The sequence below is a fragment of the Streptomyces sp. BYX5S genome, from assembly GCF_054724165.1.
Genome location: NZ_CM138829.1, coordinates 2,668,813 through 2,893,741, shown reverse-complemented (window position 1 = coordinate 2,893,741; position 224,929 = coordinate 2,668,813). Strand labels below are relative to the sequence as shown.

210 protein-coding genes, 4 pseudogenes and 1 riboswitch (2 of these 215 running past the window's edge) are annotated in these 224,929 nt (G+C 72.0%); of the genes and pseudogenes, 106 read left to right on the top strand and 108 right to left on the bottom strand.

The genetic code is table 11. From position 1 onward, the window contains the following. The 3 genes in view from ACYBSK_RS13200 to ACYBSK_RS13190 are tightly spaced (at most 55 nt apart) and all read right to left on the bottom strand, a layout consistent with a single transcriptional unit that may run on beyond the window. Positions 1-802 carry the 5' end (the start) of a cation-translocating P-type ATPase gene (locus ACYBSK_RS13200; RefSeq protein WP_460246172.1) on the bottom strand. 1,901 nt of this gene lie to the left of the window's left edge, so the window shows 802 of its 2,703 coding nt (coding positions 1-802); it begins with the start codon at positions 800-802; its stop codon lies off the left edge, out of view. Then, entirely contained in the window at positions 799-1,770 is a 972-nt protein-coding gene (locus ACYBSK_RS13195; protein WP_460246171.1) for a polyphosphate kinase 2 family protein, read from the bottom strand. Before ACYBSK_RS13195 ends, ACYBSK_RS13200 begins: the two co-directional genes overlap by 4 nt. A gap of 55 nt (positions 1,771-1,825) precedes the next feature. Next, positions 1,826-2,248, bottom strand: a complete 423-nt coding sequence (locus tag ACYBSK_RS13190) for a DUF7144 family membrane protein (protein ID WP_457477094.1) — start codon at positions 2,246-2,248, stop codon at positions 1,826-1,828. 273 nt (positions 2,249-2,521) lie between these two features. On the opposite strand from ACYBSK_RS13190, the gene ACYBSK_RS13185 reads away from it, so the two are divergent. Then, positions 2,522-3,814 (top strand): MFS transporter, encoded by a 1,293-nt coding sequence (locus ACYBSK_RS13185; RefSeq protein ID WP_460247015.1) that lies wholly within the window; start codon positions 2,522-2,524, stop codon positions 3,812-3,814. On the opposite strand, the gene ACYBSK_RS13180 is transcribed toward ACYBSK_RS13185, so the two are convergent. From ACYBSK_RS13180 to ACYBSK_RS13170, 3 genes are all read right to left on the bottom strand, one after another. Continuing rightward, positions 3,805-4,257: an RDD family protein gene (locus ACYBSK_RS13180; RefSeq protein ID WP_460246170.1), complete on the bottom strand. Its 453-nt coding sequence runs from the start codon at positions 4,255-4,257 to the stop codon at positions 3,805-3,807. The genes ACYBSK_RS13185 and ACYBSK_RS13180 overlap by 10 nt on opposite strands. Continuing rightward, positions 4,254-5,171 (bottom strand): hypothetical protein, encoded by a 918-nt coding sequence (locus ACYBSK_RS13175; RefSeq protein WP_460246169.1) that lies wholly within the window; start codon positions 5,169-5,171, stop codon positions 4,254-4,256. Before ACYBSK_RS13175 ends, ACYBSK_RS13180 begins: the two co-directional genes overlap by 4 nt. Positions 5,172-5,257: 86 nt before the next feature. After that, positions 5,258-5,599 carry a hypothetical protein gene (locus tag ACYBSK_RS13170; RefSeq protein ID WP_460246168.1) on the bottom strand — a complete coding sequence of 114 codons (342 nt, stop codon included), beginning with the start codon at positions 5,597-5,599 and terminating at the stop codon, positions 5,258-5,260. Positions 5,600-5,790: 191 nt separating this feature from the next. On the opposite strand from ACYBSK_RS13170, the gene ACYBSK_RS13165 reads away from it, so the two are divergent. From ACYBSK_RS13165 to ACYBSK_RS13145, 5 genes are all read left to right on the top strand, one after another. After that, complete coding sequence (locus ACYBSK_RS13165) at positions 5,791-8,040, top strand: penicillin acylase family protein (RefSeq protein ID WP_460246167.1); 2,250 nt, start codon at positions 5,791-5,793, stop codon at positions 8,038-8,040. Between the two features lie 113 nt (positions 8,041-8,153). Continuing rightward, positions 8,154-8,891 (top strand): response regulator transcription factor, encoded by a 738-nt coding sequence (locus ACYBSK_RS13160; protein ID WP_460246166.1) that lies wholly within the window; start codon positions 8,154-8,156, stop codon positions 8,889-8,891. Between the two features lie 157 nt (positions 8,892-9,048). After that, complete coding sequence (locus ACYBSK_RS13155; protein WP_460246165.1) at positions 9,049-10,101, top strand: glycosyltransferase family 2 protein; 1,053 nt, start codon at positions 9,049-9,051, stop codon at positions 10,099-10,101. Positions 10,102-10,134: 33 nt separating this feature from the next. Next, a complete protein-coding gene (locus ACYBSK_RS13150; RefSeq protein WP_457477086.1) occupies positions 10,135-10,329 on the top strand; it encodes a hypothetical protein in 195 nt (64 codons plus the stop codon). Positions 10,330-10,662: 333 nt separating this feature from the next. Further along, positions 10,663-11,004, top strand: a complete 342-nt coding sequence (locus tag ACYBSK_RS13145) for a VOC family protein (protein ID WP_457477085.1) — start codon at positions 10,663-10,665, stop codon at positions 11,002-11,004. Between the two features lie 27 nt (positions 11,005-11,031). On the opposite strand, the gene ACYBSK_RS13140 is transcribed toward ACYBSK_RS13145, so the two are convergent. Next, entirely contained in the window at positions 11,032-12,459 is a 1,428-nt protein-coding gene (locus ACYBSK_RS13140; protein WP_460246164.1) for a PepSY-associated TM helix domain-containing protein, read from the bottom strand. Between the two features lie 108 nt (positions 12,460-12,567). Beyond that, positions 12,568-13,245 (bottom strand): hypothetical protein, encoded by a 678-nt coding sequence (locus ACYBSK_RS13135; RefSeq protein WP_460246163.1) that lies wholly within the window; start codon positions 13,243-13,245, stop codon positions 12,568-12,570. Positions 13,246-13,322: 77 nt separating this feature from the next. Further along, positions 13,323-13,449: riboswitch (cobalamin riboswitch) on the top strand. Positions 13,450-13,479: 30 nt separating this feature from the next. Between ACYBSK_RS13135 and ACYBSK_RS13130 the strand changes: the two genes are divergently transcribed. From ACYBSK_RS13130 to ACYBSK_RS13120, 3 genes are read left to right on the top strand one after another with little or no spacing between them, the layout of a single operon-like run. Then, positions 13,480-14,511, top strand: coding sequence for an ABC transporter substrate-binding protein (locus tag ACYBSK_RS13130; protein ID WP_460246162.1), 1,032 nt, complete (start codon positions 13,480-13,482; stop codon positions 14,509-14,511). Next, on the top strand, positions 14,508-15,614 hold the full coding sequence (locus ACYBSK_RS13125) for a FecCD family ABC transporter permease (RefSeq protein ID WP_460246161.1): 1,107 nt from the start codon (positions 14,508-14,510) through the stop codon (positions 15,612-15,614). Before ACYBSK_RS13130 ends, ACYBSK_RS13125 begins: the two co-directional genes overlap by 4 nt. Beyond that, complete coding sequence (locus tag ACYBSK_RS13120) at positions 15,611-16,402, top strand: ABC transporter ATP-binding protein (RefSeq protein ID WP_460246160.1); 792 nt, start codon at positions 15,611-15,613, stop codon at positions 16,400-16,402. The genes ACYBSK_RS13125 and ACYBSK_RS13120 overlap by 4 nt, the downstream gene beginning before the upstream one ends. A 24-nt stretch (positions 16,403-16,426) precedes the next feature. Here the strand turns inward: ACYBSK_RS13120 and ACYBSK_RS13115 are convergent, their stop codons facing one another. Continuing rightward, on the bottom strand, positions 16,427-17,131 hold the full coding sequence (locus ACYBSK_RS13115; protein WP_460246159.1) for a (2Fe-2S)-binding protein: 705 nt from the start codon (positions 17,129-17,131) through the stop codon (positions 16,427-16,429). A gap of 167 nt (positions 17,132-17,298) precedes the next feature. Here ACYBSK_RS13115 and ACYBSK_RS13110 point away from each other — a divergent pair, with 167 nt between their 5' ends. The 4 genes from ACYBSK_RS13110 (at position 17,299) to ACYBSK_RS13095 (ending at position 23,541) form a co-directional block, all read left to right on the top strand. Then, positions 17,299-18,132, top strand: coding sequence for a PIG-L family deacetylase (locus ACYBSK_RS13110; RefSeq protein ID WP_460246158.1), 834 nt, complete (start codon positions 17,299-17,301; stop codon positions 18,130-18,132). A gap of 149 nt (positions 18,133-18,281) precedes the next feature. Further along, complete coding sequence (locus ACYBSK_RS13105) at positions 18,282-19,502, top strand: metallophosphoesterase (RefSeq protein WP_460246157.1); 1,221 nt, start codon at positions 18,282-18,284, stop codon at positions 19,500-19,502. Positions 19,503-19,864: 362 nt separating this feature from the next. Beyond that, positions 19,865-21,520, top strand: coding sequence for an AMP-binding protein (locus tag ACYBSK_RS13100; protein WP_460246156.1), 1,656 nt, complete (start codon positions 19,865-19,867; stop codon positions 21,518-21,520). 167 nt (positions 21,521-21,687) lie between these two features. Continuing rightward, on the top strand, positions 21,688-23,541 hold the full coding sequence (locus ACYBSK_RS13095) for an alpha/beta hydrolase (protein WP_460246155.1): 1,854 nt from the start codon (positions 21,688-21,690) through the stop codon (positions 23,539-23,541). Positions 23,542-23,629: 88 nt separating this feature from the next. Here the strand turns inward: ACYBSK_RS13095 and ACYBSK_RS13090 are convergent, their stop codons facing one another. From ACYBSK_RS13090 to ACYBSK_RS13075, 4 genes are all read right to left on the bottom strand, one after another. After that, positions 23,630-24,364: a lysostaphin resistance A-like protein gene (locus ACYBSK_RS13090; protein WP_460246154.1), complete on the bottom strand. Its 735-nt coding sequence runs from the start codon at positions 24,362-24,364 to the stop codon at positions 23,630-23,632. A gap of 198 nt (positions 24,365-24,562) precedes the next feature. Next, on the bottom strand, positions 24,563-25,489 hold the full coding sequence (locus ACYBSK_RS13085) for an LLM class F420-dependent oxidoreductase (RefSeq protein ID WP_457477074.1): 927 nt from the start codon (positions 25,487-25,489) through the stop codon (positions 24,563-24,565). Between the two features lie 235 nt (positions 25,490-25,724). Continuing rightward, positions 25,725-26,327 carry a hypothetical protein gene (locus tag ACYBSK_RS13080; RefSeq protein WP_460246153.1) on the bottom strand — a complete coding sequence of 201 codons (603 nt, stop codon included), beginning with the start codon at positions 26,325-26,327 and terminating at the stop codon, positions 25,725-25,727. A gap of 428 nt (positions 26,328-26,755) precedes the next feature. Beyond that, positions 26,756-27,808: a hypothetical protein gene (locus ACYBSK_RS13075; RefSeq protein WP_460246152.1), complete on the bottom strand. Its 1,053-nt coding sequence runs from the start codon at positions 27,806-27,808 to the stop codon at positions 26,756-26,758. Positions 27,809-28,110: 302 nt separating this feature from the next. Between ACYBSK_RS13075 and ACYBSK_RS13070 the strand changes: the two genes are divergently transcribed. From ACYBSK_RS13070 to ACYBSK_RS13045, 6 genes are all read left to right on the top strand, one after another. Beyond that, the gene (locus ACYBSK_RS13070; protein ID WP_460246151.1) at positions 28,111-29,055 is read left to right on the top strand and encodes an ABC transporter substrate-binding protein; all 945 of its coding nucleotides are present in this window, start codon (positions 28,111-28,113) and stop codon (positions 29,053-29,055) included. 2 nt (positions 29,056-29,057) lie between these two features. Beyond that, positions 29,058-30,041, top strand: a complete 984-nt coding sequence (locus tag ACYBSK_RS13065) for an amino acid ABC transporter permease (protein ID WP_460246150.1) — start codon at positions 29,058-29,060, stop codon at positions 30,039-30,041. Beyond that, positions 30,038-30,844 carry an amino acid ABC transporter ATP-binding protein gene (locus ACYBSK_RS13060; RefSeq protein ID WP_460246149.1) on the top strand — a complete coding sequence of 269 codons (807 nt, stop codon included), beginning with the start codon at positions 30,038-30,040 and terminating at the stop codon, positions 30,842-30,844. The genes ACYBSK_RS13065 and ACYBSK_RS13060 overlap by 4 nt, the downstream gene beginning before the upstream one ends. Before the next feature lie 8 nt (positions 30,845-30,852). After that, entirely contained in the window at positions 30,853-32,067 is a 1,215-nt protein-coding gene (locus tag ACYBSK_RS13055) for a M20 family metallopeptidase (protein WP_460246148.1), read from the top strand. 116 nt (positions 32,068-32,183) lie between these two features. Further along, positions 32,184-33,515 (top strand): cyanophycinase, encoded by a 1,332-nt coding sequence (locus ACYBSK_RS13050; RefSeq protein WP_460246147.1) that lies wholly within the window; start codon positions 32,184-32,186, stop codon positions 33,513-33,515. 37 nt (positions 33,516-33,552) lie between these two features. Further along, positions 33,553-34,419 carry a MurR/RpiR family transcriptional regulator gene (locus tag ACYBSK_RS13045; RefSeq protein ID WP_460246146.1) on the top strand — a complete coding sequence of 289 codons (867 nt, stop codon included), beginning with the start codon at positions 33,553-33,555 and terminating at the stop codon, positions 34,417-34,419. Between the two features lie 270 nt (positions 34,420-34,689). On the opposite strand, the gene ACYBSK_RS13040 is transcribed toward ACYBSK_RS13045, so the two are convergent. Then, on the bottom strand, positions 34,690-36,312 hold the full coding sequence (locus tag ACYBSK_RS13040) for a GxGYxYP domain-containing protein (RefSeq protein ID WP_460246145.1): 1,623 nt from the start codon (positions 36,310-36,312) through the stop codon (positions 34,690-34,692). 659 nt (positions 36,313-36,971) lie between these two features. Here ACYBSK_RS13040 and ACYBSK_RS13035 point away from each other — a divergent pair. Both ACYBSK_RS13035 and ACYBSK_RS13030 read left to right on the top strand, forming a co-directional pair. Beyond that, positions 36,972-37,643, top strand: a complete 672-nt coding sequence (locus tag ACYBSK_RS13035) for a hypothetical protein (RefSeq protein ID WP_460246144.1) — start codon at positions 36,972-36,974, stop codon at positions 37,641-37,643. Positions 37,644-37,685: 42 nt separating this feature from the next. Further along, on the top strand, positions 37,686-38,441 hold the full coding sequence (locus ACYBSK_RS13030; protein ID WP_460246143.1) for a NucA/NucB deoxyribonuclease domain-containing protein: 756 nt from the start codon (positions 37,686-37,688) through the stop codon (positions 38,439-38,441). Positions 38,442-38,495: 54 nt separating this feature from the next. Here the strand turns inward: ACYBSK_RS13030 and ACYBSK_RS13025 are convergent, their stop codons facing one another. The 9 genes and pseudogenes from ACYBSK_RS13025 to ACYBSK_RS12985 all read right to left on the bottom strand — a co-directional run bounded on the left by ACYBSK_RS13025 (position 38,496) and on the right by ACYBSK_RS12985 (position 47,742). Further along, complete coding sequence (locus ACYBSK_RS13025) at positions 38,496-38,990, bottom strand: hypothetical protein (RefSeq protein ID WP_460246142.1); 495 nt, start codon at positions 38,988-38,990, stop codon at positions 38,496-38,498. 242 nt (positions 38,991-39,232) lie between these two features. Further along, a pseudogene (locus ACYBSK_RS13020) lies at positions 39,233-39,537 on the bottom strand (hypothetical protein); the annotation flags it as partial. An 857-nt stretch (positions 39,538-40,394) separates the two neighbouring features. Further along, on the bottom strand, positions 40,395-41,276 hold the full coding sequence (locus ACYBSK_RS13015) for a DUF6282 family protein (RefSeq protein WP_460246141.1): 882 nt from the start codon (positions 41,274-41,276) through the stop codon (positions 40,395-40,397). Next, positions 41,269-42,630, bottom strand: a complete 1,362-nt coding sequence (locus ACYBSK_RS13010) for an MFS transporter (RefSeq protein WP_460246140.1) — start codon at positions 42,628-42,630, stop codon at positions 41,269-41,271. The genes ACYBSK_RS13015 and ACYBSK_RS13010 overlap by 8 nt, the downstream gene beginning before the upstream one ends. A 37-nt stretch (positions 42,631-42,667) precedes the next feature. Then, positions 42,668-44,050, bottom strand: coding sequence for an MFS transporter (locus ACYBSK_RS13005; RefSeq protein WP_460246139.1), 1,383 nt, complete (start codon positions 44,048-44,050; stop codon positions 42,668-42,670). Then, entirely contained in the window at positions 44,034-45,107 is a 1,074-nt protein-coding gene (locus ACYBSK_RS13000) for an amidohydrolase family protein (protein WP_460246138.1), read from the bottom strand. Before ACYBSK_RS13000 ends, ACYBSK_RS13005 begins: the two co-directional genes overlap by 17 nt. 117 nt (positions 45,108-45,224) lie before the next feature. Continuing rightward, the gene (locus tag ACYBSK_RS12995; protein WP_460246137.1) at positions 45,225-45,839 is read right to left on the bottom strand and encodes an RraA family protein; all 615 of its coding nucleotides are present in this window, start codon (positions 45,837-45,839) and stop codon (positions 45,225-45,227) included. Positions 45,840-45,888: 49 nt separating this feature from the next. Then, positions 45,889-46,680: an IclR family transcriptional regulator gene (locus tag ACYBSK_RS12990; RefSeq protein WP_457478356.1), complete on the bottom strand. Its 792-nt coding sequence runs from the start codon at positions 46,678-46,680 to the stop codon at positions 45,889-45,891. A gap of 78 nt (positions 46,681-46,758) precedes the next feature. Then, on the bottom strand, positions 46,759-47,742 hold the full coding sequence (locus tag ACYBSK_RS12985) for a phosphoglycerate dehydrogenase (protein WP_457478357.1): 984 nt from the start codon (positions 47,740-47,742) through the stop codon (positions 46,759-46,761). A gap of 194 nt (positions 47,743-47,936) precedes the next feature. Between ACYBSK_RS12985 and ACYBSK_RS12980 the strand changes: the two genes are divergently transcribed. The 3 genes from ACYBSK_RS12980 to ACYBSK_RS12970 are packed head-to-tail and all read left to right on the top strand — an operon-like array spanning position 47,937 to position 52,051. After that, positions 47,937-49,121, top strand: coding sequence for an ABC transporter substrate-binding protein (locus ACYBSK_RS12980; RefSeq protein ID WP_460246136.1), 1,185 nt, complete (start codon positions 47,937-47,939; stop codon positions 49,119-49,121). 55 nt (positions 49,122-49,176) lie between these two features. Further along, the gene (locus ACYBSK_RS12975; protein WP_460246135.1) at positions 49,177-50,967 is read left to right on the top strand and encodes an ABC transporter permease; all 1,791 of its coding nucleotides are present in this window, start codon (positions 49,177-49,179) and stop codon (positions 50,965-50,967) included. Next, positions 50,960-52,051, top strand: coding sequence for an ABC transporter ATP-binding protein (locus ACYBSK_RS12970; protein WP_460246134.1), 1,092 nt, complete (start codon positions 50,960-50,962; stop codon positions 52,049-52,051). The genes ACYBSK_RS12975 and ACYBSK_RS12970 overlap by 8 nt, the downstream gene beginning before the upstream one ends. 70 nt (positions 52,052-52,121) lie before the next feature. Here ACYBSK_RS12970 and ACYBSK_RS12965 read toward each other — a convergent pair whose 3' ends face one another. The 3 genes from ACYBSK_RS12965 to ACYBSK_RS12955 form a co-directional block, all read right to left on the bottom strand. Next, positions 52,122-52,346: a DUF3500 domain-containing protein gene (locus ACYBSK_RS12965; RefSeq protein WP_460247014.1), complete on the bottom strand. Its 225-nt coding sequence runs from the start codon at positions 52,344-52,346 to the stop codon at positions 52,122-52,124. A 231-nt stretch (positions 52,347-52,577) separates the two neighbouring features. Continuing rightward, positions 52,578-52,964, bottom strand: a complete 387-nt coding sequence (locus tag ACYBSK_RS12960) for a hypothetical protein (protein ID WP_460246133.1) — start codon at positions 52,962-52,964, stop codon at positions 52,578-52,580. A 60-nt stretch (positions 52,965-53,024) separates the two neighbouring features. Further along, the gene (locus tag ACYBSK_RS12955) at positions 53,025-53,450 is read right to left on the bottom strand and encodes a YjbQ family protein (RefSeq protein ID WP_460246132.1); all 426 of its coding nucleotides are present in this window, start codon (positions 53,448-53,450) and stop codon (positions 53,025-53,027) included. A gap of 122 nt (positions 53,451-53,572) precedes the next feature. Here ACYBSK_RS12955 and ACYBSK_RS12950 point away from each other — a divergent pair, with 122 nt between their 5' ends. From ACYBSK_RS12950 to ACYBSK_RS12925, 6 genes are all read left to right on the top strand, one after another. Further along, positions 53,573-53,656, top strand: coding sequence for a putative leader peptide (locus ACYBSK_RS12950; RefSeq protein ID WP_457481729.1), 84 nt, complete (start codon positions 53,573-53,575; stop codon positions 53,654-53,656). 126 nt (positions 53,657-53,782) lie between these two features. Further along, positions 53,783-54,670 (top strand): ABC transporter permease, encoded by an 888-nt coding sequence (locus ACYBSK_RS12945; RefSeq protein WP_460246131.1) that lies wholly within the window; start codon positions 53,783-53,785, stop codon positions 54,668-54,670. Next, entirely contained in the window at positions 54,643-55,413 is a 771-nt protein-coding gene (locus tag ACYBSK_RS12940; protein ID WP_460246130.1) for an ABC transporter ATP-binding protein, read from the top strand. The genes ACYBSK_RS12945 and ACYBSK_RS12940 overlap by 28 nt, the downstream gene beginning before the upstream one ends. Positions 55,414-55,496: 83 nt before the next feature. After that, positions 55,497-56,546, top strand: coding sequence for an ABC transporter substrate-binding protein (locus ACYBSK_RS12935; RefSeq protein WP_460246129.1), 1,050 nt, complete (start codon positions 55,497-55,499; stop codon positions 56,544-56,546). Positions 56,547-56,550: 4 nt separating this feature from the next. Continuing rightward, positions 56,551-57,720, top strand: coding sequence for an LLM class flavin-dependent oxidoreductase (locus ACYBSK_RS12930; protein WP_460246128.1), 1,170 nt, complete (start codon positions 56,551-56,553; stop codon positions 57,718-57,720). A 153-nt stretch (positions 57,721-57,873) separates the two neighbouring features. Next, on the top strand, positions 57,874-59,013 hold the full coding sequence (locus tag ACYBSK_RS12925; protein ID WP_460247013.1) for an NAD(P)-binding domain-containing protein: 1,140 nt from the start codon (positions 57,874-57,876) through the stop codon (positions 59,011-59,013). A gap of 61 nt (positions 59,014-59,074) precedes the next feature. On the opposite strand, the gene mltG is transcribed toward ACYBSK_RS12925, so the two are convergent. Continuing rightward, positions 59,075-59,908 (bottom strand): endolytic transglycosylase MltG, encoded by an 834-nt coding sequence (gene mltG, locus ACYBSK_RS12920; protein WP_460246127.1) that lies wholly within the window; start codon positions 59,906-59,908, stop codon positions 59,075-59,077. 155 nt (positions 59,909-60,063) lie between these two features. Further along, positions 60,064-61,881, bottom strand: coding sequence for an ABC transporter ATP-binding protein (locus ACYBSK_RS12915; protein WP_457477059.1), 1,818 nt, complete (start codon positions 61,879-61,881; stop codon positions 60,064-60,066). 125 nt (positions 61,882-62,006) lie between these two features. Here ACYBSK_RS12915 and ACYBSK_RS12910 point away from each other — a divergent pair, with 125 nt between their 5' ends. Both ACYBSK_RS12910 and ACYBSK_RS12905 read left to right on the top strand, forming a co-directional pair. Next, complete coding sequence (locus ACYBSK_RS12910; RefSeq protein WP_457477058.1) at positions 62,007-62,450, top strand: MarR family winged helix-turn-helix transcriptional regulator; 444 nt, start codon at positions 62,007-62,009, stop codon at positions 62,448-62,450. 13 nt (positions 62,451-62,463) lie between these two features. Then, complete coding sequence (locus tag ACYBSK_RS12905) at positions 62,464-65,382, top strand: FAD-binding and (Fe-S)-binding domain-containing protein (RefSeq protein WP_460246126.1); 2,919 nt, start codon at positions 62,464-62,466, stop codon at positions 65,380-65,382. Between the two features lie 22 nt (positions 65,383-65,404). Here ACYBSK_RS12905 and ACYBSK_RS12900 read toward each other — a convergent pair whose 3' ends face one another. Beyond that, entirely contained in the window at positions 65,405-66,157 is a 753-nt protein-coding gene (locus ACYBSK_RS12900; protein ID WP_460246125.1) for a L,D-transpeptidase family protein, read from the bottom strand. Positions 66,158-66,347: 190 nt separating this feature from the next. Here ACYBSK_RS12900 and ACYBSK_RS12895 point away from each other — a divergent pair, with 190 nt between their 5' ends. Together ACYBSK_RS12895 and ACYBSK_RS12890 are read left to right on the top strand one after the other, a co-directional pair. Beyond that, positions 66,348-68,201 (top strand): ABC transporter ATP-binding protein, encoded by a 1,854-nt coding sequence (locus tag ACYBSK_RS12895; RefSeq protein ID WP_460246124.1) that lies wholly within the window; start codon positions 66,348-66,350, stop codon positions 68,199-68,201. Beyond that, complete coding sequence (locus ACYBSK_RS12890) at positions 68,198-69,997, top strand: ABC transporter ATP-binding protein (RefSeq protein ID WP_460246123.1); 1,800 nt, start codon at positions 68,198-68,200, stop codon at positions 69,995-69,997. The genes ACYBSK_RS12895 and ACYBSK_RS12890 overlap by 4 nt, the downstream gene beginning before the upstream one ends. Before the next feature lie 119 nt (positions 69,998-70,116). Here the strand turns inward: ACYBSK_RS12890 and ACYBSK_RS12885 are convergent, their stop codons facing one another. Further along, on the bottom strand, positions 70,117-70,911 hold the full coding sequence (locus ACYBSK_RS12885; RefSeq protein ID WP_460246122.1) for a metal-dependent hydrolase: 795 nt from the start codon (positions 70,909-70,911) through the stop codon (positions 70,117-70,119). A gap of 193 nt (positions 70,912-71,104) precedes the next feature. Here ACYBSK_RS12885 and ACYBSK_RS12880 point away from each other — a divergent pair, with 193 nt between their 5' ends. Together ACYBSK_RS12880 and ACYBSK_RS12875 are read left to right on the top strand one after the other, a co-directional pair. Further along, positions 71,105-73,618 (top strand): DEAD/DEAH box helicase, encoded by a 2,514-nt coding sequence (locus tag ACYBSK_RS12880; protein WP_460246121.1) that lies wholly within the window; start codon positions 71,105-71,107, stop codon positions 73,616-73,618. Between the two features lie 82 nt (positions 73,619-73,700). Then, positions 73,701-74,573 (top strand): acyl-CoA thioesterase, encoded by an 873-nt coding sequence (locus tag ACYBSK_RS12875; protein ID WP_457477051.1) that lies wholly within the window; start codon positions 73,701-73,703, stop codon positions 74,571-74,573. Positions 74,574-74,603: 30 nt separating this feature from the next. Here the strand turns inward: ACYBSK_RS12875 and ACYBSK_RS12870 are convergent, their stop codons facing one another. Then, positions 74,604-75,455, bottom strand: coding sequence for a DUF6397 family protein (locus ACYBSK_RS12870; RefSeq protein WP_460246120.1), 852 nt, complete (start codon positions 75,453-75,455; stop codon positions 74,604-74,606). 204 nt (positions 75,456-75,659) lie between these two features. Next, entirely contained in the window at positions 75,660-76,076 is a 417-nt protein-coding gene (locus ACYBSK_RS12865) for a roadblock/LC7 domain-containing protein (RefSeq protein WP_457477049.1), read from the bottom strand. 119 nt (positions 76,077-76,195) lie between these two features. Here ACYBSK_RS12865 and ACYBSK_RS12860 point away from each other — a divergent pair, with 119 nt between their 5' ends. After that, entirely contained in the window at positions 76,196-76,624 is a 429-nt protein-coding gene (locus tag ACYBSK_RS12860) for a PPOX class F420-dependent oxidoreductase (RefSeq protein ID WP_457477048.1), read from the top strand. A gap of 16 nt (positions 76,625-76,640) precedes the next feature. On the opposite strand, the gene ACYBSK_RS12855 is transcribed toward ACYBSK_RS12860, so the two are convergent. The 5 genes from ACYBSK_RS12855 to ACYBSK_RS12835 all read right to left on the bottom strand — a co-directional run bounded on the left by ACYBSK_RS12855 (position 76,641) and on the right by ACYBSK_RS12835 (position 81,440). Continuing rightward, entirely contained in the window at positions 76,641-77,246 is a 606-nt protein-coding gene (locus tag ACYBSK_RS12855) for a GTP-binding protein (protein ID WP_457477047.1), read from the bottom strand. Beyond that, positions 77,227-77,622 carry a DUF742 domain-containing protein gene (locus ACYBSK_RS12850; protein WP_460246119.1) on the bottom strand — a complete coding sequence of 132 codons (396 nt, stop codon included), beginning with the start codon at positions 77,620-77,622 and terminating at the stop codon, positions 77,227-77,229. The genes ACYBSK_RS12855 and ACYBSK_RS12850 overlap by 20 nt, the downstream gene beginning before the upstream one ends. A gap of 15 nt (positions 77,623-77,637) precedes the next feature. Next, a complete protein-coding gene (locus ACYBSK_RS12845; protein ID WP_457477045.1) occupies positions 77,638-78,078 on the bottom strand; it encodes a roadblock/LC7 domain-containing protein in 441 nt (146 codons plus the stop codon). Continuing rightward, entirely contained in the window at positions 78,075-80,597 is a 2,523-nt protein-coding gene (locus tag ACYBSK_RS12840) for a sensor histidine kinase (protein WP_460246118.1), read from the bottom strand. Before ACYBSK_RS12840 ends, ACYBSK_RS12845 begins: the two co-directional genes overlap by 4 nt. Positions 80,598-80,666: 69 nt before the next feature. Continuing rightward, positions 80,667-81,440 (bottom strand): MHYT domain-containing protein, encoded by a 774-nt coding sequence (locus ACYBSK_RS12835; RefSeq protein WP_457477043.1) that lies wholly within the window; start codon positions 81,438-81,440, stop codon positions 80,667-80,669. Positions 81,441-81,681: 241 nt separating this feature from the next. Here ACYBSK_RS12835 and ACYBSK_RS12830 point away from each other — a divergent pair, with 241 nt between their 5' ends. The 3 genes from ACYBSK_RS12830 to ACYBSK_RS12820 all read left to right on the top strand — a co-directional run bounded on the left by ACYBSK_RS12830 (position 81,682) and on the right by ACYBSK_RS12820 (position 83,747). After that, a complete protein-coding gene (locus ACYBSK_RS12830) occupies positions 81,682-82,293 on the top strand; it encodes a class I SAM-dependent methyltransferase (RefSeq protein WP_460246117.1) in 612 nt (203 codons plus the stop codon). Between the two features lie 127 nt (positions 82,294-82,420). Then, entirely contained in the window at positions 82,421-82,726 is a 306-nt protein-coding gene (locus tag ACYBSK_RS12825; protein ID WP_457477041.1) for a hypothetical protein, read from the top strand. Positions 82,727-82,907: 181 nt separating this feature from the next. Then, a complete protein-coding gene (locus ACYBSK_RS12820) occupies positions 82,908-83,747 on the top strand; it encodes a hypothetical protein (RefSeq protein WP_460246116.1) in 840 nt (279 codons plus the stop codon). A gap of 90 nt (positions 83,748-83,837) precedes the next feature. Here the strand turns inward: ACYBSK_RS12820 and ACYBSK_RS12815 are convergent, their stop codons facing one another. Together ACYBSK_RS12815 and ACYBSK_RS12810 are read right to left on the bottom strand one after the other, a co-directional pair. Beyond that, complete coding sequence (locus ACYBSK_RS12815; RefSeq protein WP_457477039.1) at positions 83,838-84,020, bottom strand: hypothetical protein; 183 nt, start codon at positions 84,018-84,020, stop codon at positions 83,838-83,840. Between the two features lie 159 nt (positions 84,021-84,179). Further along, positions 84,180-85,235, bottom strand: coding sequence for a fatty acid desaturase family protein (locus ACYBSK_RS12810; protein WP_460246115.1), 1,056 nt, complete (start codon positions 85,233-85,235; stop codon positions 84,180-84,182). A gap of 274 nt (positions 85,236-85,509) precedes the next feature. Between ACYBSK_RS12810 and ACYBSK_RS12805 the strand changes: the two genes are divergently transcribed. Beyond that, on the top strand, positions 85,510-88,398 hold the full coding sequence (locus ACYBSK_RS12805) for a DEAD/DEAH box helicase (protein ID WP_460247012.1): 2,889 nt from the start codon (positions 85,510-85,512) through the stop codon (positions 88,396-88,398). Beyond that, entirely contained in the window at positions 88,395-89,669 is a 1,275-nt protein-coding gene (locus ACYBSK_RS12800) for an SWIM zinc finger family protein (protein ID WP_460246114.1), read from the top strand. The genes ACYBSK_RS12805 and ACYBSK_RS12800 overlap by 4 nt, the downstream gene beginning before the upstream one ends. Before the next feature lie 52 nt (positions 89,670-89,721). Here ACYBSK_RS12800 and ACYBSK_RS12795 read toward each other — a convergent pair whose 3' ends face one another. Further along, the gene (locus ACYBSK_RS12795; RefSeq protein WP_457477036.1) at positions 89,722-90,948 is read right to left on the bottom strand and encodes an acyl-CoA dehydrogenase family protein; all 1,227 of its coding nucleotides are present in this window, start codon (positions 90,946-90,948) and stop codon (positions 89,722-89,724) included. Positions 90,949-91,111: 163 nt separating this feature from the next. Between ACYBSK_RS12795 and ACYBSK_RS12790 the strand changes: the two genes are divergently transcribed. Beyond that, a complete protein-coding gene (locus ACYBSK_RS12790; RefSeq protein WP_457477035.1) occupies positions 91,112-91,765 on the top strand; it encodes a TetR family transcriptional regulator in 654 nt (217 codons plus the stop codon). A 52-nt stretch (positions 91,766-91,817) separates the two neighbouring features. On the opposite strand, the gene def is transcribed toward ACYBSK_RS12790, so the two are convergent. Next, positions 91,818-92,354: a peptide deformylase gene (gene def / locus ACYBSK_RS12785; protein WP_460246113.1), complete on the bottom strand. Its 537-nt coding sequence runs from the start codon at positions 92,352-92,354 to the stop codon at positions 91,818-91,820. Positions 92,355-92,495: 141 nt separating this feature from the next. On the opposite strand from def, the gene ACYBSK_RS12780 reads away from it, so the two are divergent. From ACYBSK_RS12780 to ACYBSK_RS12750, 7 genes are all read left to right on the top strand, one after another. Next, a complete protein-coding gene (locus tag ACYBSK_RS12780) occupies positions 92,496-93,734 on the top strand; it encodes a Mur ligase family protein (RefSeq protein ID WP_457477033.1) in 1,239 nt (412 codons plus the stop codon). Positions 93,735-93,774: 40 nt separating this feature from the next. Beyond that, entirely contained in the window at positions 93,775-94,506 is a 732-nt protein-coding gene (locus tag ACYBSK_RS12775; RefSeq protein ID WP_457477032.1) for a type 1 glutamine amidotransferase, read from the top strand. A gap of 189 nt (positions 94,507-94,695) precedes the next feature. After that, the gene (locus tag ACYBSK_RS12770) at positions 94,696-95,721 is read left to right on the top strand and encodes a 6-phosphofructokinase (protein ID WP_457477031.1); all 1,026 of its coding nucleotides are present in this window, start codon (positions 94,696-94,698) and stop codon (positions 95,719-95,721) included. Positions 95,722-95,867: 146 nt separating this feature from the next. Then, positions 95,868-96,821, top strand: a complete 954-nt coding sequence (locus tag ACYBSK_RS12765) for a cytochrome c oxidase assembly protein (protein ID WP_460246112.1) — start codon at positions 95,868-95,870, stop codon at positions 96,819-96,821. Positions 96,822-96,876: 55 nt separating this feature from the next. Beyond that, on the top strand, positions 96,877-97,035 hold the full coding sequence (locus ACYBSK_RS12760) for a hypothetical protein (protein WP_457477029.1): 159 nt from the start codon (positions 96,877-96,879) through the stop codon (positions 97,033-97,035). A 133-nt stretch (positions 97,036-97,168) separates the two neighbouring features. Further along, positions 97,169-97,885 (top strand): lysophospholipid acyltransferase family protein, encoded by a 717-nt coding sequence (locus ACYBSK_RS12755; protein ID WP_457481726.1) that lies wholly within the window; start codon positions 97,169-97,171, stop codon positions 97,883-97,885. An 87-nt stretch (positions 97,886-97,972) separates the two neighbouring features. Beyond that, positions 97,973-99,001 carry an NAD-dependent epimerase/dehydratase family protein gene (locus ACYBSK_RS12750; protein ID WP_460247011.1) on the top strand — a complete coding sequence of 343 codons (1,029 nt, stop codon included), beginning with the start codon at positions 97,973-97,975 and terminating at the stop codon, positions 98,999-99,001. 7 nt (positions 99,002-99,008) lie between these two features. Here the strand turns inward: ACYBSK_RS12750 and ACYBSK_RS12745 are convergent, their stop codons facing one another. The 8 genes from ACYBSK_RS12745 to ACYBSK_RS12710 all read right to left on the bottom strand — a co-directional run bounded on the left by ACYBSK_RS12745 (position 99,009) and on the right by ACYBSK_RS12710 (position 105,912). Beyond that, on the bottom strand, positions 99,009-100,643 hold the full coding sequence (locus ACYBSK_RS12745; protein ID WP_460246111.1) for an alpha/beta hydrolase: 1,635 nt from the start codon (positions 100,641-100,643) through the stop codon (positions 99,009-99,011). 132 nt (positions 100,644-100,775) lie between these two features. Continuing rightward, positions 100,776-101,549, bottom strand: coding sequence for an urease accessory protein UreD (locus ACYBSK_RS12740; RefSeq protein WP_460246110.1), 774 nt, complete (start codon positions 101,547-101,549; stop codon positions 100,776-100,778). Next, a complete protein-coding gene (gene ureG / locus ACYBSK_RS12735) occupies positions 101,537-102,214 on the bottom strand; it encodes an urease accessory protein UreG (protein WP_460246109.1) in 678 nt (225 codons plus the stop codon). The genes ACYBSK_RS12740 and ureG overlap by 13 nt, the downstream gene beginning before the upstream one ends. A 157-nt stretch (positions 102,215-102,371) precedes the next feature. Beyond that, positions 102,372-103,046 (bottom strand): urease accessory protein UreF, encoded by a 675-nt coding sequence (locus ACYBSK_RS12730; RefSeq protein ID WP_457477025.1) that lies wholly within the window; start codon positions 103,044-103,046, stop codon positions 102,372-102,374. Positions 103,047-103,065: 19 nt separating this feature from the next. Then, a complete protein-coding gene (locus tag ACYBSK_RS12725) occupies positions 103,066-104,787 on the bottom strand; it encodes an urease subunit alpha (RefSeq protein WP_457477024.1) in 1,722 nt (573 codons plus the stop codon). Continuing rightward, positions 104,780-105,091 carry an urease subunit beta gene (locus ACYBSK_RS12720; protein WP_457477023.1) on the bottom strand — a complete coding sequence of 104 codons (312 nt, stop codon included), beginning with the start codon at positions 105,089-105,091 and terminating at the stop codon, positions 104,780-104,782. The genes ACYBSK_RS12725 and ACYBSK_RS12720 overlap by 8 nt, the downstream gene beginning before the upstream one ends. A gap of 16 nt (positions 105,092-105,107) precedes the next feature. Beyond that, complete coding sequence (locus ACYBSK_RS12715) at positions 105,108-105,410, bottom strand: urease subunit gamma (RefSeq protein ID WP_102909581.1); 303 nt, start codon at positions 105,408-105,410, stop codon at positions 105,108-105,110. A 211-nt stretch (positions 105,411-105,621) separates the two neighbouring features. Then, the gene (locus tag ACYBSK_RS12710; protein ID WP_457477022.1) at positions 105,622-105,912 is read right to left on the bottom strand and encodes a type II toxin-antitoxin system Phd/YefM family antitoxin; all 291 of its coding nucleotides are present in this window, start codon (positions 105,910-105,912) and stop codon (positions 105,622-105,624) included. Positions 105,913-105,993: 81 nt separating this feature from the next. Here ACYBSK_RS12710 and ACYBSK_RS12705 point away from each other — a divergent pair, with 81 nt between their 5' ends. From ACYBSK_RS12705 to ACYBSK_RS12690, 4 genes are all read left to right on the top strand, one after another. Next, entirely contained in the window at positions 105,994-106,629 is a 636-nt protein-coding gene (locus ACYBSK_RS12705; protein ID WP_457477021.1) for an ATP-dependent Clp protease proteolytic subunit, read from the top strand. Between the two features lie 7 nt (positions 106,630-106,636). Continuing rightward, complete coding sequence (locus ACYBSK_RS12700) at positions 106,637-106,945, top strand: hypothetical protein (protein ID WP_306317561.1); 309 nt, start codon at positions 106,637-106,639, stop codon at positions 106,943-106,945. A gap of 539 nt (positions 106,946-107,484) precedes the next feature. Then, a complete protein-coding gene (locus ACYBSK_RS12695) occupies positions 107,485-107,958 on the top strand; it encodes a C40 family peptidase (RefSeq protein ID WP_457477020.1) in 474 nt (157 codons plus the stop codon). Positions 107,959-108,006: 48 nt separating this feature from the next. Further along, the gene (locus ACYBSK_RS12690) at positions 108,007-108,522 is read left to right on the top strand and encodes a DUF6328 family protein (RefSeq protein ID WP_457477019.1); all 516 of its coding nucleotides are present in this window, start codon (positions 108,007-108,009) and stop codon (positions 108,520-108,522) included. Here ACYBSK_RS12690 and ACYBSK_RS12685 read toward each other — a convergent pair. After that, the gene (locus ACYBSK_RS12685) at positions 108,485-108,943 is read right to left on the bottom strand and encodes an ATP-binding protein (RefSeq protein ID WP_457477018.1); all 459 of its coding nucleotides are present in this window, start codon (positions 108,941-108,943) and stop codon (positions 108,485-108,487) included. The genes ACYBSK_RS12690 and ACYBSK_RS12685 overlap by 38 nt on opposite strands. A 283-nt stretch (positions 108,944-109,226) precedes the next feature. Between ACYBSK_RS12685 and ACYBSK_RS12680 the strand changes: the two genes are divergently transcribed. Both ACYBSK_RS12680 and ACYBSK_RS12675 read left to right on the top strand, forming a co-directional pair. Continuing rightward, the gene (locus tag ACYBSK_RS12680; protein WP_457477017.1) at positions 109,227-110,078 is read left to right on the top strand and encodes a helix-turn-helix domain-containing protein; all 852 of its coding nucleotides are present in this window, start codon (positions 109,227-109,229) and stop codon (positions 110,076-110,078) included. A 50-nt stretch (positions 110,079-110,128) separates the two neighbouring features. Continuing rightward, positions 110,129-110,371: a DUF397 domain-containing protein gene (locus tag ACYBSK_RS12675; protein WP_460246108.1), complete on the top strand. Its 243-nt coding sequence runs from the start codon at positions 110,129-110,131 to the stop codon at positions 110,369-110,371. Here the strand turns inward: ACYBSK_RS12675 and ACYBSK_RS12670 are convergent. After that, positions 110,355-111,524 (bottom strand): 8-amino-7-oxononanoate synthase, encoded by a 1,170-nt coding sequence (locus ACYBSK_RS12670; RefSeq protein WP_460247010.1) that lies wholly within the window; start codon positions 111,522-111,524, stop codon positions 110,355-110,357. The two genes, ACYBSK_RS12675 and ACYBSK_RS12670, sit on opposite strands and share 17 nt — an antisense overlap. A gap of 169 nt (positions 111,525-111,693) precedes the next feature. Between ACYBSK_RS12670 and bioB the strand changes: the two genes are divergently transcribed. The 7 genes from bioB to ACYBSK_RS12635 all read left to right on the top strand — a co-directional run bounded on the left by bioB (position 111,694) and on the right by ACYBSK_RS12635 (position 120,238). Beyond that, a complete protein-coding gene (gene bioB, locus ACYBSK_RS12665; protein ID WP_457477014.1) occupies positions 111,694-112,758 on the top strand; it encodes a biotin synthase BioB in 1,065 nt (354 codons plus the stop codon). Continuing rightward, positions 112,751-114,052, top strand: coding sequence for an adenosylmethionine--8-amino-7-oxononanoate transaminase (locus tag ACYBSK_RS12660; protein ID WP_460246107.1), 1,302 nt, complete (start codon positions 112,751-112,753; stop codon positions 114,050-114,052). The genes bioB and ACYBSK_RS12660 overlap by 8 nt, the downstream gene beginning before the upstream one ends. A 3-nt stretch (positions 114,053-114,055) precedes the next feature. Beyond that, positions 114,056-114,775 (top strand): dethiobiotin synthase, encoded by a 720-nt coding sequence (gene bioD / locus ACYBSK_RS12655; protein WP_457477012.1) that lies wholly within the window; start codon positions 114,056-114,058, stop codon positions 114,773-114,775. A 379-nt stretch (positions 114,776-115,154) separates the two neighbouring features. Then, positions 115,155-115,823 carry a class I SAM-dependent methyltransferase gene (locus tag ACYBSK_RS12650; protein WP_460246106.1) on the top strand — a complete coding sequence of 223 codons (669 nt, stop codon included), beginning with the start codon at positions 115,155-115,157 and terminating at the stop codon, positions 115,821-115,823. A gap of 116 nt (positions 115,824-115,939) precedes the next feature. Further along, on the top strand, positions 115,940-116,728 hold the full coding sequence (locus tag ACYBSK_RS12645; RefSeq protein WP_460246105.1) for an ABC transporter ATP-binding protein: 789 nt from the start codon (positions 115,940-115,942) through the stop codon (positions 116,726-116,728). Positions 116,729-116,730: 2 nt separating this feature from the next. Then, positions 116,731-119,295 carry an ABC transporter permease gene (locus ACYBSK_RS12640; RefSeq protein WP_460246104.1) on the top strand — a complete coding sequence of 855 codons (2,565 nt, stop codon included), beginning with the start codon at positions 116,731-116,733 and terminating at the stop codon, positions 119,293-119,295. 61 nt (positions 119,296-119,356) lie between these two features. Further along, positions 119,357-120,238 carry an LLM class F420-dependent oxidoreductase gene (locus ACYBSK_RS12635; RefSeq protein WP_460246103.1) on the top strand — a complete coding sequence of 294 codons (882 nt, stop codon included), beginning with the start codon at positions 119,357-119,359 and terminating at the stop codon, positions 120,236-120,238. A 21-nt stretch (positions 120,239-120,259) separates the two neighbouring features. On the opposite strand, the gene ACYBSK_RS12630 is transcribed toward ACYBSK_RS12635, so the two are convergent. Then, complete coding sequence (locus tag ACYBSK_RS12630; protein ID WP_460246102.1) at positions 120,260-120,679, bottom strand: GNAT family N-acetyltransferase; 420 nt, start codon at positions 120,677-120,679, stop codon at positions 120,260-120,262. Between the two features lie 71 nt (positions 120,680-120,750). After that, entirely contained in the window at positions 120,751-121,980 is a 1,230-nt protein-coding gene (locus ACYBSK_RS12625) for a serine hydrolase domain-containing protein (protein WP_457477006.1), read from the bottom strand. Positions 121,981-122,200: 220 nt separating this feature from the next. On the opposite strand from ACYBSK_RS12625, the gene ACYBSK_RS12620 reads away from it, so the two are divergent. From ACYBSK_RS12620 to ACYBSK_RS12610, 3 genes are all read left to right on the top strand, one after another. Continuing rightward, on the top strand, positions 122,201-123,085 hold the full coding sequence (locus tag ACYBSK_RS12620) for a LysR family transcriptional regulator (RefSeq protein ID WP_457477005.1): 885 nt from the start codon (positions 122,201-122,203) through the stop codon (positions 123,083-123,085). A 187-nt stretch (positions 123,086-123,272) separates the two neighbouring features. Continuing rightward, a complete protein-coding gene (locus ACYBSK_RS12615) occupies positions 123,273-124,694 on the top strand; it encodes a hemolysin family protein (protein ID WP_460246101.1) in 1,422 nt (473 codons plus the stop codon). Next, the gene (locus tag ACYBSK_RS12610) at positions 124,691-125,704 is read left to right on the top strand and encodes a hemolysin family protein (RefSeq protein WP_457477003.1); all 1,014 of its coding nucleotides are present in this window, start codon (positions 124,691-124,693) and stop codon (positions 125,702-125,704) included. Before ACYBSK_RS12615 ends, ACYBSK_RS12610 begins: the two co-directional genes overlap by 4 nt. 32 nt (positions 125,705-125,736) lie before the next feature. Here ACYBSK_RS12610 and ACYBSK_RS12605 read toward each other — a convergent pair whose 3' ends face one another. Next, positions 125,737-126,015 carry a holin gene (locus tag ACYBSK_RS12605; RefSeq protein WP_460246100.1) on the bottom strand — a complete coding sequence of 93 codons (279 nt, stop codon included), beginning with the start codon at positions 126,013-126,015 and terminating at the stop codon, positions 125,737-125,739. Between the two features lie 111 nt (positions 126,016-126,126). Between ACYBSK_RS12605 and ACYBSK_RS12600 the strand changes: the two genes are divergently transcribed. From ACYBSK_RS12600 to ACYBSK_RS12570, 7 genes are all read left to right on the top strand, one after another. After that, a complete protein-coding gene (locus ACYBSK_RS12600; protein ID WP_457477001.1) occupies positions 126,127-126,909 on the top strand; it encodes an SGNH/GDSL hydrolase family protein in 783 nt (260 codons plus the stop codon). A gap of 205 nt (positions 126,910-127,114) precedes the next feature. Continuing rightward, positions 127,115-128,137, top strand: a complete 1,023-nt coding sequence (locus ACYBSK_RS12595) for an AraC family transcriptional regulator (protein ID WP_460246099.1) — start codon at positions 127,115-127,117, stop codon at positions 128,135-128,137. A 94-nt stretch (positions 128,138-128,231) separates the two neighbouring features. Then, positions 128,232-129,302, top strand: a complete 1,071-nt coding sequence (locus ACYBSK_RS12590; RefSeq protein WP_460246098.1) for a beta-keto acid cleavage family enzyme — start codon at positions 128,232-128,234, stop codon at positions 129,300-129,302. After that, positions 129,302-130,273, top strand: coding sequence for a quinone oxidoreductase family protein (locus ACYBSK_RS12585; RefSeq protein ID WP_457476998.1), 972 nt, complete (start codon positions 129,302-129,304; stop codon positions 130,271-130,273). The genes ACYBSK_RS12590 and ACYBSK_RS12585 overlap by 1 nt, the downstream gene beginning before the upstream one ends. Positions 130,274-130,287: 14 nt before the next feature. Then, positions 130,288-131,160 (top strand): TauD/TfdA dioxygenase family protein, encoded by an 873-nt coding sequence (locus ACYBSK_RS12580; protein ID WP_460246097.1) that lies wholly within the window; start codon positions 130,288-130,290, stop codon positions 131,158-131,160. Beyond that, entirely contained in the window at positions 131,160-132,452 is a 1,293-nt protein-coding gene (locus ACYBSK_RS12575) for an MFS transporter (RefSeq protein ID WP_460246096.1), read from the top strand. Before ACYBSK_RS12580 ends, ACYBSK_RS12575 begins: the two co-directional genes overlap by 1 nt. Continuing rightward, entirely contained in the window at positions 132,449-133,054 is a 606-nt protein-coding gene (locus ACYBSK_RS12570; RefSeq protein WP_460246095.1) for an RBBP9/YdeN family alpha/beta hydrolase, read from the top strand. Before ACYBSK_RS12575 ends, ACYBSK_RS12570 begins: the two co-directional genes overlap by 4 nt. A gap of 15 nt (positions 133,055-133,069) precedes the next feature. Here the strand turns inward: ACYBSK_RS12570 and ACYBSK_RS12565 are convergent, their stop codons facing one another. Then, positions 133,070-134,080 carry an aldo/keto reductase gene (locus tag ACYBSK_RS12565; protein WP_460246094.1) on the bottom strand — a complete coding sequence of 337 codons (1,011 nt, stop codon included), beginning with the start codon at positions 134,078-134,080 and terminating at the stop codon, positions 133,070-133,072. Positions 134,081-134,236: 156 nt separating this feature from the next. On the opposite strand from ACYBSK_RS12565, the gene ACYBSK_RS12560 reads away from it, so the two are divergent. From ACYBSK_RS12560 to mug, 3 genes are all read left to right on the top strand, one after another. Beyond that, positions 134,237-135,145 (top strand): LysR substrate-binding domain-containing protein, encoded by a 909-nt coding sequence (locus ACYBSK_RS12560; protein ID WP_460246093.1) that lies wholly within the window; start codon positions 134,237-134,239, stop codon positions 135,143-135,145. 94 nt (positions 135,146-135,239) lie between these two features. Beyond that, the gene (purB, locus tag ACYBSK_RS12555) at positions 135,240-136,679 is read left to right on the top strand and encodes an adenylosuccinate lyase (RefSeq protein ID WP_460246092.1); all 1,440 of its coding nucleotides are present in this window, start codon (positions 135,240-135,242) and stop codon (positions 136,677-136,679) included. After that, positions 136,676-137,224 carry a G/U mismatch-specific DNA glycosylase gene (mug, locus tag ACYBSK_RS12550; RefSeq protein ID WP_457481724.1) on the top strand — a complete coding sequence of 183 codons (549 nt, stop codon included), beginning with the start codon at positions 136,676-136,678 and terminating at the stop codon, positions 137,222-137,224. The genes purB and mug overlap by 4 nt, the downstream gene beginning before the upstream one ends. 7 nt (positions 137,225-137,231) lie before the next feature. Here mug and ACYBSK_RS12545 read toward each other — a convergent pair whose 3' ends face one another. From ACYBSK_RS12545 to ACYBSK_RS12535, 3 genes are all read right to left on the bottom strand, one after another. Further along, a complete protein-coding gene (locus ACYBSK_RS12545) occupies positions 137,232-138,029 on the bottom strand; it encodes an SAM-dependent methyltransferase (RefSeq protein WP_460246091.1) in 798 nt (265 codons plus the stop codon). Between the two features lie 95 nt (positions 138,030-138,124). After that, a complete protein-coding gene (locus ACYBSK_RS12540; protein WP_460246090.1) occupies positions 138,125-138,871 on the bottom strand; it encodes an ABC transporter permease in 747 nt (248 codons plus the stop codon). Between the two features lie 3 nt (positions 138,872-138,874). Next, positions 138,875-139,798 (bottom strand): ATP-binding cassette domain-containing protein, encoded by a 924-nt coding sequence (locus tag ACYBSK_RS12535; protein WP_460246089.1) that lies wholly within the window; start codon positions 139,796-139,798, stop codon positions 138,875-138,877. Positions 139,799-139,906: 108 nt separating this feature from the next. Between ACYBSK_RS12535 and ACYBSK_RS12530 the strand changes: the two genes are divergently transcribed. From ACYBSK_RS12530 to ACYBSK_RS12520, 3 genes are all read left to right on the top strand, one after another. Beyond that, entirely contained in the window at positions 139,907-141,124 is a 1,218-nt protein-coding gene (locus tag ACYBSK_RS12530) for a sensor histidine kinase (RefSeq protein ID WP_460246088.1), read from the top strand. Positions 141,125-141,164: 40 nt separating this feature from the next. Next, positions 141,165-141,815 (top strand): response regulator, encoded by a 651-nt coding sequence (locus ACYBSK_RS12525; protein ID WP_457476987.1) that lies wholly within the window; start codon positions 141,165-141,167, stop codon positions 141,813-141,815. 130 nt (positions 141,816-141,945) lie between these two features. Continuing rightward, the gene (locus tag ACYBSK_RS12520; RefSeq protein WP_457476986.1) at positions 141,946-143,103 is read left to right on the top strand and encodes an ROK family protein; all 1,158 of its coding nucleotides are present in this window, start codon (positions 141,946-141,948) and stop codon (positions 143,101-143,103) included. 279 nt (positions 143,104-143,382) lie between these two features. Here the strand turns inward: ACYBSK_RS12520 and ACYBSK_RS12515 are convergent, their stop codons facing one another. Further along, complete coding sequence (locus ACYBSK_RS12515; RefSeq protein ID WP_457476985.1) at positions 143,383-144,144, bottom strand: GntR family transcriptional regulator; 762 nt, start codon at positions 144,142-144,144, stop codon at positions 143,383-143,385. 192 nt (positions 144,145-144,336) lie between these two features. Next, positions 144,337-145,221, bottom strand: a complete 885-nt coding sequence (gene sigJ / locus ACYBSK_RS12510) for an RNA polymerase sigma factor SigJ (RefSeq protein WP_457476984.1) — start codon at positions 145,219-145,221, stop codon at positions 144,337-144,339. Between the two features lie 153 nt (positions 145,222-145,374). On the opposite strand from sigJ, the gene ACYBSK_RS12505 reads away from it, so the two are divergent. Next, positions 145,375-146,205 carry an alpha/beta fold hydrolase gene (locus ACYBSK_RS12505; protein WP_460246087.1) on the top strand — a complete coding sequence of 277 codons (831 nt, stop codon included), beginning with the start codon at positions 145,375-145,377 and terminating at the stop codon, positions 146,203-146,205. A 522-nt stretch (positions 146,206-146,727) separates the two neighbouring features. On the opposite strand, the pseudogene ACYBSK_RS12500 reads toward ACYBSK_RS12505, so the two are convergent. Beyond that, positions 146,728-147,084, bottom strand: a pseudogene (locus ACYBSK_RS12500) (EamA family transporter); the annotation flags it as partial. Positions 147,085-147,192: 108 nt separating this feature from the next. Between ACYBSK_RS12500 and pdxR the strand changes: the two are divergent. The 3 genes from pdxR (at position 147,193) to ACYBSK_RS12485 (ending at position 151,696) form a co-directional block, all read left to right on the top strand. Next, the gene (gene pdxR, locus ACYBSK_RS12495; protein WP_460246086.1) at positions 147,193-148,620 is read left to right on the top strand and encodes a MocR-like pyridoxine biosynthesis transcription factor PdxR; all 1,428 of its coding nucleotides are present in this window, start codon (positions 147,193-147,195) and stop codon (positions 148,618-148,620) included. Between the two features lie 125 nt (positions 148,621-148,745). Then, entirely contained in the window at positions 148,746-150,329 is a 1,584-nt protein-coding gene (locus ACYBSK_RS12490; RefSeq protein WP_457476981.1) for an alkaline phosphatase D family protein, read from the top strand. Between the two features lie 95 nt (positions 150,330-150,424). Beyond that, on the top strand, positions 150,425-151,696 hold the full coding sequence (locus ACYBSK_RS12485) for a GNAT family N-acetyltransferase (protein WP_460246085.1): 1,272 nt from the start codon (positions 150,425-150,427) through the stop codon (positions 151,694-151,696). On the opposite strand, the gene ACYBSK_RS12480 is transcribed toward ACYBSK_RS12485, so the two are convergent. Then, a complete protein-coding gene (locus ACYBSK_RS12480; protein ID WP_460246084.1) occupies positions 151,626-152,861 on the bottom strand; it encodes a trans-sulfuration enzyme family protein in 1,236 nt (411 codons plus the stop codon). The two genes, ACYBSK_RS12485 and ACYBSK_RS12480, sit on opposite strands and share 71 nt — an antisense overlap. A 60-nt stretch (positions 152,862-152,921) precedes the next feature. Here ACYBSK_RS12480 and ACYBSK_RS12475 point away from each other — a divergent pair, with 60 nt between their 5' ends. Next, entirely contained in the window at positions 152,922-153,419 is a 498-nt protein-coding gene (locus ACYBSK_RS12475; protein ID WP_457476978.1) for an Lrp/AsnC family transcriptional regulator, read from the top strand. Positions 153,420-153,430: 11 nt separating this feature from the next. Next, entirely contained in the window at positions 153,431-155,128 is a 1,698-nt protein-coding gene (locus tag ACYBSK_RS12470; RefSeq protein WP_460246083.1) for a DUF885 domain-containing protein, read from the top strand. A gap of 55 nt (positions 155,129-155,183) precedes the next feature. On the opposite strand, the gene ACYBSK_RS12465 is transcribed toward ACYBSK_RS12470, so the two are convergent. Together ACYBSK_RS12465 and ACYBSK_RS12460 are read right to left on the bottom strand one after the other, a co-directional pair. After that, positions 155,184-156,032 carry an SDR family oxidoreductase gene (locus ACYBSK_RS12465; protein ID WP_460246082.1) on the bottom strand — a complete coding sequence of 283 codons (849 nt, stop codon included), beginning with the start codon at positions 156,030-156,032 and terminating at the stop codon, positions 155,184-155,186. Positions 156,033-156,212: 180 nt separating this feature from the next. After that, positions 156,213-156,692, bottom strand: a complete 480-nt coding sequence (locus tag ACYBSK_RS12460) for a rhodanese-like domain-containing protein (RefSeq protein ID WP_457476975.1) — start codon at positions 156,690-156,692, stop codon at positions 156,213-156,215. A gap of 91 nt (positions 156,693-156,783) precedes the next feature. Here ACYBSK_RS12460 and ACYBSK_RS12455 point away from each other — a divergent pair, with 91 nt between their 5' ends. Then, positions 156,784-157,245 carry an Lrp/AsnC family transcriptional regulator gene (locus tag ACYBSK_RS12455; RefSeq protein ID WP_457476974.1) on the top strand — a complete coding sequence of 154 codons (462 nt, stop codon included), beginning with the start codon at positions 156,784-156,786 and terminating at the stop codon, positions 157,243-157,245. 44 nt (positions 157,246-157,289) lie between these two features. Here ACYBSK_RS12455 and ACYBSK_RS12450 read toward each other — a convergent pair whose 3' ends face one another. The 3 genes from ACYBSK_RS12450 to ACYBSK_RS12440 all read right to left on the bottom strand — a co-directional run bounded on the left by ACYBSK_RS12450 (position 157,290) and on the right by ACYBSK_RS12440 (position 162,256). Further along, positions 157,290-160,337: an AAA family ATPase gene (locus ACYBSK_RS12450; RefSeq protein ID WP_460246081.1), complete on the bottom strand. Its 3,048-nt coding sequence runs from the start codon at positions 160,335-160,337 to the stop codon at positions 157,290-157,292. Then, positions 160,334-161,500, bottom strand: a complete 1,167-nt coding sequence (locus ACYBSK_RS12445) for an exonuclease SbcCD subunit D (RefSeq protein ID WP_460246080.1) — start codon at positions 161,498-161,500, stop codon at positions 160,334-160,336. Before ACYBSK_RS12445 ends, ACYBSK_RS12450 begins: the two co-directional genes overlap by 4 nt. A 135-nt stretch (positions 161,501-161,635) precedes the next feature. Next, a complete protein-coding gene (locus tag ACYBSK_RS12440) occupies positions 161,636-162,256 on the bottom strand; it encodes a YigZ family protein (RefSeq protein WP_457476971.1) in 621 nt (206 codons plus the stop codon). A 119-nt stretch (positions 162,257-162,375) separates the two neighbouring features. Between ACYBSK_RS12440 and ACYBSK_RS12435 the strand changes: the two genes are divergently transcribed. Together ACYBSK_RS12435 and ACYBSK_RS12430 are read left to right on the top strand one after the other, a co-directional pair. After that, positions 162,376-162,783 (top strand): CoA-binding protein, encoded by a 408-nt coding sequence (locus tag ACYBSK_RS12435; protein ID WP_457476970.1) that lies wholly within the window; start codon positions 162,376-162,378, stop codon positions 162,781-162,783. 27 nt (positions 162,784-162,810) lie between these two features. Next, entirely contained in the window at positions 162,811-163,014 is a 204-nt protein-coding gene (locus ACYBSK_RS12430) for a hypothetical protein (protein WP_457476969.1), read from the top strand. 28 nt (positions 163,015-163,042) lie between these two features. Here the strand turns inward: ACYBSK_RS12430 and ACYBSK_RS12425 are convergent, their stop codons facing one another. Beyond that, positions 163,043-163,996 carry a TauD/TfdA dioxygenase family protein gene (locus ACYBSK_RS12425; protein ID WP_460246079.1) on the bottom strand — a complete coding sequence of 318 codons (954 nt, stop codon included), beginning with the start codon at positions 163,994-163,996 and terminating at the stop codon, positions 163,043-163,045. Positions 163,997-164,260: 264 nt separating this feature from the next. On the opposite strand from ACYBSK_RS12425, the gene ACYBSK_RS12420 reads away from it, so the two are divergent. Next, on the top strand, positions 164,261-164,899 hold the full coding sequence (locus ACYBSK_RS12420; RefSeq protein WP_460246078.1) for a LysE family translocator: 639 nt from the start codon (positions 164,261-164,263) through the stop codon (positions 164,897-164,899). A 228-nt stretch (positions 164,900-165,127) separates the two neighbouring features. Here the strand turns inward: ACYBSK_RS12420 and ACYBSK_RS12415 are convergent. From ACYBSK_RS12415 to fes, 9 genes and pseudogenes are all read right to left on the bottom strand, one after another. Next, positions 165,128-165,385, bottom strand: a pseudogene (locus ACYBSK_RS12415) (class I SAM-dependent methyltransferase); the annotation flags it as partial. Positions 165,386-165,414: 29 nt separating this feature from the next. Beyond that, the gene (locus ACYBSK_RS12410) at positions 165,415-169,305 is read right to left on the bottom strand and encodes an amino acid adenylation domain-containing protein (RefSeq protein ID WP_460246077.1); all 3,891 of its coding nucleotides are present in this window, start codon (positions 169,303-169,305) and stop codon (positions 165,415-165,417) included. Next, positions 169,302-169,538, bottom strand: a complete 237-nt coding sequence (locus ACYBSK_RS12405; protein WP_457476964.1) for a phosphopantetheine-binding protein — start codon at positions 169,536-169,538, stop codon at positions 169,302-169,304. The genes ACYBSK_RS12410 and ACYBSK_RS12405 overlap by 4 nt, the downstream gene beginning before the upstream one ends. Further along, positions 169,535-170,176 (bottom strand): isochorismatase family protein, encoded by a 642-nt coding sequence (locus ACYBSK_RS12400; protein WP_457476963.1) that lies wholly within the window; start codon positions 170,174-170,176, stop codon positions 169,535-169,537. The genes ACYBSK_RS12405 and ACYBSK_RS12400 overlap by 4 nt, the downstream gene beginning before the upstream one ends. A 37-nt stretch (positions 170,177-170,213) precedes the next feature. Beyond that, entirely contained in the window at positions 170,214-171,854 is a 1,641-nt protein-coding gene (locus tag ACYBSK_RS12395) for a (2,3-dihydroxybenzoyl)adenylate synthase (RefSeq protein WP_460246076.1), read from the bottom strand. Beyond that, positions 171,851-173,041, bottom strand: a complete 1,191-nt coding sequence (locus ACYBSK_RS12390) for an isochorismate synthase (RefSeq protein WP_460246075.1) — start codon at positions 173,039-173,041, stop codon at positions 171,851-171,853. The genes ACYBSK_RS12395 and ACYBSK_RS12390 overlap by 4 nt, the downstream gene beginning before the upstream one ends. 150 nt (positions 173,042-173,191) lie before the next feature. Next, a complete protein-coding gene (locus ACYBSK_RS12385; protein WP_460246074.1) occupies positions 173,192-174,001 on the bottom strand; it encodes a 2,3-dihydro-2,3-dihydroxybenzoate dehydrogenase in 810 nt (269 codons plus the stop codon). Next, complete coding sequence (locus ACYBSK_RS12380) at positions 173,998-174,984, bottom strand: ABC transporter substrate-binding protein (protein ID WP_460246073.1); 987 nt, start codon at positions 174,982-174,984, stop codon at positions 173,998-174,000. Before ACYBSK_RS12380 ends, ACYBSK_RS12385 begins: the two co-directional genes overlap by 4 nt. A 70-nt stretch (positions 174,985-175,054) precedes the next feature. Beyond that, on the bottom strand, positions 175,055-176,368 hold the full coding sequence (fes, locus tag ACYBSK_RS12375; RefSeq protein WP_460246072.1) for an enterochelin esterase: 1,314 nt from the start codon (positions 176,366-176,368) through the stop codon (positions 175,055-175,057). A 91-nt stretch (positions 176,369-176,459) separates the two neighbouring features. On the opposite strand from fes, the gene ACYBSK_RS12370 reads away from it, so the two are divergent. Next, positions 176,460-177,512: a FecCD family ABC transporter permease gene (locus ACYBSK_RS12370; RefSeq protein ID WP_460246071.1), complete on the top strand. Its 1,053-nt coding sequence runs from the start codon at positions 176,460-176,462 to the stop codon at positions 177,510-177,512. Between the two features lie 5 nt (positions 177,513-177,517). Beyond that, on the top strand, positions 177,518-178,582 hold the full coding sequence (locus tag ACYBSK_RS12365; protein WP_460247009.1) for a FecCD family ABC transporter permease: 1,065 nt from the start codon (positions 177,518-177,520) through the stop codon (positions 178,580-178,582). Positions 178,583-178,650: 68 nt separating this feature from the next. Here ACYBSK_RS12365 and ACYBSK_RS12360 read toward each other — a convergent pair whose 3' ends face one another. From ACYBSK_RS12360 to ACYBSK_RS12340, 5 genes are all read right to left on the bottom strand, one after another. Next, the gene (locus tag ACYBSK_RS12360; protein ID WP_460246070.1) at positions 178,651-180,675 is read right to left on the bottom strand and encodes an RICIN domain-containing protein; all 2,025 of its coding nucleotides are present in this window, start codon (positions 180,673-180,675) and stop codon (positions 178,651-178,653) included. Between the two features lie 55 nt (positions 180,676-180,730). Then, a complete protein-coding gene (locus tag ACYBSK_RS12355; protein WP_460246069.1) occupies positions 180,731-182,776 on the bottom strand; it encodes a beta-galactosidase in 2,046 nt (681 codons plus the stop codon). A 39-nt stretch (positions 182,777-182,815) separates the two neighbouring features. Continuing rightward, complete coding sequence (locus tag ACYBSK_RS12350) at positions 182,816-184,156, bottom strand: ABC transporter substrate-binding protein (protein ID WP_460246068.1); 1,341 nt, start codon at positions 184,154-184,156, stop codon at positions 182,816-182,818. Between the two features lie 66 nt (positions 184,157-184,222). After that, positions 184,223-185,158: a carbohydrate ABC transporter permease gene (locus tag ACYBSK_RS12345; protein WP_460246067.1), complete on the bottom strand. Its 936-nt coding sequence runs from the start codon at positions 185,156-185,158 to the stop codon at positions 184,223-184,225. 5 nt (positions 185,159-185,163) lie between these two features. Beyond that, a complete protein-coding gene (locus ACYBSK_RS12340) occupies positions 185,164-186,060 on the bottom strand; it encodes a carbohydrate ABC transporter permease (RefSeq protein WP_460246066.1) in 897 nt (298 codons plus the stop codon). A gap of 224 nt (positions 186,061-186,284) precedes the next feature. Here ACYBSK_RS12340 and ACYBSK_RS12335 point away from each other — a divergent pair, with 224 nt between their 5' ends. After that, positions 186,285-187,280, top strand: coding sequence for a LacI family DNA-binding transcriptional regulator (locus ACYBSK_RS12335; protein ID WP_460246065.1), 996 nt, complete (start codon positions 186,285-186,287; stop codon positions 187,278-187,280). A 19-nt stretch (positions 187,281-187,299) separates the two neighbouring features. Here ACYBSK_RS12335 and ACYBSK_RS12330 read toward each other — a convergent pair whose 3' ends face one another. Further along, positions 187,300-187,860: a YbaK/EbsC family protein gene (locus tag ACYBSK_RS12330; RefSeq protein ID WP_460246064.1), complete on the bottom strand. Its 561-nt coding sequence runs from the start codon at positions 187,858-187,860 to the stop codon at positions 187,300-187,302. Positions 187,861-187,903: 43 nt separating this feature from the next. After that, on the bottom strand, positions 187,904-188,476 hold the full coding sequence (locus ACYBSK_RS12325) for a helix-turn-helix domain-containing protein (protein WP_460246063.1): 573 nt from the start codon (positions 188,474-188,476) through the stop codon (positions 187,904-187,906). Between the two features lie 136 nt (positions 188,477-188,612). Here ACYBSK_RS12325 and ACYBSK_RS12320 point away from each other — a divergent pair, with 136 nt between their 5' ends. Further along, the gene (locus ACYBSK_RS12320) at positions 188,613-189,479 is read left to right on the top strand and encodes an EamA family transporter (protein ID WP_460246062.1); all 867 of its coding nucleotides are present in this window, start codon (positions 188,613-188,615) and stop codon (positions 189,477-189,479) included. Positions 189,480-189,801: 322 nt separating this feature from the next. Here ACYBSK_RS12320 and ACYBSK_RS12315 read toward each other — a convergent pair whose 3' ends face one another. Further along, positions 189,802-191,118 (bottom strand): MFS transporter, encoded by a 1,317-nt coding sequence (locus tag ACYBSK_RS12315; RefSeq protein ID WP_460246061.1) that lies wholly within the window; start codon positions 191,116-191,118, stop codon positions 189,802-189,804. Positions 191,119-191,142: 24 nt separating this feature from the next. Further along, positions 191,143-191,880 carry an acyltransferase gene (locus tag ACYBSK_RS12310; protein WP_457481721.1) on the bottom strand — a complete coding sequence of 246 codons (738 nt, stop codon included), beginning with the start codon at positions 191,878-191,880 and terminating at the stop codon, positions 191,143-191,145. Positions 191,881-192,000: 120 nt separating this feature from the next. Between ACYBSK_RS12310 and ACYBSK_RS12305 the strand changes: the two genes are divergently transcribed. Continuing rightward, positions 192,001-192,522, top strand: a complete 522-nt coding sequence (locus tag ACYBSK_RS12305; RefSeq protein WP_460246060.1) for a gamma carbonic anhydrase family protein — start codon at positions 192,001-192,003, stop codon at positions 192,520-192,522. A 210-nt stretch (positions 192,523-192,732) separates the two neighbouring features. Here ACYBSK_RS12305 and ACYBSK_RS12300 read toward each other — a convergent pair whose 3' ends face one another. The 3 genes from ACYBSK_RS12300 to ACYBSK_RS12290 all read right to left on the bottom strand — a co-directional run bounded on the left by ACYBSK_RS12300 (position 192,733) and on the right by ACYBSK_RS12290 (position 196,709). After that, the gene (locus ACYBSK_RS12300) at positions 192,733-193,380 is read right to left on the bottom strand and encodes a DedA family protein (protein WP_460246059.1); all 648 of its coding nucleotides are present in this window, start codon (positions 193,378-193,380) and stop codon (positions 192,733-192,735) included. Positions 193,381-193,560: 180 nt separating this feature from the next. Further along, a complete protein-coding gene (locus ACYBSK_RS12295; RefSeq protein WP_460246058.1) occupies positions 193,561-196,077 on the bottom strand; it encodes a beta-glucosidase family protein in 2,517 nt (838 codons plus the stop codon). A gap of 179 nt (positions 196,078-196,256) precedes the next feature. After that, complete coding sequence (locus tag ACYBSK_RS12290; protein ID WP_457476944.1) at positions 196,257-196,709, bottom strand: DUF4442 domain-containing protein; 453 nt, start codon at positions 196,707-196,709, stop codon at positions 196,257-196,259. A 148-nt stretch (positions 196,710-196,857) separates the two neighbouring features. Here ACYBSK_RS12290 and ACYBSK_RS12285 point away from each other — a divergent pair, with 148 nt between their 5' ends. After that, positions 196,858-198,162, top strand: a complete 1,305-nt coding sequence (locus ACYBSK_RS12285) for an MFS transporter (RefSeq protein ID WP_457476943.1) — start codon at positions 196,858-196,860, stop codon at positions 198,160-198,162. Here the strand turns inward: ACYBSK_RS12285 and ACYBSK_RS12280 are convergent. The 3 genes from ACYBSK_RS12280 to ACYBSK_RS12270 all read right to left on the bottom strand — a co-directional run bounded on the left by ACYBSK_RS12280 (position 198,149) and on the right by ACYBSK_RS12270 (position 201,388). Continuing rightward, positions 198,149-198,994, bottom strand: a complete 846-nt coding sequence (locus ACYBSK_RS12280; protein ID WP_460247008.1) for a spermidine synthase — start codon at positions 198,992-198,994, stop codon at positions 198,149-198,151. The genes ACYBSK_RS12285 and ACYBSK_RS12280 overlap by 14 nt on opposite strands. Before the next feature lie 188 nt (positions 198,995-199,182). Beyond that, positions 199,183-200,376, bottom strand: a complete 1,194-nt coding sequence (tuf, locus tag ACYBSK_RS12275) for an elongation factor Tu (RefSeq protein WP_460246057.1) — start codon at positions 200,374-200,376, stop codon at positions 199,183-199,185. Between the two features lie 304 nt (positions 200,377-200,680). Next, positions 200,681-201,388: a DNA alkylation repair protein gene (locus tag ACYBSK_RS12270; protein ID WP_460246056.1), complete on the bottom strand. Its 708-nt coding sequence runs from the start codon at positions 201,386-201,388 to the stop codon at positions 200,681-200,683. 87 nt (positions 201,389-201,475) lie between these two features. Between ACYBSK_RS12270 and ACYBSK_RS12265 the strand changes: the two genes are divergently transcribed. Continuing rightward, entirely contained in the window at positions 201,476-202,258 is a 783-nt protein-coding gene (locus ACYBSK_RS12265) for a TVP38/TMEM64 family protein (protein ID WP_460246054.1), read from the top strand. Here the strand turns inward: ACYBSK_RS12265 and ACYBSK_RS12260 are convergent. Next, positions 202,176-203,402 (bottom strand): annotated as a pseudogene (locus tag ACYBSK_RS12260) (MFS transporter); the annotation flags it as partial. The gene ACYBSK_RS12265 and the pseudogene ACYBSK_RS12260 overlap by 83 nt on opposite strands. An 85-nt stretch (positions 203,403-203,487) precedes the next feature. On the opposite strand from ACYBSK_RS12260, the gene ACYBSK_RS12255 reads away from it, so the two are divergent. Together ACYBSK_RS12255 and ACYBSK_RS12250 are read left to right on the top strand one after the other, a co-directional pair. Beyond that, positions 203,488-204,474, top strand: coding sequence for an ArsR/SmtB family transcription factor (locus tag ACYBSK_RS12255; RefSeq protein ID WP_460246053.1), 987 nt, complete (start codon positions 203,488-203,490; stop codon positions 204,472-204,474). Between the two features lie 157 nt (positions 204,475-204,631). Then, a complete protein-coding gene (locus tag ACYBSK_RS12250) occupies positions 204,632-205,507 on the top strand; it encodes an undecaprenyl-diphosphate phosphatase (protein ID WP_460246052.1) in 876 nt (291 codons plus the stop codon). Positions 205,508-205,517: 10 nt separating this feature from the next. Here ACYBSK_RS12250 and ACYBSK_RS12245 read toward each other — a convergent pair whose 3' ends face one another. Next, on the bottom strand, positions 205,518-206,204 hold the full coding sequence (locus ACYBSK_RS12245; protein WP_460246051.1) for a VWA domain-containing protein: 687 nt from the start codon (positions 206,202-206,204) through the stop codon (positions 205,518-205,520). Between the two features lie 103 nt (positions 206,205-206,307). Between ACYBSK_RS12245 and ACYBSK_RS12240 the strand changes: the two genes are divergently transcribed. Next, entirely contained in the window at positions 206,308-207,240 is a 933-nt protein-coding gene (locus ACYBSK_RS12240; protein WP_460246050.1) for an NADP-dependent oxidoreductase, read from the top strand. A gap of 24 nt (positions 207,241-207,264) precedes the next feature. Here the strand turns inward: ACYBSK_RS12240 and ACYBSK_RS12235 are convergent, their stop codons facing one another. Next, on the bottom strand, positions 207,265-207,972 hold the full coding sequence (locus ACYBSK_RS12235) for an SDR family NAD(P)-dependent oxidoreductase (RefSeq protein WP_460246049.1): 708 nt from the start codon (positions 207,970-207,972) through the stop codon (positions 207,265-207,267). 101 nt (positions 207,973-208,073) lie between these two features. Here ACYBSK_RS12235 and ACYBSK_RS12230 point away from each other — a divergent pair, with 101 nt between their 5' ends. Next, positions 208,074-208,928 (top strand): helix-turn-helix transcriptional regulator, encoded by an 855-nt coding sequence (locus ACYBSK_RS12230; RefSeq protein WP_457476934.1) that lies wholly within the window; start codon positions 208,074-208,076, stop codon positions 208,926-208,928. 123 nt (positions 208,929-209,051) lie between these two features. After that, a complete protein-coding gene (locus ACYBSK_RS12225; RefSeq protein WP_460246048.1) occupies positions 209,052-209,246 on the top strand; it encodes a hypothetical protein in 195 nt (64 codons plus the stop codon). A gap of 15 nt (positions 209,247-209,261) precedes the next feature. Here ACYBSK_RS12225 and ACYBSK_RS12220 read toward each other — a convergent pair whose 3' ends face one another. Together ACYBSK_RS12220 and ACYBSK_RS12215 are read right to left on the bottom strand one after the other, a co-directional pair. Then, positions 209,262-210,002: an SDR family oxidoreductase gene (locus ACYBSK_RS12220; protein WP_460246047.1), complete on the bottom strand. Its 741-nt coding sequence runs from the start codon at positions 210,000-210,002 to the stop codon at positions 209,262-209,264. A 64-nt stretch (positions 210,003-210,066) separates the two neighbouring features. After that, positions 210,067-210,735, bottom strand: coding sequence for a maleylpyruvate isomerase mycothiol-dependent enzyme family protein (locus ACYBSK_RS12215; RefSeq protein WP_460246046.1), 669 nt, complete (start codon positions 210,733-210,735; stop codon positions 210,067-210,069). A 100-nt stretch (positions 210,736-210,835) separates the two neighbouring features. On the opposite strand from ACYBSK_RS12215, the gene ACYBSK_RS12210 reads away from it, so the two are divergent. Together ACYBSK_RS12210 and lnt are read left to right on the top strand one after the other, a co-directional pair. Beyond that, positions 210,836-211,312, top strand: coding sequence for a nuclear transport factor 2 family protein (locus ACYBSK_RS12210; protein ID WP_457476930.1), 477 nt, complete (start codon positions 210,836-210,838; stop codon positions 211,310-211,312). Positions 211,313-211,404: 92 nt separating this feature from the next. Beyond that, complete coding sequence (gene lnt, locus ACYBSK_RS12205; RefSeq protein WP_460246045.1) at positions 211,405-212,982, top strand: apolipoprotein N-acyltransferase; 1,578 nt, start codon at positions 211,405-211,407, stop codon at positions 212,980-212,982. A 10-nt stretch (positions 212,983-212,992) separates the two neighbouring features. Here lnt and ACYBSK_RS12200 read toward each other — a convergent pair whose 3' ends face one another. Further along, positions 212,993-213,910 (bottom strand): Gfo/Idh/MocA family protein, encoded by a 918-nt coding sequence (locus tag ACYBSK_RS12200; RefSeq protein WP_460246044.1) that lies wholly within the window; start codon positions 213,908-213,910, stop codon positions 212,993-212,995. Positions 213,911-214,154: 244 nt separating this feature from the next. Between ACYBSK_RS12200 and ACYBSK_RS12195 the strand changes: the two genes are divergently transcribed. Then, complete coding sequence (locus ACYBSK_RS12195) at positions 214,155-214,655, top strand: hypothetical protein (protein ID WP_460246043.1); 501 nt, start codon at positions 214,155-214,157, stop codon at positions 214,653-214,655. 39 nt (positions 214,656-214,694) lie between these two features. On the opposite strand, the gene ACYBSK_RS12190 is transcribed toward ACYBSK_RS12195, so the two are convergent. The 8 genes from ACYBSK_RS12190 to ACYBSK_RS12155 all read right to left on the bottom strand — a co-directional run bounded on the left by ACYBSK_RS12190 (position 214,695) and on the right by ACYBSK_RS12155 (position 222,402). After that, positions 214,695-215,258: a hypothetical protein gene (locus ACYBSK_RS12190; protein ID WP_460246042.1), complete on the bottom strand. Its 564-nt coding sequence runs from the start codon at positions 215,256-215,258 to the stop codon at positions 214,695-214,697. A 115-nt stretch (positions 215,259-215,373) separates the two neighbouring features. After that, positions 215,374-216,057 (bottom strand): uracil-DNA glycosylase, encoded by a 684-nt coding sequence (locus ACYBSK_RS12185; RefSeq protein ID WP_457476925.1) that lies wholly within the window; start codon positions 216,055-216,057, stop codon positions 215,374-215,376. 128 nt (positions 216,058-216,185) lie between these two features. After that, positions 216,186-217,763 (bottom strand): ABC transporter substrate-binding protein, encoded by a 1,578-nt coding sequence (locus tag ACYBSK_RS12180; protein ID WP_460246041.1) that lies wholly within the window; start codon positions 217,761-217,763, stop codon positions 216,186-216,188. A 186-nt stretch (positions 217,764-217,949) separates the two neighbouring features. Beyond that, on the bottom strand, positions 217,950-218,705 hold the full coding sequence (locus tag ACYBSK_RS12175) for an SDR family oxidoreductase (protein WP_457476923.1): 756 nt from the start codon (positions 218,703-218,705) through the stop codon (positions 217,950-217,952). Between the two features lie 17 nt (positions 218,706-218,722). Beyond that, complete coding sequence (gene fabG, locus ACYBSK_RS12170) at positions 218,723-219,484, bottom strand: 3-oxoacyl-ACP reductase FabG (RefSeq protein WP_457476922.1); 762 nt, start codon at positions 219,482-219,484, stop codon at positions 218,723-218,725. Between the two features lie 158 nt (positions 219,485-219,642). Next, positions 219,643-220,026 carry a DUF3037 domain-containing protein gene (locus tag ACYBSK_RS12165; protein WP_457476921.1) on the bottom strand — a complete coding sequence of 128 codons (384 nt, stop codon included), beginning with the start codon at positions 220,024-220,026 and terminating at the stop codon, positions 219,643-219,645. Next, positions 220,023-220,832, bottom strand: a complete 810-nt coding sequence (locus ACYBSK_RS12160; RefSeq protein WP_460246040.1) for a HipA family kinase — start codon at positions 220,830-220,832, stop codon at positions 220,023-220,025. The genes ACYBSK_RS12165 and ACYBSK_RS12160 overlap by 4 nt, the downstream gene beginning before the upstream one ends. A gap of 82 nt (positions 220,833-220,914) precedes the next feature. Next, entirely contained in the window at positions 220,915-222,402 is a 1,488-nt protein-coding gene (locus tag ACYBSK_RS12155) for a hypothetical protein (protein ID WP_460246039.1), read from the bottom strand. Between the two features lie 368 nt (positions 222,403-222,770). On the opposite strand from ACYBSK_RS12155, the gene ACYBSK_RS12150 reads away from it, so the two are divergent. Next, a complete protein-coding gene (locus ACYBSK_RS12150) occupies positions 222,771-223,247 on the top strand; it encodes a Rieske (2Fe-2S) protein (protein ID WP_457476918.1) in 477 nt (158 codons plus the stop codon). On the opposite strand, the gene ACYBSK_RS12145 is transcribed toward ACYBSK_RS12150, so the two are convergent. Next, on the bottom strand, positions 223,234-223,893 hold the full coding sequence (locus tag ACYBSK_RS12145) for a cysteine hydrolase family protein (RefSeq protein WP_460246038.1): 660 nt from the start codon (positions 223,891-223,893) through the stop codon (positions 223,234-223,236). The genes ACYBSK_RS12150 and ACYBSK_RS12145 overlap by 14 nt on opposite strands. A gap of 160 nt (positions 223,894-224,053) precedes the next feature. Between ACYBSK_RS12145 and ACYBSK_RS12140 the strand changes: the two genes are divergently transcribed. Further along, positions 224,054-224,521, top strand: a complete 468-nt coding sequence (locus tag ACYBSK_RS12140) for a pyridoxamine 5'-phosphate oxidase family protein (RefSeq protein ID WP_460246037.1) — start codon at positions 224,054-224,056, stop codon at positions 224,519-224,521. Between the two features lie 247 nt (positions 224,522-224,768). On the opposite strand, the gene ACYBSK_RS12135 is transcribed toward ACYBSK_RS12140, so the two are convergent. Continuing rightward, on the bottom strand, positions 224,769-224,929 hold the 3' end of the coding sequence (locus ACYBSK_RS12135; protein ID WP_460246036.1) for a LysR family transcriptional regulator. It continues 751 nt past the right edge of the window; only the last 161 of its 912 coding nucleotides appear in the window; the start codon falls outside the window, past its right edge; the stop codon is at positions 224,769-224,771.

Genomic DNA, 224,929 nt, shown 5'->3' with positions numbered 1-224,929 from the left:
CGACCATGGTGAGGGCGGCGGCCCCGACGATCCACAGGGTCAGCCGGTTCAACTCCTTGGACAGCGGCGACATTTCGCGCCGCGTCGCCGTCAGCATGCCGGAGATCCGGCCCAGTTCCGTGTCCGCCCCGACGGCGGTGACGAGGAGGACGCCGCTGCCGTGGGTGACCGGCGTGGTCATGAACGCCATGTCGCTCTGGTCGGCCGGGCCCAGCTCCCCGCCGGGCAGCGGCCGCGCGTCCTTGGCGACGGGCACGCTCTCGCCGGTGAGCGCGGACTCGTCGATCTGGAGCGCCGTCGCCGCGACGAGGCGGCCGTCGGCCGGGACCTCGTCGCCCGCCGCGAGCAGCACGACGTCCCCGACGACGACGTCCTCGGCCGGGATCTCGGCCTCCTTGCCGTCCCGCCGCACCCGCGCGGTGGCCTTCGTCATCGCCTTGAGGGCGTTCATGGCGCTGTCCGCCTTGCCCTCCTGGCGCAGGCCGATGACCGCGTTGAGGACGGACAGGGCGAGCAGCACCACGGCCGTGCCCCACTCCTGGATGGCGAGGGAGACGCCCGCGGAGACGACGAGGATGATCTGCATGTACGAGGTGAACTGCCCGAGGAGCCGTCGCAGCGCCGGTACGGGCCGCTCCTCGGGCAGCGCGTTGGGGCCGTCCTCGGCGCGCCGCCGCTCCGCGCGCGCGGAGTCGAGTCCCGCGGCCGGGTCGACGCCGAGTTCACGGGCGACCGAGTCGGCGGGCTCGGCGTACCAGAGGTGCGCGGGCGGGGCGCCGGGTCCGGTCGCGGCGGCGGTCACCGGGCCCGCCTCCGGGCCGCGTACGGGTCCGAGGCGGCGCCGGGCGGCGCCTCCTTCTCCAGCTTCCGCTTCTCCTGCTCCAGTTCGTGCCGGCTCGTGGCGCCGACGTCCGGGTAGCGCGGATCGATGTCCATCAGGGTGTGGGCGAGGACGGCCGCCGCGCAGATCCGCGCGTACCACTTGTGGTCCGCGGGCACGACGTACCACGGGGCCCAGGGGGTGCTCGTGGCGGACAGCATGTCGTCGAACGCCTCCTGGTAGTCGTCCCACCGGGCGCGCTCGCGCGCGTCCGCCGCCGAGAACTTCCAGTTCCGCTCGGGGACGTCGATGCGCTTGAGGAACCGGACGCGCTGTTCCTCCTTGGACAGGTTCAGGAACAGCTTCACGAGCCGGAAGCCGTTGTCCGTGAGGTAGTGCTCCCACTCGTTGATCTCGCGGTAGCGCCTGCGCCACAGCGCCTTCCCGTGCTGCCCCGGCCCCGGAAGTCTCTGGCGGGCGAGGAATTCGGGGTGCACGCGCACCACGAGCACCTCTTCGTAGTGGGAGCGGTTGAAGATGCCGATCTCGCCGCGGCGCGGCAGCTCGCAGGCGTAGCGCCACAGGTAGTCGTGGCTCAGCTCGTCGTCCGTGGGCACCTTGAACCCGGCCACCCGCACCCCCTGCGGGTTCACGCCGCTCATGACGTGCCGGATCGTGCCGTCCTTGCCCCCGGCGTCGAGGGCCTGGAGGCAGAGCAGCACGCCGTGGGTGCCCTCGGCGGTGAGCCTGCTCTGGTAGTCGGCGAGCAGGGCGACGCCTTCGCGCAGCAGTTCCTGGCCCTGCCGTTTGCCCTTCAGGCCCGCGGTGCGGGCCGGGTCGAACTCCTTCGACAGGCGCACCTTCGCTCCGGGTGCCACCCGCAGGGGTGCGATGAACTCGGCGATCCGCTTGGCCCGCGGGTCCCCCGTACGCGCCTGGCCGTGCTTCATGAGCCACCTCGGTCCGTCTCTCCGCGGGCCTCGCCGATCGGGTCGGAACGCCGGGTCAGAACACCGTGTCCCGCTTGACCACGCACAGGCCCCAGATGACGAGCGCGTTGATCGCGATCAGCGTCAGGGACCAGAACGGGTAGTACGGGATGGACAGGAAGTTGCCGATCATGATCAGGACGGCGAGGACCACGCCGAGCACCCTGGCCCACTTCATCGCGACGAAGAGGCCGAGGCTGACGACCACCGCGATCGCGCCGAGGATCAGGTGGATCCAGCCCCAGGTCGTCAGGTCGAACTCGAAGACGTACTCGGGCGTGCTGAGGAACACCTTGTCCTCCAGAACCGCCATCAGTCCGCGGCAGAAGTCCATGGAGCCGGCGATGAAGAGCATGACCGCGGCGAAGATCGTGAGCCCGCCGGCGGCTGCTTCCTTCGCACTGCCCATGCCGTGCTGCGAAGAAGTCGAGGTGGCCATCTCAAGGACCCCCAAGCTAGAGATTGGTGCCCAGTGCACCGCTGTGGGGCCGAGTGTGGCTGCCGGGTCCGGGAGGGGCGTCACCCTCCGGGGGTGACGCCCGCGAGCGCCCGCGCCCGGAAGCTGACGGGGGTCAGGGCGGCGAGCTGAAGCGAGGCGATGAGCGTGGCAGGCACCCCACAGGCGCCGGACGTACGCAGCCGCGGGCGGCAGCGCCGGATCCTCGCGCCGCTCGCGCTGGCCCAGTTCATCTGCAGCTTCGCCGGCTCGAACATGAACGTGATGATCCAGGACATCAGCGAGGACCTCGACACCACCGTGCAGGGCGTGCAGACGGCGATCACCGTCTTCCTGCTGGTGATGGCGGCGCTGATGATCCCGGGCGGCATCCTCGCCGACCGCTACGGCCGCAAGCGCTGCCTCGTCGTCGGTCTCGCGGTCTACGGGGTCGGGGCGCTGCTCAGCGCGGTGGCGCCGGGCCTGGGCGTGCTGATCCTCGGCAACTCGATCCTGGAGGGCGTCGGCACCGCCCTGCTGATCCCGCCGGTGTACATCCTGACGACGCTGCTGTTCACCGAAGTGGCGGACCGGGCGCGGGCGTTCGGCACGATCATGGCGCTGGGCGGCATCGGCGCCGCCGCCGGCCCGCTGCTGGGCGGGCTCATCACGTCGGCGATCAGCTGGCGGGCGGCGTTCGTCTTCCAGGCGCTGGTGGTCGCGGTGATCATCCTGCTGAGCCGGGGGCTGCGCGACCCGCTGCCCGCGGATCCCGAGCGGGACTTCGACACGGTGGGCGCGGTCCTGTCCGCGACCGGTCTCGTGCTCGTGGTCCTCGGGATCCTCGCGGCGGACGACAACGGGTGGCTCATGGGGGCGCTGCTGCTGCTCGGCGCGCTGGTCCTGACGGCGTTCTTCCGCTGGGTGCGGGGGCGGGAGCGGGCCGGCGCCCAAGCCCTGCTGCCCACCTCGCTGTTCCGCAACCGGACCTCGAACCTCGGCCTGATCACGCAGCACACCCAGTGGCTGATGCTGATGGGCATCTCGTTCGTCGTCGCCGCCTATCTCCAGGTCGTCCGCGGTTACGACGCGATCAGTACGGGTGTCATCTTCACCGCGTCGACGCTGGGCCTGCTCGTCAGCTCGCTCGGCGCGGAGCGGTTCGCCAAGCGCCGCGAGCAGCGGACCCTGGTCATGGTGGGGTTCGCCACCACCGTGGGCGGCATCGGTGTCCTGCTGGCCCTGGCGCACGGCGAACCGAGCCCGTGGGCCTTCACTCCCGGCCTGCTCCTGATCGGGCTCGGCCTCGGCGTGATGCTGACGCCGTCGGTCAACGTGGTGCAGTCCAGTTTCCCCGAGGACCTCCAGGGCGAGATCTCCGGCCTGTCCCGCAGCGTCTCCAACCTCGGCTCGTCCGTGGGCACGGCGCTCGCCGGCACGATCCTCGTGGCGAACCCCTCCGTCGGGCCGTACGCCGCGGCGCTGCTGGTCCTCGCGGTCATCGGACTCGGCGGCTTCGGCGCCGCGGCCATGCTGCCACACACCTCACCCGCCCCGGATCAGCCGTAGCCGCGGTCGTACGTCACGGTGGTGCGCACCACCAGGTCCTGCAACGCCGCGCGGCGTCCGCTGAACGGGATCCACAGCAGCCCCAGCGGGAAGCTCACGCACAGCGCGGCCCGGACGAGCGCCCGCACCGTCCGCAGCCGCCGCCCGTCCCGGTCCGTCACGCACACGCCCATGAGGCGGGCGCCGGGCGAGGCCCCGACCATCACCCACGAACCGCCGAGGTAGCACACGGCGAAGGCCCAAGCCACGGGCCCCGTCACCCAGTTGGGTACGTCGGGGAATTGGAACGGGGGCCCGGCGACCACCAACCGGGCGCACGCCGCGCCCACTTCGACGGCCAGCCCGATCAGGGCGAGCACGAGCGCGTCGACGAGGGCGGCGACGCCGCGCGACACGATTCCGGCGGCCCGGGGCCGTACCGCTCTGGCGCCGGGCACGGTCACGGCGACCGCTCGTCCGGGGCCTCAACCCGCCGCAACAGCCGGTCGGCGAACCGGTTCACGCTCCGGTCCCCCCGCTGCCCCAGCATCCGCACGGCGTCCACCGCCTCCACGGTGAGCCCGCCCCCGGTGTCCCGCACGATCCGCCCGAGATCGATCTCCCGCAGCACGTACCGGGTGAGCCCCACCAGATCGAACCGCGCGAGCACGGCGTCGACGTCGAGCCTGGCGGCGATCCGGTCGACGTCCACGCGAGCGACAACCCGCTCAAGGTCCAGCCGCCCGGCGACCCGATCCACGTCGACCCGCTCGGCGACCCGGTCGACGTCGACACGGTCGGCCACCCGATCCACGTCCACCCGGTCCGCGACCCGATCCACGTCCACGCGATCGGCCACCCTGTCGACGTTCACGCGGTCCGCCACGCGATCCACATCCACACGATCCGCCACCCGATCCACATCGATACGCCGCGCCACCCGGTCCACGTCAATGCGGTCCGCGACCGCGTTCACGTCGACGCGCTCGACGACGGCGGCGACATCGATCCGTTCGGCGACGGCATCCACGTCCACGCGGGCGACGACCGCCGCCACATCGATCCGCTCGGCCACCCGGTCCACGTCGATCCGGGCGGCCACCCCGTTCACGTCGACGCGCTCGACGACCGCCGCCACGTCCACCCGCGCCGCGATCGTGTTGACGTCCACCCGCGCCGCGACCCGCGCGACGTCGACCCGGTCCGCGACCGCGTTCACGTCCACGCGGGCGACCAGCGCGTCCAGGTCCAGGCAGTCGAGCAACACGTCCACCGACCGCCGGACCACCGTCCGCGGCACCCGCCCCACCGCGCCGAGCACACCCCGTGCCACCCGGCCGGCGGCGGCCACGGCGCCCTCCGCGCTCACCTCACCCATTCCGCGACCGAAGCAGCCCGCACCGCGCCCGGCATCCTCCGCGGCGGGTGAGTACCCGCCCCCGATGGACGAACGGCGGTCAACCGTCAAGCGGCGGGCGGCAGTTCGGGGACGCCCCGCTGCTCCCCGGCGAAGCCGAAGGCGAGGCCCCGCCGCGCCGCCAGCAGCCGGGCGAGCCGCAGCACGCTGAGGCCGCTGGCCCCGAGGTCGCCCGCACCGCGCACGTCGACGAGGACTCCCGCGCCGCCCGGCCGGATCGCCGCGTGCAGCACCCGGCCGATCCACGCCTCCGCGGCGGGATCGATCGCGCCGCGCATCTCGATCACCAGGACACCCGCGACGCATCGGACCACCACGGGCGGGCCCGCCGTCCGGGACGGCGCCGCCGCCTTCGGCCTGCGGACCAGGAGCGGAACATGCCACGCCATACGAAAGCCCCCCAACTGGGCCGGACTCGGGCGAACAGCGTCGTCACTCCGAAACGCCCCGGCATCGCTCCACGGGGGTGAGCACCGGCGGGAGGAACCGCCAACCACCGGTTCCGTACGCGGTGTTGATCATCGCCCGCGCGCTTCCTAGGGTCGACCCCGGCATGTCCCTGACGAAGGTGGAGCACCGCATGAGTCACGCAGCTCAGGTACGGCACACCGGCCCGACCCGCCGCCTCGTGGTGGGCGGGACGGCCTCCCTCGCGGTGGCCGCGACAACGTTGCCTTCCGGCGCCGCCACCGCGGCACCCGCGGGGCCCTCCCCGGCCGACCTCGACCGCTGGAAAAGACGAGCGGCCCGGGTGACGATCACCCGCGACGACTGGGGCATCCCGCACGTGGTCGGCAGGACCGACGCCGACGCGGTGTTCGGGATGATGTACGCGCAGGCCGAGGACGACTTCAACCGCATCGAGCGCAACTACCTCGTCAGCCTCGGCCGCCTCGCCGAGTCCGAGGGCGAGAGCGCACTGTGGCAGGACCTCCGCCAGCGCCTGTTCATCGACCCCGAGGAACTGAAGAAGCAGTACGCGACCCGGTGCCCGGCCTGGCTCCGCGCACTGATGCGGGCCTGGGCCGACGGCCTCAACCACTACCTGGCGACCCACCCCGACGTACGGCCGCGCGTCCTGACGCGCTTCGAGCCGTGGATGCCCCTCAGCTTCTCGGAGGGCAGCATCGGCGGAGACATCGAGTCCGTCGCGCTGAGCCAGCTGGAGGCGTTCTACGCGCAGCGGGAGGTGCCCCTCACCGACGAGGAACGCGGCCTGAAGTTCCGCGAGCCCTCGGGCTCCAACGGCATGTCCCTGGCCCCGGGCCACACCCGGGACGGCCACGCGCTGCTCCTCATCAACCCCCACACGAGCTTCTTCTTCCGCTCGGAGCAGCACGTGACGAGCGAGGAGGGGCTCGATGTCTACGGCGCCGCGACCTGGGGCCAGTTCTTCATCTACCAGGGCTTCAACGAGCACACCGGCTGGATGCACACGTCGAGCGGCGTCGACAACATCGACGAGTTCGCGGAAACGGTCGACCGCGCGCCGGACGGCTCGTACACCTACCGCTACGGCGGCGAGCGGCGCCCGGTGACGACCAAGAAGGTCACCCTGAACTGCCGTACGGAGAACGGGACTTCCGAGGCGCACACCTTCACCACGTACGCCACCCACCACGGCCCGATCGTCCGTGCGGCGGACGGCAAGTGGATCGCCTGCGCCCTGATGAACAAGCCGGTGGAGGCGCTGAAGCAGAGCTACCTGCGCACGACGACCCGCGACTACCACGCGTACATGAAGGTCGCGGAGCTGAAGGCCAACAGCTCCAACAACACCCTGTTCGCGGACTCGAAGGGCGCCATCGCCTTCCTGATGCCGCAGTTCATGCCGGTCCGCGACGACCGCTTCGACTACATGAAGCCGGTGGACGGCAGCGACCCCGCGACCGACTGGCGGGGCCTGCACGCGCTCGCCGACATGCCGCAGGCGGTGAACCCGAGGAGCGGTTGGGCCTTCAACACCAACAACTGGCCCTGGACCGCGGCGGGCGCGGACAGCCCGAACGCCTCCGACTACCCCCGCTACTTCGACAAGGCGGGCGAGAACCCGCGGGGTCCGCACGCGATCCGCGTCCTGACGTCCCGTGACGACTTCACTCCGCGGACCCTGATCGAGGGCGCCTTCGACCCGTATCTGACGGCGTTCGCCCGGCTGCTTCCCGGCCTGGTCGAGGCGTGGGAGGGGCTCGCGGCGGGCGATGCCCGCAAGGCGGAGCTGGAGGCGCCCGTCGGCCTGCTGCGCGGCTGGGACCACCGCTGGTCCGGCCGGTCGCGCGAGACCTCCCTCGCGGTGTTCTGGGGCGAGGCCCTGTGGGCCCTGGTGTCGGCGTCGGCGGCGAAGGCGGGCCTCTCCGTCTGGGACTACATGGCCGAGCGCGCCACGGACGCGCAGCGGCTCGCGGCCCTGACCTCGGCCGTGGACCGGCTCACGCAGGACTTCGGCGACTGGCGGGTCCCGTGGTCCGAGATCAACCGCTACCAGCGCAACGACGGCGCCGTCACCCAGACCTTCGACGACAGCAAACCCAGCCACCCGGTCCCCTTCACCTCCGCCCAGTGGGGCTCCCTCGCCTCGTTCGGCGCGAAGCGCTACCCCGGCACGAAGCGGTACTACGGCACGAGCGGCAACAGTTTCGTGGCGGTCGTCGAGTTCGGTCCGAAGGTGCGCGCCTGGGCGGTGACGGCGGGCGGCGCCAGCGGCCACCCGGAGTCCCCCCACTTCGGCGACCAGGTCAAGCGCTACGCGAGCGGGGATCTGCGCCCGGTGTACTTCTACCCGGAGGACCTGAAGGGCCACGTGGAGCGGAGGTACCGGCCGGGAGCGTGAGGGACGCACGCGCGCCGCGCGCGGACGCCGTCGTCACCCACGGTGACAGCCGCCCCACCGCCTCCGCTCCGGTCCGTTCGACAGGCGGACCCCGTGGCCCGAGCATGTGGGTTATGCAGGCATCCGCGCCCCGGAGCGGCACGCGAGGACGGGCCCTGCCGCTGGTCCTGGTGGCGGCGGCGCCCGACGTGTCCCTGGGCTGGCTGCGCGAGCTGGACGACCCCCGCTTCTCGTACCACCTCGCGTACAGCGGCCGGCAGACCCTGCACGACCTGTACCGCTACCGGCCCGACCTGCTCGTCCTCGGCCTTCACGTACGGGATCCGGGCCCCTGGGAGGTGCTGCGGCGGGTCCGGGACATGTCCGAGGAACTGCTCGTCATCGTGGCCGCCCGGAACTTCGACCGGGCGGACGCGCTGCGGGCCCTGGAGTCCGGCGCCGACGACGTGCTGTGGCGCGGCATGCCCGACGGGTTCCAGCGGGCCGTGGTCATGGCCCGGCTGCGCCGCGCGACGCCCGTGTCACCTCCCGACCAGCTCCTGGAGGACGGCTGCCTCCGGCTCGACCTCGCGACCCGCGAGGTGACCATGGGCTGCCAGTACGTGCCGCTGACCCCGCTGGAATTCGACCTGCTGCACTTCCTCGCCCGCAACGCGGGCCAGGTCCTCTCCCCCGAGCAGCTGCTGCACCACGTGTGGCGCGGCCGGGCCGGGGGCGACGCGCACAAGGTCAAGTACGCCGTACTGCGGCTGCGCCGCGGCATCGAGCGCGCCACCGGGGTCGAGGCGCCCATCGAGACCGTGCGCGGGGTCGGCTACCGGTACGTTCCGCCCGCCGCGCACCCGGCGTAGGTCCCGGGCCGAAGGTCCCCTTCTGCCGCTCCGAAGCCGCTGCAACCGTCGCGCAACCTTCGTACGACCTCGCTGCTCCCCGGCGCGCCCAGAGTCGAGGGCGTCGTCAGGCGATCCGCCTGCGGCAGTCCACGGCAGAGCAAGGGACAGCTCGTCAATGACACTCGTCGCACTCATCCCCGCGCACAACGAACAGGACCGCATCGTCGCCACGCTGGCGGGCCTGTACCGGCAGACGGTCCGTCCGGACCGCATCGTCGTCGTCGCCGACAACTGCACGGACCGCACCGCGAAGATCGCCGACTACTGCGGTGCCGAGGTGTTCGTGCCCACGGACAACAAGGACAAGAAGGCCGGCGCCCTCAACCAGGCGCTCGCGCCCCTGCTGACCGGTCTCACCGACGACGACCTGGTGCTCGTGCAGGACGCGGACACGGTGCTCAACCCCGAGTTCGTGGAGTGGGCGGCGGAGGCCATGGAGGACGAGACGGTCGGCGCGGTCGGCGGCATCTTCTACGGTGAGCCCGGCGGCGGCCTCCTCGGCCAGTTGCAGCGCATGGAGTACCAGCGCTACGCCCTGGAGATCCGCCGCAAGCACAACGAGGCCGTCGTCCTCACCGGGACCGGCAGCCTGTTCCGCGCGGGCGTCCTGCGCGAGGTGCGCCGGGCCCGCCTGGACGGCGTCATCGGGGGCGGCGACGCGTACTACTCCCTCGCCTCCCTCACCGAGGACGACGAGATCACCAAGGCCGTCAAGACGCTCGGGTACCGCACCGTCTCCCCGGACGGCTGCTGGCTGGTCACCGAGGTCATGCCGTCGCTCGGCAAGCTGTGGCACCAGCGGCTGCGCTGGCAGCGCGGCGCCCTGGAGAACCTGCGGGACTACGGCTGGACGCCGGTCACCCGCAAGTACTTCGGCCAGCAGATCATGCTCGGCATCGGCGCCCTCGCCCTCTTCCTCTTCTTCCTCTACGCGGTCCTGAACCTCACCCTCGTCGGCTGGGGCGGCCTGTCCCTCTTCTGGACCTCGATCATGCTGATCTTCGTCGTCGAACGGACCCTGACCGTACGGCGCCTCGGCTGGCGGGCCACGCTCCTCGCGCTGCCCCTGATCCCGGAGCTGCTCTACGACGTCTTCCGCCAGGCCGTCTTCGTTCGCTCCCTGATCGACCTGGCACTGCGCCGCGAGGCCCACTGGATCGCGACGTAGCACCCACCCCCCACCCACAAAGGAGTTGCCCTGATGTACGCAAACCCCACCAGCGCCGCCATGCTCGGCGGCGCGGGCACCGGCACCCTCGCCATGACCGGCTCCCTCAGCCCCCTCGCCGTCCTCGGCCTCGTCGTCGCCTGCCTCACCCTGATAGCCGCCGGCCTCGCCCTGCGCACCCTCAGCCCGGTCATCGCCGGCAAGGACCTCGGCCCGGGACCGCACTGACCTGCTCCCCCGCTTCCCGCCACTCCAGAAACCCGTCACCGTCCACGTACGGCTCCCACTGCCCCCAGACCAGGAAGCAGGAGGTGCGCAGGGCATCGGCGGCGGCCCGGAGCAGGCCCCCGAGACCGGCGAACGCCGCCTCCTTCGTAAAGGACGCGCCGTCGTCGCGCCCGAGGCGAAGGTGGCCGGTGCGTTGCGGCGCAGCCAGTCTTCGATGGTGGTCCAGGCGTCGGAGGCGGTCATCGGACTCCCCTACCGATGAACTTTCGCGGCGACGGAAGTCACCAGTACAGGACATTCACCGCGCGATTTCGACCGCACCTGGAGGACGACGTGGCCCTGGATCTGTTCGCGGGCATTCCCGTCAGCGATTACGCCGCGGCGCTGCCGTGGTACGAGCGGTTCTTCGGGAAGCCGCCGTCGTTTCTGCCGAACGACATCGAGGCGGTGTGGGAGGTGGCGGAGCACCGGTACATCTACATCGTGGAGGACGCGGAGCGCGCCGGGCACGCTCTGGTGCTGTCGTTCGTCGAGGATCTCGACGTGCGCGTCGACGAGGTCACGCGGCGCGGCATCGAGCCGGTGGGGCGCGAGACGTTCGACGGCGGCGTCAGGCGGGTGAACTACCGCGACGCGGACGGCAACGAGATCAGCTTCGGCGGTGGGGCGGCCTGACGCGGCGGGCCGCCCCACCGGCCGCTGTCAGCCGAGCGGCTTGTAGGTGCGCCTGCCGCGCCGGTACGCGATCTCACCGAGCGCGATGTCGCACAGCAGGAACGCCGCCAGCGGGATGCCCAGCAGCGGTACGAAGTAGCCGAGCAGGGCGACCGCCGCCATCAGCGGGACCAGGACGTACGGCGGTACGTCCTGCCACGCGCCGCGGCGCAGCGGCCGGCCGAAGGCGGAGCCGCGCCCGCGCTGCCACCACATGCGGTACCCCCACACGACGAGCAGCACCACCGCGAGGGCGAGCGCGGCGAGGGCGATCTGGTTGACGAGGCCGAAGAGGTTGCCGGTGTGCAGGTCGATGCCCCAGCGGGACAGCTTGGCCAGCACCGGGTAGTCGGCGAACCGCACCACGTCCGTGACCTCACCGCTCGCCGGGTCGACGGCGACGGCGTCCTGCTTCTCCGGCCAGCTCCGCTGGATCTGCTGCACGACGTACGCCGAGGAGGCGTCGGCGGGCGGGACGATCTCCACGGGGTCCGAAAGGCCCTCGGCCCGCGCCGCCTTCAGCACCGCGTTCACCCCGACATCGGCACCGCCCGCGCCGGCCCCGGAACCCGGGGCCGCGCCGACCGTGTCGTGCCCCGCGTGCTCCCCACCGGACGCCGCGGCCGCGGAGACGGTCGGCGTCGTCTGGTTCAGCGCCTCGCGCAGGTCGGCGATGTTGGCTCCCGCGTACGTCGACCAGGTCAGCCCCGTCGCGGACAGGAAGAAGAGGCCGAGCGCCGCCCAGACCCCCACCGTCCCGTGCAACGACAGCGTCCGCCCGCGCCCGGTCGTGCCACGGATCGCGCGGCGCGCCCGGCGCCGCCCGAACCAGAGGACGAGGCCGCCACCGGCGATCACCCACATCCAGCTCGCCGCGAACTCGCTGTACAGGCGGCCGACTTGACCGAGGTGGAGGTCGCGGTGGAACTCGTCGATCCAGGTGCGCAGCGGCAGCGCACCCGTCGACCCGTACTGTTCGAGGGCGCCGCGCACCTCGCCGTTGTACGGGTTCACGAACACCGCGAGCGTATGGCCCGCGTCGACTCCCGCGACGCCGGAGAGCATCACCCGCGTCGTCGCCCCGGCCTCGGGCGACGGCCGCACGGCGCTCACCTCGCCCTCCGGGTGTGCCGTGCGGGCGGCGGCCACCTGATCGGCGACCGGCAGCTCGGACTCGCCGACGGGAACCCTCAGTTCATGCGCGTACACGATCTTCTCGGCCTGGAACGAGCCCGCGTAGAGCAGCCCCGTGACGGCGGCGACCAGCAGGAACGGGGCGACGAACACCCCTGCGTAGAAGTGCAGTCGGCGCACCAGCGGGCGCAGTGACGACGCCGCCGACCTGACGGTCGTCCGGCCGGGTGGCGGAGCCTGCGGGCTCTCTTCAGCGGGGCGTGGTTCTGAGGTGACGGACAACGTGGTCCTCCAGTGTTTTGGGCAGCACGGAGTCCGGGCGCGGGCCTGCGCGGCCCTGGGCGCACCGGATCCGGTGCAAGGGGTGCATGGGACTCGAACCGGCTGTCGTCAGGCGACAGCGTCCCGTGCGGGTGGCCCTCTGGAGGTGATCGTGTCCGCGAGGAGGAGGACACGCGGTGCGCGGTCGCGCCGCGTGCGTCGCAGAGGCATGCGGGGGCGGTGCGGCGGAGTCGGGACCCGCAGCGGAAGCCTCAGGGGCGCGGCGATACGGCGGACGACGGCCCGCGCGACCCGGAACGCGGCCCGCTCCCCGTACGCGAGCCAGAGCCCGCTCAGCACGGCGGCGAGCAGGTGGGCCAGGAACATGCCGACCGAGGAGGTGTCCGTCAGCGACATGTGCGTGGCGGACATGTCCGTCGGCGACATGTCCGTCGGCGACATGCCCGAACCCGTCATGCCGCCCATGTCATGTGCGGCGTGCCCCATCCCGGACATGCCCCCGCCACCCGCACCGTGCGCGTGCGCGGCAGTACCCCCTTGCGCCCACGAGAAGAACAGGTGAAGCGCCCCCTGCGCCACCACGGCCAGGCCCACCACCGGCAGGAGCCCCCGCTCCCTCCCGGCCGCGCCGCAGGCCACCGCACCGGTGACCGCGAACGCCGCGCCCAGCGCCCACCACGGCATCGCCGCGCCCGACATGAGCGTGTGCCCCAGCGCCGTGAGCAGCACGCAGACGGCCGCGAACATCGCGGCCCGTCCGGCGCGGGCACCCCAGCCTGAAGTCATGGCCGCCCCATCTTGGCATCAGGGCGAGCGCCAGTTTGCCTTGTCTTTGTCTTTGGTCAGCCGCTGCATAGGATCAGCAGGTCATCGCCGCGACGGATGACAGGAAGCCGGTGCGAATCCGGCACGGTCCCGCCACTGTGACCGGGAAGCGCGCGTCCGCGCCCTCCCGGAAGTCAGGCCACTGGTCCGTCGCGGGCCCATTCCGAGGAGCGCGGACTCCGTAGGAGGCTTCACGTGTACGACGGTTCCAGCCGTCCCCATCGCTCTCGCTTCGCCCGTGTCGCGGCCACGGTCGCCGCACTGTCGGCGACCGTACTGACCGCCGGCTGCGGCCCCTCCGGGCCGGACTCCGGGAGCGCCGACAACCGCCCGAAGGCCGCGGCCGCCAAGGGCTTCCCCGTCACCGTCGACAACTGCGGCGTCACCACGACGTACGACAAGCCGCCGTCGCGCGTGGTGACCATCCATCAGCATCCGGCGGAACTCCTGCTCTCCCTCGGCCTGCGAGGCCGCATGGTCGGCACGGCGTTCCCCGACTCCGCCGTCCTGCCGGACCTGCGCGAGGACTTCGCCTCCGTACCCGAACTGGCAAGGAAGGCGCCCTCGTTCGAGAAGGTGCTGGAGGCGGAGCCCGACTTCGTCTACGGCGGCTATGCGAGCGCCTTCGACGAGAAGGAGGGCCGCTCGCGCGCCACGTTCGCCGACGCGGGCATCGACACGTACCTCAACCGCGAGTACTGCGGCGGCAAGAACGTCACCATGCGCGACACCTACGCCGAGATACGCACCCTCGGCCGGATCTTCGGTGTCTCCGAGCGCGCCGACGCCCTCGTCTCCGAGCTGCGGCGCCGGGTCGCGAAGGCGGCCGCCGCCGTCGAGGACGCCCCGGACGTCCCCGTGTTCGTGTACGACAGCGGCGACAAGTCGGCGTTCACCGCGGGCGGCCGGGGCCTCGGCACCCAGCTGATCCAACAGGCGGGCGGGCGCAACGTGTTCGCCGATCTGGACGACGTGTTCGGCGACGTGTCGTGGGAGCAGGTCGTCGAGCGCAGGCCCGAAGTGATCGCGATCTACGACTACGCGGGCGACAAGAGCGTGGAGCAGAAGAAGCGGTACCTGCTCGCGCAGCCCGCCCTCGCGGACGTACCCGCCATCAAGAACAAACGGTTCGTCGTGCTGCCGCTGACCGCGACGCTGGTCGGTGTCCGGTCCGCGTACGCGGTCGAGGACCTGGCGCGCGGGCTGCACCCGGAGAGCTTCGCGTGACGGCCACCGCAGCGGTCGACGAGCCGCGGACGGTCACGCGGCAACGGCGTTTCGGTCAGGGCGCGCGGCTCACCGCCACCCTGGTCCTGCTCACGGCGCTGCTCCTCGTGTCGCTCACCGCGGGAGTCGCCATCGGTTCGGTGCGGGTGCCGCCCGGTCAGGTGTGGGGCATCGTCACGCACGCCCTGGGCGCCGACTGGTGGGGCGCCGGGGACTGGTCGCGGGCGCGGGAGACGATCGTGCTGGACGTGCGGGCGCCGCGCGTCCTGCTCGGCGCGGTGACCGGCGCCGGTCTCGCGGTCGTCGGCACGGCGCTTCAGGCCCTGGTGCGCAATCCGCTGGCCGAGCCGTATCTGCTCGGCGTCTCCTCGGGTGCCTCGCTCGGCGCGGTCGCGGTCCTCGTGTTCGGGATCGGCGTGTTCGGGGCGCTGTCGCTGCCGGTGTCCGCGTTCGCGGGCGCGCTCGGGGCGCTCGTCCTCGTCTACGCCACCGCCCGCACCGGCGGCCGCATCACCTCCGGCCGGCTGATCCTGTCCGGAGTCGCGGTCGCGTCCGTCCTCAGCGCGCTGCTCAACCTCCTGCTGCTCACCACGGACCGCGGCAACGAGGCGCGGACCGTGCTCGCGTGGACGCTGGGCGGTCTGGGCGGGGTGAGCTGGGGGACGCTGTGGCTGCCGGGGCTCGTCCTGCTCCTCGGCACGGGTGTGCTCATGGTGCAGGCGCCGAACCTGAACCTGCTGCTCGCGGGCGAGGAGGCCGCGACGACGATGGGCCTGGACGTGGCCCGCTTCCGCGCCCGCATGTTCGTGCTGGTGTCGCTCGTCACCGGTGTCCTGGTGGCGGCGGCCGGGCCGATCGGCTTCGTCGGCCTGATGCTGCCGCACATCGTGCGGCTGCTCGTCGGCGGCGACCACCGGCGGGTGCTGCCGACGGCGGCGCTCGGCGGTGCGGTCTTCCTGGTGTGGGCGGACATCGCGGCCCGTACGGTGGCCGCGCCGATGGAGATCCCCGTCGGGGTGCTGACGGCGCTGTGCGGCGGCCCGTTCTTCCTGTGGCTGATGCGGCGGGACGCCCGCCGCCGGGACGCGGGAGGTGTCGGATGACCGCGGCCGAACTCCACGTCGAGGGCGTCACGCTGAGCGCGGGCGCGCGGCGGCTCGTCGACGACGTCTCGCTGACCGCCCGGCCGGGCGAGACCATCGGTCTCGTCGGCCCGAACGGCAGCGGCAAGTCCACGCTGCTGCGCGCCGTCTACCGGGTGCTGCGCCCGGACGCGGGGACGGTACGGGTGGCCGGCGCCGACGCGTGGGCGCTGCCGGTGCGCCACGTGGCCCGGACCGTGGCCGCCGTCGTGCAGGACGCGGGCGCGGACGTGGATCTGACGGTGCGTGAGGTCGTCGCGATGGGCCGCGCCCCGCACAAGCGGCTACTGGCGGGCGACACCGCGCGGGACGCGGCGCTGATCGACGCGGCACTCACGTCCGTCGACGCCGTCGCGCTGGCCGAGCGCCCCTTCGACCGGCTCTCCGGCGGCGAACGCCAACGCGTCCTGATCGCACGGGCGTTGGCCCAGCAGCCGTCCCTCCTGGTCCTGGACGAACCCACCAACCACCTCGACATCCGGCATCAGTTGGAGATCCTCTCCGCGCTGCGCCGGCTGCCCGCGACGGTCCTGGTGGCCCTCCACGACCTCAACCTGGCGGCCCACTACTGCGACCGCCTGTACGTGCTGCGCGCCGGGGCGGTCGTCGCCGCGGGCCCGCCGGTCGAGGTCCTCACCCCCGGGCTCCTGTCCGAGGTCTACGAGGTGGCGGCCGAGGTCGCCGTCCATCCGCGCACGCGCAGGCCGCAGGTCACGTACCTGCCGGACGACGGGGGCCCGGCGGGCTGAGGCGCGGGGTCGGCTGCTGCCGCGTCAGTCGGCGAGGCAGCAGTCACCGCACTTCGAGCCGCCGGGCACCCGGTAGTACAGACAGCAGCTGCGCCGCCGGAACGCCGGAACGCGCCCCGGCCCGTCCCCGCCCACGAGCTCCCCGGTGCCCCGCAACCGGCCCCGCCCCAGCAGCTCCTTCGTGCAGCGCACGATCGGTTCGCCCAGGTCGGGGCGGGCCCGGTAGAGCACGGAGGCCGTGCCCACGAGCGCCGACGCCACGTTCCCGTCCAGCAGCCGCGGCGCGATCTTCATGGTCAGGCCGCGCTCCACGGGCCGCAGCACCGCGTCCACCTGTTCGTACATCGCGTCGACGGCCCCGGTCCCGCTGACGGCCGTGCCGGTCGGATCGGGGAGACACAGCGCGGACCCTTCGTCGTCCGCCCAGCGCAGGCCGCTCAGGTCAGGAACGACGCCGTGCAGCAGGGCGCAGGCCATGACGGGGGACCACAGGCGCGCGGCGAGCCCCAGGTGGGCGATGGAGACGCCGATGCGGGCCTCGTCGGTGGCGTAGCGGGTGGTGACCGACGCGGCGAGGGCGGCGAACCGGGCCGAGGCGCGGGCGCCGCCCAGCGACGGGCCTCTCGCCTCCGCGGTCGTGGGTAGGACGAAGAACCCGCCGAGCCGGCCCACCTCGCGCAACGCCCACGCCGTATCGTCCTGGTCCACCGCACCCGCCTTCTCACTCACGCACGCCCTCCCCAGCTCCCGGCTCCCGGACGGCAGGACGCCCCGGACGACCAATCCGCCGCACCGGGAACACTTGGCCCGGCCTGCGCGGTTGCATCAGCCGGGGGTCCTGGTGCGTGCACCGCGCCCCGCCCGACCGAACGACATTCCCGCAGGAGGACTGTTTCATGACCGAACGCCCTTTGACGCTCATGGCCGTGCACGCCCACCCCGACGACGAGGCCACCAGCACCGGAGGCGTCCTCGCGCGGTATGCGGCGGAAGGCTTCCGTACGGTGCTCGTGACCTGTACCGACGGCGGCTGCGGTGACGGGCCGGGAGGTGTGAAGCCGGGTGAGCCCGGCCACGACCCGGCGGCCGTCGCCGCGATGCGCCGTCAGGAGCTGGAGGCGAGCTGCGAGGCCCTGAAGATCAGCGACCTGGAGATGCTGGACTACGCCGACTCCGGGATGATCGGCTGGCCGAGCAACGAGGCGCCCGATTCCTTCTGGCAGACCCCCGTGGAGAAGGGTGCCGCCCGCCTCGCGGAGCTGATGCGGCACTACCGTCCTGATGTGGTCGTCACCTATGACGAGAACGGTTTCTACGGCCACCCCGACCACATTCAGGCGCACCGCATCACGATGGCGGCGGTGGAGCTGACCGATCTGACGCCGAAGGTGTACTGGACGACGATGCCGCGCTCGGGGATGCAGCGGTTCGGCGAGATCATGCGCGAGTTCCACCCGGACATGCCGGAGCCGGACCCCGCCGAGGCCGCCGCGATGGCCGAGATCGGGCTGCCCGACGACGAGATCACCACGTGGGTGGACACGACCGCGTTCAGCGGCCAGAAGTTCGACGCCCTGGCCGCGCACGCCAGTCAGGGCGAGAACATCTTCTTCCTCAAGATGGGCAAGGAGCGGTTCGGCGAGTTCATGGGCGTGGAGACCTTCGTCCGCGTCCAGGACTCCACGGGCGCCCCGCTCCCCGAGGACGACCTGTTCGCAGGGCTGCGCTAGGACTGCCGCAGGCTCGCCTCTTCCTTGGACGCCGTCGGGGGGCGGGGCGGCCGTCGCCCGCCGGGAGTGAGGCCGGTCCGGGGGCAGGACGTAATCTCGGGTCGCCGGAGAAGCTCAGAAGGTCGCCGGAGATCCTCAGGAGGCGAAGCGTGACCGAGACCAGCGACACCCGATCCGCCGACAGCGGAGCGCACGGCGCGCCGCCGAGCCGAGTGCGGCGCCTGATGCGCTACATCCCTCTGATCGCCCCGTTCCTGCTGTGGGCCGTGCCGTGCTGGGTCCTCCTGTACGGCGGCCAGCACTGGCCGCTTCCCGTCACCGTGACCGGCACCGCGCTGTTCGCCGTCGGGCTGGTCACCATGCCGCTGGCGATGACGCGCGGCCACGGCCGCCGTCAGCGGGACCGGGCGGCGATCGTCGGTGACTCGCTGCTGGGCGGGAGTTGGGTGCTGTTCACGTGGTCCGTGCTGCTCGGCGTCCTGCTGCGGCTCGCCCTGGCCGTGGCGGGCGTCGGCGACGGTCAGGACCGGGCGCGCCTGGTCACCTGGGCCGTCCTCGGCGTGACCGCCGTGCTGCTCGGCTGGGGGTACGTCGAGGCCCGCCGCGTGCCGCGCGTGCGACGCCTCGACGTACAACTGCCGCGCCTGGGCGCCGGGTTGGACGGCATCCGGGTCGTCCTGATCACCGACACCCATTACGGTCCACTCGACCGCGCCCGCTGGTCGGCGCGGATGTGCGAGACGGCCAACACGCTGGAGGCGGACCTGGTCTGCCACACCGGTGACATCGCGGACGGCACGGCCGAACGCCGCCGCGCGCAGGCCACCCCGCTGGGCACGGTGCGGGCGACGCACGCCCGGGTCTACGTCACCGGCAACCACGAGTACTACAGCGAGGCCCAGGGCTGGGTCGACCTCATGGACGAGCTGGGCTGGGAGCCGCTGCGCAACCGCCATGTGCTGCTCGAACGCGGCGGCGACACCCTCGTGGTCGCCGGCGTCGACGACGTCACCGCCGAGTCCTCCGGCCTCGCGGGCCACGGGGCCAGCCTCGACGGCGCCCTCGACGGCGCCGACCCCGGCCTCCCGGTCCTCCTCCTCGCCCACCAGCCCAAGTTCGTCGACCGGGCGGCGGCCCACGGTGTCGACCTCCAGCTCTCCGGCCACACCCACGGCGGCCAGATCTGGCCCTTCCACCACCTGGTCCGCCTCGACCAGCCGGCCCTCGCCGGACTCACCCAGCACGGCCCCCGCACCCTCCTCTACACGAGCCGCGGCGCCGGCTTCTGGGGCCCGCCCTTCCGCGTCTTCGCCCCCAGCGAGATCACCCTCCTGACCCTGCGTTCGCCGGAGCGGACCTCCGCGGCGTAGGGCCTGCCGTTCGGATCAGGCCGGGCTCGCGGGGGCTGGCCGAAACGACAGGCCCTGGACCCGCGACCTCGCGCCCGACGGGGCGTACCGAGGGATACGCGGGTCAAATCCCGCTAGGGCAAAGGAAAAGAAGGGGTCAAGCGTTCCGGCGCAGCGCAACCCGAGGCATGTGCGGCGGGAGCGGGGAGTTAGCCTGGATCTTGGTTGTCCGGGGCAACCAAAATTCCCGGCGCGGGCGCCACTTGCGCCGGGCACGGCGTCCTGCGCCGACGGCTCCGGGCCGCCTCCCCCACACCCAGACACAGCACCACCACCGGCGCACGCGAAGTCGAGGCGGGCCGGTGACGCAGGAGGAACCACCCATGCCTGACGAGGCATCCGCACACACCCCCACGCCCGCAACACCCCAGGTATTTGATGCCACTTCGGCCGATCCGGCCATATCCGACGCCGCGTCCGACGAGACGCCGGGCCCCTTCCGCACCTTCGTCGAGGACAACCTCGACGCACTGACGGCCCACCCCGACCGCGAACTCCTCGTGTACGGCGACCAGCGCCTGACGGCCGGTCATTTCCGGTCACTGGTGCACCGCATGGCGCACGCGCTCGCCGCTCAGGGCGTCGCACGCGGCACGACCGTCACCCTCCTCAGCGGGAACCTGCCCGAGACCATCGCGGCCCGCTACGCCGCCAACCTCGTGGGCTGCCGCGTCAACCACCTCTACAACAAGCTGTCGGCCGACGTGCAGGCCGCGATCGTCCAGGACGTCGAGACCCAGGTACTGATCGTCGACCCGCTCTACGCGGACCGCGCCGCGGAGGTCACCGCCGACACGCCCGTCCCCCACGTCCTCGTCCTCGGCGAGTCCAAGCGGGAACTCGGCCGGGACCTGCTGGCGCTCGCCGCCGAGCAGCCCGACGAGCCGTTCGTGTCCCGGGCCCGCCCCGACGACATCTGCACCATCCGGCACACCGGCGGTACGACGGGCCACCCCAAGTGCATCGTCACGACCTTCGAACAGGTCAACCGGATGCGCCGGATGGTGGCTCAGGCGCGCCCCGCCGAGCGGGAGTTGCCCCGGCAGCTGGCCTGCACCACGCTGGCGCACGCCGCGGGCATGCTCGCGGACGGTGTCATCCAGGCCGGCGGCTGCGTCGTGCTGCACGAGGACTTCGACGCGGGCGAGGTGCTCGCCACCATCGAGCGCGAACGCATCACCCACCTCTTCCTGCTGCCGCCCCTGGTGTACCAGCTCCTCGACCACCCGGACTCCGAGCGCCGCGACCTGAGCAGCCTGCGCGGACTGACGTACGGCGGCTGCCAGGCGTCGCCCGTCCGGATCGCGGATGCCGTACGCCGCTTCGGACCCGTACTCCTGCAGTTCTACGGGCAGAACGAGGCCGGCGGCATCAGCGTGCTCACCCCCGAGGACCACGACCTGGACCGGCCCGAGCGGCTGCGCTCCGCGGGCAAGGTGCTGCCGAGCGTGGACATCGCCATCCGTGACACCGACGGCAAGGACCTGCCGGTCGGCGGACTCGGCGAGATCTGCGTACGGTCCGAGGGCACCATGACGGGTTACTGGAAGCAGCCGGGGCTGACGGCCGAGGTGCTGCGCGACGGCTGGCTGCACACCGGTGACATCGGCTTCCTCGACGAGGAGAACTACATCACCGTCGTCGACCGGCTCAAGGACATGATCGTGGTCGTCGGCGGCCACGTGTACACCACCGAGCTGGAGGACCTGCTCAACTCGCACCCGAAGGTGCTCCAGAGCGCGGTCTTCGGCGTACGGGACGCCGACCGCATGGAGCAGGTGCACGCGGCGGTCGTGGCCGCGCCCGGCGTCCCGGTGGAGGCGGAGGAACTGCGGGCCGCTGTGCGCGCCCAGCGCGGCCCGATGTACGAACCGGCTCACATCACCTTCGTCGACGCGCTGCCCCTGACGGACGCGGGCAAGCCGGACAAGAAGCTGCTGCGGCGGCGGGCGGAGGAAGGGCAGGAGGAGCGGGTCTAGGGCGACCGGGCCGGGGGAGAGAAGCGGCGTCAACTGGGCGCTCTACGAGCGCAGTTGGCGCCGACCCTACGACCGCCGCCCCGGAAATCACCCGTACCGGGCGATGCCCCGGAAAGCCGGGCGGATCTGTTCTGGACGCACGTCACGACGTCCGGGAAGGGGCCGCGATGTCCGGGACCCAGGAGCCGAGGGCGCATCCGGACGCCGCGGCGGAAACACCCGCGACCGACGAGGCCGATCCCGCCCGGTCGGCAACCGAGGACGGCGGGCGCGAAGAAGCCGGACACGAGGACGGCGGGCGCGAGGATGCCGGGCGCGAGGACAACGGACGCGAGGACGGCGGGCGCGAGGACAGCGGGCGTGAGGGGACGTCGGGGAAGCAACCCCCGCGCCCCCGGCGGATGTTGTACGTCACGCTCCCCGGCAGCTGGACCGCCGTGGTGTTCGGCTGCCTGTCCTTCACGCCTTCGCTGCTCCCGCGCGGCGGACTGCTCCAGGGCGTGATCTGCGGCATCACCGCGGCGATCGGCTACGGGCTCGGGGTGCTGGCCGCGTGGGTGTGGCGCGAGTTCGCCGACCGGGAGGCTCGGCCCGCGCGACGGCGGTCCTGGCGGACCTTCTTCGTCACCGCACCGGCGCTCTTCGCGGTCGCCTTCGGGCTCGGCCAGTACTGGCAGCACGAGATCCGCCGCCTGATGGGGGTGCGGGACTACAACCTGCTGCTCACCATCGTCTCGCCCCTCGTCGCGGTGCTGGTCTTCTGTCTCGTCCTGGTGACCGGGCGCGGCGTCCGCGGGCTCTACCGCTGGCTCGCGGGGCTGCTCAGGCGCCGGATCGGTGCGCGGGCCGCGGGCGCGACGGGCTGGATCCTGGTCGCCGCCCTCGCCTATGCGACCGTCACCGGTCTGCTGCTGGACGGCTTCATCTCCCTGGCCAACCAGACGTTCTCGGCGCGCGACACGGTGACGCAGGAGGGCGCTCACCGGCCCACCGTCGGCGCCCGCTCGGGAGGCCCGGGGTCCCTGGTCCCGTGGGATTCCCTGGGCCGGGAGGGCCGCAGCTTCACCGGGAGGGGGCCCACGACGGCGGACATCGCGCGGTTCACCCACGGGTCGGCGCAGCAGCCGATCCGCGCCTACGCCGGACTGGACTCGGCGGAAAGCACCGAGGCCCGCGCGGAACTCGCGGTCGCGGACCTGAAGCGCGCGGGAGGCTTCGAGCGCAAGAACCTCCTCGTGGCGACGACCACGGGCAGCGGCTGGATCGACCCCGCCGCCGTGGACACCTTCGAGTACCTGAGCGGCGGCGACTCGGCCGCGGTCGCGCTCCAGTACTCGTACCTGCCGTCGTGGATCTCGTACCTCGTCGACCAGTCCAAGGCACGGGAGGCGGGGCGCGACCTGTTCGACGCGGTCTACGACACCTGGTCGCGGCTGCCTCAGGACCAGCGTCCCCGCCTGTACGTCGCCGGTGAGAGCCTGGGCTCGTTCGGCGGCGAGGCCCCCTTCAGCGGGGAGGCCGACCTGCGCATCCGCACGGCGGGCACGCTGTTCGCCGGGCCGCCCAACTTCAATACGCTGTACCGGCAGTTCACCGACGAGCGCGCCTCCGGCAGCCGGGAGATCCAGCCGGTCTACAAGGACGGCCGGACCGTGCGCTTCACCAACGATCCGGCCTCGGACATCGCGCCCGCGGACCGGCCCTGGGACGGCACCCGGGTCCTCTACCTGATGCACCCCTCGGACCCCATCGTGTGGTGGAGCCCGCGCCTCGTCCTGCACGAGCCGGACTGGCTCGACGAACCGCACGGAAAGGACGTGCTGGGTCGGACACGTTGGCTGCCCTTCGTGACGTTCTGGCAGGTCACCGCCGACCTGCCGTTCGCCACCGGGGTGCCCTCGGGGCACGGACACACGTACGTCACCGAGTACGTGGACGGCTGGAACACGGTCATGAGGCCCTCGGGCTTCAGCGGGCAGGACCTGGCCCGCCTCAAGGACATCATCGCGGCGGGCCACTGAGGCGGCGCCGGGCTTGCGGAGTGGGCGCCGGGCTTGCGGGGTGGGCGCCGGGCTTGCGGAGTCGGCGCCGGGCTTGCGGAGTCGGCGCTCACTGGCGGAGGAGGAATCCGGCGAGGTATCCCGCGGCGTTGACCACCCAGTGCAGCCCCATGGGCGCCAGCAGGCTGCCGCTGCGGCGGCGCAGTTCGCAGAAGAGCACGCCCGCGGCCGCCGTGAACAGGACCGCGCCCGCGTCCGCGACGGCGGCGCCGAGCGCGGAATCGCCGAAGATCGGCGTCAGCCCCGGCTTCGCCGTGGCCAGGTGCAGCGACGGCAGGATGTGCCACAGGCCGAAGAGCGCGCTGGACACGGCGGTCGCCCAGACGGCGCCGCGCGCCCGGTCCACCAGCCCGTACAGCACTCCCCGGAACCCGATCTCCTCCAGCAGGACCGTCCCCACCGGCACCGTCACGAGCATGCGGACCGCCACCTGCTCACCGGTGAGCCCGCTGTGGCGCTGGTCGGCGAAGAGGCCCCGGGTGGCCGGCAGCAGGGCGGCGACCAGGTACCCGACGCAGACCAGCCCGATCAGCACCGACGCCCAGCGCGCGCCGCGCCCCATCGTGGCCGGGTCCAGCCCCGCGTCCGCCCAGGAACCTCCGGCCAGGCGCAGCACCGCGAGCAGCAGCGCGCTGACGACGACGGCGGTCAGCAGGCGACAGGACGGCGCCCAGCGGTTGTTGAGGACGTTGGCGAGGGCGAGCACGGCGATGGCCAGCCCCACGGCGGTGCCGGAGCGGATCGGACGCCGGGGAAAGCCCCACCGGCCCCCTTCGAAGGTCACGAGGCCGGGCCTGTCGGGCACCGCCCCGAAACGCCCCGCCTCCACTCCATGCCAACCTCCGTAGGCACGATCCCCATGAAGTCCCGCACGAACCGGGCCGGTTGCCCACCGGCCCCGATCCTCCGATCCTCCGACTGGACGGGACAGCACGCAATGCCGGGCGAGTTGCCCCGCCCCCAGCGCGACCCTGACGAGTCGTCAGCGCAAGGTCTCGCCCTTGAGGTCCAACAGCTCGGCCGCCGCGATCTCCAGCTGGGCCGGGTCGTGGCGGGGCACCTCATCGGCGGAGACGGCGCCGAGGTAGAAGGTGAGGAAGGTGTCGAGCACGATCCAGTCGGGCTCGAGCTCGGCCAGCTCCTCCAGGTCGCGCCGCACCTGAGCGACGGTGCCGTGCCCGGTGAGCCGCCCCTCCTCCGCAACCGGCTGCTCGGTGATGTGCAGCGGGATCCGCGGCGCGAGCGCGGGCGTGGGGCGCCCGGCCTCCTCGGCGGCGGCCCTGAGCTTGGGCAGCCGCTCCCGCAGCTCGGCCGGGCCGAGGCCGAACGGGTGCCAGGCGTCACCGAAGCGCGCGGCACGCCGCATGGCGGGACCGTTGAGCCCGCCGACCCACACCGGGGGGTGCGGGTCACGGGCCGGGGCGGGGCCGGTGGTGATGTCGGTGTAGTCGAGGTGCTCGCCGTGGAAGGAGATCAGCGGCTTGGTCCAGTGGTCCTTGATGGACGTCAGGTACTCGTCGGTGATCCTGCCGCGGGCGGCGAAGTCGACGCCCAGCGCCTTGAATTCCTGTTCCGACCAGCCGACGCCCACGCCGAACACGAACCGGCCGTTGCACATCTGGTCGATGTTGGCGGCGACCCGGGCCGTCTGCAGCGGGTGCCGGTACGGGAGGACGATGACCGTGGTGCCCAGCTCGATGGTCGTGGTGCGCCCGGCGAGGTACGCGAGGGTGGTGAACGGGTCGTAGAACGGCGGCGGGAAGACCGGCAGGGCCTCCTGAGGGAGCGTCACATGGTCCGAGATCATCGCCAGGTGGAACCCCAGCCCCTCGGCGCGGAGAACCCAGTCCTCCATGGATGCGGGGGTGGTGCCCGGCCCGTAATTGAGCACATTGATCCCGAACTTCACCGACGGTTCTCCTCTCGACGGGCGCACGGCAGCACCAAGGTGGCGAGCCCACGCCGTATTCGCTGGTCGGAACGGCCAGGCTAACGAGGAGTCGCGTCGGGGTACGAAGCGGGGGCGACGAAGCGGAATCCGCGCAGCCGGTTACGCCCACCGGCTTCCCGGCGCCGACCGCGCCCCCGACTTCTCGGGCCACCTGGCCGGAACCCCGGGCACACGGACGACGACGCCGAAGCCCTCAACCGACGCGCGCACCCGCAGCCTTGGCGCGCTCCCGCGCCTCGGAGCCGACTCCGCGCTTACGGGCCGACATCCGGCCGTCCAGAGCCTCCCGCTGAGCCACCCGCACCAGCCGCCGTGGCCCCGGCACCGCTGCGACGCCGAGGAACCGCGGATCACCCGCGAACCACACCTCGTGCGCCGTCCCCGCCTTGGCCGCCCGCACCCAGAACGTGAATCCGCTGCCCAGCCAGTTGCCATGACCGACCGAAACCTCCCTCCCGGGGCTCTCCGGGTCAGGCAACGAAAACCGCGCGGCGCCATTGCTCGCCAGGCCGACGGCCCCGGGGCACGACTGCCACGGATAGACCCGCAGAATCCGGCGCAGACTCATGACCTCGCAGAGCCGTACGACGTTCAGCATGGCCGCGTAGAGCAGGACCAACAGGAGCGGGAGGAACACCACCAGAGCCCAGACCGACGTCATGACCACCAAGAAGAGCCACACAGGGAAGGACGCCAGTGACAGCAGGAAGGCGCCGAGGCGGAACAGGGCCGTTCGGCGCCAGCGCCGCCGGGTCGACGGGTCTTCGTAGGCTGTCTTCATCGAGGTCGTGTCCATGGACCGTTCATTCTCCACGCTCGTCAGCCGAAAGCGGTGCGTACCGACACTTCCTCCGACGTCAGACTCGGGAATCTCCTCCTCGCTGTCGCGGCAGTGCTCCCGAGCTCCTACCGCAGTGGTGGCGCGGGTGAGGACCAGGAGCCGTTGTCCGCTGGAGTCCCGGCCGGAGGCCACGACCGCACGGAGTGGTCACGCGCGCGGGCCCCGTCGCTGCTCATGGCGGAAGCGGAATCGAGCGTCGGCGCAGGTCGACGGCTGCCCGGGGGGCATCGGAAGCGGAATCGGGTCCTGGCCCGCCGGGACGGCGCCCCGCGGCGGCGTGACCGTCGGCTGACGTTCGGCCCCTCGGGGAGACACGTCAGCGGCGATACGTGCCTGCGGAGCGGGCCCCCGCGGCCGGAGCCCGCTCCGCAGATGTCCGGTGCTCAGCAGGCGGACGGTGTTCCGTCGTACAGTCCGGCGTCCGGTCGGCCGTCGGTGACGCTGCGCTGGTAGTAGCCGCAGGTGGGGCGCTGGGCGAAGTCGAAGGTGGCGCCGGGCTTGAGATGCCAGAGCTTGAAGCCCTTGTAGGTGAGGGGCTGTCCTGCGACGGCCTTCTCGGGCTGGTGGTCGGCGAGGACGACATAGGCGTCGGCTCCGTAGAGGGTGGCCTTGCCCTGGGCGTCGAGGTAGAGGGAGCCGCCACCTTCGTCCACGCCGACGCCCCACGCCTTGCCCCCTGCCGTCAGGCCGTCCTTGACCGCCCGCGCGGTGAACGACATCAGGCGGCCCATCCGGTCGCGGGCGACGAAGTGGGAGTCGTTGATCGTGTCGCCGTAGTGGGGCCAGGAGAACATGCCGGTGGTGAAGGTGGCGTACGAGTCGTAGGGGTCGGCCAGCGCCTCGCTGCTGGTGATGCTGCCCCGGCACGCGTCGTAGACGACGGAGCTGTTGATGTGAGTGCCGGCGCTGCCGCCGCCCGCTCCGCCGCCCTTGGCGACGACGGCCTGCACCGACGCCTGGAGGGCGGTGCCCTTCCAGGCCACGTAACGGCACTGGTTGCCGCCGGCGAAGTACACGAACTCGGCGTTGCGGATGTCCTGGTTGACCTGGGTGTTGTTGCCGTCGGAGGCGGCGGTGAGGGTCCAGGTCGTACAGGAGTTGACGCCCGCGAGCCGCATCACGGTGTCGCACTCGGGCGTGGCGCTCCCGGAGGAGGGGGCCGAGCCCGCCAGGACCACGACGTCGAGGCTGCCGCTCGCGCCGCGGATGGTGTCGATCGCCCGCCCCATCGACGCGGCCACGACACCGCCGTCGCCGTTCATGGTGTAGGCCGGGCCCGACCACGTACTGCGGCTGACGTCGCTGGAACTGCCCAGACGGATCCGGTCGGCCCGCGCCGCGGCGGGCGGGGCGGCCAGCCCGGCGACCGTCAGGGCGAGAACCGTGGCGAGCAGCGCCGAGCGCAGCCCACCACGGGTGAGGGAGAGGGGTTTCACGAAGTCTCCTTCCGCTCAGGCCTCTTGGCCCGGCGCCGTTACGCCGGCCACACCTTGAGGCGGATTCGGAACATACAAGTAGCCCACCTCCAGCGCCATATGTAATCCGAGGTTTCCTCGGAACCTGCCGCAGAGCCGCATGCAATGCCCTGATGGAGTACGGAATCTGACCGTTCGCGCGCGTCACCGCCCCGCGTTACCTGAACGTAACGAGCGATACATCTATGCACGGAGACGCTCTGGATGTAATTTCCCTGCTCGAACACTCCATCAGCTCCGCCGCAAGCGTGAGGAACCCTCCCGTGACTCCCAGATCCACATCACGCCACCTCGTCGTGGCCGCCGCGAGTACCGCGCTCGTCTGCCTCCTCGGCGCCTGCGACAGCGCCTCGGACACCACCGACGCCAAGGCCCCCGCATCCCTGAAGATCGCCGGGGTCACGGTGAAGAAGAGCGCCGAGCTGCACGCGGCGCTTCCGGACGCCATCAAGAAGTCCGGCACGGTCCGCGTGGCGACCGACGTCCCGTACGCGCCGTTCGAGATGTTCGTAAAGGAGGGAGAGAGCGAACTGACCGGTCTGGACTACGACTTGGGCCAGGCGCTGGGGGCCCGGCTCGGGGTGAGGTTCGCCTTCACGCCGCAGAAGTTCGACGGCATCGTGCCGGCGATCCAGGCCGGCAAGTTCGACGCGGCGATGTCGGCGATCACCGACAACAAGGAGCGTCAGCAGGTCGTCGACTTCGTCGACTACTCGCAGTCGGGCTCCGGAATCCTCGTGGCGAAGGGCAACCCGAAGCAGATCACGAACCTTGACGGTCTGTGCGGCCGCAAGGTCGCCGTGCAGGCCGCGACCAACCAGCTGAAGCTGCTCAAGGCGCACCAGAAGGAGTGCGGCGGCAAGAAAATCGACATCCAGACGTTCCCGAAGGACTCCGACGCCCAACTGGCCCTGCGTTCCGGCAAGGTGGACGCCGAGGTCCTGACGAAGCCGGCCGCCGGCTGGACCGCGAAGACCGCCGACGCGGGCAAGACCTTCGAGCTGGTCGAGGACGCCCAGGCGCCCGGCGGTTACAACGCCTCCCCCAACGGCATCGCCATCTCCAAGAAGCTGCCGCAGCTGACCGACGCCGTGCAGAAGGCACTTCAGTCACTGATCGACGACGGCACCGTCAAGAAGATCTACGCCAAGTACGGGGTCGCCTCGATCGCTCTGGAGACGGCCACGAAGAACGCGGCGGTGGACTGAGCATGACCACCGCATCCGTCACCGCGGGCACGTCCCGCGCCGACGCCCCGCCCCCGCCCGAGCCGCGCATCGTGCCGGTCCGGCACTGGGGCCGCTGGATCGCGGCGCTCGCCGCCCTGCTGGCCGTCGGCGGCCTCATCGGTTCGCTGGCCCGCAACGCCAATCTGCACTGGGACATCGTCGGCGACTACCTCTTCGAGGGGCTCATCTTCGACGGCCTGGTCACCACGCTGTGGCTCACCGCCGCCGCGATGGCGCTCGGCCTGCTCCTCGGCACCTTGCTCGCCGTGATGCGCCTGTCGCACAACCCGGTGCTCTACGGCCTTTCGACCCTGTTCGTCTGGGTCTTCCGCGGCACCCCGCTGCTCGTCCAGATCATCTTCTGGGGATACGCGGCCGCCCTCTACAAGAAGGTGCTCATCGGGATCCCGTTCACCGACATCACCTTCCTCAGCGGGGACACGAACTCCCTGCTGACTCCCTCGGTCGCCGCGCTGCTGGCGCTGGGCCTGAACGAGGCCGCGTACGCGAGCGAGATCGTGCGCGCCGGCATCCAGTCCGTCGACACGGGGCAGACCGAGGCCGCCCACTCGCTCGGGATGCGGCCCGCGCTGACCATGCGGCGGATCGTGCTGCCGCAGGCGATGCGCGTCATCATCCCGCCGATGGGCAACGAGACCATCAACATGCTCAAGATGACCGCGCTGGTCTCGGTGATCGCGGCCCACGACCTGATGTCGAACATCCAGGACGTGTACGCGCAGAACTACCAGGTCATCCCGATGCTCATGGTGGCCAGCATCTGGTACCTGGCCCTGGTCAGCCTGTTGAGCCTGCCGCAGGCCTGGCTGGAGCGCCGCTACGGCCGCGGCTCGACCGGCGGGCGTCCCTCGCCCCTGGCCCGTCTGTTCTCCGCCGGCGCCCTCCTCCGCAAGCCGGCGAACGACCAGGCCGGCCCGTCCAAGACCGTGAAGGACCCGGCATGACGACTGCTCCACAGACCGCCCCCGCCTCCGCGCCCACGACGGCGGAGCCGATGGTGCGCGCGGAGGCGGTCCGCAAGAACTTCGGCCGTCTGGAGGTGCTGAAAGGCATCGACCTGACCGTCGAGGCCGGTCAGGTGTGCTGTCTGCTCGGCCCCTCGGGGTCGGGGAAGTCGACCTTCCTGCGCTGCATCAACCACCTGGAGAAGATCGACGGCGGACGGCTGACCGTCGACGGGGTTCCGGTCGGCTACCGCGAACGCGACGGCCGCCTGTACGAGTTGCGCGAGCGCGAGGTCGCCGAGCACCGGCGCTCCATCGGCATGGTGTTCCAGCGCTTCAACCTCTTTCCGCACCTGACCGCTCTGGAGAACGTCACCGAGGCACCGGTGCGAGTGGCGCGGCGGCAGCGGGCCCAGGTGCGCGAGGAGGCCATGGAACTGCTCGACCGGGTCGGTCTCGCCGACCGGGCCCATCACCACCCCGCGCAGTTGTCCGGCGGCCAGCAGCAGCGCGTCGCGATCGCCCGTGCGCTGGCCATGAAGCCGCGCCTCATGCTGTTCGACGAGCCGACCTCCGCCCTCGATCCGGAGCTGGTGGGCGATGTCCTGGACGTCATGCGTGCGCTCGCCGAGGACGGGATGACCATGGTCGTGGTCACCCACGAGATCGGCTTCGCGCGCGAGGTCGCCGACACCGCGGTGTTCATGGACGACGGCGTCGTGGTGGAGGCGGGCAGCCCCCGCGACGTCCTGACCCGGCCTCAGCAGGAGCGCACCCGCGCCTTCCTGTCGAAGGTCCTGTGAGCGCCCCGGTGGCAGGCCGTCCCGCGACGGACGGTCTGCTGGCACACACCCGCGCGGCGCTACCCCGCTACCTCGACGAGCTGGAGCAGCTCGTCTCCGTGGACTCGGGCTCGTACAGTCCCGACGGGATCAACCGGGTCGCGGACTGGGTCGAGGGCCGGATGCACCGGCTCGGATTCACCGTCGAGCGGCTCTCCGGAGGAACGCTGCCGACCGGACAGCGCTCCGGCGACATCCTCGTGGCCCGCCGCACGGGCGCTCTGGCCGCCGCGGACGGTGCCCGCCGGATCCTGCTGGCCGGCCACATGGACACCGTCTTCGACGACGGGACCGCGCGCCTGCGGCCCTTCACCGTGGAGGGCGACCGCGCCCACGGTCCCGGGGTCAGCGACGACAAGGGCGGACTCCTCGCCGGGATCCACGCGATCGAGGCGCTCGACGCGCTCGGCTGGGACCAGTACGCCGAACTCGTCCTGCTGGCCACACCGGACGAGGAGATCGGCTCCCCCGTCAGCCGGGCGGTGACCGAGGCGACAGCGGCCGGGGTCGACTGCGCGCTCGCCCTGGAGTGCGCCCGCGAGAACGGCGACCTGGTCGTCGCCCGCAAGGGCGTGGCCGATCTGCGGGTGACGGTCACGGGGCGCGCCGCGCACGCCGGGATCGAGCCCGAGCGGGGCTCCCACGCCGCCCTGGCCGCGGCCCATCTCGTCATCGCCCTCCAGGACCTGAACGGCCGGTTCCCGGACGTGAGCGTCAACGTCGGTGTGGTCAGGGCCGGTTCGCGGCCCAACATCGTGCCCGCGGAGGCGGAGCTGCACGTCGAGATCCGGTCCTCGAAGGCGCGCTCCCTGGACGACTGCCGCCGGGCCGTCGAGGACCTGGCCCACACCCCCTGGGTCGCCGGTACACGTGCCGTGGTCGAGGTGACGGACGTGTGCCCGCCGATGGAGGAGACCGACCGGGTCCGGCAGCTCGCCGCGTCCGCGCTGCGCCTGGGCGCCGGGCTCGGCCTGTCCGTGGGCGCGGCCGCGACCGGCGGCGTCGGCGACGCGAACCTCATCGCCGGGGCCGGGATTCCGGTCCTGGACGGGCTGGGTCCCGTCGGCGGAGGTGATCACAGTCCTGCGGAGTGGCTGGACGTGTCCTCCGTGCCGGGGCGGATCGCCCTGCTGGCGGCCCTCATCGCGGAGCTGGGCGACACCCACGGCCCCTCGGCCGTGTGATCCCCGCCCTCGCCGTGGCGCGGCCACGTCACGGCGAGGCGTACCCCTCGCACCACCGGATGGTCTCCGGCCGCCACGCGCGGCACGCGCTCAACACCCCCGTCAGGAGTCCCGCATTGAACGCTCACGCACACTCCCCCCGCCCCTCGCGCGGCATGCGGCGCGGCGCCGGCGCGGCCGGTATCGCCGTCTGTCTCGCCGTGCTCGGCGCCGCCCCGGCGCCCGCCTCCGTCACGCCCTCGGCCGTCGGCCATGGGTCGCTCGTGCTGGTCGGCGGCGGCCTCAAGGACGACAACACGCAGGTCTACGGCGAGATCATCCGCCGCGCGGGCGGCCCCGGGCAGGCCCGCATCGGCGTCCTCACCGCGGCCTCCGTCCCGGAGAGCCAGGACCCGAACGCGGGCGATCCCGCCACGTGCAGCAACTCCGCGTGCAACGGCGCCTATTACGCCGACCTGTTCAAGCGGCACGGTGCCGCCGACGCCCAGTGGGTCCCGGTGGACCTGGACCACATCGCCAACGCCGACTCCGACGCGGTGGTCGCGCAGATCAACTCGATGACCGGGTTCTTCTTCGGCGGCGGCGACCAGTACCGGTACGTCACCAGCCTGCTGCACGGCGAGCAGCACACCGACTCCAAGGTGCTGGCCGCGATCCGCGCCAAGCTGAAGGCGGGCGCCGTCGTCGCGGGCTCCAGCGCGGGCGCGCAGATCGCCTCCGGTCCCGACATGCTCACCGGCGGCGACTCCTACCCGGCTCTTCGCGACGGCAGCAGACCCGGCTACTTCGACGACCCGACCGTCCTCGGCTATCTCCCCCAGGGCGGTTTCGGCTTCCTGCGCTCCGGCCTGCTCGACACCCACACCGGCACCAACGGACGCGAGGGCCGCTCCCTGCGCCTGGCCGCCGACACCGGTCACGACCTCGTCTACGCCCTCGACGAGGACACGGCCCTCGTGGTCGACGACGCGGGCAGCACACGCGAGCGGGTCAAGGTCGTCGGTAGCCAGGGCGTCAGCGTGCTGGACCTGTCCGGCTCCCACGCGGGCGACGGGCCCGCGGGCTGGCACCTGCACAACGCCCGCTACACATACCTGACGTCGGGCGACAGCTACGACCCGCGCACCGGCAGAGCGGCCACCCCGGACAAGCACCGCCTGGCCCCGACGTCCCACGCTCCGGTGCCGCCCAACACCGATGTCTTCTACTCCCCCGCCAACGCCGCGGGCACGCCGTACAGCCTGCGCGGGACAGCACGCGCGCTGGCCGCGTCCACCCGGCGCACCGCCACAGCGACGACGTACGAGGACGACCCCCGATTCACCGTCACCCTGACCGAACCGCGCGGCTTTCGTCCGCTGAGCGCGGACGGCCGCACGCCGCAGACGCTGCTGGATCTGCGGCTGGACATCGACGCCGACCGACCGGGCTCCGCCGCGCAGCGCTAAGGTCGACAAACCGCTCGTCCCGCAAAGGAACCGTTTCATGGCCATGGGCACCCTCGCCGACCGCATCCGCCAGCAGCTGGGGGAACTCAGCCCCGCGGAGCGCCGGGTCGGCAGGGTGCTCCTCGCCGACTATCCCGCCGCCGGCTTCGAGACCGTGGCCGTCGTCGCGGAACGTGCCCGCGTCAGCGCCCCCACGGTTCTCCGGTTCGTGGGCCGCTTCGGCTTCCGCGGCTTTCCCGACTTCCAGGCCGGCCTGCGCGCGGAGCTCGACGAACGCAGCGCCTCTCCCCTTTCTCTCTACGAGGCCTCGGACCGCGGCGCGAGCGAGCAGGAGGGCGACGAGAGCCTCCTCGACCAGGGCCGTCGGGTCTTCACGGCGGCACTGGCGCAGACCTACGACGAGCTGCCCCCGCACGACCTTGAGCGCGCGATCGAGCTGCTCGGCGACCCCAAGCGCCGGATCACCCTGACGGGCGGCCGCTTCACGCACCACCTGGCCCAGTATCTGGCGCTCCATCTGATGCAGTTGCGCGACGGCGTCTCGGTGCTGTCCGAGCGCACCGTCGAGCGGACCGCCGCCATGACCGGCTGGGGCCGCCGTGACGTCCTGGTCGTCTTCGACTACCGGCGCTACGAGCCGGACAAGGCGGCGTTCGCCGAGCTGCTCGGGGAACGCGGCGGGCGGGTCGTCCTCTTCACCGACACGTGGCTGTCGCCGGCCGCGCACCACTCCGAAGTGGTGCTGGCGACCCAGGTGACCGCGCCTTCCCCGTACGACAGCCTGGTGCCGACCATGGCCGTGATCGAGACGGTGGTGGCGGGGCTGGTGCGGACCCTCGGCGAGGAGGCGCATGCCCGCCTCAAGGAAGGTGAACGCCTCGCTCGGGCCACGGGCATGGTGTAGCGGCAGGCAAGATCAGCAACCGAACCTCATGACTTCCCGACTGCCGTGCGGCCGGGCCGGCTCACCCGCCGAAGAAACTCAACCGGACGTGACGGTTGGCGTTGTCCACATTGGTGTCCGCGAAACTCCGTTAAGACAACGGTCAGCGTAGCTGTGAGCCACGCGGCACACGTCGCGGTCCGAAGGTGCGGAGGGGGCGCCGCAGGTGGCCGCGGCGCCCCCTCCCCGGTCAATGCCCCCGACCTCCGGCGGGCTGTCCGGCCTCGTCGGTCAGGCGGGCGGAAGGTCCAGCGCCTTGCGGGCGAGCCGGAAGTACTGGTCGCCGCGGACCACCTGATAACGGGAGTCGAGCGAGCCGGCGATCGTGACCACGTCGGCCGGGGTCAGATTCCAGGCGAGGGTGCCGATCGACAGGAACAGCGGCTTGGTCCCGTCCCAGTCGGCGGATGCCTTCGCGATCGCGTCCCGGGCGTCCGCCACGGAGTCGGTCAGGTAGCTGACCGACAGCGGCACGCTGCCCTCCAGGGCGCTGATCTCGGTTCGGGTGGTCCACTCCTCCAACAGACCGAGCGGACGCACGTCGTGGAGGTACTGGCGGGCCTTCGCACCGGTGAGCGGGACGTCCGAGCCGGACGTGCGATTGAGGATCACCGCGCTGTCCATCCCGGTCCGGCGCATGTAGCGGGCGCTGGTCTCGGTGAAGACCCGGAAGGTGTCGTCCGGCCAAGGCGTCGGATACGCGTAACCCGCGCCGGAGGGCCCGGCCATCAGATAGTCCTGGCGGGTGGCGGTGCGCTGGTAGTAGGAGAGGAAGGTGGGCGCGGCGTCGGCGAGCACCGGGGTGGTGGACCAGTTGATCGGCACCGCACCGCGCGCCGGATCGTCCCACAGCACCCGCATGCGGTGCTGGTTGTACTGGAGGTTGTCGCCCTCCGTCATGGTGAAGGTGACGTAGATACGGTTGCCAAGGCGCGGCGTCGGCACTGTCACCTGAGATCTCGCCAGCGGCGCCTGCACGCCGCCGAAGACCGTCAGGTTCTGCGACCAGTCGCTGGCCAGCACCACGAGGCCGTGCTTCGAGGTCAGCTCGGTGCCGTCACTCTCGCCGCCCACACCGGAGGGGAACCAGCCCATATAGGGGGAGCCGGCCGGCATCTGGGACATCACCCGCTCGCCCAGCTCACGGGAGTTGGGCTGGTCGGCTTGGATCCACAGCACCAACGCCCGGGTGGCAACCGCGTAGTCGCGCAGATAGGCCCCGACGCTGGGGTCGAGCCCGACCAACAGGCGGTGGCTGGCGTGCGGCCAGAGCTTGTCCACCGCCCAGCGGTAGGCGGACAGTTCGTCGGAGAACCGGCCGCGCAGGTCGACCAGGACCTTCAGGCCGTACGGCGCAGCGGTCAGCTTGGCCAACTGGTCGGGGGAGGCGGCCACGGCGCCCCGCAGGCCGGCCAACGTGGTGGCGAGGTTGACGGTCGCGGGCTGGGCAGGGTCGGTGACGATGACGCCGCTGATCTCCGAGCGGTACTTCGCCAGCAGCGACCACGGATCCCCGGCCGTGCGGTAGGTCAGGCCGGCGGTCTTCAGCCAGGTGGTCGCCCCCTCGTCGGACTCGCGCAGCAGGGCGATCCGCGGCCGACTGCGATTCACGTTGCCCTGCAGCGTGGCGAAGAGCAGTTGTTCGTCGGCGTCTGCCGCCGTCAGGTCCGCGACGTCCAGTGCACGGGGTTCGGCGAAGCCGGGCAGTATTCGCTCGCGCGGCCACCACAGGCCGCCCGTCGGCGAAGCCGCGGCCGACGCGGTGTTGAGCATCGCCCCGGCGAGCGCGACACCCGCACCCGTTGTGGCGAGCAGGCCGAGCATCTTGCGCCGACTGGGGTTGGGGAGTGACACGGCGGGACCTCCACACTGGATCTCCGAGAAGCAGGCGAGACAACGTTGTCAGCACCGCGTGGCACGGTCAATGCCCTGTCAGGGATTTGCTGGGCACGAGGAATGACGCTCGCGCCGGCCGTCGCGGCGCAGGCCGTCTCCGCTTGATCGGGGCACCGCCGCACCGCCGTCGGGGCTCGCTCCCGTCGGTCGGTACGTCGCTCAATGGTCGCCAACCGCAGTTCAAGGTGTCGTTCGACGCGATGAACGGCACCGCCATCAAGCCGATGCTCGCTGTGCCGTGACGAGCCCGCCCAGGGAGCGATATCACGCCAATCCGTTCGAACGGAGACGGGTCGTTCCTCCGGCTGTCCGCTGCGTCGTCGAGCAAGGAGGCTGAGCTCATGGCATATGCCGAACGCTCGGTCAGGCCGGTTCGCGGCGCCCCGCCCTTTGAGTCAGATTGATTCAACTTCATTGTTTTGGTGGGGAGTTGAGAGCAAGCTGACTCCCGTTGAGACCGGCGTGCCCCCAGGGGCGTGAACGGCCGACGTGACGGGAGTCGCGTCCGAACCGACCAGTGGACGCCTACGTAGAACACACTTCGCGGCTTGGCATGCCCAGGTCGACCTCCAGCGGCTGCCCTCTGCGCGTCGGTGACACCGACGTCACGGAGGATCATGTTGTTCCGCAGAAGAACAACGGTCGTTACAGCCCTGTCGGCCGTGCTGCTCGCTCTGTCCGTGCTGCCCGCCCAGGCCGCCGACACTCCCGAGGTCCCGGGACAGGCCACCTCTCTCAAGCCCGGTGACGCGTACGTCATCACCGACCCGAAGTTGGTCGCAGACCCGCAGAAGGTCGTCGACGCCCTGTCCGCCGACGGGGATCTGGGCCGGCTCGATCTCAAGCCCACCAGCGGCCCGTCCGCCCAGCCCAAGAACCAGAGCAAGGACGCTGCCGGCCGCTCCTACACCGTGCCGAGCGAGCGCTTCAATCGCGGACGCAAGCCCGCCGACCCGTACCAGTACATCGACAACGTCGACGAGTGCGCCGCCAACGACAGCTCCAGCAACGACGGTGGCTGGATCAAGAACCGCTTCTCGTACTGTCAGCGGCACCTCATCGCCATCCCGGCGATCCAGTGCGGCCTGTGGCCTCCGGGCTGTTACATCAAGGGTTGGTTCGTCTCCCGCAACACCATCATCGGCAAGGCCAGGATCGGCGGATGGTTCGACAGCAGCTACTACCGCTACGCCGACTTCGACCTCGATGTCGACGTGTGGAGTTCCACCGGGCACTTCAACAAGCCGGGCGCCACGATGAAGGCGGAACTCGAATGCGACGGCACGTAGGAGAGCGGTAACGGCAGCGCCGAGGACGCCTGCGACAGTGGCATGTACGAGGGCCGTACCGCTTCCCCCGGCGCCTGGAAGAGGGACGGCAAGACCAAGTTCGACCTCGTGTCGTTCGCCTCCAGCCCGCCCAGTGCCGCTGCGGGCGCGCAGATCGCGAATGCCGACTTCCGCCCGAAGTACGAGTTCACGATCCCCGGGTACGACCAGTTCCAGCCCACCGACGGCGAAGAGGGCAAGCTCCGCTTCGACAGCGCGGCCTACCTCCGTCGCGGCAACATGGGCGCGGTCTTCAACGACACCACACCGGCGCTGCGGTACGACCGCAGCGACACCAGCGACCCGAGCGCGCCCGGCGAGCCGTACCTCGGTGTCGCCGCCGTCGCCAATCACATCGGAGACGCCCGGAACGACCCGGACTCCACCCTGCCGCCCAAGAGCGACAAGAACCTGCCCGGAGCGGAGGCCACCGACCCGCTGCACCGTCTGGTCCCCGCCGCCGGTGCGACTCAGCGCACCCGCGTCCGGGACAACCGCAACGCCGTACGGGCCTACTGCAACGGCGGAGACGTGCCCGGCGGCCCGGCCGACGGGGTCCAGTGCGACGAGTACCCCTTCGCGTCCAGCTACGAAGGCGCGGCCCGCTACATGTACGACGGCACCCAGTACGAGTACGACTACTCGGTGAAGTACATCGACAGCCAGGAGAACGAAGAAGCCGGACGCCGGCTCAACGCCTGGTACGAGAACGACCGCATCATCGACAACGACGCCTTCGTGATCGCCATCGGCGACTGACGAGTGTCGGCGTGGGATGCCGTCGTGTCGACGGCACGGCGGCAGCCCGGTACCTCAGTCAAGATTCCAGACCTGCGCCAGACAGTACTGATCCACGCCTTCCAGATCGGCCTCGTGACCGTCCGCGGCATACTCCAGAGCGCCGATCTGCCCCTTGAACGGGGAGTAGAACGGGCCGGTCTCCGGGTTCAACGCCCACGACATCCGCACCCGGTATCGCCCGGTGGCGGCGAGTCCGATCTCCGTAGGGAGCGTCTCGCCCAGCGTATAGACGCACAATTCCCCCGCGGGAAAGAACACCTCGGTTTCCTCGCCGTGCGACCACACCCCCTCGCCGGGCGGGTCCCCCTTCCACAGTTCCACGCGCACCCGGGCGTCGATCACGTTCGAGGGACAGTGCGCGTGAACCATCCCCTCAGCAGGGCGCAACCAGCTTCCTGCCGGCGCATCCGGGTAGTGGATGTCGCTCTCTCGCGATTGTTCGACCAGGCCGAGCGTGCCGTTCTCAACGAGAACCTCGACAGTCCCAGCGGCGAGCAGCTGCCCCATACGAGTCCTCCCTGCCAGGTGCACACTCTGCGGCACCGGCGTCGGATGCTTCCACGTGCGTCAGCCTTTCAGGGGTGTCGCACCGTGGCCAGAGAGTCGCGGGCGCATGGCCGATTGCCGACGTCCGTCGGCGAAGGCCTTACCCGCCTACGCCGCCGCTGCCGTTGCCGTTGCCGTTGCCGTTGCCGTTGCCGTTGCCGTTGCCGTTGCCGTTGCCGTTGCCGTTGCCGTTGCCGTTGCATCATGCTCGCAGCCCAGATGACCACTGCCAGAAGGTGCTCGGGGAGCAGCCCGACGTACGGATCGGGCTGCACGAGCAGGGTGGGCGTTCCCGCAGTGGTGCGTCGGGCGGCTCCTCGTGGTCGAGGGTGGTGACGTCGTCGTCGATCCATGCGGCTGGGCAGTCGCCGAGTTGGGCGTCGACGTGGTCGCGCTTCCAGAGGTAGCCGTCGGGATGGCTAGTCGTGATGTCCAGCCGGGGCAGGTCGCCGTACGGCAACGGTGGCAGGGCAAGGAGTGGCCCGATCAGGGTGGCTGCGTCCTGGCGCCGGCACCGCTGTCGGGCCTCGCCTCTCAGCATCGGCCCTGCAGGAGCCCAGGGCGCGCACGCCTCAGCGCGGCGGTCGAACCAGCCCTGATAGCCAACCCGCTCTTCGAAGCCGCCTCCGTCTTATGGCGAACCTCGCCCGCATCCCGCGCGGCACCGGCCCGAGACGCAAAGCCGGGCGGGAAGGCAGGCTGGTCGTTCAGCCGCGGCGTTGTCACCACCACCTTCCGCGGGCTGGTCGAACTGCGCGGCACCATGCGGCGAAAGCAGCGCCGTCCGGTAGCCCGCAGGTCGGCGGACGACCCTGCACATCACTCGATCGGTGCGACCGGACTTCGTCTCTACAATCCCACCAAAGCGACTGGCTGACCGAGGAACGACAGCCGCACCTGGCGGTTGCGATTCGAGACGTTCGTATCCGCGAAACTCCGTTAAGACAACGGTCAGCGTAGCCGTTAGCCGTGCCCAGCCGTTGCCGGCCGCCCCGTGCCCGGTGCCCCGCCCACGACCACCGACGAGCCACGCGGCACACGACGGCGTCATCGCGGCTGGTCGCTGTCACGTCTGTCGTGATGCCAGTTCGACTACGGTGACGTCCGACGGCACCCCGATCCGGGTGTGCGGCCCCCGAACTTCCCGTTCGCCAGCGGTCCCATCCCTGTCTGAAGGGCACCGCACGCTCACGATGGAACTGGTCCGGCCCAGGGGACGCGAACTCCCGGAATCCGTGACTCAGTTCCTCGCGCCGGCGCGGAAAGAACTGGGTTCCGGGGCCGCAGCGGCCATTGAACGTACGGAGAAGCTGAGACGTCCCCGCAGACCGCTCCTTCAGGCCGTCGACAGCAGTCGCGGTGCGATCAACGGGACACGAGCTGGAACGGTGTGGTCGATGTCATCGACACGATGTCGTCGTCGGCGAACGACCAACTCACCAGCATGCGACGCCAGATCGCCATCCCGTCGGAGATCAGGTCGCCGCCGGGCTGACCGAGGTCCGTCGTGACCACCGTACGGCTCGCTCCGCAGGCCCGGATCCGTTCCCGTGTCGCCTGCTCGCTCACCTTTGCGCCCTGCACGACGGACAGGCACCGCTCGATGAGCGCGCCCTGCCGGGCGAACTCCTGCTGCTCCTCGATGCCGATCCCCTGCCGGGGAAGGTCGGGGTGGGTCACCATCACCCGCTGGATCCTTCGCCGACGAAGCTCCGCGAGGAGGACGGACACCTCCTGGGCGTCCAGATGCCCGGTGCCGACGGCCAGGTCGAACTCGGCGACCACGTCGAGGACGTGCTGCGCCTGCGCGCACAACCGATCACCGTCGAGGATGCCGACCGGAGGCCCGTAGCCCCGCTTGGCAGCCATCTCCTGATGCACCCCGCTCCACACGGGAGCGGCGTAGCCCGGCGGAAGACGCTGATCCGCTCGTTGTGCGCGACTGTCCAGCGTGGGCATCCACACCATGCGGGCACCGGAGCGCGCCGCCACCTCGACCGCCGCCGCGTTCAGCCCGCCGACGGGACGGTTGAGTGTGATGCTCCCGACGACCTCGACCTCGGGATGCCGCGCGCGCACCGCCATCGCCCGGTCGGCGGTCGGCGCGACATGGGACTTGATCACGAACCCGCGCTGGCCGGAGCGCAGACACCCCCGGGCCACTTCCTCGTCGGTCTGGCTCCGGGGCGAGATGTCGGGTGACGGGTGGCAGTGCAGATCGAAGGTGCCGGCGGCCGACTCACTCACCGTCCTCGCTCCTTTCGGGATCGTCGATACGGGAGGGTCCCACGGAGCGCAGCGACACGACTCCGCACAATGCCGCCGCGACCATGTACAGGGCCGGCGCGAGCGACCAACCCGTCGCATCCGTCAGCCAATTGGCCACGTACGGTCCGAATCCACCGCCGAGGATGGCGCCGATACCGAACCCGAACGCCACACCGGTGAAGCGCGCCGTTCCGCTGAAGAGTTCGGTCAACAAGGGGTATCCGATGGCCTGGGCGAAGACCCACGGCACAAAGGAGACCGCCATGGCCAGGCCCAGCACGACCGCGTTGTGGACCGCCATCAGGAGGAACATCGGCAGCGTCAGAACCACGTAGCCGATCATCGCCAGGCCGAAGACCCGGCGCCGGCCCCAGCGGTCCGAGGCGTACGCGGCCAACGGCATGAGGAAGGCGAAGCCCACGGTGAGCAACGAGTTCAGCGTGAGCGACAGCGTCTCGGGCTGTGCCAGCTCGGTGGTCAGGTGCACGTTCAGGTAGACATGTCCGACGTACGCGGTGCAGGTGATCGCGAAGGCGATGCACGTGACCTTGAGCAGGGCCGGGCGCTCGCTGCTCAGGACGTGCCGCAGCGGGCTCACCCTCCGGTTCCCCTTGGACCGGGCCATGTGCGGTGCCTCCGGCAGGGAACGGCGCAGGACGACGCAGAGGATCGCGAGGGGCAGCGACATCAGGAACGGGATGCGCCAGCCGAAGGCGTGCATCTGGTCGTCGGAGAGAACGAGCGAGCACAGCGCGGCCAGGCCTCCGGCGAGCGCCGTTCCGACCGCGATCCCGGCCGGGGTGAAGCCGCCGAAGAAGCCGCGGAGGGTGGCGGGAGAGTTCTCCGCGATGTACGTCGAGGCCCCGCTCGCCTCCCCTCCGGCGCAGAACCCCTGCACGAGCCGGGTGAGGGTGAGCAGCGCGGGCGCCACGATCCCGGCGCTCGACGAGGTCGGGAGCAGACCGGTCGCGGCACTCGCCACGCCCATGGTCAGCACGCTGCCGAGCAGCGCAACCTTGCGGCCGTGAGTGTCTCCGAGCCACCCGAAAAAGATCGCGCCGATCGGGCGCATCAAGAATCCCGATCCGAAGATGGCCAAGGTATTGAGCATGGCCGCGGTGTCGCTGAGGCCGGCGAAGAACAGCGGCGAGAGGAAGATCGCCATGTTGGCGTACAGGCTGAAGTCGTAGTACTCGATCGCGGACCCGGCCCCACCGGCCAGGGAGACCCGCCAGACGCGCCGCGGCACGCGGGACAGTTGCCCCGTCAGGCCGGGCGCCGAGGGCGGCGAGTCGTCGGTGTGCGGTCCCGACGAAGGAATGATGCGCGGCATACCGTCCTGCTCAGTTCGAGGGAAAGCTCTTCGTTGGTTACGTGGCGTCGGTGGGTTCACCACCCGCCTTGGCAGGTCGCTGCACGCCCAGTTCCAGCTGGGCGGGTGCGGCGCCGACGTCGTTGCTGCGCTCGGCGCGCGCGGCGACGATCAGGGCGAGGACACTGACGGCGGCCAGGGCCATGAGCGGCATCAGCGCCAGGGTGAAGCTGCCGGTGCGGTCCTTGATTCCGCCCACGAGCCAGTTCCCTCCGAAGGCGGCGAGCGACCCCAGGGAATTGATCACCGCTACGCCCGCGACGGCCTCGCGCCGGCTCAGCCATTGCGTCGACAGGCTCCAGAACGGGCCCTTCGCGGCGTAGGTCCCCACAAGCACGGCGGACAGGACGAGCAGGAACACGGGCAACGCGTAGGCGAGCGGCACGAAGGCGAGAGCCACCGCCGAGAGGGCGATGGGGATCACCGTGAAGCGGACGCGTCCGCTGCTGCGGTCGGAGGCCCTGCCCCAGAGGACCATCAGGATCGTGGCGATGGCGAAGGGAATGGCGTTGAGCCAGCCGACCTGTGTGTCGGAGAGTCCGAAGCCCTTCACCATCTGGGGCTGCCACACGGACAGTGCCTGACTGATCGCTGCTGTGGAGGCGTAGACGAGCGACAGCAGCAGAACTCGCTTGTTCAGCAGGGTCTTTCGCATCGGGACGTGGCCCGCCTCGGCGGCAGGCTCCTGCGCCCGCAGCTCGTTCTCCAGCCAGGCGCGCTGCTCCGCGGAGAGCCACCGTGCGTTGTCCGGGTGGGAGGGCAGCAGGAAGAGCGCGACGACACCGAGTACGACGGCGGGGATACCCTCGATGATGAACAGCCACTGCCATCCGTGCAGGCCGAGCAGGCCCTGGAGCCGCAGCAGGTAGCCGGAGAGGGGTGAGCCCAGAACGCTGGCCAGCGGAATGGCCATGCTGAACAGGGCGATGACCCGGCCCCGGTGGGCCGGCGGGTACCAGAAGGTCAGATACAGGATGACGCCGGGGAAGAAGCCGGCCTCGGCCGCACCGAGCAGCACGCGCATGACGGTGAAGGACGTGGGCCCGGCGACGAAGGCCATACCGGCGGCGACGAGCCCCCACGTGATCATGATTCTCGCGAGCCAGACACGGGCGCCGTAGCGGTTGAGTGCGATGTTGCTGGGGACCTCAAGGGCCACGTAGGCCAGGAAGAACACCGAGGCCCCGAAGCCGAACTGGGAGGAGCTCAGCCCGATGTCGTCGTTCATGTGGATCGCGGCGAAGCCGACGTTGGACCGGTCGATGTAGGCGATCAGGTACCCGAGCAGGAGGAGGGGGAGCAGCCGGATCGATATCTGCCGGATGGTGGCCTTCTCGATCTCAGGGGCATCCCCGGCGGGGTTCTTACGCAGGCTGGTCATGGGGCTGCTCCTGGGAAGGGCGAAGTGCGGGGGTGTTCGTCGAGGGACCCATCCGGTAGACCGACTCGGCCGTCTCATGGAAGAGGCGGGCCTGTTCGGCGGGTGAGAGATCCGCGACCGTCCGGGCGAAGGCGTTCCACAGCACGCGGTAGCCGAACATGCCCTTGTCCACGGGGAAGTTGCTGGCGAACATGCAGCGCTCGGTTCCGAACCGGCGCAGGCAGGTCTCGATCAGGGGCGCCATCGCGGCTGCGAGCTGCTCGGAGTTCGGCGGGGCGGGACGCTCGTCGAAGCGGAACCCGAGGACGCGCAGGCCGGCGCCGGAGAGCTTCAGGTGAACGTTGGGGAACCGGGCAAGTTCCGTCATCTCCCGGTCCCACTCGGCGAGGACGTCGGCGCGGGTGTGGTGTGTGTAGGGGCCGACGCCAAGAGGGCCGCCCATGTGGTCGACGACGATGGTGGTGTCGGGGCAGGCGCGCGCGAGGTCACGGACCTGCGGGAGCTGGCTGTGGTACGCCCACACGTCCAGGCTCAGGCCCCGCTGCGCCAGGACCCGTGCGCCGGCCTGGAACGCGGGGTCGACGAGCCGGTCGGCGGCGGGCGGGAACGGGGAGCTGGTGACGCGAGGGTCGGCGTGCCAGGCGGTCTGATTGCGTACGCCTCGCAGCCGGCCTCCGCCCTCGGCCCGCATGGCGTCGAGGACGTCCTCCAGCCGGTGCCCCAGGGTCAGGTCGGCTCCGGCGACGACGGCGCGACACACGTCGGGGGCCGAGGGGCGTGTGCGGCGGATGGCCTCGGCGATTCGCCGGGCGAAGCGCACTTCTCCCACCGGCTTGAGCTCCTCCGGCCCGTCGGTGCGGTACGACGACCGGCACTGGACATAGACGGTGGCCACGACGGTGGGAACAGTGGCGAGGTCCTGGAGGTGTTCCTCGGCGAGGTAGGTGTGGTTCGGACGGTCCCACAGATGGTGGTGGGCGTCGATGACGGGGATGTCCGGGAGCGCGAGGGGCTCGTCGACGAGCGCGAGCCAGTCCTCCCGGACGGGGGCGTGCACGTGGGATGAGAGTCCGCTGGCCGCCCGGGCATTGGGGTACTGCATGAAAGCACCACGTCCTTGGGGGCTTTGTGTCGTGCCACGGGGCGGCGCCCGGGGCGGGCGCCGCCAACCGTGTCAGGCGCCGGTGGGGAAGGCTTCGAGTCCGAGCTGAGCTGCGATCTCGGTTCGCTTGGCGTCCTCTTGGCGCTGCTTGTCCTCGGCGCGCGCGACGACGGTCCCTGCGCGCTCGCGCGGCACGACGACCACTCCGTCGTCGTCGCCGAGCACGTAGTCGCCGGGGCTCACCACGACATCGGCCACGGCGACCGGGACGTCCAGTTCACCGGGGCCGTCCTTGTACGGGCCTGCGGGGGTGACGGCCCGGGCGAACACGGGGACACCGAGGGCCTGGAGGACGGCGACGTCGCGGACCGCGCCGTCGATGACGATGCCGGCGCAGCCCTTGGCGACCGCGCGTCCGGCGACGAGTTCGCCGATGAGGGCGCGGTCGATGTCGCCGCCGCCCGAGACGACGAGGATCTGTCCCGGCTGGAGTTCGGCGAGCGCCTTGTGGATGTAGAGGTTGTCACCGGGCCTGGTGCGCACGGTGTAGGCGGGGCCGGCCAGGGTCAGCCCCGGACACATGGTCCGCAGGACGGACTGGCACACGTTCAAGCGGTCCATGGCGTCGCCGACGTTGGCGACGGGAAGGGCGGCCAGACGGCGCAGGATGTCGGGAGAGTCAGTCACTGAAGTGGCTTCCTTGAGTCTGATGAGCTCCCGCGCCGTGCGACGTGGGTCAGCTCAGTCGGGTGGAGATGGCGTCGGCGGCGCGCCGCACCTCGACCACGAGGGCCTCGGCACGTGCGTCGTCGATGTCCTTCGACAGGCCGGTGACGGAGGCGATCGCCAGGTACCGGCCGTCGGCGCTGTTGATGACGGGCGCGGCCACCGCTGCGGTGCCCGCCACCCGCTCGTTGGCGGCGACGATGTAGCCCTGCGCCCGCAGTTCGGGCAGCTGGGCCAGGAGGGCGGACAGTGCGATGTCCTCCCGTTCGGCAGGCGGCGTGGCGGCGAGGGACGCGGCCACGAGTTCCTCGACCTCACCGTCGTCCAGGTCGGCCAGAAGCAGCTTGCCGATGCCCTTGTGCAGGGGCAGCTGCTGCCCGATGGGCAGCTGGTAGCGCAGGGGCGTTGGCCCCTCGATGCGCTGTACGGCCACTCGCGCATGGTCGATGCGCACGAACAGGGAGGCCGTGAGGCCGGTGGCGAGCATGAGTTCCTGCAGCACCGGTGTCGCGATGAGGGTCAGTTGACTGGTCGTGAGGTAGGTGTGTGCGGCCAGCAGCGGTGCGAGTCCCATGCGGTAGTCGCGGTCCGCACGGCTCACGTAGCCGCGCCGTTCGAGCACGGTGAGGATGCGTTGCGCCGTGGCCAGGTGCAGATTGGTGCGTTTGGCGATGTCCGTGAGCCGCAACGGGGCCTTGGAGTCGTTGAAGGTCTCCAGGACGTCCAGGGCTCGTTCCAGCGCCCGGAGATTGGCGCTGCCACCCTTGTTGTCACCTGCGGGCCGTGTGCTCTCGTCGGTCACGCCGTCCGTCCCCTCATCACTGTCCTCGCGGAGAGTTGTTCTCACCTGGCGAGAGACTATCTGGCCCCTTCGGTCGGACTACGGGACCGCCTGCTGGAGCACCTGCGGATTGACGACGTTGCGGGGAGCCTCTCCCTTCAGGACCCGCAGCACGTTGCGTGCTGCCTCGATTCCGCTGCGCCCGCGGGCCTGGGCGGTGGACCCGCCGATGTGCGGTGTGACGACACAGGTGGGGATCTGCCGCAATGGGCTGTTGGCCGCGAGCGGCTCGCCCTCGACGACATCGAGACCTGCGCCGGCCAGCTCGCCCGCGGCCAGGGCCGCGGCGAGCGCCACCTCGTCGAGGACCCCGCCACGGGCGGTGTTGATGACATGGGCCGTCGGTTTCATGCGCGCCAGGCGGTCCGCGTTCAACCAGTGTCGGGTCTCGTCCGACAGGAAGAGGTGCAGGCTGAGGAAGTCACTGCGCTCGACCACCTCGTCGGCGGACGTGAAGTCGACCGCCGCGCGCTCGGCGAAGTCCGGGTCGGGGAAGGGATCGTAGGCGAGGACCCGCATGCCGAAGGCGAGTGCGAGGTCCGCGACGGCCTGTCCGATGCGCCCGCAGCCGATCAGGCCCAGCGTCGCCCCCCGCAGTTCGACACCGGGCAGTCGGCGCCAGCCGCCTACGCGTACGTCCTCGAGGTTCTCCCCGGCCCGGCGGGCGCTCATGAGCATGAGCATGAGGGTCGTCTCGGCGACGCTGTTGCGGTTCACGCCCGGGGTATTGCAGACCGTGATGCCGAGTTCGGCGGCCGCGGCCACATCGATCGCGTCGTAGCCCACACCGGTGCGCGAGATCACGCGCAACCGCGGGGCCGCCTCCAAAACCGCGGCCGTGATGGGGTCCGACCCCACGATCGCGGCATCCACGCCACTGAGCAGGTCCGCCAGCTCACCGGGGCCCCGGTGGCCCGACCAGGGGCTGTGCAGGGTCTGGCAGCCCTCGGCGCGCAGGAGCGCGTCGACCTCGTCATCGGGGCGCAGGTACTGGGTCGTCACTAGGACCCGGGGATCGGGCACGGAGACCTCCTCAATCTCTGGGAGCCCCCATCTAAGACCCGAAACACTCGCCACGCAATACCTACTTTCATCTGGCGAGAGTTTCTACAACTTTTTTGGTCACAGGTCTTGCTTTACGAGAGAAGTGCGCGCCAAGGTGCGGGGGTTGATCGACAGACCGTGGTGCCAGAGCCGTCACTTGCAGAGGTGAACCGATGTACCCGCCCCGCCACCCGCACCCCGAGCAGCGCCCACCGGGCAGGGGCCTGGCCCCGCCCCGGCGGCGAGCGCTCCAGGGACTTCTCGCCTCCGGGGCCCTGCTCGGGCTCGGCGCACCTCTCACGGGATGCACGGCCGAGGACCACAAGAACGCCGAGGCACCCTCGCTTCCGGACTACTACCCGGCCGACTACGCACAGTTGGTGGACGCGTCCCGCCGCGAGGACGAACTACTGCTGTACAGCAACACGCCGCAGACCGCGCTCCAGCCCCTCTTCGAGGGCTTCACCCGCCGCTACCCCTGGATCAGCCGGGTACGAGCCACCAACCTCAGCAGCTCGGCCGTCTTCCAGCGCTACTACAGCGAGCGTGCGACCGGCGGCTCGCCCGTCGATCTGCTCCTGTCCATCTCCCCCACCGACTGGGCCGACTACGCGCAGCGGGGCGTCGCCCTCGACTACGAGTCCGTGGAACTGAGCAAACTGCCGGACTTCGCCCAGATCCTCCCGCGCGTCTTCGTGCTGTCCACCGACCCGAACGTGGTGCTATACAACCGCAAGACCCTCGCGGCCACGCAGTACCCCAAGGGCCTGCGCAGCATGGCCGACCTGTGCGAGGCGCACCCGTCCAGATACCGGGGCAAGATCGGTATCTACGACACGACGAACCCCTTCGGCTACTCAAGCAACGCCACCTACACCTCACACGCACCGGGCGGCTGGTCCCACCTGCGCCGCCTACTGCCCTTCTGCCGCCCGGAGAACTCCTCCGGATCACTGACCGAGAAGGTCATCTCCGGCGAGTACGACGCCGCCGTCCACTCCGGCGGCACCGTCGCCATCCCGATCGCCGAGCGCAGCGGCGGCCTCCTCGGCTGGACCTTCTACGAGGAAGGCACGGTGGCGGTGCCCCGCGCCCTCTCCATCGTCGAGACCGCGCCCCACCCCAACGCCGCCCGGCTGTTCCTCGACTACGTGCTGTCCGCGGCGGGCCAACAGGACGCGGTCTCCGGCGGCTTGGGCCCTTATCGCGTCGGTACCAAGGGCGCCGGCGGCATCGAGCCGTACCAGGGTCTGATTCGTCGCCTGGGCGAGAACCGTGTGTTCCTCGCCTCGTACAAGGGCGTCGGGGAAAGCGCGCACGCGGCGTACGAGCGCCGCTGGGACAGCGCCAGGACGTAGCGGTCCACGTCGACCCACCCCTCGTTCGCCCCTCAGCACGTCCCGGAGAGCCCTCATGCCTCAGCAGTCATCGGCCCTGGCACCCAGTCCGCCACGGCCCACCCCGCCCACACCCCCCGCGCACGACCGGCCGCCGCGCTACCGTCGCTGGCGCGGCGCGGGCAGGGAAGTCGGCATCCACTACGCCGTCTTCCTCCTGACAGCGGTGCTCGTCCTGGCACCGGTCGTCCCCATCCTGTACCAGTCGTTGCGCGACCGGCCCCTGTACGAGGGCGGCGGCGCCTTCGTCCTGGACAACTACGTCCGGCTGTTCACCGAGGCCGGCTTCGGACACACGGTCGTCAACACACTCCTCTTCGCGGTGCTCACCACGCTGTTCGCCCTTGCCATCGCCGTCCCCATGGCCGTACTGCTCACCCGGACCCGTTTCCCCGGCGCCCGGCTGTTCGCGCAGGTCGTGCGGTGGCCGATCTATCTGTCACCGCTGGTCCTCGCCTTCGGATGGATCGTGATGTACGGACCCGCCGGGTTCGTCAGCGCCGCCCTGCACAACACCATCGGCTTCGTCCCCTGGGACCTGTACAGCCTGCCCGGCATGGCCTTCGTCGAGGCCGTCGCACAGGCCCCCATCGCCTATCTGTTCTGCGCCAACGCCCTTGCGTCGTCGGACGCTTCCCTCGAACAGGCGGCCCGCGTCTGCGGCGCGAAGCCCACCCGTGTGCTGCGCTCTGCGGTCCTGCCGATGCTGCGCCCACCCGTTCTCTACGCGAGCCTGCTGATCTTCGGAACCGCGGTCGAGACCCTGTCGATCCCGCTGATCCTCGGCGAGCCCAATGACATCGAGATGTTCTCCAGCTTCCTCTACGTCCACGGCATGGAGGCGCTGCGTCCCGACTACGGGCTGCTCGGCGCCGCGTCGACGCTGATCCTCGCCACGACCGTGTGCCTGTCGCTGCTGCAGATCCGTCTGCTCAAGCACGCCCAGCGGTACGTGAGCGTGCGCGGCAAGGCCACACGCCGCGGCACCCTCGACATCGGCGCCTGGCGCTGGCTGGGCTTCGGCTTCGTTGCCCTCTATCTTGGCTTCGGTGTGCTGCTGCCCATGGCGGCCCTGGTGCTGCGGGCGTTCAGCCGGTTCCTGTCGCCGCTGATCTCCCCGTTCTCCACGCTCACCCTCGACAACTTCCGGCTGATCTTCGCCTATGAGCCGTACACGCAGTCGATCACGAACAGCCTCGTCGTCGCGCTCACCGGGGCCGCCGCGGTCACCCTCCTCGGAGCGCTCGTCGTCCTCACGGCGCGACGGTCCCGGTTCCGCCTCGGCCGGTGGCTCGAGGTGCTGGCCCTTTCACCGCAGGCGATCCCCGGACTCATCATCGGCATCGGCCTGTTCTGGGCCATCGCGCTCGCGCCGTCCCCGATCAGTGCGGCCCAGGGAACCCTCGTCGCCGTCGTGATCGCCTTCGGTATCCGTGCCCTGCCCTCCGCCTTCGGTTCCATCTCGCCCGCGGTACTCCAGCTGGGACAGGAACTCGACAACGCCGCCCGCGTCGCCGGCGCCGACTGGTGGCGCACCGTCACACGCGTGCTCCTGCGCCTCATCGCTCCCGCGCTCGTCGCCTCGTTCCTGCTCATCTGGGTGCAGATGATCCGCGAATACGCGCCGGCGATGTTCCTCGCGGGTTCGGACTCCCAGGTCATCGGCACCACCGCCGTCGAGCTGTGGACGCAGGGAGAAACCGGATCCGTCGCCGCACTCTCCACCATTCAGATCGCCGTCACCGTCATCGCCGCAGGTCTTGTGAACCTGTTCGTCAAGGAAAAGAAGGGTGCGCCCCATGCCTGAGCTCGCCGTCGAGAACATCAGCAAGTCCTTCTCGGGCAACACCGTGCTCACGGACGTCGAGTTCACCGTCGCCGAAGGGGAGTTCTTCACCCTCCTGGGCCCGAGCGGCTGCGGCAAGTCCACGACCCTGGCCTGCGTCGCGGGCCTGGAGGACCCCGACTCCGGCACCATCCGTGTCGGCGACGACGTCTTCTTCGACGGGCGCCGTGACACCACGGTGCCACCGGAGGGCCGCAACCTCGGGCTCGTCTTCCAGTCCTACGCCCTGTGGCCCCACATGACGGTCGCGGACAACCTGGCCTTCCCCCTCAAGCTGCGCAAGCTCCCGGCGGACGAACGCGACCGCCGGGTCGACGCGGCCCTCGACAAGGTCGGCCTGCTCGAACTCAGGGACCGCTACCCGCATCAGCTCTCGGGCGGCCAGCAGCAACGCGTCGCTCTCGCCCGCGGAATCGTCTACTCGCCTGGCGTCCTCCTCCTCGACGAGCCGCTCTCCAACCTGGACGCCAAGATGCGCGACCAGGCGCGCGCGTGGCTCAAGGACCTCCAGAGGGAGATGGGCATCACCACGGTGTATGTCACACACGACCAGGTCGAGGCCATGTCGCTCAGTGACCGCATCGCGGTGTTCCTGGGCGGAAGGCTGGAGCAGATCGGCACCCCCACCGAGATCTACGAGACACCCGCGACGCCCGAGGTCGCCGCGTTCATCGGCCGCTGCAACCTGCTCGACGGAACCGTGCACATGACAGCCGATGACACCACGACGGTGCGGGTGTCCCTCTCCGGCACCGATCAGTCCCTGCGCGTCCCCCGCACCGACGGCCTCCACGACGGACAAAGCGTGACGGTCGGCCTGCGCGCCGAACGCGTCCGCTTCACGGACGAGACCGTCGTCGACGAGGACCAGGGCAGCGTACTGAAGGCGACCATCGTCGACCGGGCCTACACCGGAGCCCACTACGAGTACCGGCTGTCGGTCGGCGACCTCACCCTCCTCGCCGAGAGCCCGACCCACCGGGCCGCCGCCGACACCACAGTGCAACTGCGGGCCGACGACTGCCTGGTGTATCCCCACGGGTAGTTCGGGCCGGTGCGCCGCTTCAGAGCGGACGCCCTCGGTGAAGGCCACGGTGGTGCTGTGCGGGACTGGCTCAGGGGCCAGTTCCACTACCTGATCCGCCGACCGACTGAGGCCGCGTCAGACCGTCAGTGATCGGTCTCCAAAAGGAGCTTGAGGAGATCGATCCCGTAGTCGCCGCCGTAGCAGAGTGGTGAGTGGCGTCGTACGCGATCAGGACAACCGGGCTGTGCACGCGGTAGTAGACGGCAGAGAAGTCCTTCGTCCCTCCTGGCCAGTAGAAGTAGGTGGGGTCGATTTACTCCTCGCCCTCCTTCAGTTTCGCTGCCGCGTGCCCCGCATCCATGTAGCCGACGTAGACACCGACCAGGTGAGCAGCTTCTGCTTCTGGGCCGCGGTCAGTTTCGAACCGGGCAGCCCCCCATAGGGGGCTGGCACGCAGTCGCTCCCAACCGCTCGGCCAGCCCTTGTTCCTTGCAGCACGGACATGGCATGGAGGCGCGTCGGCCGACGTCAGCGTGTCGCCACCTCAGTGAGCAGGTACGGCTGGTTCGAGCGACGGCGAACGCATCCTGCGCGAGTTAATCGCCTTCTTCAGCGCTTCATGTGTGCCCCTGTCCCACAGCCCTTTACATATACGGTTCGGATTGCCATCCGAACCGATCACCGGCTCTCCCTTGCGCATCAGGTACCCAAGGGCAGCTTCGGAGAGCAGGATTTCGCGGAGCGTCGTCGAGTACCAGGGAAGCCCGCGTGCGGGACGCCCGTACATGACGGCGAGATGGTCAACCGGTGCCAGTTTCTGCGCCCGATTCAAGCGGGCCCCCTCACTACCAGGTGTCACGCTGACCGGGAAATCCCGCTCCGACGAAGGCCCAACAGAGCTGATGCAGGCTTTTGCGGCAGGTTCGGGCACGCGGCTCGATTGTCCAGTTGGTGCGGCCGGACTTCGCGACTATCGTGCAGCCAACTCGGCTCACCCACCGAAGAAGCTCAACCGGACCTTCCGTCGCGGATTGTCCTTGTTGGTGTCCACCAAACACACCGACTGCCACGTCCCCAACTCCAACCCACCCCCCACCACCGGCAACGTCGCATGCGGCGGCACGATCGCCGGGAGGACGTGGTCGCGGCCGTGGCCCGGGGAGCCGTGGCTGTGCTGCCAGCGGTCGTCGGCGGGGAGGAGGGTGTGGAGGGCGGCGAGGAGGTCGTCGTCGCTGCCGGCGCCCGTTTCGATGACGGCGATGCCCGCGGTGGCGTGGGGGACGAAGAGGTTGAGGAGGCCGTCGCGGCCCTGGGCCACCTCGCGAAGGAAGGACTCGCAGTCGCGGGTGAGGTCGACCACACGCTCCGTGGAGCCGGTGGTGAGGTTCAGGACTCGGGTCGTGAAGACGTCTGACATGAGGCCATTGTCCCTCCCTGAACGCTTGAGGACCCGCTGCGGGCGGGCCGGATCTCCGGGGCGCGGTTCCACGCGCTGAGACGGCATTGACCGGGGGTCGACAAGTGGATACGTTCTGCCGCATGTTGCGTTCAGCCATGCTCACCACGCGCGGTCACATCGACCTGCTGCGGGTGGCCTCTGCCGCGTGTCGTTTCGGCTGCTGACGCCCTCTTCGCTTCACCTCTCCCTCCTCTCTCTTTTCGTCGCCGCTTCGGTGTTCGTCCGTGACGGCGCGCCGCTGACGCGCGCCCGCTGACGCCGACGCGTGCTCTCGCCTGCCATGGAGTGCCATGAGCATCAGTCATGCTCCGCCCGTTTCCCCTGCCGGAAAACCTGCCGGAACACAGGAGTCGTCCGCCGAGACCGCCTCCCCTCTTGAGCTCGTTCCGCTCGTTTCCTCGTCCACTCGTCGCACCCGCGTGCCGCGGTGGCTGCGGCGGACCAGTGGTCCGTTGTTGCTGCTTGCGCTGTGGCAACTCCTCACGTCCCTGGGGGTGTTGACGCCCGAGGTGCTGGCCTCGCCCGGCACCATCGCGCGGGTCGGCGCCGACCTCGTGTCCGACGGATCGCTCCCCGCCGCCATGGGTGTGTCGCTGCAACGTGTCGCCGTCGGGCTGCTGTGCGGTGTCGTCGTCGGGGTGGGACTCGCGCTGCTGTCCGGCCTGTTCCGGGTCGGCGAGGATCTGGTCGACGCGAGTGTGCAGATGCTGCGGACCGTGCCGTTCGTCGGGCTGATTCCGCTGTTCATCATCTGGTTCGGGATCGGCGAGGCCCCGAAGGTCGCCGTCATCACGCTCGGCGTGACCTTCCCGCTGTACCTGAACGTGTACGCCGGGATCCGCGGCGTCGACGCGCAACTCATCGAGGCGGGCGAGTCGTTGGGGCTCAGCCGGTGGGGTCTCGTACGTCATGTCGTGCTGCCGGGGGCCCTGCCCGGTGCGATGACCGGGCTGCGGTACTCGCTCGGCATCGCGTGGCTGGCCCTGGTGTTCGCGGAGCAGATCAACGCGGACGCCGGCATCGGCTTCCTGATGGTGCAGGCGCGGGACTTCCTGCGGACCGACGTCATCGTCGTATGCCTCGTCGTCTACGCCTTCCTCGGCCTGCTCGCCGACTTCGTCGTCCGTTCCCTCGAAAGGCTGCTGCTGCAATGGCGACCGACGTTCACCGGCCGGTGACCCCCGCCCCGTCCACCTCGTCCGCTACTCCCGTGAAGACCGGTCCCGCGGTGCGCGTGGAGGGCCTCAGTCGCTCATTCGACGGGAAGGACGTGATCCGGGATCTCGAACTCGACGTCCGGCAGGGGGAGTTCGTGGCTCTCCTCGGGCGCAGCGGTTGCGGCAAGTCCACACTGCTGCGGATTCTCGCCGGGCTCGACCGTGACATCGAGGGCACCGTACTCGTGCCGCGCCGCAAGGCCGTCGCTTTCCAGGCGCCGCGGCTCATGCCGTGGAAGCGGGTGTGGCGCAACGTACTGCTCGGACTGCCCGGCAAGCCCGAACGGGCTGTTGCCGAGCGGGCGTTGGACGAGGTCGGGCTCGGGCACCGTACGGACGCCTGGCCCAAGACGCTCTCCGGCGGCGAGGCCCAGCGCGCCTCCCTCGCCCGCGCGCTCGTGCGCGAACCCGATCTGCTGTTGCTCGACGAACCGTTCGGCGCGCTCGACGCGCTGACGCGGATCAAGGCGCAGCGGCTCGTCGGTGAACTGTGGCAACAGCGGGGCTGCGCGGTGCTGTTGGTGACCCATGACGTCGAGGAGGCCGTCCTGCTCGCCGACCGGGTGCTCGTCATGGACGAGGGCGTCATCGCCCACGAGACCCGTATCGATCTGGAGCGGCCGCGCGACCTCACCGATCCGCGCTTCGCCGCCCTGCGCGCCGAACTGCTCCAGCGCCTCGGCGTGGACGAGTCCTCCCCTTGACGCTGACGCCTCGTCACCGTCATCGCCATCGCCATCGCCATCGACCTGGATCCTCAACTCAATCTCTTCTGAACGGACTTGCCATGCGACGCCTCCTCGTTCCCGGCGCCCTCCTCGCTCCCCTCTCCCTTCTGCTCGCCGCCTGCTCCGGCGCCTCCACCGCCAGTACGTCGACCGGCAGCGGCGGAAGCGGCGGCAACACCGACGGGAAGGGCTCGCTCACCCTCAACGTGGGTGACCAGAAGGGTGGTTCGGAGGCGGTGCTGCGGGCCGCCGGCGAGCTCGACGACCTGGATTACACCATCCGCTGGTCGACCTTCACCTCGGGGCCGCCACTCCTCGAAGCGGTCAACGCCAAAGCCGTGGACATCGGCGGCGTCGGCAACACACCGCCCGTCTTCGCGGCGGGCGCCGACTCGAAGATCAAGGTCGTGTCCGCGAGCCACGGGACCGCGAAGGGCGACGCGATCCTCGTACCGAAGGACTCGACGCTGAAGAGTCCGGCAGGGCTCAAGGGCAAGTCGATCGCGGTGGCCCAGGGGTCGTCGGCGCACTACCAACTCGTCGCCTCACTCAAGAAGGTGGGGCTCGAACTGAAGGACGTGCAGGTCAAGTACCTGCAACCGGCCGATGCGCTCGCCGCGTTCACCAGCGGCAAGGTCGACGCGTGGGCCGTCTGGGACCCGTACACGTCACAGGCTCTGCGCGGAAACCTCGGCCGTGTACTCACCGACGGCGACGGGGTCACCAACGGGCTCGCCTTCCAGGTCGCCGCCCCCGGCGCGCTCGCCGACAAGAAGAAGTCCGCCGCCATCAAGGACTACCTGGAGCGGCTGCGGCGCGCCCAGAACTGGGTCTACAAGCACCCCCAGGCCTGGGCGAAGGTGTGGGCCAAGGACACCGGGCTGCCGTACGGGGTCGCGTACGACGCCGTGAAGCGGACGAACGGCACGCGGGTCACGGTCGCCGTCGACAAGAACGTCATCGCGTCCGAGCAGCAAATAGCCGACACCTTCTCAGAGTTGAAGCTGATCCCGCACGAGGTCGACTTCTCGAAGTTCGTCGACACGCGGTTCAACGGCGAGCTGCCGCCCTCGACCACCGCTCCGCGCAGCTACGGCAAGGAGTCCTGACGCCGTGAACGTATCCCTGCACTGGTTCCTGCCGACCGGCGGCGACGGACGCACCCTCGTCGACCGGCACGCCTTCAGCGGCGGGGCGCTCGAACGCTCACCCGGCGGCCCGATCTCCGGCGTGCGCCCACCGGACCTCGACTATCTCGTTCAAATCGCCAAGGCGGCCGAGCAGTTGGGCTTCGAGGCCGTACTCACTCCGACGGGGACGTGGTGCGAGGACGCGTGGCTGACGACGGTCGCCCTCGCCCAGCACACCGAACGCCTGAAGTTCCTCGTGGCCTTCCGGCCCGGAGTGATCTCGCCGACGCTGGCCGCGCAGATGGCGTCGACGTACCAACGGCTCACGAACGGGCGGCTGTTGCTCAACGTCGTCACCGGCGGCGACTCCGCCGAGCAGCGCCGCTTCGGCGACCACCTCGACCACGACCGCCGCTACGCCCGCACCGACGAGTTCCTGTCGGTGGTGCGTGGTGTGTGGGGCGGCAGCTCGCGGACGCCGTTCGACTTCGCCGGGGAGCACTACCAGGTGGACGGCGGCTACACGGCGCTGCCGCCCGATCCGCTGCCGGAGATCTTCTTCGGCGGTTCCTCGGCTGCCGCGGGGCCCGTCGCGGCGCGGCACTCGGACGTGTATCTGACGTGGGGCGAGCCGCCGCAGCAGGTGAAGGAGAAGATCGACTGGATCCGTTCGCTCGCCGAGCGGGAGGGCCGCACGGTGCGGTTCGGGATCCGGCTGCACACCATCACGCGCGACTCGACGCGCGACGCGTGGGCCACCGCGGACCGGCTCCTCGACGACCTCTCCCCCGAGACGGTCGCCGCCGCGCAGGCCGCACTCGGGCGCAGCGAGTCGGTCGGGCAGCGACGGATGCTGGCGCTGCACGGCGGCAAGCGGGAGGGCCTGGAGATCTCGCCCAATCTGTGGGCCGGGGTCGGGCTGGTGCGCGGCGGCGCCGGCACGGCGCTCGTCGGCAGTCACGCCGAGGTCGCCGACCGGATCGAGGAGTACCACGCGCTCGGCATCGAGCACTTCGTGCTCTCCGGCTATCCGCATCTGGAGGAGGCGTACTGGTTCGGGGAGGGCGTCATTCCGGAACTCGCCGCGCGCGGGCTCGTGCGGCCTGCCGCGCGCCGGACCGGTGTCCCGCTGGCGGTCGCGGGCGGACGCTGAGCGCTGAGCGCTAAGCGATCGGCGGCGTTCGGAGCCGGTCGGGTCGGGTCGGGCCCGTGCCAGTCGGGTCGGGTCAGGACGGGACGGATCTGGTCGGTTCGGTTGGGTGGGAAGTTCTCGGGCCCCGAGGGAGTTGGTAGAAATGTGAACGACATCGGGGTACGTGCCGAGGTACGAGACGACGACACCCACGCCCACGGCGCCGGGGTCGACGTCGACGTCGTGGTCGTCGGCGCCGGGCAGGCCGGCCTGTCCGCCGCCTACCACCTGCGCCGCGTGGGCTACGAGCCCGAGCGGGACTTCGTCGTCCTCGACCACGCGCCCCGGCCGGGCGGCGCCTGGCAGTTCCGGTGGCCCTCCCTCACCTACGGCAAGGTCCACGGCATGCACGCGCTGCCCGGCATGGAGCTGACCGGCGCCGACCCCACGCGTCCGTCCTCGGAGGTCGTCTCCGCCCACTTCACCTCGTACGAGGAGACCTTCGACCTGCGCGTACGGCGTCCGGTCGACGTGCGGGCGGTGCGCGAGGGGGACGGGGGCCGGCTGCTCGTCGAGACCTCGGACGGCGTCTGGTCGACGCGCGCCCTGATCAACGCGACCGGCACCTGGGACCGGCCGTTCTGGCCGCGCTACCCGGGGCAGGAGACCTTCCGCGGGCGGCAGCTGCACACCGCTCAGTACTCGGGGCCGGAGGAGTTCGCGGGTCAGCGCGTCGTGGTGGTGGGCGGCGGGGCGTCCGGGACACAGCACCTGATGGAGATCGCCCCGTACGCCGCCGCGACGACCTGGGTGACGCGGCGGCCGCCCGTCTTCCGCGAGGGGCCGTTCGGCGAGGAGCAAGGGCGGGCCGCCGTGGCGAGGGTCGAGGAGCGGGTACGTGAGGGGCTCGCACCGCTGAGCGTGGTGTCGGTGACCGGGCTGCCGGTGAACGACGCGATCCGCGAGGCCCGCGCGAACGGTGTCCTCGACCGGCACCCCATGTTCGACCGGATCACCCCGACGGGTGTGGCCTGGGACGACGGGCAGGAGGTGGCGGCCGACGTGATCCTGTGGGCCACCGGGTTCAGGGCGTCCATCGAGCACCTGTCGCCGCTGAAGCTGCGGGAGCCGGGCGGCGGGATCCGCATGGAGGGCACGCGCGCGGCCCTCGACCCGCGGATCCATCTGGTCGGCTACGGCCCGTCGGCCAGCACCATCGGCGCGAACCGGGCGGGACGGGCAGCGGTGCGCGACATCCAGCGCCTGCTGGGCAGGCGCCCGGCACCGGTGTGCCCCGCATCGGTCACCGCGTGAGGGGCAGGGCGCGACCCGGCGCCCGCTTGCCTCACCCCTGAAGCCCCCTGAAGAGTTTCGTTCAGCCCTCTTCTTCCCTGGCTTTCGCCTGGTTCTTGTTGAACTCCTGCACGTTCTTCTCCTGCTCGTCCATGTCCGCCGTGAAGCGCGTGTCCCCGTGCTTGACCGTCACGAAGTACAGCCAGTCGCCCTCCGTCGGGTTGGTCGCCGCCCGCATCGCCTCGTCCCCCGGGTTGCCGATCGGAGTGGGCGGCAGCCCCTTGCGCGCGTAGGTGTTGTACGGGCTCTTTATGCGGGTGTCGTCGTGGGTGGTGTCCAGCGTGGAGCGGCCGAGCGCGTAGTTGATCGTGGAGTCCATCTGGAGCGGCATGTCGTGGTCGAGCCGGTTGTAGATGACGCGGGCGACCTTGCCCATGTCCTCCTTGTTGTCCGCCTCGGCCTGCACGATGCTCGCGATGATGACCCGCTGGTACGGATTGACGGCGTCGCGCTGGGCTCCCGCCGTGGTGCCCTGGCCGCCGAACCTCTTGTTGGCCGTCTCGACCATGTACGACAGGACCGACTGCGGAGTCGACTTGTCGTTCAAGGGATACGTGGCCGGAAAGAGGTAACCCTCCGCGTTGTCCCCCGCGTCGCTCGGCAGCTTGAGGTCGGCCTTGGGCGCGGCCTTCTTCGTCGTGCCGGCGGGGACGCCGAGCGCCTTGTCGACGGCCGCGTACACCTGGCCCGAGCGCCAGCCCTCCGGAATCGTCAGCAGCTGGTCCGCGTCGTCGCCCGCCAGGGCCAGCGGTACCGCGACCGCGGTGGCCGCCACGACAACCCCGGTCACCGTCATGGCGACGCGCCCTCGGCGCGTGAGTCGCATCGTGCTCCGTTGCGGAGTCTCGGTCTGCATGCCGGAACGGTAACCCGTGCGTCAGGCCATTCCTGACATCTCTTCATCCTCCTCGACTCCCTCACGGTCTCTCTCCCCAGCGTTCTCACGGACGTCCCGTTCGAGGCCCTCGGGCGCACGGATTCCGTTGCGCCCCACCTGTCGCCACGTGTCCGTTACGCCGCCGCTTCCACGCGCGCGTCCCGTCGCACCAGTGCGGCGTACCGGCCGTCCTGCGCGAGCAGCTCCTCGTGGGTGCCGCGCTCGGCTATTCGCCCGGAGTCGAGGACCACTATCTGGTCGGCGCCGCGGATCGTGGAGAGACGGTGTGCGATGGTCAGCGTCGTGCGGTTGGCCGAGAGCGCGTCGATGGCCTGTTGCACCGCGTGCTCGGTGCGGGTGTCGAGGGCGCTGGTCGCCTCGTCGAGGATGAGCAACGGTGGGTCGCGCAGGATGGTGCGGGCGATGGCCAAGCGCTGCTTCTCGCCGCCGGAGAAGCGGTGTCCGCGCTCGCCGACCACGGTGTCGTAGCCGTCGGGCAGCCCGGCTATGTGGTCGTGGATCTGAGCCGCTCGGGCCGCCGCGTACAGCTCCTCGTCGGTGGCGTCCGGCTTGGCGAACCGCAGGTTCTCGGCGACGGAGGCGTGGAAGAGGTACGTCTCCTGCGAGACAACGCCGATCGCACGCGCGAGGGTGTCGAAGTCCAGGTCGCGCACGTCCACCCCGTCGAGGGTGACGCGCCCGCCCGTGACGTCGTACAGCCGCGGCACCAGATAGCTGAGCGTGGACTTGCCGGAGCCGGTGGGGCCGACGACGGCGAGGCTGCCGCCCGCGGGGATCGTGAGGTCGATGCCGTCGAGGATCGGATCCTGCCGCTCGTCGTCGCTGTCGTAGCGGAACTCGACGTTCTCGAAGCGGACCTCGCCCTTGACGGTGTCCAGCCGGACCGCGTTCTCGCGCTCGGTGATGTCGACCGGCAGGTCCAGGTACTCGAAGATGCGCTGGAACAGGGCGAGCGAGGTCTGGATCTGGACGCCGGTCTGGAGCAGGCTCACGGTCGGCCGGAACAGGCCCTGCTGGAGCGAGACGAACGCGACGAGCGTGCCTATGGAGACGGTGGGACCGCCGAGCTGCAGGGCGACGCCGGCCGCCCAGTAGATGACGGCGGGCATGGCGGCCATGACGATGCTGATGACGGACATCCGCCAGCGCCCCGCCATGTTCGACCTGACCTCCAGGCCGACCAGCTGGTCCGACTCGTCGGCGAAGGACTTGGTGAGGGAGTCGGCGCGGCCCATGGTGCGGCCGAGCAGGATGCCGCTGACGGAGAGCGACTCCGTGACCGTGGCGGCCATCGCGGCCATCTGCTTCTGGCGCTGCGTGGCGATCTTCTTGCGCTCGCGGCCGACCCGGCGGCTTATCCACACGAAAACCGGCAGCAGAAGCAGGGAGACGACCGTCAGGCGCCAGTCGAGGGCGATCATCGCGACGACCGTGGCGATGACACTCGTCAGGTTCGAGACGAGGGAGGTCGCGGTGGAGGTCACGGTCGCCTGCATGCCACCGATGTCGTTGGCGATGCGGGACTGGACCTCGCCGGTGCGGGTCTTGGTGAAGAAGGCGAGCGACATGCTCTGCAGCCGTCCGTAGACGGCGGTGCGCAGATCGTGCATGACGCGCTGGCCGACGGTCGTCGAGATCAGCGTCTGCAGGACGCCGAAGACGCTCGTCACGACGGCGCTGACGATCATGCCGAGGGCGAGCAGGCTGAGCAGCCCGGTGCGGCCCTGCGGGATCGCGACGTCGAGGATTTCCTTGAGCAGGAACGGCGTGGCGACCGTGACCAGCGAGGCGGCGCAGACGAGGAGCCCGACGAGGGCGAGCCGCCCGCGGTAAGGACGGAAGAGCGACAGGATGCGGCGGATCTGGCGCGGCTCGCCCGGCGCGTCGGCATCGGGGGGCGGCGTCCACGGGATGTGTTCGGGGCGGGGCATGGGCCTCCTAGGCATGGGGAGAGCTCGGCGGGCCCTCATGGGTCAGGAGCCGAGCTCGACTTTGAGGAGCATAGTGCATTGTTACCTCTATTCACAATGCACAAGGTCCTGCTAATGTTCCCGGCATGAAGACACCGGACGCCGACGGCTTCCTCGCCGAGCAGCTGCTGCGGCTGACCCGCCGCCTTCAGCGGATACAGCGGCGCCAGCTGGAGCCGGTCGGGATCACCCCCGCGCAGTCCCGGCTGCTGCGCACGCTGGTGCACTACGACACGCCGCCGCGCATGGCCGATCTGGCGCAGCGCCTCGAAGTGGTCCCGCGCGCCGTGACGACCACCGTGGACGGGCTGGAGTCGGCCGATCTGGTGCGCCGCGTGCCCGACCCCACCAACCGCCGGGTCATCCGGATCGAGCTCACCGACAAGGGCCGGGCCGCCCTGCGGGAGCTGCGCAGCGCGCGCCGCGCGGCGGCAGAGGAGATCCTGGCCCCATTGGACAAGGAGCAGCGCGCGCAGCTGACGGTCTTGCTGAACACGCTGTTCGGATCCCCGCACGACCGCGATTGCTGAGCGAGGAGAGGCCATGCCGCTGCTGGAGCCGAAGCCGGAAGCCCTGCGTCCCGGAGCCCGCCGCCCGGGTCCCGCGCCCGACCGGGTCCCGGACCGGCAGGCCGGTGGCACGCCCGAGCCGCTGCGCTCGGAGCTGACGGAGCTGCTCGGCGCGGACAAGGTGCTCACCAAGGTCTCGGATCTGGTGCGCTACGCGTCGGACGCGAGCCCGTACCGCTTCGTGCCGCAGGTCGTGGTGGTCGCGGAGGACATCGACGACGTGTCGGCCGTGCTCTCCTACGCACACGGACGGGGCCGCGAGGTCGTCTTCCGCGCGGCGGGCACATCGTTGAACGGGCAGGCGCAGGGCGAGGACATCCTGGTCGACGTCCGCAAATTCTGGGCGGGGATCGAGGTGCTCGGCGACGGTTCGCGCGCCCGGATCGGCCCCGGCACCACGATCGTGCGGGCGAACGCCACGCTCGCGCGGCACGGGCGGGTGCTCGGTCCCGACCCGGCGAGCGCGATCGCCTGCACGGTGGGCGGCGTGGTGGCGAACAACGCGTCGGGGATGACGGCGGGCACGACGCGGAATTCGTACCGGACGGTCTCCTCGCTCACCTTCGTGCTGCCGTCCGGCACGGTCGTCGACACGGGCGATCCGCGCGCGGACGAGGATCTGGCGCACGCCGAACCGGCGCTGTGCGAGGGCCTGTTGGCGATCAAGCGAGAGATTGAGGCAGATGCCGAGCTCACGCGCAGGATCCGCGCCAAGTACGAGATCAAGAACACGAACGGGTACCGGCTGGACTCGTTCCTGGACGGCGAGACGCCGGTGCGGATCCTGCGCGGCCTGATGGTCGGCTCGGAGGGCACCTTCGGGTTCATCTCTGAGGTCGTCTTCGACACCCTGCCGTTGGACCGCAGGGTGTCGACGGCGCTGCTGTTCTTCCCCTCCCTGCCCGCCGCCGCCGCGGCGGTGCCCGTCTTCAACGAGGCGGGGGCCCTGGCCGTGGAGCTGATGGACGGCAACACGCTGCGCGCCTCGGTGAGCGTGCAGGGCGTGCCGCGGGACTGGGCCGAGCTGCCCAAGGAGACGACGGCGCTGCTCGTGGAGTTCCGCGCCCCAGACGAGGAGCGGCAGGCGGCTTACGAGGAGGCGGCCGCGAAGGCCCTCGAAGGGCTCGATCTGGTCGCGCCCGTCGCCTCGGTGACCAACGAGTTCACGCGGGACGCCAAGACGATCGCCGGGTACTGGAAGGCCCGCAAGGCGTTCGTGACCGCGGTCGGCGGCTCGCGGCCCTCGGGTACGACGCTGATCACGGAGGACTTCGCGGTCCCTCCCTCGCGGCTCGCGGAGGCCTGCGAGGAGCTGCTCGAACTCCAGACGCGGCACGGCTTCGACGCCGCGGTGGCGGGCCACGCGGCGCACGGCAATCTGCACTTCCTGCTGGCATTCGACGCGGCGAAGCCGGAGGACGTGGAGCGGTACGCGGCGTTCATGGACGAGTTCTGTCGCCTCACGGTCGACCGGTTCGACGGCTCCTTGAAGGCGGAGCACGCGACGGGCCGCAACATCGCCCCGTTCCTGGAGCTCGAATGGGGCGCCAAGGCAACGGAGTTGATGTGGCGCACCAAGCAGGTCATCGACCCGGACGGGGTGCTCGCCCCGCGCATCGTGCTCGACCGCGACCCGAAGGCCCATCTGCGGGGCCTGAAGACGATCCCCAAGGTGGAGCTGATCGCCGACCCGTGCATCGAGTGCGGCTTCTGCGAACCCACGTGCCCCAGCGAGGACTTGACGACGACACCGCGCCAGCGGATCGTGCTGCGCCGCGAGATGATGCGCCAGCCGTCCGGTTCCCCGGTCGAGGACGCGCTGATCGACGCGTACGGGTACGACGCCGTGGACACCTGCGCCGGTGACTCGACGTGCAAGCTGGCCTGCCCGGTCGGGATCGACACGGGGGCGTTCATGAAGGGCTTCCGGCACGCCCGGCACTCGCCGCGCGAGGAGCGGACGGCGGCGCTCGTCGCGAAGAACTTCAAGGCCGTGGAGGCCTCGGCTCGGCTCGCCGTGGCGGCGGCCGACAAGATCGGCGACCGGCTGGTCACGAACCTGACCGGCGCCGCCCGCAAGGCGATCCGGCCCGACCTGGTGCCCGAATGGCTGCCGGAGATCCCCGCCGCGGCGGCCCGCAAGCTCCCGCGCACCGCGCGCGTGGGCGCCACGGCCGTCTACTACCCGGCGTGCGTGAACCGCATTTTCGGCACGCCCGGCGACGTATCGCTGCCGCAGGCCGTCGTCGCGGTCTCCGCGCGCGCGGGCAAGCCGGTGTGGATCCCGGACGACGTGGCGGGCACGTGCTGCGCCACCATCTGGCACTCCAAGGGCTACGACGAGGGCAACACGGTGATGGCGAACCGGATCGTCGAGGCGGCCTGGGCCTGGACCGCCGGTGGCAGACTGCCCCTCGTCGTGGACGCCTCCTCCTGCACCCTGGGCATCGCGCACGAGGTCGTCCCGTATCTCACCGACGACAACCGGGAGTTGCACGAGGAGCTGACCATCGTGGACTCCCTCGTATGGGCGGCTGAGGAGTTGCTGCCCCGTCTCACCGTCGAGCGCACGATCGGCTCGGCCGTGCTGCATCCGACGTGCTCCATGGAACACCTGGGTGACGTCGCCCAGTTGAGAGCGGTCGCCGAGGCCTGCGCCGACGAGGTGGTGCACCCCGACGACGCGGGCTGCTGCGGCTTCGCGGGCGACCGCGGCATGCTGCACAAGGAGTTGACCGAGTCGGCCACGGCGAAGGAGGCGGCGGAGGTCACGTCCCGCGCGTACGACGCCCATCTGTCGGCGAACCGGATGTGCGAGGTCGGCATGGACCACGCGACGGGCCGCTCCTACTACTCGGTGCTCGTGGAGCTGGAGCGGGCGACCCGGCCGTAGGCCACCGTGGAGAGGGCCGGGCTCAGGCGGCCTTGAGTTCGGCCTTGTCCCCCATCACGACGACCGGGTGCCGCTTCGGGTCGAGCGTCTTGAGCAGGTACTCCATGTCCGCCTTCGACTGGCTCACGCACGCCGAGGTGCCGCTGCCGTGGTCCATGTGCAGCCAGATGCTGCCGCCCTTGGACTGGCCCTGCGGCCGGGTCGGGTCGTTGGGCGGGGTGCCCTTGGCGCGGTTGTAGTCGATGGCGACGACGTAGTCGAAGTCGTGCCAGTGCGACTTCGACCAGTAGTGCGGCGCCTGGAACGACGCCGACTGCGTGTACGGCAGTTTCGCGCCCGGATCGGCGAGTACGCCGCCGGCGTCGCTGAGTGTGAAGACACCGACGGGGCTGCGGTTGTCGCCCTCGTGGTGGTTCGTCGTCCAGCCCTTCTTGCCGTTGTGCCCGGACCAGCTGCGCTGCTTCTTCCAGGTGTCACCGGACTTGGTGTAGAACGCGATGGTCGAGCCCGCGGCGTCCTTGCCGTCGCCGTACACCGCGACGACCTGCCGGGCATCGGCCGGGATCTGCTTCTGGTAGCGGTCGCCCACGTCCGGGATGCGCTTCAGGTCCGCGGCGCGTGCCTCGGCGCCCCGGGACGCGCCGCCGGACGCCTCCGCCCCGCCCGAGGCCTTCTTCCCGCTGCCGCCGTCGGCGCCGCAGGCGGCCACCGTCGTCAGCAGGACCCCACACGCCGCCATCGCGACGCCTGTCCTGATCACACCCGCACTCCGCATGCGTTCCATGGTCGCACCACAGGTCACGAACCGCGGGATCGAATTCGATCAGCACGGACAATCCGGGCCGATTCTTTGCCCCGCACCGGAAAACCGTTTGCCTCGGCTCGCCGCGGGACGCGAACCTTTCACGGTTTGCTGCCGTTGAGTCCGCTTCTTCGATCCACCCCACTTCGAGCCCTGGGACGTCATGCAGATCTCCGACCTTCCGTATCAAGACCCAGGTGTACCGGACGCGCGCTCGGGCCCCAGGTTCCTGCTCTGGCTCGGCCGGAACCAGCTCGGCGGGCAGGCCAAGTCCCTGGTCTGGGGCCTGATCCACTTCATGTCCGTCGCCGCCCTCGCGTACGGCGTCGGTTACGCCGTGCAGGCCGTCGTCGACCGCTCCGGCTCCGAGCTCGCCAAGGCGGGCGCGCTGATCGTGCTGCTCGGCGTCGGCGTCGCGGTCGGCGACACGATGCTGCACCGCACCTCCGTCACCAACTGGATCACTGCCTCCGCCCGCGTCCAGCAGCTGCTCGCCCGCAGGACCGCGGCGCTCGGCGCGGCGCTGACCCGGCGGGTCGCCGCCGGTGAGGTCGTCGCGGTGTCCACGGGTGACGTGGAGAAGATCGGCTGGTTCGTCGAGGCGCTCTCCCGCTTCTCGGCCGCCGCGCTCACCGTCGTGTTCGCCAGCGTCGGGCTCCTGATCTATCAGCCCGCGCTCGGGGTCGTCGTCGCGCTCGGCATGCCGGTGCTGGCCCTCGCCGTGATTCCCCTGCTGCCCCGCGCCACCCGGCGCGCGGACCACCAGCGGGAGAAGGCGGGACACGCCACCGAGCTCGCCTCGGACACGGTCGCGGGCCTGCGGGTGCTGCGCGGTATCGGCGGCGAGGAGCTGTTCCTCGACCGCTACCGCCGCGCCTCGCAGGAGGTGCGCAGGGCCGCCGTGCGCAGTGCGCGCATGTGGTCGCTGATCTCCGCGATCCAGGTCCTCCTTCCCGGTCTGCTGATGATCGCGATCGTCTGGTACGGCGTCCATCTCGCGCGCGAGGGCCGCATCACCGTCGGCGAACTGGTCACCGTCTACAGCGGGGTGATGCTGCTCAATTACCCGCTGCGCCACTTCGAAGAGATCGCCATGGCGTACTCGTTCTCCCGGCCGTCGGCCCAGCGCGCCGCCAAGGTGCTGTCGCTGGAACGGGTCACCGAGCCGGACGGCGGGCTGCGCGAGGCCGAGGCACCGACCGGTGATCTGTACGACCCGGCGACGGGTCTGCTCGCCCCGGCCGGGCGGCTGACCGCCGTGGTGTGCGGGGACCCGGACCTGGCGGGGCGCCTCGCCGACCGGCTCGGCGGGCACCCGGCGTCCGGCAGCGACGAGGGTGCGGACAAGGACGCGCCGTCCGTCCTGCTCGGCGGGGTTCCGCTCGACGAGCTGCCGCTGGACGTCGCGCGTACGGCCGTCCTCGTCCAGGACAAGGACCCGGTGCTGCTCTCCGGCACCCTCTCCGAACTCCTCGACGTACCGGCTTCCGGGGGTGTGCGGCCCGACGAGGCGCTGGCCGCCGCCCAGTGCTCCGACGTGCTGGACGCCCTCACGCAGGCCGCGCTGGACGAGGACCCGATGACCGCCCGCATCACCGAACGCGGTCGGTCGCTCTCGGGCGGCCAGCGCCAACGGCTTGCCCTCGCCCGGTCCTTGGTCACCGATCCCGAGACGCTGGTGCTCGACGAGCCGACGTCCGCCGTCGACTCGCACACCGAGGCCCGTATCGCCCAGAGCCTGCGCGCCCTGCGGCACGGTCGTACGACCGTCGTGCTGACCTCGTCGCCGCTGGTGCTCGACCGCGCCGACCGCGTGGTGTTCGTGCACGAGGGCGAGGTCGCGGCCGTCGGCGAGCACCGCGAGCTGGTGCGCACCGAGCCCCGGTACCGCGCGGTCGTCACGCGGGAGACCGAGGAGGAACAGTCCGGCGGTGACGCCGCCCCGCGCACGCGCCGGAGCGGCAGGCCGACCGGCATCGGCACCGACATCGAGATCGACATCGAGGAGACGGCATGATCGGCGTAGCGCCACCGGCCTACGACCCGGCGGCCCCCACCACGGCGAACACCCTGCCGGTCGGCGCCCCGGCCACGGTCCGCGCCTATGTGGGCGAGCTGTACCGGCGCCACCGCAGCGAGTTCCTCCTGCTCATCGGCGTGAACACGGTCGCCGTCGTCGCGTCGATGGCCGGTCCGTACCTGCTGGGCGGCCTGGTCCAGGACGTCTCCGACAGTCCGGGCGGCATCGGCGCGCTGAGCGGCGGTGAACTGGTCCGCACCATCGGCCTGTTCGCGCTCTCCCTGGTGATCCAGGCGGTGTTCATCCGGCAGGTGCGGCTGCGCGGGGCGATGCTCGGCGAGCGGATGCTGGCGGATCTGCGCGAGGACTTCCTGGTGCGGTCGGTCGGTCTGCCGCCGGGCGTTCTCGAGCGGGCGGGCACGGGGGATCTGTTGTCGCGGATCACGACGGACATCGACCGGCTCGCGAACGCGATGCGGGAGGCCGTGCCCCAGCTGTCCATCGGTGTGGTGTGGGCGGCGCTGCTCGTCGGCGGGCTCGCGGTGACGGCACCGCCTCTCGCGCCCGCGCTGCTCATCGCGGTACCGGTGCTGGTGCTCGGCTGCCGCTGGTACTTCAAGCGGGCGCCGTCGGCGTACCGCTCGGAGGCCGCCGGTTACGCGGCGGTCGCCGCGGCGCTCGCCGAGACCGTGGACGCGGGGCGGACCGTCGAGGCGCACCGGCTCGGCGCGCGTCGCGTGGCGCTCTCGGAGCGGCGCGTGAAGGAGTGGACGGCGTGGGAGAACTACACCCTCTATCTGCGCTCCGTGCTCTTCCCGGTGATCAACACCGTGCACGTCCTCGTGCTGCTGTCGGTGCTGATGGTCGGGGGCGTCTTCGTCCTCAAGGGCTGGATCGACGTGGGGCAGCTGACCACGAGTGCGCTCATCGCGCAGATGCTGGTGGATCCCATCGGGCTGATCCTGCGCTGGTACGACGAGCTTCAGGTCGCCCAGGTGTCCCTGGCCCGGCTGGTCGGGGTGCGGGACATCGAACCGGCCGCCGGGGACGCCTCCGTGCGGCCCGAGGGGCGTGACGTGCAGGCGGACGGCGTGCACTTCGGGTACCGGGAGGGCGTCGACGTGCTGCGCAAGGTGTCCCTGGAGGTCGCGCCCGGGACCCGGCTCGCGCTGGTGGGCCCGTCGGGCGCCGGAAAGTCGACGCTCGGGCGGCTGCTCGCCGGGATCTACGCGCCGCGCACGGGGCAGGTCACGCTGGGCGGCGCGGAGCTCTCCCGGATGCAGGCGGAGCGGGTGCGCTCGCACGTGGCGCTGGTCAACCAGGAGCATCACGTCTTCGTGGGCTCCCTGCGCGACAACCTGCGCCTGGCCCGCACCGGGGCCGAGGACGCCGAGCTGTGGGCCGCGCTCGGCGCGGTCGACGCCGACGGGTGGGCCCGCGGCCTGAGCGAAGGGCTCGACACGGAGGTCGGCTCGGGCGGCACGGCGCTCACCCCGGCGCAGGCCCAGCAGATCGCGCTGGCCCGGCTGGTCCTGGCCGACCCGCACACGCTGGTCCTGGACGAGGCGACCTCGCTGCTCGACCCGCGCGCGGCCCGCAACCTGGAGCGCTCGCTCGGCCGGGTCCTCGACGGTCGCACGGTCGTGGCCATCGCTCACCGGCTGCACACCGCGCACGACGCGGACGTGATCGCCGTGGTCGAGGACGGCCGGATCCGGGAGCTCGGCAGCCACGACGACCTGGTGGCGGCCGACGGGGCGTACGCGGCGCTCTGGCGGTCCTGGCACGGGTGACGCACGGCCGGCGTCGGTCGGGAGCTGCCCTCTCGGGGCGGCTCCCGGCCGGTGCCGCCGTCGCGGTCGTCCGCGGCCGAGGACGGCCGACTCCCCGCGGGGGACGGGCGGCCGAGCGGTCAGATGAAGCCCAGTGCGGACGCGCAGCCCACGCCGCCCGCCAGCATGAACACCGGCATGAGGACCTTGAGCTCGACCCAGCTGCCGGCCCGGAACCGCATCGGCTTCGGCGGCCCGAGCGGGTACCAGCGCTTGCGGCCGATCGGGATGGGCCACAGGATCGGGCAGCCCGAGACGGTGAGCGCGTCCCCGATGTCGTGCACCAGGGCGCCGAGGACGATCGGCAGGCCCAGCCACAGGTACTCCTGGCCGGGGTCCGTGAACAGCCAGTCCGAGCCGTTGCCCGGCTGGTCCAGGACGCCCGCGAGGATCCACGCGCTGGTCGCCGCGAGCAGCCACACCAGGAGATCGCTGCTGTGACCGCGGGCCGCCCGCCACAGCAGACCCTCGATGGCCAGCACCATGTGCACGAAGAGGATCCCGAGGACGGCCCAGCGGCCGCCGAAGATCGCCAGCGCCGAGGCGCCCGCCCCGATGAGGACCGCCCAGACCCACGTATGGGTGAGCGTGCGGTGGCCGCCCGAGCGCCGGGGGTCGCCCTGCTTGCGGGTCGCCTTGTAGACGGCGTAGGAGAGTTTGTCGACGATCTCGCAGAGCCAGCGGGAGATCGGTCCGAAGGCGCCCGAGATGGTCGCGGATTTGTGGTCGAGGTCGGGGGCGAGCGCGGCGCCCGCGCAGATCAACGCTCCGACGAGGAGGACCGGCCACGGCATCGGGTACCCGGCCGCCGTTGTCGCCGCTCCCACCCCCAGCCAGGCCGCCGCTCCTGACAGCGAGTGTGCCGGTCCCATCATGGCTGTATTCCGCCCCTGTTTCTGCTGTGCCGGTCGCGCGCGATGTACCGACATGTCCCTTGTGCCTGCGCCGAGTTGCCCCACGAGGGCCGCGCACGTCCTGACGCCCCGTCGGCGACCCAGCGTAGCCTTCGTGATCTTCGTACGGGCATCCGATTGCCGGAACAAGCCAGAAGGCAGGCAAGATGGGTGCGTGACCCTTATCGATCAGCTCCCGCAGACCGCAGACCCGGACGCCCTCTACGACGCTTTCGAATCGTGGGCCGAGGAGCGTGGGCTCACCCTCTATCCCCACCAGGAGGAGGCGCTGATCGAGGTGGTGTCGGGCGCGAACGTGATCGTGTCGACGCCCACCGGGTCCGGCAAGAGCATGATCGCCGCGGGTGCGCACTTCGCCGCGCTCGCGCGGGACGAGGTCACCTTCTACACGGCGCCGATCAAGGCGCTGGTGTCCGAGAAGTTCTTCGAGCTGTGCAAGCTCTTCGGCACCGAGAACGTCGGCATGCTGACCGGCGACGCGTCCGTGAACGCGGACGCGCCCGTGATCTGCTGCACCGCCGAGGTCCTCGCGTCGATCGCGCTGCGTGACGGCGCCCAGGCCGACATCGGCCAGGTCGTGATGGACGAGTTCCACTTCTACGCGGAGGGGGACCGCGGCTGGGCCTGGCAGATTCCGCTGCTCGAGCTGCCGCAGGCCCAGTTCATCCTGATGTCGGCGACGCTCGGCGACGTCTCCATGTTCGAGAAGGACCTGACGCGCCGCACCGGCCGGACCACGTCGGTGGTCCGCTCGGCGACGCGCCCCGTGCCGCTGTCGTACGAGTACCGGCTCACGCCGCTCACCGAGACGCTGACGGAGCTGCTGGAGACGAAGCAGGCGCCCGTCTACATCGTGCACTTCACGCAGGCGCAGGCCGTCGAGCGCGCGCAGGCACTGATGAGCATCAACATGTGCTCGCGCGAGGAGAAGGACAAGATCGCCGAGCTGATCGGCAACTTCCGGTTCACCACCAAGTTCGGCCGCAACCTGTCCCGTTACGTACGGCACGGCATCGGTGTGCACCACGCCGGCATGCTGCCGAAGTACCGCCGCCTGGTGGAGAAGCTCGCGCAGGCGGGCCTGTTGAAGGTCATCTGCGGCACCGACACGCTCGGCGTCGGCGTCAACGTGCCCATCCGTACGGTGCTGTTCACGGCGCTCACCAAGTACGACGGCACACGGGTACGCACGCTGCGCGCCCGTGAGTTCCACCAGATCGCGGGGCGGGCCGGGCGCGCCGGGTTCGACACGGCGGGCTTCGTGGTGGCGCAGGCGCCCGAGCACGTCATCGAGAACGAGAAGGCGCTCGCGAAGGCCGGCGACGACGCCAAGAAGCGCCGCAAGGTCGTCCGCAAGAAGGCCCCCGAGGGCTTCGTCGCGTGGTCGGAGAGCACCTTCGAGAAGCTGATCGCCTCCGACCCGGAGCCGCTCACCTCCCGCTTCCGGGTGACGCACACGATGCTCCTGTCGGTCATCGCCCGGCCGGGCAATGCCTTCGAGGCGATGAGGCACCTCCTGGAGGACAACCACGAGCCGCGCAAGCAGCAGCTGCGGCACATCCGCCGTGCCATCGCGATCTACCGTTCGCTGCTCGACGGCGGCATCGTCGAGAAGCTGGACACGCCGGACGCGACCGGGCGCATCGTGCGCCTCACCGTGGACCTTCAGCAGGACTTCGCGCTGAACCAGCCGCTGTCGACGTTCGCCCTCGCCGCGTTCGACCTGCTCGACCAGGAGTCGCCGTCGTACGCCCTCGACATGGTGTCCGTCGTGGAGTCCACGCTCGACGACCCGCGGCAGATCCTGCACGCCCAGCAGAACAAGGCGCGGGGCGAGGCGGTCGCGCTGATGAAGGCGGACGGGGTCGAGTACGAGGAGCGCATGGAGCGCCTCCAGGACATCAGCTACCCCAAGCCCCTGGAGGAGCTGCTGTTCCACGCGTACGACACGTACCGCACGAGCCACCCGTGGGTCGGCGACCACCCGCTGTCGCCGAAGTCCGTGATCCGCGACATGTACGAACGCGCCATGTCCTTCACGGAGTTCGTGTCCTTCTACGAGCTCGCCCGCACCGAGGGCATCGTCCTTCGCTACCTGGCGAGCGCCTACAAGACGCTCGACCACACGGTGCCCGACGACCTCAAGTCGGAGGACCTGGAGGACCTGATCGCCTGGCTGGGCGAGATGGTGCGCCAGGTCGACTCCAGCCTGCTGGACGAGTGGGAGCAGCTCGCCAACCCGGCGGAGATGACCGCCGAGGAGGCCCAGGAGAAGGCCGACCAGGTCAAGCCGGTCACGGCGAACGCCCGCGCGTTCCGCGTCCTCGTCCGCAACGCCATGTTCCGCCGCGTCGAACTCGCGGCGCTCGACAACGTCGAGGAGCTCGGCGGGATGGACGCCGAATCGGGCTGGGACGAGGACGCCTGGGGCGAGGCGATGGACAAGTACTGGGACGAGTACGAGGACCTCGGCACCGGCCCCGACGCGCGCGGGCCCAAGCTGCTCATGATCGAGGAGGATCCGGAGCACGGCCTGTGGAAGGTGCGCCAGACCTTCGCCGACCCCAACGGCGACCACGACTGGGGCATCAGCGCCGAGGTCGACCTCGCGGCCTCCGACGCCGAGGGCCGTGCCGTCATCCGGGTCACGGACGTCGGTCAGCTGTAGATACCGGACGGGCCGGGCGATACGGTCCGGCCCCGCCCCCGCGCCGGGGTCCTCCCGCCGCACACACGAGAGAGAACCACCCATGACGAATCCTGCGGAGAAGCTCGTCGACCTGCTCGACCTGGAGCAGATCGAGGTCAACATCTTCCGCGGACTCAGCCCGGACGAGTCCCTCCAGCGCGTCTTCGGCGGGCAGGTCGCGGGGCAGGCCCTGGTCGCGGCCGGCCGCACCACCGAGGGCGACCGCCCCGTGCACTCGCTGCACGCGTACTTCATCCGTCCGGGCCGTCCGGGCGTGCCGATCGTGTACCAGGTCGAGCGGATGCGCGACGGGCGCTCGTTCACCACCCGGCGGGTCACCGCCGTGCAGCAGGGGCGCACGATCTTCAATCTCACCGCCTCCTTCCACAAGCCCGAAGAGGGTGCCTTCGAGCACCAGTTGCCGCCGGCCCGGCAGGTGCCGGACCCGGAGTCGCTGCCGACGATCGCCGACGAGGTGCGGGGTCATCTGGGCGCGCTGCCCGACGCGTTGGAGCGGATGGCCCGCCGTCAGCCCTTCGACATCCGCTACGTGGACCGGCTGCGCTGGTCCCCGGAGGACATCGAGTCGGCCGAGCCGCGCAGCGCCGTGTGGATGCGCGCCGTGGGCCCCCTCGGCGACGATCCGTTGGTGCACACCTGCGCGCTCACCTACGCGAGCGACATGACGCTCCTCGACGCGGTGCGGCTGCCGGTCGAGCCGCTGTGGGGGCCGCGCGGCTTCGACATGGCCTCGCTCGACCACGCCATGTGGTTCCACCGTCCTTTCCGTGCCGATGAGTGGTTCCTGTACGACCAGGAGTCGCCGATCGCGACGGGTGGCCGGGGTCTCGCCCGTGGCCGGATCTACGACACCGAGGGACGGCTGCTGGTCTCCGTGGTCCAGGAGGGGCTGTTCCGCAAGCTGGAGGGCTGACGGGCAGTCGGCCCGGTCTGGCGTGGCGGGTCAGGCGCCTCTGCCGACGAGGCGCGACCACAGGCTCCGTGACTGGGGCCGCGCGGGCTCGGGCACGGCGTCCGGTCGCGCGGGCTCGGACTCCCCGTGCGCCGTGGGTCGCGGCGCCGGGCGGTGCCTGCGCGCCTGTTCCATGTTGAGCAGCAGGTTTCCGCGCAGCCAACTGAGCTCGTTCGGATCGTCGGCGACGAGGATGCGCTGGGCCACCGCGGTGCTCGGCGAATCCGGCGCGCCGTGCCAGAACTCCTCGGGGCGCAGCCGTTGCAGGTGGGCACGCTCGTACGGGCTCTCGACCAGTTCCGCGAGCTGGGTCGGGTCCAGGAGCGTGGCGACGGCGGCCGCGCGCTCCCACGGACCGTCGGCCTGGCCGAGCAGATGTCCGGCGTGCCGGGCCCGCCAGTTCTTCGGCCGCAGGTCCTCGCCCGCCTGAAGCCGGGCGCGCATCTTGTCCGGCGCCCGGCCCGTCAGAAGCGGCGCGTTGACCGGTGCGGCCGCGAACTCCCGCAGCTCCTGGGCGAGGTACCGCCACACCACGGTGCGGTACCGGTTCACGTAGAAGTCCGCGGGCGTGAGCATTCCGGCGCGCGCGAGGCGGGTGAAGCGGGTCGCCGGGACGGCGAGGAGCTCGGCGCCCTCGGCCGTGCCCACGACCCGGACCTGCTCGCGCAGCGTCTCCGGGAAGCCCTCCGCCTCACGGATCCGCTCGATCTCCTCGCGTCGGACCCGGCGGCGTCCACCGCCGGGCGCCGGTACGGTGCGGATGCGGCCCAGTCGGACGGCGAGGTCGAACTCGCCGCGTTTGAGACCCAGTTCGCGTGCCGCGCTGCTCTGGGGCCTGGTCATGATGTCGCCTTGCACGATGGTTCTCCCCCGTCCTCCCATGGGTCGTTCCCATGAGGAGCGGTCACTGTCCGTGACCGATCGAGAGAACCGTAGCCCGGATCGCCCCGCGCCGCGCAAGCCTGTGGACAACCACCCGAATCCACGAATCTCCGCAGCTCAAAGGGGTGCCCTGCACTCCGGGAAGAGATCCGTCGAGCGGTCCGCTCAGAGATCCGCTCTCGGGCTTCGCTCCGGATTGCGCACACCGACCGTGAGGTGTTCGCCGACCCGGTGCACCAGCAGCGTCATCTCGTACGCGACCTGACCGATGTCGGCCTCGGCCGCGCTCAGGACGCAGAGGCAGCTGCCGTCGCCCGCTGCGGTGACGAAGAGCACCGCGTCGTCGAACTCGACCATGGTCTGGCGCACTCCGCCGGCCCCGAAGTGCCGGCCGGATCCCTTGGCGAGGCTGTGCAGCCCGGACGAGACCGCGGCGAGGTGATCGGCGTCCTCGCGGCGCAGGCCCGTGCTCGCCCCGGTCACCAGCCCGTCGTTGGACAGGATCAGGGCGTGCCGGACATGTTCGACGCGCTGCGTCAGATCGTCCAGCAGCCAACCGAGCCGTTCGTACTGGTGCCCCATGGTCCCCTGTCCCCGCTTCCCCTGTGACTCTCCGTCCGGGCGGAACGCGCTCCCCTGCCCGGACGACCCGACTCGCAAGCCTTCCCCACGGTCGGCGTCCCGGCAAGGAGGATGGGCGCATGGCACACAAGATGACCGATGAACAATGGAAGGCCTTCGTCTCCGAGGGCACGCACACCGCCAAGTTGTCGACCGTGCGGGCCGACGGGAGCCCGCACATCGCCCCCGTCTGGTTCGTTCTCGACGGCGACGACATCGTGTTCAACACCGGTAAGGACACGGTCAAAGGCCGCAATCTCGCACGGGACGGGCGGGTGGCGCTGTGTGTGGACGACGAGCGGCCGCCCTTCTCGTTCGTGTCGATCCAGGGGCGCGCCGAGCTCAGTGAGGACCCTGAGGAGTTGCTGGATTCGGCCACTCGGATCGGCGCCCGCTACATGGGCGCGGAGCGCGCCGAGGAATTCGGTCGGCGCAACGGGGTGCCGGGCGAACTCGTCGTCCGCGTCCGTGTCGAGAAGGTCGTGGCGCTGGGCGACATGACCGGCTGAACCGCCGCCCGGGGCGTCAGCCCACCGAGTCGAGGAGCCGGGCGGAGTGCATGCGCCCGGCGTACTCGACCAGTCTGATCAGCACCTCCTTGCCCGAGTCGCGCTCGCGCGCGTCGCACAGCACCACGGGGGTGCCGTCGTCGAGGTCCAGGGCGCGGGCCACGTGCCGCGCTTCGAAGGCCTTGCTGCCGGCGAAGCAGTTCACCGCCACGACGAACGGGATGCCCCGGTGCTCGAAGTAGTCCACTGCGGGGAAGCAGTCCTCCAGTCGCCGGGTGTCCGCGAGGACGACGGCGCCGAGGGAGCCCTGCGAGAGCTCGTCCCACAGGAACCAGAAGCGGTCCTGGCCCGGGGTGCCGAACAAGTACAGCGACAGGCCCGACCGGATGGTGATGCGGCCGAAGTCCATGGCGACCGTCGTGGTCGTCTTGCGTTCCACCGCCCCGATGTCGTCCACATGGCGGCCGGCTTCGCTGAGCTGTTCCTCGGTGCGCAGCGGCCTGATCTCGCTGACGGCGCCGACCAGGGTGGTCTTGCCCACCCCGAATCCGCCCGCGACCAGGATCTTCAGGGCCAGGGCGGTGCTGCCGGAGGCCGGGGGCTCAGAGTGCTCGGAGTCCATCGATGACTTCTCTCAGGATCTTCTCGTCGGGTAGCTGTGTGGGCGGCACCGGCCTGCTGACCTGCACACAGGCCAGTTCGAGCAGGTCGCCGAGGAGTACGCGGATCACCCCCACGGGCACGTCGGTGCTCGCGGCGAGTTCGGCGACCGTCTGCGTCTCCGTGCGGCACAGCTCGATGATCGACCGGTGTTCGGGGCCGAGGGTGGTGTCCTCGTGGGCGCCGGGCGCCGCGGTGTCGAGCGACACCAGGGCGATCAGGTCGAAGCGCGCTCCCTGGGGGCCCGGCGCGGTCCGGCCGCCGGTCATCGCGTAGGGGCGGACCAAGGGGCCCGCCTCTTGGTCGAACCACTGGCTGCCGGGGTCGTCGTCGTGCATGTGCGACCGTGCCCGTCAGCCCGCGGCGGGCGGTTGCGCGGCGGATCTCGGAGCCGTGCGGAGATGTTCGCCGACCCTTTTGACCATGCGCGCCATCTCGTAGGCGATCAGCCCGATGTCGGCGGTGGCGGTGCTCAGGACGGCGAGGCAGGAGCCGTCGCCGGCGGCGGCCACGAAGAGGAAACCTTCATCCATCTCGACCATGGTCTGCCGCACCGCGCCGGTTCCGAAGTGCCGTCCCGTGCCCTTGGCGAGGCTGTTGAAGCCGGAGGCGACGGCCGAGAGGTGTTCGGCGTCCTCGCGGGCCAGGCCGCTGGAGCCACCGATCGCGAGGCCGTCGTTGGAGAGGATCACGGCATGCCGCAGTTCGGGCACTCGAAGCACCAAGTCGTCGAGGAGCCAGTCGAGTTCACCGGAACCGCGGGCCGTGCCCGTGGTGCTCGGTTCCTTGATCATGCGGGGTCTCCTTCGCTGGTGTGGTGGCCGGGCGGGCGGCCACCGCCTCTGGCCCAACCGTCCCGGAAGGAGGTCATCCGGGCCCGGACCTGTTCGGGGGTGCGCTCGTCCGGTGCGGGCACGCGCGCGGGGGTCGTCGTTTCGGCGGGGCGCTCCCGCAGTTGGGGCGCGAGGTTGGCCTGCCGTACGCGGCGCGGGAGGCCGTCGGGGGGCGCGGCCTCGTCGTGCGGGCTCGCCGTGGGTCGCTCGGGTCCGGGCTCCGGCGGTGTGCGCAGCCGCAGGGCGGTGACTCCCGGCGGGTGCTGCGGCTGCTCGGGCTCCGCAGAGGGCGCGAGCGCTGGGCGGGGAGTCGGTGCGGGGACGTGGGGCGTGTCGTTCATCGGCGCCGCTTCGGGCTCGGGCACGCGCGCGTAGCGGCGCTCTTCCGGGGAGGGTGGGGTCGCGTCGTGCGCGCCCGGTCCGATCTCGCCGTCCTTGTGCAGCAAGGCGGTGGGCAGGAGGACGACGGCGGTGGTGCCCCCGTACGGGGACGTGCGCAGGTGCACCTTGATGTCGTGGCGAGCGGCGAGCCTGCTCACCACGAAGAGGCCCAACTGGTCGCTGTCGAACAGATCGAGGGTCTCCGAGTGTTCGATGCGCTGGTTCGCCTCGACGAGGGTTTCCTTGCCCATGCCGAGGCCGCGGTCCTCGATCTCGATCGCGTATCCGTTGCCGACGAGCTCGCCGCTGATGCGCACCTTGGTGTGCGGCGGCGAGAACTGCGCGGCGTTCTCGACGAGTTCGGCCAGCAGGTGGGTGAGGTCGGCGACGGCGGTGCCCGTCACCTGGGCCGCGGAGAGGTGGCGCACCTCCACGCGCGCGTAGTCCTCGATTTCGGAGACCGCGGCCCGTACGACGTTGGTCAGCGGCACGGGTTGCCGCCAGGCACGGCCAGGGGCGGCCCCGGAGAGGATGATCAGGCTCTCCGCGTGGCGGCGCATCCGCGTGGTGAGGTGGTCGAGGCGGAACAGGTCGCTGAGTTCGCTGGGGTCGTCGGCGCGGCGCTCCATGCTGTCCAGGAGACCGAGTTGGCGGTGGACGAGGACCTGGCTGCGGCGGGCGAGGTTGACGAAGACCCCGGAGATGCCGCTGGCGAGTTCGGCACGCTCCACGGCGGCGTGCAGGGCCGCACGGTGCACGGTGGCGAGTGCCTCGGACACCTGGCCCGTCTCGTCCTCGGCGGGCGGCCCCTGGGGCGCTTCGGCCGCCACGTCGATCTCCTCGCCCGCCCGCAACCTGCGCATGGTGTCGGGCAGTTTGCGGCGGGCGATCTCCAGGGCGGTGTTGCGCAGACCGACCAGTTCGACGACGAGGCCGCGGCCGATGCGTACGGAGATCACCAGGGAGGCCACCACGGCGAGGAGTCCGAACAGGACGGCCGCGCCCGCCGGGGTGAGCAGTCCGCGGGCCAGCGGGTCGGCGCGGTCCGCTGCGCCGCGGGCGGCATCCGTCTCGATGACCCGCAGTTGGTCCCGCACGGTCGCGTACGCGGTGCCCCAGTTGTCGTCGGAGGCCGCGGCGAGCGCCTTCGCGCCCGGTTCCGCGATCAGGGTGCGGTCCTCGACGGCGCGTACGTCGCCGTAGGCGCGGCTCGCCGCCAGGTGCTTCCACGCGGCGCGTTCGGGGCCGCGCAGATCGTTCGCGGCTGCGTCGAGCAGCGTCCTGCGGGTCTCGACCGCGCCGGTGAACAGCCGCAGCCGCTCGCCGTCCAGGGAGTCCGCGAGGCGCGCACCGGCCAGGACCGCGTCCTCGCGGGCGAGCATCTCGGTGGAGCGGCCGAATTCGAGGAGCACGCGCGCGTCGGAGCCCGCTGCGGAGTCCTGGATGCCGCTGAGTGCCCCGGTGACCGCGAAGGCGCCGTCGAGGGACTTCGTGTACTGCCCGTACGCGTCGTCCCAGCCGGTGCGCCGCTCTTGTACGGCCTCGCGGACCTCGCGCAGGCGCTCGGCACCGGTGACGAACGCGTCGAGTCGCCCCACCACCGCGCGCGGGAGGTCCGCGCCGTCCGCGACGGTGCCGCGGCCGTCGAGGCGCAGGGCGGAGACCGCGCGGTCGGTGGTCGCGGCGCGCCTGTCGAGGGCGTCGCTCCGGGCGGCGGTGGGTTCGGTGGCGTACGAGACGGCGGCGGTGCGTTCGGACTGGAGTGCGGCCACGGCCGTGACGACGGGTGCGCGCACGGACGCGTCGACGCGCTGCAACTGCCGTATCCGGGCGATGTCCTGGGCGGTGCTGACGGTGGCGTAGGCCCACAGCGCGAACAGCGAGACGACGGGCACCATCAGGAGGCAGACGATCTTCGCCCGGATGGTGCGGGGGCGCAGGTTCCTGGCTCCCCCGCGCGCCAGTGGCGTCCCGCGGGGTTCCGGCTCCACGAGGACGTCCTCGTCGGCGGGCGGCCCCGCGTGGGCGCGCCGGCCGCGTGCCGGGGCCGACCCCGGCGGCTCAGGGCCGGTACTGGGGGTTCTGCGAGGCGGGGGCATGGCCTCCTCGATCGGGTAGGGGCACCGTCGCTCGCGGGCGCCGGGTGCCGCGCCGGAACACCGGCACTGTCAGTGGGTCAGGTGCTCCAGCGGGCGCTGTGCGGACCTGGAGGCCTCCTTCTCGTCCGCGGTCGGGGACAGTGCGACGAATGCCGAGGTCAGGAAGAGGTAGGAGCCGAGCCCCACGGCCAGCGGGAAGATGAACTGCATCGTCGTGGCGCCGGGTAGCTCCGCCGTGGACGGGGTCACGCGCACGCCGACCGCCATCATTCCGGTGTAGTGCATGCTGCTCACGGCGCCGCCCATGACCAGGGAGGCGACCGCGACGGCGGCCGGTGTCTTGATGTGGAGGGCGGCCCACAGCGCGGCGGTCGCGGCGAGGACCGCGATCACCACGGAGACGGCGACCAGCAGCGGGTCGTAGTGGACCTCGCCGTGCAGCCGCAGGGCCGCCATGCCCAGGTAGTGCATGCTGGCCACGCCGACGCCCGTGGTGAGACCGCCCAGGGCCAGGGCGCCGCCGCGCTCGGGGTGGTGGCCGACCACGAAGACGCCGACGCCGACGACGGCCACCGCGACGAGCAGGCTGAGGACGGTCAGCGGAACGTCGTAGCGGATCTGCGTGCCGGTGACGCCGAAGCCGAGCATCGCCACGAAGTGCATGGTCCAGATGCCGGTGCCGATGGCCGAGGCCGCGGTGAGCAGCCAGTTGCGCCGGGCGCTTCCGGTGGCGTTGAGGGCGCGCACGGTGCAGCGCAGCCCGAGCGCCGCGCCGATGCACGCCATGGCGTACGAGAGCACGGGGGTAAGCCAGCCGAAGGCGGCGTGGTCCAGGTGTCCCATGGGTCCCGGACCGTATGCCGGTGGGGGCGTGCGCCATGGGCGCATTTCGAAAGGTTCCGCAATACGACTGGGTTGCGGTTCGGAACGGTCGCATGAGAGTCGAACATGCGCACCGCACGTACATGCGACGACGTCGGCGAAGAACGGGGCCTTTCGATCCCCCGGCGGGCTCCGGTCCCTCGCGCGTGGCACGACACCTGCCGGTGCGCCGTTGTCAGTGCCCTGCGCAATCATGGAGCGCATGAGCGACGACGCCACGCGTGTGCAGGAGTTCTTCGCGGCCAGAGCCGCCGACTGGGACGCCCGGTTCCCGGACGACGGCCCCGCCTACGCCGCCGCCGTGTCCGCCTTGGGCCTGCGTCCCGGAAACCGTGTGCTCGACGCGGGCTGCGGCACGGGCCGCGCGCTGTCACCGCTGCGCGCGGCCGTGGGTGCGTCCGGCGTGGTCCTGGGGGCGGATCTGACCGAGGCGATGCTGACGCAGGCCGTGCGGGCGGGCAGGGACACCCAGGGGCAGTTGCTGCGCGCGGACGTCGGCCGGCTGCCACTGCGCGCGGGCACGCTGGACGCGGTGTTCGGCGCGGGCCTCATCTCCCACCTCCCGCAACCGACGGAGAATCTGCGCGAGTTGGCGCGCGTCGTGCGCCCCGGCGGCATGCTCGCCCTCTTCCACCCCATCGGCCGAGCCGCCCTCGCCGCCCGGCACGGCCGCCCGCTCACGCCCGACGACCTGCGCGCCGAACCCAACCTCCGCCCCCTGTTGGCCGGTTCGGGCTGGCGCATGACCTCGTACGTCGACGAGGACGAGCGTTTCCTGACGTTGGCGGTACGGGAGGCCGAGACGCACGACTGAGGAGCCGGAAGCCGAGCGGTCGCAAGCCGAGGGGCGCTGGGTCATCCGCTCGCCGCCCGGCTCTGTCACCATGGCTGCAACTCGCCCACAGAAGTGGGCGGTTACGGCCAGGGGGGCGGTGGCGATCATGATCGACCGGATCCGCAAGGCATGGAAGACGTGGCACAAGCAGGTCGCGCGGAGCGAGAGCGGGGGAACCTCGGGGGGCAGAGAGCGCGGCCACAACATCTTCGACGCGGCCGCCGCCTACGTGGTGGCCTGCGTGGAGGACGACCAGGATCGGGCCGACGAGGCGGCGGGCTGGGTCGAGCCGAGCGCGCTGGTCTTCGGGGTCAACGAGCTCGCCTGCCGGGCGGTCATCGCCCTGGCCCGTGAGCGCGACGAGCCGCCGCGGACGGTCGCCCGCAGCCTCCTGGGGCTGCCCGTCGGCTGACGCACCACGCGCGCGGGGGCACACACCGCGCACACGGGATCCCGACATGCCGTTCACCAGTGGAACGCGGGGCCCCAACTGTCGCTGATTTTCCTGGTCATCCAGCACGGACCCCTCTGTACGCCACCGTCGGGCACTGACTAAGGTCTCGCCGGTGGATCGAAGTTCAGGGGAGGCTGGCGTGGCCGGAGTGGACGAAGCGGCGGTCGAGGGGGACGACGCGCTGTACGTGCTGACGGCGGTGTTGCTGACCCCCGCGAAGTTCCCGAGCGTGCTCGGTGACGACTACCCGGAGGCCTGCGCGGCGCTGGGGCTGGCGCCGCTGGCCGAGGGGTACGGGCTGGTGCTCGGGCAGGACGGGCAGGGCGCGCGCTGGACCGTCGTCGTCGACGACGTGTCACTGGTCGCCGTCGCCATCGCGTCGTGGGACTGCGGCATGGAGTACGAGCTCTCGCCCGACGAGAACAGCATGGTCGCGGCGCTGCCCGGCTGGCCGCTCGCGCTCGCCGTGGCCGCCCCCGGCGTGCCCGACCCGCACGACCCCGAGCCCGACGCCGAGGACGCGGACCAGGCGCCGCTGACGCCGCCCGACACGGAGACCTGGGGCCCGGCCCAGCGCCGTCTGGGAGCGGACGAGATAGCGCTCCAGTGGGCCGTGTGGCGCGAGCAGCTCGACGACTCGCAGTTCGCCACGGAGGCGGACGCCGAAGACTCCGAGGAGGGCGGCGACGCGGAAGCCGGAACGGGCGGTTCGCACGCGGGCATCCGCCGCGTCCTGACGGAGGTCCGCGGGTACGTGGACTCGCCCCCGCCGCTGGGCAGGGTGCGCTCCGCGTTCGCCTCGGGCGACGCGCGGACGCTGCGCGCGGACGGCCCCGGCTGGTCGATGGTGGCGCGGACCGACGACATCGCCTTCGTCCTCCTCGACGAGGAGCCGGGCGAGGTGCTGCCCGTCGGCCGCGGCCGTGAGCTGCCGGGCCTGCTCGAAGCGCTCGACAAGATGGCCGTACGCCCCGCCTGAACCGCTGACGGACCCTTCGACGAACCGCTGAGGCCGCAGGGGTGCGCACGCCCCCTGCGGCCTCAGCCCGATCTGTGGCCCCTCAGCCCCTCAGCGCCTCAGCTCCTTGCGTGACACGCGGCGCAGCCTGCGGCGCTGCGAGGGGTCCAGCGTGAGGTACGCCGCGGTGGGGACGCCCAGCACGATGAGCAGGGCCGCCCACCAGGGCAGCCAGATCAGCAGGATGATGCCGATCGCCACGCCTCCGGCGGCGACCTTCGCGTTCCTCGACATGTGTGTGGCCTCCTTCGGGGCGGCTCGCCCTCGCCCGAGTGCTGAGTGGATCGGACCCGTCCTCTGTTGTGAAGAACGGGTCCGCGTCGCCCGCGGTTCCGCCGGGTGACCCTGATACATCCCTGATTCCGTGCCGCCGCGCGCGCCGCCGGGAGGACCTCAGATGTCGGCCCGCAGCGGCTCTCCCACTTCATACATGTGGCGCAACGCCTGGCGGTAGGAGTCGACGAGCCCCGTCTCCACGAAGGGGATGCCGAGTTCGCGGCAGTGGGCCTTCACCATGGGCTGGGCGAGACGCAGATGGGGTCGGGGCATGCTCGGGAACAGGTGATGCTCGATCTGGTAGTTGAGGCCGCCGAGGAACCAGTCGGTCAGCGCGCCGCCCTTGATGTTGCGCGAGGTGAGGACCTGGCGGCGCAGATGACCCCACTTGTCGCCGTCGGGGTCCGGCATCTCCATGCCCTTGTGGTTGGGGGCGAACGCCATGCCCAGGTGCAGTCCGAACAGGGCCTGGTGGAGCGCCGCGAAGACCAGCGCGTGGGAGAGCGGCATGGTGGCCAGGAGCAGGGTGACGTATCCGGCGACGTGGGCTACCAGGAACGCGCCCTCCACGAGGCGTTCGCGGCCGCTCTGGCGGCGCAGGTCCTGGAATCCGTAGACCTTCAGGGCGAGGCCTTCGAGCAGGGTGAGCGGGAAGAAGAGCCAGGCCTGGTGGCGGGTGAGCCAGCCGCGGAACCCCGCGCGCGTGGCGGCCTGCTTGCTGGTGAAGACGAGGACGTCGGCGGCGACGTCGGGGTCCTTGTCGATGTGGTTCGGGTTGGCATGGTGCCGGTTGTGCTTGTCGTTCCACCACGCGTAGCTCATACCGAGGAGCAGGTTGCCGTGGACCAGGCCGATCAGCCGGCTCACGGAGCGGTTGCCGGTGATCTGGGCGTGGCCCGCGTCGTGCCCGATGAAGGCGGTGCGGGCACAGAGCACGGCCAGGAGGGGCGCCAGGGCGAGCACCCACCACGAGCCTCCTATGAGGGCCATTGCCGTGACGACGGCGCCGAGGCAGAGGGCGTTGACCAGGATGGTGCGCGCGTACCAGCCGGTGCGCCGCTCCAGCAGCCCCTGGCCCTTGACGGCGCGCAGCAGTGGCGTGAACTCGCTTCCCGCTTCGGGGGGTGCCGACCTGGTGGCGGGTTGCGGCATCGTTCCGACGGCCGAGGACATGGCGGTTCTCCGGTCTGTGATGGGTGAGGTCGACGCGGCGGGCTACGCGTCGCCCGACCACAACGAACCTAGGGACCACGGGCCTTGATCGACCATGACGCCACCACCCGAGTGCCGCCTGGGCGCACCCCACCCGGAAGCGGGGGTAAGCCCCACCCTTAGGGGTCGAGTGATCCAGATCACGACATAGGGATGCGCGTCCGGCGGTTCCGGCGGTGTACCCTCGGCGCCTCCAGGGCGAGTAGTCAAGTTTGATGAATACGAGGAAGCCGCCATCTCAGAGCACCCGCACACCGCGCCGCCCACCCTCTTCGAGACCACCGAACTCGCGCGCTGCGGCGTCGCGTTCCTTCCCGCCGACCCGGCGCGCACGTCGAAGGTCGCCTTCTGGCGGCCCGACGGCGGCGAGCCGCCGCTGCCGGACGCGGGCAGCCGCACCGAGCTGTGCCTGGCACTGCCCGGCGAGGACACGGTGGAGCCGGTGACGGTCCCGGCCGTCACCCTGCCCGTGCGGGCCGCGCTGCCCGTCCTCACCCGCGCGCGTACCCGCGCGGACGCCGATCCGACGGCCGCCTTCTGGGGCTCGGCCGGTGTCCTGGCGCTGCAACTCGTGGCCCGTGGGCTGCTGTTGCCGGGCGTGAGCCCCGAGGGCCACGACGCGTGGCGTGCGGGCCCGCTGGGCACGGCCGACGTCGACCGGGTCAGGGAGCTGGCCGCCGCGATGCCGCCGGAGGCGCACGCCGTACCGCTGGACGGGGACGGGCCGCCGCGCCTGCACGTCCCGGAGCGGCTGCTGCGCGCCTTCCTCGACGCGGTGGCCGACTCCCTGCCCCGCTCCCCCGCCGCCGCGCAGGCGGCGGGCGGGCCGGCGTTCGCGGCGCGGGCGCCGCAGCGGGTGCCGGAGCTGCGCCCGTGGGCGGGGGACGTCGCGGCGGGGCACGACGCGGGCGTGCGGATCTCGCTGCGGGTGGAGGTCCCGGGTCTGGAGCGGGTCGCGGACGACGAGGCGCGCGTCCCGTTCCGCGCGGTACTGCAACTGCACAGCGTCAGCGACCCCGCGCTGGTCGCGGACGCGGCACAGGTGTGGGCCGGGACGGGCGCGTCGGGCCGGGCCTTCGGGGACCGCGCCCGCATGGACGCCCTGTTGGCGCTGCGCCGTGCCACGCGCGCGTGGGCGCCGCTCACGCCGCTGCTCTCCGCGAGCGTGCCGGACTGCGTGGAACTGGCCGACGACGAGGTCACGGAGCTGCTCGGCGAGGGCGCACGGGCGCTGTCCGCGGCCGGTGTCGAGGTGCACTGGCCCCGGGAGCTGGCGCGCAAACTGACGGCCCGTGCGGTGATCGGCCCCGCCGGTGGCGAGGGCGCCGCCGAGGGCGAGGGTTCCGACGGGCTGTCCTCGGGCGCTCCGTCCTTCCTGTCCGCGGACGCCCTGCTGGCGTTCGACTGGCGGTTCGCCCTCGGCGACCAGGAGTTGAGCCGCGCGGAGCTGGACGTGCTCGCCGAGGCGAACCGTCCGGTGGTGCGGCTGCGCGACCAGTGGGTCCTCATCGATCCCGCGGAGGCCCGCCGCGCCCGCGCCCACCAGGACCGCAAGGTCAGCCCCGTCGACGCGCTCAGCGCCGTTCTCACGGGCTCCGCCGAGGTCGAGGGCCGCCGGGTCGAGGTGCGGCCCACCGGCTGGCTCACGGCCCTGCGGGACCGCCTCGCCGACCCGGAGGGCATGGAGCCGGTCCCCCGGCCGGCCGCGCTCGCCGCCGACCTGCGCGACTACCAGGTGCGCGGGCTGAACTGGCTCGCCCGCATGACCTCGCTGGGTCTCGGCGCCTGCCTCGCCGACGACATGGGCCTCGGCAAGACCGTCACCCTGATCGCGCTGCACCTGCACCGGCAGAGCTCCCCCGAGAGCGCGGGACCGTCCCTCGTGGTCTGTCCGACCTCCCTCATGGGCAACTGGCAGCGCGAGATCGAGAAGTTCGCGCCGGGCACCCCCGTACGCCGCTTCCACGGCGGGCGCCGCTCCCTGGACGGCGTCGTCGACGGCGAGTTCGTGCTCACGACGTACGGCACGATGCGCCTCGACGCCGCCCGACTCGGCACCGTCGGCTGGGGCATGCTCGTCGCCGACGAGGCGCAGCACGTGAAGAACCCCTACTCGGCGACGGCCAAGGAACTGCGCACCATCGGCGCACGCGCGCGCGTGGCGCTCACCGGCACCCCGGTCGAGAACAACCTCTCCGAGCTGTGGGCCGTCCTCGACTGGACGACACCCGGCCTCCTGGGCCGCCTCGGCACGTTCCGTACGCGCTACGCGCAGGCCGTGGAGGGCGGCAAGGACCCGGGCGCGGCGGAGCGGCTCGCCAGGCTCGTGGGGCCCTTCCTGCTGCGCCGCCGCAAGTCGGACCCCGGCATCGCGCCGGAGCTGCCGCCCAAGACCGAGACGGACCGCGCGGTGTCCCTCACCGCCGAACAGGCGGGACTGTACGAGGCCGTGGTGCGCGAAACGCTCGCGGAGATCTCCGGGGCGGACGGGTTCGAGCGGCGCGGCCTGATCGTCAAGCTCCTCACCGGCCTCAAGCAGATCTGCAACCACCCGGCGCAGTACCTCAAGGAGGACAGGCCGCGCCTCGTCGGCCGCTCCGGGAAGCTGGAACTGCTCGACGAGTTGCTGGACACGATCCTGGCCGAGGACGCGAGCGTCCTGGTCTTCACGCAGTACGTGCGGATGGCCCGTCTCGTGGAGCGGCATCTGGCGGCGCGCGGCGTCCCCGTGCTGTTCCTGCACGGCGGCACCCCGGTGGCCGAGCGCGAGGCGATGGTGCGGCGGTTCCAGGAGGGCGAGGTGCCCGTCTTCCTGCTCTCCTTGAAGGCCGCCGGCACCGGACTCAACCTCACGCGCGCGGAGCACGTCGTGCACTACGACCGCTGGTGGAACCCGGCGGTGGAGGCGCAGGCCACCGACCGCGCGTACCGGATCGGGCAGACCCGGCCGGTGCAGGTGCACCGGCTGATCGCCGAGGGCACGATCGAGGACCGCATCGCCCGGATGCTGGAGCGCAAGCGGGAGTTGGCGGACGCGGTCCTCGGCTCCGGCGAGGCCGCACTGACGGAACTCACGGACGCGGAACTGGCGGACCTGGTCGAGCTGCGAGGGGGCACCCGATGAACCACAGGGACGACGACATGCGCACCTTCGCGGCACTGCCGCCCGCGCACGGGCGGGCCTTCGCCACGACCTGGTGGGGGCAGACCTGGCTGAAGGCCCTGGAGGACACCGCGCTCGACCTGTCGCAGCTGAAGGCGGGCCGTCGGCTCGCGCGCGCGGGAGCGGTGGGCGCGGTGTCGGTCCTGCCCGGCCGCATCACCGCGGTCGTGGAGGACCGCGGCGGCGCGACGCACCGCTCCGACGTGCTCCTTCAGTGCTTCGACGAGGACGAGTGGGACCGCTTCCTGACGATGGCGGCCGAGCGGGCGGGGCACATCGCCGCGCTCCTGGACCGTGACATGCCGCCGCACCTGGTGGAGGACGCCTCGGCGGCCGGGGTCGAACTCCTGCCCGGGATCGGCGACTTGGAGCCGCGCTGCGACTGCGACGCCTGGGACCACTGCGCGCACACGGCGGCGCTGAGCTATCAGCTCGCCCGGCTCCTGGACCAGGACCCGTTCGTGCTGCTCCTGCTGCGCGGACGCGGGGAACGCGCACTGCTCGACGAGCTCCAGGTCCGCAGCACCGTGGGCACCGAACCGAAGGAGCCGAGCGAGGAGGAGCCGGAGGCGGAGGGGGTGGACGCGGCCGAGGCGTACGCGTCGGCGTTCGTGCTGCCGCCGCTGCCGCAGCCCCCGCCGCCGCCCGAGGAGCCGGGCCTGCCGCCGTCGCTGGACACGGAGACGCCGCCGCCCGCGGGCACGGACGTCGACGCGCTGGGCTTCCTGGGGGCGCAGGCGGCGGCCGAGGCGCACCGGCTCCTCGTGGACGCGCTCGCACCGGGTCACGAACAGCGTCCCGCCGCACCCGAGTCGACCGTCGCGCAGGACGCCGTACGCCTGGCGTCCGCGTCGCCCCAGCCGCACATCCGGGCGCGGCTGGCCGAGGTCGACGGCCGCGGCCGGGAGGGCCTGGCGCTCGCCGTGCGCGCCTGGGAGTACGGAGGCGCCGCCGCGCTCGCCGTACTCGACGAGGAGTGGACACCGGACGCGGAGAGCGCGGCACGCGCGCGTGCCGCGCTCGAAGGGGCCTGGGACGCCGACGAACGCCCGACGTTCAAAGCGGCGCGCGGCCGGTGGACCGCCACCGGCGCACCGGCCCAGCTGCGCCTGGGCCGGGACGGACGCTGGTGGCCCTACCGCAAGGAGAGCGGCCGCTGGGCGCCCGCGGGCCCGGCGGCGTCCGACCCGGCGGCCGCGCTGGCCACGGCGCTCGACGACGGCGACGCGTGACCGCGGCTCTTCCCAGAAGGCGCGAGGAGCCGGTGCCCTCGCACGGGACCCGCTAGCGGATCGGCATCCCCGAGAGGGTGCGGGCGATGACCAGGCGCTGGATCTCGCTCGTACCCTCGAAGATCGTGTAGATCGCGGCGTCGCGGTGCATGCGCTCCACGGGGTACTCGCGGGTGAAGCCGTTGCCGCCGAGGATCTGGATCGCCTGGGCACTGACCTTCTTGGCGGTCTCGCTCGCGAACAGCTTGGACATGGAGCCCTCGGCGTTCTCGAACTTCTTGCCCGTGGTCGCCATCCAGGAGGCGCGCCACACCAGAAGACGCGCGGCGTCGATCTGGGTGCGCATGTCGGCGAGCTGGAAGGCGACGCCCTGGTTGTCGATGATCGGGCGGCCGAACTGCTCGCGCGTCTTCGCGTACTCCAGGGCCTCCTCGTAGGCGGCGCGGGCGGTGCCGACCGCCATGGCGCCGACGGCGGGGCGCGAGGCCTCGAAGGTGGCCATGGCGGCGTTCTTCACGCGCTCGCCGCCCTTCTTGGCCTTCTCGCGCGCGCGGGCGAGGCGCTCGTCGAGCTTGTCCTTGCCGCCGAGCAGGCAGGAGCCGGGCACGCGGACGTTCTCCAGGACGACCTCGGCGGTGTGCGAGGCACGGATGCCGTGCTTCTTGAACTTCTGCCCCTGGGACAGACCGGGGGTGTTCGGCGGCACGATGAAGGAGGCGTGACCCTTGGAGCCGAGCTCCGCGTCCACGGAGGCGACCACCACGTGGACGTTGGCGATGCCGCCGTTCGTCGCCCACGTCTTGGTGCCGTTGAGGACCCACTCGTCCTTGGCCTCGTCGTAGACGGCGCGCGTACGCATGGAGGCGACGTCGGAGCCGGCGTCCGGCTCGGAGGAGCAGAAGGCGGCGACCTGCACGTCGTTCACGTCGCCGTACATCTGCGGTATCCAGGTGCCGATCTGCTCCTCGGTGCCGTTGGCGAGGACGCCGACGGCGGCGAGGCCCGTACCGACGATCGACAGGGCGATGCCCGCGTCGCCCCAGAAGAGCTCCTCCATGGTCATCGGAATTCCGAGACCGGAACTGTCGAAGAACTGCTGCGCGTAGAAGTCCAGGGAGTAGATTCCGAGCTTGGCCGCTTCCTGGATGACCGGCCAGGGGGTCTCCTCGCGCTCGTCCCACTCGGCGGCCGCGGGGCGGATCACATCGGCGGCGAATCCGTGCAGCCAGTCACGGACTTCCTTCTGCTCGTCGTTGAGATCCATCGTGAACTCGGCCATAACCCCTCCAGGGCGCGCAATGCATATGTTACTTGAGGTAACGCGAGTCTGTTACTCGTGAGTAGCCCCTGTCAACCTCCGAGTGCGCGTTCGATACCGGGCGGTCGACTGGTGTTACCTTTCGCGTGCGTCAGGCAAATCGCAGGGGCGGGGAGAGAAGCTCATGGAGACCACACAGCGGACCGATCAGCGCGCGGACCAACAGTCCGCCGCCGAGCGTCGGCGGCGCGAGCTGCTGGAGGCCGCGGACCGCGTGGTGCTCCGGGACGGCCCCGGCGCCTCGATGAACGCCATCGCGGCCGAGGCCGGGATCACCAAGCCGATCCTGTACCGCCACTTCGGCGACAAGGGCGGGCTCTACGCGGCGCTCGCCACGCGGCACACCGACGCGCTGCTGGCCTCCCTGCGGGCCGCCCTGGACGCGCCCGCGGAGCGCCGTGAGCGCGTGGAGGCGACGCTCGACACGTACTTGGCGGCGATCGAGGCCCGGCCTCAGGTCTACCGCTTCCTGATGCATCCGGCGGAGGGCTCCCCCACCGACTCGGGGTTCGACGTGGGACGCCACTCGGCGCCGTTGCTGCGGCGGATGGGCGAGGACCTGGCCGAGGTCATCGAGGAGCGGGTGGACCTCGGGCCCGGCAGTCAGCAGCTGGCGCGCGTGTGGGGGCACGGGATCGTCGGCATGATGCACGCCGCCGGTGACTGGTGGCTCGGCGACCGGCCGTGCGACCGGGCCGAACTGGTGCGGGGGCTCGCGGACCTGCTGTGGGGGCGGCTCGCCGCGGCGGGCGACAAGGTGGGCGGCCCCGGTTTCTGACGTCGGCGCGGCCGGCGGCCTCGGGCGATGCCCCGCCGGCCGGGCCCCGGCCTCACGACCAGGGGGCCCTTGCCGCCTGGCGCAGGACACGGCGTCTGCGCCAGCCCGTGACCCGCTCCGTGTACGTACGGCCCTCCAGGTGGTCGCACTCGTGCTGGAGGCAGCGGGCGAACCAGCCCGTACCGTGGATCACCACAGGGGCACCGGCGGCGTCGAACCCCTCCACGCGCGCGTGGTCGAAGCGGGGCGTGCCCGCCTCCAGGCCCGGGAGCGACAGGCAGCCCTCGGGCCCGCGGATCACCTCGCCGTCCGCCTCCACAAGACGCGGGTTGACGACATGGCCGACGTGCCGCACATCGTCGTCGTCCTCGCAGTCGAAGACGAACACCCGCAGGCCCTCGCCCACTTGGTTGGCGGCGAGGCCCACGCCCTGGGCCGCGTACATCGTGGCGAACATGTCCTCCACGAGCCGCGCGAGCGCCTGGTCGAACTCCGTGACCTCCGCACACGGTTGGTGCAGCACGGGTTCACCGAGCAGGGTCAGGGGTCGTACGCGCCCTGAGGCGCCCGGGATCGAGCCGTGTCGCATGGCCGTAAGGGTACGGTCCGAAGGAGACCACGATCCGCTGGTGGTGCCGCGGTTCGGGCTTGTCAGAGGATCTCGATAGGCTGAGCCCGTAAACGATGCCGGGGGCAGGCGCGGCGCCGTACGCAAGGAGGACCCAGGAAGATGTCAGGCAACTCGGAGCCGATGACTCCGCGCGCCAAGCTGGCCGTGACGGCCGGTCGGGCCGCGGCCGCGGTGTCGCGGGCGGCGGGCCGCGGCAGCGGATCAGTGATCGGCGGCAAGGTCGCGCTGCGGCTCGACCCCGAGCTGCTCGCGCGGGTCGCCCAGCACCTGGACGTGGTGCTCGTCTCGGCCACGAACGGCAAGACGACGACCACGCGACTGATCGCGGAGGCCCTGCGCGCCAGCGGCCCCGTCGTCTCGAACGCGCTGGGGGCGAACATGCCCGCGGGCATCACCTCCGCCCTCGCCGGCGGCGGCGAGGCCAAGTACGGCGTGATCGAGGTCGACGAGAAGTATCTGGCCGGCGTCGCCCGCGACACCGACCCGAAGGCGATCGCGCTGCTCAACCTCTCGCGCGACCAGCTGGACCGCGCCGCCGAGACCCGCATGCTCGCCGAGAAGTGGCGCGAGGGCCTGGCCGGTTCGAAGGCCGTCGTGATCGCGAACGCGGACGACCCGCTGATCGTCTGGGCCGCCTCCTCCTCGCCGAACGTGGTGTGGGTCGCGGCCGGCCAGGAGTGGAAGGACGACGCCTGGTCCTGCCCGGCGTGCGGCGGCGTGATGCAGCGCCCCGGCGACGACTGGTTCTGCGGCGAGTGCGGTTTCCGCCGCCCCCTCGCGAGTTGGGCGCTCCAGGGCGATCACGTCATCGACCCGCACGGCTCCGCCTGGCCGATCCACCTCCAGCTGCCGGGCCGCGCGAACAAGGCGAACGCGGCGACGTCCGCCGCCGTGGCCGCCTGCTTCGGCGTGCCCCCGCAGGTCGCCCTGGAGCGCATGTACCAGGTGCAGGCCGTGGCCGGCCGCTACGACGTGGTGCAGTTCCAGAACCGCGACCTGCGCCTGCTGCTCGCCAAGAACCCGGCGGGCTGGCTCGAAACGTTCACCCTGATCGACCCGCCGCCCACCCCGGTGATCCTCTCCGTGAACGCGCGGGGCGCCGACGGCACGGACACCTCCTGGCTGTGGGACGTCGACTACACGCGCCTGGCCGGGCACCCGATCTGCGTGATCGGCGACCGCCGGCTCGACCTCGCGGTCCGGCTCGAGGTCGCGGGCCTGGAGTTCCGGGTCTGCGACACGCTCGACGAGGCGGTGCAGATGTCGCCCCAGGGCCGCATCGAGCTGATCGCCAACTACACCGCGTTCCAGGACGTCCGCCGCCGCGTGGGCAACTGACGAGCCCCGCCCAGAGCGCGAAGAGCGAAGGATCATGAGCATGAGCGACAACAGCCTGCGTCTCGTGTGGGTCTACCCCGACCTGCTGAGCACCTACGGCGACCAGGGCAACGCGCTGGTGGTGGAGCGCCGCGCCCAGCAGCGCCGCCTCCAGGTCGAGCGCCACGACGTGCGCAGCGACCAGGCGGTGCCGACCTCCGGGGACATCTACCTCATCGGCGGCGGCGAGGACCGGCCGCAGCGCCTCGCGGCGGAGCGGCTGCGCCGCGACGGCGGCCTCCAGCGCGCGGTGGGCAACGGCGCGATCGTCTTCTCCGTCTGCGCCGGCTACCAGATCCTCGGCCACGAGTTCGTCAACGACCTCGGCGAGCGCGAGCAGGGGCTCGGCCTCCTCGACGTCGTCTCGACGCGCGGCGAGGGCGAGCGCTGCGTCGGTGACGTACTGGCCGACATCGACCCGCAGTTGAACCTGCCGCAGCTGACCGGCTTCGAGAACCACCAGGGCGTCACGCACCTCGGCCCGTCCGCGCGCCCGTTCGCCCGCACCCGCTTCGGCAAGGGCAACGGGACGGGTGACGGCACCGAGGGCGCCTTCAACGACACCGTGTTCGGCACGTACATGCACGGGCCGGTCCTCGCGCGCAACCCGCAGATCGCGGACCTGCTGATCAAGCTGGCGCTCGACGTCAACGCGCTGCCGCCGGTGGACGACCGCTGGTACGAGGCGCTGCGCGACGAGCGGATCGCGGCGGCCACGGCGACCCCGGCCTGACCCCGCCAGCACCCTCCGAGAGGGCCCTCCGCGAGGCCCTTCGGTGCGGCCCCGCGCCCATGTGAGCAGGTCGGTCCACCAGTCGGACGCCACGTGCGGAGGGACCCCCGGACGCCGATAAGGTACGGGGGTCCAGCCGGACGACGCAGTCCGGTCACCGGCCCACGTTTGCAAAGGTATTCCGGGCTTATGCGTATTGGTGTCCTCACCTCCGGCGGTGACTGCCCCGGTCTGAACGCCGTGATCCGTTCGGTCGTGCACCGTGCCGTCGTCGACCACGGCGACGAGGTCATCGGCTTCCACGACGGGTGGAAGGGCCTGCTCGAGTGCGACTACCGCAAGCTGGACCTCGACGCGGTGGGCGGCATCCTCGCCCGCGGCGGCACCATCCTCGGCTCCTCCCGTGTCCAGCCCGCGCATCTGCGCGACGGCGTCGAGCGGGCCAAGGGCCATGTCGCGGACCTCGGTCTGGACGCGATCATCCCGATCGGCGGTGAGGGCACCCTCAAGGCGGCCCGCCTGCTGTCGGACAGCGGCCTGCCGATCGTCGGCGTACCGAAGACGATCGACAACGACATCGCCGTCACCGACGTGACGTTCGGCTTCGACACGGCCGTCGGTGTCGCCACCGAGGCCCTCGACCGTCTCAAGACGACCGCCGAGTCGCACCAGCGCGTGCTGATCGTCGAGGTCATGGGACGGCACACCGGCTGGATCGCGCTGCACTCCGGCATGGCCGCGGGCGCGCACGCGGTCGTCGTGCCGGAGCGCCCCTTCGACATCGACGAGCTGACCAAGAAGGTCGGTGAGCGGTTCGAGGCGGGCAAGAAGTTCGCGATCGTCGTCGTCGCCGAGGGCGCCAAGCCCCGCGCCGGTTCGATGGAGTACGACGAGGGCGGCAAGGACGTCTACGGCCACGAGCGCTTCGCGGGGATCGCCCGCCAGCTCTCCATCGAGCTGGAGCAGCGCCTCGGCAAGGAGGCGCGGCCCGTGATCCTCGGCCATGTGCAGCGCGGCGGCACCCCCACCGCGTACGACCGGGTGCTCGCGACGCGGTTCGGCTGGCACGCCGTGGAGGCCGTGCACCGCGGCGAGTTCGGCCGGATGACGGCGCTGCGCGGCACCGACATCGTGATGGTCTCGCTCGCCGAGGCCGTGGAGACGCTGAAGACGGTGCCGGACGAGCGGTACGCCGAGGCGGAGTGCGTGCTCTGATCCACACCCGGTCCTGATCCACATCCGCTCCTGTTCCATCTCAGGCAGCAGACCTCGTAGAACTGCCCCCGGCCGATACAGCGGCCGGGGGCAGTTCTACTCTGGGTGCGCACAATCCGTACGAAACGAGCAACAGGAGCCGGCGGATGGATCACAGCGGGCACGGCATGAACATGGATCTGCCGCCGTTCACGCTGGGGCGTGGCCTTGGCTGGTCGGCCGACCCCTTCTTCCTCGTCGGGTGCCTGCTGGCGCTCGCCCTGTACGGCTGGGCGGTGGTGCGGCTGACGCGGCGCGGTGACGCGTGGCCGGTGTCCCGGACGATCTCGTTCGTCGCCGGTGTACTGAGCATCGCCCTGGTGATGTGCACCAAGCTCAACGACTACGGCATGGTCATGTTCAGCGTGCACATGGTGCAGCACATGGTCATCAGCATGCTGTCGCCGATCCTGCTGCTCATGGGTGCCCCGATCACGCTGACGCTGCGGGCGTTGCCGGTGGCGGCGAAGCGCGGCAGCAAGGGGCCGCGCGAGGTGCTGCTGTGGCTGCTGCACAGCCGGTACATGCGGATCATCACGCACCCGGCGTTCACGATCCCGCTGTTCATCGCCTCGCTGTACGCGCTCTACTTCACGCCGCTCTTCGACTTCCTCATGGGGTCGAAGGTCGGCCACATCGCGATGATGGTCCACTTCCTCGCCGTCGGCCTGGTGTTCTTCTGGCCGATCATGGGCGTGGACCCGGGCCCGCACCGGCCGGGCTACGTGATGCGGATGCTGGAGCTGTTCGCGGGCATGCCGTTCCACGCGTTCTTCGGGATCGCGCTGATGATGGCGTCGACGACGATGGTCGGCACGTTCGAGAACCCGCCGGCCTCGCTGGGCATCGATCCGCTCGCCGACCAGACGGCGGCCGGCGGCATCGCCTGGGCCTTCAGCGAGGTGCCCTCGGTGCTGGTGCTGCTCGCGCTGCTCTTCCAGTGGAAGAAGTCGGAGGACCGGCAGGCGCGCCGCAAGGACCGCGCCGCGGACCGCGACGGCGACAAGGAGCTGGCGGCGTACAACGCCTACCTGGCGTCCTTGAACACGCGCGGGCAGTAGCGCCGCCGCCCTGTTCCGGGTGACTATGTCCTTCCTGCGAGGAGGAGGGTACGAAATGCCCGGATCCACGAAGACGATGGGTGCGTTCACCGTGGGCGGCCTGGTGGCCGTCACCGCCTACACGGTGGCGCTCGGCAGCAACGGGTGGCTGTGGTTCGGCTGGGTCGTGCTCGGCCTGCTCACCGTGGCGATGGTGGCGTCGCGCGGCAACTGACGGCCGCGGGGACGCGGCCCGCGGACGACGTGCAGGGCGGCCGCTCGGGCGGGGGCCGTCCGGGCTCTCGCGCCGGGGCTCCCCGATTGGTTACTGTGCGCACGCACACACCGGGGTGGGGGAGGCGATCGGGATGTTCTACCGGCTGCTCAAGTACGTGATCCTTGGGCCGCTGCTGCGGCTGATCTTCCGCCCCCGGATCGAGGGTCTGGAGCACATACCGGAATCCGGTGCCGCGATCGTCGCGGGCAATCACCTGTCGTTCTCCGACCACTTCCTGATGCCCGCGATCATCAAGCGGCGGATCACGTTCCTGGCGAAGGCCGAGTACTTCACCGGCCCCGGCATCAAGGGCCGGCTCACCGCCGCGTTCTTCCGCAGCGCGGGCCAGATCCCGGTCGACCGCTCCGGCAAGGAGGCAGGGCAGGCGGCGATCCGCGAAGGGCTCGGGGTGCTGCGCCGCGGCGAGCTGCTCGGGATCTATCCGGAGGGCACGCGCTCGCACGACGGACGGCTGTACAAGGGCAAGGTCGGCGTCGCCGCGATGGCGCTCAAGGCGCAGGCTCCGGTGGTCCCGTGCGCGATGATCGGCACCTTCGAGGCGCAGCCGCCGGGCCAGAAGATCCCGAAGATGCGCCGGGTGACCATCCGGTTCGGCAAGCCGCTGGACTTCTCGCGGTACGTCGGGATGGACGGCGAGAAGGCGATCCTGCGGGCCGTCACGGACGAGATCATGTACGCGATCCTCGACCTGTCGGGGCAGGAGTACGTCGACAAGTACGCGGCGCTGGTGAAGGCGGAGGCCGAAGCGGAGCGGGCCCGGAGGTTCCCGCGGATGCCGCTGAGCTGACCGCCGCCGGGTTCCCCGCTCTGCGCTGAGCAGATTCCGGGGCCGCGGCGCCCCCGGCCGTCGTACGGTCCGGGCATGAAGACGGCATTGGTGATCGGTGCGGCGGGACAGATCGGGCGGCCCTCGGTGCGGGCGCTCGCGGAGGACGGCTGGGAGGTGACGGCGGCGTCGCTCGGCGGCCATCGGGACGCGGGGTGGCCCGAAGAAGTGCGAGCGGTGCGGCTCGACCGGGAGGACGAGGGCGCCGTCGCGGCACTCGTCGGGGACGGGGTGGACCTCGTCGTGGACCTCATCGCCTTCACGCCGGACCACGCGCGGCAGCTCGCGGGGCTCGCCGACCGGATCGGTTCGGCGGTCGTGGCCTCCAGCGCGGCGGTGTACGAGGACGAGCAGGGGCGCGGCTTCCACACGCAGGAGGAGCCGGACGGCTGGCCGCACTATCCCGTGCCGATCCCGGAGACGCAGCGCACGGCGGCGCCGGGAGACGGGTCCAGGGCGCGCAAGGTGGGGATCGAGCAGGATCTGCTGGCCCTCGGCGACCGGCTGCCCACGACCGTGCTGCGGCCGTCCGCCGTGCACGGCCCGTACTGCCGCACTCCGCGGGAGCTCTACTTCGTCAAGCGGAACCTGGACGGTCGCCGCAGGCGCGTCCTCGCGTACAACGGAGAGAGCCGTTTCCATCCGGCGAGCACCCGGAACCTGGCGGAGCTGGTGCGGCTCTCGGCGGCGCGGCCCGGGTCCCGGGTCCTGAACGCGGCGGACCCCGACCAGCCCACGGTCGTCGAGATCGGCGCGATGATCGACGCGCTGATGGGGGTGGAGACGGAGACGGTGCTCGTGGACGGTCCTCCCCCGGCGCCGAACGTCGGGGACAGTCCCTGGTCGGTGCCGCGGCCCCTGGTCCTCGACATGTCGGCCGCCGAACGCGAGCTCGGCTACAAGCCGGTGACCACCTACGCCGACGCGCTCCCGGAGACGGTCGAGTGGCTGACCGCGCGGCTGCGGGAGGAGGACTGGGAGACCGGCTTCCCGAAGATGGTGGCCTCGTACACGACCGGCCTGTTCGACTACGCGGCCGAGGACGCCTGGCTGGCGTCCCGGGCCGCGCAGGCCTAGCGAACGGTTACGGCTTGGGCGTGGCGTGCGGAGCGCACGTCACGTCCTTGCTGTCCGTCTTGCCGGTCAGCAGGTAGCTGTCGACCCGGTCGTTGACGCAGGGGTTGGTGAGCCCCGTGACGCCGTGCGAGCCCGCGTCCTTCTCGGTGATCAGGCGGGAGCCCTTGAACCGCTTGTGCAGTTCGACGGCGCCCTCGTACGGGGTGGCGGCGTCGCGCTCGGACTGCACGATGAGGACGGAGGGCAGGCCCTTGCCCGTCTTCACGTCGAGCGGCGTCTGCTGCTTGGTCTTCCACGTGGCGCAGGGGAGGTTCATCCACGCGTTGGCCCACGTCATGAACGGGTACTTCTTGTGGAGCTCGGTGTTGTCGCGGTCCCACTTGTTCCAGCTGGTGGGCCACTTGGCGTCGGCGCACTCGACGGCGGTGTAGACAGCGTTGCCGTTCTCCGAGGAGGCGTTGCCCGCGGTGTCCGACATGTCGGGGGCGGCGGCGTCGACCAGCGCCTGCGTGTCACCGGCGACGTACTTGCTCCACACCTGGGCGGTGGGCACCCACGCGGAGTCGTAGTACGGGGCGCTCTGGAAGAAGGAGATCAGCTCGGCCGGGCCGACGATCCCGCCGATGGGGTTCTTCTTCGCGGCGGCGCGCAGGGTCTCCCACTGCTGCTGCACCTTGGCGCGGGTGTCGCCGAGGTGGAAGGTCGCGTCGTTCTTGGCGACCCAGTCCTGCCAGTCCTTCCAGCGGCCCTCGAAGGCGATGTCCTGGTTCAGGTTGGCCTGGTACCAGATGTTGTCCTTCGCCGGGTTGACCACGCTGTCCACGATCATGCGGCGGACGTGCCCCGGGAAGAGGGTGCCGTAGACGGCGCCCAGGTAGGTGCCGTAGGAGACGCCCAGGTAGTTGAGCTTCTTCTCACCGAGCGCGGCGCGGATGACGTCGAGGTCGCGCGCGGTGTTCGGCGTGGTCATGTGCGGCAGCATCTCGCCGCTCTTCTCGTAGCACCCGTCCGCGTACTCCTTGGCGAGCTTGCGCTGGGCGAGCTTGTCCGCCTCGGAGTCGGGGACCGGGTCGGCCTTCGGCGCCTTGACGAACTCCTGCGCGTCGACGCAGGAGATCGGCGCGGAGTGGCCGACGCCGCGCGGGTCGAAGCCGACGAAGTCGTACGCCTTCGACGTCTTGGTCCACAGCGGGTTCTTCGCGGTCACCCGGGCCGGGAAGCGCATGCCGGAACCGCCGGGGCCGCCCGGGTTGTAGACGAGGGCGCCCTGGCGCTCGTCCTTGGTGCCCGTGTTGCCGATGCGGTCGACGGCGAGCTTGATCTGCTTGCCGTACGGCTTGGTGTAGTCGAGCGGCACGCTGACCCAGCCGCACTGGATCGGCTTGGCGAGCCCCCAGTCCTCGGGGCAGTCCTTCCAGTCGATGCCGGCCTTCTCGGCCCGTGCGGCGGCGATCGCCGCGCCGCGCGCCTGCCGGTCCGCGGTGCTGGTGCCGGACTTCGGGGCATCGGCCTGTGCGGCGGGGGCGGTGACCGCGCCCGCTATCAGCGCCGCCGCGGCGAACGCGCCGGCGGAACCGATCACCGCCTTGCGGCTGCTGCGCGCCGTCTGTCTGGTCCGTCTCAAGTGAGGCCTCCCGCACATCGATTCGATCTCTACGTCGATCGTGTTGCTGATCGGTACGCGGATCCTGACGCGTGTGGGGTCCCTGACAACAGAGACGACGGGCGTTCTTTACCAATCCGATAAACGGTATAACTCGCCCCGGTGAGCGGTTCAGGCCAGTTGGCCCAGCGCGGTGTCGAGGGTCCGGCGCAGGCGCAGGGCGTCCGGCGCCACCGCCGTGACCAGCACGGCGGGCCCCGCGAGCGGCGTCAGCGCGGCGGTGCCGTCCTCGCCGAGCAGGGCCGCCGAGGGCTTGTCCGTCTCGAATTCCGGGCGTACGACGACCAGTTGACCGAGGGCCCGGTGTCCCGCCAGCACGGCCGGGCCGTCCCAGCCGCCGGGGGCGCCGGGACCGCAGGCCAGCTCCTGGTCGAGCAGCGGGCGGCCCGCGCGGTACACGGTGAGCCGGCTGGTGAGCCGACCCGGCTCCTCCGCCACCCGCCCGAGCACCTGCTCCTCGCGCAGCACGAGGCGCCCGCCCGGCGCGACATCGGCGCGCGTGGTGACCCGCAGGTCGCTCCCCCCGGCAGAGATCAACTGTTCGGGCAGCCAGTCCAGTCGCGCCCCGTCGGCCACGCTCAGCCGTACGTCGTAGCGGGCCTCGCCCTTGGCCTGACCCGGCAGGGCGATGGTCGCGGCGATGGAGCCCACGTGCAGCCGGGCGCCCTCCTCCGCGTGCGCCTCCACGGTGCAGTGGTCGTTGCCGAGCGGGCCGCTCATCGCGCCGACGAGCATGACGCGGGCCTCGTCGGGGGCCGCGCCGCGCGTACGGCGCAGCGCGAACGAGCCCTCCCCCTCCATCACGGGCAGCGCGGTCCCGCCCCGCCCGTCCCCGCGCGCGGCGATCCTGGCGGTGGACCGGACTCCGGCGCTCACGCGACCCATGCGGCGAGCTGCTTCCGTGCCCAGGCCGCGACGTCCCCGACCCCGACCTCGGAGCGCAGCGACTGGAGCACGACGGGGAGTTCGCCGCGCGCCTCCTTGGCGTCGGCCTCCATCCGGGCGAGGTCGGAACCGACGTACGGGGCGAGGTCGGTCTTGTTGACGACGAGCAGGTCGGCGGTGGTGACGCCGGGGCCGCCCTTGCGCGGGATGTCGTCGCCGCCCGCGACGTCGATGACGAAGATCTGCGCGTCGACGAGGCCCTTGGAGAAGGTGGCGGTGAGGTTGTCGCCGCCGGACTCGACGAGGATGAGGTCGAGCGGACCCACCTCGTCCTCCAGGTCCTCGACGGCCTCCAGGTTGGCGGAGATGTCGTCGCGGATCGCGGTGTGCGGGCAGGCCCCGGTCTCCACGGCGGCGATCCGCTCCGGCGGCAGGACGGCCTCGCGCAGCAGGAACGCGGCGTCCTCGCGGGTGTAGATGTCGTTGGTGACGACGGCGAGCGACAGCTCCTCGCGCAGCGCGCGGCAGAGCGCGGCCACGGTGGCCGTCTTGCCCGAACCGACGGGCCCCCCGAGCCCGATGCGCAGCGCCCTGCGGGTGCCGTCCGGCCGGCGTGCGTCGGCGGAGACGGCGGAGGCGTCGTCGTGGGTGTGTCCGAGGTGCATGAAGATCACGACTCCAAAGAGAGGGTTCACCATCCCGACCGGTGTCACCACCAGCCGGTCCGGCGACTGAGGACCGGTGTCACCACCAGCCCGTCCGGCGATTGAGGACAAGGGGGTCCGGGGGCGGAGCCCCCGGGGTGCGGCGGACCCACGTCACCTAGGACGCGAACAACCGCACGGGCCACGCCGCATGCGCCTCCGCCCCGATCTCGAGCAGCGGCGCCGACCCGGCCGGCAACGCGTCGACCCCCAGGTCGACCGCCCGCCGGGCCGCCTCCACGGCATCCCCGGCGACCCGGTCGACCTCCGGCGCGAGCCGCGCCAGCACCCCCGTCGCGTCGAACGGGTCGAGGCTCAGCAACCGCACCACGGCGGTCGCCGCCCCGCTCACCCCCTCGTACGCGGAGCAGTACGCGGCGTCCTGCGCCCCGAGCCCCGCCGACCGCGCGGCGAGCCCGAGGACGACGGGCTGGTGCGCCCCTTTGGGGAACCGCCGCGCGAGGGCGTCGAGTTCGGGATGCGGCCAGGTGGCGCGGGCGGCCCGCATCATCTGCCGCCCCAGCTTGCGCGCGGCGACGCGCAGTGCGGCGGAGGGCGTCCGGGCGTCGGCGGCCTCGTCGAGCACGACGGGGTCGACGCCCAGCGCGGCAGCCGCGGCGAGCGCGGCGGTCACGGCCCCGCTGGTGTGCAGGCGGCCCCGGCAGAACTCCTCCAGGCTCGCCGCGTCGGTGATGCGGCCCGCCTTGACCGCGGCCTCCGCCCCGCCCGAGTGGGCGTGCCCACCGGCGGGGAAGCGGCCGTCGGCCAGGACGAGCAGTGCGGCACGGGACATGACGTGGGTACCGCCCGGATCAGAAGAGGAAGTACCGCTGCGCGAGCGGCAGTTCGGCGGCCGGGGCGGGCTCGACGAGCTCACCGTCGATGGTGACGGCGAACGAGTCGGGGGCGACCTCGACGCGCGGCAGGGCGTCGTTGTTGACCATGTCGGCCTTGGTGCGCCCGCGGGTCGAGCGGATCGGCACGAAGGAGCGGTCGAGCCCGAGCCGCTCCGGCAGCCCGTCCTCGATGGCCCACTCGCTCGTGAAGTTCACCGAGTTGAGCTGCGGGGCCTTGCCGTACGCCCCGTACATCGGGCGCGGCAGGACCGGCTGCGGCGTGGGGATGGACGCGTTGCCGTCGCCCATCTGCGCGTAGGCGATCTGGCCGCCCTTGATGACGAGCTGCGGCTTCACGCCGAAGAACCGGGGGTCCCACAGCACCAGGTCCGCGAGCTTCCCGGTCTCGACGGAGCCGACCTCGTGCTCGATGCCCTGGGAGACGGCCGCGTTGATCGTGTACTTGGCGACGTAGCGGCGGGCCCGCTGGTTGTCGGCGCGGGTGTCGCCGGGCAGGAAGCCGCGGCGGCGCTTCATGACGTGCGCGGTCTGCCAGGTCCGCATGATGACCTCGCCGACGCGGCCCATGGCCTGCGAGTCCGAGGACATGATGGAGATGGCGCCGAGGTCGTGCAGGATGTCCTCGGCCGCGATGGTGGTGGGCCGGATGCGGGACTCGGCGAAGGCGAGGTCCTCGGGCACCGCGGGGTTGAGGTGGTGGCAGACCATCAGCATGTCGAGGTGTTCCTCGACGGTGTTGACGGTGTGCGGCCGCGTCGGGTTGGTGGACGACGGCAGCATGTTCGGCAGCGACACCGCGGTGATCATGTCGGGTGCGTGTCCGCCGCCCGCGCCCTCGACGTGGAAGGCGTGCAGGGTGCGTCCGGCGACCGCGTCGAAGGTGTCCTGGACGAATCCGGCCTCGTTCAACGTGTCGGAGTGGATGGCGAGTTGGACGCCGGACTCCTCGCAGATGTCGAGGCAGGCGTCGATCACGGCCGGGGTCGCGCCCCAGTCCTCGTGGATCTTGAAGCCGATGGCGCCGCCGCGCAGCTGGGCGCGCATCGAGTCCTTCGACATGGTGTTGCCCTTGCCGAGGAACCCGATGTTGACGGGGCTGTTCTCCATCGCCGCGAACATCCGGGCGAGATGCCAGGGGCCGGGGGTGATCGTGGTCGCCTTGGAGCCCTCGGCGGGGCCGGTGCCGCCGCCGACCATGGTGGTCACACCCGAGGCGAGGGCCTCGTCGAACTGGGTCGGCGAGATGAAGTGGATGTGGGTGTCGATGCCGCCCGCGGTGACGATCTTGCCGTTGCCCGCGATGACCTCGGTGTCCGGGCCGAGGACGAGGTCGGGGTGGACGCCGTCCATCGTGTCCGGGTTGCCGGCCTTGCCGATGGCCGTGATGCGGCCGTCGCGGATGCCGATGTCGGCCTTGACGATGCCCCAGTGGTCGATGATCACGGCGCCGGTGATGACCGTGTCGGGGGTGCCTTCTGCGCGCGTAGCGCGCGACTGGCCCATGGACTCGCGGATGACCTTGCCGCCGCCGAACACCGCCTCGTCGCCGGAGAATCCGGGCCCGCCGGAGCGGTCCTCCTCGATCTCGACGAGCAGATCGGTGTCGGCGAGCCGGATCCGGTCGCCGGTGGTGGGGCCGAACAGATCGGCGTATGCGGCGCGGGACAGCTCAGGCATCGAGGGCACCTCCGGTCTCGCCGCGCAGGCCGGTGACGATGCGGCGGCCTGCGAGGGCTACGAGTTCGACGTCTACGGGGATGCCGGGCTCGAAGCGAACGGCGGTGCCCGCGGCGATGTTCAGCCGCATGCCGCGGGCGGCGGCGCGGTCGAAGTCGAGGCCGGGGTTGGCCTCGTAGAAGTGGTAGTGGGAGCCCACCTGGATGGGACGGTCGGCGCGGTTGAGCACCGTCATGCGGACGCTGTCGCGGCCCTGGTTGTAGGCGACGGGTTCGTCGGCGAACAGTATTTCTCCGGGAATCATGGCTGCCGCTCCCCCGTCAGACGATCGGTTCGTGGACGGTGACGAGCTTGGTGCCGTCCGGGAAGGTCGCCTCGACCTGCACGTCGTGGATCATCTCGGGGATGCCGTCCATGACGTCGTCACGCGTGAGCAACTTGCGCCCGGACGACATGAGTTCGGCGACGGTGCGCCCGTCGCGGGCGCCTTCGAGAATGTGCGAGGTGATCAGAGCGATCGCCTCGGGGTGATTGAGTTTCAGACCCCGGGCCCGACGCTTCTCGGCGACGTCGGCTGCCACATGGATGAGCAGTCTCTCCTGCTCGTGCGGGGTCAGTTGCACGAATCCCACCTCACAGACTTCATGCCGGACCGTGCGGGCCCGACTGCCGCGGCCACCGCGACGGCTATAGATGTAACACACAAGAAAAGTGCGCAACTGTGCGCACCCCTGCTGAGAAAAGCCGCTGGTGGCGTGGCGTGAAGGCTAATTGGGCGGAGTTTCAACGACGTTAACCGTCGCTTGACCGTGCCATTGCTGAACGGGGAGCGGACTACCTCATCTCGGGCCCGCGGTGCTCGGCGGCGATACCGAACCTTTGCCGTTCGCCGGGAGCGGAAGGAAGGCCGCCGATCCGTGACACGGACGTGATCACGGGTTCCTCGGCCGGCTCCCCCGCGGGCTCCTTCATCGCCTCGAGTCGTTCCAGGTCGGCGGCGGAGACCAGGGCGACGAGCGGCTTGCCGTGCCGGGTGACGACGACGCGCTCGCTCCCGTATACGACGCGGTTGATCAGATCGGCGAGCTCAGCCCTGGCTTGCGTCACCGGAATCTCGTAGGCCATGCTCACCATCGTACGTCATGTACGTCCTGTACATTTTGAGAGAAGCAGCACCCTGAAGAGGCAAGCGTCCAAGGAGGCACCATGACCCGTCCGTCCGGCCGCTACGTCCTGCCCGAGTTCACCGAGCGCACCAGTGCGGGGCAGCGCACCCTCGATCCGTACTCGAAGCTTCTGGAGGAACGCATCGTGTTCCTCGGGACGCCGATCGACGACGTCTCGGCGAACGATGTGATGGCGCAGTTCATGCACCTCGAGTACCTGGCGCCCGACCAGGACATCTCCCTGTACATCAACTCTCCGGGCGGCTCGTTCAGCGCGATGACCGCGCTCTACGACACGATGCAGTTCGTCAGTTGCGACGTGTCCACGACCTGCCTGGGGCAGTGCTCGTCCGTGGCCGCGGTGCTGCTCGCGGCGGGGACGCCCGGCAAGCGGATGGTGCTGCCCGGGGCGCGGGTGGTGATCGACCAGCCCGCACTGCCCGAGCCCGCCCAGGGGCAGCCGAGCGACCTGGAGATCACCGCGCGCGAACTGACGCGCACGCGGACGCAGTTGGAGGAGCTGCTCGCGCGGCACACGGGGCGGACCACGGAGCAGATCAGCGCGGACATCGAGCGGGACACGGTCCTGACGTCGGAGCAGGCCCTCACGTACGGCCTGGTGGACCACGTCGTCGAGAACCGGACCGCCACCCTGCGCTCCCCCGGTACGAGGTGATCGGCCGATGTATCCACCGGAACTTCCGCCGCTGCCCGCGCTCACCCGCGCCGAGTGCGAGCTCGTGGACCGCTATCTGGAGGTGGTCGACCTGATCGCGCGGATCAACCCGGCCCGGGGCGACGACACGTACAGCGGGCTGCGGGCGGCGCAGGCGCTGGTGAGCCGGGCGACGGAGCTGCGGGACGCGCTGACGGTGATGCACCAGCGGGGCGAGAGCCGGGTGCACGCCAGCACACTGGCGCGGGCCCTGCGCGTCCTGGACGGCGAGCGGCGCACCAAGCGGGTCACTTTGCCGCCAGAACCGGTCGTCTGACGGAACAAAGCGTTCACCGGGCTCCCCGAACCGCCGGTTCGCGCCCCAAACGGCCCGGATGGGGTACCCCCGTACGGCCTAGTCGCGTGTCCGTCAACGAGCCCGGTGAAGTTGCGCTCCGGCCGTAGCCGGACACCGGAATTCGGCGTTCCGTCGCTGGTGCGGGGCTCGTCCGACCTCACCGGCGGGGCGCGAATGCCGCACTGTCCACCTGAACGGGTCAAGCGTGAGGAGCCTCACTTACCGCCGGTTCACCTCGGTTTTCGCCTCGCCCGTGCACGAAGATCCGTTGCGACGACAAGCCCCCGCCGCCGCGGCGGGGCGGTCCGCACGGACGCCGAGTCCTGCCGCCGTGCGGATGCCAGGTCGACAGGAGTGCACCGGCAGGAGTGGAGGACCCGAGCACGACGGGCCGCCGGAGCGCCTCGCCAGAGGCCGCGCCGGAGGTCCTTGGGGTGAAGCCGCAGCGCGCGGCCGGGCAACTTCGCCACCCGAACCCGACAGGTCACCCTTCACAGGCGGCTGACGAAGGGTTGCGCATGACTGCGCTGAATCGTGTTCCGTCGCTGCTGACCAGGGCGGGTACCGCTTCCGCTCTCACGCTCGCCGTCGCAGGCGCGGGCCTCACGGTCCCGGGCGCCGCATCCGAGGCATCAGCGGCCACGGCATCCGTCAAGGCACTGAACGTCGCCGCGTCCAAGAAGGGTGCGCCGTACAAGTGGGGCGCCGCGGGGCCGCACCGGTTCGACTGCTCGGGCCTCACGCTCTACTCGTTCAAGCGGGCCGGCAAGAAGCTGCCACGCACCGCGGCCCAGCAGTACAACAAGACCCGGCACATCAAGAAGGCCCACCGTTCCCGCGGTGACCTGGTGTTCTTCCGCTCGGGCGGCGGCATCTACCACGTCGGGATCTACGCCGGGAAGGGCCGTATCTGGCACTCCCCGAAGAGCGGGGCCGTGGTGCGTCTGGAGCGGATCTGGACGAACAGCGTGCTGTACGGCCGGGTCAGGTGACGCCATCCGCTCGCGCTTGAGGGGGTCGCGAGCGGATACTCGTAAGCGATGCAGGAGCGCAACGAGACGCCGTTGGAACGCGCCGATCGGAACTTCGGTGAGCTTCTTCAGGAGCTCCGGGTCGTCCAGACCGGCGTGCAGTTCCTGTTCGCGTTCCTGCTGACGCTCGCGTTCACCACGCGGTTCCCCTCGGTCGACACGTTCCAGAGAGCCACGTACGTCACCACGTTGCTCCTCACGGTCATCGCGGCCGCGCTGTTCACGGCGCCGGCCGCGGTGCACCGGATGCTGTTCCAGCTCGGGGCGAAGCGGCGGATCGTGCGGATGTCCTCGCGGCTCGCCGCGTACGGGATGGCGGCGCTGGTGCTGGCGCTGACCGGGTCCGTGCTGCTCGTGGTCGATGTGACGGTCGGCAGGGGCGGCGGGATCGCCGCGGGCGCCGGGACGTTCTGCGTCCTGGTGGGCCTGTGGGGGCTGCTGCCGTGGATGATGCGACGGCAGGTCCTCGGGCGCAGGGCGCCGGGCCTCAGGCCGGGCGGCTCGACCCCTGGGCGGGAGGAGTGACCGGCGCGACCCACGGCAGCGCGATCCACACCGTCTTGCCGCCCTCGGGGGTCGGGCGCACCGAGAGGGTGCCGCCGCACTCCGCGGTGAGACAGCGGATGATCACCATTCCCCGGCCGTTGTCCTGCTGCACCGCGGCCGGGAGCCGCCTGGGGTAGCGGGGATGGCTGTCGGTGACCCCGATGCGCAGCTCCTCGTCCCGCTCCAACTCCACGTCCACGGTGAACGTGGGTGACTGGCCGAGCGTGTGCTGCACGGCGTTGGTCGCGAGTTCGGACACGATCAGACGGACCGTGTCCGCCGCCTCCGTTCCCGACGGCAAACCCCATTCCGCGAGCACCGTGGCGACATACCTGCGGGCGGCGGAGACCGAGGCGGGATCGCTCGGCAGCGTGACGGATGCTTCCTGGTGATCTGCCATGTCGACGTGTCCCTTTCCCGCCGGGGTGGCTCGCGCGGCCCCGCGGATCGCTCGCGCGCGGTCCCGGCAACTGCTTCGCGCCACATTGCCACTTGAAGGTCCCACTGTGGTGGCGATCCCCCAAGATATGCATATATCTGTCCCTCGATGCGGTGAACTCTGCGACGGTAGACCGTATTTGGGCTGGCGCACGCACCGTCCTCTCACGTCTGCTCGGACACGCGATCCCGTGCGGGCCGGGAGGGAGCCCGGCCGGACGGCACGAAGAGTCCGAGGAGTTCCCATGAAATACGGCCCCGCGGTACGCCGCCGCAAGCTCGGCGCCGAATTACGGGCGCTGCGCGTCCAGGCCGGCCTGACGAGCGGGCAGGCGGCCCGGCTCGTCGGCTGGCACCAGTCGAAGGTGAGCAGGATCGAGACAGGACGCAGTGGCGTGAAGCCGTCGGACGTGCTGATGCTGCTCGACGCGTTCGAGGCGAACGATCCCGCTGTCCGCGAACTGGTCGTGGCGCTGGCCGGTGGCCAGGAGGTGGGCGGGCACCACTGGTGGCACGCGTACCGGGGTCTGCTGCCACCCGCCTACCGCGATTTCATCAGCCTCGAGTCCCAGGCGTGCCGCATCAGAACCCTGGAGACGAGCGTCGTGCCGGGGCTCCTGCAGACGCCCGAGTACGCGTACGCGGTGACCCGTTCGGTGCTGGACGGGGCGGAGGAGCGGCACGTCAAGGCGCTGGTCGAGGTGCGGCTCGCGCGCCAGGACGTGCTGCGCTCCGAGCCGCCCCTGCACCTGACCGCCGTGCTCGACGAGGCCGTGCTGCGCCGGGAGGTCGGCGGATCCGGCGTGCTGCGGCGGCAGTTGGCCCATCTGACCGAAGCCGCACGCATGCCCCATGTCCGGATCCAGGTGCTTCCGTTCTCGTCCGGGGGCCATATCGGCCTGACGGGACCTTTCGTTGTGTTCTCTTTTCCGAACACTTCTGATCTGGATGTGGTTGTTCTCGACCATTTGACGAGTAGCCTCTACCTCGAACGGAAAGAAGACCTCAAGGCGTACACGGACGCCTTTGACGCTCTTCTGCTCCATGCCAGGTCACCCGAGGATTCCTTGGAATTCATCGCAGAGATCGCCGGGTAAGCGGGGTCGCCGACACCTCGTCATGCGCCGGCGCCGTGTGAGGAGGCACCATGAACCACCGGCCTCGGTATGTTCCGCGCGTTCCTACCGTTGCTCGCAGTACGTCGCTGAGCGGCGCCCGATGGCGGCGCAGCAGCCGCAGCACAGGCGCCAACAACTGTGTGGAGACCGCTTCGTTGAGCACGGACTCGCCGGACGGCCTGCTGGCCGTCCGCGACTCCAAGCGCACGAGGGGTCCCGCGCTGCTGTTCACGTCCTCCACCTGGGGGAGGTTCGTCAACTCCCTGCGGTAGCGGCTCCCTTGGGAGCGAAGCGGCTGATCACTCGTACGGCCTCGGCGACCTGGGTCTCCGTGAGGTCGGCGCGGGCGGTCAGCCGCAGCCGTGCGATGCCGTCGGGCACGGACGGCGGCCGGAAGCACCCCACCGCGAGCCCGGCGTCCCGGCAGTCCGCGGCCCAGCGCACCGCCGCGTCGGGCGAAGGGGCGCGCACGGAGACGACGGCGGCGTCGGGTCGTACCGCCAACAGGCCCTGGGACGCCAGGCGTTGATGCAGCGACGCCGCCACCTCGCGCGCACGCGCGGCGCGTTCGGGTTCGCGGCGCAGGAGCCTCAGCGCCGCGAGGGCCGCGCCGCACGCGGCCGGGGCGAGACCGGTGTCGAAGATGAAGGTGCGGGCCGCGTTGACGAGATGGTCGATGACGCGGGCCGGGCCGAGCACCGCGCCGCCCTGGCTGCCGAGGGACTTGGAGAGGGTGACGGTGGCGACGGCGTCCGCCGCGCCCGCGAGCCCCGCGGCGTACGGGACACCCTGCCCGCCGGGGCCCACCACACCGAGCCCGTGCGCGTCGTCGACGATCAGACCGGCACCGAACTCCCGTGCCGCCTCGGCGAGTTCACCGACGGGCGCACGGTCCCCGTCCACCGAGAAGACCGAGTCGGTGACGACGACCGCGGGCCCTTGGTGGGTACCGAGCGCCTTGCGCACGGCCTCCGGGTCGGCGTGCGCGGTCACCTGGGTGGCGCCGCGGGCGAGCCGGCAGCCGTCGATCAGTGAGGCGTGGTTGCCCGCGTCGGAGACGATCAGGGAGCCGTGCGGGGCGAGCGCCGTGACGGCCGCGAGGTTCGCGGCGTAGCCGGAGGAGAACACCAGGGCCGCCTCGAAGCCGCAGAACTCGGCCAGTTCACGCTCCAGCCGGGCGTGCAGCTCGGTGCTGCCCGTCACCAGGCGGGACCCGGTGGCGCCGCCGCCCCACCGGCGCGCGGCCGCCGCGGCGCCCTCGACGACCTCGGGATGGCGGGCGAGGCCCAGGTAGTCGTTGCTCGCGAGGTCGAGCAGCGGGGAGTCCGCGGGGCGCGGGCGCAGGGTGCGCACGAGTCCGGCGGCCTCGCGGGCGCGGCGGCTCGCGTCGATCCAGCCGAACGCGGACGGGTGGGCCGTGGCCATGGATACCTCTTCGAGTCCGGCGGCTGACATGCAGCGCTTTGTAGGTAATGCACAGACACTAGCGGCCGCGCCACTCGGGCAGGGTGTGGCAATACCCACACGACGTACGGCGTCCTTTGTAGAGAGTCTCCTTTCGCCGGGGCCGTGGGATAGGCAAGGATCAGGGCCCATGAACCTGCTGAACACGCTGGTGGACAAGGGGCTTCGGCGCGAGCTGCCGAGCCGTGAAGAGGCGCTCGCGGTGCTCGCGACGTCCGACGACGAACTGCTCGACGTGGTGGCCGCGGCCGGCAAGGTGCGCCGCCAGTGGTTCGGGCGCCGGGTGAAACTCAACTATCTGGTCAACCTCAAGTCGGGCCTGTGCCCGGAGGACTGCTCGTACTGCTCGCAGCGCCTCGGTTCGAAGGCGGAGATCCTCAAGTACACCTGGCTGAAGCCCGACGAGGCCTCGAAGGCGGCTGCGGCCGGGGTCGCGGGCGGCGCCAAGCGGGTGTGCCTGGTGGCGAGCGGGCGCGGCCCGACGGACAAGGACGTGGACCGGGTCGCACGGACCATCGACGCCATCAAGGCGGAGAACGAGGACGTGGAGGTGTGCGCCTGCCTGGGTCTGCTCGGCGAGGGGCAGGCGGAGCGGCTGCGCGGCGCGGGCGCGGACGCGTACAACCACAATCTCAACACCTCCGAGGCGACGTACGGCGACATCACGACGACGCACACGTACGCGGACCGCGTCGAGACGGTCAAGAAGGCGCACGCGGCGGGGCTTTCGGCCTGTTCCGGGCTGATCGCGGGGATGGGCGAGAGCGACGAGGACCTGGTCGATGTCGTGTACGGGCTGCGGGAGTTGGACCCGGACTCGGTGCCGGTGAACTTCCTGATCCCGTTCGAGGGGACACCGCTCGCCAAGGAGTGGAACCTGACGCCGCAGCGGTGTCTGCGGATCCTGGCGATGGTGCGGTTCGTGTGTCCGGACGTGGAGGTGCGGATCGCGGGCGGGCGCGAGGTGCATCTGCGCTCGATGCAGCCGCTCGCCCTGCACATCGCCAACTCCATCTTTCTGGGCGACTACTTGACGAGCGAGGGGCAGGCCGGGAAGGCCGACCTCGACATGATCGCGGACGCCGGGTTCGAGGTGGAGGGCACCGAGCAGGTGACGCTGCCGGAGCACCGGGGCCCCGACGACGTCGCCGTACGCCGCCGGGGCGCGGGGACGGATCTGGCGCCGAATGCCTGAGTCGAACGTGCGTGAACGGAACGTGGCCGAGTTGCTCGAACTCGACCGGCGGCACGTCTGGCACCCGTACGGTCCGATGCCCGGCAGGCAGCAGCCCCTGGTCGTGGAGTCCGCGGCCGGGGTGCGGCTGCGGGTCGCCGGGCACGGTGAGCTGGTGGACGGGATGTCGTCGTGGTGGTCGGCGATCCACGGCTACGGTCACCCGGTGCTGGACGAGGCGGCGCGCGGCCAGTTGGAGCGGATGAGCCACGTCATGTTCGGCGGGCTCACACACGAGCCGGGGGTCCGGCTCGTGGAGCGCCTTGTCGACATGTCGCCGGAGGGCCTTGAGCATGTGTTCCTCGCCGACTCCGGGTCGGTGTCGGTCGAGGTGGCGCTCAAGATGTGCCTTCAGTACTGGCGTTCGCTCGGCCGGCCCGAGAAGCGGCGGATGCTGACGTGGCGCGGCGGGTACCACGGTGACACCTGGCAGCCGATGTCCGTGTGCGACCCGGAGGGCGGGATGCACGGGCTGTGGGCGGGGGTGCTGCCGGAGCAGGTCTTCGTCGACGCGCCGCCGAGCGGGTTCGACGCGTACGAGGAGTCGTACGCGGAAGAGCTGCGGGAGGCGGTCGGGCGGCACGCGCACGAGGTGGCGGCCGTGATCGTGGAGCCCGTGGTGCAGGGGGCGGGTGGGATGCGGTTCCACTCCCCCGCGTATCTGCGGGTGCTGCGGGAGGCGTGCGACGCGCACGATGTGCTGCTGGTGTTCGACGAGATCGCCACGGGGTTCGGGCGGACGGGTGAGCTGTTCGCGGCGGACCACGCGGGCATCTCGCCGGACGTGATGTGTGTCGGGAAGGCGTTGACCGGGGGCTATCTGACGATGGCCGCGACGCTGTGCACGGCGCGGGTCGCCGAGGGGATCTCGCGGGGCGAGGTGCCGGTGCTCGCGCACGGGCCGACGTTCATGGGCAATCCGCTGGCGTCGGCGATCGCGTGCGCGTCGATCGATCTGCTGCTCGGGCAGGACTGGCGGGGCGAGGTGAAGCGGATCGGGACGGGGCTGAGCGAGGGCCTGGCCGGGGCCGCCGGTCTGCCCGGGGTCCGGGACGTACGGGTGCTCGGCGCGATCGGGGTCGTCCAGCTGGACCACGAGATCGACATGGCGGCGGCCACGCGGGCCGCGGTGGCGGAGGGGGTGTGGCTGCGGCCGTTCCGCGACCTCGTCTACACGATGCCGCCGTATGTCACGGGTGACGAGGACGTGGCACGGATCGCGCGTGCGGTGTGCGCTGCCGCGCGGGAGGGGTGAGCGATGGGGTTCGACGAGGGTGTGCTCGTGGTCACCGGGACCGGCACCGAGGTCGGCAAGACCGTGACGACGGCGGCGGTGGCGGCGGTCGCCGCGCGCGCCGGGCGGTCGGTGGCCGTGCTCAAACCGGCGCAGACGGGTGTCGGGCCCGGGGAGCCGGGCGACGTGGACGAGGTGGTGCGGCTCGCCGGGGACGCGGTGACGGGGGTGGAACTGGCGCGGTATCCGGATCCGCTGGCGCCGGGGACGGCGGCGGCGCGGGTCGGGGTGGCGGGGGTGCGGCCGGAGCGGGTGGCGGACGCGGTCGAGAAGTTGCGGGCGTCGCACGATCTGGTGCTGGTCGAGGGGGCCGGGGGGCTGCTGGTCCGCTTCGACGAGGCGGGGTCGAATCTGGCGGACGTCGCGGTGTTGCTCGGGGCTCCGGTGCTGGTGGTGGCGGCGGCGGGGCTCGGGACGTTGAACTCCGTCGAGTTGACCGGGGAGGCGTTGCGGGCGCGGGGGTTGCGGGCGGCGGGGGTCGTCATCGGGAGCTGGCCGGCTGCGCCGGGGCTGGCGGAGCGGTGCAATGTGGGGGATTTGCCGGTGGTGGCCGGGGTGGGGTTGGTGGGGGCGGTGCCGGAGGGGGTCGGGGGGTGGGGGGTGGAGGCCTTCCGTGCGGGGGCCTCCGGCTGGGTCGGGCCGGGATTGGGCGGGACCTGGGACGTCGGAGCGCTCTCCGTGTGACCCGCCGGTCCCCGCCGCCCCGGCCGGTCCCGCTCGCGGGGCTCCGCCCCGGACCCCGCTCCTCAATCGCCGGAGGGGCTTGATGTGCCCGGCCCCTCCGCCCCTTGAGGAAACCGGTCGCAGCCACCCCCGGGGATGGGCCTTCCAGCCGCTCCGGCGATGGAGGAGACCCCCGCCGGAGCCGGTCCCTCAAGCCCCTCCGACCATCCACGAGACCCCCACCGGAGCCGGTCCCTCAAGCCCCTCCGGCGATGGAGGAGGCCCCCGCCTGAGTACGTCCACCAAGCCCCTCCGGCGATTGAGGAGGCCCGGGGTGGGCGTTCGGGAGGGGGGATGTGGGAAGGGGAGGGGTGGGGGCGGCGTTGGGTTGGGAGGCGGGATGAAGGTGGGGTCGCGGGAGGTCGTACGGCATCCCGTTTTCGCGAGGTACTACGCCCGCGCCGTCGCGCGGGTGGAACCGGTCATGGCGCCGGTGCGCGGCGAGCTCGTCGCCGGGCTGTCCGGGCGCGTGCTGGAGGTCGGTGCCGGGACCGGCATCGGGTTCCGGTACTACCCGGCCACCGTGTCCGAGGTCGTCGCCATCGAACCGGAACGCACCCTGCGCCGGCTCGCCGCCGACGCGGCGCAACGCGTGGACGTTCCCGTGGACGTGGTGCCGGGCGCCGCGGAGGCGCTGCCCGTGAAGAGCGAGGGCTACGACGCCGTGGTGCTCTGCACCGTCCTGTGCAGCGTCCGCGACGTGGACCGCGCCCTGCGCGAGGTGCGGCGCGTGCTCCGCCCCGGCGGCGAGGTGCGCTTCTTCGAGCACGTGCGGGCACCGGGCCGCGGCATGCGCCTGGTGCAGGGCGCGCTCGACCGCACGGTCTGGCCGCTGTGCGTCGGCGGCTGCCACCTGCGCCGCGACGCCCTCGCCGCCCTGCGCACGGCCGGTTTCGACCTCGGCGCCCACCGGGCCCTGACCATGCCGGGGCACGGGCCGCGGCAGCCGATGTCGTACTGCGTGCTGGGCACCGCCACCCGGCCGGCGGCCGAGCGCGAGGACGCGTAGCGGCCTGTACCGCGCGCTCCCCCGGCCGTTGTCGCAGCGAGCGGCTATCCTCGGATCCCTGATACCGAACGGCATCGACCCGATGGACAACTGGCTTACGGAGTAAGGGAGTTGGGGTGGGGGACACGGGTGTGGTCACAGAGGCGGTCGCCGCGCGGGCCAGGGGTCTGACGAAGGCGTACGGCTCGGGCGAGACGCAGGTGCTCGCCCTCGATGCGGTGGACGTGGACATCGCGCGCGGCCGGTTCACGGCCGTGATGGGCCCTTCCGGGTCCGGCAAGTCCACCCTGATGCACTGCCTGGCGGGGCTCGACACGGTCTCGGCGGGACAGGTGTGGCTCGGTGACACGGAGATCACGGGGCTGAAGGAGCGCGAGCTGACGCGGCTGCGGCGCGACCGCATCGGCTTCATGTTCCAGTCGTTCAACCTGATCCCGACGCTGAACGCCGCCGAGAACATCACGCTCCCGATGGACATCGCGGGCAAGGCGCCGGACGCGAAGTGGCTGGACCAGGTCGTCGAGACCCTCGGCCTGCGGGACCGCCTGAAGCACCGGCCCGCCCAGCTGTCCGGCGGTCAGCAGCAGCGCGTCGCGTGCGCGCGGGCGCTCGCCGCGCGGCCCGAGCTGATCTTCGCGGACGAGCCGACGGGGAACCTGGACTCGCGGGCCGGGCTCGAAGTCCTCGGATTCCTGCGGCAGTCGGTCGACGAGCTGGGCCAGACCGTGGTCATGGTGACGCACGATCCGGGCGCCGCCGCCCACGCCGACCTGGTCCTCTTCCTCGGCGACGGCCGACTCGTGGACGAGATGCGGGAGCCGACCGCCGAGGCGGTCCTGGAGCGCATGAAGCGGTTCGACGTCGTGCGCCAAGCGGTCACCGAGAAGCCGAGCCCCCGGACGTAGCCATGCTGAAAGCGACCCTGCGGAGCTTCCTGGCGCACAAGGGGCGCCTCGCCCTGTCCGCGCTCGCCATCGTGCTGTCGGTGGCCTTCGTCGCGGGCAGCCTGATCTTCTCGGACACCGTGTCGCGCACCTTCGACCGGCTCTTCGCCTCGACGTCCGCGGACGTGCGGGTGGGGCCGAAGGAGGACGACTTCGACGAGTCGGTGCCGTCGGGCACGGTGCGTACGGTGCCCGCCTCGCTGGCGCAGCGGATCGACGGTGTCGCCGGGGTGGCCGCCACGCACGTCGACGCCGGGGTCGAGAACGTCACGGTCGTCGACCGGCGCAACAAGTCGGTGGGTCCGACCACGGGCGCGCCCACCATCGCCACCAACTGGGACCCCACGGACCGCAGTCCGGTGCGTCTGACGTCGGGGCACGCGCCGCGCGGGCCCCGGCAGGCGCTGCTCGACGCGGACACCGCCGACAAGAAGGACGTACGCATCGGTGACACGCTCACCGTGATGGCGAAGCCCGGCTCGTTCAAGGTCGAGGTCGTCGGCATCGCCACGTTCCGTACGACGAACCCGGGGGCGGCGCTCGTCTACCTGGAGACGGAGACGGCGCAGCGCAGGCTGCTCGGCGGCACCGACCGGGCGACGAGCATCTCGGTGGACGCGGCGCCCGGTGTCGCCGACGCGACGCTGAAGCGGCGGCTCGGCCAGGAGCTGGGCGGCGCCTACGACCTGAAGACGGCGGACGAGGACGCGAAGTCGGCGGCGGAGGACCTGGGCGGTTTCCTCGACGTCATCAAGTACGTGATGCTGGGCTTCGCCGGGATCGCCGTGCTCGTCGGCGTGTTCCTGATCGTCAACACGTTCTCGATGCTGATCGCCCAGCGGACCCGGGAGTTGGGGCTGCTGCGGGCGCTCGGCGCGGACCGGCGGCAGGTGCGGCGCTCCGTCCTGACGGAGGCCGTGCTGCTCGGTCTCGTGGGTTCGGCGGTCGGCCTCGGGCTCGGCGTGGGGCTCGCGATCGGGCTGATCAAGCTGATGAGCACCTTCGGGATGAACCTCAAGTCCACGGAGATGGTGGTGGGTTGGGGCACACCCGTCGTGTCGTTCGCGGTCGGCATCGGGGTCACGTTCGTGGCCGCGTATCTGCCCTCGCGGCGCGCGGCCCGCGTCTCCCCCATGGCGGCGCTCGCGGATGCCGAGATCGCCGGTGTGGGGCGGTCGTTGCGGACGCGGGCGCTGGTGGGCGCGGTGATCGGGGCGGCCGGGGCCGCCGCGCTGATCGGCTGCTGGACGGCGGACGAGACGGGGCCCGCGTCCTCGCTGCTCGGGCTCGGCATCGCCCTGACGCTGATCGCGACGGTCGTCGCGGGTCCGCTTCTCGTACGTCCCGTGATCCGGGTGCTCGGCAGCGCGTTCCCCGCCGTGTTCGGCTCGGTCGGCCGGATGAGCCAGCGCAACGCGCTGCGCAACCCGCGCCGCACGGGCGCGACGGCTGCCGCGCTGATGGTGGGGCTCGCCCTGGTGGCGGGGATGTCGGTGGCGAGCGCCTCCATGAGCAAGTCGTTCGACCAGCAGATCGACGACACGCTGGGCGCCGACTTCACCGTGCAGAACGCCAACTTCATGCCGTTCTCGCAGGAGGTGACCCGCAAGATCCGGGCGACCGACGGGGTGGGCCTCGTGGTGCGGCAGCGGTTCACGGCGCTCGCCGTGCGGATGCCGGACGGGAAACGGGTGAAGACGACGGCCGCGGGGTGGGACCGGCGGATCGACGACGTCGCCAACGTCGAGTACGCGCGCGGCGACAGCGCGACGGGGCTCGCGCCCGGACGCCTTTTGCTCCAGAAGGAGTTCGCGGACGAGCACGGCGCGCGGATCGGCAGCGTGCTGCCCGTGGAGTTCCCCGGCGGGAAGCGCGCCGAGCTGACCGTGGGCGCCCTGACCGACCTGGAGGCCAACGACTTCGGCATGTCCGGCGGCTTCGCGATGGGCATGCCGACGCTGATGAGGTACGCGCCGGGCGGGCAGGACTCGGCGGTGTACGTGAACGCCGCGTCCGGCACGTCCCCGGACACGCTGCGCGAGCGCCTGGAGAAGACGCTCGACCCGTATCCGCAGGTGCAGGTCCGTGACCTCGCCGACTACAAGGACCTCGTCCACGACCAGATCGCGGTGCTGCTGTACCTGGTGTACGCGCTGCTCGGCCTGGCGATCGTGATCGCGGTCCTCGGCGTCGTCAACACGCTCGCTCTGTCCGTCGTGGAGCGCACGCGCGAGATCGGGCTGCTGCGGGCGATCGGGCTCGCGCGTCGGCAGCTGCGGCGGATGATCCGGCTGGAGTCGGTGGTGATCGCCGTGTTCGGGGCGGTGCTCGGGCTGGCGCTCGGCCTGGTGTGGGGCGTGGCCGCGCAGCGGGTGCTCGCGCTGGAGGGCATGCGGGCGCTGGCGATCCCGTGGCCGACGATCGTCGCGGTGGTGATCGGCTCGGTCGTCGTGGGGCTCGCGGCGGCGCTGCTGCCGGCGCTGCGGGCGTCGCGGATGAACGTACTGGCGGCGATCGCGCACGAGTAACGCGGGCGGCGGCGCGGACGTAGGGTCGGGGCGGCAACTGTCCACGGCCCGAGGAGAGTTCATGGCTACGGCGGCCCCGCGTCCCTTCCGTTTCGGCGTCAACCTCGTCACGCCCGCGCCCGACGACGCGTGGCGCGCCAAGTGCCGCAGGGCCGAGGAGCTCGGTTACGACGTGCTCCTCGTCCCGGACCACCTGGGCGCTCCGTCGCCGTTCCCGTCGCTCGTCGCGGCGGCCGACGCGACGAGCCGGCCGCGGGTCGGCACGTTCGTCCTCAACTGCGCGTTCTGGAACCCGGTGCTGCTGGCCCGCGAGGTCACCACGACCGTCGCGCTCACGGGCGGCCGTCTCGAACTGGGCCTGGGCACCGGTTACGTGCGCGAGGAGTTCGAGCAGGCCGGTCTGGAGTGGGGTACGCCCGGCAGCCGCGTCGACCATCTGGAGCGCACGGTCGCGGAGCTCGACCGGCTGCTGTCGGCGCCCGATCAGGGGCCCCGGCCGCCGCTGCTGATCGGCGGCAACGGCGACCGGATGCTGCGGATCACCGCCGAGCACGCCGACATCGCCGCGTTCACCGGGGCCCGCGCGCCGGCCGGGAACGCGGGCGGCCTCGAACCGCTCACCGGCGAGGAGCTTCAGGAGCGGGTGGCCGCCTACCGGAAGCTCGCCGCCGACCGGGCGGAGGCCGCCGAACTCAACCTGCTCGTCCAGCTGGTGGCAGTGACCGACGACCGCCCGGCCGCCGTCCGACCGCTCCTGGAGCACTTGCCGCGCCTCACCGAGGATCAGGTCCTCGACTCCCCGCTCCTCCTCGTCGGCACCGTGGAGGAGATCACGCGGCACCTCCTGGAGCGGCGCGAGCGGTTCGGCTTCTCGTACATCACGGTCCTGGAGCCGCACATGGAGGCGCTGGCACCGGTGATCGAGGCGCTGCGGGGCCGCTGAGGGTCCCGAGGGCGGCTGCGCCTACAGGGACTTCACCCAGCGCCGCCAGTGGTCCTCGCGGTGGTATCCGGAGGACGCCCACGCGCCGTGCGCCCGGGTGTTGGCCTCCAGGACCATGGCGTCGACGCGCCGCCCGCCGAGCGCGGTGAAGCGCTGCTCGGCGGCCTCCAGCAGGGCCGTCGCGATGCCCCGGCGGCGGTGGTCGGGGTGCACGGCGAGCCGGTAGGCGGAGCAGCGCCAGCCGTCGAACCCGGCGATGACGGTCCCCACGAGCAGCCCGTCGCGTTCCGCGAGGATCAGGGCGTCCGCGTCCCGCTCGATGAGCCGCGTCATGCCGTCGTGGTCGTCGGTGATGCTCGTGCCCTCGGCCGCCTCGCGCCAGAACGCGAGGACCGCGTCGATGTCGTCGGCGGTGGCGGAGCGCATGTTCAGATCGGTCACCCGGGGAGTGGACCACGGCGGCCGGTGTCCGGCCAAGGCGTTTTGGCCGGGCACCCGCCGTGGTCATGTGCTCAGTCCTCGACGACTTGGTAGAGCGTGGTCCAGAAGTCGTTGTGCAGCCGGATCGCGTGCCCGACGGACGTGCCGACCTGGGTGAGGACGATGCCGGTGACGTCGTTGACCGGGTCGGCGTAGGTCGAGGTGCCGCTGCCGCCGTCCCAGCCGAACTGGCCGAGCGGCGCGTAGTCGCCGACGTAGGTGCGCACCGCCATGCCGAAGCCCCAGCCGCCCTGCTGGCCCTGGCCGAAGGACACGTGGACGTTGTCGGTGGCGAGCGCGGTCCGGGCGGCCTGCTGCTCGGCGGTGAGGCGGTTGGTGGTCATGAGGCGCACGGCGGGCCTCGACAGGATCCGCTCGCCCTGGTGCGTGCCGCCGTTCAGGAGCATCCGGAAGTAGGCGTGGTAGTCGTCGGCGGTGGAGTTGAGGCCGCCGCCTCCGCCGGGGAAGGCCGGGGGCGCGCTGTGCCGGCCGCCCTCGGCCGGGTCCCACACCTGGAACTCGCCGGTGGCGGGGTCGGGCGCATACAGCGGCGGCAGCCGGTGGAGGTCGGCGGCGGGGACGTGGAAGCCGGTGTCCTTCATGCCCAGCGGCTCGAAGATCCGCTCGCGCAGGAACGCGTCGAAGGACTGGCCGGAGACCCGGGCGACCAGCACGCCGACCAGGTCGCTGGCGATCTGGTACTGCCAGCGCTCGCCGGGCTGGTGCATCAGCGGCAGCGTGCCGAGGCGCTTCATCCACTCGTCGGGGCCCGGCATCGGCTCCGGCAGGTTCGGGATGATCCCCTGTCCTGCGATCGCTCCGAAGATCGGGGTGCCGATCGCGGTGACGTCCATCCCGAGGCCGAAGGTGGAGGTGAGGATGTCCCGCACGGTGATCGGCCGGCGCGCGGGCACGGTGTCGTCGAGCGGCCCGTCGGGCCGCTTCAGCACCTGCCGGTCGGCCAGCTCGGGCAGCCACTCCTCGACCGTGTCGTCGAGGCGCAGCCGGCACTCGTCGAGCAGCACCATGGCCGCCGCGACGGACACCGGCTTGGACGTCGACGCCATGCGGAAGAGGGTGTCGCGGCGCATCGGGTCGCCGCCGTCGTGGCGCATCGTGCCCAGCGTCTCGACGTGCGTTCCCTCGCCCCGGCTGTAGAGCACGACGGCGCCGGGGATCCGCCCGGACTCGACGTGGCGTGTCAGCACGTCCCTGATCCGGCGCTGCCCCGCCTCGGAGAAACCGCTCTCGGCGTGTCCCATTCGCCTGCCCCCTCCGGGTCCGCCGGTGGCGGGCCCGCTCTCGGTACGAAGCCGGGCCCGGAGGCGTCCGGTGCCCGGAAGTCCTCAGCCTGCGCCGTGACCGGGAGGTGATCAACAGTGGGTTCGGCAAGACAGCGTTGTCCGCCGACGCATCAATGACCGTTGTGTCACCGCACAGTTGACCGCTAGGTTCACGCTCACAGGGGAGGCTGGGGGGCCGATGGAGCTTCGGGACATAGAGATCTTTCTGACACTGGCGGAGGAGCTGCACTTCGGCCGGACCGCCGAGCGACTGCACGTCACGCCGTCCCGGGTCAGCCATGTCATCAAGAAGCAGGAGCGCCGGCTCGGTGTGCGGCTCTTCGAACGCACCTCGCGCACGGTGCGGCTCACCGCGCCCGGCGAGCGGCTGCGCGACGAGCTGCTCCCGGCCCACCAGCGCATCCTCCAGGCCCTCGACCGGACGGCCGCCGAGGCACGGTCCGAAGTCGGTGAACTGCACGTCGGCTACACGGCCGCGTGGTGCGCGGAGCTGCTGCTGCGGGCCGCCGAGGAACTGCGCGGGCGGCATCCGGGCTGGACCGTGCGGATCCAGGAGACCCAGTTCAGCGATCTCTACGGTCCGCTGCACCGCGGCGAGGTACAGCTCCAGATCGCCGAGCTTCCCGTTTTCGAACCCGGGGTCACGGCGGGGCCCGTGGTGTTCCGCGAGCGCCGCGCGCTGATGCTGCCGGCCACCCATCCACTGGCCGGAGCCGACTCCGTGTCTTTGGAGGATCTGGCCGAGGTACCGCTGCTGCAACTCAAGGGCGACCGCCCGAAGCCCCAGTCGGACTTCCACTTCCCGTCGCGCACACCACAGGGCCGCCCCATCGCCCGGGGGCCGTACTACTCCACCTGGTACGAGGTTCCCGTGCTGGTCGCCGCCGGGTTCGGGGCCTCGATCGTGGCGGCCCGCGCGGCCCAGTACTACGCCCGGCCCGGGGTGGCGATCGTTCCGCTGCGGGACGGTCCGACGCTCGACTACTGCGTGCTCCTGCCCGCCACCCGGCAGGCGCATCCCGTTCCGGCCTTCGTCGACCTGCTGCGCGGGCTCGCCGACTGAGACCCTGCTTTGCAGCTCCTTTACCATGGACGGGTCATTCGAACTTCTGTTGTGCGAACTTCTAGGAAAGGTGTGAGCGTCCGCCCATGGGCGAGCCTCCCAGTCCCCGCTCCGTCACCCCGCGCGGCCCCCGCGAGCGCGCGTCCGTCCCGCCCCTGGCCGACCATGGGACGGAGGTGAGGAACCGATGACCGAAGTGCTCCTGCTCGCCGTGGCGGTGCTGCTGTCGCTGGCCTGCGGCGCGTTCGTCGCGGCGGAGTTCTCGCTCACGACCGTGGAGCGCGCCGACCTGGAGGAGGCCGTCGACCGCGGTGAGCGCGGCGCGGCCGGCGCCCTGCGGGCCGTCCGCAACCTCACCTTCCAGCTCTCCGGCGCCCAGCTCGGCATCACGGTGACCAACCTGGTCGTCGGCATGCTCGCCGAGCCGTCGATCTCGAAGCTGCTGTCGGGTCCGCTGGAGTCGCTGGGCCTTTCGGCGACGGCGTCGAGCTCGGTCGCCCTCGTCCTCGGCACCGCCCTGTCGACCGTGTTCCTGATGGTCGTCGGCGAGCTGGTGCCGAAGAACTGGGCGATCTCCTCGCCGCTGGCCGTGGCCAAGCGGGTGGCGACGCCGCAGCGTCTGTTCAGCGCCGTGTTCCGCCCGTTCATCACGCACCTGAACAACACCGCGAACCGGCTCGTGCGCCGCTTCGGCATCGAGCCGACCGAGGAGCTGGCCTCCGCGCGCGGCCCGCAGGAGCTGATGGCGCTGGCGCGGCACTCCGCGAAGGAGGGCGCGCTGGAGGCGGACACCGCCGAGCTGTTCGTGCGCACCCTGAACCTCGCGGACCTGACCGCCGAGAACGTGATGACGCCGCGTGTCCAGGTGATGGCCCTCGACATCCAGGCCACCTGCGAGGACGTGGCGAACGCGACGCGGGCCACCGGGCTGTCCCGGTTCCCCGTCTACCGGGGCAGCCTCGACTCCGTCGTCGGCGTCGTGCACATCAAGGACGTCCTGGCCGTGCCCGACGAGCAGCGGGCCCGCAAGGGCGTCGCCGATCTGCTGCGCGAGCCGTTGCTCGTACCGGAGACGCTGACCGTGGACCGGCTGCTCGACCGGCTCTCCGGGAAGCGGACGATGGCCGTCGTCATCGACGAGTACGGCGGTACGGCCGGGGTCGCGACCCTGGAGGACATCGTCGAGGAGGTCGTGGGCGAGGTCCGCGACGAGCACGATCCGCACGAGACGCCCGACATCGCGGCCGCCGGCGCCGACCCGGAGGGCCGGGCGCTGTACTCCGCCGACGGTGCCGCCCGCACCGACCAGCTCGCGCGGGTCGGCCTGCGCGCGCCAGACGGGCCGTACGAGACGCTGGCCGGGCTCGTCGCGACCGAGCTGGGCCGGATCCCGGACATCGGCGACAGCGTCGACGTCGCCGGGTGGCGGCTCGACGTCGTGGACGCGCACGGGCACCGCGCGGCGCGGGTGCTGCTGCACGCGCCGCTCGTCCCGGACCTCGAGGAGCACGAGCGGGAGGACGGGCCGAGGAACGGCAGGGCGGGCAGGTCCGCGAAGGCCGGGAAGGCCTCCGGCACGCAGAAGACGGAGAAGGGGGCGGCCCGATGACCGCGGTCCAATTGCTGATCGGCCTGGCGACGCTGTTCGTCAACGCCTTCTTCGTCGGCGGCGAGTTCGCCCTGATCTCGGTGCGCCGCAGCCAGATCGAGCCGTACGCGGAGGAGGGCGACCGGCGCGCGCGCAGCGTCCTGTGGGGCCTGGAGCACGTGTCGGCGCTGCTGGCCGCGGCGCAGCTCGGCATCACGCTGTGCACGCTGGTCCTCGGCATCGTCGCCGAGCCCGCCATCGCGCATCTGCTGGAACCGGCGTTCGACGGGGTGGGGGTGCCGCACGGGCTGGTCCACCCGATCTCGTTCGTGATCGCGCTGACCGTGGCGACGTATCTGCACATGCTGCTCGGCGAGATGGTGCCGAAGAACATCGCGCTCGCCGAGCCGGTGCGCTCCGCGCTGCTGCTCGGGCCGCCGCTGGTCGCCATCGCGCGCGCCCTGCGTCCGGTCATCTTCGCGATCAACGCCTTCGCGAACGGGCTGCTGAAGCTGCTGCGCGTGGAGGCGAAGGACGAGGTGGCGGCGACGTTCTCGGACGACGAGCTGGCCCGTATGGTCAAGGACTCCTCCGACGCGGGCCTGATCGACGACCGGGCGCAGGAGCGCCTGCACGACGCCCTGGAACTGGGCCGCCGGCCCGTCAAGGACGTCGTCCTGCCGATCGAGAAGGTCTTCTACGCGCGCGTGGGCGTCACGCCCGAGGAGCTGGAGCGGCTCTCCGCCGAGTCCGGTTTCTCGCGCTTCCCCGTGGTCGACGAGGGCCGCAGGATCGTCGGCTACCTCCATGTGAAGGACGCCCTGGACGCGATGCCGCGCGACCTGCCGTTCCGGGTCCCGGACATGCGCTCCATCGCGCGCGTGCGGGAGACGACGCCGCTGGACGACGTGCTGACCGCGATGCGCGGGAGCCGTACGCACCTCGCGGCGGTGCTGGGGGCGGACGGCCGGCTCGCGGGCCTGGTGACGATGGAGGACGTCCTGCGGGAGCTGTTCGGCCAGCCGGTGTGAGCCCGCGGTCCGCGTGACCGCCGCGAGGGCCGTCAGATGCGGGTGGCGGGCGGGTCGCTCGCGGGCTGCGGTGCGGGGGCCGCGTCCTGCGTCGGTGTCTCCAGGAGGCCGGGGCCGCGGGGGCCGACGCCCGCGGTGCCGACCGCCGTGAGGACCGCGAGCAGCGCCGCGAGGCCCGCCGTGCCGAGGGCCGCGGCCCAGTCGACGTCGAGCAGGCTCGTGGCGCCCGCCACCAGGACCGCGGCCAGTGCCTGCGCGAACGTCCGGATCGCGCGCTCGGCGGTGGCCTTCCAGAATCCGATGCTCCACATGACGTACTCCCCCGTTCGTGGTGCTCGCTCCTGGCATACCGCCGCCGGACCCCGCTGCCCAGACCTGCGGCGCGCCCCTCTTCGTTGCCTCGGGATACGATCTGGGCAGCCATGCACACGAACCCCACCTACACCAGCCTCGTCGCGGTCGGCGACTCCTTCACCGAGGGCATGTCGGATCTGCTGCCGGACGGTTCCTACCGCGGCTGGGCCGACCTCCTCGCCGGCCGGATGGCCGCGCGCACCTCCGACTTCCGGTACGCGAACCTCGCCGTACGCGGCAAGCTCATCCGCCAGATCGTCGACGAGCAGATCGACGCCGCGGCCGCCATGAAGGCGGACGTGGTGACCCTCGTCGGCGGCCTCAACGACACCCTGCGCCCCAAGTGCGACATGGTCCGCGTGCGCGATCTGCTGACCCGGTCGGTGGAGACGCTGGCCCCGTCGTGCGAGCAGCTCGTGCTGATGCGCAGCCCCGGCCGCAACGGCCCGGTGTTCCAACGCTTCCGCCCGCGCATGGAGGAGCTGTTCGCCTGCATCGACGACCTCGCCGAGAAGCACGGCGCCCTCGTCGTCGACCTGTACGGCGCGCCGGCCCTCGGCGACCAGCGCATGTGGGACGTGGACCGGCTCCACCTCACGGCGGAGGGCCACCGCCGGGTCGCCGAGGCGGTCTGGCAGGCGCTCGGCTACGAGGCCGAGTCCGACTGGCGCGCGGTGCTGCCGCCCAGCGCCCCGCCGAACTGGGTGACGCGCCGCGTCGCGGACGCCCGCTTCGCGAAGCAGCACCTCGGACCGTGGATCGGCCGCCGCCTCACGGGCCGCTCCTCCGGCGACGGCCGCGCCCCGAAGCGCGCGGAGCTGGCGCCGTACGAGGAGGACCGGCGGCCCTGACCGTTCGCGGGTCAGCCGCGCACGGTCGCGAGGAGCGCCCGCTCCTCGGGCTCAAGGGTCCGCGATCTTCGGCCGGTGCCTTGTCAACGTGCCGTCCGGCCGGTTTCCTTGGCGGCGGTACTCCGTGACCGGGTGGCCCCGGGGTCCGTCGCGATGCCGCCGTGCCAGGCCGCGGTCCGGTCCGGGACAGGCAAGGAGCGTGCCCATGAAGCCCCGCGTCCGCAGCGCCGCGCTGAGCGGCTACGTCCCCCTCGCCCGTTCCCTCGGCATCGTGCCGGAACCGCTGCTGCGCGAGGTGGGCCTGCGCCCCGCCGAACTCTCCGTGCAGGACCGGTGGATCCCCGGTCCCGCCGTGGCGCGGCTCCTCGAACTCTCGGCCGCCGCGGCGGGCCGCGAGGACTTCGGGCTGCTGCTCGCCGGACGGCGGCGCTTCGCGAACCTGGGCCCGATCAGCCTCGTCGCACGCGAGGAGCCGACGCTGCGCAGCGCGCTCGATCTGCTGATCCGTCATGAGGACGCGTACAACGAGATGCTGCACGGCCGGCTCGACGCCTCGCGGGGGCGGACTGTGCTGAAGGTGTGGCTGGAGCTGGGCGAGCCGGGGCCCGCGCGGCAGGCGACGGAGCTGGCCGTGGCCGTCTTCCACCACGTCGTCCGCGAGATCCTCGGCGAGCGCAGCCACCCGCACGCGGTCTGCTTCACGCACGCCGCGCCCGCCGGACTCGACTCCCACCGGCGGCTGTTCGGGTCCGCGGTGGAGTTCGGGCGCCCGTTCAACGGGCTGGTGCTGCACGCCCGCGATCTCGACGCGCCCAATCCGCACTCGGACCCGCTGCTGCACGCGTACGCCCGCCAGTACTTCGACTCGGTCACCGAGCCGCGCGGGGCCGAACTCGTCGACCAGGTGCGGGAGTTGATCGAGGCGTTGCTGCCGACGGGGCGGTGCTCCATCGAGGAGGTCGCGCACAGCCTCGGCGTGGACCGCAGGACCGTGCACCGGCATCTGGCGGCGGCCGGGCAGACCTTCTCGTCGCTGCTGGGCGCCACCCGCGCCCGCCTCGCCGAACACCTGGTGGCCAACCCGCACCAGCCGCTGACCGAGGTGTCCCTGCTGCTCGGTTTCTCCGCGCCCAGCGGTTTCTCGCGCTGGTTCCGCGACCAGTTCGGCTGCACGCCCAGGGCCTGGCGGGCCCGGCGCACCGGTGGCGCGACCCCTGTCCCCAAGTGACAAGTCGGCTGTCCCTTTCGGTTAAGCGGGTCCCGCAACACGTCCTTACCGTGGCGGTGGTACGCGAGAAACCGCATCGAAAGGGCGTGAAACCGTGCATTTTCACGATGACTCCCTCTACCCCGAGAACCAGCAGAAGCTGGTCGTCCAGGCGGCGCCGTACGGCCCCGAGTGGCTGCCCGGCGACGCCGACGATCTGCCGCTGACCATGGACGAGCACGTCCAGGCCGCCGTGGACTGCTACAACGCGGGCGCCACCGTCCTGCACATCCACGTACGCGAAGAGGACGGGCACGGCTCGAAGCGGCTGTCGATGTTCAACGAGCTGATGGGCCGACTGCGCCAGGCCGTGCCGGACATGGTGCTCCAGATCGGCGGCTCGAACTCCTTCGCGCCGGAGGACGAGGGCGGCGACGCGCAGTGGCTGAGCTACGACACGCGCCACATGCTGGCGGAGGTCTCCCCCGCGCCCGACCAGGTCACCATCGCGATCAACACCAACCAGATGAACATCGTCGAGCTCTTCGACGACGCCGACATCGAGGGCACCTCCATCGCCAAGCCGGGCTACCACACGGCGTACCGGGACATGGTGGTCGAGGCGGGGCCCGAGTTCTATCTGGAGCATCTGAAGCGGCTGCGGGCGAGCGGCATCCAGCCGCACTTCCAGCTCGCCCACCTGGCCCAGCTGGAGACGGTCGAGCGGCTCATCCGCAAGGGCGAGTACCAGGGCCCGCTCGTCCTCAACTACGTGGCGATAGGCGGCGGGTTCGCGGGCCGGCACCCCGCCGATCTGGTCGAGTTCATCCGCCGCGTACCGGACGGCGCCGTGCTCACCATCGAGGCGTCGATGCGCGCGGTCGCTCCCATGAACGCGGTCGGCATCGCGCTGGGCGCCCACGTCCGCGTCGGCAACGAGGACAACCTCTGGGGCCGCAAGGGCGAACGGATGTCGTCCGTGCGGCAGGTCGAGCAGATGGTGGCGATCGCCGACGCGGTCGGCCGCGAGGTGGCCTCCGGCCCCGAGGCGCGGGGGATCTACCGGCTCGGCGAGTGGTACGGCAGCACCGACGAGACCCTCGCGCAGCTCGGCATGGTGCCCAACCGCCGTCCCGGCCAGCGGGGTTCGATGCTGCGTTCCGTCGAGGCCGGGGGCAACCGCTGATGGCGTACGCGGTCCGCTTCCACGAGACCGGCGGGCCGGACGTGCTGCGCTGGGAGCAGGTCGCGGTGGGTGCGCCGGGTCCGGGCGAGGTCCGCGTCCGGCATCAGGCGGTCGGCCTGAACTTCGCCGACACCTACTTCCGCACCGGCCTGTACCCGGCGCCGCTGCCCGCGGGGCTCGGCGTCGAGGGCGCGGGCGTCGTTCTCGACGTCGGCCCGGACGTCACGGAGTTCGCGGCGGGCGACCGGGTCACGTACACGGGCAGTCCGCTGGGCGCGTACAGCACCGAGCGCGTGATGCCGACGGGGTCCCTCATCAGGCTGCCGGACGCGATCGGTTTCGACACCGCGGCCGCCATGACGATGCGCGGACTGACCTCCGCGTATCTGCTGCGCCGCATCCACCCGTTGAAGGCGGGCGACACGATCCTGCTGCACGCGGCGGCCGGAGGCGTCGGGCTGATCCTCACGCAGTGGGCGAAGCTGCTCGGCATCACCGTCATCGGCACGGTCTCCACGGAGGAGAAGGCGGCCGTCGCCCGCGCCCACGGCTGCGACCACACGATCCTGTACCGGCGCGAGAACGTCGCGGAGCGGGTCCGTGAACTCACCGGCGGGGAAGGCGTTCCGCTCGTCCTGGACAGCATCGGCAAGGACACGGTCGAGGCGTCGATGGCCTCGCTGCGCCGCCGCGGACTCCTGGTGTGCTTCGGCACCGCGTCCGGGGTGCCGCCCCTGGACGCCATGCGACTGGCCGTTCACGGCTCGCTGTTCGTGACCCGGCCCGCACTCGCCGACTACATCGCCGATCCGGCCGAACGGGCCGCACTGGCCGGGGAGTTGTTCGACCACGTGGCGGCCGGCCGGATCACGGTCCGGATCCCGCAGCGGTTCGCGCTGCCGGACGCGGTGGACGCGCACCGCGCCCTGGAGTCGGGCCGCACGACGGGCTCGTCCGTCTTCGTCCTCTGACCAAGGGAGTCCCGATGTCCGCAACCACCCGCACCTCCCTCACCGTCGAACCCCTGACCTGCACCCTCGGCGCCGAACTGCACGGGGTTCAGCTCGGCGCGGCGGCCCACGACGACGAGCTGTTCGCCGAGATCCGCCGGCTCCTGCTCCAGTACAAGGTGTTGTTCCTGCGCGACCAGGACCTGACGCGCGCCGAGCACGTCGCGTTCGCGTCCCGTTTCGGCCCGCTGGAGGACCACCCCGTGGCGGGCAGCGATCCCGAGCACCCCGGCCTCGTCCGCATCTACAAGGACCTCGACAGCCCGCCCGAGCACTACGAGAACGCCCTGCACTGCGACGCGACCTGGCGCGACCGCCCGCCCATGGGCGCGGTGCTGCGCTGCGTCGAGGGCCCGGCGGTCGGCGGCGACACGCTGTGGGTCGACATGGCCGAGGCGTACCGGCGGCTGCCCGACCGGGTGAAGCGGCGCATCGAGGGACTGCGCGCCCGGCACAGCATCGAGGCGACGTTCGGGGCGGTCATGCCGATGGCCGAGCGCCACGCGCTCAAGGAGCGCTTCCCCGACCCGGAGCACCCGGTGGTGCGCACCCATCCGGAGACCGGCGAGAAGATCCTCTTCGTCAACGCGTTCACCACGCACTTCGTGAACTACCACCGCCCCGAGAACGTGCGCTTCGGCCAGGACTACGCGCCCGGCGCGGCCGACCTGCTGCGCTACCTGATCGGTCAGGCCGCCGTCCCCGAGTACCAGGTCCGCTGGCGCTGGAGCCCGGACTCCGTCGCCATCTGGGACAACCGCTCCACCCAGCACTACGCCGTCCAGGACTACTGGCCCGCCGTGCGCCGCATGGAGCGCGCCGGCATCACCGGCGACCGACCCTTCTGATGACGGGGCCCGTGCTCGCGGCGGAGGCGGCGCAGGCCCCGCCGGCCGTGTCGCGTCGTTACGCGTGGCTGGTGTTCGCGCTGAGCTTCGCCCTGCTGCTGTCCGACTACATGTCGCGGCAGGTCCTGGGCGCCGTCTTCCCGATGCTCAAGTCCGAATGGCTGCTCTCCGACGGCCAGTTGGGCGCCCTGAGCAGTGTCGTGGCCCTCATGGTCGGCGTCCTGACCTTCCCGCTGTCCCTGCTCGCGGACCGCTGGGGACGGGTGCGCATCCTCGTCGCGGCCGCCGCGGTGTGGAGCCTGGCGACGCTGGGCTGCGCCGTCGCGGCGAGCTACGGCGAGATGTTCGTGGCCCGCTTCGTGGTCGGCGTCGGTGAGGCGGCGTACGGCAGTGTCGGCATCGCGGTCGTCCTCAGCGTGTTCCCCGTGGGGCTGCGGGCGACGCTGGCCGGTGCGTTCATGGCCGGAGGTTCGTTCGGCTCCGTGCTCGGTGTCTCGGTCGGCGGCGTGGTCGCGCAGGCGCACGGCTGGCGCTGGGCGTTCGGCGTGATGGGCCTGTACGGGCTCGTGCTGGCGGTCGTCTACGGGCTGGTCGTCAAGGAGCGCAGGCTCGGGACCACCGGGCAGCGGTCGCGGCGCGGCCACCGCCCGCCGATCCGCCCCCAACTCCCCCATCTGTTCAACTCGGTGTCCGTGGTCTGCGCCTACATCGGCAGCGGCCTGCAGATGTTCCTGGCGATGGCGCTGCTGACGTGGATGCCCAGCTACCTGGACCGGGCCTACGGTCTGCCGACGGACAAGGCGGGCCTGGCGGCGGGGGTGTTCGCCCTCATCGGCGGGATCGGAATGATCGTGTGCGGCGCCGTCGCCGACCGGCTCGGCCGCGGCGCCGGGATCCGCAACTGGACCGTCGCGATCGTGTGCAGTGTCGGCTCCCTGACGCTGCTCAGCTGCGGGTTCCTGCTGCCGACCGGACCGGCGCAGCTCGCGCTCGTCGGTCTCGGCACGCTGCTCGCGGGTGGCACGTCCGGTCCCGCTGCGGCCATGGTGGCGAGCCTGACGCCCGCCGCCATCGCCGCCACGGCGCTGGCCACGCTCACCCTCGCCAACAGCCTCATCGGCCTGGCGCCGGGCCCCGCCCTGACCGGCGTCCTGGCCGACCACCTGGGCCTGGGCGGGGCGCTGCGCGTGATCCCGCTGGTGGCGCTCCTGGGCGCCACGGCCTTCGCCATCGGCAGACGCTCGTACGAGAAGGACCTGCGTCGACTGACCCCTCTGGAGCCCTCGGCATGAACGCCCACGAGCCACCCACCGTGGTGATCGTCCCGGGCCTGCGGGACCACGTCCCCGGACACTGGCAGACCCACCTCGCGCGCGAACTCCCGCGTTCGCGCACCGTCGCACCGCTGGAACGGGACCGCCTCAGCCGCCGCGCCCAGGTCGCCGCGCTGCACAGGGCCGTGGAGGACACACCCGCACCGGTCCTCCTGGTGGCCCACAGCGCGGGCGTCCTCACCGCGGTCCACTGGGCGCGGCGGTACGGCGACCGGGTCGTGGGCGCGCTGCTGGCCGCCCCGCCGGACTTCGACTCCGGCCTGCCGGACGGGTACCCGACCCGTCAGGAACCGCGCGAGCACGGCTGGTCACCGGTGCCGCGCGAACGCCTGCCGTTCCCCAGCATCGTCGCGGCGAGCAGGAACGACCCGCTGGCGTCCTACGACCAGGTGTCCTCCCTGGCCGCGTACTGGGGCAGCCGTCTGGTGGACCTGGGCGCGGTCGGGCACCTCAACCCGGCTTCCGGGTACGGGCGCTGGCCGCGGGCGACGGCCTTGCTGAGCGAACTCGGCGTGACGCACCGGACCTTCGCCGGGGGCGGCGCGAGCCCGTCCGCGTAGACGCCGTGGCACGGGTCAGGCGCCCTCGGGGAGCGGGGCCGCCGGGCTGACGAGGCCGGCCGCGCGCAGGTCGGTCCAGAAGGCGGCCGGGATCTTTTCGGCGAGGGCGGCGGTGTCCTCGGCGATCCGGCTGGGACGTGTGGCGCCGGGGATGACGGCGGCGGAGGCCGGGTGGGCCAGGGAGAACTGAAGGGCGGCGGACTTGATACCGATGCCGTGCTTCTCCGTGAGCGCCTTCAGCCTGCCGACGCGCTCGATGATCCCGGCGGGCGCCTCCTGGTACTCGAAGTGGCTGCCGCCGGCGAGGATGCCGGAGCTGTAGGGGCCGCCCGCGACCATGTCGACGCCCTGCTCCTCGGCCATGGGGAGCAGCCGTGTGAGGGCGTGCTCGTGGTCGAGGAGCGTGTAGCGGCCGGCGAGGAGGAAGCCGTCGGGCTGCGGCTCGTCGAGGGCGAGGGTCAGCTCGATGGGCTCGGTCTTGTTGACGCCGAGGCCCCAGGCCTTGATGACGCCCTCGTCGCGCAGCCGGGACAGCACGCGGAACGCGCCGGTGCGGGCCTCCTCGAACTTCCGGATCCAGTCGTCGCCGTGGAAGTCCTGGGCGATGTCGTGGACCCAGACGATGTCGAGGCGGTCGGTGCCGAGGCGCTTCAGGCTGCCCTCGATGGAGCGCTCGGTGGCGTCGGCGGTCCACTCGTGGAGGATCCTGTTCGGGTTGCCGTGCTCGAACAGGCCGCCCTTCTCGCCGAAGTCGGGGACGTCGGTCTCGTGCTCGTCGAGGATGACGCGGCCGACCTTGCTGGAGAGCACGTAGGAGTCGCGCGGCTTGGTCGCCAGGACCTCGCCGAGGCGTTCCTCGGCGAGCCCGGCGCCGTAGAAGGGGGCGGTGTCGAAGTAGCGGATGCCGTGGTCCCAGGCCGCCTCGACGGTGGCGCGGGCCTCGTCGTCGGGGATCGCGCGGAACATGTTGCCGAGGGGTGCGGTGCCGAAACCGAGCGTGCCGGGGAGGAGGGACCTGATGCCCATGGAGATGCTTCCTTGCCTTGGTGCCGTACGTGCGCGGCCGCCGGGGATTTCTGCTGATTTCTCCGGCTCCGCGCCTCTTGCTCCTCCGAGGTTAGGATCGACCGGTAAGACTGTCCAAGACTTGCTTGGACATACTTGAGTCCCCCGAGGTCCCACATGCTTGACCTGCGACAACTGCGCTATTTCGTGGCCGTGGCCGAGGAGGAGCACGTCGGCCGGGCCGCCGAGCGGCTGCACATCTCGCAGTCCCCGCTGAGCCGGCAGATCGCGCAGCTGGAGAAGAACCTGGGCCTGACCCTGTTCGAGCGCAGCCAGCAGCGCATCCGGCTCACCTCCGACGGCCGCGTCTTCCTCACCGAGGCGACGGCCCTGCTGCGGCACGCCGCCCGCCTGGAGAACCTCGGCCGCCGCCTCGGCCGCGGCGAGGAGGGCGGCCTGTGCGTCGGCTACGTCGGCGACGCCATGCACACCGGCCTGCTGCCCAGCGCCCTGCGCACCCTCAACGAGGAGCGGCCGGGCATCCACGTGGCGCTCTACGACATGACCGCACACGAGCAGTTCGAGGGCCTGCGCCAGCGCAGCCTGGACATCGCCCTCGCCCCCGAGGCGCCGCCCGAGGACGACCCGGACCTGCGCACCGCCCTGCTCCTGGAGGACCCGCTGCTGCTCGCCGTCCCGGCCTCCCATCCGCTGGCGGAGGCGGCCGAGGTGCGGCCCGAGGACCTCGACGGCCTGCCGTGGATCGCGGTCGAGGACGGGCAGGACCACGTCTGGCGGGACGACTTCGTCGCGGCGTGCGCCGCCGCCGGGTTCACCCCGGACATCCGTTTCGAGGCGCCGGAACCACTGACGGCGGTGGGCCTGGTGGCGTCGGGGCTCGGCATGGCGTTCGTCCAGCGGAGCATGCTGCCCGGCCGTACGACCGGGATCGGCGTGCGTGAACTGCCCTGGTTCCGGCGGTCCGTTCGGCTGTGGGCGACGTGGCACCGGGTGGACCTGAGGCCGGTCGTCGCGTCGTTCCGCACGACGGTGCTGGCCGCCGGGGCGGAGGACTCCGGCGCGTGACGCCGGCCTCTCCGCCGCACGCGTCTGACCTGTAGGTTCCTACATTCGGACGACGGTTCGGAGCCTGTAGGGACGCCCGGTAAACTCCGTACACGTGACTGCGCCTGCAAAGCCCCGTATCCCGAATGTCCTCGCCGGCCGCTATGCCTCCGTCGAGCTCGCCACCCTCTGGTCCCCGGAGGAGAAGGTGAAGCTGGAGCGGCAGCTCTGGCTCGCCGTGCTGAAGGCCCAGAAGGACCTCGGGATCGACGTCCCGGACGCCGCCATCGCCGACTACGAGCGCGTGCTCGACCAGGTCGACCTGGGCTCCATCGCCGAGCGCGAGAAGGTCACGCGCCACGACGTGAAGGCCCGCATCGAGGAGTTCAACGCGCTCGCCGGGCACGAGCAGGTCCACAAGGGCATGACGTCCCGCGACCTGACGGAGAACGTCGAGCAGCTCCAGGTACGGCTCTCCCTGGAGCTGGTCCGGGACCGCGCCGTCGCCGTCCTCGCACGCCTCGGCAAGCTGTCGGGCGAGTACGGGGAGCTGGTCATGGCCGGCCGCTCGCACAACGTCGCCGCGCAGGCCACCACCCTCGGCAAGCGCTTCGCGACCGCGACCGACGAGCTGCTCGTCGCGTTCGGCCGCGTCGAGGAGCTGCTGAACCGCTACCCGCTGCGCGGCATCAAGGGCCCGGTCGGCACTGCGCAGGACATGCTCGACCTGCTCGGCGGCGACGCCGACAAGCTGGCCGACCTGGAGCAGCGGATCGCCCGGCACCTGGGCTTCTCGCAGGCGTTCACCTCCGTCGGCCAGGTCTACCCGCGCTCGCTCGACTACGAGGTCGTGACCTCGCTGGTGCAGCTGGCCGCGGCGCCCTCCTCGCTCGCGAAGACGATCCGTCTGATGGCCGGGCACGAGCTGGTGACCGAGGGCTTCAAGCCGGGCCAGGTCGGCTCGTCCGCGATGCCGCACAAGATGAACACCCGCTCCTGCGAGCGCGTCAACGGCCTCATGGTGATCCTGCGCGGCTACGCGTCGATGACCGGCGAGCTGGCGGGCGACCAGTGGAACGAGGGCGACGTGTCCTGCTCCGTGGTCCGCCGTGTGGCGCTGCCGGACGCGTTCTTCGCGCTGGACGGTCTGCTGGAGACGTTCCTCACCGTCCTCGACGAGTTCGGCGCGTTCCCGGCCGTCGTCGCCCGTGAGCTGGACCGCTACCTGCCGTTCCTCGCCACCACGAAGGTGCTCATGGCGTCGGTGCGCGCGGGCGTCGGCCGCGAGGAGGCCCACGAGGCGATCAAGGAGAACGCGGTGGCGTCGGCCCTCGCGATGCGCGAGCAGGGCGCCGAGCGCAACGAGCTGCTCGACAAGCTGGCCGCCGACTCCCGCATCCCGCTGGACCGTGCCGGGCTCGACGAGCTGATGGCGGACAAGCTGTCGTTCACGGGCGCCGCCGCCGGTCAGGTCGCGCAGCTCGTGGGCCGCGTCGAGGAGATCGTCAAGCAGCACCCGGAGGCCGCCGGTTACACGCCGGGGGCGATCCTCTGACGCGCCTCACCGCCGCGGACCTGGAGGCCGCTCGTGACCGTCTGGTTCCGGACGTCGTCGCGAGCGGCCTTCGGGTTCTGTTCTGCGGCATCAACCCGGGCCTGATGACGGCCGCGACCGGTCACCACTTCGCCCGCCCCGGCAACCGCTTCTGGCCGGTCCTCCACCTCTCCGGCTTCACGCCCCGGCAGCTCAAGCCGTCCGAGCAGCAGGAACTCCTCTCGTACGGGCTCGGCATCACCAACGTCGTCGCGCGCGCCACGGCGCGGGCGGACGAGCTGAGCGCACAGGAGTACCGCGAGGGCGGGCGCCTGCTGGAGGAGAAGGTCGCGCTGCTGCGCCCGCGCTGGCTCGCCGTGGTGGGTGTGACGGCGTACCGCTCGGCCTTCGGTGAGCCCAAGGCGCGGATCGGCCCGCAGGAGCGGACCGTCGGCGGGGCCCGGGTGTGGGCGCTGCCCAACCCCAGTGGGCTGAACGCGCATTGGACGGCGGCGACCATGGCGGAGGAGTTCGGACGCCTCCGCGAGGCCGCCGCCGACGCCTAGGTTCAGGTCACGGCTTGCGGGCCACGGCGCCGTACTGGGCGACCTGCTCGGCCTCGTCGTCGCGCCAGCGGGCGCACGAGACGAGGCCGGGCTCGACGAGGTCCAGGCCGTCGAGGAACGCGGCGATCTCGGCGCCCGAGCGGGCGGTGATCGGGGGCTTGGCGTTCTCGTTCCAGAACGCCATGGCCTCCGTGTTGCCCTCGCCGCCCAGTTCGAGGGTGGGATGGGTGAGGACGACGTAGCTGCCGGAGGGGATCGCGTCGATGAGGCTGCGCACGATGGACGTGGCCTCCTCCGTGTCGAGCACGAAGTTCAGGATGCCCAGCAGCATGACCGCGACGGGCTGCTCGAAGTCGAGGGTCTCGGAGGCCGCCTCGACGATCGCGCGCGGGTTGCGGGCGTCCGCGTCGACGTAGTTGGTGCGGCCCTCGGCGGAGCTGGTGAGCAGGGCGCGGGCGTGGGTGAGCACGATCGGGTCGTTGTCGACGTACACGACGCGCGCGTCCGGCGCGATGCGCTGCGCGACCTCGTGCGTGTTGTCGACGGTCGGCAGGCCGGTGCCGATGTCGAGGAACTGGCGGATGCCCGCCTCACCGGCGAGGTGGGAGACGGCGCGGCCGAGGAAGGCGCGGTCGGCGCGGGCGACCTCGCCGATGCTCGGGTACATGGACGTCACCATGTCGCCGACCTTCTCGTCCACCTCGTAGTGGTCCTTGCCGCCCAGCCAGTAGTTCCACACGCGCGCGTTGTGCGCGACGTGGCTGGAGATCCGCCCCTCCGGCTGGTTCCCGTCGGTGTCCGTCATGCGATCTCCCTCGTCCGTGGCCGGGTACTCCTCAAGATCCCATAGTGGCACGGGAGTTCGACCGGCCGCTCCACCGACCCTCGCCCTACGCGTCCCTAGGTGTCCCTGCGCCGCACCGTCCACCATCCGGCGACCACCGCGGCCGCCGCCCACAGCGCCGTCACGGCGAGCCCGCCCCACGGGCCGAGGGAGCCCTCGGCGTGCTGGCGCAGGACCTGCTGGCCCGCGCGGTCGGGCAGGTAGTCCGCGGCCGATCCGGCGACGTCACCGACCACGAACGACACGATCAGCAGGAACGGGACGAGGATGCTGAGCACGGCCACCGCGCTGCGCAGCACCGCCGTGAGCCCCGCCGCGAACAGCGCCATCAGCGCGAGGTAGACCCCGCCGCCGACGCAGGCCCGCACCGCTCCCGGATCGCCGAGACCGAGCGTGTACGGGCCCATGAACGCCTGGCCGACGAGGAACGCGGCGAAGCTCGTCAGCAGGCCGACGGCGAGGCCGCAGCCGCCGATGACCGCCATTTTCGCGCCGTAGAAGAGGGTCCTGTTCGGGACGGCGGACAGGGAGACGCGCAGCGCCCCGTTGAGGTACTCGGAGGAGACGGCGGTGGCGCCGAAGGCGAGGGCGGCGATCTGCCCGAAGTTGAGGGCGTAGAAGGCTCCGAAGAGGAGGTCGCCGCCGTCGTCGGCCTCGGCCTGGCCGATCGTCGCGAAGGCGAGGGTGGTGACGGCCAGCGTGGCGACGAACACGGCGAGCAGCGAGCCGAAGCTGCCGCGCAGCGATCTGATCTTGATCCACTCGGCACGCAGTACGGCGGTGGGGGCGGTCGTGGCGGTCATCGGTCAGGCCTCCTGGAGGGGCGTCGCGGCGAACTCGGTGTCGTGCGCGGTGAGGGCGAGGTAGGCCTGCTCCAACGAGGCCTGTTCGTCGGCGAGTTCGAGGACGGGAACGCCCTCGGCGGCCGCCAGGGCACCCACGTCGGCGGCGGTGACGCCCTCCACGTCCAGGCGGCCGTCGTCGGCGAGCGTCACCGTGTGCCCCGCGCGGACGAGGGCGGTGCGCAGCCGGGCGGGGTCCGTGGAGCGCGCCCGGACGCGGCGGGCGCTGTGCGCGGCGATGAAGTCGGGCATGGAGGTGTCGGCGAGGAGCCGGCCGCGGCCGAGGACGACGAGATGGTCGGCGAAGGTCGCGGTCTCGTTCATGAGGTGACTGGAGACAAGCACCGTGCGTCCCGCGCGCGCGAGGTCGCGCATCAACTCCCGGATCCAGATGATGCCTTCGGGGTCGAGCCCGTTCGACGGCTCGTCGAGCAGCACCACCTCGGGGTCGCCGAGCAGCGCCGCCGCGATGCCGAGGCGCTGGCGCATGCCGAGCGAGAACGTCTTGACGCGCTTGTTCGCCACGGCGGCGATCCCGGCCTGTTCCAGCACCTCGTCGACGCGCGCGGCCGGGATCCGGTTGCTCGCGGCGAGCGCCCGCAGATGGTCGCGGGCCGAGCGGGAGCCGTGCGCCGCCTGCGCGTCGAGCAGGGCGCCCACCACGCGCAGCGGTTCGCCGTACGCGGCGTAGGGGCGGCCGCCGATGAGCACGGCGCCGGAGGTGGGGCGGTCGAGGCCGAGGGCGAGGCGCATCGTGGTGGACTTGCCGGCGCCGTTAGGGCCGAGGAAGCCGGTGACGCGGCCCGGTTCGACCCGGAAGGTGAGCCGGTCCACGGCGCGGGTCGTCCCGTATTCCTTGGTGAGGTCCTGGACGTCGATGGTGGTCATGGCCTCAGCCTCGCGGGCGGGCAGGGGTACGGTCCTCCCCCGGCGGTGGGCATCGTCTCCCCCGCGCGGGGGAGCCGGGTGCGGAGGGGCGGCTGGCACGATGACGGCATGCCCCGCCTCTGGAGACCGCTCGCGCGTGCGGTCACGTACACGCGCTGGTTGCACCTGCTGTGCGCGTCGGTCATCGCCTTCGCGTGCGCCTCGGTGTACCCGGGGCTCACCCGGCCCGACGTCGGGACCTGGCTCCTGATCTACGCGGTTCCGGTGCCGCTCCTCGTGGTGGCCGGTCTCGTGCCCGTGATGCGGCGGGCCGAGGGGTTGCAGGCGCGGCTGATGCTGTTTCCGGGCGGGCACGCGCGCGTGGCGGGGAGCGACGCGGCGCACGGTGTCTCCGTGGCGCCGTCGGCGTCCTGGAGCGACCGGGGCCGTACGTCGGTGTGGCTGGTGCTGCGCCTCGTTCTCGGGCTGAGCACGGCGCTGTTCTCCAGCCAGTGCATGGCGCTGGCCCTGGAGCTGGCGGGCGCGGCGATGGGTGAGCGGACCGGTTCGGTCTCCGTCGTCCCGGTCGGTCTCACCGGGTGGTGGTGCGCGGCGCTGATCCCGTTCGCCCTGGTGGCGATGGTGTACGGGGTGGCGGGCGCGGGCTGGGCGATGGCCCGGCTGGCGCCGGTGCTGCTCGGGCCGTCGGCGGCCGAGCGGCTCGCCGCGTTGGAGGAGCGCACCGAGCAGCTCCTGGAGCGCAACCGCATCGCCCGCGAGCTGCACGACTCCATCGGCCACGCCCTGACCGTCGCCGTCGTGCAGGCGGGCGCGGCGCGGGCGGCGGGCGATCCGGCGTTCACGGAGCGGGCGCTGGGCGCCATCGAGGAGACGGGGCGGGCGGCGCTCGACGACCTGGAGCGGGTCCTGGTGGTGCTGCGGGAGCCGGAGCGGCCCGCGAGCACCCGGCCGACGCTCCAGGACGCGGACCGGCTGCTGGACTCGGCGCGGGCGGCGGGCACGAAGGTGGACGTGGAGGTGTCGGGTCCGCTGGACACGGTCCCGGGCCCCGTCTCCCGCGAGGGCTACCGCATCCTCCAGGAGGCGCTCACGAACGTGCTGCGGCACTGCGGCACCGTGCCGGTCGCCGTGACCCTCCGCGTCGCGGACGGGCGCCTCGTCCTGGAGGTGCGCAACGAGCTGCCCGCGGGGCGCCCGGCCGGTACCGCCGGTACGGGCAGCGGGCTGCGGGGCGTCCGGGAACGCGCGGCGTTGCTGGGCGGGCACGCGCGGACCGGGCCCCTGGGGGACGAGTGGCAGGTGCACGTCGAACTGCCGGTGGGGTGATCCAGGGCCTGTTGTTCGGATCAGGCCCTAAGCTGACGGCGTGCCGCTCACTGTCCTCCTCGTCGACGACGAACCGCTGGTCCGCGCCGGGCTGCGCGCGGTGCTGGAAGCGCAGCCGGACATCACGGTGGTGGGCGAGGCCGCGGACGGCGCGGCCGTCGTCCCGCTCGTCCGCGAACTGCGGCCCGACGTCGTCGCCATGGACGTCCGCATGCCGCTCCTCGACGGCATCGAGGCCACGCGCGCGGTACTGCGCGGCGCCGACCGGCCGCCGAAGATCCTCGTGATCACCACGTTCGAGAACGACGAGTACGTGTACGGGGCGCTGCGCGCGGGCGCGGACGGCTTCCTGCTGAAGCGGGCCCGGCCCGAGGAGATCGTGCACGCGGTCCGTCTCGTCGCGGCGGGCGAGTCGCTGCTGTTTCCCGCGGCGGTCCGCAAACTGGCGGCGGAGTACGGGAGTTCACCGGCCCGCGCGGCCCTGGAGCGGGCGGCGCTGACCGAGCGCGAGGGGCAGGTGCTGCGGCTGATGGCGCGCGGCCTGTCGAACGCGGAGATCGCGGCGGATCTCGTCGTCGGCACCGAGACGGTGAAGTCGCACGTGAGCGCGGTCCTGACGAAGCTGGGCGCGCGGGACCGGACGCAGGCCGTGATCGCGGCGTACGAGTCGGGGTTCGTGGCGCCCGGTTGACGGCGCGATGCCTGGTTGACGGCGTTGTGCCCGGCTGAGCGGGCCCCGGCGCAGAAGTGCACCCGACTCTCGCCGGTGTCGGTGGCTGCGGGTACCATCCGGCGAACACGTGCGACCTGGGAGGACGACGGTGGGGCGGCTGACCGGCGGGGATCCCTCTCTGCTCAGGCGGATCAACTCCGCGGTGGTGCTGCACGCGCTGCGCTCCACCGATTTCGCGACCCTCACCGAGGTCACCGGTGTCACGGGGCTGTCGCGGCCGACCGTGGAGGGCGTCGTCGAGGGGCTCATCGAGGCCGGGCTCGTCGTGGAGACCACGGTGGAGGAGCCGGGCGCGCGGCGGCAGGGCCGGCCCGCGCGCAAGTTCCGGTTCCGGGCGGAGGCGGGGCATCTGCTCGGCCTGGAGATCGGCGCGCACCGGGTGTCGGCGGTGCTCTCCGCGCTCGACGGCCGAGTGCTCGGTTCGGCGTCCAAGGAGGTCTGCGAGACCGCGCCCGCGGACGAGCGGCTGGAGCGGATGCGCGCGGCCGTCGCCGATCTGCTGCGCCGCCAGGGGGTGGCGCGCGACTCGCTGCGGGCCGTCGGGGTGGCCAGCCCGGGGATCATGGACGCCGATGGGACGGTGCGGCTGGGGACGGCGCTGCCGGGGTGGACCGGGCTGCCGCTCGGCGAGCGGTTGCGCCGGTCCTTCAAGTGCCCGGTGCTCGTGGAGAACGACGCGAACACGGCGGCCGTGGCCGAGCACTGGATGGGCGCCGGGGTGGACACCGACGACATGGTGTTCGTGCTGGCCGGGCTGAGCCCCGGTGCGGGCGCCCTCATCGGCGGCCGGCTGCACCGGGGGTACGGGGGCGCGGCCGGGGAGATCGGGGCGCTGCATCTGCTGGGGCGGGAGGTGCGGCCCGAGGCGTTGCTGTCCACGACGGACGAGCCGCTGCATCCGCTGGACGAGCGCGCCGTGGCGAAGGTGTTCGCGCTGGCGCGGGAGGGGGACGACCGGGCGTCCGCCGCGTTCGAGCGGTTCTTGCAGCGGTTGGTGCACGATGTCGCCGCGTTGGTGCTGGCGCTGGATCCGGAGCTGGTGGTCGTCGGGGGGTGGGCGGCCGGGCTCGACGGGGTGCTGGAGCCGTTGCGGCGGGAGCTGGAGCGGTATTGCCTGCGGCCGCCGCGGGTGGCGTTGTCGGTGTTGGGGGAGGCTGCCGTGGCCACGGGGGCGTTGCGGCTGGCGCTGGATCATGTGGAGGAGCGGTTGTTTGCGACCGAGAGTACGGTGACGGCTCGCCGCTGATTCCGGGTTCCCCGGTCGACCGGATCGTTGCGGTCACCCGGTGGTGCGGTGCGCGGTTCCTCGCGCCCCTGTAGGTGACAGTCGACCGTCAGCCCTCGCGTCACCCGGCGGTGCGGTGCGCGGTTCCTCGCGCCCCTGTAAGTGACGGCCGACCGTCAGCCCTCGCGTCACCCGGTGTGCGGTGCGCGGTTCCTCGCGCCCCTGTAGGGGGCGGTCGACCGTCAGGCCTCGCGTCACCCGGTGTGCGGTGCGCGGTTCCTCGCGCCCCTGGGGGTGGGGTCAGGAGGCCCTTGAGTGAGGGGTGTGGTGGATTTCGACGGAGGCGGTGTCGCCGAAGGTGAGGCGGCAGGTGTCCGCGCGGTAGGTGGCCACGGAGACCGCGGCGGTCGCGCCGTGGGCGAAGTAGCGGGTGGTGACCACGAGGACGGGGGCGCCGGGGAGGCGGTCCAGTTCCTTGGCGTCGTCGGCGCGGGCCGAGCCCAGCTCGACCGCGCGGTCCTCGCCGTCGAGGCCGAGGCGCTGAAGTTCGCGCACGACCGCACGCGCGCGTGCCGCGCCGGACAGGCCGTCGATGGCGGCCGGCTCGGGGGCCGAGGAGACGGGGACGTACAGCAGCTCGGCGGCGACCGGCTGGCCGTGCGAGACCCGGGTGCGGCGCAGCACGTGCACCTCGGTGTCCGCGGCCAGCTCCAGCGCTGCGGCGACCGCGCTCGGCGGCACCTCGAAGGCGGAGTCGACGGCCTGCCACGCGTCGTCGCTGCCACCGGGCCAGTCCTGCGCGTTCGACGCGACGGCGACGCCCATGCGGGGCGGGGCGACCGTGGTGCCCACGCCGCGGCGGCGCTGGAGGCGGCCCTCCAGTTCCAGCTGCTCCAGGGCCTGCCGGAGCGTGGCGCGGGCGACGCCGAAGCGGGCCGCCAGGTCACGTTCGTTCGGCAGGATCTCGCCCACCGCGAACTCGGAGTCGAGCGCCTCGCTGAGCACGGTCCTCAGGTGCCAGTACTTCGGCTCCGGAGCCGCTTCCAACTGCGTGGTCCCCACCCTGTCCTCCGCAACGGCCGCGCCCTGGCAGGTTTTTATCGGCCTTGTTTATTAAAGGTTCCTGCCTTATCCCTGCGAGAGTAGGACCGCTCTCGGAACTTGGTCAATACCAATCACCCTCCGGGAACGCGTGAGGCCCGCCCCCGTCGGCGTGACGGGGGCGGGCCCAGGGCGGTGCGAAGGCAGTGTCGGCTAGCCGAGCGATCCCAGCTTGTCCGGGTTGCGCACGATGTAGATCTGCTGGATCCGGCCTTCGTGGAGGCCGAGTTGGATGACGGAGTCCGGCTTGCCGTTCGCGGAGACGAGCACACCGAGGGTGCCGTTGAACTCCACGAGGCGGAGTTCGAAGCCGCCGCCCTCCATGCCCTGGCGGGTGGCGCCCTCCACGAACCGGCCCACCTTGTCCGCGGACTCGATGACCCGCAGCGGCGCCCTCGCCTTGCCGCCGCTGTCGCCGACGAGCCGGGCGTCCGGAGCGAGCAGGTCCATCAGCCCGCCGAGGTCGCCCTCGGTCGCGGCGGCGAGGAACCGCTCGGTGAGGTCGCGCTGCTGCGCCGGGTCGACGTCGAAGCGCGGGCGGCGCTCGTCGACGTGCTTGCGGGCACGGGCGGCGAGCTGCCGCACGGCGGCCTCGCCCCGGTCGAGGGTCCCGGCGATCTCCGCGTACGAGAGTCCGAACGCCTCGCGCAGCACGAACACGGCGCGTTCCAGCGGGGAGAGGGACTCCAGGACGACGAGGACGGCGAGGGAGACGGAGTCGGCGAGGACGGCCTGCTCCGCGGTGTCGGGCACCCGCGGCCCGAAGTCGGTGACGAGCGGTTCGGGCAGCCAGGGCCCCACGTAGGACTCGCGGCGCGCCTGGGCCTGCCGCAGGCGGTCGATCGCGAGCCGGGTCGTGACGCGCACCAGGTAGGCGCGTGGTTCGCGCACCTCGGCCCGCTCGGCGCGGGACCAGCGCAGCCAGGCGTCCTGCACCACGTCCTCGGCGTCGGCGACACGGCCGAGCATGCGGTAGGCGACGCCCATCAGTACGGGGCGGTGCTCTTCGAAGTCATCGATCTCTGTGTCGGTGGCCACCCGTTCATCCCATAGGACGCGCCGCGCGCTGTCCAGCGGGCGCTCCACTACTTCTGCTACGCCCCTTGAACTGCGCGCTACTGGGCGGTAATTGTTGCTGACAAGGTGTCTAAGGAACCGTCGTGGCGAGGCGGGGAACAGGGAGCGAACGACATGGCGACAGAGGCGTCCTTCAGCATCGAGAGCGCCGGAGGAACCCGCACGGTGCGCCTGGCGTACGAGCGCGCGGGCGCGGGCGAACCGCTGCTCCTGCTGCACGGGATCGGGCACCACTGGGAGGCCTGGCAGCCGGTGCTGCCGATCCTCGCGACGGAACGCGACGTGATCGCGGTGGACCTGCCGGGGTTCGGGAAGTCGCCCGCGCTGCCGGAGGGGCTCGCGTACGGGCTGGAGAGCGTGGTGCCGGTCCTCGACGCGTTCTGCCGTCACCTCGGCGTCGACAGGCCGCACGTGGCGGGGAACTCGCTGGGCGGGCTGCTCGCCCTCGACCTCGCCCGCGCGCGGCGCGTGCGGTCCGTCACGGCGCTCTCCCCCGCCGGGTTCTGGACCGAGGCCGAGCGCCGGTACGCGTTCGGCACGCTGCTCGCGATGCGGGCCGGGGCACGGGCCATGCCGCTGCCGATGATCGAGCGCCTGTCGCGCTCCGCGCCGGGGCGGGCGGCGCTCACCAGCACCATCTACGCCCGGCCCGGCCGCCGTTCACCGGACGCGGTCGTCGCCGAGACGCTGGCGCTGCGGGAGGCGACCGGGTTCAGGCAGACCCTCGACGCGGGCCGGGCGGTGCTGTTCCACGACGACATCCAGGACCTTCCGGTCACGATCGCGTGGGGCGACCGGGACCGCATCCTGGTGCGCCGCCAGGGCATCCGCGCCAAGCACGTCATCCCGCAGGCCCGCCTGGTCAAGCTCCCCGGCTGCGGCCACGTCCCGATGAACGACGACCCGGCGCTCGTCGCGCGGGTGATCCTCGACGGCAGCCGCTGAGGCGCGCCGCCGGCCGAACACCCCGGAGCCCAGGGCCACTCCGGCGCCGACGAGCGCGCTGCCGACGCCCTGGGCGACGCCGTACGTGCCCGATCCCACGAGCGGCGCGGTGGCGGCCGCCGCGACGGGGATGAGGCCGGAGAACAGCGTGGCCCGCTCCGCGCCGATCCGCTGGATGCCCATGTACCAGCAGACGAAGCCGACGACCGTGACGACCGCGGCCTGCCACACCAGGGCCGCGCACTCGGTGCCGTCCGGGACGCGCAGCCAGGACGCGCCGTCCACGACGAGCCCGGCGACGGCCGCCTCCAGCGCGGCGATCCCGCACACGGCGCAGGACAGCAGCCGGGGGCCGAGCGGCCGCAGCACCGGTACGGCGAGCACCGCGAAGCCGACCTCGCCCGCCAGCGCGCACACGGAGAAGGCGATCCCGGCGGCGTCGGTCCGGCCCCACCCCTGGACCGTGAACGCGCCCACGGCGACGAGCAACGCCCCGTAGAGCACGGCCCGCCTCGGCCGGACGCCGCTCAGCAGAGGCACCAGCACGGCCACGACCACCGGGGCGCACCCCACGAAGACGCCCGGCACGGCCGGTTCGGCGGTGCGTTCCGCGGCGAGGATCGCGAGGTTGAAGCCCACCATGCCGACGGCGGCGAGCAGCGCGAGCCGCCCCCACTGACGCAGCGTCAGACGGCGTAAGGGGCGCGTCCCGCCCCGTCCGACGAGCGGCACGAGCAGCAGACAGGCGGCGGCGTACCGGAGGAACTGGCCGCCCGCGTACGGGTAGTCGCCCAGAACGCTGTTGGCGGTGAAGGAGCCGCCGACGAGGACGCAGGCGAGCGCGGCGAGCAGGGAGCCCCGGAGGGAAGCGGTGTTCATGGGGCGACGGTAGGAAGCGCGGGTGGTCCGCCACGAGGTCCAGTCGGGCGGCCGTATCGGGGACCAATTCCCCCGCTGGGCCGGGCGATTGTCTCCTAGGGTCCCCGTATGACGTCGTCGCCGGACCCGATCCCCTCTCCCGCCTGGGAGTTGCTGCTGCCCGCGGTGTCCGCGCCCGCCCGCGCGCGGGGGCGGGCGTTGCAGGAGGCGCTGCGCGGCGCGGTGCGCTCGGGCCGGATCGGGGCGGGGACACGGCTGCCGTCGAGCCGGGAGCTGGCGCGGGACCTCGGGGTGTCGCGGGGGCTCGTCACGGAGGCGTACGAGCAGCTGACCGCGGAGGGGTATCTGCGGACCGGGCAGGGCGCCGGGACGTGGGTGGGCGGCGCGGCGCGCTCGGCCGCCGCGCCCGGCGCGAGCGATCTGGCGCCGCGGGCCCCGGCCGGTGTCCGGGCCGACTTCGTGGCGGGGAGCCCGGATCTGTCGCTGTTCCCGCGCGCGGCGTGGGCGGCTGCGCAGCGCGCGGCGCTCTCGGACCTTCCGCACCGGACGCTCGGCTACCCGGACCCGCGCGGTCTGCCCCGCCTGCGCACGGCCCTCGCCGAACTGCTCACCCGGCGGCGCGGCGCGGTGGCCGACCCGGAGCGGATCGTCGTGTGCTCCGGGGTGACGCAGGCGGTGACGCTGCTCGGGATCGTGCTCCGCGCGCGCGGGCGGCCCGACGTCGGGGTGGAGAACCCCGGCAGTCCGCAGTACGAGGAGCTGTTCGAGACCGTGGGGGCGCGGGCGGTGCGCCTGCCGATGGATGCCGAGGGGCTCGCCGTCGGTCCGCTGCGGGAGTCCGGGGTCCGCACGGCGATCACCACCCCGTCGCACCACTTCCCGTCGGGGATCGCCTACTCGGCCGCGCGCAGGGCCCAACTCCTGGACTGGGCGCGGGAGGTGGACGGCCTGGTCGTGGAGGACGACTACGACGGGGACTTCCGGTACGACCGCGCGCCCGTGGGCGCCCTGCAAGGACTCGACCCCGAGCACGTCGCCTACACGGGCTCGGTCAGCAAGTCGCTCGCGCCGGGCCTGCGCCTCGGCTGGCTGGTCGTGCCGGACGGACTCGCCGACGACGTCGTCGCCCGCAAGCGCTACATGGACCTCGGCAACCCGGCCCTCGACCAGGAGGCCTTGGCCCGTTTCGTCGAGCGCGGCGACTACGACCGCCAGCTGCGGCGCTGCCAACGCGCCTACAAGGAGCGCCGCGACACCCTGGTGGCCGCGCTCCACGACCACCTGCCCGGCACCGAGGTGTCCGGGATCGCGGCCGGGCTGCACGCCATCGCCACGCTCCCCGCCCACTGCGGTCCGCGCCGCGCTCTGCTGGAGCGCTGCGCGGCGGCCGGGGTGGCGGTCCGCGCGCTGGACCACTACGGGGGCGGCGCCGACGACGGGGTGTCCCTGGTGCTCGGCTACGCGCACCTGTCACCGGCCCGTATCGCCGAAGGGGTACGACTCCTGGCACAGGCCGCGCGCGCCCCGTTCCCCTGACGGCGGGGGCGGTTGTTCACTTGGGGTTCGCGTGTGCGCCGTGGCACGGCAGTAGGAGTGGCAGGGCGGCGCCGCGCGCAGGCCATGGCACCGCACCGTCGTCGAGACCGTCACAGGAGGCGTCCATGTCAGACCGTCCGCACACTCCCCCGCCCGGCCGCCGCGGCGTGCTGCGCGGCGCGCTCGCCACGTCCGCGGCGCTGGCCCTGCCGGGGGTCGCCGGCGCCGCCGCGCCCGCCCTCGCGCTCTCCGGCCGGCCCAAGGCCGGCTGGGGCGTGCAGACCGGGGACGTGGGCGCGCACTCGGGGCTCGTGTGGGTGCGCTCCGACCGGCCCGCGCGGATGGTCGTGGAGACGTCGGCCACGGAATCGTTCAAGAACGTCACCAGATGGCGGGGGCCGCTGCTCGGGCCCGGCACCGACTTCACCGGGACGACCCGGCTGCGCGGCCTGCCGCCCGGCGAGCAGATCCACTACCGCGTCCGGCTCGCCGACCCGGACGACCCGCGACGCACCGGCGAGCCCGTCGAGGGCACCTTCCGCACCGCTTCCGTGCGCCGCCGCGACGGGGTGCGGTTCCTGTGGTCCGGGGACATCGCGGGGCAGGGCTGGGGCATCAACCCGGACCGCGGCGGCTGGCGCGTGTACGAGGACATGCGCGCCCTCGACCCGGACTTCTTCCTGTGCAGCGGCGACAACATCTACGCCGACGGCCCGATCCTGCCGAGCGTGACGCTGCCGGACGGACGGGTGTGGCGGAATGTGACCACCGAGGAGAAGTCCAAGGTCGCCGAGACGCTCGCCGAGTTCCGGGGCGCGTTCCGCTACAACCTGCTCGACGAGCACCTGCGCCGCTTCAACGCGCAGGTCCCCACGATCACGCAGTGGGACGACCACGAGGTGCGCAACAACTGGTACCCGGGGCAGATCCTCACCGACGAGCGCTACACGGAGAAGAACGTGGACGTGCTGTCGGGGCGGGCGCTGCGCGCGTTCAGCGAGTACTTCCCGATCTCGACGCTGCCGCCGGGCGACACCGGCGGGCGGGTGTACCGGGTGCTGCGGCAGGGGCCGCTGCTCGACGTGTTCGTGCTCGACATGCGTTCGTACCGGAACGCGAACTCGCCGGGGCGGCAGGCCGACGACACCACCGGCATCCTGGGGGCCGAGCAGCTCGCCTGGCTCAAGCGGGAGCTGTCGCGCTCGCGCGCCGTGTGGAAGGTGATCGCCTCCGACATGCCGCTGGGCCTCGTCGTCCCGGACGGGACCGCGAACTTCGAGGCGGTGGCGCAGGGCGATCCGGGGGCGCCGCTCGGGCGCGAGCTCCAGATCGCCGAGCTGCTGCGGCACATCAAGCACGACCGGATCACCGGCACGCTGTGGCTGACGACCGATGTGCACTACACGTCGGCGCAGCACTACGAGCCGTCGAACGCCGCGTTCCAGGACTTCGAACCGTTCTGGGAGTTCGTGTCGGGACCGCTGGCGGCGGGCGGGTTCAAGGCGCTGAAGCTGGACGGGACGTTCGGCCCGCGTCAGGTGTTCGTCAAGGCGCCGGACCGGAACAACACCTCGCCGGCCGAGACCCCGCCGTACTTCGGCGAGGTGGAGATCGACGGCGGCAGCGGTGAACTCACCGTACGGCTGCGGCAGGAGGGCGGTGACGTGCTGTTCTCGCAGACGTTGCGGCCGGGACTCGTCGGCCAATGAGCGCATGGGCGCGCAGAAAACCGACATAAGCACGCTTAACCCGTCGGTCACAAAGCGTTTGTGATCACGCAACACCACTCCTGCACAGTGGACGCATGAGTACTGAGACGCATGTTGTTGCCCTTGTCGTCTGCTGTGCGGCGGTGCTGCTCGCCGCCGCGGCCGCCGGTCTGCGATTGCTGTGGTCACGACACAAGGAGCACGCCCCACCAACAGCGGATACCGCCACCCGGCCGCCCGCCTCCCCGGAGGCCGCGGCCGGGCCGCTCGACCCGGCGAGCAGCGCGCTGTGGCGGATGCGGACGACCGTGCGGGACGAGCCGGGTTCGCTGGCCGCGCTGTGCACGGCCCTCGCCCACCGGCGCGTCGACATCCTGAGCCTTCAGACGCACCCGCTGGCCGACGGCACCGTCGACGAGTTCCTGCTGCGCGCGCCCGAGGAGTTGACCACGGACGAGCTGTCCGGGGCCGTCGCGGACGCGGGCGGCGCCGACACCTGGGTCGAGCGGGCGGACGCCCACGACCTGGTGGACGCCCCCACCCGCATCCTCGGTCTCGCCACCCGCACCGCGCTCGACGCCGCCGAACTCCCGCTCGCGCTGCGCCAGTTGCTCGGCCGCTGCACCATCAAGCAGCTGCCCGCGAAGGCGTCCGCGGGCCCCGGCGGCGCGCCGGTCGAGGGCGGCTTCGACGACACGGTGCTGCGGCTGCGCACCCCGGAGGGCGGACTCATCACGGTGGAGCGGCCGTATCTGCCGTTCACGCCGACCGAGTTCGCGCGCGCCCGCGCCCTGGTGGAGCTGGACACCCGGCTCGGCCCGCGGGTGCCGGGCGGCGAGGACGTCCTGACGCTGCCCGAGGGCAACGACATCACGGTGCGGCGCGCCGACCCCGGTGACCTCGCCCTGTCGAAGGCGATGCACGACCGGTGCTCACAGGCCACCCTCGCCAGGCGCTACCACGGTCCCGTCGCCGACGCGGACCGCTACCTCGGCCACCTGCTCAGCCCCCGCTACGGCCGCACCCTCGCCGCGCAGACCGCGTCCGGCCGCATCGTCGCCCTCGGCCACCTGCTGTGGGACGGCGACGAGACCGAGGTGGCGCTGCTCGTGGAGGACGACTGGCAGCGCCGCGGCATCGGCGCCGAACTCCTCGGCCGACTGGTCGCGATGGCCGTCGAGGCGGGCTGCGCGAACGTGTACGCGGTCACGCAGTCGTCCAACACGGGCATGGTCGCGGCGATGCGCGGCCTCGGACTGCCCCTCGACTACCAGATCGAGGAGGGCACGCTGGTGATCACCGTCCGGCTCGATGCGGCACAGGTGGAGTCGCCGCTCCCGTACGAGCGGGCCGAGCAGCACCACTGAGCACGCCACCTGGACCGGGGCCCAGCGCCCGGTCCAGGTCCGCCCACAGGTCCGACACGTCCTCCAGGCCGACCGAGAGCCGCAGCAGCCGGTCGCTCACGCCCGCCGCCCTGCGGTCGTCGGCCGCGACCACCCGGTGGCTGATGGAGGCCGGGTGCTGGATGAGCGAGTCGACGCTGCCGAGGCTGACCGCCGGGGTGATGAGGTCGACCCCGGCGATCACCGCGTGCGGATCGTCGGCGACCTCGAAGGCGACCATCGCGCCGCCGATCCGCGGGTAGTGGACACGGGTGACGCGCGGGTCCGCGGCGAGCCGCCGGACGAGTTCGGCGGCCGTAGCGGACGCGGCACGCACCCGCACCGGCAACGTCGACAGACCGCGCAGCAGCAGATATCCGGCGAGCGGGTGCAGCACCCCGCCGGTCGCGAACCGCACCTTGCGCAACTCGCGCGCGAACGCCTCGTCGCAGGCCACCACGCCGCCGAGAACGTCGCCGTGCCCGCCGATGTACTTCGTGGCGCTGTGCAGGACCAGCCGGGCACCGCTCTCGGCGGGGCGTTGCAGCACGGGAGTCGCGAACGTGTTGTCGACGAGCAGCGGCACCGATCCGCAGGCGTGCGCGACGGCCCGCAGATCGACCTCCGCGAGCGTCGGGTTGGCGGGCGACTCCACCATGACGAGGCCCGTGTCGGGCCGGATGGCGTCCGCGATGCCCGCCGGGTCGACCCAGGTCACCTCGGTGCCGAGGACGCCCGCCGTCAGCAGATGGTCGCTGCACCCGTACAGCGGACGGACCGCGACGACGTGGCGCGGGCCCGCCGCGAGCCGTACGAGGAGGACGGCGGTCAGCGCCGCCATGCCGCTCGCGAACGCCACCGCCGCCTCGGTGCCTTCGAGGCGGGCGAGCGCCGTCTCGAAGCGGGCGACGGTCGGGTTGCCGAGGCGGCCGTAGACGGGCGGCCCGTCGTCCACGGCGCCGCTCGCCGCGAAGGCGTCGATACGGGCGGCCTCGGCGCGGCTGTCGGCCGACGGGTAGGTCGTGGACAGGTCGAGGGGCGGGGCGTGCAGGCCGAGGGCCGCGAGGTCGTCGCGGCCGGCGTGCACGGCTTCGGTGGCGAAGGCGCGGGTACGCGCGCGGGGTCCGTCGCTGAAGGTGTCGTCCATGGCGTCGATGCTGAACAACGGGCGGGCCCCGTTGGTGAACTCCCGTGCTACGTTCGGCCGATGGCCGACTCCGTCGTACTCGATCCGATCGATCTGGACATACTGCGCCTGCTGCAGAACGACGCCCGCATCACCTACCGGGATCTGGCGGCGCAGGTCGGGGTCGCGCCCTCGACGTGTCTGGACCGGGTGGCCCGGCTGCGGCGCGGCGGTGTGATCCTCGGGCATGTGCTGCGGCTCGATCCGGCGAAGCTCGGCCGGGGCCTGGAGGCGCTGCTCTCGGTGCAGGTGCGGCCCCATCGCCGGGAGCTCGTCGGTCCGTTCGTGGAGCGGATCCGGGCGCTGCCCGAGGCCCGTACGGTGTTCCATCTGACCGGCCCCGACGACTACTTGGTGCACGTCGCCGTCCGCGACACGGCGGACCTGCAACGACTCGTGCTCGACGCGTTCACGGCGCGCCCCGAAGTGGCCCGCGTGGAGACCCGGTTGATCTTCCAGCAGTGGGAGTGCGGGCCCCTGCTTCCGCCCGCGGCGAATCATGGTGACGCGGCACCCTGACTCGTACGAGGATGTGTCGCATGCCACACACCGCGAGCTCTCAGCACTCCGCCGCCCGACTGCCCCGCCAGGTCGCCGACGCCTACGTCGACGCGATGGTCGCCCTCGATCCCGTGGAAGGGACGTTCCTCGGGGTCCGGGAGGCCCACAGCAAGCTGCCCGACCTCTCCCCCGCCGGCCTCGCCGCGGTCGCGGACCTGGCGCGGGAGACCCTCGCGCGGCTCGACGAGGCGGAGCGGGCGCCCGGCGCGGACAGTGACGTGGAGCGGCGCTGCGCGCGGCTGTTGCGCGAGCGGCTGACCGCCACGCTCGCGGTGCACGAGGCCGACGAGCACCTGCGCGAGGTCTCCAACCTGGGATCGCCGATCCACAACGCGCGCGAGGTGTTCACGGTCACGCCGACCGAGACCGACGAGGACTGGGCGGCGATCGCCGAGCGGCTGCGGGCGGTGCCCGGCGCGTTCGCGGGCTACCGGGAGACGCTGGCGCTCGGCCTGGAGCGCAAGCTGCACGGGGCGCCCCGGCCGACGGAGACGTTCATCGCTCAACTCGACGAGTGGCAGGGCTGGTTCGAGGAGTTCGTGGGCGCCGGGCCCGAGGGCCTGCGCGCGGAGCTGACCGCCGCGGCCCGCACCGCGGACGCCGCCACCGTCGAACTGCGCGACTGGATGCGGGACGTGTACGCGCCCGCCGTCGAGGGCGCGCCGAACGTCGTGGGCCGCGAGCGGTACGCGCGCTGGTCCCGCTACTACAACGGCACGGACCTCGACCTGGACGAGGCGTACGCGTACGGCTGGAGCGAGTTCCACCGGCTGCTCGCGGAGATGCGCGCGGAGGCAGAGAAGATCCTCCCGGGCGCCGGGACGCCGTGGGTGGCGCTCGCGCACCTCGACGAGCACGGGCGGCACATCGAGGGGGTCGAAGAGGTCCGGCAGTGGCTGCAACAGCTGATGGACGACGCGATCGGCGCGCTCGACGGCACGCACTTCGAACTCGCCGAGCGGGTGCGGCGCGTGGAGTCGTGCATCGCGCCGCCCGGCAGCGCCGCCGCCCCCTACTACACGCCGCCGTCGGAGGACTTCTCCCGGCCGGGCCGCACCTGGCTGCCGACGATGGGCCAGGACCGGTTCCCCGTCTACGACCTGGTGTCGACGTGGTACCACGAGGGCGTCCCCGGCCATCACCTCCAGCTCGCCCAGTGGGCGCACGTGGCGGGCGACCTGTCCCGCTACCAGGCGACGCTCGGCATCGTGTCCGCGAACGCGGAGGGCTGGGCGCTGTACGCGGAGCGGCTCATGGACGAACTGGGCTTCCTCACGGACGCGGAGACCCGGCTCGGCTACCTGGACGCGCAGATGATGCGGGCCTGCCGGGTCATCGTCGACATTGGCATGCACCTGGAGCTGGAGATCCCCGCGGACTCCCCGTTCCACCCCGGCGAGCGCTGGACGCCCGAGCTGGCGCAGGAGTTCTTCGGCGCGCACAGCAGCCGTCCGGCGGACTACGTGGAGAGCGAGCTGACCCGGTACCTGTCGATCCCGGGCCAGGCGATCGGCTACAAGCTGGGCGAGCGGGCGTGGCTGCTCGGCCGGGAGCGGGCGCGGGCCGCGCACGGCGAGGCGTTCGACGCGAAGGCGTGGCACATGGCGGCGCTGTCGCAGGGGTCGCTGGGGCTGGACGACCTGGTGGACGAACTGTCGAAGCTGTAGGCGTCCCGCTCGGTCCGGCGCACCGGGGTCCGGTGCGCCGGGTCAGGTGCGCCATTCAGGTGCGCCGGAAGCCGCCCTCCGAGTCGACGACCTGCCCGGTGATCCACTCGGCCTCGTCCGTGGCCAGCCACGCGATGAGCCGGGCCGGGTCGTCGGGCATCCCCCACCGCTTGGCGGGGAACATCCCGGCGATCGCGTCGTACACCTCGCCGTCCAGGTAGTCCGTGTCCACGGGTCCGGGGTTGACGGTGTTCACGGTGATGTACTGCGGGGCGAGGGCCGTCGCGAGGGAACGGGTGACGGAGGCGAGCGCGCCCTTCTGGAGGGCGTACGCGATCTCGCCCGGCATGCCGTCGGCGATGTCCTGGCCGGACGTCATCATGACGACGCGGCCCCCGGACCGCTCCGGGGCGGTGGCCGCCCGGTGCCGGGCGAAGGCCTGGACGAGCAGCACCACGGAGCGGGCGTCGACGGCCCAGTGGGCGTCCAGCATGGCGGCGTCGATGGTGTCGAGCGTGCCGTCGCTGCCGCTGAGGGCGTGGTTGGCGACGACGATGTCGAGGCGTCCGCCGAGGGCGCGGGCGGCGGTCCCGACGAGGTCGGCCGGGGCGGTGGGTCCGGTGAGGTCGGCGGGGCCGTGCGCCACGACGGCGTCCGGTACCCCGCGGACGGCCCGGACGGCGTCGGCGACGTCGTCCGGGCTGTCCGCGCCCCACGGCATCTCCGCGTCGTGCGCCACGTGGTGGTGCAGGTACACGCTCGCCCCGTACGCGGCGAGCCGCCGGGCCACGGCGAACCCGATCCCCCCGCGCCGGCTCGCACCGGTCACGAGCGCAGTGCGGCCGCGCAGCGGGAGGGGGTCACGGCGGAGGTCGTCACGGCTGGGCTGGGGAAGTTTCGGCATGCGGCGCATCATGCCGGGAGACGGGACGGGCCCGCACACGATTTCCTCCGGACCCCAGCCATTGGAGCCCCTCCGGCGATTCAGGATCGGGGCCCGGGGCGGAGCCCCGATCCTTCGAGCCCCTGCGGCGATTGAGCAGCGGGGTCCGGGGCGGAGCCCCGTGGCGTGGGGGCGGGTGGGTCAGCAGCCGCAGGAGGCCGCGAGCGGCGCCGTCAACGGATCGGCGTCACGCACCTCGCCCCCCTCCCACGTCTCGTACGCGAACCCCTCCCGCACCCAGTACTCGAACCCACCCAGCATCTCCTTGACCTGAAACCCGAGCTGCGCGAGAGCGAGCGCCGCCCGCGCCCCACCGTTGCACCCGGGCCCCCAGCAGTACGCGACGACCGGCACGGACTTGTCGAGCAGCCGCTCGGCCTGCTCGGGGATGAGCGCGGTCGGCAGGTGCACCGCACCGGGGACGTGCCCCTGGTCCCAGGACTCGGTGGACCGGGAGTCGAGGAGGACGAACCCCGGGTCACCGTCGGAGGCGAGGGCCGATGCGACATCGGACACATCGGCGTGGAAGGCGAGGCTCGCTCCGAAGTAGGCGGCAGCGGCGGACGGCGAGGCGGGGGCGGTGCGGAGAACCGGGTTGATGGCCGGAGTGGTGTTGTTCATGACCAAAAATCTACGGCCGCAGCGCACCCCGCTGAAGGCTCGATCCCCGGCGTTCTCCTTGCCCGACCGGGGATTCCCCTGCTATTTCTCGATGGTGACCACTGATTCCCCGCCGTATGTCCCCGACGCCACCGACTGGCGCATTCTGGGGGCCCTCCAGAGCGACGGCCGCGCCGGCTACGCCGAGCTGGCCCGGACCGTGTCCATGTCCGCGAGCGCCGTGACCGAACGGGTGCGCAGGCTGGAGGAGGCGGGCGTGATCGCCGGCTACACGGCGGTGGTCGTACCGGAACGGCTCGGCCTGCCGATCCTCGCCTTCGTCCGCCTGCGCTACCCGAACGGGAACTACAAACCGTTCCACGACCTCGTCGAGGTGACCCCCGAGATCCTGGAGGCGCACCACGTCACGGGCGACGACTGCTTCGTCATCAAGGTCGCGGCACGCTCGATGAAGCACCTGGAGGAGGTCTCCGGCAGGATCGGCGCCCTGGGCTCGGTGACGACGAGCGTCGTGTACTCGTCGCCGCTGCCGCGGCGTGCGATCGGGCACTGACACCCGCGCACGTCCGGCCCGCACACGTCCGGCCCGCGCCCGGGTCAGGCCTGCTGCACCCCGCGCTGCCGCACCACCGACCCCTCCCGCCCCTTCACGACCTCCAGCTGCGCGTGCACCCGCCGCCGCAGATCCCCGACGTGGCTGACGATGCCGACGCTGCGGTCGCGTTCGCGCAGCGAGTCGAGGACGTCGAGGACCTCGTCGAGGGTCTGGTCGTCGAGGCTGCCGAAGCCCTCGTCGATGAAGAGCGTGTCGAGGCGGACGCCGCCCGCCTCGTCCGTGACGACGTCCGCGAGGCCGAGCGCCAGGGCGAGGGAGGCGAAGAAGGTCTCGCCGCCGGAGAGCGTCGCCGTGTCGCGCTCGCGGCCCGTCCACGCGTCGACGACGTGCAGGCCGAGGCCCGAACGGCCGCGCCCGGCAAGGGAGTCGGAGTGCACCAGGGTGTAGCGCCCGGAGGACATGCGGCGCAGCCGGGCGGTCGCCGCGGCCGCCACCTGCTCCAGGCGGGCGGCGAGCACGTACGACTCCAGGCGCATCTTGCGCTCGTTGTCCGCGGCGGTGCCGGCCGCGAGGGAGGCGAGCCGGGCCACCCGGTCGTAGGTCTCGCGCAGCGGTCCGAGGCGGCGGGCCTCGGTGGCGGCGCGGCGCGAGAGCCGGTCGAGCTCGGCGCAGCGGCGCTGGGCCGCGTCGCGCGCGGAGCCGGCCGCCCGGACCCGCGCGTCGGCGGCCCCCGCGGCGGCCTGGGCCGCGGGCACGTCCGCGGCGGGCCTGCGGGCGGCCTCCGCGGTCTCCTCCTCGGCGAGCACCGCGCGTACGGTCGCCTCCTCGGTCTGCCGGGCGTCGAGGCGGTGCTGGAGTTCGCGGTGCCGGGCGTCGTCGAGCAGGGCGGCAGCCGCGACCTCCGGCGTGTCGAAACCGGCCCGGAACGCCGCGTCGGCGAGTCGCGCGTCCGCGTCCTTGAGGCGCCGTGCCGTCTCCTCGACGGCGCGGGCCGCGTCGGCCGCCCCGGTGAGCAGCGCTTCCCGCCGCTCCAGTTGCGCCGCGCGTGCCTCGACGCTCTCGGCCGTGCCGCGCGCCTGCGCCAACTCGCGCTCCAGGGAGACCTGTTCACGGTCCAGGGCCTCGCGCAGCGAGGTCCGGGCGGCGGTGCGCTGGGCGGCCTCCTGGCGCGCGGCCAGGCGCCGGTCGCGCTCGCTCTCGGCGCGGGCGAGGGTCTCGCGGGCCGGGTGCGCGGTGGCCGCGAGGGTGTGCGCCTCGGCGTGCCGCTCCGCCAACTCGCTTGCCGTTTCAGCGAGTTGCGCGGCGGGCGCGTCCCCCGCCGCCGCCTTCGCCGCCGCCAGCTCCTCCCGTACGTCGCCCAGGGCGCGCTCGGCCTCGGTGCGGCGCGTGTCGGCGGTGCGGTAGGCGGCGAGCGCGGTCTCCTCGGCGGCCCGGTCGACGTGCCCTTCGGACTTGCGCATGGGCGCGGGGTGCTCGGTGGCGCCGCAGACGGTGCAGGGCGCGCCGTCGACGAGCGCCTCGGCGAGCTCGGCGGCGACGTCGCGCAGCCGCTGTTCCTTCAGGCCGAGCCAGTGCTCGTGGGCGCTCGCCGCCTGTTCGCGGGCGTGCAGCGCGTCGGCGTCGGCGACCTTGGCGCGCTCGGTGAGCCGGTCGCGCTCGACGGCGGCGCGGGCCTGCTTGCGGGCCGGTTCCAGCTGGCCGGCGAGGTGTTCGGCGCGGGTCGCGGCGTCCTGCGCCTCGTCGACGCGGGCCTGGAGTTCGGCCCGGCGGGCGTCCCAGCCGTCGAGCCAGCCCTCGGTGTCGGCGAGCAGGTCGGCGTCGGCGCGCTCCTCACGGTCGAGGTCGGCGCGCTCGCGCGCGAGTTCGCCGAGCCGTCGCTCGCCCCGGCGCGCCGCGTCGAGTCCGCCCAGCTCCTGGGCGACACGCCGGGCGGCCTCGACGAGCGCCTCCGGTGACTCCGGCACGCTCTGTGCGCCCGCCGCGTCGCCCGGGGACGCGGCGCCTTCCGCCGTCAGCGCGGCCCGAGCCCGCCGGTCCTGCTCCTGCGCCTCCCGGTGCGCCGTCTCCGCCTCCTCGCGCAGGGCCAGCGACGGCTCCACCGTGGCCGCCTTGCGGGCGCGGTCCATGCGCTCCTGGACCGCGCGGTGCTCGTCGGCGCGCTCCTCAAGGGCGGTCTCCCGCTCGCGGGCCTGCGCGAAACGGCGTTGCAGGCGGTGCGTCTCCGTCGTCTCCGCCAGTTCGCGCTGGGCCGCGATCCGCGCCGACTCGGCCGCGTCCAGGGCGAGATGGGCATGCGTGAAGTGCTCACGTGCGGTCGAGCGGGCGGTCGCCGCCCAGGTGAGGACGGCGTCCGCGAGGCCGGGGTCGCCGGGCGCCGCGTCGACGGGCGGCAGTTCCACGAGAGTCCCCGCGGCCTGCTGCATGCGGTGGGCGTCGGCCAGCAGCTCGGAGTCGCCCGCGACCACTTGCTTCTGTGCCGCTTTGCGGTCCTCCGCGAGCCGCGTCTCCACGGCGGCGAACCGGTGCGTGTCGAAGAGCCGGCCGAGGAGCTTGCCGCGGGCCTCGGCGTCGGCGCGCAGGAACCGCGCGAAGTCGCCCTGCGGGAGGAGGACCACCTGGCAGAACTGGTCCTTGCTCATGCCGAGCTGCTGCGTGATCTCCTCGCCGATCTCCTGGTGGGAGCGGCTGAGGTCCTTCCACGCCCCGGCCACGGCGTCGTACTCGCGCAGCCAGCTCTGCGCCTTCTCCGTGGTGAAGCCCGTGCCGCGCTTCTTGGGGCGCAGGTGCGGGGGCTGGCGGGTGATCTCCAGGCGGCGGCCCGCCACCGTCAGGTCGAGGGCGACCTCGGTGCGCACGCCGGGTTCGGCGTGGTCGCTGCGCAGGTTCTGCCCCTGGCCGCTGCCGCTCTGCCGGGCGCCGGGCACGGTCCCGTACAGCGCGTAGCAGACCGCGTCGAGGACGGAGGTCTTGCCGGCGCCGGTCGGGCCGTGGAGCAGGAAGAGGCCCGCGGCCGACAGGTCGTCGAAGTCGACTCTCTGCGGGGCGCCGAAGGGGCCGAAGGCCGTGATCGTGAGTGTGTGCAGTCTCACCGGGCGACCTCGCGCACCACGTCGTCCTCGCGGACCGCGTCGAACGCGGCCCGCAGCACCGCCCGCTCGTTCTCGTCGGGCCCTGCGCCCCGGACGTGGGTCACGAAGTCCTCCGCGATCTCGTGGTCGTCGCGCCCCTTCAGGCGCTCGGCGTACGTGGCGTCCGGCTCGTCGTCGTCGGTGCGGCGCGGGTCGAAGAGCAGGCTGAGGGTGTGCGGGAAGCGCTCGGCGAGGCGGGCCATGGGGTCGTCGGGGCGCACGGCGTCGGTGAGGGTGGCCTCCACCCAGGCCTCCTCGTGGCGGGCGAGGTCCGGGTCGGCGAGCAGGTCGTCGAGGTCGCCGCGGATGCGGGCGAGGGCGCGCGGCACCGGGCAGTCGAGCCGCTCGGCGGTGACGGCGCCCGCCGCGTCGAGGTCGACCAGCCACATGCTCTTGCGGTGGTCGGCCTCGGAGAACGAGTACGGCAGCGGTGAACCCGAGTACCGGACCCGGTCGCTGATGACCTGGCTGCCGTGCAGGTGTCCGAGCGCCACGTAGTCCGCGCCGTCGAAGACGCCGGACGGGACCGCCGAGACGCCGCCCACGGTGATGTCCCGCTCGCTGTCGCTGGGCGCGCCGCCGGTCACGAACGCGTGCGCGAGGACGACGGACCTGGTGCCGTCGGGGCGGGTGGCGAGGTCGGCGCGCACCCGCTCCATGGCGGCGGCGAGCACCTGCTCGTGCCCGGCCTTCGCCACCCCGAACTCGTCCTTCACCAGGGCGGGTTCGAGGTAGGGCAGGCCGTAGAACGCGACGTCGCCGTGCTCGTCCGGCAGCACGATCGGCTCGCCGCAGCGGGCGGGCTGCGTACGGAGGTGGATGCCGGCCCGTCCGATGAGGCCCGCGCCGACGCCGAGGCGGCGGGCCGAGTCGTGGTTCCCGGAGATCATCACCGTGGGGATGCCGAGCTCGGCGAGGCGGTGCAGGGCGTCGTCGTACAGTTCCACGGCCGCGAGCGGGGGCACCGCGCGGTCGTAGACGTCGCCCGACACGACCACGGCGTCGACGCCGCGCTCGCGGGCGGTGGCGACGAGGTGGGCGATGAAGTCGGCCTGGGCGTCGAGCATGTTCACACGGTGGAACGTGCGGCCCAGGTGCCAGTCGGACGTGTGGAGCAGCCTCATGGGACACGAGGCTAACGGGTGGGTCTGACAGTACGGGTGGGTATGCCCGGGAGGCCTGTTGCGGGAGACGCCCCCTCACGCCACGGGGCTCCGCCCCGGACCCCGCTGCTCAATCGCCGCGGGGGCTTGAACGGGTCACCCGTACGCCTCGCCGCCCGGGGAGAAGGTGGCCGTGCCCGCCGTCGCGTCCGCCAGCCAGGTGCGGAAGCGGTCGACGTCGGAGTCGGGGAGGGCGATCTCGATGGTGACCTCGGCGCCGTAGTGGACGTCGCGTACCTCACAGCCCGTGGAGCGCAGGTCGTTCTCCATCTTGCCCGCGCGCGCGTGGTCGATCGTGACGGTGGCCAGGCGGAAGCGGCGGCGGGTCACCGTGCCGAGGGCGTCGAGTGCCTCGCCGACCGCGCCTCCGTAAGCGCGGATGAGGCCACCGGCGCCGAGCTTCACGCCGCCGAAGTAGCGGGTGACGACGGCGGCGACGTAGCGCATGTCGCGCCGGGTGAGCATCTGGAGCATGGGCACGCCCGCGGTGCCGCCCGGCTCGCCGTCGTCGCTCGCCTTCTGTACGGAGGCGTCGGCGCCGATGACGTACGCGTAGCAGTTGTGGTTGGCCGTGGGGTGTTCCTTGCGGACGCGCGCGACGAAGGCCTGGGCCTCCTCCTCGGTCGCGACGGGCGCGAGCGCGCACAGGAACCGGGAGCGGCTGATCTCTGTCTCGTGCACGCCCTCGCGGGCCACCGTGCGGTACTCGTCCTGCATCGCACCAGCGTATGCCCAGGTACGAACGGCCTCGCCCCCGCCCGACGCCGCCCCGGAATCCCGGCGCCGCCTCGCGGGTTACCCGTTTACGAACACACGTCCCTACCCAGGAGGCCCCCATGTACGGCGATCACGACACGGTCCGCAAGATCCTCACCGAGTCCGGGGACACCTGGGCCGTGGTCGGCCTCTCCTCCAACCGGTCCCGCGCCGCGTACGGGGTCGCCGAGACCCTCCAGCGCTTCGGCAAGCGGATCGTGCCGGTGCACCCGAAGGCCGAGACCGTCCACGGCGAGCAGGGCTACGCCTCCCTCGCCGACATCCCCTTCCCCGTGGACGTGGTCGACGTCTTCGTGAACAGCGACCTCGCGGGCCCGGTCGCCGCCGAGGCCACCGCGATCGGCGCCAAGGCCGTGTGGTTCCAGCTCGGCGTGGTCGACGAGGCGGCGTACGAGCGGACGCGGGAGGCCGGCCTGGAGATGGTCATGGACAAGTGCCCGGCGATCGAGATCCCGCGGCTCGGCTGACCGCCACCGGATCGCTCCCTTAGCGACGTGGTCGACCCCCAGAGCGGCTGCGAGGACGGCGAGCGGAGGACCTGGGAGGTCAGTGACAAGGGTGAGCCCTTCGCCATCATGAGCTCACGCGGCTCCCGCGCGTATGTCCAGTACGCGGGCGAGGACGACTACACCGCCGAGGGGAAGTCCGTGAGCGGACCGCCCAGGTGGGTCCTGCCCGGAGCCAAGGGCGGGCGGTGACCGGACGCCGCGTGCCGCTGTCGGGCCGTCAGGCCTCCGCGAACGCCCCGTCCGTCGACGCCCCGGAGGCGATGCCGTACTCCGGTGCCGGGACCGTCGTCGGGGACAGGAGGGTGGAGCGGCGGCCGTCGACGCCGGTGGGGACGTCGCCGTCGATGGTGACGCGGCGCAGGGTGCGGGTGTGGTCGTCGGAGTCGTCGACGCCGTAGTGCTGGGTGGCCCGGTTGTCCCAGATGGCGACGTCGCCGGCGCGCCACTGCCAGCGGAGCGTGTTCTCCGGGCGCTCGACGTGCGACTGGAGGATGCCGATGAGGGCGCGGGAGTCGCGGGCGTTGAAGCCGGAGCGTTTCTGGAGGAAATTGCCGAGGATCAGGGTGCGTTCACCGGTTTCCGGGTGGACTCGGACGACGGGGTGCTCGGTCTGGAACTTCGTCGACGTGAACACCTTGCGGTGCTGTTCGATCGCCGCGGTCGGGGCTTCCGGGCGGGCGGCCGCGTAGTCGTAGTCGTTGGTGTGGACGCCGCGCAGGGTGTCCGCCAACGCCCGGAGCGCTTCCGGGAGTTCGGCGTAGGCGGCAGCCGTGTTGGACCACAGGGTGTTGCCGCCGTACGGCGGGACGACCTCGGCGCGCAGGATGGAGAACGCCGGGTAGGCGGGGACGAAGGTGACGTCGGTGTGCCACTGGTTGGCGCGGCCACCGTGCTCGTTGTCGATGCCGAGGGCGTAGCGGCCGTCGACGGACGGCACGGTGGGGTGGGCGACCGGGGTGCCGAGGAGGCGGGCGAAGCCCTCGTGGCTGTCGGCGTCGAGGTGGTGCTGGTCGCGGAAGAAGACGACCTTGTGGTCGAGGGCGGCGGCACGGATCGTGGCGACGGTGGCCGCGTCCAGGTCGGGGCCGAGGCGGACCCCGGAGATCACGGCGCCGAGACGGCCGCCGAGTTTTTCGATGGTGGTGGAGGCGGTGGGGGTGGTGGGCGTCATGAACAGGAGCTTGGCGAGCGGCGCGAAAGCGGGTCAAGGTTCCGCCGGATCGCTTTACGACCTTGCAATGCGGGTGTCACGCCGGGCGTCCGTTGCACCCCCGGGGCTCCGCCCCGGGCCTCGCTCCTCAATCGCCGGAGAGGCTGAAAACGCAGGGTCGTTTCGGGTGATCAAGCCCCTGCGGCCGAGGGGGCAAGGCCGTCGCCCGTGGCGGCCCGTCGGCCGCGGTTCTGTCAGGGATACGGCGAGGTAAGCTGGCATTCCATGGCAATAAGCTCCGCCCTGTGGTCCTTTGCCCTCGTTGTAGGGCTCCTCACTCTGACTCCCGGCCTCGACACGGCACTGATCCTGCGCACGTCGGCCCTCGGCCGACGCAGGAGAGCCTGGGGCGTCGTCCTCGGAATCCAGACCGGCACCCTGGTGTGGGGCGCGTTCACCTCGCTCGGAGTGACCGCCCTTCTCACGGCCTCCCACCTCGCCTACACCGCGTTGCGCTGGATCGGCGCCGCCTACCTGATCTGGATGGCGGCCCGCATGCTCCGGGACACCTTCCGGGGGCTGCCAACGGCAGTCGCGGACGAATCCCTTCCGGCCGCCGGCGCGGACTCGGTCAGCGGCGGCTGGCGGCAGGGGACGCTCACCAACCTCCTGAACCCGAAGATGGGCGCCTTCTACGTCGCCGTCCTGCCCCAGTTCATCCCGCCGGGGGCCGGCCACTTCACCGTGGGCCTCCTGCTCACCACGGTGCATGTCCTCATCGGTCTGCTCTGGTCTGCCGTCCTCATCGGCTTCGCTCGCGTCCTGCAGGGGTGGCTCCGCAAACCCCGGGCCCGCCGCCTGCTCGACCGGATCACCGGAACCGTCATCGGCGTTTTCGGTATCAGGTTGGCACTCGGCAACTGACGATCCGAAGGTCGGCAACCAGCGACCTGCTCGGCATCGGACCCAGATCACGATGGACGCCGTGTGGAGTGCGGCCTGGTAGGCGATGGCGAGTTCGTCCGTCCGCAGAGCCAGGCCGCCTGGCCATGACCGCCTCGAAGGCCGGGGCGTCACCAGCCTGACCGGCGGTGACGTGGATACCCAGAGGACGAGCTTGGCTGTCACTCGCCCAGTGCACCTTTGTGCTCAGGCGGCGTTCGTAGCGGCGGAAGACGGGCGGGGCGAAGCGGTCGGCGCCGTGGTGGGACGCGTTGTCCTGGGCGCCAGCGGCACGGTCGCCTGCCCGGTGCCGCAGCCGATCTCCAGCACGCGGCACCCCGGCCCCGCCCCCGCGTGCTCGGCGAGGTCGTCGAACAGGCGGGGCGGGTAGCCGGGGCGGGCGCGGTCGTAGCGTTCGGCGTCCTGGGTGAACGTGGTGCGCAGGCGTTCGCGGTCCGTGTCCGTCATCCGGCGAACGGTACGCGGCCGGACGCGCGTCAGTCGTTCAGTTCCTTCAGGGCTACCGCCAGCGCGTCCGCGATACGTTCCACGTGTTCCTCCCGCAGCAGCTCCGGGTGGGTGCACGGCAGGTCGTGGTTGGTGATCGTGCCCGTGATGTGGGGGTGCCAGGCCTCGCGGGTCAGCCAGTCCTCGGGGCGCGGGGCCGCCGCCGTGAAGAAGAGGACGTCGCCCTCGTAGCGGCGGTGTGCGTGGGCACGCATCATCCGGGCGTGGTTCGGGACGATGTCGACGATCCGGGAGAGCGTGCTGTCCTTCAGCCCCGCGAGGGGGCTGCCCGCCTTGCGGAGGGTGGCGAGGACGTCCTCGCGGGTGGCTTCGTCGGTTCGTTCGAAACCGGCCATGCGCAGGACGGCGGTGAGGGCGTCGCCCTCTTCCGGGGCCGGGCGCTCGCGCCACTGTTCGGCGGGGAACGCGTCCAGCAGGGCGAGGAGTTCGACCGTCTCCCCCGCTTCCTGGAGGAGTACGGCGACGGTGTGCGCGAGGATGCCGCCGACCGACCAGCCGATGAGCCGGTACGGCCCGTGCGGCTGGATCCGGCGGATCTCGTCCACGTAGTCCGCCGCCTGCTCCCACAGCGTGGCCGGCAGCGGGTCCTGGGAGGTCAGGCCGCGTGCCTGGAGGCCGTGGACGGGCTGGTCCCGGCCGAGGCGCGCGGTCAGGCCCGCGTAGCACCAGGAGATGCCGCCCGCCGGGTGGATCGCGAAGAGCGGCGGGCGGGTGCCTTCGGCGCGCAGCGGGAGGACGACGCCGAGGGCGTCGGCGGACACCGGCGCCGCGTCGTCGATGCGGGCCGCGAGGGCGGCCGGGGTGGGCGACGCGAAGAGGGAGCCGATGGTCAGCTCCGCGCCGAGTTCCTCGCGGACCCGGTTGACGAGGCGCACCGCGAGCAGCGAGGTGCCGCCGAGGTCGAAGAACGCGTCGTCGGGGCCCGCCCCTTCGGCGTCGAGCACTTCGGCGAAGAGGCGGGTGAGCGTCTCCTCGCGCGGGGTCGACGGGCGCCGGGCGCCGCTGCCCGCGAAGACGGGGGCCGGGAGTTCGCGGCGGTCCAGCTTGCCGTTGGGGCTGAGCGGGAAGGCGTCGAGCGGGACGATCGCGGACGGCACCATGTGTTCGGGGAGGGTCCGGGCGAGGGCGGTGCGGATCTCCGCCGGGTCCAGGTCCGTTCCCGTCGCGTAGCCGACGAGGCGGTCGTCGAGGACGAGCGCGCAGGCCCCCTCGACGCCGTCCAGCGCCGCCAACTCCGCCTCGATCTCGCCGAGTTCGATGCGCTGGCCGCGCAGCTTGACCTGGTGGTCGGTGCGGCCGAGGTACTCGACCTCGCCGCGTTCGGTCCAGCGGGCGAGGTCGCCGGTGCGGTACATGCGGCCGCCGCCGAAGGGGTTCGGCACGAACCGTTCGGCGGTCAGCTCGGGGCGGTTCAGGTAGCCGTCCGCCAACTGCCGCCCCGCCAGGTACAGTTCGCCGACCACGCCGGGCGGACAGGGCTGTCCGGCCTGGTCGAGGACGTACAGGCGGGTGTTCCACACGGGGCGGCCGATGGGTACGGGTCCCGTGCCGACCGGCTCGCACGCGTGGTACGTGACGTCGACGGCGGCCTCCGTCGGGCCGTACAGGTTGTGCAGGGCCACGCCGGGCAGAGTGCGGGCGAAGGCGTTCGCCGTCTCGCGGGGCAGGGCCTCGCCGCTGCAGAAGACGCGGCGCAGCGCGCCCGCGCAGGCGGCGGCGCCTGGTTCCGCGAGGAACACCTGGAGCATCGACGGAACGAAGTGGCAGGTGGTGACAGCCTGTTCGCGGACGAGGCGGGCCAGGTACGCGGGGTCCTTGTGGCCGCCGGGCGCGGCGACGACGAGCGTCGCGCCCTCGCGCAGCGGCCAGAAGAACTCCCACACCGACACGTCGAAGGACGACGGCGTCTTCTGGAGGACGACGTCGGCGGCCCCGATGCCGTACGCGTGCTGCATCCAGCGCAGCCGGTTGTCGATCGCCGAGTGCGGGACGACGACGCCCTTGGGCCTGCCGGTGGAGCCGGAGGTGTAGATGACGTACGCGGGGTGGGCCGGGGTGAGCGCGCGGGCCGGGTCGACGGCGGCGTACCCGGACAGGTCGAGGCCGTCGAGCGCCACCAGCGGTGTGCCCGTGTCGGCCGGGAGGCGGTCAGCGGTGTCGGTGACGGCGCAGACGGGTGCGGCGTCCTGGAGCATGTACGTGAGGCGCTGCTGCGGGTAGTCGGGGTCGAGCGGCAGGTAGGCGGCGCCGGACTTGAGCACGGCGAGCAGGGACACGATCAGCTCGACGGAACGCGGCACGGAGACCGCGACGAGGCGCCCGGGGGCGGCGCCCAGCGACTGGAGATGCCGCGCCAACTGGTTGGCTCGGGCGTTGAGTTGGCCGTACGTGAGCACGGTGCCGTCGTGGACGAGGGCGACGGCGTCCGGGGTGCGGGCGGCCTGCGCCTCGATCGGGCCGATGAGGGTGGTGGGCGGCAGGGCCCGTTCGGTGCGGTTGAACTCGTCGAGCACGAGCGCGAGTTCGGCGCTGGTGGCGATGCCGAGTTCTCCGAGCGGGGCGCCGGGGTCGGCGGTGGCGAGGCGGTCGAGGAGGTCGATGAACCGGGCCTGGTGGGCGCCGAGTTCCTCGTCCTCGTACAGGGCCGGGTTGCCGTCGTGGTCGATGCGCAGGCCGCGCCCGTCGGCGCGGTCGTAGATGTTGACGGTGAGGTCCTCGACGGGGCCCGCCGACAGGTTGTGGGCGACGGCCGGGGCACCGGCGAACTCGGCGCCGTAGTCGAACGGCATGACGTTGACGAGCGGTCCGACCAGGCCCCGGCTCTCGCCGAGCAGGCCGAGGTCGCGGCGGATGTCCTCGTAGCGGTACCGCTGGTGGCGGCGGACCTCGCGGACGCCGAGGACGACCTGGCGGACGAGTTCGGCGAAGGTGGCGTCGGGGGTGACGGTGAGCCGCAGCGGCAGCACGTTCATGACCATGCCGGGCACGCGCAGCGCGACGGAGCCCATGCGGCCCATCATCGGCAGGCCGAGGACGACGTCCGAGCGGCCCGTGGCGCGGGAGGTGTAGAGGGCCTGCGCGGCGATGAGGACGTCGGGCCAGGTGGCGCGGGTGCGCGCGGCGAGTTCCTTGAGCCCGTCGGTCGTCCCGGGCGTGATCCGTGTCGTACGGCGGCGGAAGGAGCGGGACGGCAGGGCGCCGCGTCCGGCGAGCCGGGGCGCCTCGGGGCGGTCGGCGAACGCCTCGCCCCAGTGCGCGCGGTCGGCGGCGAAGGCGTCGCAGGCGCGGTACTCGGCGTCGACGGCCAGCAGGTCGGCGAGCGTCTCGAAGGTGCGCGGGCCCGGGTCGTCGCCGCGTACGAGCGCCGTGTAGACCTCGGCGGTCCGGCGCACGAGCAGGGAGTAGCCGAAGCCGTCGATGACGAGGTGGTGGATGCGCTGGTACCAGAGCCAGCGCCGCTCCCCCACGCGGAACAGGGCGTGCGCGAACAGGGGTCCGGTGGCCAGGTCGCAGGGCCGGTCGAGGTCTTCGCGCATCCACTCCAGCGCGTCCTCCTCGGTGAGGTCCTCGCGCACGGTGAGCGGCAACGCGACGCTGCCGCACACCCGTTGGCGGGGTCCGTCAGGGGTGTCCTCGACGCGGACGCGCAGCGCGTCGGCCTCCTCGACGACACGGCGCAGGGCGCGGGCGAACAGCTCCGGGTCGAGGTCGCCGTCGATCTCCAGGTACTCGGCGGTGTTCTGCGCCGGGCTGAGCGGGTCGAGGGCCTGCGCGAACCACATGCCGGACTGGGCGGCGGTGAGGGGCAGCACGAGGTCGCCGACGGCGGCGGGTCCGGGCTCGCTGAGCAGGGCGGTCATGAGGCGGTCACCCCCAGGATCTTCACCCAGGCCTCGACGGCGGGCTGCTCGGCGAGGTCGACGAAGGAGGCGTCGACGCCGTGCTCCTTGCGCCAGCGCTCCAGGAGGGTCATGACGCGTACGGAGTCGAGCCCGTAGTCGACGAGGTTCTCGTCGACGGGGATGTCGGCGGGGTCCTCGCCCAGGCAGTCGGCGACGTCCTCGCGGATCTTCTCTGCGGTGAGGGTGGTCATGCGGCCCGTACCTCCTCGATGAACGTGTCGGTGGTGGTGACGACGGCGCAGCGGCCGGCGGCCCAGCGCAGCGCCATGTCGTGGTCCTCGCGGGTGAAGTCGGCGACGGCGTCGGCGACGACGAAGGCCTGGATGTCACGCATCCACGCGTCGGCGGCGCTGATCATCACGCCGATGTGCGCGTACACGCCGACGATCACCAGCTGGTCGCGGCCCGACTCCCGCATCAGCGAATCGAGTTCGGTGCGGACGAACGCGCTGTACTTCCACTTGGTGAGGACCGTGTCGCCGTCCTCGGGGGCGACGGCGTCGGGCATGGCGAGGACGGCGGGGTCGTCGGCGACGCCGGGGCCCCAGAAGTCGAGTTGGAGGCCGCGCTCCTCGGGCGTCTGGCCGCCGCGCTGGGCGGAGTAGTACACGGGCACGCCGAGGGCCCGGCTCTCCTTCAGCAGCCGCGCGGTGTTGTCGAGCATGCCGGTCAACGGCTCTTCGTTCTGCGGGTACTTGGCGAGGAAGTGGTGCTGGAGGTCGTGCACGAGCAGCACGGCGCGGGCCGGGTCGACGGTCCAGGCGACGCGGTTCGCGGGGAGCTCCTCGGGGGTCGGGAGCGGGTAGGCGGCGATGGCGGGGAGTGCCACGGTGGGGGCCTTTCGGAGGGATGCGGTGGGGCGGCGCTCAGTGCTGCTCGGCGGCGGACCGCTGGTGTTTCTTGCTGATCTTGCCGATGCCGGTCTGCGGGAAGACATCGACGAATTCGACGAGGTCGGGCACCTTGTACGCGGCGACTCCCCGCTCCCGTACGAACCGCTTCACGGCGACGGAGCGCAGGGGTTCGGCGTCGGCGCGCAGGATGACGTAGGCCAGGGAGCGTTCGCCGAGGTACTCGTCGGGGACGCCGACGACGGAGACGTCGTGCACGGCGGGGTGGGCGAGGAGGATGTTCTCGATCTCCTCCGGGGCGATCTTCTCGCCGCCGCGGTTGATCTGGTCCTTGGCCCGGCCCTCGACGACGATGTGCCCGGTGGGGGTGCGGCGCACGATGTCGCCGGTGCGGTAGAAGCCGTCGGCGGTGAAGGCGCGGGCGTTGTGCTCGGGGGCGCGCCAGTAGCCGCGGATGGTGTACGGGCCGCGGGTGATCAGGTGCCCGAAGTCGCCGTCGGGGACGTCCTGGTCGGCGTCGTCGACGACCCGCACCTCGTCGTCGGTGGAGATGGGGCGGCCCTGGGTGGCGACGGTCGTTTCGAGGTCGTCGTCGAGCCGGGTGTAGTTGACGAGACCTTCCGCCATGCCGAAGACCTGCATGAGCCGGCAGCCGAGGGCGGGTTCGAGGCGGCGGGCGGCCTGTTCGCTGTACTTGGCGCCGCCGACGAGGACGAGTTCGAGGCTCGACAGGTCGTGGGGGGTACCGGCGGCGGAGTCGGTCCAGACGAGGGCGAGCGGCGGGACGAGCCCGGTCATGGTGATCCGTTCGCTCGCGACGAGCGGGAACGCGGTCTCCGGGTCGGGCGCGGGCGCGAGGACGACGGTGCCGCCCGCGTAGAGCACGCCGAGCCAACCGGGGCTGCTCATGGGGTAGTTGTGGGCGGCGGGCAGCACGACGAGGAAGCGGGTGTCGGCGTCGACGCCGCAGATCTCGTTGGAGCCCCACAGCGAGTACATGTAGTCGTCGTGGGTGCGCGGTATCAGCTTGGGCCGCCCGGTGGTGCCGCCGGACAGCTGGAGGAAGGCGAGCTGATGGGGCTCGGGTCCGTCCAACTCGACCGGTTCGGCCGGGACTTCGCCGAGCGGAGTGTGCTCCCCGGCGTCGGCGCCGACGACGAACACGTGCTTCAGGGTCGGCACCTCGGCGCGCACCGTGCTCGCGAGTGCCCGGTGGTCGAATCCGGCGTGCCGCTCGGGGATCACGTAGGCGACGGCCTCGGTGAAGGAGCAGAAGTACGTGATCTCGCTCTCGCGGTGCGCGGGCAGCGCGTACACCGGCAGTGCGCCGATGCGGAACAGGGCGAAGACGACCTCGACGAACTCGCCGACGTTCGGCAGTTGGACGACGACGCGGTCACCCTTGGCGATGCCCCGCTCCACGAACCCGGCGGCCAACCGGTCGACGTTCTCGTCGAGTTGGCGGTAGGTCCAGGTGCGGCGCTCCGGGGCGGGGTCGACGAGCGCGATCCGGTCCGGGTGGTCGGCGGCCCGCTCGCGCAGCACGCCGCCGAAGGTCTCGCCGCGCCAGTATCCGGCGGCGCGATAGCGCTCGGCGAACTCGGCGGGCCAGGTCGGCGCGTCGACGCCGGGCGTGAGGACATCGACGGTGGTCACAGGGTCGCTCCCACGGCGTTCAGGAACGTACGGAACTTGGCGCCGGTCTCGGCGGTCTCGGCCTCGGGAGAGGACTCGGCGACGACACCGGCCCCCGCGAACAGCCGCAGCAGGGTGCCCTCGGCCTCGGCGCAGCGGATGGTGACGACCCACTCGCCGTCGCCGTCCGCGTTCTGCCAGCCGACCATGCCGGTGTAGGCGCCGCGGTCGAACGGCTCGGACTCGGCGATGACCTGCCGGGCGAGGTCGGTGGGGGTGCCGCACACGGCCGGGGTCGGGTGCAGGGCGGCGGCCAGATCCAGGGCGGTCGTGGCCTCCGGGTCGGCGAGCTCCCCGGTCACGGTCGTGGACAGGTGCCACATGGCGGCCGTCCGGACGAGGGTGGGGCGGGCGGGCACGTCGATGGTCCGGCAGAACGGGGCGAGGGCCGCGCGCACCGCGTCGACGACGACGGCGTGCTCGTGCAGGTCCTTCGCCGATTCGAGGAGCGCGGCGGCGCGGCGCACGTCCTCGGCGAGGTCGGCGCTGCGCGGCGCGGAACCGGCGAGCGGGTTCGCGGTGAGCGTCGATCCGGTGCGGGACACGAGGAGTTCGGGGCTGGCGCCGACGAGGGTGCGGCCGGGGCCGCTGGGCACGGCGAAGGTGTACCCGGCCGGGTCGCGACGGGCCAGTCCGCGCAGCATCGCGGGCAGGTCCGGGGCCTGCGGGGCGGTCAGTTCGAGGGTGCGGGCGAGGACGACCTTGTCGAACTCACCGGCCTTCATGCGGTCGACGGCCGCGGCGACGGCGGCGCCGTACACCTCGGGCGCCGGCACCTCGCGCACGGTCCAGTCGGCGTCGGCGGCCGGCACGGGCAGCGCGATGAGCGGGTCCTCGCGCAGCGGCGGCGCCCACCGCACGGACTCCGGCACGGCGAGGGCGGGCGCCCCGTCGGGCGCGAACGGCAGAGCGCCCACGACGACGGGGTTCGGGTCCCCGGCCCGCCGCCGGGCGTCGAGCAGCGCCCGCACGCGCGGGCTCAACGGTCCTTCCCTGTGCGGAAGTTCGGCGACGACGCCGCGCCCGAGGAGAGTGCGGTGGGGTGTGGCGAGGAAGCGGTCGGTGACGGGTGCGTAGGCCTCCAGGAGGGCGGTGGCAGAGCCCGGCGAAACGATCTCGGGCACACGGGGACGGACAACGGTGGTCATGACGTCTCCAAAGCTGGGCGAATTGAAGCCCCTGCGGCGATTGAGCAGGCTTTCAAGCCCCTGCGGCGATTGAGCAGGCCTTTCAAGCCCCTGCGGCGATTGAGCAGCGGGGTCCGGGGCGGAGCCCCGCGACGTGGGAACGGCTCCCGGTCACCCCCGGAGGGTCGCGCCCCCGTCGACGTACAGGTCCTGCATCGTGATGTGCCGGGCCCGGTCGGAGGCGAGGAAGGCGACGGCCTCCGCGACATCCCCGGGATCGGCGATGCGGCCGAGCGGAATCCCGGTGCGGTACGCGGCGAGGTCACCCTCGATGACGGCACGGGCCCCCACCTCGGCGTCACCACCGGGCGCCGCCTCCCACATGCCACGCTGCATGTCGGTGAGCGTCGACCCGGGACACACGGTGTTGCACCGCACCCCGTGCGCGGCGACTTCCAGCCCGAGGCACTTGGTGAACATCGCGGTGGCCGCCTTCGACGCGGCGTACGCGGCCATGCCCTGCCGGGGGATCCCCGCGGCGTTGGAGGCGACGGTGACGATGCTGCCGCTCCCCCGCCCGGTCATCCGCCGCGCGACGGCCCGCGACACGTGCATGACACCGCCGGTGTTGACGGCGAAGCAGGCGTTCCAGTCCTCGTCGGTGAGGTCGACGACGGCCGAACCCCGCAGGATTCCGGCGACGTTGACGGCGACGTCGACGGCGCCGAGGGTGTCCTCGGCCTCCGCGACGAGCGCCTCCACGGCGTGGGCGTCGGTGACGTCGAGGGCCCGGCCGACGACCTGCCCGTCGGCGTACGGCGCCACGCTCTTCGCGAGGGCTTCGGCGTCGAGATCGGTGGCGAGGACGCGGGCCCCGCGCTCGGTGAGCGCGGCGACGACGGCCTCGCCGATCCCCCGGCCCGCCCCCGTGACGAGGGCGAGCCGGCCGGCCAGGTCCTGACCAGTGGTGGGGGAGGTCACTTGGCGAGCGCCCCCTTGATGTCGTCGAGGACGGTCTGCGCGGCGAGCGGTCCGCCCGCGCTGTTCCAGGCGGAGCCGTCGATGACGACGACGTGCCCGTCCTTCTCGGCCTTCAGCTTGCCGAAGTTGGTGACCTTCTGGGCCTCTTCGTAGGCCTTCTGGCTGTCGTCCTTGCTGCCGAGGGCGCCGAAGAACAGCCAGTCGGCGTCGATGGTGGACAGCTTCTCCAGGGAGACGGGCTCGCTGTGCCCGGTGCTCGCGCCCTGCTGGTCCTTGGGCCGGTCCATGCCGAGCGCCTTGAGCGTCGAGCCGACGTGGCCCGCGCCCTTGCCGACGACGGACGGGGCGCCGTCCTGCCAGCGGATGACGGAGACGGAGTTGCCGGCGTTGTCGCCGAGCTCCTTCTTCGTGGCGGCGACCTGGGTGTCGAAGTCGGCGAGCCACTTCTCGGCGTCGGACTTCTTGTTGAGGGCGTCGGCGATGGCGGTGAAGGACGTCTTCCAGTCCTCGTTGAGCTTCGCGGTGACGACGGTCGGCGCGATCTCCTGGAGCTTGTCGACGGTCTTCTTCGCGCCGGTCGTCTCGTCGAGGAGGATCAGGTCGGGCTGGAGCGCGGCCAGCTTCTCCATGTCGGCCTCGGCGACGGAGGCGACGACCTTCGAGGAGGCGGCCTTGTCGGCGAGGTACGAGGACACGCCCTTCTGGCCGCGGCCCGCGGTGGCTCCGACGGGGTCGACGCCGAGGGCGAGCGCCGCGTCGAGGGTCGGCTCGCTGAGCGCGACGACCTTCTTCGGGTCGCTCGGCACCTCGACCTTGCGGCCCTGGGCGTCGGTGAGCTGCCGCGTCTTCGACGCCGATCCTGCCTTCGCGGCCTTGTCCGCGTCGTCACCGCTGTCGCCGCTGCCACAGGCACTCAGCAGCAGGGCGCCGGTGACCGCGGCGGCGGGTATCAGGGCGGCGCGACGGGCTCTCAGGGAGGACATGTGCGTAGAGCTCCTTAGACATGAGAAGAGAGGGGGTGAACGGTCCGTGGGGGGAGGTTCGAGGGCCCCGCTAGGCGGGGGCGGGTCCGGTGCCGAGCAGCCGGACCAGGGCGTCGGCGAGGGCGACGTGCCAACAGGCGTAGTCGTGGCCGCCGTTGAACTCGTTGCGGGTGACCCGGTAGCGGGCCGAGTGCAGCGTGTCGTGGAGCGCGCGGCAGTGGTCGACCATCGCGCCCTCGTGCAGGCCCACGTCGAGGTGGACGGTGATCGGCGCCGGTTCGGCCTCGGCGTACCGGGCGACGAGCCACGGGACGCCGAAGACGTGTTTGTCGACGACGCCCGGCGGCAGTCCCGGCCGCCACCACAGGGAGGGCGACTGGGCGACGACATGGCCGAAACGGTCCGGTCGCAGCCGCCCCGCGTGGAGGGCTGCCATACCGCCGAGGCTCTGTCCGGCGACGACGGTGCGCGCCGGGTCCGTGGCGAGCGGCCAGCGGCCCGCCGCCCAGGGCAGCAGTTCGTCGGCGAGGAACTCCACGAAGGCGTCCCGCGCGCCGAGTTCACGGTTGCGGGTGTGGCGGTCGACGGCGTCGGGGGCGAGCACGGCCAGCGGCGGCAGCAGTCCCTCGGCGATCAGGGCGTCGAGGGTGTGCTGGAGTCCGACGCGGCCGAACCACATGTCGCCGTCGCAGAGGACGAGGACGGGAAGCCGCTCGGCCTCCCCGCGCAGCCCTGGGGGTACATATACCCATACGTCCCGCTCGCCGTCCAGCGCGGCGGCGCCCGCCCGGTGCCGCTCGACGCGTCCGGCCGGCACGTCGGCGCGCCGTTCGGGCCACGCCGGGGCGGGGGCCTCGGGCAGGGCGAAGACGGAGCTGTCGTCGGCGCCCCAACGCGTGGGCAGGCGGCGGGGGTTGAGCGGGTCGTGCGCGGCGTGCGCCGCGAGCGAGCGCAGCCGCGCCTGGAGCACCTCGGGGTCGGCGGGCGGCTCCTTGGCCGAGACGTCGGCCGCGATCCGGTAGGAACCGCGGTGGTCGGCGCGCAGCCGCAGGCCGAGGTGCCAGACGTCGGTGCCGGGGACCCGTTCCATGAGCGATCCCGCGAGATGGCCGCGATCGCCGAGCCGGTTGGCCATGAGCAGTACCTGCCGGGTGGCGCGGTGGCCGCGCCACAGGAAGGTGACCGCCCGGTGGTCGGGGTCGCCGTCGAGTTCCTCGACGAGCGGGGTGCCGGCGGCCGCGGCCTCCCGCCAGAACTCCTCGGCGATACGGCCGCGTTGAGCGTCGTCGGCCGCGGCGATGCGCTCCTGGAGGAGCGTGACGCGGGTACCGGTGACGCGGTCCGGCCGGTGGTCCGGCAGGGCGGCAACGGACTGGACGCTCATGACTCCTCTTCCTCCGACGTCCCCAGCGAGGGCCTTCGTTTTGTCAACGTAATTGTTAGCAGACTTGGTAAGGTTAGCCTAAGCTAATCACATGCCCGCAGGAATACGACTCCGCCCCGGCGGAACACAGCAACTCCCGGCCACCGAGCCGCGCAGCCGCCCACCACGCACCGCAGGACTCGTCCTCGGACTGGTGCTCCTGGTCGCGGCGGGGGCCCTCTCGCTCGCGGTGGGCACGGAGCACATCGCGCCCGGCCAGGTCTGGAGCGGGCTCTTCTCGCCGTCCGGCACCGCGTACGACAACATCGTTCGGGAACTGCGGCTGCCGCGGACGCTGATCGGCATCGCCGTGGGCGCGGCGCTCGGTCTCGCGGGCGGCGTGATGCAGGTACTGACCCGCAATCCGCTCGCCGACCCCGGACTGCTCGGCGTGAACGCGGGCTCCTCGGCTGCCGTCGTCACCGCGATCAGCGTGTTCGGCATCACGTCGTTCTCCGGGTACCTGTGGTTCGCGCTGATCGGCGCGGCCGTCGCCGCCGTCGCCGTGAACGCGCTGGGCGGCACCCGGGCGGCGACACCGGTCCGGCTGGCGCTCGCCGGCACGGCCGTCAACGCGGCCCTGTTCGGCTACGTCAACGGCTTGCAGCTGTGGGACCTCAACGCCCTGGACTCGATGCGCCACTGGTCCGTCGGCACGCTGGAGAAGCGCGACCCGCAACTCCTGCTCTACGCGCTGCCGTTGCTGATCGCCGGGGCGCTCCTGGCGTTCGCCCTGGCCCGGCCGCTCGGCGCGCTGTCGCTGGGCGAGGACCACGCCCGCGCGCTCGGCACGTCGGTGCGGCGCACCCGCGTGCTGTCGATCGTGGCGATCACACTGCTGTGCGGCAGCGCCACCGCCGTGTGCGGCCCGATCGGCTTCATCGGCCTGATGATCCCGCACGCGGTCCGCGCGTTCACCGGCCCCGATCCGCGCTGGATGCTGCCGTACTGCGCGCTGTTCGCGCCCGCGCTGCTGCTCCTGGCCGACGTGATCGGCCGGATCGTGGTGTCGCCCTCGGAGATCCAGGCGGACATCGTCACGTCGTTCATCGGCGGACTGATCTTCATCCACCTCGTACGGCAGCGGAAGGTGGCGCAGCTGTGAGCCTCGTGAAGGACCGGCCCGGGGCTTTCCGGGCGCAGTGGCGGCACGGACGGGTGCGGGCGGGCCGGTTCTCGGTGCGTTTCGACCCGCGTACGGTCCTCGTCTGCCTGGTACTGATCGTCGTGACGGCGTTCCTCGTGGTGCTCTCCGTCGGCACGGGCACGTACGAACTGTCGCCGGTGGAGGTGGTGCGGACGTTCGCCGGGAACGGGCCGCCGGGCGCCGAGTTCATCGTCCTCGACCTGCGGCTCCCGCGCGCCGTCGTCGCGGTCCTGGTCGGGTTCGGGACGGGCATGGCGGGCGCCGTCTTCCAGTCGCTCACCCGCAACCCGCTGGGCAGCCCGGACATCATCGGTTTCGGCAACGGCGCGTCGGCGGGCGCGCTCGTGGCCATCATCGTCCTCAACGCGGGGGCGCCGCAGACCGCGCTCGGCGCGCTGGCCGGCGGTTTCGCCACGGCCGCCGCGGTGTATCTGCTGGCCTGGCGCCGGGGCGTGCACGGGTACCGGCTGGTACTCGTCGGCATCGGCGTCTCGGCGGTGCTCGGTGCCGCGACCAGCTTCCTGTACGTCCGCGCCGACATCGGCAAGGCGGCCCAGGCGGCGAGCTGGATGATCGGCTCACTCAACGACCGCGGCTGGACCGAGGTGCGGATCGCGGCGCTCGGCCTGGTCCTCTGCGTGCCCGTGGTCCTGGTGTTCGGGCGGCGGCTGACGATGCTGGAGATGGGCGACGACACGGCGGGCGCGCTCGGTGTGCCGCCGGAGCGCAGCCGGCTGATCCTGCTGTGCGCGGGCACGGGGCTGACCGCGATGGCGGTCGCGGCGGCCGGACCGATCCCCTTCCTCGCCATGGCATCCCCGCAGCTGGCACGCCGCGTCACCCGCGCCGCGGGTCCGAACGTGCTGCCCGCCGCGTGGATGGGCGCGCTGCTGGTGACGGCCGCCGACCTGCTGACGCAGCGCGTGACCGGTTCCGCGCTGATGCCGGTGGGCGTGGTGACGGGTGTGGCGGGCGGCCTGTTCCTGGCGTGGCTGCTGCTGCGGGAGCGCAGGGCGCACCACATCTGACCGGATGCGTGCGGTACGGCGCCGCCCCCGCCACGTGACGCGTGGCGGGGGCGGCGTCGTGGGCCGGATCAGGCCGTCACGTCGGTGACCCTCCAGCGTTGGTTGGAGCCGGAGTTGGGCTGCCAGGTGCCGACGGGCGCACCTTCGTGCGTGGCCTGCCCGCCGACCTCCAGGAGCCGTCCCGTGCCCGCGTTGACGAGGGTGTACGTGCCGTCGCCCGTGGTCGACAGGATCCACTGGGCGGCCGGGTCGCGCTCCCCCGTGTCGGGTTCGACGACGGCCGCGCCGTCGCGGACGGCGAGCCGGCGGCCGTCGGCGGCGCTGGTGAACACGTGCCGCCTGCGGTTCGCGGGGCCGCTCGCGCTGATCTCCGCGAGCCGCCACCGCTGACCGGCCGCGCCCGTCCCGCCGCTGATCACGAGAGCGTCGGCGGCGACGGTGAGGTCCTTGCCGCTCTGCACGCCCGTCAGCTCGTACGTGCGTCCCCGGCGCAGCTCGGCGGCGTCCTTCGCCACCCCGGACACGCCGTTGATCACGAACGTGGTCACCGACTGCGCCGGCACCGTGAAGGTGGCTCTCCGGCCGGTCACCGCGATCGGCGCCCGCTCCGCCAGCTTGCCGTCCGTGCTGGTCACGACCGGGGTGACGGTCGCGCCCCGGCGTACGGTCGCGAACTTCGACAGGTCGAGCGTGACCGTACGCGGGCTCGTGGTGCTGTTGACGTGGACGACGGTGGCGCCGTTGCCGCCACGGGTGACAGCGGCGGTGCTGTGGGGGTCGTCCGTCTTCACGAGGTGGTCGCCGGGCCGGATGTAGTGCGTGAAGTTCCGGGCGGTGTCGAACTTGGTGTTCGTGTGGACGGGGCAGGTCTCCAGGGTGTCGTCGGGTCCCGCGCTGAAGGAGACCTGGACCTCGCCCCAGTTGCCGCCCTTGGCGGACTCGCCACCGGGCCTCATGTTGTCCCAGTCCTCGACGGGCTGCCAGAACACCCAGGCGCTGGGCTCCAGTTCGCGCAGGTCGTCGACGATGTGCTGGGCGAGCCCGAGGCCGGGCCGCATGTCGGTGAAGGACTGCCCGTCGCCCCAGTCGCCCTCGACCTCGCTCATCCACAGCGGCTTGCCCTCGGCCTTGGCGAGGTCGCGGACGGAGGTGCGGCCGCCGGTGCCGTACGTGTGGACGTTCATCTGGGCGACGCGGCTCTTCACGTCGGCCGGGTAGCTGGTCCAGTTGGTGACGAAGGTCGTCGGGTTCGTCTCGTCCATCGCGGAGACGACGGCCGTCGTGCGCGCCTTCTTCAGCGCCGCGTCGAGCGCGGTCACGATCTTCTGCTGGAAGGCGGGCCCGATGTGACAGCCCTCCTGGCGGCCGCCCGTCGGATTGCCGTCGGCGCCCAGCTTCGTGCCCCAGTAGCTGGTGTTGGGCTCGTTGCACGGGTCGACGGTCTTCACCTTGATGCCGTGCGCCTTCTCCAGGCGCCGGGTCGCCCCGGCCAGATAGGTGGCGAAGTCGTCGACGGACGCCTCCTTCAGCTGGTCCTTCGACGCGTCGAAACCGCCGGAGACGTAGCCGCTGACCGTCATGAAGTACGGCGGCGAGTTGGAGAACGTCTCCCAGTGGGTGATGTCCTTCTTGATCCGGTCCACCCACCAGCGCTGGGTCGCGTCGGCGTCCTCGTTCCAGTGGTCCGCGTCGGCCGGGTCCCACCAGTCGGTGTCCGTGCGGGTGGTGCCCTCGGGCGCCTGCCACCAGCCCTCGACGGCGCCGCCCGCCCGCAGGTAGTCGGGCACGTCGGGGGCGTTGCCGCCGCCGATGTTGTAGCGGGCGATGTTCAGGGCGAGGCCGTCCCGTCCGAAGACGAGGTCGGCGATCCTCTCGCGGATCTCGTCCGGGTAGTGCCCGGTGGCGTTCGCGAACCAGACGAGGCTGGTGCCCCACCCCTCGAACCGGTCGTGCCGGTACGAGGGGTCGGGGGTGACCGTGACCGTCGCCGCGGTGGCCGCGGCGACGAGCTGTGCGGTCGAGAGCTGGGTACCGGCCGCCGCTGCCGTGGCGGCGGCGATGCCGATGAACCGTCTGCGGGTCAAGCGCGCCAACGTGTGCTCCCTGTGTCGTGGTGTGAGCGGAGTGTGGTGCGTGGCGGGATCGGTCTCAGGAGGAGAGCGGCTGCCGCAGGACGGCGACCTGGCGGGGCGCCAGTACGAGGTCGTCGCCGGACGGGCCGACGAGGACCTCTCCGGTGACACCCGGCAGCGCCACCTCCTCGTCGCTGCGGTTGACCAGGAAGAGATAGCGGTGCTCGGCGTCGCGCCGGACCACCGGCTCCACCAACCCCCGCGCCTGCTGCGGGAGTTCACTGCTCACCCCGGCGGGCGCGAGCAGCTCCGGCAGCAGCACGGTCAGCCCGTCCACGCCGAGCCGGGTGGAGACGTACGCGGCCGAGCCCCGGCCCGTGGCGCGCCGGGTGACGGCTGGGCGGGAGGCGTACGTGCCGGTGCGGTACCCGGCGAGGACCTCGACGTCGGTGCCGGTGACGGAGATCCGGTCGGTCCACAGGCTGCCGGTCGTGCCGTTGTCCAGGTCCACGGTGTCGCCGTCGAGGAGCGGCCCGAACTCCTCGATACGGATGCCGAGGACGTCGCGCAGCGCGCCCGGGTAGCCGCCGAGCCACACGTGGTCGTTCTCATCGACGATCGCGGAGAAGTACGTGGTGACGAGGTGTCCGCCGCCCTCGACGTACCGGGTGAGCTCCTTGCCGAGCGGCTGCGGCACCACGTGCAGGACGGACGCGATGACGACGTCGTACGCGGACAGGTCGGTGCCGTGCGCGGGCACCACGTCGGCGCGGATGCCGAGGCGCAGCAGCGCCGCGTACCAGTCGAGGGCCTCGCGGTGGTAGTCGAGGCGGGAGGTCGGGTGGGAGTCCTGCTCGCTCGCCCACCACGAGTCCCAGTCGAAGAGGAGTGCGACGCGGGCCGGCTCGCGGCCGCTGCCGGCGATCGGCGCGAGCGCGTCGAGGGTGGCACCGAGCTCGACCACGGACCGGAAGAGTTCGCTGTCGGCTCCGGCGTGCGGGACCATCGCCGAGTGGTACTTCTCGGCGCCCGCCACCGACTGGCGCCATTGGAAGAAGCAGACGGCGTCGGCGCCGTGCGCCACGTGCAGCAGCGAGTCGCGGGCCAGCTCGCCGGGCATCTTGGGCAGGTTGACGGGCTGCCAGTTCACTGCGCTGGTGGAGTGCTCCATCAGGAACCAGGGGCGGTGGCCCGCGATGCCGCTGGTGAGGTTGGCGGAGAAGGAGAGCTCGTCGCGGTCCTGCGGGCCGGGGATGACGTAGTGGTCGTTGGCGACGAAGTCGACCTCGTCCGCCCAGTCCGCGTAGTCCATGCCCTTGGTGCCGGGCATCACCATGAAGTTGGTGGTGACGGGCGTGTCCGGGGTCAGCTCGCGCAGGATCTCCCGCTCGGCGAGGAGATGGTCCTTGAGCGCGTCGGAGGAGAACCGCTTGAAGTCGAGCTGCTGGGTCGGGTTGGGGTGCGAGGCGGCGAGGCGTGGCGGCAGCAGCTGCTCCCAGTCGCTGTAGCGCTGCGACCAGAACGCCGTCCCCCACGCGTCGTTGAGGGCGTCGAGCGTGGTGTAGCGGCGGCGAAGCCAGCCGCGGAAGGCGCGGGCCGCGTCGTCGGAGTAGTCGTAGACGTTGTGGCAGCCCAGTTCGTTGTTGACGTGCCAGGCGACGAGGGCCGGGTGGTCGGCGTAGCGGGAGGCCAGCTTGCGGACGAGGCCGAGGGCGTGCTCGCGGAAGACGGGCGAGGTGGGCCGCCAGTGCTGGCGGGCGCCGGGCCACAGGGTCTCGCCGCTCGCGGTGACCGGCAGGATCTCCGGGTGCGCGGCGGTGAGCCACGGCGGCGGCGACGCGGTGGCGGTGGCCAGGTCGACACCGACGCCGCCCGCGTGCAGCAGGTCCATGATCTCGTCGAGCCAGCCGAAGTCCCAGGTGTCGGCGGCGGGTTGGAGCCGCGCCCAGGAGAAGATGGCGAGGGAGACGACGTTCACCCCGGCCTCGCGCATCAGCCGGATGTCGTCCGCCCACACCTCCCGTGACCACTGCTCGGGGTTGTAGTCGGCGCCGTAGCCGAGGCGCCGGGTGCCGTCCGAGCCCTTCGCGTACGGGAAACGGGAGGTGAGGGGGGCGACCATGGACGTCCTTCCAGGAATGGGGAGTTGAAGCCGGGCGGGCTACTTCTCGACGGTGAAGCCCTGCTCGGTGCCGTACTTGACGGAGGCGTCCTGCCAGGACTTGAGTCCGGCGGTCAGCTCGGTCGAGGAGACGTAGGCCTTGCCGACGGTGTCGTTGAAGATCGAGTTGGCGTACACCTGGTACGGCAGGTACTTCCAGTCGGCGGGCACGTTCTTCGCGGACTCGGCGAATATCTTGTTGGCCTTCTGGCCGCCGAAATACGGGAACTCGGTGTTCTGGAACTCCGTGGAGTTCAGGTCCTTCGTCGTCGCAGGGAAGGCGCCGTTCTTGACACGGGTCTGCACGCCCGCGCCGGAGCCCGCGTACTCGACGAAGGCGTACGCGAGTTCTTTGTTCTTGCCGAGTGCGGGCAGGGCGAGGGAGCTGCCGCCGTTCTCGGAGCTGGCGTTCGCGCCCTTCTCCCACTGCGGCAGGGGGGCGACGCGCCAGTCGCCGGAGGCGCCCTTCACACCGGAGGCGAAGTTGGCGGGCATCCAGGCGCCGATCGGCAGGGTGGCGATGGTGCCGTCGCCGAGGCCCTTGTACCAGTCGTCGGTCCAGCCGGTGACGGGCACGACGAGCTTCTCGTCGATCAGCTTCTGCCAGGTGTCGGTGTACTTCTTGGCGCCCGCGTCGGTGAAGTCGATGCCGACCTTCGTGCCGTCGACCTTGTACGGGTGCGAACCGGCCTGCCACAGCAGGCTGGTGGTCATGCCGGCGTCGCCGACGTCGCTGGTGATGTACGCCTTCGGGTCCGCCTTGTGGAGCTTGCGGGCGGCCTCGACGTACTCGTCCCAGGTCGTCGGGACGGCGATCTTGTACTTGTCGAAGACCTTCTTGTTGTAGAAGAGCGCCATCGGGCCCGAGTCCATGGGCAGGCCGTAGACGCCGTCGCCGGACTTCACCGAGTTCCACGGGCCGGGCGAGTACGAGTCCGCCAGCTTCTCGGCGCCGAACGGCTTGAGGTCGTCGAGCTGCTTGGTCAGGGCGTACTGGCCGAGCGCGTAGTACTCGATCTGTGCGACGTCCGGGACGCCCTTCTTCGCGGAGATCGCGTTCGACAGGGCCTTGTACTGGTCGTTGTTGGTGCCCGCGTTGACCAGCTTCACGTCGACCTTCGGGTACTTCTTCTCGAAGTCCGCGGCGACCTGCTTCAGGGTGGGCTCCCACGCCCACACCGTGACGGTGCCGCCCTTCTTCAGGGCCGCCGAGATGTCGGACGAGCCGACCTTCTTGTCGGCGGAGCCGCCGTCGTCGGAGCCGCCGCAGGCGGTGGCCCCGAGGGCGAGGGCGCAGAGGAGACCGAGGCCGCGCAGCACGCGGCGGGAGTTCTTGGGCATGGCGATGGCTTCCACTTCTTCGTGGTCCTACGGAGGGTGTGCGAGAGGTGAACTTCGGTGCTGCGCCTACTCCTTGACGCTTCCTGCGGCCAGACCCGACTGCCAGTACTTCTGGAGCAGCAGGAACGCGGCGATCAGCGGCACGATGGTGAGCAGCGAGCCGGTGAGCACCAGATGGGGGATGGCCTCGCCGCCGGCCGTCTGCGACTGCTTGTTCCAGGCGTCGAGGCCGAGGGTGAGCGGATACCAGTCGGGGTCCTTCAGCATGATCAGCGGCAGGAAGTAGTTGTTCCAGGTGGCGACCGTGGTGAAGAGCAGGACGGTGACCGTGCCGGGGGCGAGCAGCGGCAGCGCGACCGTGAAGAAGGTGCGCAGCTCGCTCGCGCCGTCGATGCGGGCGGCCTCCATCAGTTCGGTGGGGATCGCCTCGATGGCGAACACCCACATCAGGTAGAGGCCGAACGGTGAGATCAGCGACGGGACGATGACGGCCCACGGGGTGTCGGTGAGCCCCATCTTGCTGAACATCAGGAACGTGGGCACGGCGAGCGCGGTGCCCGGTACCGCGACCGCGCCGATGACGACGGCGAACACGGCGCGCTTGCCCGGGAAGGCGAACTTGGCGAGGGCGTATCCGCCGAGGACCGCGAGGAAGGTGGCGCCGCCCGCGCCCACCACCACGTACAGCACGGTGTTGAGGAGCCAGCGGGCGAAGACGCCGTCCTGGTAGGTGAAGGTCTCGGCGATGTTGTGCCAGAGGTCGAAGTCCGAGTCGAACCAGAGGCCGAACGAACGGGCCAGGCCCTGCTGGGACTTGGTGGCGCTGATCAGGAGCCAGACAAGGGGCAGCAGACTGTAGACGAGGACGACGCCGGTGAGCACGGTCAGCAGGACGCTGCGCCGGGGGCGGCCCGACAGCGGGCGGCGGCGCGGCGAACGCAGGCGCGGGGCCGCGGACGTGAGCGGAGTGGCCGGCCGCGCGGGGCCTGTGGTGGTGGTCATCGCGCTCACGCTCCCTTGCGCATGCCGCGCAGCTGGACCACGTAGGCGACGACCATGGTGATCACGCCCATGACGATGGCGACCGTCGCGGAGTAGTTCTGCTGCTGCCCCGCGAAGGACAGCGAGTACGTGTAGTAGTTCGGCGTGTAGTCGGTGGTGATCGCGTTCGGGGTGAGCTTCTGGAGGATGGCGGGCTCGTTGAAGAGCTGGAAGCTGCCGATGATCGAGAAGATCGTGGCGATGACGAGGGCGCCGCGGATCGCCGGGAGCTTGATGGCGGTGATGATGCGCCACTGTCCGGCGCCGTCGATCTCGGCGGCCTCGTACAGCGAGTGCGGGACGACGCGCAGCGCCGCGAAGAAGATCAGCATGTTGTAGCCGACGAACTCCCAGGTCACGATGTTGCCGAGGGAGGCGAGGACGAGGTCGGCGGAGAGCGGGTCGGGCAGCGTCGTACCGAACGCGTCGCCGAGGTCGCCGACCAGTCCGTAGCGGGTGCCGTACATGAAGCCCCACATGAGGGTCGCGACGACGGCGGGCACCGCGTACGGCAGGAAGACGGTGATCCGGAAGAAGTCCTTGCCGTAGAGGCGGCCGCTGTCGATGGCGAGGGCGACGAGCAGGGCGATGCCCAGCATGACCGGGACCTGGATCACCAGGAAGAGCCCGACGCGGGCGACGCCGTCCCAGAACTGGGCGTCCTGGAGCGCCTGTTGGTAGTTGTCGAGGCCCACGAAGGTGGTGCCGCCGATGAGTTGTGTACGGAACAGGCTCAGGTAGACCGAGTAGGCGAGCGGCGCCAGGAAGACCAGGGCGAAGACGAGCACGAAGGGGCCGATGAACCCCCATCCCGTCCACGAGCGGCGCCGCCTGACGGCGACCGGCGGTTGCAGCGTGGTCATCTCGCGTCCCTCACTCGTCCGTGCGTCACAGGTCGCGATGTTTGCGTAAACATCCCTGGGTGTGAAGGACCCGGCAGCTGTTATGTTTACGTAAACATTCGGTGGCGGCATGTCTACACTGCCCCGAGGAGGACGGTCAAGAGTCGGTGAGGGACACGGTGACACCCCAGGAGAGCGCCGAGAGAGCGCCGCGGCGCGGCAGGCGTCGTACACAGAACGCGTCGATGGCCGACGTCGCCCGGGTCGCGGGCGTCTCGTCCCAGACGGTCTCCCGCGTCTCGAACGGCTTCCCCGGCGTCAACGAGGAGACCCGCGAGCGGGTCCGCGCGGCGATGAAGGAGCTCGGCTACCGCCCCAACAGCGCGGCGCGGGCCCTGAAACGGGGCGACTTCCGCACCATCGGCGTCATCACGTTCACGCTGTCGACGACGGGCAACATGCGCACGCTGGAGGCCATCGCCACCTCGGCCGCGCAGGAGGGGTACGCGGTCACGCTGCTCCCGGTGGCGGTGCCCACGCAGGACGAGGTGCGCGGCGCGTTCTCCCGCCTCGGCGAGCTGGCCGTGGACGCGGTCATCGTCATCATGGAGGTCCACCTCCTGGACTCGGCGCGCCTGTCACTGCCGCCGCACGTGAAGGTGGTCGTCGCGGACTCCGACGCCGGCGACCGGTACGCGGTGGTGGACACGGACCAGGCGGGCGGCACCCGCGACGCGGTGCGCCACCTCCTCGACCTCGGCCACCGCACGGTGTGGCATCTGGCGGGCCCCTCCGAGTCGTTCGCGGCGCAACGCCGAACGGGCGCCTGGCGCACGGCACTTGAGGACGCGGGCCGCGCCGTCCCACCGCTCGTACGGGGCGACTGGTCGGCCGAGTCCGGCTACCGCGCGGGCCTGCGCCTGGCCGAACAGGCCGACTGCACCGCGGTGTTCGCGGCGAACGACCAGATGGCGCTGGGGCTGCTGCGGGCCCTGGAGGAGCGGGGCCGCAAGGTCCCCGACGACGTCTCGGTCATCGGCTTCGACGACATCCCCGACTCGGGCTCGTACCAGCCCCCGCTCACCACGGTCCACCAGGACTTCGCGGAGGTCGGCCGCCGCTGCGTGGAGAGCGCGCTGCGCCAGGTGCGGGAGAGCGAGGCGGAACGCGGGACGACGCTGGTGCCGACGCGGCTGGTGGTGCGGGAGAGCACGGGGCCGGCGGGGGCGCGGCGGGGGTGAGCCGACGGGGAGCCGCGCGTCAGACCGTGACGCCGAGACCCTCCACGACCACCGCGCCCGGGAGTTCGGAGAGGGCCTTGCCCGGCACGATCAGCTTTCCGCGGCGGGTGCCGCTGCCGATGAGGACGTGCGGGAGGTCGACGACGGCGGCGTCCACGAGGACCGGCCAGTCGACCGGGAGGCCGATCGGGGTGATGCCGCCGTACTCCATGCCGCTCTCGCCGACGGCGGTGTCCATCGGGGCGAACGAGGCCTTGCGGGCGCCGAGTTGGCGGCGCACCGCGCCGTTGACGTCGACCTTGGTCGCGGACGGCACCACGCACGCGGCGAGCGTGGTCTCGCCGCCCCGCTTGCCGGCGACGACGACGCAGTTCGCCGAGGTGGCGAGCAGGTCGGGGCCGTAGTGCTCGACGAACGTCGCGGTGTCGGCCCACTCGGGGTCGGTGTCGACGTGGATCAGGTCCCGCGCGGGCACCGTGCCCCGCCAGTCGCGCACGGCGTCGGCGACGGGCCGGGTGAGCAGGTCGAGGGCGTCGGGGGCCGCGAGGACGTGGTCGAAGGTGCCGATGGGTGCGCGCATGGCGGCACGCTAACAGCCGCCGCGCGGCACCGCCGTGGCCGTCTCAGCGTACGAACGGCACCGACACGGCCATGATCATCTCGACGTCCTCGGTCCCGTCGTTGCGGTACGAGTGCGGGGTGCTCGCCTCGAACGAGACGCTGGCCCCGGTGGGCACCGCGTGCGGGGCGCCGTCCACGACGAGGGTCAGCTCGCCCACCGTGACATGGACCAGTTCGACGGTGCCCTGCGGGTGCGGGTCGGACTCGCTGCGGTCGCCCGGGACCAGCCGCCAGTCCCACATCTCCAGCGGCCCCTGCGCCTCCGTGCCCGCGAGCAGCCGGTTGTAGCTGCCGGCGTCCGTGTGCCACAGGCGCACCGCCTGATCGGCCGTCACGATGCGGACGTTGGGGCCCTGCTCGTAGTCGAGCAGCGTGGTGATGCTGACGCCGAGCGCGTCGCCGATCTTCACGACGGTGCCGATGCTGGGGTTCGTGCGGGCCTGCTCGATCTGGATGAGCATGCCGCGGCTGACGCCCGCGCGGGCGGCGAGCGCGTCGAGGGTGAAGCCGCGCTCGGCCCGCCACTGCTTGACGTTGCGCGCGAGCGCCTGGTTCAGGAGGTCGAGATCCGCCACGTTCCGTCCAGGGTCGGGGCCCGCGGAGTCCCGCCCCGGGACCCGTAGGCCAATATTCTGAATGACAGAGTTCACTTCATTGGACTACGGTGTGGTGCACTCCATCGTCCAGCAAACTGTACTGCGAGGTCCCGGCATGACCGCACTCTTCGCCCTGGCCACCAGCCTCCTGTGGGGTCTGGCCGACTTCGGCGGCGGGCTGCTGACCCGGCGCATCCCGGCGCTCACCGTCGTGGTCGTCTCCCAGGCGATCACCGTGGTCGTGCTCGGCGTGATCGTGGTCGCCACCGGGGCTTTCTCGGAGACCGGGCCGCGGTTGTGGTTCGCCGTGGCAGCGGGGCTCGTCGGGCCCGTCGCGATGCTCTCCTTCTACAAGGCGCTCGCGCTCGGCCCGATGGGCGTGGTCTCGCCGCTCGGCTCGCTCGGGGTCGCGGTGCCGGTCGGGGTCGGACTGGTGCTCGGGGAGCGGCCGGGGCTGCTCCAGTTCGCGGGCATCCTCGTCGCCGTGGTGGGGGTGGTCCTCGCGGGTGGGCCGCAGTTCAGGGGCCTGCCGGTGCAGCGTCAGGCGGTCCTGCTGACGCTGGTCGCGGCGTTCGGCTTCGGCGCGGTGATGGCGCTGATCGCGGAGGCATCGACGACAGTCACCGGGCTCTTCCTCGCGCTGTTCGTGCAGCGGGTGACGAACGTGGTGGCGGGCGGGGCCGCGCTGTACGCGTCCGCGAGGCGGGGTGGGCGGGTGCTGCCGGAGGAGGGCGGGTGGCGGGTGGTGCGGGCGTCGTGGCCGGCGCTGGCGTTCGTGGGTCTTGCGGATGTGGCGGCCAACGGAACGTACGCGCTGGCCGCGCGGGTGGGGCCGGTGACGGTGGCGGCGGTGTTGGCGTCGCTGTATCCGATCGTTACGGCGTTGGCGGCGCGGGGTGTTCTCAGCGAACGGCTGCGGGGGGTGCAGGCGGCGGGTGCGGGGCTGGCGCTCCTCGGCACGGCTCTTCTCGCCACGGGCTGATCCTTTTCCGCCTCCTCAATCGCCGGAGGGGCTGAGTACCGGTGACAGTCACCCGGGCCCCCGCCACGGGGCTCCGCCCCGGACCCCGCTCCTCAATCGCCGGAGGGGCTTGAGGAGCCGGACCCGGTCTCCTCTCCCCCGGCTCCCGCCCCATCGCGGTCGGCCGCACCCCGCCTTGGGCAATCTGCCGCCTGGGGCGGCAGGGTGGGCAAGGCGGCGCCCCGGTGCGGCGAGGGGAGACGGCGGGGTTCGGCCACGGGGTGGCGGGCGTGCGGCGCGGCGGAAGCGTCGGCCTCGCCACGGGGCAGCGCCCACCCCCGGGTCACACCCGATAACGCCGCAACGCCGGGACGGCCACCACCAGGATCAGCATCGTGATCACGACGAGGAACCCGCCGCCCGCCACGGCCACCCGCGGCCCGAACGCCGACCCCGCGGACCCGTGCAGCACGTCGGCCAGCCGCGGCCCACCCGCCACCACCACGGTGAACACCCCTTGCATCCGCCCCCGCATCTCATCCGTCGCCGCCGACAGCAGAATCGCCCCGCGGAACACCATCGAGACCATGTCCGCGATCCCCGCCACCGCGAGGAACACCACCGCGAGCCACAGACTCCCGCTCAGCCCGAACCCCGCGATCGCGAGCCCCCACGCCACGACCGCCCCGATGACCATCCACCCGTGCCGCCGCGCCCGCGAGAACGTCCCGGAGAACAGTCCGCCGACCACCGCCCCGATGGGAATCGCCGCGAACAGCAGCCCGAGCGCGAGCCCTTCCCCGTACGGCGCGTACGTCTCCGCCGCCAACTGCGGGAACAACGCCCGCGGCATCCCGAACACCATCGCGATGATGTCCGCGAGGAACGACAGCAGCAGCACCTTGTGCGCGGAGATGTAACGGAAACCGTCGACGATCTCCCGCACCCCCGCCCGCTTCTTCGACACCACGCCCAGCGGCGGCAGCGACGGCAGCCGGTACACCGCCCACACCGTGACACACAGCGCCACCGCGTCGATCAGATACAGCTCGGGCAGCCCGATCACCGGGATGAGTACACCGGCCAGCAACGGCCCGACGACCTGCCCGGTCTGCATGACGGTCGAGCCGAGCGCGTTGGCCGCGGCCAACTGCCCCTCCGGCACGAGCCGCGCGATGGACGCGTTGCGGGCCGGCGCGTTGAGGCCCCAGAACGCCTGCTGCATCGCCAGGAGCACCATCAGCACGGCCACCGAGTCGAGCCCGGCTATCGCCTGGACCCAGAACAGCACCGAGGTCACGGCGATGCCGGAGTTCGTGATGAGGAGCAGTTTGCGCCGGTCCATGTGGTCGGCGATCGCGCCGCCCCACAGCGCGAACACGACGAGCGGCACGAGACCCGCCATGCTCGCGGCACCGACCCACGCCGACGAACCAGTGATGTCGAAGATCTGCTTCGGCACGGCGACGGCGGTCAGCTGACTGCCGACGGCCGTCACGATGGTCGACGACCACAGCCTCCGGTAGGCGGGTACGCGCAGCGGCCGGGTGTCCATGGCCCAGCGCCGCCAGCCGCGCGGCCTGCTCTCGGCCTCCGCTGCCACCTCGTCGGCGCTCGTTCCCGTCGTACCGCTGGTACCGCTGGTGTCGCTCGTGTCCACGGCCGTCCTGATTGCTCGTTACATCTATCTGGTCCGGGGTTCAGTGTCCCAGGTGTCGTCGTCGAGTCCGGCCAGCGCGATCAGCTGGTCCGGCGTGACCCCCTCGGGTATCGCCCGGGGCGCCGGCGTCCGCAGCGGCGGCTGCCAGCCGGCCTCCGGATCCCAGCTCCGCACGACGCGTGCGGGCGCGCCCGCGACCACCGCGTGGTCCGGCACCTCGCCGCGCACGACGGCACCGGCCGCCACCACCACGTTGCGGCCGAGGCGGGCGCCCGGCAGGATCACGGCGCCCGTGCCGATCCAGCAGCCGGGTCCGATCTCGACCGGTTCCATCCGCGGCCACTGCTTGCCGATGGGCTCGTGCGGGTCGTCGTACGAATGGTTGGTCGACGTGATGTAGACGTACGGCCCCATGTAGACGTCGCTGCCGATCCGTACCGTCGTATCGGCGATGACATGGCTGCCGCGGCCGATCACGACGCCGTCGCCGAGCGTCAGGATGGGGTCGGGGCCGAGGTCCAGGTCCGGCATCAGGCCCGCGGTCAGCGTCACCTGTTCCCCGATGATGCAGTGCGCGCCCAGCCGGATCCACGGCTCACCGAACACCGTGCCCTGCGGGAACGCCAGCTTCGTGCCGTGCCCGATCGCCCCGAACCGGTGCCCGCCCGGCTGCCGCGCGGTGACCGCGCCCTTGCGCTGCACCCAGCGCCATCCGGCCTGTACGAGCCGGTGGCCGGGACCACCCTTGACGTTCCGCTTCATCGGCACGGCGACACGTTACCCACGCGTATCTTCCGCCCCCACCTCGACGGCCTGTGATCTTCACCCCACAGGTACGGTTCGCTCACGACGTAGATCGCACGACGTAGGGAGCCCCCGCTCATGTCCCACGAACCACTCGTCATCGGCATCGGCGACAAGGAACCGAAGGTGGACCCGGACGCGTTCACCGCGCCCACCTCCGTGATCGTCGGCGACGTCACGCTGAGCGCGGGCGCGAGCGTCTGGTATGGGGCGGTGCTGCGGGCCGAGTTCGAGCCGATCACGCTCGGCGCGGACAGCAACATCCAGGACAACTGCACGGTCCACGTCGACCCCGGCTTCCCCGCGACGATCGGCGAGCGGGTCTCGGTCGGGCACAACGCGGTGCTGCACGGCTGCACGATCGAGAACGACTGCCTCATCGGGATGGGCGCGACGGTGCTCAACGGGGCGGTGATCGGGGCGGGGTCGCTGATCGCGGCGCAGGCGCTGGTGCCGCAGGGCATGGTGGTTCCGCCCGGTTCGCTGGTCGCGGGGGTCCCCGCCAAGGTCAAGCGCGAACTCTCCCCCGAGGAACGCGAACTCGTCACCCTGAACGGCACGCACTACGTGGAACTGGCCACCCTCCACCGCCCCGCGTAACCAAATCAAGCCCCTGCGGCGTTTGAGCAGCGGGGTCCGGGGCGGAGCCCCGATCCTTTGGACCGGCACCGGTGGCGCGGTCCTGGGGCGCTGCCCCGGACCCCGCTCCTCAATCGCCGGAGGGGCTTGAAACAGCCACCGCGGCCACGCACCGAAGAGGCGCGAAGGAGCCAGCGGTCAAGCACCGAGAAGGCGCGAGGCCGCAAGGGGTCACCGTGCCGGTTCCGGCTCCCCCGCCGACTCCTCATGCGCGGCAGCCATCTTCGCCGCCCGCCGCTTCACGATCAGCATGGACGCCAGCCCCACCAGCACCGCCGCCCCCAACCCCACATAGGAGAACCGCTTCAGCCAGTCCTCCGCCACCACACCCACGTAGTAGATGACCGCGGTCGTCCCCCCGGCCCAGACGATCCCGCCGAGGACGTTGGCGATGAGGAACTTCCAGTACGGCATGTGCAGCACACCCGCGAGCGGCCCCGCGAAGATCCGCAGCAGCGCGATGAAGCGGCCGAAGAAGACGGCCCACATGCCCCACTTCTCGAAGGACCGCTCGGCCGTGGCCACATGCGCGGGCCCGAAGTGCTTGGGGAACTTGGACCCCAGTTTCGCGAGGAGCGGGCGCCCGCCCTTGCGTCCGATCGCGTAGCCGATGGAGTCGCCGACGACCGCGCCCGCGCTGGCGCAGATGCCGAGGACCACCGGGTTGACGTCCCCGTGCTGCGAGGAGAGCAGCGCCGCGGAGACCAGGACGATCTCACCGGGCAGCGGAATGCCGAGGCTTTCGAGGCCGATGACACCGGCCACCAGCGCGTAGATGGCGACCGCCGGAATCGTGTCGAGCCATTCCTGGACGTGCAACGCCGTCGCCTCCCGTACCCGCCGAAATCTGTGCCTGTGCCCGGCGTGCGCTCCCCTCCAGGTACGCGCACGCCGGGCAGCCTACCTGCTCCCTATGACGCCGCCGCGCCCCACGAGGTGCAGTGGTGCTCACGATGAACTCGCGTCGAGACCGTGATCCCGCCCACACCGGGCCGCACATCACTTCCGGCGGTCCCAGCCGATCGTCACGTCGGTGCGCAGCGGCAGTTCGGCCGCCGAGGCGCCGAGCCACACCGTGCGTCTGCCGGTGCCGAGAACCCAGTCGTGACGTTCGGTGTCCCAGGAGGAGAGGGTGCGCGGCGCGACGCGCACGGTGATCGCGCGCCGCTCCCCCGCGTCCAGTTCGACCCGCCGGTAACCGCCCAGCACCCGCACGGCCTGGTCCACTTGGAGGTCCGGGGAGCTGCCGACGTACACCTGGGGCACGGCGACGCCCGCGCGCACCCCCGTGTTCCGCACGGTGAAGGTCACGTCGAGGCCGCGCCCGGTCCAGCGCGCCCTCAGGCCCTCGTAGGCGAACGAGGTGTACGACAGGCCGTGGCCGAACGGGAACAGCGGCCGCACCTGCTGGGCGTCGTACCAGCGGTAGCCCAGGTGGATGCGCTCGGAGTACTCCTCGACGCCGTCCACGCCGGGGTAGCGGCGCGGGTCGCCGGACATCGGGTGGGTGTCCTCGGAGGTCGGGAAGGACTGGGTGAGCCGGCCCCCGGCGTCGCAGTCCCCGTACAGGACGGCGGCGGTGGCGGCCGCGCCCTCCTGGCCGGGGTAGTACATCTGGAGCACGGCGCCCACCTGGCCGAGCCACGGCATGGTGGTCGCGGAGGACGTGTTGAGCACGACGGTCGTCCGGGGGTTGGCCTGTGCCACGGCCGTGATCAGGTCGGCCTGGTGGTCGGGCAGCGCGAGCGAGGTGCGGTCCGAGCCCTCGGTCGCGTCCTCGTACGCGAAGAGCACCACGCTGTCCGCGGCGCTCGCGGCCAGCACGGCCTCGGCGACGTCGTCCGCGCGCGTCGCGGCGGTCACCCGGCGCAGCCGGAACGTCTGCCCCTTGCCGCCGCCCTTCGCGGTGATCTCCAGCCGGTGCGAACCGGCGCTCAGGGCACGGGACTTGTGGCGGACCTTGAGCCCGTCGGGTGCGACGGCGACGAGGGCGCCGCCGAAGTGCTCGGCGCTGCCGCGCAGCACGGGGAAGAGTTCGGTGCCGTCGAGCAGCACCGTGGGCCGCTCGCCCGAGTAGTGGACGACGAAGGTCCATTCGCCGGTCGCCTCGACCGCGTCGACGGTGAGCGCCCCGTCGTACGTCCAGGTCTCCCCGGCCGCGACCGCCTGCTCCTCCAGGTCGGCCGAGGGGGTCAGCGCGTCGCCGGGCAGGGCCTTGCCGTAGATGTCGCTGCCGAGGGCGTACGTCACCGAACCGCCGCTGCCCGCGCGGGACTTGATGGCTTCGTACGGACTGTCGGCATGGTCCGGGACGACGTGCGCGCTGCCGCCGCCGCTGACGAACGGGATGTCCCCGGTGGGGCCGATGACGGCGACGGAGCCGCGCGCGGGCAGCGGCAGGACGCCGTCCGGGTTGTGCAGCAGGGTGGCGCCCGCCTTCGCGATGTCGAGGGCGACGGCCGCGCCCGCCGCCGCGTCCCGGCCGGGCCGGGGCGCCGCCCTCGCGACGAGCAGCCCGAACCGGTCCATCACGGTGAGGATCCGGCGCACCGCCTCGTCCACCTGCGCCTCGGGCACGGTGCCGTCCTCGACGGCCGCCTTCAGGGCGGCGCCGAACGCGCGCTCCTGCGGCATCTCCATGTCGAGACCGGCGGCCATCCCGCCGACGGTGGTGTGCTTGGCGTGCCAGTCGGTCATGACCCAGCCCTCGAACCGCCACTGGTCCCGCAGGATGTCGCCGAGCAGTTCCTTGCTGTCGCAGGCGTAGACGCCGTTGACCTTGTTGTACGAGCCCATGACGGCGCCCGCGCCCGCCTCGACGGCGGCCTCGAAGCCGCGCAGTTCCAGCTCGCGCATCGTCTGCTCGTCGGCCCGCACGTCGACCGAGGTGCGGGCCTTCTCCTGGTTGTTGAGCGCGAAGTGCTTCACGGTCGCGATGAGGCCCTCGTCCTGGATGCCGCCGATCTCCTCGACGACCATGTCGCAGGAGAGCAGCGGGTCCTCGGAGAACGTCTCGAAGTTGCGGCCCGCGTACGGGGTGCGGATCAGGTTGACCATGGGCGAGAGCAGCACGTCCTGGCCGAGCGCCCGGCCCTCGCGGCCGATGACCTCGCCGTAGCGGCGGGCGCGGGCGGGGTCGAAGGTGGCGGCGAGGAGCACGGGGGCCGGCAGTGCGGTGGCGGGCCGGGTGACGCGCACACCGGCGGGGCCGTCGGCGAGGCGCAGCGGCGGGATGCCGAGGCGGGGGACGCCGGGGACGTAGCCGGCCTGGCCGAGGGAGTCCGGGTCCTCGGCGCCGTGCAGGAAGGTGAGCTTCTCGTCGAGCGTGAGCCGCCCGAGCAGCGACTCGACGCGCGGCCCGGCGGCCCGGACGCGTCCCTGTGCCGCCGTGGCGCGGCTCGGCAGTGCGCCGGTGACGGCGGCGGCGACCATGATCGCCGCGCCCATCCGGCGCAGGGCCGTCCGTCTGGAGATGCCGTCGACGCCGCGTGCGCTGCTGGTCCCGCTGTGGGGCATGGGCTGTCTCTCCCTCGTCGCGTTCGAGTACTAGACGCACTGTGCGACAAAACGGACATGACGCGGCGCTGGACACCGCGAACCGAACGGAAAATATGCCGGGAGACGACTCCTGTCGGCGCATCGCGCGAGGGGCGCCGACCTCAAGGTCGGCGCCCCTCGCGCGGTGCGGGTCCGGCTCAGCCGTTGGGACGCAGCGTCCAGACGACGGTCATCTCGCCGGTGACGGCGCCGTCCTCACGGGTGATCGCGATGCTCACCGGGAACTCGGGGCGCTCGCCCGCGTCGAGCTCGGCGACCACGTCGGCGGCCGGACGGCCGAGCGTCGCCGTGGCGGTGACCGGGCCCATCGCCAGCTTCTTGTACGCGATCTCGGCGCTCACCGCGAGCGGCACCGCGCGGGAGAGCTGGTCGCCGAAGGCGGCGAGCACGATGGCGCCGCTCGCGGACTCGGCCAGCGTGAACATCGCGCCGGCGTGCGGGCCGCCGACGTGGTTGTGGTACTCGGCCTGGTCGGGCAGCGAGACGACGGCCTTCTCCGGCGTCGTCTCGTGGAAGTCGAGGTTCAGGGTGCGGGCCATCGGCACCGTGGCGGCGAGCATCTCGCCGATGGACATCTGATCTGCGCTCATGAGCCGAATGTTACCCACCGGTAGCAACCTTGACCATCCCCTCGCGACGCGAGCGGGAAGCGCGACATAACATCCACAAACCGACCAATCGATCGAGGGTCGAGGAAACGGTTTGTCGATTCGGGCGCGGGGCGGCGATAGTCCCCCAGTGACCTCTGCCGCCGTCCCCGACCCGAAGCGTCCGCGCCTGCGCCCCACCTGGGCCGGGCGGAACTACACGCTCCTCGCCGTTTCGGCGATCATCACCACGCTCGGGGCGCACGGCGCGCTGATCGCCTCGGCGTTCGCCGTCCTCGAAGCGGGTGGCGACGGCGGCGACGTGGGTCTGGTGGCGGCGGCGCGCACGCTGTTCCTCGTGGTGTTCCTGCTGGTGGGCGGCGCGGTCGCGGACCGGCTTCCGCGCCACCACGTGATGGTCGCGGCGAACGCCCTCAACTTCCTCTCCCAGGGCGCCTTCGCGCTCCTCGTCCTCCAGGGCGATCCGAAGCTGTGGCAGATGATGCTGCTCAGCGCGCTCGGCGGCACCGGCCAGGCGTTCTTCAACCCGGCGGCCGAAGGCATGCTGATGGCCTCGGTCACCGGGGAGCAGGCCAGCCGCGCGTTCGCCCTGTTCCGGATGGGGATGTCCGGCGCCGGGGTGGGCGGCGCCGCGCTCGGCGGGGCGATGGTCGCGGCGATCGGACCCGGCTGGGTGCTGGCCGTGGACGCGGTGGCGTTCCTGGCGGCGGGTGCGCTGCGGCTGTTCCTCGACGTGCGCCACATCCCGCCGCGCGCGCCGGGCGGCGGGCTGCTCGCCGACATGCGCGACGGGTGGCGGGAGGTCGTCGGGCGGCCGTGGCTGTGGACGATCGTCGCCCAGTTCGCCGTGGTGGTCGCGGTGGTGGGCGCCGCCGAGTCGGTGTTCGGGCCGCTGGTGGCGCGCGACGAACTGGGCGGGGCGGGGCCGTGGGGCCTCGCGCTCGGCGCGTTCGGTGTCGGTACGATCCTCGGCGGCCTGCTGATGATGCGCTGGAAGCCGCGGCGGCTGCTCTTCGCGGCGACGCTCTCGGTCTTCTCCCTCGCCCTGCCGTCCGCGGCGCTCGCCGTGCCCGTGCCGCTCGGCTGGCTGATCGCCGTGATGTTCGTCAGCGGCGTCACCATCGAGATATTCGGCGTCTCCTGGATCACCGCCCTGCACCAGGAGATACCGGAGGAGAAACTCTCCCGCGTCTCGGCCTACGACTGGTTCGGCTCGGTGGCGATGGTGCCGCTCGCGACGGCGCTCGCCGGTCCGGCGGAGGCGGCGTTCGGACGGACGGCCTCGCTGTGGGGGTGCGCGGCGCTGGTGGTCGTCGCGACGTCCGCGGTCCTCTTCGTCCCGGACGTACGTCATCTGCGGCGCCGCGAGCCGCACGCCACCAAGGTCGCCGAGGGCGGCGCCGCCGCCGCGGCGGACCCCGTCACCCCACGCTGAACGACCCGCCGGGCGGCTCCGGCGAGGGCACGGCGTCCGCGTCCTCCACCGGTACGGCGTCGCCGACGAAACGGCGCAGCGCCGCCCCGTGCTCGACCCTGGCGGGGAACGCGTCGCGGGCGGTGCGCCGGGCCAGCTCCGCCACGTCCAGCTCGGCGCGCGAGGCGAGCAGCACGGCGTTGCCGAACCGCCGGCCCCGCAGCACCGCCGGCTCGGCGACGAGCGCGACGTTCGGGAACACGGCGGCGAACGTGGCCAGTTGGGACCGCAGGAACGCGAAGGGCGCGCCGTCCGCGAGATTCGCCGCGTACGTGCCGCCCGGCCGCAGCACCCGCGCCGCGTGACGGGCGTACGCGAGGGTCGTCAGATGGGCGGGCACCCGCGACCCGCCGAACACGTCCGCCACCAGCACGTCGACGCTTCCGTCGGCCGCGGCCTCCAGCCACTGCCGCGCGTCGGCGCCGTGCACCGTGACATCGGCGCCGTCCGGCACCGGGAGATGCTCCGCGACGAGGGCGAGCAGCCCCCGGTCCGCCTCGACGACGTCCTGCCGCGAGCCGGGCCGGGTGGCGGCGACGTACCGGGGCAGGGTCAGCGCGCCCCCGCCCAGGTGCAGCACGTCGAGCGGGGCGCCCTCGTCCCCGAGGCAATCAAGCACATGCCCGAGCCGCCTCGCGTACTCGAACTCCAGATGCCCCGGCTCGTCCAGATCCACGTACGACTGCGGCGCCCCGTCCACCGTCAACAACCACGCCCGCCGCCGATCCACATCGGGCAACAACTTGGCGACCCCGTAATCGACATCACGGGTAACCGGTACCGACTCCGGCAAGGAAGCGTTCACCCCCTCATTGTGCCGCCCCTCTTCAAGCACCTGCGGCCACCTTCAAGCCCCTCCGGCCACCTTCAAGCCCCTCCGGCGATTGAGGAGCGGGGCACGGGGCAGCGCCCCGATCTTTAGAGCCCCTGCGGCGATTGAGCAGCGGGGTCCGGGGCAGCGCCCCGAACCCCGCAACCCCGTTACAGCACCGCCGAAACCGTTCCGGCCCCCACCGTCCGCCCACCCTCACGCATCGCGAACCCGAGCCCCGCCTCCAACGGCACATCCCGCCCGAGCTCGACCGTCATCACCACGGTCTCCCCCGGCCGCGCCACCCCGGCCTCCCCGAGGTCCACATCCCCGACCACATCCGCCGTCCGCAGGTAGAACTGCGGCCGATACCCCGTACGGACCGGCGTCGAACGCCCACCCTCCGCCGCCGCCAGCACATACACCTGCGCCCGGAACCTCCGCCCCGGCCGCACACTCCCCGGCTCGGCCACGACATCACCCCGCCGCACCGCGTCCCGCGCGACCCCGCGCAACAGCAACGCCACGTTGTCCCCGGCCTGCGCCTCCTCCATCGGCTTGCCGAAGGTCTCGACCCCGGTGACCACGGTCTCGGCCTCGCTCCCGCCCCCGGCACCGCCGTGCACCCGCACCCGGTCGCCGACCCGCACGCGCCCGCGCTCCACGGCCCCCGTGACGACGGTCCCGCGCCCGCTGATGGTCATGACGTTCTCGACGGACAGCAGGAACGGCGCGTCCACATACCGCTCCGGCATCGGCACGTACGTGTCCACGGCGTCGAGCAGCGCCTCGATCGAGGCGGTCCAACGCGCCTCGCCCTCAAGGGCCTTGAGCCCGGACACCCGCACCACCGGCACGGAGTCGCCCCCATACCCGTGCGCGGACAGCAGCTCGCGGACCTCCAGCTCGACGAGGTCGGTGAGCTCCTCGTCACCGGCGTCCGCCTTGTTGATCGCGACGACGATGTGGTCGACGCCCACCTGCCGCGCGAGGAGTACGTGCTCGGCGGTCTGCGGCATGATCCCGTCGAGCGCCGAGACGACGAGGATCGCCCCGTCGAGCTGCGCGGCGCCCGTGACCATGTTCTTGACGTAGTCGGCGTGGCCCGGCATGTCCACGTGCGCGTAGTGCCGGGTGTCGGTCTCGTACTCGACGTGCGCGATGTTGATGGTGATGCCGCGCTGCGCCTCCTCGGGCGCCTTGTCGATGCGGTGGAATGGCACGAAGGTGGCGAACGTGCCCGCGCCGCGCTCGGCGAGGACCTTGGTGATCGCGGCGGTCAGGGTCGTCTTGCCGTGGTCGACGTGACCCATCGTGCCGATGTTGAGGTGCGGCTTGGTGCGCACGTATGCCGTCTTGGGCATGGCTGAGTGGTCCCTTCCGGAACTTCACGAAAGAAAGTGGTGGCCTCCTTCGGGAGGCGGGGACCCCTGAACCGGACCGACCCTCCCCCTGCGGGGTCCGCCGGAATGTCCGGAGAGGGTCAGCTTCGCGCGCCGTCAGCGGCTGCCGCGAAAAGCGCCGCGAGGAGAACGGCAGCCTGAGCAGCGTCCGCGACTGCGGACGGAGCTGCGAGGAAGGCGTGCCGGAACATGAGGCAGATCATCGCCGACGGACCGCCAAGCGTCGAACGATTTTCCGTGCCCGGCACGGCAGTTGGTCAGGGGATCACTGGCCTACGTTCTTCAGGGCTTCCCGCACGGAGAGCGGCGCGAGCACGTCGCGGTGCGCGGCGACGAAGGTCCGTACGGCGTCGGCGTCGGTCTTGGCGTACTCGCGCAGCACCCAGCCGATCGCCTTGCGGATGAAGAAGTCCGGGTGCCCGGCCTGGCGCAGGCAGTACGCGAAGAGCCGGTCGGTGTCGGTGGCGTCCTTGTGGCGGAGCTGGTGGAGCAGCGCGGTCCTGGCGACCCAGAGGTCGTCGTCCTCGATCCACGCGTCCATGTCGGCGCGCAGCGTCGGGTCGGCGGCGACGAGGCCACCGACGACGTGTGCCGCGAGGTGGTCCACGGTGTCCCACCACGGCACGGTCGTGATCAGCTCGCGCGCGACGGGCAGGAAACCGGACGTGAGACGCCGCACATGGCGGCGCAGGAAGTCGATGGCGAAGTAGGCGTATTCGCGCTCGGGCAGCGCCCAGCAGCGCAGCGCGACGGCGGTGAGATCGGCCTCGTCGGGACGCGGCGTACCGTCGAGGACGGTCCTGCTCAGCTCCCGGCGCACGGGCGACGCGAGCCCGAGGAACGGGGCCACGTCCTGCATGTACGCGCGCATCCGTGCGGCCCGTTCGGGGTCGGCGGCGGCTGCGTACACCTGCGGGAGGCGGGCGAGCAGGGTGTCGGCGAGGGCGCTCGGCGGGGTCGGGGCGACGGCCATGTGACGCTCCTCGCAAGTGGGGCAAGAGCCGGGAAAGTGAGACACAACCTACGGCGATCTTATGTGGGGGTCGGTTACTCTCCCCGAATGTTCGAGACCGTCCCCGCCCGTCCCGCCGGGCTCGCCGCGCGCTTCGGCCAGGCGCTGCTGTCGCCGTGGTCGCGGCTGTCGCTGCTGGTGATGCTGCTGGCCACGGGCGTGACGTGCGCGCTGCTGTTCGAACCGCAGCGGCTGATCACGCAGGGCTGGCCGCCGGCGGTGAACGGGGCGGCGGCGGTCGTCCTGTTCGCGGCGGCGTACGGGGTGTGCACGGTGGCGTTCGTACCGAGACCGCTGCTCAATCTGGCGGCGGGCGCGCTGTTCGGCTCCCAGCTGGGGCTGGTCGGGGCGATCGGCGGTACGACGCTGGGGGCGGGCCTCGCGTTCGTGCTGGGCCGGGTGCTCGGGCAGGACGCGTTGCGGCCGCTGGTGCGCGGCCGCTGGCTGAAGGCGGCGGACGGACAGCTGAGCGAGCACGCGTTCCGCTCGGTGCTGGCGGCCCGGCTGTTCCCCGGCATCCCGTTCGCGGCGGCGAACTACTGCGCGTCGATCTCGCGGATGAGCATCGTCCCCTTCCTGCTGGCCACGGCGCTCGGCTCGATCCCGAACACGGCGGCGTACGTGGTGGCGGGTGCCCGCGCGTCGACGCCGACGTCGCCCGTGTTCCTGATCGCGATGGGCTTCATCGTGATCACGGGGTGCGCGGGCGCGGTCGTGGGCTGGCGCAAGCGTCACCATCTGGGGAAGGGCTCTCAGGGCTCGGAGGGCTCGCAGATCCCGGAGCCGTCCCCGGAGCCCGCCGGAGCCTCGGCCCGGCCGACTCTCCCCTGAGCCCCCTGCCGAGGCACAGCGTCACCGCGACGGACGCCGCGGCGAGCGCCGTCATCGCGGTCGCGGGCGAGGTCGCCTGAGCCAGCACGCCCGCGAGCACGGCCCCCACTCCCTGCATGGTCAGCATGCCCGCCGTGTGCAGCCCGAGCGCGTGTCCGCTGAGCCGCTCCGGCGTGAGCGCCATCAGCCGTTCCTGCAACAGCAGCCCCGCCGAGAAGCCGATCGACGCGAGGGCGACCGCGGCCACGGCGAGCGGCAGGGCGGGCTGGAGCGCGAACACCAGGTACGGCACGGCGAGGAGCAGCCGCAGCGGCGCGGCGAGCCGGGCCCGCCACCGGGGCGGCAGGAAGCGGCCGGTGAGGACGTCCCCGGCGAGCATGCCGAGGGCGGCGCTCGCGAGCAGGACGCCCGCGTGCTCGGTGTCGTACGGCACGAACAGTGCCTCGCAGCCGACGATCAGCCCGTTGGGCACCCACAGCGCGAGGTACACGTACCGGCGGGGCACCGACGACCACAGGGCGGTGTTGCCCCGCATCGTCTCGCGCGGGGACGGCCGCCCGGCGGCGCGGGGCGGGCGGCGGGTGAGTCCGCAGCGGGCGACCAGCGCGGCGAGCGCGTAGAGCCCGGCGCCGACGAGGAGGGTCCCGCGCGGCGACAGCACCGCGACGAGGAGCCCGCCCGTCGCGTATCCGGCGATCTGGCAGACACCTCCGCTCATGTTGAGGACGGACCGCCCGAGCAGAAAGCGGTCGCGGTCGAGGACGTCGGTGAGGAGCCCGTACCGGACCCCGCCGCCGAGCGCCGCCGGAACGCCCTGGACGAGGACCAGCGCGAGCGCCGCCGCCGTCGGCAGCCCCGGCGTCGCCTGCGCGGCGGTGGCGAGCCCGAGGAGGACGGCGAGCCCGGTGAGGGCGGCGCGCGGCGGCACCCGGTCGGCGGCGGACAGGAGCGTGAGCGCGCCGACGACCTGGGCGAGCGAGGGCCCGAACATGGCGAGGGCGGACAGCAGCGGCGAGCCGGTCGAGGCGTACACGAGCGAGCCGAGGGCGAGCCCGCTCACCGTCTGTCCGGCGACCTGGAGCGAGACGGTGGCGAAGAGGGAGGGGAATTCGGGCGTACGGAACAGCTCCCGGTAGGTGGTCATGACGGGAGGCTGCGGGGCGTGGCACGCGGGCCGTTAATGTTTCGCGGACGCGCGAAACGTCCGGGCGGTGCACGAGGGGCGGGGCATGGGGATCTGGCAGGTCGACGCGGACACGCTCGCCGGGAGCCGGTTCGTCGTGTCGCGGCTGGCGGAGGCGACCGCGAGCCTGAAGAAGCTGGCGGATCCCGTGGCCGCGCACCCCGGCGAACGGCGCTGGCTCGACGCGCACCTGCCCGCGTACCGGGCGCGGCTCGCCGCCGATCCGACGACGGGGCTGCTGCTGGCCGCCGTGTTCGGGGCGCGGTGGATCGCCGACTTCATGACGCCCACGCCGGACGGCGTCCACGAGGACGACCTGGCGGACGGTCTCGCGCAGATCCGCGCCACGTCGCCGGAGGCCGTCCGGGCCGGCCTCGCCCTGTCGTCGCCCGGCCCGCTGCCGGACGCGCTGGCCCGCGCGGACGACCTGGCGGAGCGGGCGGCGGACGTGCTGGCGTGGGTGTGGCGGGAGACGGTCCTGCCCGAGTGGCCGCGGCGCCGCCGGATCATCGAGGCCGATGTCCTCGCCCGGACCAGGGAGTTGACGCGGGGTGGCTGGGCGGCGGCCTTCGGCGGGATGCGGCCCACGATGGGCTGGCTCGGCGACGGGCGGCTGCGGATCAACGCGCACGACTATCCGCCGCGGGACATCGCCGGGACGCGGCTGCTGTTCGTCCCGGTCACTCCGAAGCAGGGCTGGGTGTCGTGGCCGGAGGGCGACCCGGTCGACCGGTACGCGGTGGTCTACCCGTGCGCGGGGGCCCTCGCGGACGCGGATCGGGCGGCGCCGCCCGACGGCCTCGCGGCGCTCGTCGGCGCGGCCCGCGCGCAGGTCCTCGTTCTGCTCGGACAGCCGCTGACGACCACGCAGTTGGTGGCGCTGACCGGTCAGGGTCTCGGTTCGGTGGGCCGCCATCTGAAGGTGCTGCACGCGGCTCGTCTCGTGCAACGCCGCAGGTCGGGTCGGGCGGTCCTGTACTGCCGCACCCCCACGGGCGACACCTTGGTGGAGGCGCAGCGGGAAGCGCCGTGAAGACTCCGCGCACGCCCTCGTGGGGATCTTGTCACTTTCGGGCGCTACCCTGCCCCCACGCGAACACCCGGGCCCCTTGGGACGGGAGTTCGCGCTGCCCTGTCTGGCCCGCGTTCGCGGCCGGTTCCGCCGAGCACCTGGATCGCGTACTCACCTCATGTCTTGGTTCGAATCTTTCATTCTCGGGCTCGTCCAGGGGCTCACGGAGTTCCTGCCGATCTCGTCGAGCGCCCATCTGCGTCTCACGGCCGCGTTCGCCGGCTGGCACGACCCCGGCGCCGCCTTCACGGCGATCACGCAGCTCGGCACGGAGACGGCGGTCGTCATCTACTTCCGCAAGGACATCGCGCGCATCATCTCGGCATGGACCAGGTCGCTGACCGACAGGACCATGCGCGGCGACCACGACGCGCAGATGGGCTGGCTGGTGATCGTCGGCTCGATCCCGATCGGCGTGCTGGGCCTGGCGTTCAAGGACCAGATCGAGGGCCCGTTCCGCGATCTGCGGCTGACGGCGACGACGCTGATCGTGATGGGCGTGGTCCTCGGCGTCGCCGACCGGCTCGCGGCGCGCGACGAGGCGGGCGGCCGGCACCGCGCGGCCCGCCCCCGCAAGGAACTGAAGGACCTCACGGTCAAGGACGGCCTCATCTACGGCGTGTGCCAGGCGCTCGCCCTCGTGCCCGGTGTCTCCCGCTCCGGCGCCACGATCAGCGGCGGACTCTTCCTCGGCTACACGCGCGAGTCCGCGGCCCGCTACTCCTTCCTCCTGGCGATCCCGGCGGTCCTCGCCTCCGGTGTCTTCGAACTCAAGGACGCGACGGAGGGCGGCCACGTCTCGTGGGGCCCCACGATCTTCGCCACGGTGATCGCCTTCGGCGTCGGCTACGCGGTGATCGCCTGGCTGATGAAGTTCATCTCGACCCGCAGCTTCATGCCGTTCGTCTACTACCGCATCGCCCTCGGCATCGCCCTGTTCGTCCTGGTGAGCATGGGCGTCCTGAGCCCGCACGCCGCCGAGTCGGCGGGCTGACGCACACGGTTCAGCGCGGTGTGACGGCCCGCAGCCACCGCGGGAACTCGCTCATGAGCCGGTCGTACAGCACTCCGTCGGGGATCAGCCCGGGGTCCTTGCCCGCGGCGAAGAAGTTGGCGTTGTCGACGGCCCGCTTCTTCGGTACGGCGAGTTCGTCGAGCTTGCGCAGGAACCTGAACTCGTCGTCGCCGTAGCCGATGAACTGCCAGAACAGCGGCAGCTTGCTGGCCTTGCACAGGGTCTGCTCGGCGGCGCGGCGGGAGTCGGGCGAGCCGTCGGTCTGGAAGAGGACGAACGCGGGCACCTTCGCCTCGCTGTCGAGATAGTGGTCGATGACGGCGTCCATGGCCGCGGCGTAGTCGGTGGTCCCCATGTGCCCGTAGGACTCGTGGAGTTCGTTGATCCTGCCCGCGTAGTTGTCGAGGTCGATGTCGACGGCTTCGCGGGCGTCGGTGTCGAAGAAGACGGTGGGGACGATGCCGTCGTCGTCGAGGTTCACGGACAGGCCGAGGGCCTGTTCGGCGAGGTGCTGCATGCTGCCGTCCTTGTAGTAGCGCCGCATGCTCCCGGACCGGTCGAGCACCAGGTACACGGCCGCCCGTTCCCCCTCCAGGCCCTGCTTGCGCAGGGAGACGGCGGCGCTCTTCGCGAGGCTGACGAGCCCCTCGGGAACCTTCTCGAAGTCGATCGGCACGGCTGCTCCTTGGTCGCGATCAGCAGGCGTCGGGAAGAGACCCGCCACCTCAAGTGTTGCGCCCCACATCACGGTTGAGCCGAGTGGGACGGGTGGGTGCGGGATGCGGGCGGTGCGGTTTCACGAGTACGGCGGGGTCGACGTGCTGCGGGTCGAGGACGTGGCGCGGCCCGTGCCGAGCGCCGATCAGGTGCTGGTGGAGGTGCGGGCCGCCGGGATCCAGCCCGGTGAGGTGAGCATCCGGACGGGGTTCCTGCACGAGCGGTGGCCCGCCACGTTCCCGTCCGGGCAGGGCAGCGACCTCGCCGGTGTGGTCGTCGAAGTCGGCTCGCACGTACGGGACTTCGAGGTGGGCGACGAGGTCGTCGGGTTCACGCACCGGCGCGCCAGCCACGCGGAGTTCGTGGCCGTCGACGACGTGAACCTCGTGCACCGCCCGGCCGGGCTCCCGTGGGACGTGGCCGGTTCGCTGTACGTCGCGGGGGCCACCGCGTACGCGTGTGTGTGGGCCGTGGACCTGCGGCCGGGCGACACGGTCGTGGTGTCCGGCGCGGCGGGCGGCGTCGGCTCGATCGCCGTGCAGCTGGCCCGGCGCCACGACGTCACCGTCATCGGCCTCGCGAGCGAGCCGAACCACGGCTGGCTGAAGGTGAAGGGCGTGGTGCCCGTCGCGTACGGGGACGGGGTGCGCGAGCGCGTCCTGGAGGCCGCCGGCGGCCGGGGCGTCGACGCCTTCATCGACACGTACGGCACCGGATACGTGGAGCTCGCCCTGGAGCTGGGCGTGGCGCCGGGCCGCGTCAACACCATCCGCGACTGGAAGGTCGCGGGCCGGGTCGGCGCCCGTACGTACGGGGAGGGTGCGGCGGCCAGCGCCGTCGTGCTGGGCGAACTGGCCCGGCTCGCCGCGCGCGGGGAGCTGGAGGTGCCGATCGCGCGCGCCTACCCGCTGGAGCAGGTGCGCGACGCGTTCCGCGAGCTGGAGAAGCGCCACACGCACGGGAAGATCGTGCTCCGCCCCGGGGCCGCCACGTGACGGGCCGGGGCTCGGACACGCGGGTCACCAGGGCAGCGGGCCCTCGGCGGAGAGGTACGCGCCGGTCGGCCCGTCCGCGCCCACGGACGCCATCCGGACGATGATCTCCGCGCCCTGCTCGACGGTCTGCACGCCGGTGTTCCCGTTCAGGTCGGTCCTGGTGAAGCCGGGCTCGACGGCGTTGAAGCGGATCTCCGGGAACGCCTTGGCGTACTGCACGGTCACCATGTTCACGGCGGTCTTGGACGCCGGGTACGCGATGCCGGGGTAGGCGGCGGCCGGATTGTCCGGGTCGGTGGCGCCGGCCAGCGAGGCGAGGCCGCTGCTGACGTTGACGACGACGGGGGCGGCGGAGCGGCGCAGCAGCGGCAGGAAGGCGTGGGTGACGCGGACGGTGCCGAAGACGTTCGTCTCGAACAGCGGACGCAGCGTGTCCGCGGTCTCGTCGGCGGGCAGCACGACGGCGTTGCCTTCGGTGCGGCCCTCGATGCCGGCGTTGTTGATCAGTACGTCCAGGCCGCCCTCGGCCTCGATGCGCCGCGCCGCCGCGGCGACGGAGGCGTCGTCGGTGACGTCGATGACGACGTGCCGGGCGCCGAGCTCCGCGGCGGCGCGGCGGCCGCGCTCGGGGTCGCGGGAGCCGAGGTGGACGGTGTGGCCCGCCGCGACGAGGCGGCGGGCGGTCTCGCGGCCGAGGCCCTTGTTGGCCCCGGTGATCAGTGTGGTGGTCATGGGTCCAGGCTGGGCCCCGGCCACCCCCGCGACCAGGCGTCCCGTCGTCCTGGGACCACCGGTACCAGGACGATCCGCGGCGGACGGGGCATGGTGGTGGCATGGCACCTCACGCACGCCTTGGCGACTTCGGGGACGCGGTACGGCGCTGGCGGGACCGGATCGCCCCGGAGGCCGCGGGCATCGCGTCCCTGGGGCCGCGGCGGGCGGCGGGTCTGCGCCGCGAGGAGCTGGCGCTGCTCGCCGGAATCTCGGCGGACTACGTCACCCGACTGGAACAGGGCCGGGCCACCCACCCCTCCGACCAGGTCGTGGAGGCGCTGGCGCGGGCGCTGCGCCTGTCGGACGCGGAGCGTGAGCACCTGTTCCGGCTCGCGGGGCTCGCGCCGCCCGGCCTGGAGACGGTGCCGGGGCGGCTGACGCCGAGCGTGCGGCGGCTCCTCGACCGGCTGGCCGGGACGCCGGTCGCGGTGTTCGACGCGGCGTGGACGCTGCTGCTCGCGAACCCGCTGTACACGGCGCTGCTCGGGGAGCGCCCGGAGTGGGGCGGGCACGGGCGCAACGGGGTGTGGTGGACGTTCCTCGGGCCGGTCGGCCGGGTCCGGCAGAGCCCCGACGAGCGGCAGGCCATGGAGACGGCCCTCGTGTCGGACCTGCGGACGACCGCGAGCCGCTACCCGCTGGACCCGCGCCTGCACACCCTCGTCGACGAACTCCGCACGCGCAGCCCGCGGTTCGCCGAGCTGTGGGACTCGGGGGCGGTCGGCCGGCACGTCGCCGCGCGCAAGACGGTCGACCATCCGCAGGTGGGCCCGCTGACCCTGGACTGCGACATCCTCACGGCGGCGGGCGACGAGCTGCGCGTCATGCTCTACACGGCCGAGCCCGGCACCCCGGACGAGGACGCCCTGCGGCTGCTCGCAACGGCGGTGCTGCCGACGCTGATCGGCGCGTGAGCGGGTACCCGACCGGGCGCTTGATCAGGCCTTCCACCAACTCCTTTACAGCATCGGTCACTTGTCGCTCACGACCGCTCGCTCAGGGTTCCCAACCGGCCAGGCCGCACGTAGCCTTGGCACATGCCGCCCGTCACCCCTGCTTCTGTGCGGTCTGCCGAGGAAGTCAACGAGCAGATCCGCGGACTGTGGCTGCGCGCCCGCGGCCGGCTGACCGCGGAGCAGCGCGCCGAGTACGAGCGTCTGGTCACCGAGTGGGCCGACGCCATGCGCGCGGTGCAGGCCGCCGCCCGCCGCGAGGTCGTGGAAGCGGCCTGAACCGCCTGCGCCCGCTCAGCGCCCTCCGGCCACCCGCAGCACGGCCCCGGTCGCGTACGACGCGTCCGCCGACAACAGCCAGGAGATCGCCGCGGCGATCTCCTCCGCCCGGCCGGGGCGCCGCATCGGGATGCCCGGAGCCGCTTCGCGCGCGATGTCCGGGGTGCCGCTCGTCGCGTGGATCTCGGTGTCGACGATGCCGGGCGCGACGCCGTTGACCCGTACGCCCACCGGCCCCAGCTCCTTGGCGAGGCCGAGCGTGACCGTGTCCACGGCCGCCTTCGACGCCGCGTAGTGCACGTACTGGCCGGGGCTGCCGATGGTGGCGGCGCCGGAGGAGACGTTCACGATGGCGCCCGCACCGGCCGCGGTCATGTCCCGCGCGGCACGGCGGCAGCACAGGAGCACTCCGAGCACGTTGACGTCGAGGACGCGCCGCAGGTCCTCGGTGCGGGCGTCGGCGAACGGGCCCACCGGCGCGGTGACGCCCGCGTTGTTCACGAGCCCGGTGAGCGGGCCGAGCCCGGCCACCGCCTCGTCGAACATCCGCTCGACGTCGGCCTCCTGGGACGTGTCGGCCCGGACGACGACACAGCGGGCGCCCGCCGCGCGGGCCTCCTCGGCGGTGCGCTCGGCGGCGTCCTGGTCGCTCACGTACGAGAGCGCGACGTCGTGGCCGTCCTTGGCGAGGCGCAGCACGGTGGCGGCACCGATGCCGCGGCTGCCACCGGTCACGAGCGTGCGGGGACGGGTCATGGGGCGCCTCCTGTTCAAGGGTGCGCCGCCCCCGTGGACCGGGTTTCGGCCACCAGGACGATGATCATGGCGCACCGGGGGCACCGTACCAGCGCCACTTCCCGCGCCTCTCCTCACCCTCAAGCTCGCCGCGTCCCGTGGCCCACAGCAGCGTCTTCCACGGCTCCGCGCCCCTCGGCACGTCCGGGAAGAGGCGGTGCAGGCTGCGCGCGCACAAGTCGGCCGGTGGCCGGAATTCGACCCCGAGTCCGAGCGCCAGGTCGTGCGCGTGCACCAGCGTCTCGACGACGCCCATCGCGGCGAAGCCCTCCGGGTCGGAGGCGCCGAAGACGTGGAAGCCGCGCGCGGTCGACGGGGTCGTGCGCACCACGGCGGCGAGGATCCCGCCACCGGCCTCCAGGGCCCCGAGCATCGCGGCGGGACCCGCGTCGACCTCGACGGTGATGGTGTTGTCCGGGCCGTCGGGGCGGCGCCGGGCGTAGCCCCAGCGCACGTAGTCGTCCGCCAGGGGCCGCAGCGAGCCGATCTGCGCGGCGTAGAAGAAGAGGTCGTCGGCGAGGTGCTCGCCGGTCTCCCAGCACGTCCACTCCAGCGGGCCCGCCGGGACGTTCCAGTCGGCGTCGAGCGCCGGGCGCAGCGCCTCGACCGTGAGCTCGACGGCCCGCGCGACGTCGTCCGCGGTGACGGGTCCCGGCGCGGCGGCGGGGAGTGGGGCGTTCGGATCAGCTGACATGGCGTGACCGTAACAGCGCGGACGTCACCCGCCCCAGGAGTTTTCCGCCCGGGGACGCACGCCTCTTGGCTCCGTGCGGCCAGGGCCCGACACTGAGCCGATGACGCAGCGTGTGGAACTCGCGACCGTCCTCGACCGGCTCGCCGTCGACGAGTTGGTGACGGACTACGCCGCGGCCGTGGACGACGGGGACTGGGCGGCGTACCGCGCCCTGTTCGAACCCGGCGGCCGTGCCGACTACCGGGAGGCGGGAGGGGTGGAGGGCAACGCCGAGGAGATCGCGCAGTGGCTGTCGACGACGATGGAACTGTTCCCGATGCGCCAGCACCTGATCGTGAACCGGCGCCTGCGCTTCGACACCGTCGACCGGGACATCGGCGACACGGCCCGGGTCCGGGCCGACTACTTCAACCCGATGCGTTTCGCGAACGACGGCGACTCGACGGCCCCCGACTTCATCTGCGGCGGCCGCTACGCCTTCGACCTCGTACGTACGGACAGTGGCTGGCGGCTGCACCGGGTGACGGTCTACGAGAAGTGGCGCCGTACGCCCCGGCGGGGCGTGGGCGGCAGCTGACGGGGCACCCGGGGCGCCCACTGTCGTTGATCGCCGCGGACGCGCACACTGAGGGCACGCGCGACGGTCGTACGTGAGGGGAGGCGCGGCGGATGGCGGGTTGGCGGCAGCGGCTCGACACCTCGCCCTGGTGGCGGGGCGCCGCGGCGGCCGGCGCGGGCGCCCTGCCCGCACTCGCGTTCCCGGCGCCGTCGCTGTGGTGGTGCGCGTACGTCGCGCTCGTGCCGTGGATGCTGCTGGCGCGCTCGGCCGGGACGCCGCGCCGAGCGGCGCTCGACGGCTGGCTCGGCGGTCTTGGCTTCATGCTCGCGGTGCACCACTGGCTGCTGCCGAGCCTCCACGTGTTCACGTTCCTGCTGGCGGCGCTGCTCGGTGCGCTGTGGGCGCCGTGGGGCTGGCTGCTGCGGCGGCTCCTGCACGGCAGGCCGAGCGCGGGCCGGGCGGCGGCCGCGCTCGTCGCCGTCCCCTCGGCGTGGCTGATGGTCGAACTGGTCCGCTCCTGGGAGGGGTTGGGCGGCCCGTGGGGTCTGCTGGGCTCCAGCCAGTGGCAGGTGACGCCCGCGCTGCGGCTGGCATCGGTCGGCGGTGTGTGGCTGGTGAGCCTGCTGGTGCTCGTCGTCAACACGGGTGTGACCCTCCTCGTGATCGCGCGCGGCGCCCGCGCTCCAGTGGTGGCCGGGCTGCTCGCCACGGTCGCCGTCACCGGCGTCGCGTGGGCGTGGGCGCCGCGCCCCGAGACGTCCGGGCAGACGCGGATCGCGGTCGTGCAGCCGGGTGTGGTCAACGGGTACGCGAGCCCGCGGCACCGCTTCGACCGCGAGGTGGCACTGACCCGCCGGCTCGCGGACCGGGACGTCGACCTCGTGGTGTGGGGCGAGAGCAGCGTCGGCTTCGACCTGCCGCGCCGCCCCGAACTGGTGGACCGGCTCGCCGCGCTCTCCCGCGAGGTCGACGCGGACATCCTCGTCAACGTGGACGCCCGCCGCCGCGCCACCGACGGTGCGGGGCAGGGCATCTACAAGAGTTCGGTGCTGGTCGGTCCGGAGGGACTCACCGGCGACCGCTACGACAAGATGCGGCTCGTCCCCTTCGGCGAGTACGTGCCCGCGCGCTCACTCCTCGGCTGGGCGACCTCGGTCGGCAAGGCGGCGGGCGAGGACCGGATGCGCGGCACCCGGCAGACCGTGATGGACGTACGCCACGGCGAGCGGGCGCTGCGCGTCGGGCCGCTGGTGTGCTTCGAGTCGGCGTTCCCCGACATGACGCGGCAGCTGACGAAGGACGGCGCGCAGGTGCTGCTCGCGCAGTCCTCGACATCGACGTTCCAGCACAGCTGGGCGCCCGAGCAGCATGCCTCGCTCGCGGCGGTACGGGCCGCGGAGACCGGCCGCCCCATGGTGCACGCGACACTGACCGGGGTCTCCGCGGTGTACGCCCCGGACGGCTCGTCCGCCGGCCCGTGGCTCGGCACGTCGGCGAGCACGTCCCACGTCTACGACGTCCCGACCGCGCGGGGCACCACGCTGTACGTGCGGTTCGGCGACTGGCCGGTGCACGGGGCGGTCGCGGTCCTGGCGCTGCTCGGGGCGGCGGAAGCCGCGCGGCGGTTGCCCGGTCGGCCCCTGCGGCGATTGAGCAGCGGGGTCCGGGGCGGAGCCCCGAGTCTGTAGGGCCGTGTCATCAGCGACGCGACTCGCTGGAGCCCCGCAGCACCTCCCGCACGACCCGCTCGCACAGCTCATGCGTGGCGAGCGCGTCCCGCGCGCTCAGCCCCTTGCCCGCACGCACCGCGTCGAGGAACGCGAGCACGGCCTGCTCGATACCGCGCTGCCGCGCGACCGGCACCCAGTCCCCTCGGCGGCGCACGGTGGGCTGCCCCTTGTGGTCGACCACGTCGGAGAGGTTGAGCACCTGCCGCTTGGAGTCCTGCCCGGACACCTCCAGGATCTCCTCGGTGGAGCCGCTCAGCCGGTTCATGACGCCGATCGCCGTGAATCCGTCGCCCGCGAGCTGAAGGACGACGTGCTCAAGGAGCCCGTCCGTGACACGGGCGCGCACGCTCACGTCGTCGACCGGGCCGGGCGCGAGGAACCGCAGCGTGTCGACGACGTGGATGAAGTCGTCGAGGACCAACGCGCGCGGCTCCTCGGGGAGCCCGACGCGATTCTTCTGCATCAGGATCAGCTCGCGCGGATGCTCCACGCACTGCGCGTACCCGGGCGCGTAACGGCGGTTGAACCCGACGGCCAGCCCGACGCCCCGCTCCTCGGCGAGCCGCACGAGCCGCTCGGAGTCGGCGAGTTCGTACGCAAGCGGCTTGTCGACGTACGTCGGAACCCCCGCCTCCAGCAGCCGCGTCACGATCTCCGGGTGCGCGGTGGTGGGCGCGTGCACGAACGCCGCGTCGAGCCCTTGCGCGAGCAGCGCGTCGAGGTCGGCGTGCCGCTGCTCCTCCGGCACGCGGAGCTGGTCCGCGACCTCGGTCAGGGTCGCGGGCGTCCGCGTCTGAAGATGCAGCTCAAGCCCCGGCTGCGCGCCGAGCACCGGCAGATACGCCTTCTTCGCGATGTCACCAAGCCCGATGACCCCAACTCTCACGCCTGCCCACTCCCTCTCCGATCCACCAAACCCGGGCAGCATACGACCTCCCACCCCAGCCCCACCGACCACACCCAGCCCCGCCGGGCACATCCAGCCCCGCCGGCGTTTGAGGCGCGGGGCCCGGGGCGGAGCCCCGTGGCGCAGGTAACCCACCCCGCACAGGCGGAGCCCCCGTCACCCATGCGGGGCAACCTCCCCCCGATCACTCCCCCGAACCCCCACCGTCCACCACAGTGACCCCGTGCCCAGAACGCCCAGCTCAACCACAATCCTCCTCACCGCAGCCGCCGCCCTGACCGCCGCGACCACCACCGGCTGCGTCACCATCCGCCCCCCGGTCCCCCTGAAGGGCCCGCCCTCCCCCTCCGTCTCCGCCCCGGCCCCCCGCCCGGACGGCCACGCCGACCGCCGCCCGGTCGTCCAGGCGCCCGCACGCGAGGCCCTGGAGCGGATGAAGTCGGCCACCCCGCGCCACGAGTCCGCGCCGGACGCCGCCCAGAACCCACCGCCCCGCGCCGCCGACCCGGCGCCCCGGCATGCGGCCCCGAAGTCCGACCCCGCCCCACGCCGACCGGCCGCCCCGGACGCCCCCGCCGCCGGAAAGGCCCCGGGTCTCCCGCGCGTCCCGCACGCCACGAAGCCCCCGGCCCACACCGACGTCTGCGCCCTCGGCCGCAAGTACGGCCGCTGGGACCCGGACAGCCCTCAGGCGGCCATCTGCCAGGACGCGTACGGCGGTTGACGCCGAACCACCGCACCCCCGGCCCGATCCGGCCCGCCCCTAGGACCCGCTCCGCGGCGGCCCCAGCGGCTCCCCGCCGGCACGCCCCCCGCCCTCACCTCCCTCTCCCGGCTCCCCGGTGCCCGCCCCCATCGAGGCCACCTTCTCCTCGAGGCGGGTGAGGGCGGCCCGCACCCCGTCCCCGTACCCGTCGTCCCCCAGCGCGCCCGAGGCCGCGCGGGCCTGCGCCAGATGGCTGCGGGCCGCGGCGGGGCGGTCCAACTTCACGTAGTCCGCCGCCAGGTTGAGATGCAGCGACGGGTAGAACGCCCGCAGCGCCAGGGAACCCTCGTGCTCGCTGAGCCGCTCCTGGGTGAGCGAGTCGGCGGCCGACAGCGCCCGCAGGTCCCACGCCAGCTCGTCCGACGGATCGTCCTGCGTGTCGGCCATGTAGTGCGCGAGCGTGCAGCGGTGCAGCGGGTCGCCGTCCTCCCCGATCTCCGCCCAGAGGCCGAGGAAGCGGCCCTGCGCCTCTTCACGGTCACCGCCGTGGTGCAGCATGACCGCCTGCCCGATGCGGCTCATCATGGCGTCGTCCGCCGCCTGTTCACGCTGCTGTGCCACTGTCTCCTCCAAGCTCGGCCGCCCGGCCCGGCCGCGATGGCCGATCCGACGACGCTATCCGCCGCCACTGACAATCCCGCTCAGGCGCGACACCCCCGCGAGCCGGTCGGCGCGCTCAGCCCAGGTTCGGAATGGTCCAGTCGATCGGCGTGTGCCCCTGCGCCGCGATCGCCTCGTTGATCTGCGTGAACGGCTGCGAGCCGAAGAACTTGCGGGCCGACAGCGGCGAGGGGTGCGCGCCCTTCACCACGATGTGCCGCTCCGTGTCGATCAGCGGCAGCTTCTTCTGCGCGTAGTTGCCCCACAGCACGAAGACGGCCGGGTCGGGCCGCTCGACGACGGCGCGGATCACCGCGTCGGTGAACTTCTCCCAGCCCTTGCCCTTGTGCGAGTTGGCCTCGCTCGCCCGCACCGTGAGCACCGCGTTGAGCAGCAGCACGCCCTGCTCGGCCCACGGCATCAGATACCCGTTGTCGGGGATCGGGGTGCCGAGCTCGGCCTGCATCTCCTTGTAGATGTTCCGCAGCGACGGCGGCGTCTTCACGCCGGGCCGCACCGAGAAGCACAGGCCGTGCCCCTGCCCCTCGCCGTGGTACGGGTCCTGGCCGAGGACGAGGACCTTCACCTTGTCGTAGGGCGTCGCGTCGAGGGCGGCGAAGACCTGCTCGCGCGGCGGGTAGACGGGACCCTTGGCGCGCTCCTCCTCGACGAACTCCGTGAGCTCCTTGAAATAGGGCTTCTGCAGTTCGTCGCCGAGGACGCCGCGCCAGGACTCGGGCAGCATCGCGGTGTCGGTCACGTCAACAACCTCCGGGGTTCGGGCCAGTGCGCGCCCGCGCCCCACCGTGCCGGGGACGCGGTCGCATCGACACCCGAAAACCTACCGGCGCCCACTGACAATCGACGCCCGGCCCCGAAGGCGCGCCCTCACCAACTCGTCTTGCGGTGCAGCTCCCACATCATCATGATCGTCGAGGGGTCGAGCGCCCGCTCCCCGCCCGAGATCTCCTCGCTCGCCGCGATGTACTGCTTGCCCTGCCACAGCGGCAGCAGCCGCGCGTCGCGCACCATGATCTGCTGGGCCTGTTCGAACTGCCGCACCACGGCGCCCCGGTCGTTCTCCTTGCGGGACCTCGGGAGCAGTTCGTCGGTGATCTCGGGCGAGACGTACGGCGTGCTCAGGGCGTTCTGCTCGCCCACGAAGGGCGCGATGAAGTTGTCGGCGTCGGGGAAGTCGGGGAACCAGCCGCGCCCGAAGACGGGGTACTCGCCCTTCTTGTAGCCCTGTTCGAACGTCTTCCAGGTCCGGCTCTTGAGCGTCACGTCGAAGAGCTTCGATGCCTCCAACTGCCGCTTGATCTCGGCGAATTCGGGCGCGGTGGCGGAGCCGTAGCGGTCGGAGGTGTACCAGAGGGTGAGCGGGACGGGTTCGTTGATGCCGGCCTCGGACAGGATCGCGGCCGCCTTGGCGTGGCTGGGATCGCCGAAGGCGTCGAAGTAGTCGGTGGTGTGGCCCGCGAGGCCCCTGGGGACCATCGAGTACAGCGGTTCCACCGTGTTCGCGTACACCTTCTCCGCGATCGTCCCCCGGTCGACGATCTGCGCGACCGCCCTGCGCACCGCGCTCTTGCCCGCCCACGGGTCCTTCGGGTTGAACACCAGGTAGCTGATCTCCATGCCGGCGCCCTCGACGAGTGTCACGCCGTTCTCGCCGTGCTGGTCCTGGAGGCGCACGATGTCGCTGGCCGCGAGGCCGCGGAAGGTCGCGTCGATCTTCTTCGCGTTCAGGGCGCCGACCATGGCGGCCGAGGTCTTGAAGTAGCGGATCGTCACGGCGCCGTTCTTGCGGTCCGCGAAGCCCTGGTAGTGCTCGTTGCGCAGGAGTTCGGCCCGGTCGCCTTCGACGTAGGAGCGGAGCGCGTACGGGCCCGAGCCGGTGACCTTGCCGTCCTTGCGCACGGCGTCGGCAGGGTATTCGTCGGGGTCGACGATGGACATGGCGGGGGTGGAGAGCACGAACGGGAAGGTGGCGTCCGACTTGGTGAGGCGGAACGTTACGCCTCGGTCCCCGCGCGTCTCCACCCGGTCGAGGCTGCCCAGCAGGCCCGCGGGCCCGCCCTCCACGCCGATCTTCCGGATCCGGTCGATGGAGTACTTCACGGCCTTCGCGTCGAGGACGTCCCCGTCGGAGAACTTCATGTCCTCCCGCAGCTCGCAGTGGTAGACGCGGTTGGCGGAGTCCTCGAACCGGCACTCGGCCGCGTCCGCCTGCGGTTCCGCGGCGCCCGAGGGCAGTGACACCAGGGTCTGGTAGACGTTGCGGAACAGCTCCCACGAGCCGTCCCAGGACGCCGCGGGGTCCAGCGTGCTCGGCACACTGGTCGTGCCCACCGTGATGGGCCGTTCTTCGGAAGCCTCGCCCGAGTCCATCAGCCCGCACCCGGCGAGCAGGGTCGTCGACGCGATTGCAGCCCACGCGCGCGGGGCAAGGAACCGGTTGAACACGCGCTCGCTCCTCGATCAGCCATGCCAAGGTCGGCAGACAATATCGCAGTGCCCAGCCGGTTCAACTGCTTGAACCGACTGGGCACTTGGCAAGCGAGGACGTTTGTCGGACGTTGTCGGGCAACGCCCGGAATCTGACCTTGCCAGTAGCCCGTCACGACGGGCTGTTCAGCTGACCGATGACGGCTACTCGACGCCCGCGTTGAGGAACTTGCCGCCGTCCACCACGAGGTTCTGCCCGGTGATCCAGGCGGACTGCTCGGAGGTGAGGAACGCCGCGGCGCCCCCGATGTCCTCCGGCACACCGAGCCGGCCCAGCGGGTACGTGGCCGCGACCTCGGCCTCCCGGCCCTCGTACAGCGCCTCGGCGAACTTGGTCTTCACGACCGCCGGGGCGATCGAGTTGACCCGCACCTGCGGCGCGAACTCGTGCGCCAGCTGGAGCGTCAGGTTGACCATGGCGGCCTTGCTGACCCCGTACGCGCCGATGAACGGCGAGGCGGAGACGCCGGCCACGGACGCGATGTTGACGATCGCGCCGCCGTTCTCCTTCTGCCACGCCTTCCACGTCTGCTGCGCGAAGCCGAGCGCGGAGACGACGTTGGTCTCGAAGACCTTGCGCGCCACGTTGAGGTCGAGCTCGGCGATCGGGCCGAACACCGGGTTCGTACCAGCGTTGTTGACGAGGTAGTCGACGCGGCCGAACGCCTCCATGGTGCGCTCGACGGCGGCGGCCTGGTGCGCCTCGTCGTGCGCCTTGCCCGCCACGTAGATCACGCGGTCGGAGCCGAGCTGCTCGACGGCCTCCTTGAGGGCGTCCTCGCCGCGTCCGGTGATGCAGACGCGGTCGCCGCGCGCCACGAGGGCCTCGGCGACGCCGTAGCCGATGCCGCGGCTCGCACCCGTGACGAGCGCGACCCTGCCGGAGAGTTCCACTGCCATGTCCGTGTCCCCCGGCCTCAGTTGAGCGGTCCGCCGGCCACGTACATGACCTGGCCCGAGACGAATCCGGCCTGCTCGCCGGTGAAGAAGGCGATGGCGTTGGCGATGTCCTCGGGACGGCCCACGCGCTGCACCGGGATCTGGGTCGCGGCGGCGGCCTGGAAGTCCTCGAAGCCCATGCCGACGCGGTCGGCGGTGGCCTTGGTCATCTCGGTGACGATGAAGCCCGGGGCGACGGAGTTGGCGGTGACGCCGAACTTGCCGAGCTCCTTGGCGAGGGTCTTCGTGAAGCCCTGGAGACCGGCCTTGGCGGCGGAGTAGTTGACCTGGCCGCGGTTGCCGAGCGCCGAGGAGGACGACAGGTTCACGATGCGGCCGAACTTGGCGTCCACCATGTGCTTCTGCACGTACTTCGCCATCAGGAACGCGCCGCGCAGGTGCACGTTCATGACCGTGTCCCAGTCGCTGGCGCTCATCTTGAACAGCAGGTTGTCGCGCAGCACGCCCGCGTTGTTCACGAGGATCGTGGGGGCGCCGAGCTCCTCGGCGATGCGCGCGACGGCCGCCTCGACCTGCGCCTCGTCGGAGACGTCGCAGCCGACGGCGAGGGCCTTGCCACCCGCGGCGGTGATCTTCTCGACGGTGTCCTTGCAGGCGGCCTCGTCGAGGTCGATCACGGCGACGGCGCGGCCCTCTTCGGCCAGACGGATCGCGGTGGCGGCGCCGATGCCGCGCGCGGCTCCCGTAACGATCGCTACGCGCTGCTCAGTGGTGGACATGCTCTGCGGTCTCCTCGCCCTAGAGGTGCGGCCGCTCCGTCCGGTGCGGGTGAGCAACCGCTTAGTACCTTGTGCGTGCGACGCTAGAAGCACGGGCACCCGGTGTCAACGTGCGCACCCAGTGCCGCTGATCACTCAGCGGCCCGGACCAGGCTCTTTCAGCGCACCAGAAGGTCGAGCAGCCGCTCCGCCTCGGCGGCCGGATCGGCGGTGAGACCGGTGTGCACGGGGCCCGGCTGCACCACCGTCGAGCGCGGCGCGACCAGCCAGCGGTAGCGCCGTCCGGCGTCGTCCGCACCGGCCTGACCGGCGGCGTCTCCCCCGGCGCAGTGCCGCTCGACGGCGCCGAGCACGGCCCGTACGCCGGTGACGTCGGCCTCCGGGTCGAGCGCGAGCAGCCGCTTCTCGTCGAGGTGGGTGAGGGCCGAGACGAAGGACTTGGCGCGGCAGTAGACGACGACACCGGCGTTGATCTGCTCGCCGCGCTCGATGTTCGGTACGACGCGCAGCAGGGCGTACTCGAAGACGTGACGCTCGCTCATCGGGCGGCTCCTTCGGTGACCCAGCCGGGGGCCGCGACGGGCCGGGCGGCCCCGGCGGGCAGGGTGATCCGTTCGTGGACGGTGGCGGCACGCGCGCGCAGGGTCTCGACGTACGCGCGGCGCACGGCGTCCGGATCGTCGAAACCGGGCTCGTCGGCGAGCCACACGTCCGGTACGTCCGCGGCGGCCGCGGTGAGGAGTTCCTCGGTCACGCGCGGCGCGAGCTCGGCGGCGGCGCGCTCCACGTCCGGGCCGAACGGGGCGAGGGCGTGGTCACCGGCGTCGTACGGCTTGTCGGCCCAGGCCGCCGCGCCCCGCCAGTTGTGGTGCCAGATCATCGACGCCCCGTGGTCGATGAGCCACAGCTCGCCGCCCTGGACCAGCATGTTGGGGTTGCGCCAGGACCGGTCGACGTTGTTGATCAGCGCGTCGAACCACACGATCCGCCCCGCCTCCACCGGGTCGACGGCGTACGCGAGCGGATCGAAGCCGAGCGCGCGCGGCAGAAAGCGCATGCCGAGGTTGGTGCCGCCGCTGCCCTTGAGCAGCTCCTGCACCTCCTGGTCGGGCTCGCCGAGACCGATCACCGGATCGAGGTCGAGCGTGACGAGGTCCGGCACGCGGAAGCCGAGCGCGCGGGCCAGTCCGCCGCAGATCACCTCGGCGACGAGCGTCTTGCGGCCCTGTCCGGCGCCGGTGAACTTCATGACGTACGGGACGAGGTCGTCGGCCTCGACGAGACCGGGGAGCGATCCGCCTTCCCTCAATGGGGTGACATAGCGGGTCACGGTGACTTCGGTGAGCATTTCCTCAGGCTATACGTGCCAGGTGACCGAAGATCCACGGTCGGCGGGCACCACCGCGACCGACCGTCGTGACGTCCGCGGCTCAGTGACCGGCGGCCGTGCGGACGAGGCGGGCCGTGTCCGGGTGGAGCAGCAGGTGATGGCCGCCGGTCGTCATCTCCCGCGCCGACCCGATCATCGAGGTGACGTCGACGCTGGTGTAGGGACTTTCGGGCAGCCCCTCCGCCAGCACATCCTCAAGCGTCCGCGGCGGAGGGCCTTCGACGCCCTGGATCCCGTCGAAGCCGAGCGCGCCCCACTTGCGGCCGACGCTGGCCAGGTCGGCGGCGTCCCCGACCATCTGCGCCGACAGCGGGTACATCAGCCCCAGCCGCAGGTCGAGATGGGTGAACGTGCAGATCAGCGGGCCGTCCACGAGCCTTTCCAGCTCCCACAGGGCGCCGTGTCCCGCGACCTGTTGCGGCATGCTGCCGGCGAAGGCGAAATGCGACATCTCGGCCTGGAGGAGCGTGAGCGACGCCAGCGGCACGTCCGTCGGACCGCCCTCCGCCAGGCCGCGCAGCGCGAAACTGGCGGCGCGTCCGCCCAGGCCGTGCCCGACGAGGTGCAGCCGCACGTCGCCGGCCTCCGCGAGGACGCGCAGGCACGGGGCGAGGCCCAGTTCACCGACGAGTCCCGCGCGGCGTCGCAGGACGTGCCGGACGACCTGGCGGAACAGCTCGTGGGCGCCCGCCCACAGGCGCTCGTACTCCACCGCGGGCCGCTGGTCCCCGATCCGGCCGCCCGCCGCCACGGTGCCCGTCCTTCTCACGTGCTCGCTCGGCAGCACGACGGGCCGGGGCCCGGCCACGCGGCTCTCCACGAGGGTGCCCTCCTCGGACACCATGTCCTCGTCGTCGTCGCTCTCCTGCCGAGCGGTGTCGTCGTCCCGCGCGCGTTGCTCCAGTTCGTCGAGGGCTCCGGCGAACTCGGCGCACATGGTGTGGGTGTCCTCGAAGAGCATCAGCGGGTCGGCCTGCGGCAGCACCTCGCCCGCCATGTCGGCGCCGAAGTCGGCGCGCACGTCCTCCAGGGGTACCTCCGCGAGCCGGCGCAGCGCGGAGCCGAGGTCGTCGAACGCGCGCCCGTACGCGGGCTGTTCGTCCAGTAGCCGGAAGACCTCCCGCAACGGCGCGGTGCTGTCGGGCAGTTGCCGCAGCAGGTCGTCGCGCGTGGCCTCGGTGAGGCGAGGGCGGGCGCGCCGCTCCCGCTCGCCCTCCTCGGGGTCGCGGCCGGGCAGCGTCTCGTCCCGGAACAGCAGGGACGGCCACTGGACACCGAGGAGCGCCGCACGGCCCTCGGACCCCGTCTCCGGCCCGCCGTGCTCGTCCAGCGACCGCAGGAACGCGGCGTCGACAGCGTCCCCGGTCCCGTCGTCGTTGTGCACGGCGTGGACCAGAACGAACAGATCACGTACGCCGCTCGCCGCCACGGCGTCACGGGTCCGCTCCGCGGCCGCGCGGTCGAACGCGCCGCGGCTCGTGAGGCGCAGAGCCTCGAAGTCCCGTGCCGCCGAACGGTGTTGTGCCATGACCGACCTCCGAGATCACCTGAGAGAGCACCGCGGCGGCAGCACATCGGAGCGACGTTCACGGCCGCGCCCGGCATGTGCCACGACCCGCCGGGCGGGAGCTGTCCATGTGCCCGCGGTCTTCCGGGGCACGCCGGAACAGCGCCGGACGTACGCCTTTTCTACGTCTCTCGCCTACGGTCGGCGGACGGCCGCTCACGCCGCGGCGGCCCGACAGCTCCACGGCTCGACGCGTTCGCGACGGAAATCGTCACGGCGTTGAACGCCCTCGGATCACCGTGCGTACCACGGGACAACCCCACGGGATCCGGAACACCCCCTCGGCGCACCTCGTTGCGCATGCCCGAACAAGGAAGGGACCTTCTCTCATGACCGCTTCGCAGGAGCAGATCAACGCTTCGCGGGAGCCCGACCCGACGCGTCACATCCCGTCGCGCCGCACCGTCGTCACGGCGGTGGGCGCCGCCGGGATCGCCGCGGCGCTGACCGCGTGCGGCGGTTCGGACGGGGACACGTCGCAGCCCGCGGGAAACGCGTCGTCGGGCGGCGGCGAGCAGGGCAAGGAGATCGCCAGGACCGCGGACATCCCCGAGGGCGGCGGAAAGGTCCTCGCGGACGCCGGGGTGGTGGTGACGCAGCCCAAGGCGGGCGAGTTCAAGGCGTTCAGCAACATCTGTACGCACCAGGGCTGCAAGGTGAACAAGGTCGCGGGCGGCACCATCGACTGCCCGTGCCACGGCAGCAAGTTCTCCATCGAGGACGGCAGCGTGTCGAGCCCGCCGGCCACGAAGCCGCTGGAGGAGAAGCAGATCAAGGTCAGCGGCGACTCGATCACGCTGGCGTAGCGCGCTCCTCGCTCGGGGGCCGCTTCCAGACCTCCAGCACGTCCGACGTGGTCGTCACCCTGGCGACCAGGGCGAGCGTGTGGTCGATCATCGCGGGGGTGTAGTCGGCGGGCACCCCCGCGACGGCGTCCCGCGGCACGACCACCGTGTAGCCGAGGTTCACGGCGTCGAACACGGCGTTCGGCACGGCAACGTTCGCGGAGACGCCGGTGACGACGAGCGTGCGGCAGCCGAGGTTGCGCAGCAGCGCGTCGACGTCGGTGCCCGCGATCGGCGAGAGCCCGTGCAGCCGCCGTACGACGAGGTCCTCCCCCACGACCTCGATCTCCGGAACGACACGCACGGCGTCCGATCCCGTCAGCTGCTTCACGGGGAGCCGCTCGGCGGCCCGGAAGAGCCGGGCGTTGCGACTGGCGCCGCGGCCGTCGGCCCGCCGCTCGGCGACGGCGTGCATGACCTGCACCCCGCACGCGTGCGCGGCCTCCACAAGCCGCCCCACGTTGTCGAGGGCCCCCGACTCCCGTGCCGCGTAGGCGAGTTCGGGCAGCGCGCTGTGCCTGCCGACGACGCCCTCCTGGCACTCGACGGTCAGCAGCACCGTACTCACGGGATCGAGCGACGCGACCAGCCTCTGCGCGGCAGACATGAACACCCCCGGGCCTCAACGGGACTTGCGCGGCGTTTCGAGCGGCTGGAGGCTACCCACCATTGCGTCCACAGGGAAGAGCCCGCATGCTGCGTTCCTGATGTCGTGTCAGGCACGCCCGACACGACTCGCACGTCGGACGCCGGACAAGGGAGCCCGTATGACCGCCACGCAGCGCCGCGGCCGGAAGATCATGATGTCGCCGGAGGAGCGCGACGCGTTCCTCGCCGAACAGCACACGTGCCGCGTGGCCACGGTCTCGGCGGACGGCACACCGCACGTCAGCCCGCTGTGGTTCGTCTGGGACGGTACGTCCCTGTGGCTGTACTCCCTCTCCCGCAGCCGCCGCTGGGCCGACCTGAGGGCCGACGGCCGGGTGGCGGTGGTGGTCGACGCGGGCGAGGGCTACGGGGAGCTGCGCGGCGTGGAGCTGTCCGGCCGCATCGAGTTCGTCGGCGAATCCCCCCGCATGGGCGAACCGAACCCCGAACTGACCGCCGTTGAAGCGCTCTTCGCCCAGAAGAACTTCGGCATGCCCGACATGGTCTACGACGGCCGCCACGCCTGGGCCCGCCTCACCCCCACCAAAACCACCTCCTGGGACTTCCGCAAACTGTCCTCCCTCTGAAGCCCCTCCGGCCATTTCAAGCCCCTGCGGCGATTGAGCAGCGGGTCCGGGGCAGAGCCCCGATCTTTGCAACCCCGGCGGCACTTGGCCCCTTCAAGCCCCGGCGGCGCTTGAGCCCCTTCAAGCCCCTCCGGCGATTGAGGAGCGGGGCCCGGGGCAGCGCCCCGATCATTTGAGCCCCTGCGGCGATTGAGCAGCGGGGTCCGGGGCAGCGCCCCGCGACCGCACCGCGACGGTGACCGCACCCCTACGCCAACCGCCCCACATCCACCCCCACCTTCTGAAGCGCCCGCACCGCCGCCCGAATCGACGGCCTCCGATCCGCATCCGCCCGCCACACCACATACACATGCCTCCGCACCCGCTGCCGCACCGGCACCGCCACCACCCCCTCCGGCATCGGATCCC

Bases quoted from the DNA above. Each gene is read 5' to 3' on its own strand.
- ACYBSK_RS13195 (WP_460246171.1), bottom strand. From the start codon at position 1,770: ATGAAGCACGGCCAGGCGCGTACGGGGGACCCGCGGGCCAAGCGGATC.
- ACYBSK_RS13190 (WP_457477094.1), bottom strand. From the start codon at position 2,248: ATGGCCACCTCGACTTCTTCGCAGCACGGCATGGGCAGTGCGAAGGAA.
- ACYBSK_RS13185 (WP_460247015.1), top strand. From the start codon at position 2,522: ATGAACGTGATGATCCAGGACATCAGCGAGGACCTCGACACCACCGTG.
- ACYBSK_RS13175 (WP_460246169.1), bottom strand. From the start codon at position 5,171: ATGGGTGAGGTGAGCGCGGAGGGCGCCGTGGCCGCCGCCGGCCGGGTG.
- ACYBSK_RS13170 (WP_460246168.1), bottom strand. From the start codon at position 5,599: ATGGCGTGGCATGTTCCGCTCCTGGTCCGCAGGCCGAAGGCGGCGGCG.
- ACYBSK_RS13165 (WP_460246167.1), top strand. From the start codon at position 5,791: ATGAGTCACGCAGCTCAGGTACGGCACACCGGCCCGACCCGCCGCCTC.
- ACYBSK_RS13160 (WP_460246166.1), top strand. From the start codon at position 8,154: ATGCAGGCATCCGCGCCCCGGAGCGGCACGCGAGGACGGGCCCTGCCG.
- ACYBSK_RS13155 (WP_460246165.1), top strand. From the start codon at position 9,049: ATGACACTCGTCGCACTCATCCCCGCGCACAACGAACAGGACCGCATC.
- ACYBSK_RS13150 (WP_457477086.1), top strand. From the start codon at position 10,135: ATGTACGCAAACCCCACCAGCGCCGCCATGCTCGGCGGCGCGGGCACC.
- ACYBSK_RS13135 (WP_460246163.1), bottom strand. From the start codon at position 13,245: ATGACTTCAGGCTGGGGTGCCCGCGCCGGACGGGCCGCGATGTTCGCG.
- ACYBSK_RS13120 (WP_460246160.1), top strand. From the start codon at position 15,611: ATGACCGCGGCCGAACTCCACGTCGAGGGCGTCACGCTGAGCGCGGGC.
- ACYBSK_RS13110 (WP_460246158.1), top strand. From the start codon at position 17,299: ATGACCGAACGCCCTTTGACGCTCATGGCCGTGCACGCCCACCCCGAC.
- ACYBSK_RS13100 (WP_460246156.1), top strand. From the start codon at position 19,865: ATGCCTGACGAGGCATCCGCACACACCCCCACGCCCGCAACACCCCAG.
- ACYBSK_RS13095 (WP_460246155.1), top strand. From the start codon at position 21,688: ATGTCCGGGACCCAGGAGCCGAGGGCGCATCCGGACGCCGCGGCGGAA.
- ACYBSK_RS13080 (WP_460246153.1), bottom strand. From the start codon at position 26,327: ATGGACACGACCTCGATGAAGACAGCCTACGAAGACCCGTCGACCCGG.
- ACYBSK_RS13065 (WP_460246150.1), top strand. From the start codon at position 29,058: ATGACCACCGCATCCGTCACCGCGGGCACGTCCCGCGCCGACGCCCCG.
- ACYBSK_RS13060 (WP_460246149.1), top strand. From the start codon at position 30,038: ATGACGACTGCTCCACAGACCGCCCCCGCCTCCGCGCCCACGACGGCG.
- ACYBSK_RS13045 (WP_460246146.1), top strand. From the start codon at position 33,553: ATGGCCATGGGCACCCTCGCCGACCGCATCCGCCAGCAGCTGGGGGAA.
- ACYBSK_RS13035 (WP_460246144.1), top strand. From the start codon at position 36,972: ATGTTGTTCCGCAGAAGAACAACGGTCGTTACAGCCCTGTCGGCCGTG.
- ACYBSK_RS13030 (WP_460246143.1), top strand. From the start codon at position 37,686: ATGTACGAGGGCCGTACCGCTTCCCCCGGCGCCTGGAAGAGGGACGGC.
- ACYBSK_RS13025 (WP_460246142.1), bottom strand. From the start codon at position 38,990: ATGGGGCAGCTGCTCGCCGCTGGGACTGTCGAGGTTCTCGTTGAGAAC.
- ACYBSK_RS13010 (WP_460246140.1), bottom strand. From the start codon at position 42,630: ATGCCGCGCATCATTCCTTCGTCGGGACCGCACACCGACGACTCGCCG.
- ACYBSK_RS13005 (WP_460246139.1), bottom strand. From the start codon at position 44,050: ATGACCAGCCTGCGTAAGAACCCCGCCGGGGATGCCCCTGAGATCGAG.
- ACYBSK_RS12980 (WP_460246136.1), top strand. From the start codon at position 47,937: ATGTACCCGCCCCGCCACCCGCACCCCGAGCAGCGCCCACCGGGCAGG.
- ACYBSK_RS12975 (WP_460246135.1), top strand. From the start codon at position 49,177: ATGCCTCAGCAGTCATCGGCCCTGGCACCCAGTCCGCCACGGCCCACC.
- ACYBSK_RS12970 (WP_460246134.1), top strand. From the start codon at position 50,960: ATGCCTGAGCTCGCCGTCGAGAACATCAGCAAGTCCTTCTCGGGCAAC.
- ACYBSK_RS12955 (WP_460246132.1), bottom strand. From the start codon at position 53,450: ATGTCAGACGTCTTCACGACCCGAGTCCTGAACCTCACCACCGGCTCC.
- ACYBSK_RS12950 (WP_457481729.1), top strand. From the start codon at position 53,573: ATGTTGCGTTCAGCCATGCTCACCACGCGCGGTCACATCGACCTGCTG.
- ACYBSK_RS12945 (WP_460246131.1), top strand. From the start codon at position 53,783: ATGAGCATCAGTCATGCTCCGCCCGTTTCCCCTGCCGGAAAACCTGCC.
- ACYBSK_RS12940 (WP_460246130.1), top strand. From the start codon at position 54,643: ATGGCGACCGACGTTCACCGGCCGGTGACCCCCGCCCCGTCCACCTCG.
- ACYBSK_RS12935 (WP_460246129.1), top strand. From the start codon at position 55,497: ATGCGACGCCTCCTCGTTCCCGGCGCCCTCCTCGCTCCCCTCTCCCTT.
- mltG (WP_460246127.1), bottom strand. From the start codon at position 59,908: ATGCAGACCGAGACTCCGCAACGGAGCACGATGCGACTCACGCGCCGA.
- ACYBSK_RS12915 (WP_457477059.1), bottom strand. From the start codon at position 61,881: ATGCCCCGCCCCGAACACATCCCGTGGACGCCGCCCCCCGATGCCGAC.
- ACYBSK_RS12910 (WP_457477058.1), top strand. From the start codon at position 62,007: ATGAAGACACCGGACGCCGACGGCTTCCTCGCCGAGCAGCTGCTGCGG.
- ACYBSK_RS12905 (WP_460246126.1), top strand. From the start codon at position 62,464: ATGCCGCTGCTGGAGCCGAAGCCGGAAGCCCTGCGTCCCGGAGCCCGC.
- ACYBSK_RS12900 (WP_460246125.1), bottom strand. From the start codon at position 66,157: ATGCGGAGTGCGGGTGTGATCAGGACAGGCGTCGCGATGGCGGCGTGT.
- ACYBSK_RS12895 (WP_460246124.1), top strand. From the start codon at position 66,348: ATGCAGATCTCCGACCTTCCGTATCAAGACCCAGGTGTACCGGACGCG.
- ACYBSK_RS12890 (WP_460246123.1), top strand. From the start codon at position 68,198: ATGATCGGCGTAGCGCCACCGGCCTACGACCCGGCGGCCCCCACCACG.
- ACYBSK_RS12885 (WP_460246122.1), bottom strand. From the start codon at position 70,911: ATGATGGGACCGGCACACTCGCTGTCAGGAGCGGCGGCCTGGCTGGGG.
- ACYBSK_RS12875 (WP_457477051.1), top strand. From the start codon at position 73,701: ATGACGAATCCTGCGGAGAAGCTCGTCGACCTGCTCGACCTGGAGCAG.
- ACYBSK_RS12870 (WP_460246120.1), bottom strand. From the start codon at position 75,455: ATGACCAGGCCCCAGAGCAGCGCGGCACGCGAACTGGGTCTCAAACGC.
- ACYBSK_RS12865 (WP_457477049.1), bottom strand. From the start codon at position 76,076: ATGGGGCACCAGTACGAACGGCTCGGTTGGCTGCTGGACGATCTGACG.
- ACYBSK_RS12860 (WP_457477048.1), top strand. From the start codon at position 76,196: ATGGCACACAAGATGACCGATGAACAATGGAAGGCCTTCGTCTCCGAG.
- ACYBSK_RS12855 (WP_457477047.1), bottom strand. From the start codon at position 77,246: ATGGACTCCGAGCACTCTGAGCCCCCGGCCTCCGGCAGCACCGCCCTG.
- ACYBSK_RS12850 (WP_460246119.1), bottom strand. From the start codon at position 77,622: ATGCACGACGACGACCCCGGCAGCCAGTGGTTCGACCAAGAGGCGGGC.
- ACYBSK_RS12845 (WP_457477045.1), bottom strand. From the start codon at position 78,078: ATGATCAAGGAACCGAGCACCACGGGCACGGCCCGCGGTTCCGGTGAA.
- ACYBSK_RS12840 (WP_460246118.1), bottom strand. From the start codon at position 80,597: ATGCCCCCGCCTCGCAGAACCCCCAGTACCGGCCCTGAGCCGCCGGGG.
- ACYBSK_RS12835 (WP_457477043.1), bottom strand. From the start codon at position 81,440: ATGGGACACCTGGACCACGCCGCCTTCGGCTGGCTTACCCCCGTGCTC.
- ACYBSK_RS12830 (WP_460246117.1), top strand. From the start codon at position 81,682: ATGAGCGACGACGCCACGCGTGTGCAGGAGTTCTTCGCGGCCAGAGCC.
- ACYBSK_RS12825 (WP_457477041.1), top strand. From the start codon at position 82,421: ATGATCGACCGGATCCGCAAGGCATGGAAGACGTGGCACAAGCAGGTC.
- ACYBSK_RS12815 (WP_457477039.1), bottom strand. From the start codon at position 84,020: ATGTCGAGGAACGCGAAGGTCGCCGCCGGAGGCGTGGCGATCGGCATC.
- ACYBSK_RS12810 (WP_460246115.1), bottom strand. From the start codon at position 85,235: ATGTCCTCGGCCGTCGGAACGATGCCGCAACCCGCCACCAGGTCGGCA.
- ACYBSK_RS12800 (WP_460246114.1), top strand. From the start codon at position 88,395: ATGAACCACAGGGACGACGACATGCGCACCTTCGCGGCACTGCCGCCC.
- ACYBSK_RS12795 (WP_457477036.1), bottom strand. From the start codon at position 90,948: ATGGCCGAGTTCACGATGGATCTCAACGACGAGCAGAAGGAAGTCCGT.
- ACYBSK_RS12790 (WP_457477035.1), top strand. From the start codon at position 91,112: ATGGAGACCACACAGCGGACCGATCAGCGCGCGGACCAACAGTCCGCC.
- def (WP_460246113.1), bottom strand. From the start codon at position 92,354: ATGCGACACGGCTCGATCCCGGGCGCCTCAGGGCGCGTACGACCCCTG.
- ACYBSK_RS12780 (WP_457477033.1), top strand. From the start codon at position 92,496: ATGTCAGGCAACTCGGAGCCGATGACTCCGCGCGCCAAGCTGGCCGTG.
- ACYBSK_RS12775 (WP_457477032.1), top strand. From the start codon at position 93,775: ATGAGCGACAACAGCCTGCGTCTCGTGTGGGTCTACCCCGACCTGCTG.
- ACYBSK_RS12770 (WP_457477031.1), top strand. From the start codon at position 94,696: ATGCGTATTGGTGTCCTCACCTCCGGCGGTGACTGCCCCGGTCTGAAC.
- ACYBSK_RS12765 (WP_460246112.1), top strand. From the start codon at position 95,868: ATGGATCACAGCGGGCACGGCATGAACATGGATCTGCCGCCGTTCACG.
- ACYBSK_RS12760 (WP_457477029.1), top strand. From the start codon at position 96,877: ATGCCCGGATCCACGAAGACGATGGGTGCGTTCACCGTGGGCGGCCTG.
- ACYBSK_RS12755 (WP_457481726.1), top strand. From the start codon at position 97,169: ATGTTCTACCGGCTGCTCAAGTACGTGATCCTTGGGCCGCTGCTGCGG.
- ACYBSK_RS12745 (WP_460246111.1), bottom strand. From the start codon at position 100,643: ATGTGCGGGAGGCCTCACTTGAGACGGACCAGACAGACGGCGCGCAGC.
- ACYBSK_RS12740 (WP_460246110.1), bottom strand. From the start codon at position 101,549: ATGGGTCGCGTGAGCGCCGGAGTCCGGTCCACCGCCAGGATCGCCGCG.
- ureG (WP_460246109.1), bottom strand. From the start codon at position 102,214: ATGCACCTCGGACACACCCACGACGACGCCTCCGCCGTCTCCGCCGAC.
- ACYBSK_RS12730 (WP_457477025.1), bottom strand. From the start codon at position 103,046: ATGTCCCGTGCCGCACTGCTCGTCCTGGCCGACGGCCGCTTCCCCGCC.
- ACYBSK_RS12725 (WP_457477024.1), bottom strand. From the start codon at position 104,787: ATGCCTGAGCTGTCCCGCGCCGCATACGCCGATCTGTTCGGCCCCACC.
- ACYBSK_RS12720 (WP_457477023.1), bottom strand. From the start codon at position 105,091: ATGATTCCCGGAGAAATACTGTTCGCCGACGAACCCGTCGCCTACAAC.
- ACYBSK_RS12710 (WP_457477022.1), bottom strand. From the start codon at position 105,912: ATGGCCTACGAGATTCCGGTGACGCAAGCCAGGGCTGAGCTCGCCGAT.
- ACYBSK_RS12705 (WP_457477021.1), top strand. From the start codon at position 105,994: ATGACCCGTCCGTCCGGCCGCTACGTCCTGCCCGAGTTCACCGAGCGC.
- ACYBSK_RS12700 (WP_306317561.1), top strand. From the start codon at position 106,637: ATGTATCCACCGGAACTTCCGCCGCTGCCCGCGCTCACCCGCGCCGAG.
- ACYBSK_RS12695 (WP_457477020.1), top strand. From the start codon at position 107,485: ATGACTGCGCTGAATCGTGTTCCGTCGCTGCTGACCAGGGCGGGTACC.
- ACYBSK_RS12690 (WP_457477019.1), top strand. From the start codon at position 108,007: ATGCAGGAGCGCAACGAGACGCCGTTGGAACGCGCCGATCGGAACTTC.
- ACYBSK_RS12685 (WP_457477018.1), bottom strand. From the start codon at position 108,943: ATGGCAGATCACCAGGAAGCATCCGTCACGCTGCCGAGCGATCCCGCC.
- ACYBSK_RS12680 (WP_457477017.1), top strand. From the start codon at position 109,227: ATGAAATACGGCCCCGCGGTACGCCGCCGCAAGCTCGGCGCCGAATTA.
- ACYBSK_RS12675 (WP_460246108.1), top strand. From the start codon at position 110,129: ATGAACCACCGGCCTCGGTATGTTCCGCGCGTTCCTACCGTTGCTCGC.
- ACYBSK_RS12670 (WP_460247010.1), bottom strand. From the start codon at position 111,524: ATGGCCACGGCCCACCCGTCCGCGTTCGGCTGGATCGACGCGAGCCGC.
- bioB (WP_457477014.1), top strand. From the start codon at position 111,694: ATGAACCTGCTGAACACGCTGGTGGACAAGGGGCTTCGGCGCGAGCTG.
- ACYBSK_RS12660 (WP_460246107.1), top strand. From the start codon at position 112,751: ATGCCTGAGTCGAACGTGCGTGAACGGAACGTGGCCGAGTTGCTCGAA.
- bioD (WP_457477012.1), top strand. From the start codon at position 114,056: ATGGGGTTCGACGAGGGTGTGCTCGTGGTCACCGGGACCGGCACCGAG.
- ACYBSK_RS12650 (WP_460246106.1), top strand. From the start codon at position 115,155: ATGAAGGTGGGGTCGCGGGAGGTCGTACGGCATCCCGTTTTCGCGAGG.
- ACYBSK_RS12640 (WP_460246104.1), top strand. From the start codon at position 116,731: ATGCTGAAAGCGACCCTGCGGAGCTTCCTGGCGCACAAGGGGCGCCTC.
- ACYBSK_RS12635 (WP_460246103.1), top strand. From the start codon at position 119,357: ATGGCTACGGCGGCCCCGCGTCCCTTCCGTTTCGGCGTCAACCTCGTC.
- ACYBSK_RS12625 (WP_457477006.1), bottom strand. From the start codon at position 121,980: ATGGGACACGCCGAGAGCGGTTTCTCCGAGGCGGGGCAGCGCCGGATC.
- ACYBSK_RS12620 (WP_457477005.1), top strand. From the start codon at position 122,201: ATGGAGCTTCGGGACATAGAGATCTTTCTGACACTGGCGGAGGAGCTG.
- ACYBSK_RS12615 (WP_460246101.1), top strand. From the start codon at position 123,273: ATGACCGAAGTGCTCCTGCTCGCCGTGGCGGTGCTGCTGTCGCTGGCC.
- ACYBSK_RS12610 (WP_457477003.1), top strand. From the start codon at position 124,691: ATGACCGCGGTCCAATTGCTGATCGGCCTGGCGACGCTGTTCGTCAAC.
- ACYBSK_RS12605 (WP_460246100.1), bottom strand. From the start codon at position 126,015: ATGTGGAGCATCGGATTCTGGAAGGCCACCGCCGAGCGCGCGATCCGG.
- ACYBSK_RS12600 (WP_457477001.1), top strand. From the start codon at position 126,127: ATGCACACGAACCCCACCTACACCAGCCTCGTCGCGGTCGGCGACTCC.
- ACYBSK_RS12595 (WP_460246099.1), top strand. From the start codon at position 127,115: ATGAAGCCCCGCGTCCGCAGCGCCGCGCTGAGCGGCTACGTCCCCCTC.
- ACYBSK_RS12585 (WP_457476998.1), top strand. From the start codon at position 129,302: ATGGCGTACGCGGTCCGCTTCCACGAGACCGGCGGGCCGGACGTGCTG.
- ACYBSK_RS12580 (WP_460246097.1), top strand. From the start codon at position 130,288: ATGTCCGCAACCACCCGCACCTCCCTCACCGTCGAACCCCTGACCTGC.
- ACYBSK_RS12575 (WP_460246096.1), top strand. From the start codon at position 131,160: ATGACGGGGCCCGTGCTCGCGGCGGAGGCGGCGCAGGCCCCGCCGGCC.
- ACYBSK_RS12570 (WP_460246095.1), top strand. From the start codon at position 132,449: ATGAACGCCCACGAGCCACCCACCGTGGTGATCGTCCCGGGCCTGCGG.
- ACYBSK_RS12565 (WP_460246094.1), bottom strand. From the start codon at position 134,080: ATGGGCATCAGGTCCCTCCTCCCCGGCACGCTCGGTTTCGGCACCGCA.
- ACYBSK_RS12560 (WP_460246093.1), top strand. From the start codon at position 134,237: ATGCTTGACCTGCGACAACTGCGCTATTTCGTGGCCGTGGCCGAGGAG.
- ACYBSK_RS12545 (WP_460246091.1), bottom strand. From the start codon at position 138,029: ATGACGGACACCGACGGGAACCAGCCGGAGGGGCGGATCTCCAGCCAC.
- ACYBSK_RS12540 (WP_460246090.1), bottom strand. From the start codon at position 138,871: ATGACCGCCACGACCGCCCCCACCGCCGTACTGCGTGCCGAGTGGATC.
- ACYBSK_RS12535 (WP_460246089.1), bottom strand. From the start codon at position 139,798: ATGACCACCATCGACGTCCAGGACCTCACCAAGGAATACGGGACGACC.
- ACYBSK_RS12530 (WP_460246088.1), top strand. From the start codon at position 139,907: ATGCCCCGCCTCTGGAGACCGCTCGCGCGTGCGGTCACGTACACGCGC.
- ACYBSK_RS12505 (WP_460246087.1), top strand. From the start codon at position 145,375: ATGGCGACAGAGGCGTCCTTCAGCATCGAGAGCGCCGGAGGAACCCGC.
- pdxR (WP_460246086.1), top strand. From the start codon at position 147,193: ATGACGTCGTCGCCGGACCCGATCCCCTCTCCCGCCTGGGAGTTGCTG.
- ACYBSK_RS12490 (WP_457476981.1), top strand. From the start codon at position 148,746: ATGTCAGACCGTCCGCACACTCCCCCGCCCGGCCGCCGCGGCGTGCTG.
- ACYBSK_RS12485 (WP_460246085.1), top strand. From the start codon at position 150,425: ATGAGTACTGAGACGCATGTTGTTGCCCTTGTCGTCTGCTGTGCGGCG.
- ACYBSK_RS12480 (WP_460246084.1), bottom strand. From the start codon at position 152,861: ATGGACGACACCTTCAGCGACGGACCCCGCGCGCGTACCCGCGCCTTC.
- ACYBSK_RS12475 (WP_457476978.1), top strand. From the start codon at position 152,922: ATGGCCGACTCCGTCGTACTCGATCCGATCGATCTGGACATACTGCGC.
- ACYBSK_RS12470 (WP_460246083.1), top strand. From the start codon at position 153,431: ATGTGTCGCATGCCACACACCGCGAGCTCTCAGCACTCCGCCGCCCGA.
- ACYBSK_RS12465 (WP_460246082.1), bottom strand. From the start codon at position 156,032: ATGCCGAAACTTCCCCAGCCCAGCCGTGACGACCTCCGCCGTGACCCC.
- ACYBSK_RS12460 (WP_457476975.1), bottom strand. From the start codon at position 156,692: ATGAACAACACCACTCCGGCCATCAACCCGGTTCTCCGCACCGCCCCC.
- ACYBSK_RS12455 (WP_457476974.1), top strand. From the start codon at position 156,784: ATGGTGACCACTGATTCCCCGCCGTATGTCCCCGACGCCACCGACTGG.
- ACYBSK_RS12445 (WP_460246080.1), bottom strand. From the start codon at position 161,500: ATGAGGCTGCTCCACACGTCCGACTGGCACCTGGGCCGCACGTTCCAC.
- ACYBSK_RS12440 (WP_457476971.1), bottom strand. From the start codon at position 162,256: ATGCAGGACGAGTACCGCACGGTGGCCCGCGAGGGCGTGCACGAGACA.
- ACYBSK_RS12435 (WP_457476970.1), top strand. From the start codon at position 162,376: ATGTACGGCGATCACGACACGGTCCGCAAGATCCTCACCGAGTCCGGG.
- ACYBSK_RS12425 (WP_460246079.1), bottom strand. From the start codon at position 163,996: ATGACGCCCACCACCCCCACCGCCTCCACCACCATCGAAAAACTCGGC.
- ACYBSK_RS12420 (WP_460246078.1), top strand. From the start codon at position 164,261: ATGGCAATAAGCTCCGCCCTGTGGTCCTTTGCCCTCGTTGTAGGGCTC.
- ACYBSK_RS12410 (WP_460246077.1), bottom strand. From the start codon at position 169,305: ATGACCGCCCTGCTCAGCGAGCCCGGACCCGCCGCCGTCGGCGACCTC.
- ACYBSK_RS12405 (WP_457476964.1), bottom strand. From the start codon at position 169,538: ATGACCACCCTCACCGCAGAGAAGATCCGCGAGGACGTCGCCGACTGC.
- ACYBSK_RS12390 (WP_460246075.1), bottom strand. From the start codon at position 173,041: ATGACCACCGTTGTCCGTCCCCGTGTGCCCGAGATCGTTTCGCCGGGC.
- ACYBSK_RS12380 (WP_460246073.1), bottom strand. From the start codon at position 174,984: ATGTCCTCCCTGAGAGCCCGTCGCGCCGCCCTGATACCCGCCGCCGCG.
- fes (WP_460246072.1), bottom strand. From the start codon at position 176,368: ATGAGCGTCCAGTCCGTTGCCGCCCTGCCGGACCACCGGCCGGACCGC.
- ACYBSK_RS12370 (WP_460246071.1), top strand. From the start codon at position 176,460: ATGCCCGCAGGAATACGACTCCGCCCCGGCGGAACACAGCAACTCCCG.
- ACYBSK_RS12355 (WP_460246069.1), bottom strand. From the start codon at position 182,776: ATGGTCGCCCCCCTCACCTCCCGTTTCCCGTACGCGAAGGGCTCGGAC.
- ACYBSK_RS12350 (WP_460246068.1), bottom strand. From the start codon at position 184,156: ATGCCCAAGAACTCCCGCCGCGTGCTGCGCGGCCTCGGTCTCCTCTGC.
- ACYBSK_RS12345 (WP_460246067.1), bottom strand. From the start codon at position 185,158: ATGACCACCACCACAGGCCCCGCGCGGCCGGCCACTCCGCTCACGTCC.
- ACYBSK_RS12340 (WP_460246066.1), bottom strand. From the start codon at position 186,060: ATGACCACGCTGCAACCGCCGGTCGCCGTCAGGCGGCGCCGCTCGTGG.
- ACYBSK_RS12335 (WP_460246065.1), top strand. From the start codon at position 186,285: ATGGCCGACGTCGCCCGGGTCGCGGGCGTCTCGTCCCAGACGGTCTCC.
- ACYBSK_RS12330 (WP_460246064.1), bottom strand. From the start codon at position 187,860: ATGCGCGCACCCATCGGCACCTTCGACCACGTCCTCGCGGCCCCCGAC.
- ACYBSK_RS12320 (WP_460246062.1), top strand. From the start codon at position 188,613: ATGACCGCACTCTTCGCCCTGGCCACCAGCCTCCTGTGGGGTCTGGCC.
- ACYBSK_RS12310 (WP_457481721.1), bottom strand. From the start codon at position 191,880: ATGAAGCGGAACGTCAAGGGTGGTCCCGGCCACCGGCTCGTACAGGCC.
- ACYBSK_RS12305 (WP_460246060.1), top strand. From the start codon at position 192,001: ATGTCCCACGAACCACTCGTCATCGGCATCGGCGACAAGGAACCGAAG.
- ACYBSK_RS12295 (WP_460246058.1), bottom strand. From the start codon at position 196,077: ATGCCCCACAGCGGGACCAGCAGCGCACGCGGCGTCGACGGCATCTCC.
- ACYBSK_RS12290 (WP_457476944.1), bottom strand. From the start codon at position 196,709: ATGAGCGCAGATCAGATGTCCATCGGCGAGATGCTCGCCGCCACGGTG.
- tuf (WP_460246057.1), bottom strand. From the start codon at position 200,376: ATGCCCAAGACGGCATACGTGCGCACCAAGCCGCACCTCAACATCGGC.
- ACYBSK_RS12270 (WP_460246056.1), bottom strand. From the start codon at position 201,388: ATGGCCGTCGCCCCGACCCCGCCGAGCGCCCTCGCCGACACCCTGCTC.
- ACYBSK_RS12265 (WP_460246054.1), top strand. From the start codon at position 201,476: ATGTTCGAGACCGTCCCCGCCCGTCCCGCCGGGCTCGCCGCGCGCTTC.
- ACYBSK_RS12255 (WP_460246053.1), top strand. From the start codon at position 203,488: ATGGGGATCTGGCAGGTCGACGCGGACACGCTCGCCGGGAGCCGGTTC.
- ACYBSK_RS12250 (WP_460246052.1), top strand. From the start codon at position 204,632: ATGTCTTGGTTCGAATCTTTCATTCTCGGGCTCGTCCAGGGGCTCACG.
- ACYBSK_RS12240 (WP_460246050.1), top strand. From the start codon at position 206,308: ATGCGGGCGGTGCGGTTTCACGAGTACGGCGGGGTCGACGTGCTGCGG.
- ACYBSK_RS12235 (WP_460246049.1), bottom strand. From the start codon at position 207,972: ATGACCACCACACTGATCACCGGGGCCAACAAGGGCCTCGGCCGCGAG.
- ACYBSK_RS12230 (WP_457476934.1), top strand. From the start codon at position 208,074: ATGGCACCTCACGCACGCCTTGGCGACTTCGGGGACGCGGTACGGCGC.
- ACYBSK_RS12225 (WP_460246048.1), top strand. From the start codon at position 209,052: ATGCCGCCCGTCACCCCTGCTTCTGTGCGGTCTGCCGAGGAAGTCAAC.
- ACYBSK_RS12220 (WP_460246047.1), bottom strand. From the start codon at position 210,002: ATGACCCGTCCCCGCACGCTCGTGACCGGTGGCAGCCGCGGCATCGGT.
- ACYBSK_RS12215 (WP_460246046.1), bottom strand. From the start codon at position 210,735: ATGTCAGCTGATCCGAACGCCCCACTCCCCGCCGCCGCGCCGGGACCC.
- ACYBSK_RS12210 (WP_457476930.1), top strand. From the start codon at position 210,836: ATGACGCAGCGTGTGGAACTCGCGACCGTCCTCGACCGGCTCGCCGTC.
- lnt (WP_460246045.1), top strand. From the start codon at position 211,405: ATGGCGGGTTGGCGGCAGCGGCTCGACACCTCGCCCTGGTGGCGGGGC.
- ACYBSK_RS12175 (WP_457476923.1), bottom strand. From the start codon at position 218,705: ATGGCAGTGGAACTCTCCGGCAGGGTCGCGCTCGTCACGGGTGCGAGC.
- fabG (WP_457476922.1), bottom strand. From the start codon at position 219,484: ATGTCCACCACTGAGCAGCGCGTAGCGATCGTTACGGGAGCCGCGCGC.
- ACYBSK_RS12165 (WP_457476921.1), bottom strand. From the start codon at position 220,026: ATGAGCGAGCGTCACGTCTTCGAGTACGCCCTGCTGCGCGTCGTACCG.
- ACYBSK_RS12160 (WP_460246040.1), bottom strand. From the start codon at position 220,832: ATGCTCACCGAAGTCACCGTGACCCGCTATGTCACCCCATTGAGGGAA.
- ACYBSK_RS12155 (WP_460246039.1), bottom strand. From the start codon at position 222,402: ATGGCACAACACCGTTCGGCGGCACGGGACTTCGAGGCTCTGCGCCTC.
- ACYBSK_RS12150 (WP_457476918.1), top strand. From the start codon at position 222,771: ATGACCGCTTCGCAGGAGCAGATCAACGCTTCGCGGGAGCCCGACCCG.
- ACYBSK_RS12145 (WP_460246038.1), bottom strand. From the start codon at position 223,893: ATGTCTGCCGCGCAGAGGCTGGTCGCGTCGCTCGATCCCGTGAGTACG.
- ACYBSK_RS12140 (WP_460246037.1), top strand. From the start codon at position 224,054: ATGACCGCCACGCAGCGCCGCGGCCGGAAGATCATGATGTCGCCGGAG.